This is a genomic window from Pseudoalteromonas porphyrae, assembly GCF_001298125.1.
GTDB lineage: Bacteria > Pseudomonadota > Gammaproteobacteria > Enterobacterales > Alteromonadaceae > Pseudoalteromonas > Pseudoalteromonas neustonica.
This window is the reverse complement of sequence record NZ_LHPH01000007.1, coordinates 1-230686: the sequence shown is the minus strand read 5'-3', so window position 1 is coordinate 230686 and position 230686 is coordinate 1. Positions and strand designations below refer to the sequence as shown.

The window sequence follows — 230686 nt, the reverse complement described above, 5'->3', positions numbered from 1 at the left end:
GTGAAATGTTAATAACCATACATGAGGTGCAAAAACAGCAATTATCACTATCAGATAAAAAAGAACATAATAATAAAGTTGCTATGACGCATCCATTTATCAGCAAAAACAAGCTTAAAACGTAACAATAGAGGGAAGTTGGCATAGTCAGCCAGAAATATGATTAAGTTAGTAACTCAATTTAGCGCTTGATAATGAATTTTAAACACCGCTGTTACACTACTCAGCTCGTTAACATGAGTAATACCCAATAAAAACAATGACTTAGCAAATTTTTATCACATTAATTTAAGAATACAAAAGTGCTTTATACTCTCAAACCGACAATAGGCTTATTACTTATAATTTATACCAATCGATTTAAATATTTAACCATTCTAGCGAGTTAAATCAAGCGCGAACTGCGTTATAAATGGCCAGTAACTTAACACGATTGGTATTAGGTTATTTTTAGTTAAGGAAAGGATGCTTATAATGTAACTGATGATTTATAAAAAGTGCCAATGACACTTTTTATAAATAACTACTCGCTTGTCGTTTAAACCGAAAACGGGTATTTAATTGCGTCATGGCATTGGTAGCCATGCACTTCAAAGTCATCACGGGTAACCCATGTTTCTATGTCTTCAAGTGATTTAATATCAGGGTTAATAGTTAATGTGGGTGATTCAAACGGTTCACGTTTAAGCTGCACATCACGCATCAACTCGAGTTGATTTTCATAAATGTGTGCATTAACAATTTTATGATAGGCCTTACCTGCTTTGTGGCCAGTAATTTGTGCAACTAAAGCGAGTAATACAAAACATTGTATTTGATTAAAGTTTAGGCCAAGTGGTACATCGCAGCTACGCTGATACGAGGTTAAATACAAGGTATCACCCAGCAACGAGAATGTATGCGTGTGCATACATGGGCGAAGGCAGCCTAAATCAAACTCACCAGGGTTGAAAAAGGTAACGATCTCACCTCTATCATCAATGCCATTTTTAAGGTTATCAATCACTTTTTTAAGCTGATCTAGTGGCGTACCGTCAGGGCGTTTCCAATCACGGGCCTGTACGCCATAAACGCGGCCCATGTCGTCATCACCTTTGCGATTTGGATTGTTTAGCCATGCTTGGTTGTCATTGGCATTGGCATCCCATGTCATACACCCAATATCACGAAACTGAGCGGCACTGCTATATCCACGTAAATAACCTAAAAGCTCTGCTATTGCTGCTTTATAGTAGCTTTTACGCGTTGTGATCATTGGAAATTTATTATTCGCAACGTCGTATTCAAGTTCAGCATTAATCACAGTTAAACAGCGTGTACCTGTGCGCTTATTTTCAACCCACACACCTTCGTCAACAATACGCTGACATAACTCTAAATATTGTTTCATTCTTCGCTTCTTTTATTAGGGTCTGTTGACCTTTCAAGGTTGAATTTTCAGCAGCCTGTTTGGTATTTAAGCAAGGCAGCGTCTATGTCGTGTGGTTATTCCCCATAAATAGGTAATAACGCAGCATCAATGCAAACAGGCGCTGCCCTTTGGGTTCTGCCTCGGGCCGATTTACTCTTTGTTGCCTACATAGATGTAGGTAAGGGGCGTGGGCAGGACGCACAAGCTTTGCTCGGTTTTAACTTAGCTCACTCGATTCCAAACCTCGCGTCGCGATTAAACCGCCCCGAGCTTGAACAAATTTTAATCCACAAAGACCCTAAGCTTTGCTAGCAACAGTTGGCTGTGGCTTTTTATACGCCCATATTATCAAACCTAGGCCACCGATGACCATTGGCAATGACAATATTTGCCCCATTGAGATAAACCCACCAAATAAACCTAAGTGCGCATCAGGCTCTCTAAAGTATTCAATACCAAAGCGGAATACGCCGTAACCTAATAAAAATAAGCCTCCTACACTGCCCGCAGGGCGCGACTTTTTAGTAAATAGGTAAAGAATAATAAATAGTACTAAGCCTTCAAAAAATGCTTCATAAAGCTGCGATGGATGACGAGCAAGCGGCCCGCCCGTTGGGAACACCATGGCCCATGGCACATCGGTTGTACGTCCCCAGAGTTCGCCATTAATAAAGTTACCTATGCGCCCAGCTAATAAGCCTACAGGCACTAAAGGCGCTACAAAGTCACCCACTTCTAGCAACTGCTTTTTACGGCTCCAAGCAAAAATACAAATCGCGGTGATCACACCTAATGTACCGCCATGAAAAGACATGCCACCCTGATCTATTCTAAATAAATACAGTGGGTTTTCTAAAAAGTAACTAAACTGGTAAAACAGTACATACCCGATCCGACCACCAAGAATAACCCCTAACATGCCATAAAAAAGTAGGTCGCCGACCTCCTCTTTTGTCCAACCTGAGTTTGGTTTTGCAGCTTGGCGATTTGCCCACCACATTGCAAAAGCAAAACCTATTAAATACATTAAACCGTACCAACGTACGCTTAACGGGCCGACTGTGAAAATGATCGGATCGATTTGTGGAAACTCAAGAGCCATAAAAATTAAACCTTAACTAAAAACCATTTGAAGTGCGATGATGACTAATAATACTGCGAACGCTTTTTTAATCGTTGCAACGGGTAAATAATGTGTCGCTTTTGCACCAATTGGTGCCATAAACCACGACGTAATAACTATACCTAATAATGCGGGTAAATAAACAAAACCTGCAAAACCATGTTCTAAATCGGTTACTTGCCACCCAGCAGACACATACCCAACTGAGCCAAATAGGGCTATGACGATACCACACGCGGCGGCGCAGCCAATTGCTTTTTTAATATCAACTGAAAAATAATTAAGTAACGGAACAATAAGTGCTCCTCCGCCAATCCCTATTAATCCTGATAGTCCGCCCATTATAGCACTTAACGAGCCAATAACAGGACCGCTTGGCATGGGCTTTTCACTCTGTGTTTTACTACGAGTAGATAGCACCATACGCGCTGCTATAAATACCACGCTGGTTGCAAACACTAAGCGCAGTAGTTGCTCTGGGATATAGCTTGCGGCAAAACCACTGATCAATGCGCCTAGCCCTACACCTGACATAACCCAAGGTGCAATATTCCACGGAACATTATTATTTTTATGATGCGCTAATGCGGAAGATGTCGAAGTAAATAAAATAGAGGCTAAGGATGTCGCGATTGCGATTACTAACACATGATCAACCGATGCCACATTAAATTTAACAAGTAAAAGGCTTAAAACAGGCACAATGATTAACCCGCCACCAATTCCGAGCAACCCAGCTAAAAACCCTACAATGCTACCTAATATTGCACAGCTGATAATCAGTATGGCTAAATCCTGCATAGTACACTCTTAAATATAAATTTGTTATATACATATACTAATAGATTATATTGCATGTTCACAGCAAAAAATGACACGGGATATTAGCGGTTTTTAGGGGTATAAAACAATTCCCCCAGATTATGCTCAATCATAAAGCTGCGTGTTAGCCTTAGTACCTGTTTAGCTGTTGACTGCGCTAAACATTCAGCAAGTAATATTTCCATATCACTTACCTTTAAACGCCTTAAAACCCACTTCACTTTACTCAATGAGGAGCTATTCATACTTAAACGACGATAACCCATTGCAATCAGTAGGATTGCCCCCTCAGGTTCACCACCTAATTCACCACACAAACTAAATGGGAGTTCGTATTGTTGGCATTCTGTCGCCACTTTTTGTAGCACTCTTAAAACGGCGGGGTGATAAGGATTAAATAGCTCTGCCACACGTGCATTAGAACGATCGACTGCGAGTAAATATTGCGTTAAATCATTACTGCCTACTGAACAAAAATCTACTTTTTTAGACCACTCGGGCAACATAAAAACACTGGAGGGAACTTCTAGCATTAGGCCTATTTCTGGGCGTTCAATAACGTGTTCTGGAAACTGCTCTTCCAGCTCAAAGTAAGCTTGCTCAAGCAATGCAAAAGACTCATCTACCTCTTCAATACCGCTTATCATTGGCAGCATGATCTTTAAATTACCTAAGCCTATATTGGCTTTGATCATCGCTTTGAGTTGATCTAAAAATAGCTCTGGGTGATCGAGCGTTACGCGTATTCCCCGCCAGCCTAAAAATGGGTTTTCTTCTATGATATCAAAGTAATCGAGTACTTTGTCACCGCCTATATCAAGCGTACGCATGACCACTGGCTCAGGGTGATAACTGGCGAGCACTTCTCTATACCAGTTTTCTTGTTCCGTTTGTGATGGAAACTGGCCTTTTTGCATAAACCATGCCTCGGTTCGATATAACCCGACACCATCACATACTTTGGTATTTGCTTTTTCGGTATTAAGATCAAGCCCTGCATTAAGCAATAGACTGATGTGCTCGCCGTCTAAAGTGATCGCGTCACATTCTTGTTCCGCTACAAACTTATCATTTAATAAATTTTCTTGGTGCTTTAATTGGCGATATTCATCTTGCAGCATTTGCGAAGGAGAAATATATAAACGCCCAGCGTAAGCATCTAGAATCATCAACTTGCCGTCAAACTGCAACAGCGGTAAATCTTCAATCCCCCAAATTGCTGGGATCCCCATTGCGCGTGTTAAAATTGACGCATGGCTATTGGCTGCGCCATTAACACTGACAACCCCAGCTAAATGCCCTTTAGGAACTTCAGCAAGCATTGCTGGCGTAAGTGTGTTTGCGATCAACACCGTATTTTTAGGGTAATTTTTTACTGCATGCTCAGTATTAACTAAATGATGTAAAACCCGTAAACCAATATCTTTAACGTCAACTGCTCGCTCTTTTATATAAGGGTCTTGCATGGCATTAAATTGAGCTATTAGTCGTTCTATTACGATTTTTAACGCACTTTTAGCACACCAACCTTCTTGCAGTTGTGCTTCAACATTTTGCCCTAAGCTTTTTGCATCAAGTAACTGCTGGTAAACATCAAATACCGCCAGTGCTTCTTTAGGAATTGAATCACTTAAAGTCATTGATAGCGTATTAAACTCTTTTCGTGTTGCCGCAACCGCTTGGGTAAATAAACGACGTTGCTCTGTGCTGTTATCGTCTTTTTTTACTTCTATCGATTTAAAGTCTAGCTTTGGTAAAGTAACAAATGCATGCCCTATAGCAATCCCAGGTGCGCCTGAGACCCCTTTCAATACCGACGTTTGGTGAGAAAATTCATCTTGTCGCAGTACTTCTTTAATTTCAGCATGCGCTAATTGTGATGCTAGCTGAGCTGATAAAGTAATTAAAAACGATTCTTCATCTTGGCTAAATAACCGCGCACTTTTTTGCTGCACCACTATAACGCCCAACACTTTTTTTTGGTGTACAACAGGCACTGATAAAAATGCGTTATAACCTTCTTCGTTTACTTCTGGGGAGAGCTTAAAGCGAGGATGCGATTTAGCAAATGCAATATTAATAGGCTCTTCACGTTGCGCAACTAGGCCAACTAAACCTTCTGTGAAGCCAATTCTAAACTTACCAACAGCTTTGGGGTTGAGCCCACGAGTAGCCATTAGTACAAAGTTATCTTGACTGTAATCAGCAAAATAAATGGAGCAGCACTGGGTATTCATGGCATCTTTCACCATTTCGACAAAACATGCTAATGCACTCTCTAAACTCGCTTGATGCGAGACAGATTCGGCAATAGCTCTGAGTGTAGCCAGCATAATACTGCTCCTTTATATTTTTACCTTTTATGACGCCACGTGTCTTTGGTTTGTTCACGCTTGTTAAATGGCATTGCAAATGGAGCAAACTCTTTCATTACTCGCCTATAAACATCCCGTTTAAAAGACACCACTTGCCTAACTGGGTACCAATAACTCACCCAGCGCCAATCATCAAACTCAGGGTGATGTGTTTTAAGTAAGTCTACATCTTCGTCTTTACAGCGAAGTTTCAGTAAGAACCATTTTTGTTTTTGCCCAATACACACCGGACTTGAGTCGCGGCGTATCAAACGCTTGGGTAATTTATAACGTAACCAATGTTTTGAACTTGCGACAATTTCTACATCTTCCGGACGCAAGCCGACTTCTTCGTGTAATTCACGGAACATGGTCTGCTCTGGCGTTTCACCACTGTCGACACCTCCTTGCGGAAATTGCCAAGAATGTTGACCATAACGTCGAGCCCAAAAGACTTGTCCTTGATTATTGCAAATTACAATTCCGACATTGGCACGAAAACCTTCGGCATCAATCACCTTAGTGCCTCATTTGTAAGTCGATTTTTAATGATTGTTCCACATTAGCTGCAATACGGCAAACACTATTATACCCAAGTCACTTCAAGACGTAGAATTGAGCATTCCATAGGGACTGAGTATCAAGGTGTTACTTTACAATAAGGGTATTCTCTTTTAAAAAATAACAACATAGGGAGTTAGTTTCAGTGAAACGTCTTACGGGTTGGTTTAAAAGCGATTTATACTGCGTTATTGATTTTAACAAGGGAGCAACCATTATTTGCAATCAATGCCTTGTCTAAATCACTTTTAATTCCAACTGAAACTGTATCTTGAGGTGGCTTGGGTGTAGGTACACTATGACTACAATCAACCCGTTACCTCAAACCTCCTATTTTGAGAAAGCGAGGTATACACCTTTTACGCACCTTACCCACAGCTTGTGCATAACTTTAGTTTATACAGCTCATTTAGCAAACAAGTCCACAATGAACGATCTAAAATACAGCCTTTTCCACAGATTCTGTGGATAACATTGTTTATAGTTCTGTATTTATCCCCGCAACTATTCAGAACACAACGTGCCACCTATAGGCAATTAGTATAAAAGCTATAAAATTCAGTATATTAAACTTTAAAACCCGCAATAAAAAACGTTCAAAAACACGCCAAACCACGACAGTACAAAAAACACACAAAACCAAAGATATCCACGGTTAGTCACTTTTGCTATCATGACCGATGAGTTTATACAATAGAATAAAGCGGTTATGCGAGTAATAAAGCCACATTCAATCAATGAATTAATGCGACGTGTTAATAATATTGCTGGTATGACGTTAGGCCAGTTAGCACAACAATATCAATTTAAAACCCCCGAAGACTTATTACGCGAAAAAGGCTGGGCTGGGCAGTTAATTGAGTATGTATTAGGGGCTACTGCGGGCTCAAAACCAGTACCTGATTTTGAGGATCTTGGAATAGAACTCAAAACATTACCTATTTCATTTAAAGGTAAGCCACTTGAAACCACTTTTGTTTCGGTTACCCCTCTTTTAAATGTCACAGGCATGACGTGGCAACAAAGCAATGTACGTAAAAAACTGGCTCATGTGCTATGGCTACCCATTTTAGGTGAGCGAGAAATAACTCCATTTGATAGAACCATCGGCAGTGGCTTTTTATGGCAACCAAGTGCTATTCAAGACGCGCAACTACAACGCGATTGGGAAGAACAAATGGAGCTCATCGCATTAGGACGCATTGATGAAATATCAGGGCACTTAGGGGATGCAATGCAAATTCGTCCTAAGGCGGCGAATAGTCGCATTGTTACAGATGCCATCGGGCCAAATGGGCAAATTATAAAAACCCTACCTCGTGGTTTTTACTTGAAAACCAGCTTTACCGGTGAGATTTTAAAACAGCAGTTTCAGCTTTAAAATACCTTTAAATAATGCGCGAGGTAAACTTGCGCCTTCTACGCATGTTTAATAATTTTTCTATTTAAAACTCGGTTAATAATCACGGCTAAAGCCGGTTCCTACGGGTGTCAGAATAATTCATATCGATGGGGCTTTATGCTGCGAAAATTAAGGTTTAACAAAAAAATCCTCACCGAAGCGAGGATTTTCTAAGAGTAAAAACCAGATTCTAATAAAAGAATTACTGACCTTTAACCTCTTTAAGACCGTTGTACGGTGCTTTAGCGCCTAACTGCTCTTCAATACGAAGAAGTTGGTTGTACTTAGCAACACGATCAGAACGGCTTAATGAACCCGTTTTAATTTGGCCTGCAGCAGTACCAACAGCTAGATCTGCAATTGTAGAATCTTCTGTTTCACCAGAGCGGTGTGATATAACAACTGTAAAACCAGCATCTTTAGCCATTTTGATTGCCGCTAACGTTTCAGTTAGTGAACCAATTTGGTTAAATTTGATTAAGATTGAGTTAGCAATACCGTTATCAATACCACGCTTTAAGATTTTCGTGTTTGTAACAAATAAATCGTCGCCCACTAATTGGATTTTATCACCCATTAGTTTAGTTTGATGCGCAAAGCCGTCCCAATCAGATTCATCAAGACCATCTTCAATGGATACGATTGGATATTGCTCTGTAAGGTCTTTTAGGAAGAAGTTAAATTCTTCAGACGTGAATTTTTTACCTTCACCTTTAAGGTCGTAAATGTTTGCTTCTTTGTCATAAAACTCAGATGCAGCACAATCTAGCGCAAGTGTTACGTCTTTACCTAACTCATAACCTGCATTTGCAACTGCAACTTTAATTGCCGCAAGTGCAGCTTCGTTTGAAGCAAGGTTAGGTGCAAAACCACCTTCATCACCCACAGCTGTAGAGTGACCATCAGCTTTAAGTACTTTTGCAAGGCTATGGAATATTTCAGCGCCCATACGTAGTGCTTCGCGGAAGTTAGTAGCGCCAACAGGTTGAACCATGAACTCTTGAATATCTACCGAGTTATCAGCGTGCTCACCACCGTTGATGATATTCATCATTGGTAATGGCATAGAGTACACACCAGGCGTGCCGTTTAGATCAGCAATGTGCTCATAAAGCTCTACTTTTTTAGATTGTGCAGCCGCTTTTGCAGTTGCTAATGACACAGCTAAGATTGCATTGGCACCTAATTTTTCTTTATTTTCAGTGCCATCTAAATCTAGCATTACTTGGTCAACAGTGCTTTGCTCTAATGCGTTTTGCCCTGCTAATGCGCCTGCGATTTCATTATTAATAAAACCAACAGCCTTTAATACGCCTTTACCTAAATAACGTGCTTTATCACCATCACGTAATTCCAATGCTTCGCGTGTACCTGTTGATGCACCTGATGGTGCAGCTGCGCGACCCCATGAACCGTCAGCTAGATGTACATCCGCTTCTACAGTTGGGTTACCACGCGAATCCATAATTTCGCGACCGATCACTTTTACGATATTTGACATCTTGATTCCTCTTTTCCCAAAATGGTGAGCATATTCCGACTTTATTAATTTTCCTTAACGCAGTCGGTTTTAAAACAAAAAAGCCGTGCAACTAGCACGGCTTAATAATTATTACGACGACGCTTTTTGATAGGCGTGTGCTGCGGCCACAAACCCTTCAAATAGCGGATGACCATCGCGAGGTGTTGAAGTAAATTCCGGATGGAATTGAGCTGCAATAAACCACGGGTGATCTTTATTTTCGATGATCTCTACTAATTTCTTATCTTCTGATAAGCCAGTAAAGCTCAAACCTGCTTGCTCAAGTTTTTCAACAAAGTTGTTGTTAACTTCATAACGGTGACGATGACGTTCTACAATTTCATCACTGCCATATACTTCATGTACTTTAGAGCCAGGTGTTAAATGACATTTTTGTGCGCCTAAACGCATAGTGCCACCTAAATCAGATTTTTCGCTACGTGTTTCAACGTTACCTTCTGCATCTAACCACTCAGTGATTAAACCTACAACAGGGCTTGCTGAATTAGCATTAAACTCTGTTGAGTTTGCGTCTTCAAGGCCTGCTACATTACGTGCGTACTCGATAAGCGCAACTTGCATACCTAAACAGATACCAAGGTAAGGTACTTTATTTTCACGGGCATATTTTGCCGCTAAAATTTTACCTTCAACACCACGACTACCAAAGCCACCAGGGACTAAGATTGCATCAAGGTTAGCAAGTAACTCTGTTCCTTTGCTTTCAACATCTTGTGAATCAACGTATTGAATATTTACAGTTAAGCGGTTTTTAAGGCCAGCATGTTTAAGTGCTTCGTTAACTGATTTGTATGCATCAGGGAGTTCAATATATTTACCAACCATGCCAATAGTCACTTCACCTGTTGGGTTAGACTCTTGGTATAACACTTGTTCCCATTCAACTAAATCAGCTTCAGGGCAATCAAGGTGGAAGCGACGACATACAAAGTTATCAAGCTCTTGCGACTTTAATAGCGCAGGAATTTTATAAATGCTGTCTACATCTGGTAATGAAATAACCGCTTTTTCTTCAACGTTAGTGAAAAGAGCAATCTTTGCACGTTCATTGTTTGGTAATTTACGATCTGAACGACAGATAAGAATATCTGGTTGAATACCAATTGAGCGTAACTCTTTAACTGAGTGCTGTGTAGGTTTTGTTTTCACTTCTCCCGCAGGGCCTAAGAATGGCACTAACGTTAAGTGAATAAACAATGCGCGCTCACGGCCAATCTCTGTGCCAAGCTGACGAATTGCTTCTAAAAATGGTTGTGATTCAATATCACCTACGGTTCCACCAATTTCAACGATAGCCACATCATGGCCTACAGCACCGTCATATACACGTTGCTTAATGTCGTTAGTTATATGTGGAATAACCTGAATTGTTGCACCAAGGTACTCGCCACGACGTTCACGACGTAGTACATCTTCATATACACGGCCTTGTGTGAAGTTGTTACGGCTTGTCATTTTGGTACGGATAAAACGCTCATAGTGACCTAAATCAAGGTCAGTTTCAGCACCGTCTTCGGTGACAAATACTTCACCATGTTGAATTGGGCTCATTGTGCCTGGGTCAACGTTGATGTAAGGATCCAGCTTTAAAATGGTTACATTTAAACCACGGGCTTCTAAAATAGCTGCCAACGATGCTGCTGCAATACCTTTACCCAACGAAGAAACAACTCCGCCAGTAACGAAGATAAATTTTGTACTCATGCGAACCCTAGAATATCAGGAATTAAAAGGAATATAATACCCAAACAAGTGATTTTGGAATATGATCAAGACGGGGCGAAATTATAGCAAAGGCACTGCCATCAATCCAGTGAAAGTTAGTATTTCCCTGCACAAAAAACGCACTCGGAGTTTCGTATTATTTACTTCTGCTTTTTTATTGCATCCCACGCGGCGTCCATTTCAACAAGGCTTGCTGTATCAAGCGACTGCCCACGTTGGTGCAAATAAGTTTGCACTTTTTCAAATCGCGCTGAAAATTTATCATTCGCGCTGCGTAACAATTGCTCGGGATCACGCTTGATATGCCGCGCAACATTGACGGTGGCAAAAAGTAAGTCGCCAACTTCTTCAGCACTGTGCGCAGAAAGTGGATCAACCGCTAATGCTTCTTTTACTTCATCCACTTCTTCGATTACCTTATCTAACGCACCATGATAATTTGGCCAATCGAAGCCTAACCCTGAAACACGCTCTTGAATCTTTTTGGCTTTGCTTAAACTCGGTAAATTTGCCGGAATATCTTGCCAAATTGATGCGCTTTGTGGGGTTGTTTTTATGGCGCGATCTTGGGCTTTAATTGCTTGCCACTGCTCACTGAGTTGTTCATCGGTTAATGCTTGTTGCTTGGTAAATACATGAGGATGACGACGAACCAACTTGTCATTTAATCCAGCCATTACATCACTAAAATCAAACAGACCTTGCTCTTGTGCTAATTGCGCATAAAAAACCACTTGGAAAAGTAAATCGCCGAGTTCATTTTTAAGCTCACCTAAATCACCTTTTTCGATGCAATCAGCCACTTCGTATGCTTCTTCCAAGGTATGTGGCACAATTGATTTAAAGTCTTGCTTTATATCCCACGGGCAGCCTGTTTTAGGATCACGTAATTTGGCCATAATAGCTAATAGCTCAGTTAAAGCATTTGTTGAGGTATTAGTTGTTTGGTTCATTTAATTTCCTAGTTGTGATATTAGTGACTGCGCTTGGTTTCATGCACACCTTCGATTTGATCTAACTTTGATAAAAGCCTGTTAGTACTGGACAGATCATGCACTTCAACTTGCATGGTAAAGAGCGCTAGTTGACGCGCATCGACCATTTCCATGTTCATACTCAACACGTTAACTTTTTCATTCGCTAACACAGAGCTAATATCACGAATAAGCCCTGCTCTATCGCTGGCTTCTATCTTAATTGCTAATGCGTAAGAGCCATGAATTTCATCTGACCAACTTACAGCTATGACGCGCTCTGGATGCTGTGTTTTTAAATTGGTGAACGAATCACAGTCATCACGATGAACACCAATGCCACGCCCTTGTGTTATATAACCAATAATTTGATCACCAGGAACTGGGCGGCAACATTTGGCCATATGACTCATTAAGCTGCCGACACCGTCAACCACGATCCCATTTTTGTCACCGCTAACTTTGCTAGGCGTTTTAAACCGAATAACGGGTTCATCATCGGTTCTGTCGGTTATAAAATTAAGTAATTGATTTAAACGCACATCGCCTGCGCCAATCGCGACCATTAAGTCATCTAACTCTTTAAAATTAAAGCGCTTAATTGCCGGTTCAAGATGTTTGTAGTTTAAATCAAGCTTTTGCAATTCATTATCGAGAATTTCTTTACCTGCACTGAGGTTTTTATCGCGATCGAGCTGCTTAAACCAATGGTGTATTTTTGCTCTTGCACGCGATGATTTAATATAACCTAACGATGGGTTTAACCAGTCTCGGCTGGGGTTAGGTTGTTTTTGAGTTAATATTTCAACCTGATCACCGGTGTGTAATTGATGAGTGAATGGCACTATTTTGCCAAATACTTTTGCACCAATACAACGATGCCCCACATTTGAATGAATGTAATATGCAAAATCTAAAGGGGTCGCGCCCAGTGGTAAATCAAAAATATCGCCACGCGGTGTAAATATATACACGCGATCTTCGACCACTTGATTTTTTAGCTCATCCGCTAGGTCACTGCCATCAACGACTTCTTCTTGCCATTGCAATAATTTACGTAACCAGCTAATTTTTTGCTCATAGCCAGAGCCACGCCCAGGCAATGCACCTTCTTTATACATCCAGTGAGCGGCAACTCCTAGCTCAGCATCTTGATGCATGGCATGGGTACGAATTTGAATTTCAACCGTTTTACCTTCAGGGCCAAACACCACGGTATGAATTGACTGGTAACCATTTTGTTTTGGTGTTGCTACGTAGTCATCAAACTCTTTATTAAGATGACGCCAATTAGTGTGCACAATACCAAGTGCACCGTAACAATCTTGTAATTCATCAACAACAATTCGCATTGCGCGAATATCAAACAGCTGGTCAAACTCGTAGTTCTTTTGCGCCATTTTTTTGTAGATGCTGTAAATATGTTTTGGCCGACCATACACTTCAGCCTTGATACCCACTTGCTCTAGCTTTGTTTTTACCTGCTCGACCATATCAGCCATATACGCTTCACGGCCAAGGCGCTTATCGTCTAATTGCTTGGCAATGCTCTTGTATAAATCTGGGTGTAGGTAGCGAAATGAAAGATCTTCAAGCTCCCACTTAAGTTGACCTATTCCTAACCTGTTCGCTAGCGGCGCAAAAATATCAGCCGTGGCTTTTGCGGCAATAACACGCTCTTCTTCAGTGGCGTTTTTAACTTCGCGCAAATAGCACACCTGCTCAGCAAGCTTAATTACAACGGCACGTACGTCTTCAACCATCGCCAATAACATACGCCGTATTTTATCAACTTGTACTGTCCCAGTTCCTTGATGCGCCAAAGTGCTAATGGTCGCCATTTGCGAAACCCCCGTTAGCAGTGAAGCTACATGACTGCCCATTACTTCACTAATGGTGTCTATTTCAATGAGGTTAGCTAAAAAACACGGTGTAATATAGGCCGTTACTAGCGTGTCTGAATCGAGGTTCATCTCCACTAAAATTTCAACCATTTCCATGGCCATATTTTGCTGGTGATGATTTTGAAGCTCTGCACAAAGGGTATTTGCTTTATTTAACTGGTCGCGTTTTTCTTGCGTTAAATTAAGTAAATCAAGTCGTGTATTAAAATCACCCTGTGTATCGTGTTGGTGTGATTGCCGAGTAGCTACCATAATGCGCTCTACCTCCTTTGAAATAACGCCATTGTTTCAATATGCCCTGTGTGCGGGAACATATTCATTAGCCCTATTTTTTCGAGTGAAAATGCCGCTTGCGTAATAATCGCGCTGTCACGGGCTAAAGTAACAGGATCGCAAGACACATATAAAATTGTTTTAAACTGCTTAAGTGGCAGTTGCTCTAAAATAGCCATAGCACCGGTACGAGAAGGGTCAAGCACCAATATATCTAAGTCTTTACTAAACCACGGCGCTTGTTGCATTGCCTGAGTTAAATCAAAACAATGAAATTGAGCATTTGTAATTTGGTTAGTTTGCGCATTTTGCGCCGCTATTGCAACCGCCGATGAAACACCTTCTACACCAATCACACTTTTTGCGTAGTTTGCAATCGCCAATGAGAAATTTCCAATGCCGCAAAACAAATCTAAAACCTGCTCTGTGCCTTTTAAATCAAGCCATTTTACGGCTTGCAATAGCATAGCCTGATTTACTTGCGCGTTAACCTGAATAAAGTTATCAAGGCCAAACTCAAATTTTAAGTCTAATTCAGGTAAATGATAAAATGGCATAGGTAAATGGCTATGCTCAATATGTTGGCTTTCACCTTGAAAAATAACACGCCACTTATGCACCAAACCAAGTTCTATAATTGTATTTTTTAACGCCTCACTAATGTTTTTTGTATGGCGAAGTACAACAAAATTATGTTTGTCAGCTTGGCATAATTGAATATGACTCACATTTCTAAGCTCGCCATTTTGATTTAGTACTGTATCAAAAACACTAAAAATATCGCGGTACACATCGCTTAACACTTCACATTGTTTAACCGACACGATTTGCTTTGAGCCTTGAGCACGGTAACCAACGCGCATTTTCTTCGCTGTTTTGTCGTACATAACAGCTAAGCGTGCACTGCGACGGTAATGCGTTGGCGCGCTAAGTAAAGGCACTTGCCAATTCATGCCATCTAACTTGGCAAACTTTGTAAACAACTGGCTCACAGCAACTTGCTTTTCAACTAATTGTTGATCAAGGCGTAAGTGTTGCAACTGACACCCGCCACACTGTTGGTAATGCTCACAAAAAGGTTTTTCTCGTGATTCACTGGCGCTAATGACTTTGATCGTATTTGCCGCGCTGTAGCGGGCTTTATCTTCTGTTAGTTTAACTTTAACGGTTTCGCCCGGCAGTGCTCCATTTACAAAACACACTTTATTATGGTGCTTTGCGACCCCTCGCCCCTGATGATCCATACCTGTGATAGCCAATGTTAATGACTCTTGCGTGAGGGTTTTCTTTTTTGCTTGGAAAAACTGCGCCATCGGGCAACACCTTAAATATTGATTCTACGTGAGTGATTGATTACTAGCTTATAAGTATATACTCTTTAACTAACTAATAATGATAACAACGTTCACTTATGACTAAACTTGGTTTGCGCGACTCAGTTTTAACGCTAACACTTATTCCCACAGTGCTTATTGGGTTGTTACTTGGCGGCTATTTTACAATAAATCGTTACATTGAGCTTGATGAAATTTTATATCAGCAAGGCAGCACTATTTCTGAGCCTCTTTCAATTGCAATTGAACAACCCCTATTGGCAAAAAACAAACAACTGCTAAACCGTTTGATCAGTCATGCTCATAATAAACACTCCCCTTCAATTAAGACCATTGCCATTTTTGATGAACGCAATGAACTCGTGCTAACAAGTAACTATCATCGTGACTTTGATGATCTTATGCATGACGAAAATTTAAAAAATACCAAAACAACAAAAGTTTTAGACAATAATCACCTTATTACCTTTTTTACTCCCATCATTAATCATTCAACACCCGATTCACAATGGGACAGCGCAGCATTTCAAGCATCGCTTGGCACGGTTGTGGTACAACTAAATAAAAGTCAGGCCATTATTGGCCAACAACGCGCGTTATTAGTTACCGGTATTATTATTATTCTGGCTTTAGTACTTGCTGCGATATTGGCGATTCGTTTAAGTCATATGTTTATGACGCCTTTAAACAGACTTGTTTTAGCAACAGATAAACTAATAGAAGGTAAAAGAGACACTGGTTTAGTGCAGCCTATGGTTGGCGAATTTGAATTATTACGCCAAGGCCTAAATACAATTTCAGATACCATGGTGGGTCAAAAAGATGAGATGCAAAAACACATTGACCAAGCCACCAGCGATTTACGTGAATCATTAGAGCTTTATGAAACACAAAATATTCAACTCAGCATTGCCAAAACAGATGCGCAAGACGCTAACCGTGTTAAATCTGACTTTTTAGCAAAAATGAGTCATGAATTACGAACGCCTCTTAACGGTGTAATTGGTTTTACTCGGCAGTTACATAAAACACCGCTTAATAAACATCAAAAAGATTACCTCGATACCATTGAGTTATCAGCCAATAGTTTAATGACTATCATTAGTGATATTTTAGATTTTTCTAAATTAGAAGCTGGTGCAATGGAACTTGAATCAATTCAATTCCAGCTACGCGATAACGTTAACGAAGTGCTCACTTTACTAGCCCCAAGTGCTGATGAAAAACAGCTCGAACTATCGATTTATATTAATTCACAAGTACCTGATAACATTACCGGTGACCCAACTCGCTTTAAGCAAGTGTTAATCAATTTGATCAGCAACGCCATTAAGTTTACTGAAAAAGGCGCAATCAAAATTGATATAGGCCATCGACTGCTTGATGAAGAGCGCGCCTCTGTTTTAGTTTCAGTTACTGATACGGGCGTTGGCATTCCAATGGATAAGCAAGATGCATTGTTTACCCCTTTTGGCCAAGCGGACTCAAGCATTACACGTAAGTTTGGGGGTACTGGTTTAGGTTTGATTATTACTAAGCATATCGTTGAAGCGATGGGCGGTCGAATAACCCTCAATTCAGCGCCGGGCCAAGGTACGTGCTTTACCTTTAATGGTGTATTTAGAATCCCTAATCATAGTTACAATAGTGATTTGCCGAGTAAATCACTTGCTAACAAACGCATTTTATATCTTGAGCCGCATGAGCATACTCACCATGCTGTATTGTCATTATTAAATGAATGGCAAACTCAAGTGACGGGCTGCTTTACAGAAGAAAGCTTTTTAGCAGAGATAAACAAAGAGTTTAATTACGATATTTGTATTATCGGCCATGTTGCTGCAGTCGATGAAATGCAGCGTTTAAAAGGCTATATTAAAGCCGCTAGAGACTCTACCGATTACTTATATTTAATGCTCAATACCGTCTCTCATAATATGCGAGAAGCCTATATAGGCTGCGGTGCAGATGCATGCCTTAGTAAACCACTCAATCATCGCAAATTATGTGAAGTACTTGCAGCACCGTATCGCCTTGATCACCCTGTTCATAACATTGAAGAAAACACCGAAAAGCTACTGCCGCTTAAAGTCCTTGTGGTTGATGACAACGATGCTAATTTAAAACTCATTTGCACATTACTTGAAGAGCAAATAGAGCACATAGATACCGCTCACAACGGATCCCAAGCTTATAGCATTTGTAAGAGCAATAAATACGATATTATTTTTATGGACATTCAAATGCCCATAATGGATGGTATTACTGCCTGCAAATTAATTTTAGAATCCTCATTAAATGAAGACACGCCCATTATTGCTGTCACCGCCCATGCGCTTGCTGGTGAAAAAGAACAACTCATTAAAGACGGTTTTAAAGGCTATTTAACCAAGCCAATTGATGAGGATATGCTAAAACAAATTATTAGTGATCATAGCCCACAATCGCCTCTTAAACGTGACAAAAATCGGAATATCCAAGCATACATTGAGCCTCCTTTTGTTAGCACATCGCTAGATTGGCCATTGGCATTGCAACGTGCCGGAAGTAAAAATGAGCTCGCCCTTGAAATGCTCAACATGTTACTACTGAGTGTGCCAGAAACATTGCGCCTACTTGATGAGGCCACCACTAGCCAAGATTGTGAGCATGTTTTAAGTATTATTCATAAATTTCATGGTGCGTGTTGTTATACGGGAGTGCCAAAGTTAAAGGCTCTTTCAGAAACTATTGAAACTTCGCTTAAAAATGACTGTGAACTAGAGCAAATAGAACCTGAACTGTTTGAATTACAAGATGAGCTTGAAAACCTTATGAAAGATGCCGGTTTAAGAGGTGACTAACTGTAATAACTTTAAACTCGAGTGAATGCCACTGCTATTCACTCGAATTTAAAACCGCTACTTTCAATGATTAAATTATTAACGTTTATAGACTTGCTCGCCGTCTAGCAATGTCATCATCACCTTCACCGATGTAATTTCGTCTGGTTTAATGTTGAATAGGTTTTTATCAAGTACGACGAGATCAGCGTGTTTACCCACTTCAATACTGCCTACTAAATCATCTTGTCGCATCGCATACGCACTATTAATGGTGTACGCTGCAATGGCTTGCTCTAAAGTAATTGCCTGTGGCGCACGGGTAACTGCATGCATTAACCCTACTAAAGGATCAAACGTACTGACATTCCAATCACTACTAAGTGTTAGCCTTGCTCCTGCCGTTACCAGGCTTTTTATTGGTACTAAATCTTGCGCTCGCTCGGTGCCAATAAACTCAGCGACTTCAGGCCAATGCGCCGGGTTAGTAAACTCTCCCGCAACTTGCGCATCAGCAATTACATTAAGCTGTGCAAAGCGTTTATAGTCATCAGGATCTATGACTTCTAAATGGGTAATTCGGTGACGAGATTTACCCATAGACGCATTACCTATCGCATTGAGCGCTTCGCTGATCCCTCTATCACCAATGGCATGGATATTAAAATCAAACCCTTGGTTTTCCAGTGCTGTCAGATACTTTTCAATACGCGCTTGAGAAAAGTAATTAAGCCCTTTATTACCATATAAATCGAGCCAATTAATGGCATAAGGTTCATGCATTGCGGCGGTCGTATTAACTAAAATACCATCCATATAAAACTTTACTTGGTTTACTTTTAACAAGCTATTTTGGTCTGACTGGTACAAGCTTTTTAGCTTAGCAATTTGTTTTTCGTCATTCATTTGCGGATATGCCCACAACCCTAAATTAACTCGTAAACTTAATTTATCTTCGTCAGCAACCCGTTGCCACGTTTCTATGTGCCCGCGCTGCCAGTACGTACGCGCATCGCTGATTGACGTTATGCCTGCCTTGTTCAGTTCGGGCATAGTGTATTCAATTAACCCTAAGTAATCTTGTTGCTGTGCATCTGGTAAAGACTGCATAGCAAGCTCCATCACCTGATTACCTGCGTTATCATATAAAATACCGTCAAGGTAGCCTTCTTCATCGCGGCCAATCACCCCACCTATTGGATCTTTACTTTGGCTCGTAATTCCTGCCAGTTCAAGTGCTTTACTATTGACCCACATAGAGTGCGATGTTTGTTCCATGATGATCACAGGTCTATCTTTAACGGCTTCATTTATTACAGAAAGTGGCGAGTCACGCATAGCGAGTAAAGTCGCTATTTCATGCCCATAACCTATTAGCCATGTCGCATCTGGATTTTGTACCGAGGCACTATAAATAGCATCAATATAGTCATTAGTTGTAGCGTCACTTGGGATACTAAACTGAGTTGCAGTCGATGCTGACTCTAAAGGATGCATATGCACATCGTGAAACCCTGGCAGTACCATTTTACCTTCTAAATTAAGTACGCTTGTAGTTGCCCCAATAAAATCTTGAACGTCATCGTTAGAGCCAACAAATACTATTTTGTTATCCTGCAAAGCGACTGCCTGTGCCCACGGTTGTTGACCGTTAACCGTATACACATCCGCATTATAAAGAACTTTAGTCGCCACATGCGCGTTAGAATTATTGTTATCAGTTTGTTTTTCAGATGCTTGTGGTGGCGTATCACCGCAGCCAGACAGCATACAGCTGAGAGCAAAAACACTCGTTGCTAAATTCATTTTAATAGTACCCATTGTTGTCTCCAAATATTTAGCGCTACACTAACAAAGTAATGGTAACTTAAAGGTAACAGTATAGAAGCAGTTGACTTTTTATGATTAAAATACGTTCAATAAAGGGGCTGTTTTATCACCCCGCGTCAGAGTACAAAGGGCAGCGCATGTTTAGCATTTATGCTACGTTATCGCCTATTGATGGGGAGTAACCACACACCACAGGCTCTACATGGCTGAAAATAAATTCATTACTGTAAATTTACTCTCTAAAAATAAGCAGGCCCTAGAACACCATGATTATATTATTAGTTGAGGACGACGCAATTCTTGCACAACAAGCTATTACCTTTTTAGAAAATGAAGGTATTGAGGTGGACTATGCCCGCTCTTTAGCGCAAGCAAAAGGGATTTGTGTTGGGCAACATTATGATGCCATTATCCTTGATATCAACTTACCCGATGGCACTGGTTTATCATTAGCACAACAATGGCGTGATACTAACACCGCGCCTATTTTATTCCTCACTGCACGCTGTGCGCTTGAAGATAAACTCGCCGCATTTGCAGCAGGGGCACTTGATTATTTAACCAAGCCATTTGCACTTGAAGAGTTAGTTATAAGAATAAAATTACTTGCAAAAAAACATAGCTGTGAAGCCACACACTTTAATCTTGATACCCTGAGTATCGATCTAGAAGCTAAAATTATAAAACGAGCGCAGCGCACTATTATTTTATCACCTCAACAATGGACTTTAGTCGCTTTATTACTAAGGCATAGCCCTGCTCCAGTGAGTAAAGAGATGATAATAAATACAGTTTGGCCAGATAAAGATGTAAATAACAACATGTATAAGTCACTACTTACGCGACTAAGAACGAACCTCACTAAAGATGACGAGGTGGAGCTACTGCATACGTTAAAAAAACAAGGCGTAGCGCTTAGGTTGGCAAATGACTAAAGTAAAACAACATTCAATCAGCCAATTTTTAGTATTACGTACAGCCATTACACTACTCACGATTATAGTGATTTGGATAGCTATCGTATTAAATAGCTATCACTATGCATTAGATGATACCGCCGCACATTACCTGTTTTATGATGCGGAGCAATTAGCTGAAAACCATTTGGCGCAGCCTTACATTGATGATTTTAAAATTGTTACTAAAAACATAAACGACTTACCAGCTTGGATCATTGACTTATGGCAGCAACAGCAACTAGAGCTTAACGAGGTATCGCTATTACAACACAATCGTGATGATGTTTATATTTTGCCATACAGCACAAACACCACTCCAATATTTGTAGTTCATTATTTTGCCCAAGCAGAGTCCCTCTCTTTACTCCCTTGGTTAGCGCTTATAGCTGGGATACTCACTGTCGTTATTATTGTTATCAACATAAATAGTGCGAAAAAAATCATCACTGAAACTTTAAAGCTACATGCCACTGTCCATGATAAGAAAATTCGTACTTTTTATTTTGATGAATTTGATACTGTTGCAATTCAGTTGAGGTCAATTAGAGCGAAAGAGCAAGATGCACAACAAAAAGAGCGTTTACTGTCCGCTTTTTTAAGCCATGAAGTGCGAACACCATTGAGCCAAATAAACCATTGTTTGTCTTTATTCGCCCAGCAAGATGATTTACCACTTGCGGCTCTACCTATAATAGATCAACTGTCTCATGCACACAAAAACCTCACCACAAGTAGTGATGCTATTTTAGCATTATGGCAATTAGAAGAATGCCACTTACACGAGGTAAACTTAACTACCTACCTTAAAAATTGGCAAACTAATTTAGCGAACAAAGGTGTGTGCATTGTTCTTAAAATGAGTATAAAAACTTTAAAAATCAAAACTTACAAGCCATTACTGAATTTAATGTTAGAACAAATCAGTAGAAATTATCAACATTATGCAAATGGCGATTTACAGGTAACTCTTTGTGAAACTGGCATTACATTTACTAATACTACGAATAAAGACATTACCCAAAAAGGCAATGGACTTGGCTTTATGATCATCAACCAAGCCTGTAAACAACTAAACTGGCACTATAATGTCACCCAGCAAGCAGATATGTTTACTGTGCGCTTAACATTCAATTATTAACTTAAACATAGATTGCTCAGTTACAGATTCTTACTAATGGTTTGTTGGTTTTAAGGCTCGTAATTTGCCAGTTTATCCCGTTGCTATCTTTACTTTCAGTAATGCTAACTTGGGCAATATCGCTAAACATATAGTCGCCGGGTGCATTTAAACGAGTTAAATTAGCAGCTAACTTTTGTTGGCAAAACTCACCGGTGTCGCCATGAATGACAAGTACAGGTTTTGCCACCGATTGGGCGAACTGCGCTAGTGCATCACGATAGATTTTAAAGCCATCACAATTGGCAGTAACCAACTCACTGCATGCAGCTTGCTCTGTTTTATGAGTATAAATATCGGCCTGAAAAGCTATAACATAGGCTTTGGCTTTTGGGTCTGCTTGCGCTAACCAGCTAAGGTTATTGCTATCTCTTAAGTCTGCGTGGTGATAAGCCATTTGCTTATCACTTTTTAATACTTGCCGACGACCATTATGAGTCCCCGCTATATGCAGCGTCATAAATTCAACGTCAGCGAACTGCCAACGCGCATTTTCTGTCATACTCGTTTGGCGTTTAAAGCCCGTCAGTGTAGTCACTTTTTCAAGGTAAGCCTTATCAAACATCAATTCTTTTATAAAAGCCAAACGCTCTAGCTCATCATAACGAGGGGTTAAGTTTTCACGGTCGCAGTCGGTCCAATCATTATCCCCTGGTGTAAATACAAATGGCTGCTCTGTTAAAGTACTAAGCAGTTGCTTATGTGTTGTAAGTAACTTATCAGTGCATGGCTCTGCGCCCGCTTTCATATCACCTAAGTGCATTAAAAAACCATGAGGAGTTTGCGCTATTTTTTTACCTAAAAGACCTGTGGGGGCTAAGTTTTTATGATCAATAATTGTATAAGGCATGTCTGCCATAACCAAAAAATCTGTCACCGGTTTTGCTTCTATTGGGCTAGCACTGAGTGAGCTTGCACTTACCAACACAATGATCGAACTCATTAAACCAAACATATTACCCATCATAAAGCGTCATTATTTTGTTTAACATCTCATAATGAAAGCCAAAAGAAACGGCTTTTTTTAATTAAGCTTGCTAAAATAGCGCAACTGTTAGAATCAATAGTAAAACTATGTTATTCACTACAAGCTACACCCTTGATAAACCTTATTTTTATGAATGTTTTGATGAATCATTGCCCTATAGTGGACAAGCAAAACCTAAATATGCTTTTTTAGCATTGCTGGTAAGCCTTGGGCTGATTGCAATATATGTAATGGATAAGCACTATTTAGGCAACTTTATGATCATGGCTGCTGTATTGGAGTGTGTTGCTTTTTACTACCGTAGACCTTGGTGGGTAACGCGTCAAATGCTCAGTCGTGCATCAGGTTCAGAAGCGACCCTAACGATTGATAAAGAAGGGTTTAAAAGCGTTAATCCGTATAAAAGCTATCAACTTGAATGGCAAAACATTGATGAAGTGATCTTTACTAATCAAGGCATTGTTTTAAAAAGTAGTAAAGGTATGCAATATATTTCAAACAGCGTACTCACTGATGACGTTATTCAATACATAAAAAAAAGAGCCACTTAATAAGCGGCTCTTTCATATCAATTCAATTGGCTAATTAATCGTTGCCCGGATTCGGGTTAGACTTTTCAGCTTGGATACGCATGTAAATTTCTTCACGGTGTACCGATACGTCTTTAGGTGCATTAACACCAATACGTACTTGATTTCCTTTAACACCTAGTACAGTGACTGTTACTTCGTCACCAATCATTAGGGTTTCACCTACTCGACGAGTTAGTATTAGCATTCTCTTGCTCCCATTATTCCAATAAATTAAAAGATTCCGCGTTCGTATCTTAAAGAAAATAAGCCTTAAAAGTAAGTAAAAACTCTAAATCGATTCATTTTCCGTTAAAAAAACCTTATGTAATGCACGTACTGCCAATTCTAAGTATTTTTCATCTATTAAAACTGAGATTTTAATCTCAGATGTTGATACTAATAACACTTGAATATTCTCTTTTGCTAATGCATCAAAAAATAAACTTGCCACACCTGAGTGTGATTTCATACCTACACCAACGGCTGATACTTTAGCTACTGAGCTACAACCTGAAACATCATCACTGTTAATACAGTGGGGATTATTACGTAATACTTCAAGCGATTGATCAAAATCATTAGTGTGTACTGTAAAAGCATAGTCTATTTTTTCAAAGTTATGATTAACTTGATTAATCATATCTATTTCGATGCCATTTTCTGAAAAAAGTTTCAATATTGACGCTAAATACTCAGTGCCACTAGGCACACCATTAACGTTAATAAGACTTTCGTCACGATTAAAAGCAATACCAGAGACCACATTACTTTTCATATCGGTTTCCTCAAAGCTAATTAGTGTGCCTTGATCTGGGTTAAAACTCGACAACACCCTTATCGGTAAATTATATTTACCAGCGGCTTCTACACAGCGAATATGCAATACCTTTGCACCGAGGCTAGCCATTTCTAACATTTCTTCAAAAGTGACATGACTCATACGCCGCGCTTTAGGCTCAATACGAGGATCGGTTGTATAGACTCCGTCAACATCTGTGTAGATTTGACATTCATCGGCACCTATTGCACCTGCAATCTCAACTGCAGAGGTATCTGTACCGCCACGACCAAGCGTTGTAATATTACCTTCAACATCACGCCCCTGAAATCCAGCTATAATTGCAATGCGATTATGCTCAAGTTCATGTTTTAGCCTTGTTGCTGCTACGTCTTCAATACGCGCTTTACCAAACATATTATCAGTACGAATATTCACTTGATCTGCTAATAAGCTCACCGCAGAATGGCCACGCTTTATAATAGCCATAGCAAGTAGTGCTACAGAAACTTGTTCACCCGTTGTTAGAAGTACATCGAGTTCACGGCTGCTCGGACGAGCATCGATTTGTTTGGCAAGATTGATGAGGCGGTTAGTCTCTCCAGACATTGCAGAGAGCACCACCACCACTTGATGTCCTTGTTGCTTAGTTTTCACAACAAGGTCGGCAACAGCTTCTATACGCTCAATAGAGCCTACCGAAGTGCCACCGAACTTTTGAACAATAAGCGCCACTTAAGCTTAAGTACGCTCAGTTAACCAAGCTGTAACACTATCAAGTGCTGCGCTTAAATGTTGTGGCTGCGAACCACCGGCTTGTGCCATATCAGGGCGACCGCCGCCCTTACCGCCAACTTGAGACGCCATGTGGTTCACAAGCTCACCCGCTTTAACTTTACCGATTAAGTCTTTCGTAACACCAGCAATCAGGCTTACTTTGTCGCCATCAGCAACGCCTAAAGCAATAACACCTGAGCCAATCTTATTTTTAAGATCATCAACCATGCCGCGTAACGCTTTTGATTCAGTGCCTTCAACGTTTGCCACAAGTAGCTTAATACCATTAATTTCAACGATTGAATCAAGTAAAGATGCACCCGCTGCGCTTGCTAACTTATCGCTTAACTGTGCAATTTGTTTCTCAAGGCCTTTTGATTTTTCAAGCAAAGCGGTTACTTTTTCAAGCACTGAGGCGCTATCGCCTTTTACCAGTGCCGCTACATCGTTTAAATGCTGCTCTTGCGTGCTCACGTAAGCTATGGCATCAGCGCCTGTTACCGCTTCAATACGACGTACACCAGCAGCAATACCACTTTCAGATACGATTTTGAATAAACCGATATCACCGGCACGATTTACGTGAGTACCACCACACAGCTCAATCGAGTAATCGCCAATGGTGACTACGCGAACTTCGTCATCGTATTTTTCACCAAATAACGCCATTGCGCCTTTTTCTTTGGCCTCATCGATTGCCATCAACTCAGTGTTAAGGGCAAAGTTACGACGAATTTCGTCGTTTACTACACGCTCAATTTCACGTAGCTCAGCTTTAGTAACCGCTTCAAAATGCGAGAAATCAAAACGTAAACGTTCAGGGTCTACTAATGAGCCTTTTTGCGATACGTGGTCGCCTAATAACTGACGCAGTGCTTCGTGTAGAATATGCGTAGCAGTATGGTTCTTTTTAACGCGATCGCGACGCGCATCATTAATGTTTGCATCTACTTTGTCGTTCACACCAATACGACCCATCACTGTTCCGTGATGTGCAAAAGCATTACCAAGCTTGGTTGTATTAGTAACAGTAAATTCACCACCGGCAACTGTTAGCGTGCCTGTGTCGCCAACTTGGCCACCTGATTCAGCGTAGAATGGTGTACGGTCCAGCACTACAATACCTTGTTGGCCATCCTCAAGTACTGATACCGTTTCACCTTGTGCGAACATTTCGATTACAGTACCGCTATAATGTGTTGCAGTGTAGCCTTTAAAGTCTGTGTGTTTATCAGATTTTAATTGTTGGTTGTAATCTGCACCAAATTTACCCGCTTGCTGGGCAGTCTTACGCTGCACAGCCATGCACTCTTGGAAGCCTTGCTCATCAATACTCATAAAGCGCTCACGGGCAACGTCAGCGGTTAAATCAGCAGGGAAACCGTATGTATCATAAAGTTTAAAGACTAATTCACCAGGGATCACATCACCGGTTAAACTAGTTAAGCTATCTTCTAAAATAGCTAAACCACGCTCAAGTGTTTTACCAAACTGCTCTTCTTCGATACGCAGTACTTTTTCAATAATTTCTTGTTGTTTTGCAAGCTCAGGGTACGCTTGACCCATTTGCTCGATTAACGCCGCTACTAATTTATAAAAGAAAGAACCTTGTGCGCCTAGTTTGTTGCCGTGGCGAACCGCGCGGCGAATAATGCGGCGCAGTACATAACCACGACCTTCATTTGATGGCATTACACCATCTGAGATCAAAAATGCACATGAACGAATATGATCCGCGACTACGCGCAGTGATTTATCATCCATATCTTGTGCATTGGTCACTTCTGCAGCTGCTTTAATCAAGCCTTGGAATAAATCTATTTCGTAATTTGAATGTACGCCTTGTAAAATAGCGGCAATACGCTCAAGACCCATGCCCGTATCAACAGACTGCTTAGGAAGCGGCTCCATCGCACCGTCGCTTTGACGGTTATACTGCATGAATACCAAGTTCCAAATTTCAATGAAACGGTCGCCATCCTCTTCAGGCGAGCCTGGAGGGCCGCCCCAAATATGTTCGCCATGATCATAAAAAATTTCAGAACATGGGCCACATGGACCAGTGTCACCCATTGACCAAAAGTTATCTGAGGTAGCAATACGAATAATACGCTCTTCAGGCAAACCAATTTCGTTAGCCCAATAACCAAATGCTTCTTCATCGTCATGATAAATAGTAACAAGCAGTTTTTCTTTAGGTAGTTTTACTACGTCGGTTAAAAATTCCCAAGCAAACTTAATCGCGTCTTGCTTAAAGTAATCACCAAAACTAAAGTTACCTAACATTTCAAAGAATGTATGGTGACGGGCTGTGTAGCCTACATTTTCTAAATCGTTATGCTTACCACCGGCACGCACACAACGTTGTGAGCTTGTTGCACGGTTATAAGGGCGACTTTCTGCGCCTAAAAATACGTCTTTAAATTGTACCATGCCGGCATTATTAAATAATAATGTCGCATCGTTACCCGGAATAAGCGAGCTTGATGGAACAATTTGATGTTGTTTACTGGCAAAAAAGTCTAAAAACTGTTGCCTGATCTGTGCGGTAGTCATGTGCTGCATGTGAACGTCTCACCCATTTTTACTGTGCTTGCATTGCAAAATCTATTTGTTCGTAACTGAACCCTCGATACATTAAGTAGCGCACGCGCTTAGCTTTTTCTTTGTGATCGAAGTCGTCCTGTGAATTTGAATATTTCTTTAAATACGCATCCTGCGCTAACTCAAACCAATCTATTTCAAATGATTCAATAACACTTTCTAAAAGTGTTCGGTCAATCCTTTTTCCCATGGCTTCGCTTTGTATACGCTTTAAACCATGTTTTTTAGCAATATGACGACGAACAAACCCTTCAATATAACGCTGCTCATTAATAAAATTGTGCTCTTCGCACCAATCTAATAAAGCCTCGATAAATTCAGGCGTTGCCTCTTTTTGCTGTAATTTTTGGGCTAACTCTCGACGCGAATATTCTTGGTGTCCGAGTAACCAAAGTACATAATTCTTTAGCTTTTTTTGTAAAGCTTCATCCATTTCATCAGCCATTACGCGTCAAAACGACCGCTGTCATCATTATGCTGCTGCGCCACAGGCTTTTCATCTGCTGGCGGTACAATCGGCATAAAAATAGCTTGATAAGAAACAAAAAAACTAATGTAACAAATCGGCATTAAAACCAACAGAGGCAAGAATGATAAGAACATTGAAAACATCATCAAACCCGCTGCAATTGCGCCGTATATACTCAGTGGAGCCATGTTGTGATAAAACACCATAAATGAGCTTTTTAGCACTTCAAATATATGTTTTTGTTTATTAAAATAAACCAGTGGTACAGCGTACGCAAACGCGGTTAAATAAACCGACAAAGCAATTAAAAACAAAGCCACATTCGCCATCGAAATACTGTTAATGACTTGCTGCAATGCGATATTTGGATCTACATTTGGATTACTCATAATTTCAACCGCTTCACCAAATAAACCACTGGCTAATAGTGCCATCAGTATACCCGCTGCCATTTGGTACAATGCCAAACGTAATAGCCCCATTCGATTACCTTTAGCCGTGAAAGGCTTAAGAATATCGGCCAGCATAATTTTTCCGCCTTGCTGCTTAGTAATTACCGCTTGGTAAAAACCAGCCGTTAAAAATGGCGTTGCAAGCGCGGCTAATATTTGCAAAAAAGGCAAAAATAGCGACAGTAAGCCGACAATACCTATAAATAAGTGCATAAAAATAAAGGTAAATGGCTGTGTTTTAAAAATATGCCACCCAGCTTTAAACCATTTCAGCCCAGCATCGGCTTTAAATACTCGTAATTCAATTGACATACTAGCTCTTAAATTAGCAACAAAACACGCCGAGTATAACTCGGCGCAAGGTGGGATCACAGAGTTGAAAGCTCAAAACTATGGTTTTTTAATCTTCTTTATATCTAACATGTGCGCGCCGTGCTTAATTTTAGTTTCTAAATAAGCACGATTCCCTACGACACCCGCTTTAATATGAGCGTGAGTGCCTACAACTGAATCAACCTCAATCCCAGCATCTCGCAGTGCATTTAATTTATTTGGGTTATTTGTCATTAATTTAACATGATTTAACCCCATCGCTTCAAGCATCAAAACGGCGTCTGAGAAGTCACGTAAATCATCAGCAAACCCTAAATGGTTATTTGCTTCATAGGTATTCATACCTTGTGATTGCAATACATAAGCATCGATTTTGTTATATAAACCAATGCCGCGCCCTTCTTGGCGTAAATAGAGCAAAATACCACCCTGTTGGTTCATCATCTCAATACATTCATTGAGTTGTTCGCCACAATCACAGCGAGATGAATGAAATACATCGCCTGTTAAACACTCAGAATGCATACGGATAAGTGGTACAGATTGCTCTGTATCTGCACGGTTAAATACCAATGCAACATGCTCTTGACCATCTTTTAAACCGCTGAATGAGATTATTTCTGCGGGAATATCACTGTTTTTGCCAACATTAAGCTGGACTCTAGCTCTTACTTGCGCCACGACAAATCCAAATTTTAAGAATAAATGCGATGTTATAAAGTGTGATATTATCACGAGGTGTACTTGTATTTAAAATAATGCAACATCGCAATAAGTAATCACTATATTGAGGCAATTACCAACAATTCAAGCATTATACCTCAGATAGCGCATAGGCTAAATCGCCAATTTAACTTACCTATAATACCTTACGGCTGAGATATAAAATAAAAACTTTAAATCAGTGAGGTACCTTCGATAACTGCAACTACACTCTTTGGTAACTTTCGATAAGCTAATACAATCGAGCGCATTATAGGGTTATTTAAGACAATCGGAATATACTTTAAATCACATTCTTTTTGAATGTATGATTCAGGTATAACAGCAACTCCGAAACCTAACTTTACAAGGCCTTGAAGCTGAAAGTCATGGATAGCTTTGCCTTGATAAGTGATTGATATGTTTTCATCACTAATAAGTCTTTCAAATGCTTTTCGATTAGTGCAGTAAGGCCTTTCAATAAAGGCTAACCCTTGCAACTCATTCAAACCCACTGTTTTATTTTTCGCTAAGGGGTGATCTTTATGTACGATCAGCTTATAGCCTTCTTGGTTTAGCCCTTTAAATTTAAACTGTGGTGGTAATAATTGCTCATCAATCAGCGCTATTTGTGCTTGTTCAATAACATCAACGATGAATAAGTTAACATTTATAGGTGTATTTTTTATCAGTTCTAGAATATTAGCGTAGCGCTCGATATTTATATCCGGCTGCACATAAAGATTTAACTCGTGCACATTGCTAGGTATAAAAGCGGCCTCTAACTGCTGGTTTTGTAAAAGTAAATCACTCGCAAGTTTGTAAAGCTTATGGCCATCAGCGGTGGGTTTTATACCTCGTTTACTGCGTTCAAATAACTTAACACCTAAACTTATTTCCAGAGTTTTAATAGCATGAGTAACTGAAGGCTGAGCAATGAAACATCGCGATGCCGCTGCAGTGATTGATCCTTCCTCATATGCTGAGATGAAGTAAGTTAATGGCCTAACCTCTATCACATAATTCACCTATAGATTGATAATATAAACAATATTATACCTATAGCTATGGATTTGCTAATTTCAACTGAGAAAACAATACAATTAACCAAAAGGACTAAAAAATGATTGAACGCTATAGTGATATTGCAATTCATAAAGTTTTAAATTTATTCGAAAAAGGAAATATGGCATTACTAGATTTAATTGCTGACGATATTGATCTGCGTATAGAGCATTACAAAGATGATGCGCAAACCAGTTGGCAACAATGCAATGACAAAGCTGGCTTTATAACTTTATTAACTCGTCTAAGTACTGATATTTTTCCTAAAGGAACCCTTATTACAAGCATGGGATCTCAAGCTTTAGGGGATGGCTGGCATATAACAACCTTTGATCAATCATTTTGGTATGGTGAAGCAAAAAAAGACGTTAGCAGCCGTACTTATATTATTTCTCATGAGTTGGCAGGTAAAGTGGATTATTTTCGCGAAACTGTGAGTACGATAAGATACTGAATAAAAGAATGTGAAATGTATTAAAAATGCAGAAGTTATTTTAAATAATAATATTAATGGGTTATTGCTAACCCATTAAATTGTATGCAATTAGATGCAAACGATGTTTTCAGCTTGTGGACCTTTTTGACCTTGAGTAACAGTAAACTGTACACGTTGGCCTTCAGCAAGAGTTTTGAAACCGTCGCCTGAGATTGCACTGAAATGAGCAAAAACGTCAGGACCTGACTCTTGTTCGATAAAACCGAAACCTTTTGCTTCGTTGAAAAATTTAACTGTACCAGTTGTAGTGTTAGACATAATAGATATCCTAAAAATTAATAAAAGTGTGCCATAAAGAGGCGGTTGAGCTGGAAAAAACAAATATTTAACTGAGGATAACGCGTAGAATTATTAATAATAACAACGTGGTACGTACAAATAAACAATCTTTCTTTCAAACTTCTAAACATTAATGGGTTATTGCTAACCCATTAAATAAGGCAATTAGATGCAAACGATGTTTTCAGCTTGCGGGCCTTTTTGACCTTGAGTAACAGTAAACTGTACACGTTGGCCTTCAGCAAGGGTTTTAAAACCATCGCCAGAGATAGCACTGAAATGAGCAAAAACGTCAGGACCTGACTCTTGTTCGATAAAACCGAAACCTTTTGCTTCATTAAAGAATTTAACTGTACCAGTTGTTGTAGTAGACATAATAGATATCCTAAATATAGTAAATGTGTGTCTGTAATTCAGACGATTGAGCCGGAAAAAATATTTAACTGAGGACAGCGCGTATAATTATTACTAATAACAACGTGGTACGTACAAATAAACAATTTTTTTTCAAACTTATATATTGACGGGTTAGTAATAACCCATCAATTTAAACAATTTAGATGCAAACGATATTTTCAGCTTGCGGGCCTTTTTGACCTTGAGTAACAGTAAACTGTACACGTTGGCCTTCAGCTAGAGTTTTAAAGCCATCACTTGTGATTGCGCTGAAATGAGCAAAAACATCAGGGCCTGACTCTTGTTCAATAAAACCAAAACCTTTAGCTTCGTTAAACCATTTTACTGAACCAGTAGTTGTAGTAGACATAATAGTATCCTAAGAATTAATAAAAGTGCGCCTTTAAAATAGGCAATTTAACAAGGAAGAAAACGAATATTTAACTGAGGATAACGCGAAGGATTATTACTAATAACAACGTGGTACTTACAAATAAACAGGGCTTTCTATCAACCCGATGCGAAGAAGGATAACAGTAAATCCGACCATAGAACAAGTTTTATTTAATTTTATTTATATATTAACACGAAGAAAACTATCAAACGGTCGTGTTATTGATACTTTCAAAAGCTCTTCCCCTTGTTAACATTGTCCTGCAGCAAGATCCCACTTTATTAATAATTATTAACGATGTTGACAACTTTAATAATTATTAATAAGTGCAATGTTTATTTGTTCACTATTATTTAGCTGAAAGTTTTTCTAATAATTCGTCAATTTCAGTTTTTAGCTCTTTATCTGCGATTTTATTCGCGCTTACTTTAGCGTTTTCAAGACTTGTAATTGCAGCCTCAATTTGGCCTAGCTCTATTTGCATAGTCGCTATTGAGTAAGCGATTGATGACATGTAATCCTTCGCGTTAATTTCTACCGCTTTTGCTAATGCCTTTTCATACAATAATACTGCATCTTCAAACTCGTCAGTAAAATCTGCTAACGTTTCCCACTGAACGGGATGATCTTTATCGGTGCTTTCGTTTTCAATACACAATGCTTTTAGCTCAGCGTAAAGAGCATCAAACCTAGTTTGGTTTTTTCTTTGTGCTGCATCTACAAGCTCGCCAGCTAAATTTAAAACTATTTTATAAAGCTTAGTATTCATCATTGTTCATTGCCTTTTTTGTAAAAATAAAACCCATACTTAATCATATTATTGTGTACTAAAAATAGTGCCTCGAAAAATAAAAAAAAGACCGAGCAAGCATTAAATTAAGAAATAAAATGATAACACAGCAACTACGCTTATTTCATTTACTCCACTTTTTATTGCACGTTTCATGCAACTTTAAGATAAAGATGACCCTGTCTTAGTAAAAGCATGTTTAGTGCTTACTTGTTATATCCCCCCCCCTTTAAAAATAAATATCTCCCCCAAGCTCTATTGTTACGCGAGTAATTTAGCGATTCATTTTTAACGAAAGGAGTTAACAATGGGCAAAACATTAATCATAGGTGCAAGTGGCCAAATAGGTAAAATGACGACACAATTACTACTTAATGATCAGCAGCATGTTATCGCGCTTGTTCGCGATAAAAATAAGTTAAGCGATTTAAGTAGTAGCTACTTGGATATTATCGAGCAGGATCTTGAAAGTGACTTTAGCCAAGCGTTTGATGGCTGTGAGCAAGTAATCTTTGCCGCAGGTTCAGGTGGTAGTACGGGTGATGATAAAACGTTATTAATTGATTTATGGGCGGCAACTAAAGCCGTAAATTATGCAAAACAATATGGCATTAAGCGCTTTATCATGGTCAGTTCAATTGGTGCAGATAACCCGGATGCAATCCAAAGCGATTTAAAACCTTATTTAGTGGCAAAACACATGGCTGATAAGCATTTAATAAATAGTGGCTTAAATTATACAATCGTACGCCCAGGCTCACTCACCGACGAAGATGCTTCACTAAAAATTACCACACAACAACCCAGTGAGCGAAATGAGGCTAAAATCAGTCGAGAAAACGTTGCGAATGCGCTATTACAAATAGCCAACCATTCAACAAACGAAAATAGCATCTTTGAGTTATTCGATGGCGATAAGCCAATCACTTCACTTTAATCGCATTCCATATTAAAAGCGGCTCAACGGCCGCTTTTAATATGTTTTTAAGGTTTTTAAACTTACAAACCAAACACTACTTTTTCGCTTTTAAGCATACGGCTACTTAAATAACTAAATACGCCAAACAATATAATTGTAATCAATGTTGATAGCACTAATTGTGGCACCGGTATTGGGTTGCCTTTAATAAACTCCATGAGTGCAAATTGCTGCGCAGCAATAGGTAACCATTGCACAATATCTGTCGCAATACCGTAAGTCGTTACCATGCTTAATGCCATCGGAATAAACAACACCATCGTCACGTATGATTGCGCCTCTTTAAATGATTTTGCCGTAAACGAAACAAACACCTGTAAACTGGCTGACATAAATGCAATTGGCAAACAAACTACGGCACAAAAAAGCATAAATGACGGTGTAATGGTTACGCTAAACCCTAGCTGCTGCCACGGCACCATACCGTAAGAAAACTTCGACACCACTAGAATGATCGCTAATCCCAGCATAGAGAATGTCGCTATCGCCGCCGATTTTGCTAATACAATGTGTAAGCTACTTAATGGGTGACTTAACAATAATGATAAAGAATTACGTTCACGCTCCCCGGCACTGGTATCTATTGCTAAGTTCATTGCAGCATAAAATACAGTTAAAATCATTGATAGAGTTGCAATCCCCAAGAACATACCACCTTTAGAATCAGGTGTTGCTTGATCATTGACCTCAACCGCAAGCACTCTCATTAGTTGAGGGTCGACACCCCGTGTAATTAACCTTAAGCTAGCCACTTCAGAATTATACAAAGCAAGCGTTTTTTCCACGCGTTGAATATGTTTACGTAGCTTATCATCTGATTTATCTGCAATGAGTGTTACAGTCGCTGGGCGACCTTCGCGCATATTCTTCTGATAATCATCACTTATTTGCAATATAATTGGCTTTAATTTGCTATCCGTATTATCCGTTCCCATTGCGATATCATTGTTTTTCAAATGAGCCACTAAGTTAGGTGCTGAAAGACTATTTTCAATCGTTATTTTTAATGCATCAGGTGATGCAAGCTGTTGTAATAGCAATGTAAAAAGTATGCATATGCCAAGCGGGGCACCAATTGCATAATAAAGTCCTGCCATTACTGAACGTTTGTCACGACTGGCATCCATGACTTCTTTTTTATATAACACTTTTAATAAATTAATCATGCTGCAATTCCTTCGTCACTGCCTATCAAGTCTATGAATGCTTCTTCTAAACTGTCTTTACCTGTTCGCTCACATAACGACTCTACTGAGCCCTCTGCAACCACTTTACCATTGGCCATAATCACCACGTGGTCGCACAATGCAGCCACTTCTTGCATAACATGCGATGAAAACAGTACGCAGTGCCCTTGCGCTTTAAGTAGCAATAATAACTCTCTTAAAATACGTGTACTCATAACATCCAAACCACGTGTTGGTTCATCTAAAATAATGTTTGATGGGTTATGCACAACTGCTTGAGCCAGTGCTGTTTTCATACGCTGCCCCTGTGAAAACCCTTGGCAACGACGATCTGCAATATCATCCATGCTTAATTTTTCGAGCACTTTTGCTGTCGCTTCTTTTGCCGCAACCTCTGACATGCCGCTCAACTGCGCAAAAAAGGTTATATATTCTCTGGGCGTTAATCTCTCATACAATCCACAAGGATCAGGAAACAATCCCAAATTTTGTTTAGCTGCCATTGGATTTTTTGCAACATCAATACCATCAATCTCAGCTATACCTTTATCTGCTTTTAGCAAACCAAACACCGTTCTTAAACACGTTGTTTTGCCCGCACCATTGGGGCCAAGTAAACCCGTTATTTTACCATTTTGTGCGCTAAAGCTAAGATCGTTTAACGCATTAACATCACCAATTTTCTTTGTTAAGTTAGTTACTTTAATCATGGTTTACTCCTTGTCTTGTGCGTTTAAAGTTGCGGTCTGAGTATGCATTGGTGCAACACCATTGATATTCATAAAGAACTGTTTATCGTTTTTATCTTTGATACAGTCGGTATCAATATCTTGCATATTTTTTTGATCAATAAACTGGGCGATTATTTTAGGCGCACACGTTTGCGAGCCGATCCCATGAGTTGCAGTGGGTGATACCAAATGCGTTGCTTCACTCATGCTTACCATAGCAAGTTCAGCCCAACTTGGCGGTGTTGCTGGGTCACGCTCACCAGATAACAGTAACGTAGGTGTTGAGCTGTTAAGGGGTTGATAAAATGATTTATCTACGGCTGTTACATTTAATATTGGGCACATAATATCGAGCCCCTCTATCATCAAGCTGCCCACATACGTTTTATTATATTGCTGACGGGTTTGAACATTTAATTGTGGCCAATCTTCGCCACAAACGATGGCGTTATGCATACCCATGGCGAGCATTTCTGACATATCAGCCCCTGCCATTAAGCCCGCCAATGCTGCATAATTTCCTTGTGCAGTTTGTGTAATAACCAGTGGCACAATCGCACGACGTGAATGACTGTACAAAGCCATACGTATTGCCCCGAAAAACTTTGTTTTTGTAACAGCGAGTGTAATAGTCTCATGTGTACGCGGATGTAAAACCTGCACCTCGACTGGTTGAGCATCGAGTTTAGCCAATAAAGCTGTAAACTCAGTTTTCAAATCAGGGTATTGCTGAGCACACTGTGCGTTGGCTTCACAACGACTAAATAGGGCTGCAAGCGAGCTATCAATAGCCTCACCAATGGCAGCTAAACTTTGTTGCATAGGTACAACACCATCAAGCGTGCTGGTGATCACTGAACTTGGAAATTGACGCGTATATTCCTGCGCTATTCGCGTGCCGTAGGACACCCCATATAGATGAAACCCTTTGTAGCCAAGCGCTTTTCGTACCGCTTCAAAATCTTTAGCGGCAACGGGTGTAGTGAAATGACTTAAATCAATATTGAGCTTATCTTTACACTTTTGCGTGTCTTGCGCGCCCAGAGCAGGTAAATCAGCAAAGGCTTCATTAAATGCAAACTGCGTTTGCAAGTCATCACTGTCACACTGCAACTTATTTGAATAACCCGTGCCACGCTGATCAATCAATACTATATCGCGTGTTTCACGGGCAAATTGTAAGTTTCTATTAAAGATAGCTGCGAGATCAATTGCGCCTTGCCCTGGACCTCCGGCAAAACCAAGAATGGCTTCGTCAGGGTAACTTGGTTTAATAGCTGGAATTACAGCAAAGTGGATATCAATATTACCATCCGCCGGATTTTGCGATAAAGACTGGCTAATACTGCCACACATCAACCTATCAGCAAGCCCTTCCATGTAGCAAGGTGTGAGTAATGGTTGGTTTTTTTTATTATTATCAGCTAATACAGCTGTTGAGCCGGCCAATAATATTGGTAATATTGTAAGCTTTATCAGGCTTTTACGTAAATTAAACATGATTTTCATTAATCTTTCCCTTGTTGCATTTTACACTCAATATGATAACTTAACCTTAGTGTATCGGTGTATTAATGTATTAATACAGTAGAGAAAGAGTAATGCTAGAATTTATTAATGTCAACCCTAATAATGGCGATCCAATCTATAAACAATTGCATGAGCAAATTGTGCGCTTGATTGTGGGCGGGCAATTATTAACCGGTGAAGAGCTGCCATCAGTGCGTAAAATAGCAGATCACTTTGCTGTAAACCCGATGACGGTATCACGTGCAATCGGTCAATTGGTCGATCAAGGCTGGTTAGAGCGTCGTCGCGGTCAAGCCACCCGTGTGGCACAAAAAACATCGCAACAACCTGATCAACAAGACACCTTGCTTTTTAAGGCTATCGATCAACTCGTTCAACAAACAAAACAGCTTGATGTATCGCAAGAAGCGCTCGTCGAGCTTATAAAAAAACGATGGAAATTATAAACATGGAACAGCCCCTTCTTAGCTACAATAATATTTATAAAAGCTATGACCAACGCAGTGTATTAAACAATGTTTCGCTTGTTCTAGAGCCTGGTATGGTCATTGGTTTACTGGGTAAAAATGGTGCAGGTAAAACGACATTATTACGCAGTGCGCTTGGGTTGATAGCACCTGATCAAGGTGAGATACGTGTTTTTGGTGAACCCAGTGATAAGCTCAGCGCACAAAGTAAAGCCCAAATAGGTTATGTGCCACAACAAACATTTGGTTATGAAGGCTTTAAGGTCGCTGATGCTTTGGCACTACACCGCAGCTTTTACCCTACATGGGATCTGCAATTAGAAGCTAAATGGCTCAAACGGTTTGAGCTGGCGACTGATGCTGCAATTAACGACTTATCTATCGGCCAACGTCAAACTTTAGCGCTAATCATGGCTATGGCTTATCATCCCAAATTACTTATTTTAGATGAACCAGTAGCCAGTTTGGATCCAATAGCACGACGCGAGTTTATGGGCGACTTGTTCGACTTAGCATTAGACTCAGGCTCTGGTATTTTATTTTCCTCACATATCACATCCGATATAGAACGTGTAGCCAGTCATATAGCCCTAATAAAAGACGCCGAGCTTATCTTGATTGACGAATTAGATGTCGTACGCGATACCATTAGAAGAGTCAATTTTACAGAGCAAAACATCGATCTAAGTGCCTACCGCGTGCTTAATTTGCAAGCAAACTCAGCCATTATTTATGGCTACCAAGGAGAGCCTATTCCGGGCGCACTTGCCATCAACCATTTATCATTAGAGCAACTATTTGTGGAGCTGCATGGATGATGAATGCAGTAAAACGACCTTGGTATCAGGGTAGCCTCAATTTTTGGTTTAAAGATTTGGGCTGTGCCAGCTACTTAATTCAGGCTATTTTAGCCACAGCCGCATGTATCATTTTCATTCGTGTGGAATCGTTATCAACTATGATGATGATACTTGCTGTTGTGTGTACTTATTGTGCGCTTGCATGGCAAAGTATCCGAATGCAAGCAACTGAATGGCAATGCTTAGTCGCTGATTACTGCAAACATGTAATGTTTCAAGGTAAAGTCTTTATTGCCTTAATAAACCTCATTCTGCTGTGTAGTATTGCCCTATCGCCTAGCTTAAATAACATCAACATGCTGTTACTAGCAAACATCTTGGGCTTAAGTATTTGGTTTATTTGCCGCGTTACAAGCCACTTATTTACAACATGTTGTTATTTGGCATTCACATTCGCAATTATTATACCCACCTTTTTTGAACACTTACCTTTGTGGTTAATACCATGCTCTTTGCTGGTTTTAAGTCTAATTTTACTATGTAAGAACAAATTAGGTATGCCCTATATATGGCAAGCCGATGCACTTATAAATTACCGCCAAGGACTACAGTCAGGTTGGTCGCCCGTACCAAGTGGACTTTTATCAAATTACGGCACAGCCATAAATAAACAACTATTCCCATTGAGTTATTTTGTTGGCTCTAGTTTATCGCAATACATTATTTTATTAGTGCTCTTTTCTATCATTGCAATAGTGATAAACTTTTTTTATAACATTGCAGAGCATGTATTATTCGCTTTAACATTAATGCTGTTAGCTGCGGTTACGTTATGCCAATGGGCAAAAGCACAACGTTCACAATCGTGGGAATTACTCACCACTTTACCAATTTATAATGGGAGTCACGCAGTTAAAGTTGCCCTTAGTAACAGTGCACTTAAATTTTCATTGTTAATTGGCGTTCTGTGCTTCGTTAGTGCATCTATATTGCTACTGACCCATCAACAATGGCAACTTCTAAATGTTGCAAGTTATGCGATAGCCTGTATAGCAGCTACACTGACAAGCTTTGTTCTTGGCAATGTATTTAAAAATATAAACGTACTGAGTGTTTTATTATGTTTATCGTGTGGCGTGAGTATGGGAACTGTCAATGTAATGATTGAACATGGCGATAGCATATTGAAGCTTTTACTTATTTCACTTTATGCCAGTGTTTTGGCTGTTTTGAACCGCTTTACAATAAAATACTTATAAACTACTTCAAAAACCCTGTGCCTTTAGCGATGCTTAGTTTAGCGGGTGTTTATCAAAAAGATTTAACACCCGCTATTCCACATTCTAAATCTATAACTACTTATTGCTTTTTAAGGGTATGTATCATCTTTTGTGCATTTGAATTTTGTGGGTTCAATTGCAAAGATTGCTCATAGTTTGCTATCGCATTAACAGTATCTCCAAAGAGCATGTACGCTTCTGCTAAACTATCAAATGCATTTGCATCATCAGGATATAGATGGCTATAAACCCTAAAAAGCGTTATAGCTACTTGATAGTCCTTGTTACCTAACGCATTATATCCGGCATTATTAATTGCATTAGCTGAAAGCAATTTTGAATCAGGATAGTTTTTTTTCCATGCTTTATATGCCTTTAATGTGCTTATAAAATCAGCGTGTTTTGCTACTTCAAAAGGAAGTTGTTCATCTTTTTCAAGTTTGCGCATCGCACGCTCAGTTAAACCACTCCCAACATTATTTAGTACTAAAAAATATTTATTAGATAAAGGGTTCATTACAACACTTATCTGATTAGGGTTATTATCTACAGCAAACATCCCACCTCCTTGATAATGCATTTTAACGCCTTTTTTGTTTTGAAGGGGATCTTCATATATCAAGTCGTTACCGGATTTTGATAATGTAATCGTCACTATTTGATCAAACTGAGATAAATACCTGCCGAGCATTTTCTCTATTTGATGCTTGGGGGGTTTTGCTGTTGCTGAAATTACACGTGCCCATTTCATTTTTTTTATCGTACTATCAATAAACGCATCTATTGCAGGGTTTCTGTGCTCTGTTGTCGCATTCATAAAAACCATAATGCCTTTACCACCTTGCATTGTTGACATAATATGCCCGCCAGTACCAGTGTTTGAGCCTCCATGCGAGAACCACTCTAAATTACCTTTGGCCTCAAATCTCATCCAACCCGGTGACCACCCACCTATTTTTTTAAGCGTGTGAATATCTGTAGTGGTACGTGCTACGAATGTTGAAATAACCGACGTTACTTTACCTGCTAACGCCTTTTGATATTCAATTGTGAATTTGGCCATGTCTTGTGGCGTACTCCACAGCCCAGATGGTGCTATTTGCGGACAAATTGGTATGCCATCTCTTATAACCTGCTGCTGACGATCATGAACCTTCGCAACATTAGTTAAAAATTGTTTATCTCCATTTTGATACATCGTTGTATTTTTCATACCTAATGGATCAAATAGCATCTTTTGAGCTAATGCTTGCAATGGTTTACCGGTTATATCTTCAATCGCTACTTGTACTATTACATACCCTCCGCCACTGTATTGCCAATCAGTGTCAGGGGCAAATAGCATCGAAATCGGACGTTTATATCGTGGTAACTTTTTACCTTCAAGCACATCTATAAGGGTTGGAATATCATCCCCTAAATGAAAGTCAGCATATCCGCCTTGGCTCATCCCTGCGGTATGCGACAACAACTGCCGAATAGAAAGGTTTTTTGATGACTCAAACACTGATGAAGGCAACGCCCAACGTTTTAAATAGTTACTCACAGGTGTATCTAAATCTAATTTACCTTGCTCTGCGAGCATTGCTGCAATTGTTGCAGTGACAGGTTTTGCAATAGATGCCGTTGAGAAAGCAGTAAATTGATCAATTTTCTGCTTACTTTTAGTATCTTTAACGCCTGCAAAATTAGTATAAATCACTTTATAATCATCAATAACAGCAAAACTTAGCCCAGGTATTTTGTAGTTATCAATAAACTGCTGATAACTATATTCTTCACCTACCGGTGACCTAAAAGTAGTTAATTGATGTGTATTACCAGTTATAGATAGTTGCGTTTTTTGAGTGTTAGCGACACACACACTAGCCACAATTAAACTTAGCGCTGCGCAACATTTACTCAAAGTCATGATAGTTTTTTTAATAGCCATAGGAGCATCTCGTTCTGTAAATTAAACCTCAGTGTGGCGCATTAGCCGCCTTAAATAAGCAACTTATGCATGAACGGCTCGTATAATTCCTCAACACCTCGAATGTTTTCCTTTTTTATTGCTAAGATGGGGAATATAAAAGAGGGAACACAATGCTTAAGTATCAGCTCATATTCGTTTTATTTTTTACAAGCTTCGCTACCTATGCGCAAGAGCCTGATGCTATCTTTGCCGAGCACTATTATTTAATTGATGATGACGATATTGCTTATTCATTACCTATCGTAAACCGCTCTGTGTGGCAAAAAAATACATTTCACGGTATTAAAAATTCAAAAAATATTCGATGGGTGCAAATGGACTTTAATTTTGAAAAAAAGCCCTCGTCTTCGCTAGGTTTGTTTATTAGTATTTTGGGATCGTTTGAGGCTTATTGGGATGGTGTTTTAATCGGTAAAAATGGCCTTGTAGGTGATTCCCAACACACTGAAGTTGCGGGCCTGATCGATAAAATAATGCTGTTGCCTAATACTGCAACTGATAAAGGCACACATACTTTAAGTTTACGTATTTCTAATCAGCGCGTTTCTTCTGAGGTAGATTATGTCTCGTTTACAAGTGCGATAACAGAATATGACTATTTAATACAGCTGCCTTATAAAAAAGCCAGTTTACCGTTGATAATGACCAGCGCCTTACTCTTAATTGCTTTGTACTCATTGATTGTATTTATTACTAGTTACCGCCAACCCAGCTACTTAATATTTAGCATATTATGCTTAAGTATTTTGGTTCTTATTTTTGTAGAATCATGGCGTGGTCTTATGCCTTACCCTTACGATTGGCAAATCCCTCGCTTACAAATAGTTTTAGCATTATCGTGCTTAATTTCACTGCTTTTCACCTGTTTTTTTGCATGGTTTTTTAAATTATCAAAAACAAATCGTACAACATGGCTAGCACTTGTTATTTGCTTGCAAACTGTGTTGTTAATCACGATTGATGGTTATGATAATAGAAGCTTATATGTATTTTTAGTGGGCGTTTTTAGTGCTGTGTGCATTTGTATCAAAGCTATCATTACGCAACAAGCCAATGCAAAATTAATGGTTTTGGGTTTAGCTCTATTCATTGCACCTATTTTTATAAATAGTTATTCATACATGGATCAGTACTTTTTTCTCTCTTTTGCTGGGTTAATCTTTTTAATGCTCTACACCCTTGCACAAACCATGAGTGCTAATACCAAACAACTTGAACAAAGTAAAATTAATGCAAGTCGCCTTGAGCTTGAATTAGTCAAACGTAATCTACAACCTCATTTTATCTTAAACACATTAACAGCTGTTGAAGAGTGGATTGAAGACTCACCTGCAACAGCGGTAAAATTTATCCACGCCTTAGCGGATGAGTTTAGATTTATGGCGCAACTGTCTGCAAAAAAAATAATCAATCTCCAAGATGAAATCGACTTATGTCGTTCCCATTTAAAAGTTATGACATATCGCTCAAATATAAATTACTCCCTAAGAGTGGATATATCTCACCCGAATAACTGCATTCCACCGGGTATTATTTTAACATTAATAGAAAACGCAATTTCGCATAACCATTATCAACAAGGCCATATTACCTTCTTTTTTGAGCAAAAAAATAATGAATAACACGCAGTATTTAACGTTTATCGTCCCTATAAATGCGATTACTCATAATTCAAACAAAAATGCTACACAAGAACGTACACAGAATAAAATAGGCGCTGGTATTGGTAATAAATACATAGCAGCAAGGTTAAATGAAAGCTTTTCTAATCAATGGTCTTTATTGCAGGATATTGAAAAACAACAATGGGTTACAAAAATTTCAACGCCGTTAATAGATTATGACGATCACCGTGCTAATAATAGCAACCTCAAGGATCCCCTATGAAAAAAGTATTAATGGTTGAAGATGAATTTATGGTAGCAAAAAGATTAAAGCGCTTTATTGAGAACGCCTTTGATGAACAAAAAATCGAATTGCATATTTGTACTAATCTTGACGACGCCTACGATTACTTAGCCGATCACCCTATTGATGTTTTGTTTTTAGATTTAAACCTGCAAGGTAAAGATGGTTTTGAGTTATTAAAGCACACCCTCTGTGAGAGCTTCCACACAATTATTGTTTCTGCTAATAGCGATCGAGCGATTGACGCGTTTGATATTGGCGTACTCGATTTTGTAGCGAAGCCATTTACTCAAGAGCGTATTAAAAAGGCAATAAACCGGTTACAACAGCAGCATAATGGGGCTAGCAAATACTTAACCTATAAATATTTAGGAAAAATCGAATTACTTCCAATAGAAGATATTCTCTATATCAAAGCTGACGGCCATTACAGTGTGATTGTAACTAAAGCCCAGCAAAACAGAGGCACTAAACAAATTTTACACGATAAGAATTTAGATAAATTACTCACGTTATTGAGCCCAGACTTTATCCGGATACACCGCTCGTATGTATTGCCAATATCTAACATTAAGGCATTACTCAGTGAAGAAGGCAGCAAATATAACGTGCAACTTCATACCGGTGAACAACTCCCTATAGGCCGTACCAGACTTAGTACCTTAAAGGCTAAAATAAATGGTGAATAACAAAACAGAAATCAAGCTTACAAGAAAGCACATAAAACTGCTCTAAAAGCAGTTTAATGCGCTTTCTTATGATTCTAAAATACTGTTTTATAGCGAGAAAGTACGGCCTATAGACAATACAATACGCTCATCAGCAGTATCGATATCTAAGCTGGTGTTTTCAGCAGCTACTTCAATATCAAAACCTTCAAAGCTGGTTTGATAAGCAAGACGATAATGGTTGTAAGATTTACCATCCGTATCCCAAGCAAACTTATCACCATCGAGTGAGTTTGAAATATCAAAGCTCGCACGTAATGCATGATTAGGCGCAAGTTCAATCGTATGCGCAACCATAGATATTACATGTCCAGCACCTGTGCCAAAGTAATCCCAGCTATACCAAAAATTAAGCTCTGTTTGGCCTAAGTCGCTTGCATAACCAAATTTAGTGTAGGCTTCAAAGTAATTACCTTCGCTTGAGCTACTTTGTCCGTGGTAGCTATAATAGGCTATACCGTAGTCAACGCTCAGCGCATCATTTAACTGCGCATATCGGCCAAAGTACGCATCCCATTCAATGTTTGTATCGTCACCAAAATCAACATTTGATGCCCAAGTACCCGCATACATGCCCGTATCACCAAATGAATAATCAAGGCTACCTTGAAGTGCAGGATCATTTTTCGTTTGGCTTACGCCGTTAAACGTATAATCAGATGCACCTGTTACAGTCGCTGACCAATCAGCTAATACTGATGTTGAAAAAAGGGCAAATGGTAATGCCACTGCTAGTACTATTTTTTGTGTTGTCATGTTAATTCCTTCGCATATTTTTAAACGGCTGCTTAGTTAATATTAGTCAGCGGTTTCAATTTTTGTATAATCAATTTTGTTGTCTTTCGGCGAGCTGTCTATATTACTCACAGTCTTAACTTTGCTGTACGCAATAAACGCAGCACAACCAAAGAACAAACCAATCACTAATGCGCCAACCCACTGAATTTGTAAAAAGTTTAGCTTGAATAACAGGGTTAACAACGATAAAGCCACAACGTTGAATGCTATATATTTAAATTTACCTAAACGTTTCACGGTCAAGTTCATATTGTCTGTGTATAAACGTATTAATGAATCAAGCGAATTGATCACAAACACAACACCTACAAACGCCATAGCAAAGTTTTTCAATCCTGCTGTTGGAATGCCTGCTTCGTGGTACTGATACAGAACACTAAACCACACCGCAATCGGAATTGAAGGGAAAATAAGCATAGCGCCGAGTACTTGGTACGTTTTTAATCCACCGACAAAGCGCGAAGTAAATTGACCAATCATAATGCTCCATGCAAACCACCAAAATAAGTAAAACTCATGGTAATCGTTCAGTGGTAATACAAACTCGTGAATATTGCTAAAGTAGCTACCAATTAATACAAGGTTATCTGTAAACGCAGCTGTTTGAACATCACTGCCCATAAACGCGCCAACCCACATAAAGGCAATTAAGGCGATAAATAACCAAGACGTTGCAATACTTAAAAAACGTACATACTTAATATCGGTGCTTGAATACACCGCAAAGCAAATAGCGGCAAATACAATTAAGTAGAAGGTTGGAATAATGGATTCGCCATCCCCCAGCGCAGGTAAATACCATGGTAGGTTAGAGAGCAATAAAAAGGCTGTAAACGCACATGTACCAATAATGACAACATTATTGATTAATTTCACCCAAGGAATTTCGAAAAATTTAACCTTAGGTTCTATTACACAGAAATAAAAGCACGTAAGAAAGTAAAATCCCCAGATCAGAAAGCCCCAATAACCAAACTCAATGGCCAATGGATTGGCAAACGCATACTCTGGGCTTGCTTTTATGTCTGCATAACCTGCAAACTCAGTAAGTGGAAACATAATCAAGCCAACGTCTAAGCCTGATGTAAATAAAATGGCGATAAAGGTAAAGGTTCTTACGGGGGTAACCCCAACACACTGTACATTTCCCCATTTAACTAAAATTGCAACAATTGCTAATAGAGTGAAAATAATGCCAGCACTAAGCCATAAGGTCATAATTTCCTCCCCAAAATAAATGATAATAGGTCATTCTTACTCCGTGTTTTTAGCCTCGCATTAACGCACCACAAACAACTTATGGTGCGCGCCACTGCGAGCCCCAAAGTGCAACATGCACTCAAGGTGACATTGATACCCAAACCACCTCAAGCAGCGAGCATCGTTGGAGTTAAAAGCGATTTAGGCAAGGCATTGATTGCAAGTAATAGTGGTTCTATTATTAAAATCAACCCCTTATTAAAGTAACCCAGTATAAATCGCTTTTAAACCAACCCGTAGGGCGTTTCACAGGCACTTACTCTCATCGTTGTTACTTCTTAAAAGGGACTGCCATTGTTGCAAAGTAACGCCTTGATATTAAGCCCCTGTGAAACGCTGAATTCAGCTTCTTGAGGTAGTTTGGGTATTTATTAAATCTCCGAGCTACGCTGCACAGTTTGCCATTGTGATTCAATAACAACTTTTGCATGCGATTTACTAAGGGGTGGCTTACCTAAAATTAGGTCTGCCGCTTTTTCTGCCACCATAATAGTTGGCGCATTTAAATTACCATTTGGTACGGTTGGGAAGATTGACGAATCCACCACTCGTAACCCTTTGATACCGTGTACTTGGGTATTTGAGTTAACAACTGCCAGCTCATCTTCGCCCATTTTGCATGAACATGAAGGATGATAAGCACTCTCAACAGCTTGGCGCACAAACGCATCTATTTGCTCATCTGTTTGAATATCTTTACCGGGTTGAATTTCATCATCTCGGTAGTCATCAAATGCATTTTGTTCGATGATTTCTCGCGTTAGGCGAACACACGCTCTAAACCCTTCAATATCATCTTGGTGCTGTAGATAGTTAAATTGAATTTTTGGTGCGACAGTGGGATCGGCTGACTTAATCGTCACTTCACCACGGCTTTTAGGCTTGTTATGACCTACGTGTACTTGAAAACCATGCCCAGCAAATGCACTTTGCCCATCGTAGCGAATTGCAGCAGGTAAAAAGTGATACTGAATATCAGGCCATTCAACACCCGCTTTTGAGCGAATAAATGCACATGATTCAAAATGATTAGTCGCGCCAAGACCACTGCGATTTAATAACCAACGCGCACCAATCAAGCCTTTTGAAATTAAACCTAACTTGCCATTTAAAGTGATTGGCTGTTTACACTTATATTGAAAATAAAACTCTAAATGATCTTGTAGGTTTTGACCCACGCCCGGCAAGTGATGCTTAACCTCAACACCCGCGGCTTTAAGTGTTTCACTATCACCAATACCTGAAAGCTGTAATATATGGGGTGACCCTATTGGCCCCGCACTTAAGATGACCTCTTTACTCGCTTTGGCTTTAACTTTATGACCATTAACACTGTATTGAACGCCTGTGGCTTTTTTACCATCAAGCAATACTTTTTCCGCTAATGCACCCGTTATCACCACTAAGTTTTTACGTGATTTAACCGGATCTAAATACTCTCGACTTGCAGAGCTGCGCACGCCATCTTTTACCGTCATGTGCATAGGGCCAAAACCCTCTTGCTGTGAGGCGTTATAATCGTCCGTTTTGGCGTAACCAGCTTGCTGGCCTGCTTTTATAAACGCTTTATAAAGCGGGTTAGCCATTTCGTTACCGTTATTAACACCCAGCGGGCCGTTATCACCACGGTAACCATTTTTTCCTAAATAAAAGGACTCTGCTTTTTGAAAATACGGTAAACACGACTGATAATCCCAGCCTTGCGCGCCATGTTGCTGCCATTCGTCAAAGTCTTTAGCGTGACCACGTACATACACCATGCCATTTATAGACGACGAGCCGCCTAATACTTTACCGCGAGGGCAATGCATTGTGCGGTTATCTAAAAATGGTTCTGCGTCGGTATGAAACTGCCACGCGTATTTATCTGAGTTCATAGGGATAGAAAGTGCTGTAGGCATTTTAATAAAAATACTCTTATCGCTGCCGCCAGTTTCAAGCAGTAAAACGCGTTTAGATTTATCTTCAGATAAACGATTAGCCAGCACACAGCCTGCAGAACCTGCACCCACTATGATGTAATCATATGTTTGTGCAGTCATTAAAACGGGCTCTCTATATCAGTCATACCTACGTAAATAGATTTAGTTTGCGTATAGTGATCAAGTGTTTCAATACCATTCTCGCGGCCAATACCTGATTGCTTATAGCCACCAACAGGCATTTCTGCCGGTGAGTTACCGTAGCTGTTAATCCAACAAATACCCGCTTGCATTTGATGAATAACACGGTGTGCGCGTTTAATATCTTTGGTAAACACGCCAGCTGCTAAGCCTAAGTGCGTGTCGTTAGCGCGGCGAATAACGTCGTCTTCATCTTCAAAGACAAGCACGCTCATTACGGGGCCAAAAATTTCTTCTTTAACAATTGTCATATCGTCGGTGCAATCGGTAAAGACTGTCGGCGCAACAAAGTAACCATTTGGCGCAGACTCAGGCCTAAGTGCCTTGCCGCCAGTTAATAGCGTTGCACCTTCACTGATGCCTTTCTCAATATAACCCATCACTAAGTTGTGATGATTTTTTGAAATAAGCGCACCAAAATTAACGCTAGGATCGAGTGGATCACCGGCAACAATGTTTTGCTCAGTACGGGTTTTTAGCTCATCAATAAATTGTTGATAAACACTCTTGTGCACATAAATACGCGTACAGTTAGTACAAATTTCACCTTGCGTATAAAAATTGCCTAGCATAGCAGCGCTCACTGCTTGTGATATATCAGCATCTTCAAATACTAATAATGGCGACTTACCACCAAGCTCCATGGTTACATCTTTAAGTGTACCAGCTGCACTAGCTACAACCTTTTTACCTGTGCCCACTTCGCCAGTAAACGAGACTTTTTCAATATCAGGGCTGTGCGTTAACCATTGACCAACTTCTGCTGCACCTTGCACAACATTAAATACGCCTGCGGGTACGCCTGCTTCTGTAAATATTTCAGCCAATTTAATCGCGCCAAGTGGTGTTTCTTCAGATGGCTTAAAAATAAGTGCGTTACCAGCAGCAAGTGCCGGCCCTGACTTCCAACATGCAATTTGAAGCGGGTAATTCCACGCACCAATACCTGCGCAAATACCTAATGGCTCTTTACGGGTGTAAAAAAAGTCCTCGCCCACCATTTGTTGCTGACCGACTTGTGCGGGTGCTAGCCCTGCAAAATATTCAATGACATCGGCACCTGTTTGCACATCAACACATTCAGCCTCTTGCCAAGGTTTACCCGTATCCAGCACTTCAATTTTTGCAAGTAAATCATTGCGCTCACGTAGTAAAGCAACTGCTTTTAATAAAATGCGACTACGTTCAATGGGTGCCATGGCTGACCAAACAGCAAACCCTTGCTTAGCGCTTTCAATCGCGGCGTTTTGTACAAAACTATCAGCGACTTCTACATGATAAATTACTTCATCAGTTGCAGGGTTTTTAACCGCGAATGTTTCACCGCTTTGGTTTTTTAAGAAATCACCGTTAATAAAATTTTGGTAAACTGGCGTTGTCACATTAAGCTCCATACTGCTTGATTAGTGAACGTACAAAGTTTTTAGCTAAGTGCTCACAATGTTCAAATTGATCTTGATCAGACTTACTTAGTACAGCTCGTAACCATAAGCCATCAATCATGGCAGCACTTAGTTCAGCTGCTAATTTGGCGTCGTCAATACTCATTAACTGTTTAAATGAGCTGGTTAAATTACTAAAAAGTCGTCGGCTATTTACATTCTGTAAACGATGTAATTCAACATCGTGCATTGATTGCGCCCAAAAACTTAACCACGTTTTGGTGGTGTCGCTTTGCTGCTGTAAGCGCGCAAAGTTGGCTTCGATGATAAGCATCAGCCTTTGTTCGGGCGTCGTTGTAGATGTTAACCGTTCAATTAATACCTGCTTTAAGTTAGTTAACAAGTAGCGCACAGTTGCTTCAATCAGGCCCTGTTTACCACCAAAGTAATGGCTAATAATACCCGACGACAAACCGGCTTTTTGGCTTATGCTATTAATCGTCGTTGCTTGTAATCCACGCTCAGCAACAGACTCTATTGTGGCGTCTATTAACTGTTGACGACGAACAGGTTCCATTCCAACTTTAGGCATATTTTTTATTAATTGAACGTTCAATAAAAATAAAGGTTAAAGTAATAGAACTGATAATTCAAGGTTGACAAGCTGTGAATGAACAAAGGGTGGTATAGGAAAGTTAAGCTAAGTCACTGTATTAGCATTTATAAATCGACTTAGAAAAAAGGTTTAAAAAAGTCAAAAATAATTGCTATTTTTATTAATATGTCGCGAAATGCAGCAATAATGCTCATAGTGCAAGTAACCCGAGTTCTGGTTAAATAAATTCACACCAGGAGTTTGATAACGTCTGCTTGTGATAAATTTATAATGATTTTCATCGTATTTCTATTGTAGTGGTGAATTGTAGTGGAGATAGAGTGTACGAAAAGATCACTCGCGTTGTGCTTTAAATGAATTTTCCTTGAGCTTATTTAATATCATTTCCATTGTAGGTATTTGTTAGGTTCTAACACCTGTGGTTCGGACACTTTCACATATCGCCAGCATAAACAGAGCAATATGATGTTTGTGCCCTTATGCAAAAATGTTATTAGGGCGTGTTGACCTTTATGGATTGAAATTTGTTCAATCTAGGGGCGATTTAATCGCGGCGCGAGGTTTGCAATCGAGTGGGCTCGATAACTGCTCCTGCGTTATTCTACTGGCTCACACCCATGTGAGAATAAGTAAAAACCGAGCAAAACACAGTTACCTCGCTTGATGACGGCCGCAACAGCTATTTTTTACAGCTTCACAATCCATAGCCCACTCTTTGTATTAGTTATTAATAACAGCTTTTAGCTTATTAAGTGCTGAAACTGAAAACCCACGGTCATAAAAGTAAATAATTGTTCCATCGCTATCCAGTAGCACTACTCGAGTATTATTTGGGTTTTCGTTACCCGTGAAAGCTTGTACTGCATCTCCATCTTTATAAATTGTGATAACTCCACCCCACAATTCTTTTGGGATACCCTTTCTCATACCGTTATCTATCAGTGTGCTAAACATGCGCGGCGCCATACCTTGAATTGTTGGTAACTCATAAGTAGGTATTGTTACACCAGTCATATCAAGACCTATTAACCAGCGGTCAATATCAAACTGACTATCTTGTTTATAGCCTATCAATAGTAAACTAAGTTGTTCGTTAAAATCAGTGGGGATCGTTATCCGCTTCTTCTCTAAATTTTCACCGCTTACAATTGGGAACTGTTGACCACTCACGTCTTGGTTTGGGTATTGACTTGAGCAGCCAGTCAATACCATGAATACAAAAGTAATAATTAATAATCTAAACATATGCACGTCTCTTTTTGTTTATTATTCAACCTGTAATTTTAAGGCGTTTAAGTGATAATTTTTATACATATACGCTAAAGCAACAATAAAAGATTCATTATCCTTCAATCAACGTTGTGATTTGTAATACTTTGCTAAAATCGCATCAGCCAATTCATTGTGTATCAATCGCATAGGTATTATTCAAAGCAGTGACTAGCTGGCCGCTTTCTATTGTTACCTTACGACTTTAATAAAATGCTAAAACAGGTGATTATTGTGTTAAATAAATGCTACATTCAAACTTAGTTAATAGCACTTATAGCTTAAGATAATTTTTAAAGAGAGAGTATTTACTTATGTCACAGCGTTCATCTGTGCGTTTTAAACACATAAAAATTGCATTGTTGTTTTTAATTAGCTCGGTGTGTGTCACATTTACTCTACATGCCAAGGCACAAATTGTGATTGGTATCGTCGGGAAAACAAAAAATGACAGCTTTTATATACAATCATTTAAGGGTTGTCTAAAGTTTGCAGAATCAATGCCTGATGTTACCTGCGTATATGATGGCCCTGACGATTATCAAGATATTCGAACGCAATCACTCATTATTCAGGACTTAGTAAAAGATGAGATCGACGGTTTACTCTTAGCAACGACGGATTCGGATTACTTAGTAAGCAGGGTATTAAAGGATCTTGATAGACAAAATATCCCCGTGATCACTTTTGACTCAGATCTACTGCCTAAAGATCATCAATATAGGCTTGCGTATGTTGGTACAAACAATTTTGAGTTTGGTGTTGCACTTGGTAATCAAATTAAATTATTTGCGAAAGATTCTCCCCTAAATACCGTGTGTATTCAATCTGGCCATCAAACAACACCTAATCTCAATGAGCGGATCGCTGGTGTAAGATTTGCACTTTCAGGCAAAAGTGAGAAACGACTATCAGGTGAAAATGGTTGGGATGAGTTTAGCCGCTGCCCTTTATACAGTTTAGGAAAAAGGGGGACTTCCTTGGAGCAGTTAAAAAACGTATTAAAAATGAAGCACCCCCCTCTTTTCTTGGCTGTTGCAGGGTTTGCTCAGTTCAACTCTGATTACATTAAATCAGTACAATCGCATAAAAGCAGGATAGAATCTGGTAATGTCGTCATTATTTCAGCAGATACTGAAGAGGTGCAGTTACGAGCTTTAAAGCAAGGTCTATCGCAATCTAATATTGGTCAAAATCCATTTGAAATGGGTCGCTTAAGCGCAGAGTTAATGTACAACTTTATTGTGAATGATAAGAAACCTGAAAAGCCTTTCTACTACTTAGATTTTCACTATTGCACTAAGAGAAATGTAGATACTTGCACTAAAAATTATTAAACACTCAAACAGAAGACTTTTAAAATGAAACGTATTTTTACGTAAAAACAGCATCTAGATTGCAAATTATTATTTATAAACCACACAATTACGGCCTTTTTCTTTTGCTAAATAAAGATTTACATCTGCCGCTTTTAAAAGTTCAGAAAGACTAGAATCAGTTGATGTCGAAACACCAATACTCACTGTAACATGGATGTTATCTTTGCCATGGGTAACGTATTCGGCCGCTACTTTCGATCTAATTTCCTCAGCTTTAATAACAGCAAGTTCAGGTGTTACATTTTCCATTAAAATACAAAATTCTTCTCCTCCAATTCTAAATACACTATTTCGATTTGTAGCTGAGGTCAAGCCTTGCGCTATTTTCTTCAACACTTCATCACCAAATGGGTGACCGTATGAGTCATTAACATTTTTAAAATAATCAATATCCAAAAGCGCTAAACTAACTGGTTGGCTTTTATTTAATTGGGAGTACGTTTTGGTTAAACTAAGTCGATTAAAAGCCCCTGTTAACGGGTCTTTTAATGCTAGTGTACGCAGCGCTTTCTCTGAGTTTGCGCGTGATGTCTCATATGTATGAGAAATCCCCCAAACAAGAAGGTAACTAAAAGCAAAGTTCAATAACGGTGATGTGTAAAACGTCTCTGTTTTAAAATAGATAATAGTGATTTGAGCAACAAAGTAAAAACCACTTAAAACAATCCCAAAACGCTTACCTAATAAAAGATAAAACACAATTGGCAGAGCGAGCGCCCACATTAAAAGGTATGACACTAGTGGTGCCATATGTGCGCCACTTGCAATAAGCCCAACGAGTGAATACACATACAGCTGCTTTGACCAGTGCAAGCTGTCTGTTTTACTCGCGTTTAAATATAAACCAAGTGAAAAAAAGGCGTAAAGACATTGCATACCCCCATAGATAAAATGTTGGCCGATAAAGATATTAAGGAGCCCCAAACCCAAAGCGAGCAATAAAGTGACACTTGTCATACCCCTTATTACTTTAAGTCTGAGCCTTAACGTGTAATCAAGATCAAACGTATCCATAACAGCCATTTTTAACATTCTTTATAGTCATTGTATTAATAAAGTAATTAGATAACATAGGGACAAAACAATCCAGAAAATAATAGGATAACTTACATGTGTACGCGTATTTTTAACAGTCTAAACCCAGATTTTCCAGTAACAGCTAGAAATATGGATTGGTTTGCAGGCGTAAATGCTTTTTTATACACTTTTCCGGTCGGATTAAAACGTATCGGCTTCATACCTGAAGATACGGATCAATTTAAAGTACCCCAAAGGCAAATACTCAAGTGGAAATCTCATTACTCAAGTATTGCAACTGTAATGGGTGATAAACGAATGGGCACAGCTGATGGCATTAATTCGGCAGGCCTCGTGGTCAATGCTTTATACGATACAGGAGCAGATTACATACCTATACGCGCAGACAATAGTTCGCCTTTGCTGAATAAACGCCAAACTGAGCACTCCCCTCTTGAAGAAAGTAAAAAAGTATTAAGTGTGCTCAGTTGGGCGCAGTTCACACTCGATAAATTCGGATGTGTCAAAGCTGCTGCAAAGTACTTCAGAAAACAAAAAATTCAAATTGTAGAAGAGAATGTTCCTGATGGTTTAGGGAAATCAACCCCCGCAACACTTCACCTTTGTTTATCAGACAAAACCGGAAACTCCGCCATAATTGAAGTCAATAATAACGCATTCGTTGTGTATGAAAGCGAAAAATTTAGAGTTGCCACTAATGAACCTAATTACAAAACCCAACTAGAAATAAATCAGTATTGGCAGTACATGTGGGGCAAGGCTGAGACGCCCAACTCTCGACCTCTTTACACCGTGCCTGGTGGCGTTTCTTCAACCCAAAACTTTGAGCGAGCTTCTTTTTACATATCACTTAGCGAACCCGTTAATTCAACAATAAAAGCCGTATCACAAACACGCTCAATGGTTGCAGCCTGCGCTGTACCACATGGATTTAATCCAAGAAGTGCAAGTATTAGCTCAAGCACTATTTGGTCAAACGTTAGTGATCAAGCAAGTGGCACCTATTATTTCTTAAATATGTGTAACATGGCACAAGTTTGGCTAGATTTTTCCACTGAAATTACAACATGTCAGCGAGTCCAAGTAATGACACTTGAAGGTGAAGAGCTTATTGAGCAGCCGCCTATTTTTGGCAACTTAAACGACAAATGCACAGTAACAAACGATCCATACGCAAGGGCTAAAAAAGCCTAGGGCGTGTTGACCTTTCGTAATTAATTTTGCAGCAGTCTATTTGGTAGTTAGGCAAGGCAGAGCCTATGGTGTGTGGTTGTTCCCCATAAATAGGCGAAACGCAGTATAAATGCCAAACATGCGTTACCCAAAGGGCTCTTCCTAGGGGCAATTAACTCTTTGTTACCTACACGGATGTAGGAAAGGGGCGTAAGAAGGGCGCACAAGCTTTGCTCGGTTTTTACTTATTCTCACATGGATGTGAGCCAGTAGAATAACGCAGGAGCAGTTATCGAGCCCACTCGATTGCAAACCTCGCGCCGCGATTAAATCCCCCCTAGCTTGAACGAATTTCAATCTACAAAGGTCACCCAACATTAAATACACCATATATAACAAAAAGTTAACTCCAACGTTATTTCGTTCATGCTTAACACTGGCTACAGGCAACAACCTTATTACGCCCTCTATTTTTAGCTAAATATAAATTCGCATCGCACTGTTTTAACCAATCTTTCCTGTGTTTATTACAAACAAGTTCGCATACACCAATACTGACCGTTAATTCGCCCTCAGGAAGTAATTTACTCTTTTGCACATGGCTGCGTATCTGTTCTGCCGCTTGTATTGCTTGGTTTTCATCCGCACTGTGCAATAAAATTAGAAACTCTTCACCTCCTAAGCGAAATAATATATCGTTGCTGTTCGAGTTTGCTTTCATTATAGCTGCAAAGCCTTTTAAAACTTCATCACCTACGTCATGTCCATATTGATCATTTACCTTTTTAAAATGGTCAAGATCCAACATTAAAATTGACATAGGGGCTTTCTCGCATTGATTTATAAAGATGGCATTTTCTAAAGAGTCACTAAGTAAAAAGCGATTGTTTAGACCCGTTAATACATCTGTTATAGATAACCTATGTAGCTGAGCATGCTGTAGGGCGATTTCTTTAAGAGTTAAATAAGCAAAAATACTAATGCTAATTAACACAGCATAAAAACGCGCAAATACATCAGGTGATAAATTATACCAACCGAATGGCAAAATTATGGCTAAATAAACAATGTTCGCTAATCGCGCTAAATACAGCGGCAAAACAAAATAACAAGTTAAAACAGCTGGGTATGCCCAAAACGATGCTGTGACACCCCATACATTAATTGCAGCAAGTGAACAGCCTGCCATTATTGGCATCGTCGCAAATAAGTTTAATGGCAGGCTATAGGTCCCTTTAAAACACAATACGGCATTAAAAGTGCAAAATAAAATAGCAATAACCCCCAGAAAACCCATGCCATTTTTAATCACATAAAAATCATACACAGTAAAAGGGGCTATTGCTATTACACTAACGAGGGACACATTTAAGGCTGACTTCAAGAGAAATTCAGGGTGCTTAGAGGTATGATTTACTCTCTTCATCCGGGATATATCCTAATAAAAAATATGTACCCAAAAACTTAAATTCAGGAAGACAAACTTCATGCTTATTCTAAATTGTATTTTTTTAGAATTACTGCCAATTTCCCTGACTTTTTAATATTTAAAAATGCCTTTTCAAATTTTTTTATTTGTAACTTTGACACCGATGTTTTACTAAATGCAAAATAAACAGGCTCAGAATTAATTACAAATGGGCTAATTGTCACTTTCATAAAATCTGGATTGTTTTGCACTTGATAAACGATGTTATATTTTTCTTCTAAAAAGCCAGAAATACGCCCATGGCGTAACAAATCCAGTTTTAATTGGTTATCTGGTACGTAAATAAATCGCTCATCGGTATCTTGCTCTTCTATAAAACGTTTTTCAAATGTACTACCGTAATAAGCACCACGTTGAATTGCTATTGGTGCATCAAGTTCAAATAAACTACTTACAGTATTTATGCTGTAAGAACGTTCTGCATTCATAGCAAATACAATATTCTCCTGCTTTTGAGGGCCTATAAAATAAGCAAAACGCATACGTTGCGCCGTTTTAGACACGCTAAGCATTAGGTCCACTTCGCCATTTTCGAGCATTTTTAATGAACGCCCCCAAGGAATACTTACAAAGCGATACTCACAGCCAGCCTCATCAAGCAATGCTTTTGCAAAATCAACATCAAGTCCATGCCAGGTTAAGTCTTCATTTTGATGCGATTGTGCGGCATAATTTTCAAAGCGAACAATAATCTGGCACGTGTTCTCAGCTGAATAACTTACATTACTAAACATCGCACAGGACAACACAGCAATAATTAAATACTTCACATAATATGCTCTCAAAGAAGCGATATGATAAGTTTAGTTTATTTAATCAGCATCGCCACTACATACTTTGCTATCTAGTTTATAATTGCTTAAATGTTTACTGGCCTAAAAAGCGACTTTTTAAGTGCTATTTAAGTGCTGTAAAAAACACGTATTAATTTTTATCATCCCTAAAAATTCGGATAATAAGAGACAACCAATTACCGCTTATTATTCCTAACAAAAAGCATTAAATTTTAAACTCTTTTAACTAAATAAAAAGTACTTGAAGGCTCTGTTTTTAACTTGCTATCAAACCAATACACTTCTATAGTCTGCAGATTATCACTCCCTAATTTTTGAACTGCTTTGTCTAAAAAATCTCACGTACCTGCTAGCCCTTTTGGAGAGCTATTAGGCTATGCACTTGGTAATGTTGCTGTTTATTCGTCTGACTACGACAGTGCTGATGAAACAGCCTACCCAAATAGGAGTGCCTACAGAAGTTATCTCGATGGCATTTACATGGGCTATAAATGGCAATGTGTTGAATTTGCGCGCCGCTGGATGTATCTCAATCACGGCTATATATTTGATGACATTGCAATGGCTTATGATATTTTTGAGCTACGCTCGGTGCGTGATATAAACAGCCAAACTAGACTTCCTTTGCATGCATTTCGTAATGGCGCAAAACACCACCCAACAGTGGGAAGTTTACTCATTTGGGAAGAAGGCGGAGAGTTTGAAGAAACAGGTCATGTTGCTGTTATAGTTGAAGTCCATACAGATAAAATTCGCCTAGCAGAACAAAATGTTGGCCATCAAGTATGGCCGCAGGGCCAGCAATGGTGCCGTGAGCTCAAAGCTAAAATCACACAGCAAGGTGACTACTGGATTGAGTGTTCTTACAGCGATGCCACTATTTTAGGCTGGATGACACAAACTGATCAGAGCGAATTTAGCGAGCCAACGCCTGAAGTAAGTACAGATCTATTTGCTATCAAACCTCAACATGCAACTGACTCTGGACAGGCCAAAAAGTCATGGCTTAACATTGCTAATGACGACGAAGCCGCCTACGTAGATATGATGCAAGGCCATAAACTAACTTCAGTAAGTGCAGATCAACATCATTACTTTGCTATATCAAATACTGCACAACAAACGATTGAACATGCCACCAATGAGTTACATGGCTTATTTATGCATGCTACAGATTATGTGTTGCAGCACCCTGAATTATTAAAAAAGTTTAATTTACCTGATGTCGTACTCAATAAAATTCGCCAATCATGGGATAATCGCTTAAACCAACTGATCACCAGCCGGTTTGATTTTGCACTCACACCTGCCGGATTAAAAGTATATGAATACAACTGTGACTCCGCGTCATGCTATATGGAAAGCGGTAAAATACAGGGTAAATGGGCTAAACATTTTGGTGTTAAAACAGGTGTTGATGCAGGCCATGATCTCTTTAAAGATTTAGTTAAAGCATGGCGAAAAAGTGAAGTAAAAGGCCTTATACATATTTTACAAGATGACGAACCAGAAGAGCATTATCACGCGTTATTTATGAAAGAAGCTATTGAAGCTGCTGGTTTTGAATGCAAAGTAATTATTGGTTTAAAGAGTTTACGCTGGGATGATTCCGGCAATATAGTTGATGCTGATGGTGAAAAGCTCAACTTTGTCTGGAAAACATGGTCATGGGAAACTGCATTAGATCAAATTAGGCAAGAGTGTGAAGCAGATCAATCCCAAGGGGATGATTTTGAACCTCAGTGGCAAGCGGGTAAAGCGCCACGTTTAGTTGATGTACTGCTGCGTAAAAACGTCATGGTGTTTGAGCCACTTTGGACCTTGATCCCAAGTAATAAAGCGATTTTACCTGTGTTATGGAGCTTATTTCCAAACCATCGATTTTTACTCAATACTGCATTTGCTCTAAATGATGAATTATTACAAACAGGTTATGTAGTTAAACCGATCGTTGGCCGATGCGGTGCTAATATTCAACTCGTTGATGAACAACAGCAAGTCATAGAAAAAACCGTGGGTCATTTTGCCGCACAAGATCAAATATACCAGCAACTATTTGCACTGCCTAAAGTTGGTGACTACTTTGTACAGATATGTAGTTTTACCGCCGCAGGGAAATACGCAGGTACTGGGGTACGCGTTGATAAAAGTATGATTATAAATGGCCAGAGCGATTGTATGGCACTACGTGTTAGTGATGATAGCCTTTATATCTCGTAAACAATTAAAGTTCGTAACCCCCAAGTATACAAAAGAGCATCAGGTAAAGTCCCCTGATACTCTTTTAATTAACGGGTTCGTTTAATACTCATTGTTAATAGCAATAATCCACTAGCAATAGCCAAAAAGTAATAAGGCATTCCTGCATCCCAACTCGACTGACTGTTCACGCCTAAAAAGTCTAAATATAATCCAGCTTGCAGAGGCCCTATATACCAAATAACTAAAAACACGACTTCAAACATTCGCTTTGTTTGCGTAAATGCACCGCAAAAATAGGCTAATGAAACCATAAACGAAATAGCCACAAACAATTGTACCAGCAGCAACCATTCCGCCATTACTACGCACCGTGCAATACTACCTAAACACGCTAATGCTAACAGTCCCCAGCCAGCACTAAAACTCGCCATATTTTGCAATAATGGGGATTGCTTACTGTAAGCCATAATTTCAAAGGTATTTGTTTGCCTCTCTAGCTGCCCTAATGGTGATATAACCAATACACACCACAGCAATGAGATAGGTAAAAAAAGGCTCAATAACAGATCCTGATCAACAAAAGCTTGGCATACATTCAAAGTGACCAACCCGATGAACCACAGATTTGTTTGCCCTTTGAGCATTAACTTAAACTCTAATCGTAATAAACGTGTAAAAGCGAATGACTTTGTTGCGCCAGCAAATAATCTATCGAGTATTCCTGTGACTTTTTCAATTACGCTGACTATTCGCCATGGCTTTTTAGCCTCTTTCAGTGAGCCATTACTGAAACGATCAAAAAATAAAAATGCTAAACTCAAACCTATTAAGCTGATCATCAACAAAGGCAGCATTCCTAAGAGGTGCACAACACTTGGCTCAAACCCATGCCAAACAAATGTGCTTACAGATTCACTCGCTGTTATGCCAACATTGGTGCCACCTTGCTCTGCTGGAAAACGCGCAGCAACCTCCATATCTAAACTTTCAAGCACCGCACCAATGCCTGACACTCCTTCAATGCTTTGCGTTATCGAGCCAATCCACAAGAAAAAATACGCCACATTACCAAAACCACCTTTGAGCCACGTTATCGACTCAAACAAAATAGCAATTGATGCAATTGCTAATAACAGCGGTAAAACAAACACTAATTGCGGCCAAACAAGTGCCCACATATCAATCTGGTAGCTTTCGCCATAATAAAGTTGGATCAATACACTACTGAGCAACATCGCCAATACAATTGAAAGTAAAATCAGTACATTTACTCCCCACTTAGCGAATAAAAAAGCCTGTTTGCTAATCGACGTTGCTGCAATAAGCTCACACGTTTTTGATTGCCTATCTAACTCAAGTGCATTTTTAACTAAGTAAAAACAAATAATGGGTAAGAACATGACATTCAGCATCGCTAAACATACGCCAATCCACGCGCTGTTATAAATCCCGCGGTAGCCATTAATAACCAAAGTTTGGTACTGCGCATCAGGGGATGGAAAATACAATAACGTTAATACAGACATAGCCAACAAGGTCACCATATAACTTTGTTGGCGTGTGCGCTGTTTAAAGTCAGCTACCATACATTGCCAAATCTGTTTCATTAACGGATCCTCACTGCGCTGTGAGATGCTGATTGCTCGCTGGTAAAATACAAGTAAGCATCCTCAAGTGATGCCGCCCGTTCCGTAGCTTTAGAGTCAGGGCAATGATCCGCAACAAGGTTTAATTCAAGCTTTCCTTCTTTTCGAATGCTGTGGCTAACAATATACTCATGCTGGATCTGTTTCAGCTCCGATGGTTCAACCGTTAGTGTCCAGCATTTATCAGCCACTTTTTGCTGTAATACATCTGCTGTTGCTGATTGGATAAGCGTGCCACCGCGCATAATTACAATGCGATCCGCAATCGATTCAACATCTGACACAATATGTGTAGAGAAGATAATGCAACGATCCGCCGCAAGCTCGGTCAATAACTGTCTAAAGTTGGCGCGTTCATGCGGATCAAGACCAACTGTCGGCTCGTCAATGATCAATAATTTAGGATCATTTAATAACGCCTGCGCAATTCCAATGCGTTGTTTCATACCGCCAGAGTAGCCTTTTAGCGGCTGATGCGCGGCGTGAGTTAAATTAAGTTTATTCAGTAAATCATCAATAACACTCTTGGCATGGGAACTTTCAAGCCCTTTAAGCCCTGCCATGTATTGCAAAAACTCAATACCCGACAGCTGTTCATACACGCCAAAATATTGAGGTAAATAGCCCAGCTCTTTGCGTAACAATTGTGGTGATTTAACAATATCTTGGCCTTGCCATAAAATAACACCTTGTGTTGGCTTAGTAATGGTAGCCAGAATTCTCATCAAACTAGATTTTCCTGCTCCATTAGGGCCTAACAAGGCTAAAATACCAGGTTCAACTTGCAACGATAATGTATTAATTGCGCATTTTGCATCTTTGCTTTTATTATATTGATGACGTAATGATTGAATATCTAATAGCATGAGTGTCTATTCCTAATTAAGTTACACTCATTCAGCAAATATTAAGCCATATAAATAGCAATTAATAATCAACAACTTAAATTTTAAAACTTTTAAATAAACAATATTGAATAACAACTCTCACCAAATAATGGCGAAAAGCATCAACGTGATAAGTTAGGATCTTTCTCACTCGCTGATGCATGTAACTTATTCAGCCTAACCACTGTAAAAACTAAAACAAACTTTGATACTGATCTATTAGATAATCTGTGTAAGCAATATCGCCACGATAACGCGATAAATGCGTGGTATCACGGTACATTTGCGGGGTTATTTGCGGTATATTTTGATGGTTTTTCAGCTTAATACCAGTAGCTTGTTCTATTTGCGTAATTACCGCAGCTAAACGTTTTTCAGCCTCTGGTGTTGTTTTTATCCACTTGCTGTTTTTTGGCAGCATGATCACTTCAACGTTATCAGATACACGTTGAAAGTTTTTTACAATGTTAATAAAGTGATCAACTAATAATGGCTCAAAATGAAGCTGCTCTATATCGGCACTACTAATGCGACTGAGGCGGTCATTTCTCATTGCGTTATCGGTTTGCGTAACGCGGTAATAGTCGTTAAATATGGCTAATGTTTCTGCTGAACGCTCTTGTGGAATAGTCCCGCCACCTTGCCATTCATAGCTCCATTCTACCGGCTTATGATCAGGGTATTCTTCATCAAACTTCTGACCAAGCAATCGCCCTAAGCGACGACGTTGCGCAATAGTTTCATCATCATCTTTAAACGTTTGATGTGACTGAGGAGGAAACATCCCTCTGCCAAAAAAGCTGGTGATCATTTCAGCTGATATATTACCGCGCAAATACTTTATATTGAATAACCGTACGCCACGAGTAAGATCATTTTTTGCAATTTCCATTAACTCCTCGTCATTGGCAAGCAACGTTAAAAACGAGTCTAAAACTGGCGCAGCTCTATCCCAGCGTGTTTGCGTGGTTTGAAACGGATTAAACTCAATCATGGTTAGCTTTATTTTGCGATCTTCTTCGATAAATTCATCCGCAATACGCCGTGACAAAAAATCTTGAAAATATGGGTTTAGCCCACCAAAGCCATAATTAAACGATTTAACCTGCTTACCCCGCTGCGCTAAATCAGCATCAAATTTTCGCGGCGAAAACCCAGCTCGCGTCATTGATGAACCAAAAAACATCACAACATCGTTTGGTTCTTTCACTATCTGTGGCAAAGCCGCCCGTGACTCAGTGACCCTGCCTAATACGCCTTGTGAATTTGCCCCCATCCCATGCAAAATAAGATGAATACTGATAAGTGCGAAAGCCATACATAAGCCAATAACAAGAATCGACTTTCCATATAATTTTTGTGATGTCATTGTTGCTGTACCTTGATGATTAGAATTGGAAATAGATAAACTCATTACTTGGCTCCCCGATAAATAAACACACGCCTTGCCCTAACATCATTAACAGCCAAAATAGCCAGGGTTTATTTTCCAGCTTGTCAGCGCCCTTTATTACGTAAAAATCCATAATATGTACAAGTAGCACCCATATACTGGTCATTACAAAAATAATCATTGCGTTGTTTCCTGCTGCTATTGTTGAATTAAATACATGTAAATTAGTAATAATATCTATGGCAGAAGTTAAGTCGTTGGCTGCAAAAAATACCCAACCTATAAGGACTAAATAAAACGTGATGGCCCACTTAATAAAAGTAACAAGCAGCGCGTTGGATTGATTAAAACGTGCAAATATTTTCAACCCTGCTAAATAGTGCGTGACAGTAATAATAGCGCCATGAAATGCGCCCCACGCAACAAAGGTCCACGCCGCACCATGCCATAAACCACCCAATAACATAGTTAAAAACACATTACGGGTACGGTTATTATTTCTGTTTCCACCTAATGAGATATATAAATAATCGCGTAACCATGTAGAGAGGGAGATATGCCAACGACGCCAAAAATCAACCGGAGAAAGCGCAAAATAAGGCACTCTAAAGTTCAATGGAATACTAAAACCAAGTATCAGCGCAATACCAATTGCTATATCGGTATAGCCCGAAAAATCGCCATAGATTTGCCCTGCAAATGCCAGTACTCCAGTCCAAAGTTCAAGCGTGCTAATAGGGCCTTTTGCTTCAAAAGCATGTTGCGCTGGGATAGCTAATATATCAGCCCCCGTTTTCTTGATAAGCCCAACAGTGATCAGTAAAAAGCCATGTTTTACAGCCGTATATTTAGGTAATGCGATGGCGTGCATTTGTGGCAATATATGGCTTGCACGAAGAATAGGCCCTGCAACCAATTGAGGAAAAAACGATAACGCAGCAACAAATTCAACTAAGCCTTTACGTGGCTTCATGTCGCCGCGATAAACATCAATGGTGTAACTTAAACTTTGAAAAGTATAAAAAGAAATACCAACGGGCAGCACCCAACCTAATGTTTCAATAGAGGCATTGTAACCAAGCGAAGATAACAACTCAGACACAGAGTTAAGTGCAAAATCGGCATATTTAAACACTGCAAGTAAACCTAAATTAAGCACCACAGATAAAGTCACCCATTGTTTTTTACGTTGCAGCGTTGATGCTTTATAAATAGCTTGGGCAATAAAGTAATCGGCTACCCCACTGCCCACCAGCAAGGGAATAAAACTATAATTCCACGCGCCGTAAAACACTAAGCTACCAACTAAAATTAAGTACACTTTGGGTTTTTGTTTTAAAAACACAAACCCGTAAAACAAAATAAAAATGGCAAAAAACCAAAAGAATATGGGGGTATTAAAGATCATGGTGTCACCTTCGTTGTTATTTCTTGTGTGATATGTGTTCTTTGATAAGGAATATATCTAAGCCACCTCAAGATACCGTTTCAGTTGGAATTAAAAGCGATTTAGGCAAGGCATTGATTGCAAGCAATAGTGGCTCTATTGTTCAAATCAATCCCTTATAAAGGTAACGCAGTATAAATTGCTTTTAAACCAACCCATTGGGCGTTTCACAGGTGCTTTGGGTATAAACATACTATTTCCTTTATTTAGAACGAGTTTGGCTAACCCACTAAAAGTAGGGTGAAAATCAATCAACAATTAATTGAAGTAATTTAAATAAATGTGATGCAGGCTAAATAAAGCCAACTGACTTAAAGCACGCTAAGGTGATAAGTGAAGTAAGATATAGATCATTCGCGTGCGCCATTAGCTATTAGTAGCGCTTTAATTGACTCAGTACGCGCACGATTTAGAGGCGATCGTCGCTGATAACCATCAGAAACCCCTGTCGTAACCGCTAAGTTAACATCAGCTCCGCGTGCAACTAGTAATTGGCTCATGTCGTAAAAACCAAAATACGCTGCATTGATAAGCGGTGTTTCATCTCGCGGCACAATTGCATTTATATCAGCGCCGTTATCTAACAATAGCGTTGCCAGTTCAATATTATTACTCATCGCAGCGACTATCAGCGGGTTACCATCACCACTTGATGACTGATTTACATCAGCGCCTAAGTCAATCAATGCCTGTGTCATTGCTTTGTTGTTTTGTTTCACCGCAATCATCAACGCAGTGCCATCGCCAATAACTGGCACGTTAATATCAACCCCATCATTTTTCAGTGCTTTAATTGCGCCAATGTCATTACGAGTAACGGCATCAATCAGTAAGGTACTTTCAAATTGCGGTAATAGTGAGTAATGTCGAGCATCAACGACGGTGTGTTTAATACTGACTTTAGGTGAAAAGGCCTGTGTAGCTTGAATTGTGGTGACTGTTAGCCCTGCACATACCAGCATAATGATCGTGATACGTGGCTTTTTAAATTGCTTGTTTTCTAAAACCGCGCCGATACGATAATTCAGCTCTTTTTTCTTACTAAATAGTCCCATTGCCAACACGCTCCGCTGCTCCATCACCATTAATTTTGCACAATCAATCAGTGACTGCGCATATTGCTGCGTATTTTTAATTTCGTTCACTGCGCGTAAATCACACGCTATTTCACGCTCTACATGAATTTGCTTATTAAGCAGGCGGATCACTGGGCTCCACCAAAATAAGATAGCAATGATCTCCTGAAATAAGCCAAACCAGTTATCTTTACGTTTTATATGCGCGTTTTCGTGGAGCACTATCGCCAGTAATTGCTCATGCTTGAGTTGTTCAGTAATGCTTTTTGGAAGGATGATTTTAGGTTGCTTAAACCCAATAACCAAAGGCGAGGATACTTTGCTTGAAGTATAAACATCTGTATTAATATGGGCCGATAAGTGCGGCGCTTTTTCTATCGTAGAGCGAAGCAAGTTTCGTGTTTGTACATATGACGATAACACCGTAAATCCACGCCATATACTACCTATAAACCAAAGTAGGACACCAATACTGAGTAAAAAAGAGAAGTTAAATACAATCTCACTGGGTAAATGCCAGTTACTCTCCTGATCACTCATAGCGACTTTATTATCAGTTGCTGAAAAGCTATCTTCTGTTTTTAAATCAACCGATTGCGCAACTGAATTTATAACACTTGAAGTTTTATCTGCATCCATTGTGATCAAAGTGAAGGGGATGACTGTTGCGACAATAAATGCCGTCATCCATAACCAACTGCGCAGCTCCGCACTCGATGGTACACACTTATTAATCAACGCAATTCCCAATAAAAGGATAAAACCAATAATTAGGTGGTGAAATGCCAACGTTGTTAATAAAGTATATTCAATCATCATAGCCTTGGCGTCCTTATCTTGGTTTGTTAGTCTTTACTTTGGTCGACTTTACGTTGCAGCGCTTCTAGATCATCAAGGTCTATGTCGGTCTCTTGCATTAAGTGTTGCGCCAACACCTTGGGTGAGCCACCAAAAAACTTGTTTAACATTGAGGTTAATGCACTTTGTCGGGCCTCTTTTTGAGTGATTTTAGGGATATAAATAAACGCTTTACCCTCTTTTCTAAAATCAGCATAGCCTTTTTCAGCAAGGATCTTACACAGGGTTTGTGTTGTGGTGTAAGCCGTTTGCTTCTCTTTTGATAGTTCATCTGTTATGTCGCGCACAGATGCTTCACCATTTTTCCAAAGCACTTCCATAATACTTTGCTCACCATCGGTAAGCTGGTTTGATTTATTTCTAGCCATCGTATTTAACCCTTTCTTTTAATCTACTAATTAATTAGTTTTAAATACTATAGCGCGCATAATTCCACCTATCAACTAATTAATTAGTTTTTAAACAAGCGACCACTTAACAACCATTGAAGATGCTAGGGCGTGTTGACCTTTGTGGATTGAAATTTGTTCAATCTAGGGGCGATTTAATCGCGGCGCGAGATTTGTAGCCTAGTGGGCTAAGTAAAAACCGAGCAACAAAGAGTCAATCGCCCCTAGGAAGAACCCTTTGGGCAGCGCATGTTTGGCATTTATACTGCGTTATCGCCTATTTATGGGGAACAACCACACTGCATAGGCGCTGCCTTGCCTAAATACCAAACATACTGCTGCAAAATTAATCACGAAAGGTCAACACGCCCTAATAGCAAGCTACAAATAATTAGTTGATGATTTGTAAATAATACATCTATGTTCTAAACCTAAAGAGTACCTATCAAATGGAGCACTTTTATGCCGACAACAAATACGGTTGATAAAAACACAGAGTTTGCCCGCTGTTTGCAATGCAATAAGGTAAATACATTCGCTGCATTTCATTGGCTTGCTCTTGCGTTTAAAGATATGACGCGAGCACCAATACTGAGCTTAATTTACGGATTAATTTTTACTATTATTCCTTTAGCTATTGTTTACACCGCCGTATTTGCAGGAACTTATATTGTGATTATTCCTGCAACCGTCGCGTTTGCTCTAATTGGGCCTGCATTTGCTGTTGGCTTATATGATGTAGCATGGGAGCTTGAAAAAGGGCATAAACCCACACTTACACATTCGTTAAAATCAATGTTTAGGAATCCTGTTGGGGAATGGGGTTTTGCAATTTTGTTGATGGTTATTATGATTGTTTGGATGCGCCTTGCAGCCTTAGTACATGCACTTTACCCAAGCCATGCTAACCCTACCTTTGAAGAATTATCAGCATTTTTAACTTTAGGCTCTATTATTGGCGGGGTTTTGTTAGTCACTGTATTTGCAATTTCAGCGTTTACGCCGCAAATAATGATGGAAAGACGGGTCGATATTATGACCGCTGTCATGTCGTCCATGCACGCTGTTAAAACTAATTTTTCTGCAATGGTGGTGTGGTCTATCTGTATTTTTGTACTTGTGGCACTGGGTTTTGCAACCGGAGCAACAGGGTTTATTGTGATTATGCCGCTACTTAGTTACGCCAGCTGGCATGGCTATATTGCGATAATCAAAACTAAAAAGGCCAGAGGGTATGAGTAAATAAATAGAGGGCGAGTCAACGCTAGCCCTTTGTTACTTAATTGTAATTTGACTTTTATTTTCACTAAATAAAAAACAGATCAAAACAACAATTGGAATATTCTTAGTAATTGGCCCAAACGGATGCAGCCAAAAGCTTGCATCTATCAACGTTAGCAGCGCAGTATAAGTAATGATTACCGCCACTTGAACAAGACAGCAAACTTGGGTTTTAAAAGATGTGACGAGCCAAAGCCCAAGTGCTATATCTAACATACCACCAGCGTAAATTGCTGCTTTAGCTGGTAGACCTACAATATTGGCGCCCGCAAGAATTTCATAGCCAACGTCAGGTGCAAAATATACGGAGGTTAAACCGGTAAAAATCCACAAAAATGCCAATGCGTATTTTGTAGCATACAGCAATGTTGCTTGCTTAAAGTTATACATACCCAAGCCACCTCACACAAGCGAAAATGGTTTAAACACCATTAACCAAAATATCCCTAAAATAGCGGCAAAAGCGGGAATTCCTAATAAAGTCCACGTTTTCATCAATGATTTAAACTCTGCGGTAACTTGATTTAACTCTACCGATAATTTAGCAAGCTCACGTAATTTGTATTGAATACGCAACACAGGCAACCAACACACACCTATAAAAGTAAATAACCCAACAACCCAATAAAACCAAGGGGCTGAAAACGAGTACCCTAACTTGCCCATCAACATTATGCCCGTGACAATTTGAATAATGACTGCTGGGGTTGTAAAAATCCAGTCTGCTAAAATAACGTGCTTAGCCGTAATATAAATAACCTGTGGATTGTTGGAACGATTTGCCATAAACATAAAAAAAGCAATACCGCCGCCAGTTCCCGTTACCACAACTGCAGCAAGAATATGAAGTAACTTTAAGAGCAAATAATATTCCATTATATGTACTGCACTTGATTATCTAACGACATTTCTTGTTGATATGTGATACCGAGCGTATCAAAATAATGACTAAAATCATCAAGCTCAAATAACCCTGCGCATGGTATTGCACCCACGCCCTGCTTTGCAATAAACGCCTCACTGCTCAACAATTTTTTGGCTAATACAATACTTGAAAGCGTTGGAATATATGGACCATTACCTTTTGGTGCGTACAGTGTCCATTTAATTTGTTTTGTTTTATTACCATGATCTTGCCCACTAATGAGTACTTCCATTGCACCATCTTGTGTGCCAAATGGTAAAAAAAGATTACTCGTGCTCACAATGGCTTTCGCTAACGGCGCCCAACTTTTCACAATGCCAATTTTTGATAAGTAAGCCATCCCCACCATCGTCCAATGCAATATGCCCAACTCTAAACCCGCTTGAAAACTCACTTGCTGTGATACGTTATAGCGATTCGGGAAAAGCTCTAAATCGGGCACATCCACATTGGCTAAACAACGCTTACCAACAAAGCTGCCAAAATCATTTACCCTTGAGTCCATCCAACCATAGACATCTTGCCAATGACCGCTTTTAAACACACTTAGCGGATGTCCGGTATAAGATAATATTGCAGCAACGGTAGCCACACCTCGCTCCGCTTTATTGCCTGGCGCAATCGCTAAATTAATTGATTCAATAGTACTAAATTGATTTTGATAATGATCGACAACCGCAGAAGATAAACCCGGCACAGAGCTGGCACCACTAACTATAAGTACGCCCTTTTCTTTAGCTTTGCTATCCAACTGATTAATATCGCAAACAAACCTGCGATCATCAGCTAAATCAATATAATGTGATCCACACTCAATGCACGCATTGGGTACTCTATAATCTTGCCCTTGAAAAGGCCCACTAGTATGAATAACCAAAAATGGCGCAAGGCTTGTTAATCTAGCTTTAAAATCATCAGCAAAAATATCAATAACTAAAGGCGCTAAAATAGCGGCTACTTTCGGTTGTAAATGCTTAGCAAGTGCAATTGCTTTATCGTTATTCCTACCTGCAATAAGTATTGTTATTCCTGCTGTTTTTGCTAGATTTTCAACAATTCTTTTACCAAAGTTACCATATCCGCCTAACACAACGACCGTCTTCATTTAGCTACTCCTTCTAACTACGGGCTAAAATATGACAGCATTAATAAGCTAAGCAAAGCTTTAAAATACGATCAGCTAAATAAATAAGCCAAATCGTAAGCCATTAACCTCATACGCTGTGCAATTTCAATTTATACCACCACAGCTTTAACTATTAAGCTCGACTAACGCCGAGCTTAATTTCGTGGTGTTAATCCTTGCGCTTATAAACCATTAATAGCAAAGCTGGTAATACGGTTAAACTTACAACCGTTGAAACAGCAATGCCACATAGGACAATGATCCCGACTCCACGATATAACTCAGAGCCTTCACCGGGTATAAATACCAATGGCGCTAAGCCACATAAGGTCGTCATTGTTGACATAACGATTGGTTTTAATCGCGTTTCCAGTGCACCAATAACAGCTTGATAAGCCTCAAGCCCTGCGGCTAAATTACGACGGCTTTGATCAACAATTAAAATTGGGTTATTCACCACTGTGCCCAGTAAAATCAAAAAGCCGAGCATAGTGATCATATCAAACGGTTGATAAAACCCACCAAATACAGAACCTACAGCGTTAATTGCATTTAATCCAAGTAGGCCACCAGCCATGCCTAAAGGCACCGTTGCCATAATAAATAAAGGCTGTCCCCAGTGTTTAAAAATTGCCACTAAAAGCAAATAACACAAGGCTAAAGCCACTATAAAGTTACTGCTTAATGCATTGCGTGTTTTTTCAAGCTGATCTGCAGCGCCACCAATACTTATATTTACCCCAGGTAATAAATCGCCCTGCTTTTGCAGCTGTGGCAATAGTTTTTCTCGGACCATTTGTTGGGCACGCTCTAGAGCTACATCCCTCGGTGGAATAATATAAACAGTTACTGTACGGCGTCCATCTACTCGGCGTAGGCTGTCACTGTCGGCTTTTTCGCTTAAATTAGCCAAGGCGTTTAACGGCAACAAACCTTGCGATGTTACGACGGGTGCTTGCTCAAGCCCCTCTAAGCTTTGCTTGTTACCTGCCTCTGAGAATATAAACACATCCACTTTATCATCACCTAAAATTAATTCATCAACATAGGCCCCGTCGCTAAGTGCTGCAACGGTATAGCCCAGCTCATCGGCGGTCATGCCCACCTCAGCAAGACGCTGCCAACGAGGTTGAATTTCAATTAATGGCTGATCAAGCGTTAGTGAAGACGGCTCAGAGTCAACTTGTGGATTATCAAACACCTCACTCGCAAGGCGGTATACAGCATCGGCAGCACGGTATAAGTCCACTTGCTCTGTACCACTAATATCTAGTGCTACCGCGCGCGTACCACCGTCGTTACTAGAGATAATCGAGCCTCGTGATGAAAATGCTCGCATTCCTGGGTAACTTTTAAATTTAGCGGTTATCGCCGCCATCATTTCGTCAATATGCTCTGGATTATTCGGCTCACTTAAAAACCAAATATTGCCCACCCCAACCGATAACGAATAATACTTTAATGATGGTAAATCGGTTTTCCCCTGCGCAAAGTCACTGCTTGGTGCATTTAAATGATTATTAAAATAGGTCAATAACTCATCACCAATTTTTTGCATATGGCTCAAGTTATATCCTGGGGGTGCTATCATCATTGAAAACGCTTTTGGTTCTTCACCTTCAGGAAGATATTCGGCTTCCGGCATAAATAACCAAGCGCCACCAATTAAACCGATTACAGCCACAACAACACACACTGAACGCTGAACTTTAGAGGCTAAAAATGCAGGAATAAACTGAGGTAGTCGCATTTTCGATGTCATTGTGCCATCAGACTTTGTTACACAAGCAAACCGTGCAGAAGCCGCGGGTACAACTAATAACGCGACCAGCATAGAAGCTATAATGGCCCCAGAAATGGCAATCGCAACATCTGAGTACAACTGGCCAGCTTCTTGTGTAATAAATAAAATAGGTGCAAACACCAATACTGTGGTCATTGTTGAAGCTAAAACCGCAGGCCATACTTCTTGCACGCCAGCAATAGCGGCTGCTAATTTTGACAGACCACGTTGTTTAGCTTGCTCAATATTTTCAAGTACCACAATGGTATTATCAACCGTCATGCCAATCGCAAAGGCAACCCCCGCTAATGAAATAACATTAATGGTTCGCTCAAAGAGTAATAAACCTAAAAATGCGGCAATCGTACAAATTGGTACACCCATTACACCAATCAACGTAGAACGCGGGCTTTTTAAAAACCAGAACATCACTAAAGTTGCCAGTAACGCCCCAATAGCTAAGTTAGTCCATACATTTTTAACTGAGCCTTTTACATAACGCACGTCGTCACTGAGTAGGGTTAATTGCAGGCCATTTTGCGCTAATAAATCACGGTTAATACGCTGTACAACTTGCGTCATTTCGTCTTTAATTGCCATTACATTTGAGCCACTTTCGCGGCGTACCGATAGCATTAAATTACGCTCGCCATCGTTATAAGAAATGTTTCTCAGTTCATAATGGTCTAATTTTATTTTCGCAACATCTTTAAGACGTACAGTGCGGTCTTCATGCTGAGCAATGACTAACTCTTCTAGTTCTTGCGCCGATTGAAAGCGCCCAACCATACGCAGTAAGTAACGGCGTTTTCCGCTATCTATATCACCCGCTGAAGCATCTTGATTGCGGCTACGTATCGCATTTCGCACTGCTATCAAACTAATATTTCGACTTGCAAGCTTTTGCTGATCGATCAATATCTGTATTTGATACAACGCCCCGCCTCGAACGCTAACCTGTGATACACCAGCCACACGTTCCATTTCTGGACGTACGTTATCTTGGGCAAAATCACGTAGCATGTCGATATCGATATTAAGCGGATTACCCGCCTGCGGTTTTAATGAAAAAAACATAAAAGCATTGGATGAAAATGAGCTACTGTAGAGCACGGGTTGATCGACGTTTTCTGGGTAATCAGGCACTTGTGCTAATGCGTTACTAACATTGATAAGCGCCTCATTAACATCAACGCCAAATGGGAACTCGAGTTCAACCTCAGCTTCGCCGGTATTTGCATAACTCGACATACGCTTTAAATTTGGGAGCGAGCGTAAATAGCGTTCTTGCTCTATGAGTATTTCTTTTTCAACATCTTGTGGTGTAGCACCTGGCCATTGGGTCACCACAGTGATAGTGCGAACATCTAAATCAGGGATCATCTGAACAGGAATTTTAAACGCGGCTACTAATCCTAAAATACATGCAATAAGTACCGCAACCGTCACCAATGTTGCATGTTTAACTGCGCCTTCGAGCATTATTGAATCCCCGTTGGCGATATCGTCTTAACTGCTTGACCATCTTGTAATAATTCATTGCCTTGAGTTACCACCCATTGCCCAGCTTTTAGACCTTCAATTACTTCTACTTGGCTATTCATACGCGCGCCTACTTGAACACTTTGCCTTACAGCGACTCCTTCAAGCACAGTAAAAACACTAAAGCCTCCATCAGGGTGGCGTAACAGCGCATCTCTATCGATAACAACACTGGCTTTAGCCGTTGGCTTTAATGACACTGCTGCACTTGCCGATAAACCAACTTGTAAGTCACCCGTATTATTAAGTTGTAAACGCAATAAAAAACTACGATGAGTGATATTTATCACAGGTACTTTCGCAATGACTGTTGCTGTAAATGCTTCATTTGGCCGTGAAGCTAAATACACTTCAACTATGGTTTCAATATCTATTGCTGCAAAGTGCTCTTGAGGCATATATAAATCAAGCCACAGCTTGTCATTGTTCACTAATTCAAAGGCGCTTTGACCACGGGTAACCCACTCCCCTACATTCACCATACGCTTAGCAATAATGCCACTAAAAGGAGCAACTAGCTGATGACGCACTAAAAGCTGTTGTTGGTAAGTTTCGTTCGCTTGGGCTTCAAGTAAACTTGCTTGAGCACCTTTAACGGCTGCGTAGCGCTGCGCAAGTTCGGTCTCTGCAAATAATTTTTGTTTGGATAAAGATTGCGCTTCAGTATAACGACGCTTAGCATCATCAACGGTTACTTGCGCACGAGCTACAGCCGCTTTATTGGCTTGTAATTGTGCTTTAATTAATGCGGAATCTAACGCGAGTAAAGGTTCGCCTTGTTTTAGGTATTGACCTGCCTCAGCATAAATATCGGTGACTACCCCTTCAGCAAGTACCGAAAGTTGCGCATGACGCTGCGCTTTTAATGACCCCGTAAGCGTCACTTTAGGAGCAAGTTGCTGCTGCTCAACTTGCTGGGTAACAACATTAACGGTCTCAGCCGCAGAGCTAAATGCACTAAAAAGCATCAAGCATACATACCAACAATACTTATAAATATTCAAAATAACTCCCTTTTCTATCCTATTAACACCGCATGAGTGCTTGGATAAAATTTCGATTAACGCCAACAAGTAACAACATGCATGAGCAACTTGATAAGAATGTGCCTAATATAAAGCAATCACTCCACCGTAAACAAGAATCATTTGCAAAAAAGTCATTTTAACAGCAGAATTACGTGTAACAATAAACAAATCTAGATTTTGCGACTTTCAACGCCAGGAATTTTTATGAGGCAGCAAGCCCTTCACGATGCAAAAACGTTAGTATTCACAAAAAGTAGTGGGGTTATGTCGACCCTTTCTCATAACTTAAGAGGATACCCTTTTGGCTCCGTCGCCCCTTATATGTGCGACGAGCAAGGCCGTATTTACTTTTTTATTAGCAATATCGCCCAGCATACCAAAAACCTACAACATGATAGCCGCATGAGTTTAACGGTATTTGATGCCGCCGAGCAAGGCGATCAAAATGAGCATGGCCGTGTAACAATTGTGGGTGATGGCCGTTTAGTTGACACCGATAAAGCTGAATCGTTAATCGACAAATACATAGTCCTTTACCCAGAAGCACAAAGCTATCGTAACGCTCATGATTTTAATCTTTGGCAATTAGATGCAATACGCGTGCGTTATATCGGGGGCTTTGGAAAAATATTTTGGTTAGAACAAGATGAGTGGCTACAACCCTCTAAGCCGTGGGATGAAGAACAAGAACAACATATGATTGAGCATATGAACGGCGATCATCTAGATGCCATGAGCTTAATTTTAAAACAACACTGCAATGTAAATGACCCATCACCCATTATGAGCGGCCTATTACCACAGGGGTTTTACCTGCAAAGCCAACAACGTAACTATTACATTGCATTTAATGCACTTTGTGACAGCCCTATGGCTGTGCGTAAGGCATTAGTTAAATTAACAAAAGCTGCCCGTGGAGAAAGTGAGTAGTTAGCTCAAAAGTCGGCTTTATAAACGCTTAAGCTGTCGCTTTATCAAAAAAGTACCTTCGTTCAAAAATTAACGCAGGTACTTTAATGGCTAAATTAATCGCAGATAAATTAGCTTCTACGCCCGCTCATCTTTAGGTGAATCCATCACAACATGAGAGGTTATTGTACGCACTTGTGGTATTGACCCTAGCACATCCGCATGAAACGCTTTATAAGATTTAATATCTGCGGTTTCTATTCGTAATAAATACTCAAATGCACCGGTCACATTGTGACATTCTTTTACTTCATCAATAAACTCCAGCGCTTGCTCAAAAGTACGTTGTGATTTAGTAGAATGCTCATTTAAGCCCACACCAACATATGCAACAAACCCCAGCCCAAACGCATGATTATTTATCACTGCACGATATCCCGTGATCACACCTATTTTTTCTAATTCTTGCACACGGCGCAAACAAGCTGATGGCGATAAACCAACTCGCTCTACAAGCGTTCAATATTTTTATGGCGATACTGCTCGTCGCTTCTGTACTTTTTAGTATGCTCTAAATTTTTTAATTAAAGCGATCCCAATAACGACACACCGCGCCTTTTTATCAGTCCCATTATCGACACACTGTGACTTTACTCTGTGCAAAATAAAAATTAGTCAATTGATAATTAAAGGTTATTTTTATTGGCATTGAAACTGCTATATCTAGTTATGATCAGCATTTTTAAGTTACTTTAAATGGATATAATCCGAAAAAAACAAAAAGCAGCAAACAAGAAACCTTATATTATTGCTGGGATATGCTTAGTATTAGTGATGGTGATTTGGCAAATATCACGCTCAAATGTCAGTAATATAATTGCCACTAAAGACACCTTGTTAATCGATACCGTAAAACGGGGGCAATTTGAGGTGACCGTTCGTGGTATCGGAGTGCTTGTACCCAAAGATATTCGCTGGGTAGCCACCAATATCAGTGGTCGTGTTGAAGCTATTTATGCTAAAGCCGGTGCCAGCGTAAAAGTTGACGATATCTTAATGGTTTTAAGTAACCCGGAGCTTGAGCAACAACTTGAAGAAAGCCAGTGGGAATTAGAAGAAATGAAGGCGCAACTTCATGCTCAAAAAATTGCCCTTGAGTCACAAGTATTTGATCAAGAAGCTTTAGTGATCAATAGCCAATTAAATTATGAACGTGCCCTACTAACACTTAATGCGCAAGAATCTTTAATTGCACAAGATATCGTCGCGGTATCAAAAATAGCTCATGAAGAAGTAAAAATTGATGTAAACCAATTTAAGCAGCGTTGGCTACTAGAACAAAAGCGTTTACTAAAAAGCCGCGAAAACATGCAAGCACAAATAAAAGCATTTTCAGCGCGATCAAAACGCATGCAGCATATAGTCAGCAGAATGCAAAGCCAAGTGGACGGCTTAACGGTTAAAGCAACGATTGATAGTATTGTACAAGAAATGCCGCTGGAGCTTGGCCAACGTGTAAATGCAGGCACTAATCTAGCCCGCCTTGCCAAAAGTGGCGAATTTTTAGCTGAACTACGCGTTCCCGAAAAACAAGTCAGCCATGTTGCTCTAGGTCAACACGTCACCATCGACACCCGCGCAAATATCACAACAGGCATTGTCAAACGCATTGATCCTGCGGTGATCAATGGCTCTGTACAAGTCGATGTTGAATTAGTCGGTGACATTCCAAAAGAAGCACGCCCTGAACTGTCTGTTGACGGCATTATTGAAATAGCAAAACTCGATGATGTGTTATTTGTAAAACGTCCCATGTTTGCTAAAGCAAACAGCACAGGCACCATTTACGCATTAGATACAGCCAACGAATATGCCCAATCAACAACAGTCGAATTTGGACAAATGTCAGCAACCCATATTGAAATAAAACAAGGATTAGCGACAGGCAACAACATTGTCGTCTCAGATGTCTCCGCGTGGGATGGTCATCAACAAATAAAAATTAATTAGGAAGCACTATGAAAACGCACTCAAACCCTGTACTAGTCGAACTCAAACAACTGAAAAAAATTTTTGTTGCTGATGACATTGAAACCCATGCCTTAAATGACATAAACCTGTTGATTAACCAAGGTGAATACATTGCAATAACAGGCCCGTCAGGCTGTGGAAAATCTACGTTACTTTCTTTATTGGGTTTATTAGATAACCTTTCGCAAGGACATTATTTATTAGCTAATCACGACGTGTCAAACCTTGATCGTGATGAGCGCGCACATATTCGCAATGAAAAAATTGGTTTTATATTTCAGGCCTTTAACTTAATTAGTGATTTAACCGTTGCCGAAAATGTTGAGCTGCCATTAACCTATCGTAAAGACATTAGCAAAGAGCAACGTAAAACCATGGTTGCTGATGCTTTAGCCAAAGTTGACATGGCTCACCGAGTTAATCACTTTCCTTCTCAGTTATCAGGTGGGCAGCAGCAACGCGTTGCCGTAGCCAGAGCGATAGCAGGCAACCCGTCGATTATTTTAGCCGATGAGCCCACTGGTAACCTTGATTCAAAAAATGCGCAAGCGGTGATGAACTTACTCGACCAACTTCACCAAGAAGGCGCGACTATTTGCATGGTTACTCATGATCCGCGTGGCGCGAGTCGTGCAAAACGCACAATTGAAATATTCGATGGCAAGATTGTTGCCGATCACGAAAACAATCAGCAGTCAGCTGCAATTACGGTATAAAAGGACAAAATGATGTCATTAGCTATCGAGTTAAAATATACCGCACGAATGTTACTAAAAAAGCCAATGTTTACTGCTTTAACCATCTTGATTGTCTCAATTGGCCTTGGTTTAACACTTTACGCCTATTCAATTTTAAATAATTTGGTGTTTAAACCCATGACCATGAATGGCGACACGCCACTTGTCGCCATTGAAGCTAAATATAATTATAACCATCAATACCGAATGCAAGCAGATCCTTTTCATTTACTGCAATTAGACCAACAACTAGGGTTATTTACAGATGTTGCCTATTATTATGAAGGAACGACTATTGCAGGAGGCGCAAAATCAACCAATAGTAAGCTCCAACAAGCAAAAAAATATAATGCAACTTACACCAGTTGGAATATTTTTGAAATTGCCGGTGTACAACCCATACTGGGGCGAGGGTTCGCACCTGAGGATTTTTATGACGGTGCGGAGTCTGTATTTGTACTCAGTTACGAAATATGGCAACGAGACTTTAATAGCGACGCAAAAATAGTTGGCCAAACAGTATCACTTGATGCCATGCCCTCACGTGTAATTGGTGTTATGCCTGAAGGCTTTTCATTTCCACAATATGCACAAATATGGCAACCTTTGGGTCCTGATTACTTAAACCCAATTGAAGCAACCAGAAACAGCGCTTTTGGTATTGCTCGCCTAAAACCAGATGCCACATTCGCACAAGTCGAAGCCGGGGTTGCCTCTTTCAATACGCAAATTGAGCCTGAGTTAATGAAGGATTTTCGTTGGAGACTCAGCGATAACGGCGAATACCTAATTGCAAAACCCTACAAACACGCCAGTATTGTGCAGTATTACACTATTTTTGTTGCTTTGTTTGTTGTGGTATTTCTTATATTAGCGCTTGCCTGCATCAATGTAAGTAACTTACTCCTTGCACGTGTAAACGAACGTCTAAAAGAGGTCGCGATCCGTGTTGCTCTCGGTATTCCTAGAAAACGTTTAATTTTACAAATGCTGTGGGAAAGCGTCTTTATATGCTGTACTGGTGGACTGTTTGCATTGTTATTTGCCGCTTACGGATTAGAAGTCAGTAACGAAATACTTAACGCCAATTTTACTGTCGAAAATAAAAAGCCATTTTGGTGGGATCTATCACTTGAGCCAAGCGCTATAGTGCTATTAATCGTCTCAGTGGTGTTAATGATTGCAATCACTGGCCTGCTCCCTGCGATTCGCTCGTTATCAAATGATTTTAATGCAGTGATACGAGATGGCACACGAGGTGCTTTAAGTAAAAAAGCAGCTAAAGCTGGCAGAGTGTTAGTCATTTCTGAGATTTTACTGTCCTGTGTTGTATTAGTCATTGCCACTATTTTACTTGTCACAGGTTACTCTGCAGGCACCGCTGATTACGGTGTTGATACCGACAAGCGCCTTACAGCACAAGTACAACTGTCACCTGAAAAATACCCTGTAAGATACGATACTGAGTTTGAATACCAAGACCGTATAAATCGTTCTGATATGTACTATAAATTAAAGGAAACACTTGAAGCCATGCCAAGCATAGAAGCCGTCTCTTTCATGTCACAACTACCTGGTCGAGGGGAAGGCACCAGTTATTTTGAAATTGAAGGACGCGCCGCACAAGTTTGGAATGAAAACCCTTACAGTAATAATGAGCTCGTTGCCCATGATTCATGGCGAGCCATTGGCATGGAAATAATTCAAGGTCGTGCTTTTGATTACCGAGACCGAGAAGACGGTGCGCTTAGCATTATGATTAATCAAACCATCGCCAAGCAGTTTTTTCCAGAAAATGATGCCATTGGCCAGCGTGTAAGGCGTGTTAATGCAAGGGGCGCATCTGACGATTGGTATACAATTGTTGGCGTTGTATCTGATACCTTTCATGGTTCAACTATGCGATCCTCTAGTGCCTCTTATAACTCCTATCATTCAATGGATAACATTGGTCCATGGCGGCTATATGTCGCATTACATTATCAAGGCAATGAAGCAGCTATCAAGCAAGCCCTAATGGATGCTGTAAATACTGTTGACCCTGATCTTGGTATTTATCATATACAAAATTATGACGATCTAATTAATCAACCAATGTTACTGGTGCTGTCAGTGAGTAAAATATTTTTACTGTGCGGGGTAATCGCTGCATTTTTGGCAGCCAGTGGCATTTACGCAATGGCTGCAAATAGCATTACTCAGCGCACTCAAGAAATTGGTATTCGCAGAGCCCTAGGCTCACCTGATAATGACATTATTAGATTATTTATGAATCAAGCCATTAAGCAGTTAGCTATCGGCCTTGCAATCGGTGTTTGTCTGTCGCTATTATTAGTCAGTACCATGACTAATACATTAGTGATAAGTAACACCAGTTATGTATTAAGTCTAATTTGTGTCCCATTATTAATAACAGCAATGGTCTTATTAGCTACCTTTATACCCGCTAAAAAAGTGATCAAAATGGAGCCCAGTGACGCATTACATCACGATTAATGCTTAATATTTCTTTTATGCGAACAGCTCTAAATAAGTTGTTCGCTGTTAAAATGGTAAACTAATGACACCAAATACCCCATCGATACTCGTCGCTGATGACGATGCTAACGTACTCATCGCTTTAAAAATGCTAATTAAATCAGAAGGTTTTGAAGTAACCACCGTTGAAAAGCCGTTTGATGTATTACAGCTATTAAAACGAAAAGACTTTGCCTGTGTATTAATGGATTTAAATTATCACCGCGATACCACATCCGGACACGAAGGATTTGAGCTACTTACTGCAATTAGAGAGCTTGACGAACAAGTCCCAGTCATCGTTATGACCGGGTTTAGTAGCATTGATATTGCCGTTGCATCAATGCAATTAGGGGCTGTCGATTTCATACAGAAACCGTGGAAAAATAACGACCTAATTACCAAGGTTAACGCACAAATCAAACTCAGTACTTTAACCCGCCAAGGACAACGTTTAACCCAAGAAAACGCCTTACTTAAACAAGAATCACAACTACCAAAAAGCCAAATAATAAGCCAATCTTCTGCAATGCAGTCGATCATCAACCAGCTTGAACGCTTAGCTCTCAGTGATATGAATATTATTTTTACTGGCGAAAATGGTACAGGTAAAAGTATGCTCGCTAATTATTTACATCAATGTTCTGCCCGTGCCCAACAAGCATTTTTGTCCGTCAATATGGGGGCTATTAGCGAAAACTTATTTGAAAGTGAAATGTTTGGTCATATAAAAGGCGCCTTTACTGACTCCAAAGAAACCCGTATTGGCCGTTTTGAAATGGCTGATAACGGCACTATTTTCTTAGATGAAATAGCCAACATTCCATTATCGCAACAAGCAAAATTATTAAGGGTGCTTGAAGAGCGACAATTTGAAAAAGTGGGGAGCTCTAAAACCCAAAAAATTAATGTTCGCCTAGTCTCAGCAACCAACGCTGATTTACCTAGTTTGATTGAACAAGGACAATTTAGGCAAGATTTGCTATACCGACTCAATACTGCCGAAATACGCATTCCTGCACTGCGTGATCGCACTGCTGATATACTTCCTTTAGCCCATTATTTTCAAACACAGTTTTGTGAAAAATACCGCTTATCGTGCAAACCGTTTTCAAAAGGTGCCATTAAAGCATTGCATAGCTATCATTGGCCCGGCAATATCAGAGAATTAAGCCATATTATTGAACGCGCATTATTTTTAGCCCAGCACGATGAGATACAAGTCAGTGATTTAGGCCTAGCAACACAAGATAAGCCCGAAGCATTCGCGTTTGATGAAGCAACATTAGACGATATCGAATCACATGTAATTAAAAAGCGCCTTGCTTTGTTTGATAATAAAGCCCACGAAACAGCGCTATCTTTAGGTTTAAGTCGCAGCGCATACTACCGACGTTTAGATAAATATAAGTTACTATATGACGAAAATTAAACGCAAAATAGTAAAGAGCTACGAAGGCGATATTATACGTTTAGTGTTACTAGCAACTGCTTTACCAAGTGCTTTGTTATTTTATTTTGTCATATCAGCAGGTATATCAATTTACTTAAAAATACTGATTATACTTTTTGTAGTTATTGTTACCGGCTATAGCTGCTTCAGTATCTGGCAAAAAATAACTTACCAATTACGCACATCTATAAACATTATCGAATCCGTTATTTTTGGCGATGGCACGACGCGCCCTGTTAGTCGATACAAACAAGGTGCGCTTGCTGAGTTTAACCACACCCTTACAGGTTTATCGTCGGCGATTAGTACACACAAACAAGAGCTAAAAGAACAACAGCTACTATTAACAAAAATCATCAATCAAATCGATGTTGCCATTATTACCACTGATCATAATAACGCGATTGTTTTAATGAACCCCAGCGCTGAAAAGCTTTTTGCCTGTCGTTTTGAAGCCGTTATCGGTGGGCCAATTAATCAGTTAGGTTTGCAAGATGCGTTAAACGTGGATGGTCAAAAGGTGGTTGAGTTTCAATTAAAGCAGCACCGTAAAAAAGTGTATCTGCACGTTGATAAGTATTTAGTTAATACCCAAACACATAATTTGATATTTATCACGGATATTCAACAACTGCTGCGCGAAGAAGAGCGAATTGCATGGCAACGCTTAGTGAGAGTATTAAGCCATGAAATTAATAATTCATTAGCGCCGATAGCCTCAATAAGCGAGTCTTTAGCAAAGCTCACGAGGGCCGATTTAACCCAAGCAGACAATAAAGCAGATTTACATCAAGGCTTATGCGTTATTTCAGAGCGCGCGCATTCGCTCAATACATTTATTAAAAGCTATCAGCAATTATCTACCCTTCCACCACCAGTAAAGTCTCTTATGTCTGTCGCTGATTTTATCCTCAGCACCACGGCTCTTTACCCGCAAATAAACTGGCAGTTACCTAAAAGCCCAGACATCTCCTTTTTTGTTGACTGCCAACAATTACAACAGGCGTTGGTAAACTTGATCACTAATGCAATTGAAGCTTCAAACACAAACCAATCAGCCAGCAATAAAGAACCGATTAGCTTAACGTTGCAATGGAAAATTAGTGAGGGAAAGCTATTAATACAACTACTGGATTCAGGCGTTGGAATAGCGAATATTGATAACTTATTTGTGCCATTTTACACCACTAAAACCCAAGGTAGTGGTATAGGGTTAGTACTCAGTCGGCAAATAGCCATGAACCATGATGGCGATCTACACATAGAAAATCGTGATACTCAGCGCGGCGTACAAGCCACGATTGTTCTACCTACACGTTAATATAATTATCTTGTGAAGTTTGCAGATTTTACAAATGCCTGCAAACTTTTCATAAAAAAATTATATGAAAACAATCACAGTGACAAGTAAAAAACCCAACTAATTGTATTTAAATAGATTTAATTTAAACTCACCCTCGGCATGACCATTGCTTCATATCCTATAGATTATTTAAAGCATCAATTTATTTAAGCAGGAGAAATTATGAGTAATAGTAAAGTTGCTGAATTTACAGCTCCCGGTATGACTAGCGAATCTGCGACACGCACCATTGATCTACTCGATAACCGCATGGTGGCCCTGATTGATTTACAACTGACTTTAAAGCATATTCATTGGAATGTAGTAGGTCCTAACTTTATTGGCGTACATGAAATGCTTGATCCGCAAGTGGAGGTAGTTCGAGAAATGACCGACACCATCGCTGAGCGAATTGCCACGCTAGGTGGTGTGCCGATCGGTACTCCTAAATCCATTGTCGATCGCCGCTCATGGGAAGATTATTCAATTGGCAAAGGCTTGGTAAAAGATCACCTAGTAGCACTTGATAAAGTATATAACGGCATTAATGGTGATCACCGCAAAGCTCTTGAAAAGCTATCTGAATTAGATCCTGTGTCTGAAGACATGATCATCGCACAACTTGCTGACCTTGAGCAGTTTCAATGGTTTGTTCGTGCGCACTTAGAGTCGTCAACTGGGGAACTAAAAACCAAATAACCCTCATAATACCCAGACAACCCTGCCCGTAGTGCAGGGTTTTTTGTCGCTATTTTTTACCTACGCGCTCAGCTTCTTTATAAAAATAATAATCGTCTTCGCAGTCATATTTATCATAGTCTCGATGACTTATAGTAAACGTTTTAGGGTCAGCTCCAAGTACTTTTTTCTCGTGCCAATACACGGCATCAGCATCTTTTAGCAGCTTATCTCGATTAACAACCTCCATGCTATCAAGATCTACCCCATGTATTTTATGGTGACCAAAATACACTGTTTTTCCATCACAGCCATACATAGCAAACCGCTCTAATAGCGCAAACTCCTGTACATCAACAGATTCCAATTGCGTGCCTTGATAGTAAACTGCATCAGTCGTTTTTAAAAAATCATTGTTGCTTAGCTCTACTCGCTCGTCGCTATAAGGACCAATAAGCTGTTGTTTAAAATATAGATGATTTTTATCGCTGGAGTAATTTCCGGATGGAGATAATAATGCAAAATGTTCAGGCACTACTTTTTCTAGTGGTTTAGCTAAGTAAAAAACCTGCTGTGAGTCACACCCAAATGCAAAGTTACTTAATAGCTCAAACTCATTAGCTTTGGCATTGGGTAATTCCTCAGCCCCTAAATACACTTTACTATCAATAATAAAGTAATCGTCGTCGAGCACTTTTAGTGTATTAATATCTTTGTATGGCACGCATTCAAGCCATGTTGTTGTATTAAAAGAACCATCAATATCCTGCTCATATTTGCCTTGATACCAATATAAGTGGTTATCGTCGTATATGTAGCGCTCATCAAATGCTTTTACTCCAACGCCACTGACAGCCGTTCTATTAAACGTATCATCGCATTTAATAAACACGCTATGTTGATCTTTCACTATAGACTCAGTTAAATGTGAAAACGTGTCGTAACCGATATTCTGGCGTACAAAGTTATAATAATGGTGGTTGCAGTCTTTTGCCCAAAAATCATTCATTAAGATAAATGTGGCAGGATCTGCACCACCTAGAATGATGAACTGTTGTTCTGGTCTTAATTGACTCGCCATGGCAAAAGACACGCTGCGCTTATGAATAAAAACATGGTATTTATCGCGAATAACATCGTGCTCTATAATTTCAAAGCTATCGTAATCCACTTGACCTGAAATAACATGGCAACCGTAATAAAGCTGATACTTATCTTTTGCAAAGTTACGCGCGATGACTTCAAATGAATCAATATCAGCGCCTTCAACTAAGCTATTACCGAGTGAAAACCAGTTTCCCATTGGAGAAAAACGGATCTGCTTTTTATTGACCGAGTAATAATATGAATCCGAGCGTTCACTATCAACAGGCCCTGAAAAAACCATTGAAGGGCTTACTAAAAAATTAAACAACGTACTCTTATTTTTAAGCGTAGGAAATAGTGAGTTCAAAAGTTGTAGCACGGCAAAAAAAGCAAACAATACAAAAATACAGGTCCAAAAATCCATTTTAATATCTCTATCCATAGGGGAGTAAGCATCTTAACTCAAATTATATTTAAGCTAAACTTTCGTCAGCCAATCAATCATTTCCTGCTTACATAAAAAAGGTTATTTTATATAACCTAAGTTATAGCTATTAAGTAAAAAACAGACTCTGCGCTATACTGATTAGATTAAATTTACTATCAAAGTATAAAAAGGAAGCTATTCTGATCTCTCGTTTATATGATTTTATGCCCGGCTTAAATACGTTACTTCACTATGAACGAAAATGGTTTGCTGATGATGTAAGAGCTGCACTCTCTGTCGCAGCGGTGGCATTACCAGTTGCGATTGCCTATGCACAACTCACCGGTGTTAACGCTGCGGTAGGTTTATACTCTTGTATTTTACCGATGATCCTTTACGCATTATTTGGCACTTCAAGACAGCTCATCGTCGGACCTGACGCAGCAACTTGCGCTGTTATTGCAGCAGTCGTTACACCACTGGCAGCTGGTGATAGTTTCAAGCATTGGCAACTTGTTGTCACCATGACTGCAATGACCGGCTTTTGGTGCTTTATTGCAAGCCGCTTTAAGTTGGGAGTATTAGCTGACTTTTTATCTAAGCCGATTCTTATGGGTTTATTAAATGGTGTCGCGATTACTATTATTGTTGGTCAATTTTCAAAAATACTTGGCTTCACTTTTGATGAAAAGTATTTATTGGAGCGTTTAGCCGCAATACCAACATACTTATCCCATACTCATATTCCAACTCTTTTAATGACCTTCTTTACAATTGCTGTTTATTTTACAATGAAACGCCTAAAGCCCACCTGGCCTGCATCTATGTTCGCCATAGCATTTGGCGCAATACTCGTATGGCTGTTTAATTTAAAACAGTTTGATATAAACACTATTGGTACTGTTACAGGTGGATTACCGGTATTTCACCTCCCGGTATATGATTTTGGGATTATTCGTGAGCTGGTGGTGCCTGCACTTAATTTAGCTATTGTTAGCTTTGTAAGTATGATGCTTACTGCGCGCAGTTTTGCCGCAAAAAATGGTTACGACATAGATGCTGATAAAGAATTTAGAGCACTGGGTATTGCTAATATTGGCTCAGCTTTATCACAAGGCTTTGCTGTCAGTGGCGCAGACTCACGCACTGCTGTTAACGACGACTCTGGCGGTAAAACACAGTTAGTGTCAATCATTGCAGCTGGCATAATCGCTATCATTGCACTGTTTTTAACAGCCCCCCTTGAGTTTATTCCCAGCGCAGCTTTAGGTGTGGTGCTTATTATTGCCTCTATTCATTTATTAGATTTAAAAGCTGTATGGCAATTAAAACGCAAAGACAAACACGCATTTTACCTTGCCTTAGCAACCTTGTTCGCCGTGCTCTTTATTGGTGTAATACCGGGGATCACACTTGCTGTACTATTAGGTTTATTTCAATTTATTCGAACTGTAATGCGCCCAACAGACAATGTGCTCGGCGTTGATGTAAAAGGCGTAGTAAGAAGTTTAGACACCACAGATAAAGCAAAAGCCGTACAAGGTGTATTTATTTATCGGTTTAATTCTCCTCTAACCTACTTTAATGCAGGCTATTTTAAACGCAGGCTTCTTGAGCAATACGCACGACAAAAAGACGACACACAGACACAATGCGTGATTATTGATGCTGTGCCCTGTTTTACGCACTTAGATTTAAGTGTCATGGCAATGCTAGCCGATTTAGATATGATTTTTAAAAAACGCGATATTCGTTTAGAGCTTGCAGGCAGAAAGCGCCAGCTACTTACGTGGTTTGAAATCGCAGGCATGACAACTGGCAAAGAAGGGATCTACATCCACTCAGACCTATATGTTGCCCTGCGAAAAAACAGTGTCAGTCAACCTATTAAACAAGTCGATTTATTTGAAGAAAGTCAAATAGCGCCTTAATAATAATAAAAACACACTGCTTAATGGATGAAAAATACTCATCCCATTAAACTCAACAATAAAATTATTTGAGTGGTGGGTATAGCGCTATATCAACATTAAATAATAGTTTTTGCCAACGGTGGTCTTTTATCTTTATTGAGTAAAACAAACCAATCAAGTCAACACCTTAAATTGTATGATTTTCATTCGGCGATATGAAAACTATTCAATATTAAAACCAAACTCACAGTGCTAAGTTTTTATTACCCAACAGGGTAAACAATCAATAGGAAATAATAATGAAGAGATTTATAACATTGAGCCTCGCTTTTGCAGTGACACTAGTTACTACAACTAGCTTTGATAGTGAAGCCGCGAATAAATATACAACGTGTAAATATCAAAAAGTTGCCGGTGCCCCTCACGAGCCAAATACAAGAACCAAATATTTTTCAGGTCATGTTCAATGCCCTGCAAACTTAACAACAGGCGAGGGTTATCATAGATTAGTATCACAAGTGCATAACAACTAAACTTAATTCTTGAATTCAAAAAAAGATAATATATTGATTATAAAATAAAAGGTCAGATATTAGCCTGACCTTTTATTTATTTGGAAGTATGCTCTACTTTAATCTTTCCATAAGATAAACATAGCTTAAACTACTCACCATCGCGCTTTGCTCATTATTAGCAGCGCCAGCATGACCACCTTCCATATTTTCAAAGTAAAGAACTTCAAGACCCATGCCTTGCATTTTTGCTACCATTTTACGTGCATGTGCAGGGTGTACACGGTCATCACGTGTAGAAGTAGTAAAAAACACTTTTGGATAGTCTGTTTCCTTTTTCAAATTATGGTAAGGCGAATACGTTTTAATATAATTCCATTCACTTGCAACATCAGGGTTTCCGTACTCCCCCATCCAACTAGCACCAGCTAATAACTTATTGAAACGTTTCATATCAAGTAATGGGACTTGGCAAATAACCGCATTATATAAATCAGGTCGACGTGTAAATGCAGCCCCAACTAATAAACCACCGTTGCTACCACCTTGAATTCCTAAGTGTTTTGGTGACGTTATTTTTCGAGCAATCAAATCCTCTGCAATAGCTTCAAAATCTTCAAAAGCTTTATGACGATTCTCTTTTTGTGCACTTTGGTGCCAGCTTGGTCCATACTCTCCGCCACCGCGAATATTCGACAATACATATACACCATCATTAGCCAACCAGTTCTTTCCTAAACTTGCTGAATAATAAGGCTGCATTGATACCTCAAAACCGCCATAGCCGTATAACAAGGTAGGATTTTTACCATCGAGCTTTAGATTTTTGCTATGAACAATAAAGTAAGGAACTTTAGTACCATCTTTTGACGTTGCAAAATGTTGTTTCGATTCATACTTACTTGCATCAAAGTGAGACTTTGCACTTTTTATTACTTTCGGACTGAGGCTTTTACCATCAACTAAATACAAACTTGAAGGTGTTAAAAAGTCAGTGTAGTTTACGAAGAAATCATCTTTATCTGGATCTGTATTGAAGACCGAGATACTTCCCGTCGTAGGAAAATCGACTTGCTCTATTTTCCATTCATCATTTTTAGCTGGGGTATAATGATAGAGTTTGTTTTTTACATCTTCCATTACAGTGACTAAAATAGCTGACTTTGTAAAACGAAGGCTTTCAATTGAAACGCGCTCAGTAGGTTTAATAAAACTGATAAACTCAGCTTTGTCGGCAATTAAAGAGTTGACGTCAGTATAAATAACCTCCGCTTGCACAAATTTTTTCCATGGCGATTTTAGCTGTACAAACACTTTATCGTTATTTAATCCGACTACAGACGCATCATTAGGAAGATTAAGCTTAACGAGTTTATCTTTTGCTAAAACATACATGTCACGCGTATAAAAACTTGTACCATCATAAATCAAATGATGCGTTTTATCGCCGTCATAAGCCGTATATCCCCCTGCTGATACAGAACTTTTACTCGCAGTAAATACTGTTTTTGCGGACTCTAATTTGGTGCCTCGCTTCCACAACTTTACTACCCCTGGATAACCAGAGTCAGTCATTGAACCTTCGCCAAAATTAGTACCAACAAATACTGTATTTTCGTCATACCAAGAAATAGATGATTTTGCTTCTGGTAAACTAAAACCATCTTTAACAAATGACTTAGTGCTAATATCAAACTCTCTTACAACGGTTGCATCCGCACCGCCACGAGATAATGATAATAAACAGCGCTGATAGCGAGGGTAATGGCAATTCATACCTTTATATACCCAGTTTTCATTTTCTTGCTCAGCTAATTCATCTAGATTTAAAACCGTTTCCCACTTTGGTGAATCTTTTTGATATTCAGCAAATGTAGTACGGCGATAAACACCACGAACATGTGTTTCATCACGCCAAAAATTATAATAATAACCCGCACGTTCTGCGGCATATGGTATCCGCTCTTTGTCATTTAAAATCGCTAACGTATTATCAAATGTTGCTTGATAGCTTTTCTGGGATTTAAGGTGCGTTAAAGATTCATCGTTTTGTTTTTTAACCCAGTCAAGAGCTTGTTTACTTTCAACCTCTTCAAGCCATAGAAAAGGGTCTTCTGTGGCAAAAGTATTCGTTATTATTAACGAAGAAGCGATCAGTGCAGTACGCAATATATTTTTTCTTTTCACGTCATTTCCTTCTGATTAAAAAACCACTTTATAGCAACCAGTACCTGCAATCAACACAATTGCGAATGCCAAATATCATACTTTGGCCTATACACCCAAGTCACCTCAAAATGCGAACATCGGTGGCATTAGGAACATAAAACAACTATTTCGAAATCGCTTAGCTGTAAAAATTACACAGCAAGGGATAATATAATTACTTTAATAATCACATATCATAGGCTCTGCCTTGTCTAAAAACCTAACATGCTGCTGCAAACTCAACCTCGAAAGATAAACAGGCCCTACGCTTTTTTCACAAACTTAGCCGTTATCATCATTTCGCCTACCCCATCGACCTTACAATCGAGCTGATGGTCTTTCGTATCTTTAATCCAACGGATCACCGCTTTGGTGCCAATTTTAATAACGAGCGAGCTGGCTTTAATTTTTAGATCTTTAACCACAGTTACTTTATCGCCCTCGGCTAATAAAGTGCCATTGGCATCTTTAACGTTAACTGCATCTTCTAAGGCATCACTGACAGGATCCCATTCATGTGAACACTCAGGGCAAATCAATAAAGTGTGATCTTGGTATACATATTCAGATTGGCATTTTGGGCAAAGGGGTAAAGACATAAGTAAGCACGCGTAAATAAATTTTCGATTATAATAATCACTCACACTGAATTTGTCTATTTGTAGACATTACGTGCAAAACTCTTGGAAAACACTTTTGCTTACTCACCACTTACTTAGCTTTTTACCTGGGAAAAATGGCATATCCACCTTTTGAATAGGCTGTTAGCGTTGAAAATAGCCATTGTAGAGAGGTTTATTATCCAGAGTTTTGGTTAATTACAATACAACCCTAAGTAGCTTTTATTGCGTCGTAAAAGCCTTACATGTACCCTTACCTGACTTTTAGAATAAGTAACTATTATGTATAAGCGTAAACTTTTTTATTTTGGCCTAACAACCGCCTTCTTTTTATTTTTGGCCCTGCTTAGCACCGCAATATCGTCGCATTTAACACGTGAAAATTTATTACAAAGTAATATAGCGCACTCATTACTTGTAGAGCATGAAAAGCTATCAAGTATTTCATACCGACTTTTTAAACAACTGACCGATGAAATAATTTTTGGCCAAAATGCCAACCAAGCTTACGTACGTAAAAAACAAAATTTAATTCAGCAGTCACTCAATCAAATTAAAAAGCTCGAAATTGAACAACGAAAAGCACTTGGTATATCTTTTACCAAAGGAAGCATCGAAGATACAGATGAGCTTGTACGGATGATTGATGAAATCACCATTGAATTTAGAGCGGTTGTGAGCAGCGGAAATAAAGCACCGTTAAATCAACAGGCACAACTAAAGCGCTTATTAGAAGTAACCATTGATGATCAGTTTAGAGAGGCTATCAATTCAGCCGTGGCTCGCCAAACCCGTGTTGTTACAGCAATTAATGCCAAAATGGATATGCTCAACACCACTATATTATGGTTTGCTATTGGCCTAGGCGCTCTTTCTATTCCACTAATATTATATGGCTGCTATTGGCTTTTTAACCAGCTTTATCAACCTCTTATACTAATTGCTAACGCAACAAATTCTATTGCGCTGGGCCACTACCAAAAACCTATATCTGTAAAACTAGATGATGAGTTTGAAGAACTGGCCACCTCGATAAATCAACTCGCTCTGCGCCTTCAAGAGCATGAAAACAATGCAATACAATCTAGAAAACAATTAGAACAAGAAGTAAAACAACGTACCAGTGAACTCACTGAAGCCAACCTTTTATTAACTAAAATTGACTCAAGGCGTCGTCAATTTATTGCCGATGTTTCACATGAATTACGCACACCATTAACGATAATCAGAGGTGAAGCACAAGTAACACTGAGAATGCAGTCTGTATCGGTTGATGACTTTAACCAAACACTAACCTCAATACTCGGACAAGCCGTGGGTCTAAGCCGTTTAGTTGACGACCTACTACTGTTAACACGCGCAGAGATGAACCAAATAGGCTTAGAGGTTTTACCAACCCAAATAATGCCATTAATAAGAACTGAAGTTGCTAAATGGCAAAAACTGAACCTAAGTCGCAGCATTGCATGCGTAACTCACTCAGATCTAGACGATTTAGTCGTAACAATAGACACCCAAAGAATACAGCAAGTGCTAGCAATTTTATTCGACAACGCCATTAAATACTCAAAATCAGATCAACCCATCGACATCAGTCTACATAAAACAGAGTCACTTATTACGATTACCATAAAAGATCATGGTGAAGGGATCTCTGCTGCTGAAGTTGATAATATTTTTGAACGTTTTGTGCGCTTTAGTAAACACAGTGAAGGCTTAGGTTTAGGGCTACCAATCGCAAAAGCCATTATTGAAGCTCACGATGGCAGCATTAGCGTTATATCTACCCAAGGACAGGGATCTGTATTTTCAATCTCTTTACCTTTAGGACATGTATGATGAATATATTACTCGCAGACGATGAATTACCTCTATTAAATTTTTTATCGCGAGGTTTACGGGCTGAAGGCTATGAATGTACAAACCTAAATGAACTACACGAAGTGCTCCCGTTTATTAAAAAGCACTCCCCTCAACTAGTGATCCTCGATAGGCTATTTGGTTCACAAGATAGTTTATCAATACTCGAAGCTATAAAAGCCTTACCAACCCCCCCCATGATTTTGATGTTAACTGCACTGGATGAAGTATCTGAACGCGTTAAAGGACTCGAAATGGGCGCTGATGACTACCTATGTAAACCTTTTGATTTTGATGAGCTATTAGCCCGTGTACTCGCATTAAAACGACGCATGAATACATCGCAACAGCATAATCAAACAACACAAAACATCGGTTCACTCGCTTTACTGATCCAACAACGTATAGCGTTACTCAATGATAAAGAGTTACCGCTGACAAAAATTGAGTTTGAGTTATTGCTTTATTTTGTTGAAAATCAAGACAAAGTACTATCTCGAGAGCGAATATTGAGCCGTGTATGGCAAACCTATAATGAGCCAAATACTAATATTGTTGATGTTTATGTTAGTAAATTAAGAAAGAAAATAGAAAGCGAACCTGATTTAACTATCCAAACATTGCGCGGAAATGGTTATAGAATGAGTCTAAAATAGCGCGAGCGGGTCACTCGCGCTTTAATTATATTAAAGTGAAATAGGCGATAACAACTTAGGGTTTTGCACTAAGTTTCGCACAGCGTGGGCATGATCTTCTTTAAATACATTATCATTACACCACTTACCAACACTGTTAATATCAACCATTGCAACATTAGGTCGGACGCTCCAGCTCACCTGTAACGGTGACGCTTTTTCATTATATGATGGGCCAGTAGTCGATCCTAGGTATTCAACAGGCACCCCCATATTAGTTGGTATATTAGGCGCTTGGTAATAGCCATTTACTTTTTCAACATCAGTAAGTTGTGAAAAGTTAAGCGCATTTTTATCATTCGCTAAAACAATCACCTGCCCTTCAACTCTCAAGCCCGGATTCATCGTACTTTCAGCTAAACACGCGCCTAATGTTGGCCCTGGTGTAACTTGTGCTGATGAATAAACAAAGTGCACTTCTAGCGTATCACCTACGTTTAATGAATCCCCCTTTGCAGAACAAATATTACTATTAACGGGTTTTAACTGGGCTGCTGATAATTTACCATCATAGATATAACCGGTGTGATGACCTTTCCCATCACCGTTGCCTGCAAAAGAGGTGAACTCGCCACCTTTATGCTCTGCATTTTTATGAAAATGAATATTACATAAATTAAGATCGCTACGGCTAGGCGCAGTACCAAAGCTACGTAAATTAGTTCCGTAACCTTGATCTATATCACGTGGTGATTGTGGCCCAAAGCCTTTGCCATTCGTGTTTTTTTCAAGTGCTACGCGCTGCTCTGCAATCACACTATCACTCACTGTTTTTGCACCAGCCATAGCACTCGTTAAAGTAAATGCCGACAAGCTAATAATACATGCACATTTTGCAATCATTGTTTTTTTCATTTTTTTCACTTTCATTTATGCCTTTTGTTAAAGTTCATAAACTCATGTTATTGAAAGTATCTAAAAAAAACTTATAGGGAACATTAAAATTAGATTAAAACTAAGAGAGTAATCGCACCAACATCGCAGCGATTAATAATTGAAAATGAAATGGTAACCTGACTTGATATTCAAGCTACCTGAAAAAACAGTTCGGCCCATTAATGTGATTTTTTAGGCCCTCGGCGAACCAAATCTTTCCCATTTTCAAATACATCCTGTGTTACCCAGCGACCTAATAACAACTTATGCTGATCATCAAGCACAGCGACAAACGGGCGACCATTTGTATTATTAGTGGCCAATGCCACACCTGTTACATTTTTTAAACCCAAGCCGCCGTTATCAATTAAAAATAAAAAAGCTTCAAGTTCGTCAAGTGTATCTATTACATCATTATCGTTAATCATGTTCATTGCTCATTACTTATTAATGGACATAGAATAACAGTTATGGGAAAGAGGATAAATAATAACAAGCTTTAACGCCTGCAAAGAAGAGCATTAATTAATCAAAAAAGACTTCTGAATAATCAATTTTTAAATTAATTATACAAATTTACCCATATACTATATCGACTAGCAGAACTGTCATAATTTTCAATTAAAGGTCCAAAATTTCACCTGAAAATTATTAATACAAAATAACTTGATCAGCGTAATCAACTAGAGGATGTTTGAAGGGTAATAGCAAAATAAATAGGGTAAAACATGTCTAAACTAAATAGTGCGCTGTTCATTGATTTCGATAATATATTCATTTGCGCTAGCTATGAAGAGATCGGACATTTGTTTATTGATAAAATATCCTCATGGCTCAAAGAGCTCAGTCAAACCCGACATTTTAATGTTAAACAAGTCTACATGAACCCTATCTCATTCTCTCAATATCGACAGCCATTTTTAGAGCATGGATTTAAAGTAATCGACTGCCCACCCGTTACGACTCTTGGTAAAACAGCAACGGATCAAGAAATAGCGGTCGATGCAACTATGTGCTTGATAACGCAGCCTCATATAGAGGAATACTTTATCATGAGTGCCGATGCCGATTTCACACCGGTTTTACGTAATGCCCGTGCACTTGGTAAACAAACCGGTATCAGCTTTGCAGGAAAAGCTAGTAAGTGCTACCTATCAGTTGCAGACTCCGTTTATAAACTCAATGAGCTTATTGGCTATACACAAAATGATCTACATTTAGAGCTAACACACACTCCACCGCTTCCCAAATCAGTAAAGCATAAATTAGAAAGTAAGTTAGTGTCCTACTTAGCAACAATTAAAAAACCGATTTACATCGGTAATATTACAACTAATGGTGCACTAGAGGATATCGAAATTCCAAAACATCGCTGGGGGTTTAAAAATTTTACGCAGTTGCTCAAACACCTTAATTTGCACCCTTATAAATCTGATTCCTCCTATCTATATGACCCTGCTTATCATGCTATAAAAGGTAACTATCCAGATGCGCAAATTATTACGCTAACACCATCTAATAAATTAAATAATACAACCAAACTAGTCTTGTGTGACACTGATAAATCCAATATAGCTGATTGGTTAAACACTCAGATTACACTAACGAATAAGCCTATTCATGTATCTAATTGCATACATAACACCCCATTATCTGAGTTTATTGCAGCAAGAAAACAATATGGCTTTAAGACAATATCTTTGCTTATTGCTAGCTTGAAACTAGATGAATTATGCTATCATAGCGGTTATATTTTTCATCCCAAAAAACATCTCATCACGGGTGCTCACCCCAACTGTGTGATTATTAATTTGCCTCATGATGAGACATCAAATTCACAAGCTTTAAATGAGCAACCTGTGACTTCGTTAAACGATAAATTACAAAAAGTACTTGATAGATTAGAAATTCCTTTATTTAATAATAACGTGTTTACGCGCATTTTTTCTGTTTTGTCTAAAGGTATTGCGTTAAGCCTTTATTGCCCAAAAGCACTGTCAAATTTTGTCACTGAGGAAGTCGTTAAGTCAGGTAATACTGTAAAAACGAAACACATTGAAAATATCATTACCCACTTGCAGAATTCGGGTCATTATTTTTCTGATAATGACTGTACTAAAACACTCACAAATGCGTTTTTAAAATATTTACGCGAACAGTGCCAAGCTTTAAATATTCCACTCACCATCAAAGAGCAAGTACAAGTAAAAAGCTTTTTTATAGCGGATAAGCTGTAATTAAAGAGGTAAATACAGGCGTATAAAAAGACGAACTTATTTTCAAAAAAACGATATGGCTGTTCTATCTTTCATTTCAGTTGCAAAAATAACAAAGGCCACGAGAACGGCCTTTGTTATTTTTATTTTTATTTTTATTTTTATTTTTATATTAGTCTAGCTGTGCACTCATAAATAAATACACATAATTACTAAACTCAGGTTTAGTTATATGCCCACCTTCAGCTATCGTATCTAATAATTTTGCATAGCTTTGAGCATCAGTCGCATTGCCACCATAACCATATAGCAATAAAGTTAACTCTTCCAACACCACTTGGTCTACAGGTTCAGGAAAAACACTGCCAAAAGACAAGTTAGGGATTTGCCCTGAAACACCGCCACTGATATCCCAATCAAATCGAGTTTCAGCGGCATCACTCACCAAAAAGCTATAGCCCCAGCGCGCTCTAGCAAACCTCTCATCGACATTACTAAAATCAAAGTTTAACTGCGAATCGTTTGCAAACTGCATTAAATCGAAGCCCAACCCCGATGATATCTCTGGTAAATCTGTAGGTATATAACTGCCATCAGCATTGACACTGCTTCGAGCGTAGCTGTTGAAGCTCACTTCTACATTATTCGCATTACTTTTTTGTGAGTTAACTTGAACATAAAAGTTATGCTCAGTAACTGTTGGGAATACGAATAAAGAATCATCACCACTAAAAGATACGAACTGTACAAACTGATATTTACTCGCCTCTTCGATATAACCTCTTGTGCTAGAATAGCCATTTTCTTGAGTTTGCTGTACGGCCACTTCTACGCCTTCATGGCTAAAATCAGCTTCGGTCAATTTGATAACTTTGGAATCTTGAGGTATTGCTATTACGGCTGCTTTAGCTTCAACAGCAGATTCAGTAATTGCCGTTAAATAGAGTTTTTCTTCACCTGGGCAAATATATACTGTATCTGTAAGCTCATTCCCTGCTTTGTATACTTTATAGTAAGCTGCAATATCACCTAGGTTTATTGTATCCACCCTATATTCCTCACAACCACAATTTTGATTGTAGTTTTCGAAATAAAACTTACCTAGGTTGTTTCTATTTTCAATATCAAGCTCTGTTAATATCTGTGTGTATTCTTCTTGCTGATAGTCCGTCACATCACCTAATACTGAAAGATGCTTAGTGCCAGTGGGTAATTCACCAGAAAATAGGCCTTGTTCATCCGTTTTTGCTGAACCTATTGAGTTACCATCTTGATTATGAAAAACGATGTCAGCTTGGTAAGGCGTATCAATCTCGCATTGATAAGAAAGCGCTTGTAGTGAAATAGTCTGTGCTTGATTAGAATTCCCACCATTAGAACCAGGTGTTGTAGGGGTCGTATTATCACTATTAGATGATGACCCGCCACATGCTGTTAATGCTACTGTAAGTGCAGCCACAAGCGGCGTAAGTATATATTTATTCATTATTAATCCATTCAGTTTTTATGCTATTTTTATTATCTCAGCTAAGAGCGTGCTATAACAGGTTGAAAGTTAAAGAATTGCAATAAATTGTAAACAAAAGCGAAAATAAAGTTACTCAAAAACTTACCCATTACTGACATTAACCTATACGCAGCATAATACGCCTTCACTTAATTATTAGATCAGTCAAAAAGCAATCTGTGCATATTATTTTCATCGCAGCTCGTTTGATTAACCCCACCAACCTCACCATTAAGCACCAATAGCTTTTTAGCTTTAGCTACTTAAAACTTTACCTTTTACACACCAACCTATTCCTTCTTGATTTATGATAGTTTTCTAACGAAGCTCATTACTAAATTTGCCTAAGCTAGTACAAAGGTATACCAACTCTGCATATGCTCACTTCCCATCTTGGCTTGTATTAACCGGCACTCAGCGATTTTATTTGCGCCAGCAACGCATTAATAAGATAGTAAGCCTAATAAATAGCGCTAACAGCATAGGACCTCCATGATCAAACAACTATTAGCCACTAGCTTAATGCTATCTTCTTTTTCTACCTTGAGCGCTAACTTAACAGTTGAAGAGTTACGCCTTGAAAAAGCCGCAACAGCAATGCCACAGGTTTTAGCTGCATTTTCTGATGATTTAACGCAATTTGAACACAGCTGGAAAAGCCTAAAAAACTTCAAGCAAGCAACAGACTTAATACATGATTACTCAAGCCAACTTTGGCAAGACGCTAAAACCCGTATTGTAACCAGTAAAAGTTACGATGATCGCGAACTATACTGGGCTCGCTTACTTTCGAGCAAAATAATTCGCACCACAGACACAAAGTTTACTCTTACTCCAGCAGAGCAAAATACTTTATTAACCATGCTTGAAAACGGCAGCCGTGGTCGCACCGACCTTGCCTACTCTAAAAGTACGAAAAAGAAGATTTTACTGACTGGTTTTGACCCATTCTTACTTGATCGAAACATCAACCAAAGTAATCCATCTGGCGTAGCCGCATTATTATTAGACGGACAAGTGATCACTTATAAAGGCATTAGCGCAGAAATAAATACCGTGATGGTGCCTGTGCGCTACGAAGATTTTGATCAAGGCATTATTGAAGCCCTACTTGCACCTTACTACGCACTAAATAATGTCGATATGATAGTAACTGTAAGTATGGGGGGTAAAGACTTTGACCTTGAGCGCTTTCCGGGCAAACGCCGCAGCGTCACCGCTCCAGACAACGCCAATATTGTTTATGGTGGCACAGCAACAGCCCCTAAAATACCAAGCTTAAACGAGCGCCCGCTACCGGGTAACGAATTTGTAGAATTCAGCCTACCCGTTACACAAATACAACAAGCTAAAGGGCCATTTACCATAAATGATAACCACAAAGTCATTACACTTGAAAAAGCATTTGAACCCAACAGTTTGAATAAACTAAAAAATGCCATTGCAGTAAAAGGCGGTGGTGGTGGCTACCTATCGAATGAAATTTCGTATCGCAGTATTCGCCTGCGTAACGAGTTAAATTCAAGCATTCCCACAGGGCATATCCATACTCCACGCATTGCACAATTTGAACCAGAAACAGAAGCAAAGATAGTTAAACAAATTCAAGCAATGTTAGAAAAAAGCTTAAAAGCATTATAACGAGAATCATAAACCACTATTAGCTTTACCAAGCTGGTAGTGGTTCAATCAAATTCCCCACGCCCCCCAAAACGAATAAATAAAAATACCTATTAAGTAAACTTTGTTAAACTAAAATTCGTATAGGCATTAGTAAAGTTATAAGTTGGATAACATGGAAAAGATTTTTCAAAATAGTCGATTTTTAGTCATCATAGCCGTAATCACCGCAGCATTATCAGCACTGCTGGTTTACGTGTCATGCATTAATATTGTGTTTAATATAGTAAAAATAACTATATTCAATTTGCCTGACTCGGCTAAAGGTGGGAAAGAACTCATAGTAGAGTTACTTAAAATTCTCGATTTACTCTTAATCGGGATCACATTACAAGTTATCGCCATCAGTTTGTATCGTCTATTTATAGCGCCCCCTAAGTCAAATGAGATTCAATTTTTAGCCGCATTCCACATCAAGGACTTTCATGACTTAAAAATAACACTCGTGCAAGTCACTTCTGTCGTACTGGTTATCGTATTTTTAGAGCATGCTGTTGAATTTGGCGGCGCCTTAGAGACTCTTTATTTAGGTATTGCTACCGCCGTTGTAATCGCCGCTTCTACATTTGCATGGCGCTCAATGAAGTAGCTCATATACCCAAACCACCTAAAGGTGCGAGCGTCGTCGGAATTTAAAGCGATTTAGGCAAGGCATTGATTGCTAGTAATAATGGTTCTATTGTTAAAATCGATCCCTTATAAAAGTAACCTAGTATAAATCGCTTTAAAATCAACCCGCGGAGCGTTTAACTGGGACTTACTCTCATCATTGTTACTTCTTAAAAGGGATTGCCATTGTTGCAAAGTAACGCTGATATTAAGCCACTGTGAAACGCTGAATTCTGCATCTTGAGGTGGCTTGGGTATGTAATATCAAATTAACGACATAAAACAGGTCGAAACAACACTTTCGGCCTGCTCTTTTATAGACAGGTTATTAATTGTTTGGCCATATTTGCGCACCATCCACTTCAACTTGAGTGTGATTTAACGAACTGCAATAACCTTTTTCACTCGCAGCAAAATACACATCGCCTAATACGGGATAATTTTTACTATTAACTTGCTGCTGCGCTTTAGCCGAAGTTGCCATTCCCCACAGAGTAAAATAATTGCTTAAATTAAGCGACGTCACCTCTGACAATGCAATCAGTAACCAATCATTATTAGTTATCAACTTTGCCTCTGCGAGTGTGTAGTCATTAAAGCCCAATGCATTTTTTTGCGCTTGCCAATTACTCTCATTGTTATCGGCTTGGCTAAAAGCACGTTCTATAATGTGTAGTCGTGGATATAAATGCCAACCATTTTCAAGTTTGTTATATGCTTGTGCCGCCATCATAATTTGTAGGTAAATGGCATGACTTTGTGACCATTCGGACATAGCCAACCCTTGCATGTAAGCAAATGGATCAGGCTGCTTTTTACTATGTTGTAAATGGTTAAATAAACTTTCAAACGGTAAACTTTGGCAGTTTGCTGAATTACCTGTCTCATCTTCAAAAAGCGATTTAGTGTAATAAGAATAAAAGTTTGTATTTGAATGACCGCCAAACCCATCTATACGAAAACGCCCTTTTTCTAACCCATGGCCAAGCTCATGAATATCACCATGACCAACAGGGTTAAAATTCCAACCTGCATCATATGGATTACCAGAACACCCCCAACCGCATGTAGGTTGATCTGCATTCATGTGCTTTACAATATCAATTGTTTGCACTTCAAGATTACGGCTAGTGGCAAAGTCATGGATCTCATTAATCACAGAAATACCAGGACCTTTAAAGCCCGCTAACACATGAGGGTAATTATGCGTATAACGCACAACCGCATTAGCAAAGTCAGAAGCGATTGGCCAGTAACCTTCATTAATCGATTGTCGCATTTTCTCAAGTTTTGAATGTATTTCAAAGCCATCCGTTGCCACTTCAGCCCAATCGAAATCGCCTTTTTCTAGTTGCTCTGCAAAAAGCACATCATCAACGGGGCTTCGCCAATATGGATGCTGCCCTACACTTTCAAACTTAAAACTGACCGATATATTATTTTTATCAAACTCAACTTGGATAGGCCCACCATAAGGTGACGTAAAATATACCGTTTCATTGCTAGCAACTGGAACATGAATCGATTGTAATTTAGACGGTCGGTTATAACCATTTTCGCTCATAAAATGAGTGGCACCATCGCGTAGTGAATTAACAAATATTTTGGTAGATACCGCTTGATTATCAGTGCGAGTAATAGAAAACGTTTGCCCAGGTAAAGCATATACCCCAGCAGAGCGAAATTTGGGTTTGCTTACCATAGTCACGGTTACCACTTTAGGCGTTACATGGCTAAAATCGCTGCGGCTAAAATTTCCCATGTCGGTTTGCTTTGGGTTCACTTTTCGTAGATTCACAACCGAATGATCAGCAAATAATGATTTAAAAAAAGCATTCGTATCACTACTTAGTTTATCCATCGGAAATATGACTGTTTGGCGATAGTGATCGCCTAATAACGCTAGTAACTTATGAAAACGATGTCCCTCACTTTCAAATATCATACGTTTATTAAGATCAAACTCTCTTAAGTCATTTTTGATAATTTCTGCGGCATCAGCAAACTGTTGTTGGTACTGGCTTTGATCTGGGCAACTGCGTGTATCACAGCTCGAAAGGTCGACAGTGAAGCTATCGTTTTTAAATCGTAACAGTAGATCTTTAACTACTTGAGCCGCTGCGGGTAAAGTATTGTTAAGTACGTTTGAATCCCAATCTTTCAGCTCTAGTCGATGCCAGTAATTATCTGCAATAACATTTATATTCATAAGCTCAAACAAGGCTTGTCCTAACGGTGTTTGACTACCATCTCGTTGAATATAAAGTACCGCTATATCTCGCGCTAGAGCTTGTTTTACCGCTGCTGCTATTATCTCAGTGTTATGTTCTGTACGCAGGTGCTGCGAAATAATTAATACATCAATGTCGTCAGTTAAGCAGCCTGTTAGCGCTGTATTATCACATGCGCCAGCTTCGTTATAACTCACTTTGTCGGCAAAGTGGGTATCGAACCATAAACGTGTTTGACTTTGATCTTTAAAGTAATAACTCTCATCAAGTTGCGCCATAACTAATTTAAGCGGCTCAGCCAAATTAATGTTGCGCCCTGCTAACCATGTAGAGCCATTACCCAAAAATGCCTGCATTTGTTGGTTAATTTCAGTGCGAAATGGGTTACTACCAAAAACTAAATAACGTCCGCTGTTATCTTGATTATTGCCTGCAATAGCTAAAGGCTGCTCTTTACTTTCATACCCTTGTTGCCAACTATTGTTTGTATAGAGCACAGTTTGATTAAACGGATACTTTGCTTTTAATAAGGTCGCATCCCATGTTGGGTTCCAACTTAGTGCCGTTAATGGGCTCTGTGAATCATATTGAAACAATGCTTGTTTGATGGTTTGAAAGCGCAAACTATGTGCATCAACTTCAGCTAACGCTGCGTCTAATAATAGCTCACTGTTTGGTACATCTAACGCATTACCAGAAACCAAAGCCGTTTCAACATAACTAGGTGAAATGGTGATAATTAATTGTTTAACTGTTGTCACACGAGCATCTGATAAAGACACATTTAACGTTAACTCAGCAACATCAGCGTCTGTTGCTATCCCAGTTAGCTCAAAAGAACGGCTATTAAAAGACAGCCAATTAGGCAGTTCAGCAATAGATACACTAACTGGATCTGAGTTTACATCACTTACTTGCAGAGTTAATGAAAATGCTTCACCCGCTCTGGCGGCAGCCTTTGTCGTTATTAAAATTGGTGGTGTATTTACTCGTTCTTGTACTTTAAAAACTTGCTGTTTTGTTTGCTGGTTTTCACTATCACTAAACTGAAACGTAATAATGTGCTCACCCACATCTTTATAAGCAGGTATTCCTGAGAATGTTTGCGTCGTAGCATCAAATACTAACCAGTCTGGCTGCAAACTAGGTGTAACAGTAACTAGGTCGTTTTCAGGATCTTTAAAAGTTAATGAATAACGATACATCAGCCCTTCATGCGCATCCAAAGGCGCTGACAATAAAATTGGCGTTTGATTTATTACTTCTGTGATTGGCGGATCAATAATAGGAGACTTATGCTCATCACTCCCCCCACATCCGCTCAAAAAGGAAAGTAAAAAAGCAGTTATAAGCGATGACTTGAGGTTGGGGCACATTTTTATCATTATCAACTAAAGTTACAGACGATCATTACTGGTATTATAATCTCATATGCAAAACTAATAACTAGCAATAAACACTTATATTCACCCCAATCAAACCAGATCTTTTTGCCACTGATAAATTCAATAAAGCTAAATAACACCAATAATAAAGCGCAGTAAAGGCAAGCCAGCACTCACTTTATATTGAATTATATTCACCTATTGCTGTTTTTAATTTATGCTTGAGTAAATTGCAGCTCGGCATCATTATAAATGAAACATAAATACCCTCCCCTTCACCTGTTAAGTATTTTTGAAGCCGCTGGACGTCTAGAAAACTTTAAAGCCGCCAGTGAAGAATTATTTATTACTCCATCAGCTGTTAGCCACCAAATAAAAGCGCTTGAAGGGCATTTAGGGTTTGCTTTGTTTCAACGAAAAAGCCGTGGTGTAGCACTCAATGCAGCAGGCGAAATGTATTTAAAATATGTGCAGCGAGGGCTAAACCAGTTTGAAGATGGTACTAAAAAGTTGCAGCACCACTTTTCGTCCCCTGCCCTTAAAATATCTTGTTTCACTTCCTTAGCCAGTAACATTATTATCCCACAACTTGGTGCATTTCAAGCTGCCCATCCAGATATAGAAATCAAAATAGAAATAGGGAATAAGCTGTCGGACTTGCGCTACGATGATATCGACTTAGCGATTAGGCTAGGTGATGGTAATTGGCCTAATACTATGACGCAAAAACTCGTTGATATTCAAGTGGCAGCAGTATGCTCACCCACCTTTGCCAAACAACACCAACCTCAATTATTAACAGATATTAGTCAATTACCGTTAATTGACTTTACCTATATTGACGACGCATGGCAGCAATGGGCAAAAGCCATGGGGGTAACACTCAACAGTAGCAAACGCTCACTTACATTTAATGATTACGAGTCTGCAATGAATGCTGCCACACAAGGATTAGGTATGACACTTGCCATGTTCCCTATTGAAAACACGTCACTGAGTCATGGGATGATTGTCGCACCATTTAATGAATTTATGCCCTACCCAAAATCACTGTATGCAGTTTATCGACAAGAAGATGCTGAACGCCACGATATTCAATGTTTTATCAATTGGCTAAAAAAGTCAGACCTACTGCTACACAATAGATGAATGCTGCTCACCCATCGAGTGAATATTATCCTTTTGTGCCGCTAACCATTTGTTTCTAAAATAGCCCATATATTAGCAAACACAATGAATAGCCCATGCTCAATAAAGCCTTACTGATCTGTTATCGCATCATCGCCACTGTGATCATCCTGATGCCGTTGATACTCAACGTCGTTATGCGAGGTGACGTAGTAGCCTCGTTTATTTATGTACCATTACTTGCCCTTGTACTGCTACTTATTGCTGTTTACTGTGATGATAAGCTGGTGCGATTTATCACTTAGGGCAAAAGGTCTGGTTTTATCAAAACAACCACTAGGATCATAGTGTTTATATTTGCGTTGTAGCTGTTTTATATGCCCAAGCCACCTCAATATGCAGAATTCAGCGTTTCACAGGGGTTTAATATCAAGGCGTTACTTTGCAACAATGGCTATCCCTTTTAAGAAGTAACAACGCTGAGAGTAAGTGCCTGTGAAACGCCCAAAGGGTTGGTTTAAATAAAAACTTAACGACGCTGCACCCTTGATTTAATTAGTTAAATTGTTCAAATATTTATGCCGATTGGTATTGTCACTTCCTCTGCATTGTGGAGCTAATTTGTCGTGATAAATATCGAACTGCAATAGGCTCGTGTTAAACCGCAAGTTCGGCTTCAACCCAAAAGCACGAGATTTTAAGTTGCAAATAGATTTATTTCATACACCTTTTTTCATAATAAATCACAGTAAATTAGCCACCAATTCGCAAGTTCTGCATCTACAACAAATAGCCCATGTGACTTAGCTTTTGGATAAGATTTAGCTTAACTCTTGCTTAAAGTTGTTGGCACTCTGCAAGCTCGGTTATAATCCACCTATCTGGCTGCATTTTTAGCCTCTAATTGGATTAAAACGATGAAAAAACTTTCTGCAGTGCAAATAAAACAACAAGCAGTGGTAATAAAAACTGCTGATACACTTGAAGAACAAGCCCGTACTGAAATCCCTGGCATGTTACAATGCTGGTTTGATGTGCAATATCACTTATTTCCAAGTTCTTTGCTACTGTGCTTCCAGTTTGAAGATCAGCAAGCGTTAGAAGCGGCAGAACCCGATCTATTAAAATGGCAAAAACGCTTAAGTGGCGCGATGTTAAAAAAAGGCGTTATTTTAAAAGACATGCGTAGGCATTTAGTTTTCACGTTAAAAGGGCCTGATGAGTAAGCCAGGTTTAGCCATCAATCAAGACGATTTTAGCGGAATTATTTTTTATTTAGGTCAAAATTAATTCCGCCAAAGCGATACTTCTATCTCACATAACTTTCAGGCTAAAGCCTGACCTACATTAAAAACCATTTACGTTACCATCTTAAGCTCCCTCAAGAGCACATTGATTCACATGCTTAATCAACTCAGGGAAGAATGCTAAAAAAATAGCATCTAATTCAGTGTAATAACGGGTAATATCTTCAGCAGCGCCAGTAAAGGTGTTAGTAAAACGAATCCGCGCAGCAATATTATCAAGCGCCAGCCCCACCCCATCGACAGTTTCGTACTCTTTAAACCAATCGTTTTCTGTCATGCTGGTTACTACGCGCTGCATTCGCGCTGGCATAACGGGTATACGTTTACCCAAAAGCTCATAACTGGTTTGCTTAAAGTCACTTAGTGGTTGTTGATTAAAAGTATGCCAATGCTGAATAAGAAAATGATCAAACAACACATCAATCGCAACCCCTGCGAAGCGCCTACGCTTAGGAGAAAAATACTGTTTCGCTTCTTTTACAAAAGGGTGTGAATCTGTGAATTTATCGACTAAATAATGATTATCTAGCGCATTTTTAACCGTGGCGGGTATCTGTGTTAACTGCCGTTGGCCACCAAAATCTCCCAGTAAATTCCCAAAATGTGAGTCGGCAGTAGGTTTTGCTAAATAAAGGTGGGCTAAATAATTCAAGACAGTCCTACGATAGTTAATACAACCTAATGCATATTACTAAGAATCAATAAGTATCTACTCAACCAGCCCTGCAAGGATCGGACTTTGATAGTCACTATTTTGTTTTCGATATTCATTAGGAATAATCCCTACGATAGCTTTAAACACCCGGTTAAAGGTCGCCAGAGACGAAAAGCCGCTCTCAAGTGCAATACTCAAAATACTCCACTCTTTAGCTTGCTCACTTGCTAATAATGCTTTCGCATAATTTACACGGTATTGGTTAATAAACAGGTTAAAGTTAGCTACTTTATAGTGAAAGCGAATCGCCCTGCTAATTTTATATTCAGGCACCATCAGCGCTTGCGCAAAATCTGAAATTTTAAGATTCGTTTGTAAAAATAGCTTTTTTTTGTTTATGAGTTCAGAAATACCAGCTATCAACTCAGTCGGTACTTGCTCTTGATGATGAGTGCTATTGCTAAGATGCTTTACTTCATCGCTATCAAAACCAACCTCACTCTCATAATTTTGAGGTGATGTTTGCTTGTTGGAGATACTTGCTTGAAGTGCCATGACTGCTTGCATCGCTAATACAATTAACAGCGCAGATGAAGTAATAATTATGGGGTTATAAAGCTCAATTTCAGCTGGGCTAAATATAAATACAGGTAATATACTGGCATTAAAAACAGCTAAAAAGTACGCACTAGCAAAAATCACTGATTGCACTTTTTGAGCGTGCGTTTTGCTATTAAAGCCTCTCATCGACTCCCAAAAAGAAAGCACTAAAATGCACGATGAAAGTAAACCTGTTATTTCATTCATGCCTTGTTTTAACCGCCACATTACATGACTGCTAGAAAGTGCTTGCGGATCAAGGCTAACTAAATAGTGCCATGTTTGATTAAACATGATCAACAGCGCGATGGTTACAGCAACTGCCACATGTCTGCGTGAAATAGGGTTATGCTCACGGAATAAAACCCGTGATATTAACCATGATGCATTACATGTTGCACAAGTAAATAAGCCAATAAAATACTGATATTCCCCCAAGCTTGGTGCACTAATTTTTTGCGCCCCCACCATACAAAGGGAGCCACAAAATACCACAAATAAATAATGAACCAGCTGCTTATCTTTTTTCAACGCATTTAAAAACATTAACCCCATACAAACAAAAAGAAGAAGATAATAAGGGGAATAATTTTGCATAATAGCGTGCTCTTAAAATGACGTTTTAACAAACAACGTGGGCTGAATTACATAGTACAAATTAACATACATATTGGCAAAAAAACTTTGTTAGTGAATATGTCTATACCGCCCTCGCTAATTGCAAAAACTTATCAATATATCGTTGCTCAAATTCCGAATTTGATAAGAAACCGCCCTACAAGCCCTTTATATTGGTGTTATCTGTATCATTGATAAAAAGAAAACACCAATGCCTAAAATTAAAATAACACCAAATACACTGCTCAATAACAGTAAAAAAATATGGTTCACGTGCCTATTGATGGCACAAATCTGCTTTGTTACTTACCTCGCCTTAGGGTACGGGCTTACGGGGATCACTACGGGAATATCTGGCTGGAGTCGTCTAAATAGCACCGCCTATGTTGCCAGCGACCCCATCGGTAATTCAATGTATGCGGTACATGTATTACTCGCCATCGTGATGATAATTGGCGGTAGCTTACAGCTCATACCCGCAATAAGAGCAAAGTATACTAAGTTTCATCGCTATAATGGCCGCGTGTTCGTATTGTTAGCCTGTACCATCTCTGTAGCAGGTATGTACCTTATGATAGCCAGAGGAACCGTCGGCAACACCTTAATGCAAGGACTAACTATATTTGGTGGTTGCGTGGTTATTTTATCAAGCATATTAGCTGTTAGAGCCGCCAAGAAACGTAATATTAGCCTTCATAAAATATGGGCAATACGCTTATACCTCGCAGCTAATGGTGTACTGTTTTTTCGGCTGATGATTTTTGCTTGGTTCTTACTATTTGGTACTTTAGGAGTTGATACCACAACATTTACCGGTCCAACCGTGCTAGCTGTAAGTATTTGCTCTTATGTGATCCCTTTACTAATTGCTGAGCTGGTAAGGCATGCCGAAACTACAACTAATAAAATTATTACAATCGCCACAGCAAGCTTAATGGTGTTGATATCCATTATATTCTTGGTGGGTTTATTTGGGATTGTGCTAGCCGAATGGTATCCGGCGATAGTTGGTTAGTAGATGGTAATTCGATGAGTGAAAAATATAACGCTGCTAATTGGATTAACAACCCTGACTTTATTTATATAAATGAAGTCAGGTTTAACCTTCGTAATTTTCACCCTCGTATTGAGCTAAATACTCACGACTTAGCTTAGCTGTTGTACTTTATTGAGTGAGCGCATCACCAAAACGATTTGCCTTCTGCTTACCTTTCGCAAAACCTAAGTAAATATACCCAAGCCACCTCAAGATGCAGTTTCAGTTGGAGTTAAAAGCGATTCAGGCAAGGCATTGATTGCAAATAATGGTTGTTCCCTTGTTAAAATCAATAACGCAGTATGAATCGCTTTTAAACCAACCCGTTGGGCGTTTCACAGGCGCTTACTCTCATCGTTGTTACTTCTTAAAAGGGGCTGCCATTATTGCAAAGTAACGCCTTGATATTAAACACCTGTGAAACGCTGAAGTCTGCATCTTGAGGTGGTTTGGGTATAATACAGCTAATCGAACCGATAAAAGGAATTAAAAAGCATAACGTCATCCAGCCAGATATATTAAGGTCATGCCAACGCTTAATTGTCACCATAAGATTTATCCAAATCAAGCAGCCTAATGCTACTTTCATGGCTCAAAGTATTAAAGAAAAGGGGTCACTCATTGACCCCTTTAACCTTCGCTATTTAACAACTGCGGTTATTCCTAAATACTGATCTTCCACACTTGTATTTTTTGTTACATCAACGGTGAACCAAGTTTTTTCATCAAGATTAAATGAGAAAGCTCTTCGATAAATAGAAGGTTGTGTAAAGCTGCTATCTGAAACAATCCCCATAATAACGCCTTGCTCAGGTTCTGTAATAAAACCATTTGCACTAGTTATCGTTTCATTTAAAGTAAAGTCAGCTAGCACGGTTACTGTGCTGTTATTTGGATTAAAAAGCATTAATTTAGCGTTATTTGTTAAATAATAAAATAAACCATCAGATGCTTGGAACAAAGGTGTCCCTGGTAAGTCAGTTAATCCGTCTTTAGGTCCTGACACTACCGTGGAAATTGATATTTCAGAAGAAATTAACTCGCCTAACACAGCCTTATGAATGCGAACTTCAGTATCATTTTCAATTGCAGTAGTCATAACATAAAAATCGCCCGACTCATTATCAGCAGCGGCAGCAAAGGGGATCTTCCATGCGCCAGCAGCAACACTGCTTGCTTCAGGCGAAAATAAAATAAAATTACTATCTGGCCGACCGTTTGCATCTCTATTATTAACATCCACAAACCATAATCGCTGGCCTTTTGCACCGTTATCTTCTACTCGCAGTGCTGGGGTAATAAAGCTTAGTTTATCATCATGTGCAACTGCGCCAGTAAAGTCTGCATCAAGAATGCTTTCACTCTCACCAAATAAATACAATTCACCACTCGGCTGACCTGTTTTTGCATCAAACGAGAGTAGCCCTGCAACATATGGATAATACTCAGCACCAGCAATAAAGGGCGAGATTGGATCAAATATCTCGTAAACGACTGTGCCCCAAATTTGACCGTTTTTTGTTTTAGCAAACCCTTTTGGAGGGTTCACCGCACGAGTGTACCAGCGCCCATCGTTTCGTTCAGAATCGGTATCTGGTAGTGCAAAATCTTGTATTTTTTTTGTCGTAATATCTAAAGTCCATACCCCAACATTGCTGCGCTGTGGATTCACCCCTGAGTTGACTCGATTTAACGTCCCCCCTAGAACAACACCGCTTTCTAGCTGCAAGGGCTTGCCTAAAGGAAACCCTGCGGTGGCGTTACCTAAGGGAACACTTACCACTTCAGCAGTCACACGGTCATACTTTATAATTGCACCATGACCATGCTTACCACCTAGTGTAGCCAGACTCACTACATAGCGGTCTGCCCTTGGCTCAGCTGGCAAACCACCTATGGCAGGCACACCATTAATCAAATAACCATCATTTACACTTCCATTGAATAAATTTTTACGTGCCAAACCATTGTAGTCATAGCGATCAATGAGTGATGGCATCACTCCTGCGTCTTGTAAAAGTGATTCAAGGCTAGTATCTAAAAACTCAGAATTGCTTGTTACGGGCAAATTATCAATGTCACCCCAAAATTTACTCACAATGTAATTATCAAATTGGTTTGCGCCAATAGTAGACGTTGCATTAACAAAGTGATAACCCGTTGTTCGGCTTGAAGACAAACCAACTGGTACTCGGCGTTCACTTTTGCCAGTCCAGTAAGCACTTAGCCTTGCACGATCTAATAGTTGGTCTGTATTTGTAATTTCAAAAAAAGCTGCCGCATCGAGTTCCGGCGCAATATTTGGCCCATCCCCTGCTGTAAGTAAATAATAATCAGACCCATACTGCCTAATTATTGCAACCGGATTTTTTGCGCCTCGGCTACTATTTAATACACCAATATCAACGCTATTTACCGCGACAGCAGGGCCATCTTTTTGATAGATCCAGGTATTATCTGGCGCTTGCTCTGTAGCAAACACAAACTCATTGCGCGTAATGTCATAGCTAGCCTGAGGAGCTGGCTGACCAAGTACTGCATTGACATCATCATCATCTATATTATTGCTATTTATATCAACAAGACCCCATGGCTTCGACCAATCTAACGTATTACTTGGTGCAATCGCAAAAGCCTTGGCAGGAACATCATAATTCAATTGCGTATTATTTTTTACGCTATAAGCACTGGCAGTAAAATTTGATACCAAAAAAATCACATCCCCTATCGGCGTGCTCGCAAGAAGAGGTACCATAGATACTTTATTTATTCTTTGTTTGTAGTCTTTATTTTGACCAAATTCATACATTCCATAAACCGGCGTGAATTGCCCATAACCATCACTGCTCACATCAATATTAAGATGGACTAATGCCCCCGATGTCACCTGGCTACTGTCTACAGGAGGCTGCGGTAAATTCGGACCTCCCGATTGTGCAATCATCATTAAAGAACGGCCATCAGGACTTATAGCTGGTGCAGTAAAGTATTGCGATAAAGGCTTACTAGCATCGGCAATATAAATAGGTGGAATTGTTGCAACATGCTCTAGGCTATCTTTCTTTGGATCAAATACAACAACATCACCACGTAATCTATTCGGTATAATCCCGTAAAACAAACCTGTAACAGAATTAAAAGCAAACCCCGCCTGGGCATCAATTACTCCCATATCTAAGGGGACAGAGCTTGGTATGGGTCCTCCTTCAGCTGTTACAACATCCTTTACGCTTACGGAGCTTGAATCAAATGTGGTCCAACTTCCTATCCCTTTACTCCCACCTGTAGTACTTGTAATTAGCAAAGAAGTGATTGGATCTTTTACAGGATCCGTTACCGATGTAGGGGGCTCATTGACCTTATTATTCTTTTCATTACTATTATTACAAGCACTTAAAATAAATATTACACTCAATAACCCAATAACTGATCGTTTCATAAATTAAATTCATCAAAAAAGTAGTTAATATAGGTATAGCTTTGTTTTAATGGAGTGTCTAACATGCAGGGCAGGATCATACTTTGTAAACATTTATAATTTATGATCTAATACTATAAATTTCATCGCTTTATATTCCTTACGTCCTTATTCTCCCATTTAGAACTTGTAAAAGATAACCGCTCAACTATCAACCAACATCATAACCTTGTCGATGTGCTTTTTCCTTATTATTAGTGCTGTAACATCTGGATGTGAAGGATGGCAAGATATTGAAGTATATGCTGTAAGGGCTCGACTGCAGAAAGGGGTCCAGAAAGGGAGCAAATCTTGACATCAGATATCAAAGCACTTTCGAGTTTTTCAAATAGTAATTTAACATTTTTATCTTCGATCATTAAGGCATTCATCCTACCCACCGTTTTAGATATTGCAGAATAATGCTGAACATTAAAAATATATTCTAACGCCTGCAAATTTAATCCCGTTAAATCTTGGCACAATTTAATGGCAAACCAGCGGGGTAAGTTTTTCTCTTTTCGCCCCTTTTTAACCATTACTATATCATCTACTTCAACACTAAAGTATTGAGCTACGTAAGCAATTACATCATCTGCTGAGTACTTTTTAACAACAAGCTTACTTTCACTATTTGGTGATGCGATATAGTCCTTTTATGTTTTCAATAAAATCCTCACAGCCCAGAACCAACAATAACTTTTTAGCACGATAAAAAGCGCTTATTTCTTCCCTGTTTTCAAATTCCACAAACTGCTTATAAGCTGCATATTTACGCTTTTTGCCTTGGAGCGAAAATATAAAATCTCGAACGAGCCATTTGGGCGTCGCTGCCCTTCTAATGAAAGCTTAATAGCTAGACCACTTATATTTAACAAGCTCTTCTACCAAGGGTATACTCGTTTCAATTGGGTTACGGTTTAGATATCCATTATATTCTTGGTGGGTTTATTTGGGATTGTGCTAGCCGAATGGTATCCGGCGATAATTGGTTAGTAGATGCTAATTCGATGAGTGAAAAATATAACGCTGCTAATTGGATTAACAACCCTGACTTTATTTATATAAATGAAGTCAGGTTTAACCTTCGTAATTTTCACCCTCGTATTGAGCAAAATACTCACCACTTAGCTTAGCTGTTGTACTTTATTGAGTGAGCGCTTCACCAAAACGATTTGCCTTCTGCTTACCTTTCGCAAAACCTAAGTAAATAATACAACTAATCGAGCCAATAAAAGGAATTAAAAAGCATAACGTCATCCAGCCAGATATATTAAGGTCATGCCAACGCTTAATTGTCACCATAAGATTTATCCAAATCAAGCACCCTAATACTACAAACAAGGTTAAGTACATAAGCCCTGTAGAGAACCACGTTTCTTCCATAGGGTAATCCCCCATATTAGATAGTCCATGAATAATTGATATAAACAAAACGGCATTAGACACAGCAACAAACCAATAAATACTTCGCGTTACTCGACCTCGCCATGATAAAAGAATGCTCGCAGCAGAAGTATTAAGCACTTTGCTACTCCATAAATTAAATAAAAATGCAGGCAGTAATATAAAAACACTAAAGTTGTATATTAAACGAGCGGTTAGTAGATATGCTTGATAATATTCAATGGAGAAAGGAAGAAAGCTCCCCGCAAGGGGATACATGTTATAAAAAGCTGATGAGACTAAACAGCAAACGAGAAAGCTCACCAACCAATAGCGCCCTGGTATATTTTTTAAAGACAGGCTAATAGCTAAAAAACAAATATAAAAAAGAGGCTCAGATAAATAATAAGCAATGTTGATTGAATCATGAAGACAATCGAGTTCGGTATTACAAAACATTACAGTCCTTGTAGTGTGCATATTAAAGTGAAATGTAGGCTACCCGACTCAAATTTTTTGTCAACAATATGAGAACAAAAAACATCCAGTTTAAATTTAGTGATGGTAAGAGGTCAACTGTCAAAAAACTCACCCATTATGCAGAATAAAAAGATCAAGAAAACACAGCGCCAACTTAACCGACCTTTCTAATGAATACCCCTTTGGTTTTAGAAGCTTTTAGGCAAATACGATACGTGCTGTCTAGCTTTAGTTTAGAGGCGCAAGACTTCGAAAATTTGACTATAAAATAAAACTGAAATTTTTTCAGAAGCACTCAAGCAATTAAATAAGGAATACGAAGCTATCTCGTGTAATAACGTGAAATATGTATATCTCAACTTTACTGCTACATTTATTTGTGATGCTGATACTTTTTTCAGCCCAATTAGTGAGCTTTGTTAAAATTATTTTTAACAGGTGCTTTGTTATATACAGTAGTTAATGTATATAACGGATATAAATATGAACTATTCACTTGTTGTGATTCAATGAAACCGGACACAAATTTAGGTGGTATTATTACCACTCAAACAGAGGTGTTCTATGACAAAACAACGTCGCTCTTTTTCTCAAGAGTTTAAACTTGATTCAGCAAAATTAGTCCTTGATGAAGGATACTCACTCCCAGAAGCTGCTCGCTCACTAGAAGTCGGTGAAACAGCTCTTCGTCGTTGGGTTAAGCAATTACAAGATGAGCGTGGTGGCACAACACCAAACTCTAAAGCGCTTACTCCTGAACAGCTGAGAATTCAGGAGCTTGAAGCTAAAGTTAATCGCCTTGAAAGAGAAAAAACAATTTTAAAAAAGGCTACCGCTCTCTTAATGTCAGACGAGATGAACAATATTCGTTGATAGACCAATTAAGTGAGCATGAGTCTGTGGAAATGGTCTGTAGCGTATTTAATGTTCCGCGTTCAAGTTATTATGATTTTAAGCAGCGTGTGGCATCAATTAAACTTGAAGAGGTGCAACTTAGGTCAACGATTAATGAAAAGAAAAGAAAAGGGTCAAATCTTGACTTCACACATCAAACAATCTCGAAGTTTTTCGTATTGTAATTTAACCTTCTTATCTTCAACCATTAAAGCATTCAACCTGCCGACAGTTTTGGATATAGCTGAATAATGCTGAACATTAAAGATACCTGCTAATGCCTGCAAATTTAATCCCGTTAAATCTTGGCACAATTTAATAGCAAACCAACGGGGTAAATTTTTCTCTTTTCGCCCTTTTTTAACCATTACTATATCATCTACTTCAACACTAAAGTATTGAGCTAGGTAAGCAATTACATCATCTGCTGAGTACTCTTTAACAACAAGCTTACTTTCACTATTAGGTGATGCGATATGGTCTTTTATGTTTTCAATAAAGTCCTCACTGCCTAGCACTGACAATAACTTTTTAGCACCATAAAAAGCGCTTATTTCTTTATTGTTTTCAAATTCAACAAACTGTTTATAAGCAGTATATTTACGCTTTTTTCCTTGGAGCGAAAAAATAAAATCTCGAACGAGCCATTTAGGCACCGCTCCCCTTTTAATGAAAGCCGAATAGCTAGACCATTGATACTTAGAAAGGTCATCTACCAGCGGGGTGCTCGTTTCAATTGGGTTGCGATGAATATAACGGCTAACATGCAATAAGTAGTTATCAGCATCCACCAACACGGCTTTGTATCGGCCCCTGAACAGTGCACCATCTGTGTTATGTGTTCTATTAAAGTATTGAGTATAAAGGCCATTAATATGCTTCATGGCTCGACCTAAATTAGCATCGGGAGTTTTTATTAGCAGGTGGTAATGATTGGTCATCAAACAATACGAATGCACTTCAATATTAAACCGAAGGCTTGCTTGCTCAATGCAATATAAAAAATACTTGAAGTCGTCATCGCTCAAAAAGGTATTTTCGCGCCCTCTTCCACGATTCATTACATGATAAAACGCATTCTCATACTCTATTCGCAGCGGCCTAGACATAGTAATCTATTCAATAAGTATTAAATTATAAATTTAGCCCACCAATGTCCGAAGTCAAGATTTGACCCCTTTTGGTTTTTCAGCCAACCAACGTGCATCACTATGGTCATCAGCATGTTTTAAGCCTGAGTATTGTTGGATTGCAGCGGGGTTTGCTAAGTGAAGTTTAAACCCTTCATCCATTAAAGCATCGACTAACCAATACCAATTAAAAGTTGATTCAACAACAAGTCCTTTTAAATTGTCTTTATAAGGACTTAGAAAAGATCAAATGACAGACATGTCATTATTTAAACGCTTAGCGGTAAGCGTTTCACCGTGTTCATTAATGATAGCAATAACACTATTATTTGAATGCAAGTCAATCCCACCATATATTTTCATACTAAGCTCCTCGTGATACTGTTTATGTTTTGGTCAACACAACTGTATCGAAAAACTCGAGGAGCTTTCTATATGATTATCAGGTCTTGCATCTTGCCAAGACCAAACACCAATCTCACGTTTAACACCCTCCCCCGTCATCACGCCCTGAAAATAAGTAATACTTTAAGGCTAAAGCCTGACCTAAAAAAACATTATGCGAGAAAAAATTTTACGCCTAAATAGATTCCAGTACAGTTAACTTTTTCTCGAAAACTCTTTCATTCATTAGTTTTGGGTAGTTCTTTAACAAGAACTTAGTGATTTCTTCTTGGTTATCAATAACATTATTTTCAGCGCTGATACTCATAAACCCATAGTCTATAATAGTTTTTAAATCACCAATGTAAGTAACTGTATTTTCTTTGACTTCAAAACCTTCATTTCTATCCAGTAGGAAGTAGTGGTTACCAAATACTATTTGCCACCATTTATAATGACCAACTGGAAGTTTGAAAATATTATGATCGCCATTTTTATCAGGTGTGAATTCTACATTTTTTGAAACACCGGCATCATTACTTTCCCCTTGGTAAACCGCTATATATTTTAAATGAGGAACAAATATGTTACCAACTTCATCTGTATTTGAAATTAAGTTTGTAACAACTATTCCTTCAGAATTACTTATACTCTGTCCATCTATATGTTTTTCTTGAATCATAGAACATGCTGATAAAAGAAGCGTAGCAATAACAAATATTGTACTTTTTAGAGATCTCATCATATTTTAAAGTTTTAATTATTTTGCGTTAATAGTACCTAATTCGAAACAATAATAAAATACTAAAATTAAGAAATGCATAGCTGCCTTAGACCACAATCCGTGGGCTTGAATTCACACTTCCTAAGTCAAACACCAATCTCACGTTTAACACCCTCCCCCGTCATCACGCCCTGAAAATAAGCAATTGATGAGTAATTCATTTCATGGATGAAATGAAAGCCGTGCTTGCACACGGATGTGCTTTCATGGTGTTTACGTTCACATCAATTGTGGTTTAAAGGATTAAGCGTGATGCTCGGGGTGCCGCGGGGTTCCAAGGGGTGGTCGGCAGCCGCCCCTTGGAACCCCGCCAGCAATCTAGCAAAAAACCTTGAATAAGATTTTTAATGTAGGTCGCGGATTTATCCCGACAATATATATGTAAAGTTAGAAAATTAGAAAGCCTCAGCTAGCGCGCAATGAACAAAGATTACACACGCGTCAGCAAGCTTAGCACCTACGCTGGTTAACTCTAACATTGGTGTAAACCATTCGTGGCTAAAGCCATCTCATACAATAAATATAAGCCTCGGTGCAGCGAAGCGCCTCTGTGATCTCTGTGGTGAATTCATTTTCTCGCTTTTTTCGCCCTAAAGAGCGACCTACAAACAATACATATTTACGTGCTTGGGAGATGGTAATGATATCGGAAAATCGTTGGGTTTCGTTGCACTCTACCCAACCTACAAATCACACGTGCCTGAAGCCGACTCCTACAACCGCCTTTAACCTCGATGCAGCGCGAAGTGCCTCTGTGATGAATTCATTTTCTCGCTTTTTTCGCCCTAAAGAGCGACCTACAAACAATACATATTTACGTGCTTGGGAGATGGTAATGATATCGGAAAATCGTTAGGTTTCGTTGCACTCTACCCAACCTACAAATCACACGTGGCTGAAGCAGACTCCTACAACAACATTTACCTCTGTGCAGCGCGAAGCGCCTCTGAGTTCTCTGTGGTGAAATTCTTTTTCTCACTTTTTTCGCCCTAAAGGACGACCTACAAACAATGCATATTTACGTGGCTGGGAGCTGCTAATGATCTTGGAGAATCGTTGGGTTTCGTTTCACTCAACCCAACCTACGTTCATATAATTTATGACTTATCACCATGCACAAAAAAGCCGTTGCATTGCTGCAACGGCTTTTAATATTTTATCAATTCCCAAGCTTTAATTGGGAATTTTTTAAAATTTAGTCTCTATATGTCTCTACCGCTGGGCATGAACACACTAGGTTACGGTCGCCGTATACGTCATCGATACGCGTTACTGTAGGCCAGAATTTGTTTTTTGCCACTGCTGGTACTGGGAACGCGGCGTAGAAGCGGTCATATGCTCTGTCCCACTCATTTCCAAGTACGTCGCCTTGTGTATGCGGTGCGAACACAAGCGGGTTGTTTTCGATAGACCATTCGCCAGAGATTACTTTATCGATTTCGCCTTTGATTGATACCATTGCTTCAATGAAACGGTCGATCTCAACTTTAGACTCAGACTCAGTTGGCTCAATCATCAATGTGCCCGCTACTGGGAACGACATAGTTGGTGAATGGAAGCCGTAATCTTGTAAACGCTTAGCTACGTCCATTTCAGTGATGCCTGAAAGCTCTTTAAGTGGGCGTAAGTCAACAATACATTCGTGAGCAACACGGTTGTTGCGACCACGGTATAAAATTGGGAAGTGCGCGCTTAACTCGTGCGTTAAGTAGTTAGCATTCACAATGGCCATTTCAGTGGCTTGTTTAAGGCCTTCGCTACCCATCATGGTGATATAAGCCCATGAAATAGGTAAGATTGCCGCTGAGCCGTATGGCGCTGCCGATACCGCGCCGTTACCAATTTTAGTACCTGGTACGTTAATTACGCTGTGGTTAGGCATAAATTCAGCTAGGTGTGATTTAACACCAATTGGGCCAACACCTGGACCGCCGCCGCCGTGCGGAATACAGAACGTTTTATGTAGGTTTAAGTGCGATACGTCAGAGCCGATAAAGCCTGGGCTTGTAACACCTACTTGGGCGTTCATGTTTGCGCCATCCATGTAAACTTGGCCGCCGTGCTCGTGCACGATGTCGCAAATTTCACGGATTGTTTCTTCATATACACCGTGCGTAGACGGGTATGTGATCATGATGCATGATAGGTTTTCTGATACTTCTTCAGCTTTCGCTTTAAGATCAGCCATATCAACGTTACCGTTTTTATCGCAATCAACAACCACGATTTTCATGCTTGCCATTTGTGCAGATGCTGGGTTTGTACCGTGCGCTGAACTTGGGATCAAACAAATGTTACGGTGTGCATCGCCACGAGACTCGTGGTATTTACGAATCGCGATTAAACCTGCGTATTCACCTTGAGCACCAGAGTTTGGCTGCAGTGATACCGCATCGTAACCTGTAATGTTAACCAACCAATCATGTAATTCGTTGATCATGATTTGGTAACCTGCTGCTTGGTCTAACGGGCAGAATGGGTGAAGGTTAGCAAACTCAGGCCATGTAACTGGGATCATCTCAGCGGTCGCGTTTAGTTTCATGGTGCATGAACCTAACGAGATCATTGAATGGTTTAATGATAAATCTTTGCTTTCAAGACGCTTAATATAACGCATCATTTCAGTTTCGCTGTGGTATGAATTGAAGTTAGGGTGCGTTAAAATTTCGTCATCGCGTACTAAGCTTGCAGGGATTGACTCGCTGCCATTCGCTTCGATGTCGGCTGCAATTGCGTCAACACTTAAACCATGGCCTTCGCCTAGGATGATGTCGAAAAGCTCAGCAACATCTGCACGGGTTGTGGTTTCTGATACTGCAATTGAGTACTCGCCTGCGTGGTTAGTTGCAAAGTTAACGCCGTTTGCTACAGCGCGCGCTGTTACGTCGTCTTTGTTATCACTAACAACCGTTAGGGTATCAAACCATGTGCTGTGCTTAAGTGCTACGCCTTTAGCTTGTAGGCCTGCAGCTAAAATATCGGCAAAGCGATGAATACGCTGTGCGATAGTTTTTAAGCCTTGTGGGCCATGGTACACCGCGTAAAACGCTGCCATGTTGGCAAGTAATACTTGCGCCGTACAAATGTTTGAGTTGGCTTTGTCGCGGCGAATGTGTTGCTCGCGCGTTTGCATTGCCATACGTAATGCGTCGTTACCTAAACGGTCTTTAGATACACCAATGATACGACCTGGTAATGAGCGCTTGTACGAATCACGTGTTGCAAAGAATGCAGCGTGAGGACCGCCGTAACCCATTGGTACACCAAAGCGCTGCGCTGAACCAAGTACGACGTCTGCGCCCAGTTTACCCGGTGCTTTTAGTAGTAATAAGCTCATTATGTCGGCTGCAACACAGGCAATCGCTTTTTTGCTTTGTACGCCAGCGATTAAATCTGTGATATCAACAATTTCACCTGACGTTGACGGATACTGGAATAACGCGCCAAAAATCTCGTGATTCACAGCGTCGGCTGCTTTACCTACGATGATCTCAAAACCAAACTGCTCTGCACGTGTAGTAACAACGTCGATTGTTTGTGTGTGTACGTCATCTGCGATGAAAAATGCGTTTGCTTTTTTAGCTTTAGAAACACGCTTTGCAAGGCCCATGGCCTCTGCGGCTGCCGTTGATTCATCAAGCAACGATGCACTTGCTAAATCAAGACCCGTTAGGTCTAGGGTCATAGTTTGGAAGTTTAATAATGACTCTAAACGCCCTTGAGCAATCTCTGGTTGATATGGAGTGTACGCTGTGTACCAACCTGGGTTCTCAAGTACGTTACGTAAAATTACGTGTGGTACATGAGTTGGGTGGTAACCTTGACCAATGTAAGATTTGAACACTTTATTTTTGCTTGCTACAGACTTTAAGTAGCTTAGTGTTTCAACTTCAGTGCGGCTTTCGCCCACTGTAAGGCCCTGCTCTAAACGAATACTTGCAGGTACAGTTTGATCGATCAGCTCTTCAACACTCGATACTCCAAGAGCACTTAGCATATCGCTTACTTGTGCTGGGCTTGGCCCAATATGACGGCGAATAAAATCTTGCGTTTGCTCTAATTGTTCAAGAGATGTGGCGTTTGACATTTGTCCAGATTCCTATGATCCAAAAAATAAATGGTTACTACTAATGGGTGACCAGTAATAACTTAAAAGCTTTTGATTTAATAACTTACACTGTATGGAAGGTAAGCAGTAAAATCATAAAAGCCCCGCTAGCATTTGGTATAACGGGGCTTTTAATATCGAATAAAACTAATTATTAGTCTTCGTCGATCGAGTGTGCGTAGCCTTCTGCGTCAAGCAGGTTTTCTAGCTCAGACTCGTCAGATGCTTTAATGCGGAATAACCAACCGTCGCCGTAAGCATCACTGTTTACAGTTTCAGGTGCATCTTCTAGGTCTTCGTTGATTGCAACGATTTCGCCACTGATTGGTGCATAGATGTCTGAAGCTGCTTTTACTGATTCTGCTACTGCACAATCTTCGCCAGCGTCTACTGCATCGCCCACTTCTGGTAGTTCAACAAATACCATGTCGCCAAGAAGTTCTTGTGCATGCTCAGAAATACCTACAGTGAAAGTACCGTCGCCTTCGTTGCGAACCCACTCGTGTGAAGAGGCATACTTTAACTCGCTAGGGATATTGCTCATTTTATTCATCCTTTGGTTTTGATACCAATCAACTTAAATATTTAACCATTCTAGCTGTCTAAATAAAGCGCTAACTGCGTTATTAATTTATCAGGTAGAACAACTACATATCAAAATTAATGCCTTGTTATCACTCTATTTATCTGTCGCTATAAGTGGTTAATAACTCAACATGATTGGTATTATTGGGTGATAACACCAAATTTTAATTTATACTTTAAAGTACTGACTTACCGTTACGTACAAAGCTTGGTTTAACTACTTTTACGTTAACTAATTTTTTACGCATTTCTACTTGGGCTGTCTCGCCAGTTGAACGCGGAACACGTGCAAGGGCAACACTAAAACCAAGTGTTGGTGAGAAAGTACCTGAGGTAATAACCCCTTCGCCACCATCAACAATTACTTTAGAACCGCTACGCAATACGCCTTTATCTTCAAACACTAAACCAACAAGTTTGTCAGTGCTTTTGTCTGCGCGTTGCTGAACGAGTACATCACGACCGATAAAATCACGATCTTCAGGTTCCCATGCAATGGTCCACGCCATGTTTGCCGCAAGTGGCGAAACGCTTTCGTCCATATCTAGGCCGTAAAGGTTCATACCGGCTTCTAAACGTAGTGTGTCACGTGCGCCAAGACCTGCCGGTTTAACACCTGCATCTAGCAGTTGTTGCCATAGATCAGCCGCTTGTTCGTTCGGTACTACAATTTCGTAACCGTCTTCGCCAGTATAGCCTGTTGTGGCAATAAATAAATCACCTACTTGCACACCAAAAAATGGCTTCATACCTTCAACGGCAGCTTGTTGCTCCGTGGTTAAAAGTGTGGCTGTTTTTGCTTTAGCATTTGGGCCTTGTACTGCAATCATTGCGAATTCTGGACGCTCTGTCACTTCAACGGCAAAATCTGCTGAAACTTTAGCCATGTGCGCTAAATCTTTTTCGCGAGTCGCTGAGTTAACAACTAGGCGGTAATCTGTGTCTGAGAAGAAATAAATGATTAGATCGTCAATTACGCCACCTTGCTCGTTAAGCATACCGGTGTAAAGTGCCTTACCTGGGACTGTTAACTTAGCAACATCGTTGGCAACTAGTTTACGTAAAAATGCTTGTGCTTGTTCGCCTTTGACATCAACAATCGTCATGTGTGAAACGTCAAACATGCCTGCATCGGTACGCACTGCGTTGTGCTCTTCGATTTGTGAACCATAGTTGATAGGCATTTCCCAGCCGTGAAAATCAACCATTTTTGCGTTTGATTCAAGGTGCTTTGCATGTAAAACAGTTTTAGAAGTCATAATATTCCTTCACTTTATAATAAACCCAATTTTGGGCGTGGCCTCAATTTAATGAGGGGGAATAACATGGGCGGCGATTATACATAAGTTGTACTGCACTGACACCCAAATTGCGATTTGTTCTTTCAAATAAACTACAAAAAACTGGCAAGTGAATAATACGCTAGCCAGTTTATTAATTAATGTTTAGGCAACTTCAGGGAGTGACATATCAAACCCGCGCTGCTGTAAATGCGCTTGCCATTTAGCAAGCTCTGGCGCTTTTGCCACCAGCTGAAAATACTGCTGTGATTGCTTTTCAATGGCGGTAATAAATACATCGCCACTTTGCGCACCATAGCAGCTATTAATATCTGATAAACGTAAGCCTGGTGTAAGCTTAAACGCCTCGATTAAGGTATCAAAAGCATGTTCGCCGCATAATAATAAAGTAGCTAATTCTTTGCGTATTACAAATTCAATATCGTAGCGAAGCTGCTGCTCGCTGATCAGCGCTTGTAATTGTGTTGCGCCGTCGCTATGCAACACAAATCTAAAGGCAGTTTCACTAAAATAATATAAAGCAAAGCTATACGTGCTATTTAAGTCACCGTCTAACGTACCTTTAATACCTAACCCACTGGCGGTTAGCTTGTTAATATCTAACCCTAATATAGTGGTTAAAAATGGGATTGCTTCAGTGCCGCTAAAATCTATCACCATGTTGTTGGTATTAGCCTCAAGCAGGTTGCTATCTGGCACGTCAACTTGGCTATGGCGAGCAAACATTATTGGAGTAAAAGTCATTATCGACACCTATCAATCATTAGTCTCAAAAGTATATTGCGGGTGGCTGGCAACAACAAATTGTAATTATTTATCAATTGATAAATAATGCTTATGTATTTAACCCTATAAATTGAATTTTTTTATATGAAGAATATTTCAACAGACAGCCTACGCACCTTAGTAACCGTAATTGAAGTGGGCGGCTTTGCCAAAGCGGGTGAATTACTGGGTTTATCGCAACCTGCGGTAAGCTTGCAAATTAAACGCTTGGAAGATGTGCTTGGTCGTAAATTGTTCAAAAAACAAGGTCAACGCCAAGTACTTAATCAGTACGGTGAGCTTCTACTGCCACTTGCCAAGCAGATGTTACAGCAAAATGATGCGATTCTTCAGCTGTTCACTAACGAAAATGTGACAGGAAAAATACGTTTGGGTATTCCCAGTGAATTTGCAGCCCGCATACTGCCTGCCATTATAGGCGATTTTGTGGCGCTCTACCCTGATGTATCGTTAGAGGTTAAATCACGATTAAGTAAACATTTACTCTCCGTTGCACGCCAAGATCAATTTGATTTGGTGCTTGCGCTTAATGAAGATTTAAACTCTGAAAAATTCCCTGTATTTATGCAAGACCAGCTGGTGTGGGTTGGCGACTTAACGCTTGCACAAAATGAGGTCGTCACGCTAGTAACTGCGCCGGAGGGTTGTATATATCGCCGTCGCGCTATTGAAGCCTTACAATTAGCGGGCATTAAATACCGTATTATTTACAGCAACGCTGATTTAACCGGCTTAACCGCCGCATTAAAAGAAGGTTTGGGGATCACAGTGCTGGCAAAAAGTACCGTGCCGAATGAGCTAAGTTATCAATTACAAACCAAGCAACTGCCAGAACTTGGCCAAATAGGTATTAGCTTAATAAAACGTGCCGATGAGCCTGAACACGCCGTAGACAAACTCGCTGAGTTTATAACATTACGCTTAAGCTAAACTCCAGATTAAACAACAAAAATAATAAGACACTGTTTAAATGATAAATATAAACGCTAAGCAGCTCATCATGATAACCTAGCACACCTCAAATGTCTGATTGTGCAAACAACTCAAAATTTACAATCTGTAAATCTGCAAATAAGTGCTCTACTGCATTGTTAAACCCAAGTACTGCGGTGCTTAAATAATTTTTTTGACTAAGATCTTCAAATACACTGTGATTACTTGCACTACTGACATATTTTTGCAAAGCAGTAAAATAAAGACGATTGCCTGCAAAATTACCCAATGACAAATACAACGCCCTATTCGCCAAATTTTGCTTTAAGGATTGATTAATTTTGTCGTGCCACGCTGTATCAGCAAGCTCAAGTGCGGGGCTTATGATTATCGCCCCTTGATAATGCTGCGGGTAATTAGCAAATAATGCTAATGCCTTATTTGCAGCCGTAGAAAACCCTTCTATTAATGTAAAAGGTGCAACATTAAAGTTTACGCGTATATACCCAAGCCACCTCAAGATGCAGAATTCAGCGTTTCACAGAGGCTTAATATCAAGGCGTTACTTTGTAGGAATGGCCGCCCCTTTTAAGAAGGAACAACGATGAGAGTAAGTCGCTGTGAAAAGCCCAACGGGTTGGTTTAAAAGCGATTTATACTGCGTTATTGATTTTAACAATAGAACCACTATTACTTGCAATCAATGCTTTGCCTAAATCGCTTTTAATTCCAACTGAAACTCGCATCTTGAGGTGGTTTGGGTATAAAGGGTAAACATCGGTGTGCAAAATTGTCGCTAGTAGCTCATCATCGCTGTAATTCGCTTTATCTGAGCGTTCAATATTAGGAATACGCACCATAATTACCTTGGGCATAGGCCCAAAATCAACATGGCTCAACCAATCAATTTGGCTTTGTAACATAGCGATACGGCTATCACCAGCGCTAGTTGCTAGTAATGGATAAGGCGTCACTCTCTTTTCATCGTAACCATTGGGGATATAAATCTCAACTTCGATTGGCTTAGATAAATGAGCTGATTTGATACTCAGTACTTTTAAACCCGACTGAATGGTACTTGCATATGTAATGTTACATAACTGGCATAAAAAAATAGCTAAAATAATTTTCATATAAACTCCTTTGAATAGAGTTTTCATCTTATCTATTAGCAGGTTATTTGATTGATAAAGGCGTGATATAAAACTGATGGTTTACTGTTTTACTTAAGTAAGCTTACTTAAACAAAACTACTTAATCGTTAAACATGTAGTTTGAACAAAGAAAAATCACGAGTGGTACTTTAGTGCCAACTTTGAAGTGTTGATTGGCCTCAAACATTAATACTAAACACCTATATTCGAAAAAATGACATAATATAATATGCAATGACATTGATTCGTATTTGTTACCGTGTTTAAATTAGTAAATTATTTTTGTTTCCATTAAACATACAGGATATTCAATGAAATCTCAGTTTATTGTTTCTACTCTTGCTGCAGCAATTGCCTTATCACTAAGTGCAGGTGCTATTGCTAAAGATGTAACTGAAAAAGAGCAAGCATTTGAACAAATCACCGTAATTGGCTCACAAGCAGCTATTAACGACATTCCAGGTTCAGCTACTTTTATCAGTGATGAAGAGCTACAAAAATTTGAGTACACTGATATCTCACGCGTATTGAGCTCAGTACCTGGTGTATATGTTCAAGAAGAAGACGGCTACGGTCTGCGCCCTAACATTGGTATGCGTGGTACAGGTACTGGCCGTAACGATAAAATTTCTGTAATGGAAGATGGCGTACTAGCCGCTCCAGCTCCTTATTCTGCTCCATCAGCTTACTATTTCCCTACTATGGGTCGTATGCAATCAGTTGAAGTATTAAAAGGCGCAGCATCTGTTAAATATGGCCCACGTACTACGGGCGGTGTTTTAAACTTAGTATCACGTAGCTTACCAACAGAAGGTTCTACTGGTTTAGTTAATGCAGAACTTGGTACTGATGGTTTTTATAAAGGCCATGCGTACTTCGGTAAAGAAAAAAATAATGCCGCTGCCCTAATTGAAGTTTTCAGCTATGGCGCTGATGGCTTTAAAGAATTACCAGTAGGTAGCGACAACACTGGTTTTGAAAAGAACGACGTATTACTTAAATTTGGTTACAAATTTGGCGAAAACGACGCACATAACCTAGAAATGAAAATTAAGTACTCTGATGAGCAATCTGACGAAACTTACATGGGTTTAACTGAGGCTGATTATCAAGCGTCGCCAAATCGTCGTTATGCTGCGTCGCAAAAAGACCAAATGAACACGCAACATAATGCATACCAATTAAACTATGCATACCGTTTTGGTGCTGGCTATGAATTTTTAGCAACAGCTTACTTAAATGATTTTCATCGTAACTGGTATAAAGCAAGCAAAGTAAGCGAAAGCTACTTAGCACAGTACAGTGAATTTGAAGCTGCACCAACAGCTGAAGGCATTGAAGGTATTGGCGTTAAAGCGAATAACCGTGACTACCAAGCAAAAGGTATTCAAACTGAACTACACATTCCAGCAGGCGATCACTACATCACTGTAGGCTTACGTCATCATCAAGATGAAATGGACCGTTTCCAGTGGGAAGACAAATACACGCTTAACCAAGACCTTTCAATGACACTAACAAGTGCTGGTGCGCCTGGTTCAAACAGCAACCGCTTTGATAGCGCTGAAGCAACGACATTATTCATTCAAGATGAATGGACAATCGATGCGTTAGTTATTAATGCAGGCCTTCGTTATGAAGACATCACTATTACTCGTGAAGAGTGGTCTAAATCTGACCCTAAACGTGAAAATGGTTTAACTAAAAATATCTCTAACGATACACAGATCTTAGTACCTTCACTTGGTGCAACTTATACTGTGAGCGATAGCCTAACGTTACTTGCTGGTATTCAGCAAGGTTATGCACCAGCTTCACCTGGTAATGCTGACCAAGAAGAAGAAGAAAGCTTAAACATCGAGTTTGGTGGCCGTTATAACGTAGCTGGTTTTGATGGTGAAATCATTGCGTTCTTCTCTGATTACAGCAATATGCACGGTAACTGTACTGCATCTATCGGTTGTAGTGATGAGAACATTGGTGACCAATATAACTACGGTGAAGTAGAAGTATCTGGTTTTGAGTTCTCAGCAGGTCGTATTTTCGAAACTGACAGCGCAACATTCCCAGTACGTTTAACTTACACTTACACTGACTCACAGTTTAAAAATGACTTTGCATCAGATATCTGGGGTCAAGTAAATAAAGGCGATGCAATGCCTTACGTTCCAGAAAATCAACTTGCTCTTTCATTCGGCGCAGCGCTTTCAAGCTTCGTATTTGATACGCAAGTACGTTATGTATCTGACGCGCACGCTGATTTAAGTGCTGACGGCCTAAATGCAATCGACAGCCGTGTAGTGTGGGATTTAGCCGCTAAATACTTAATTGATGACAATCAAAAAGTATACCTAACGGTTGATAACTTGTTTGATAACACTTACATCGCTAACCGCGCAAACGGCGGCATCCAACCTGGTAAGCCACGTACAATCCAAATGGGTTATAGCTACGCGTTTTAAGCGTAACAGCTAAAAATATTAAAAGCCGTGTTTGATAAATCAAACACGGCTTTTTTGTTACTATTATTTATTACGATAATGACGAACCAATCGTAGGGCGTAATTTATCACGAACATGAAAAGGTGCGTAGATTAAACCTATTAGTAACTTCAAACCTCAGTGCATTTTGGGCTAAAGCCCAACCTACATCGCTCCAACAACTAAACACAGGTCCACTTGTAGGTCGTGATTTATCGCGAAAACAGCGCGTAGATTAAACCTATTAATAACCGCAAACCTCGGCGCCTTTTGGCTAAAGCCCAACCTACATCGCTCCAACAACTAAACACAGATCCACTTGTAGGTCGTGATTTATCGCGAAAACAGCGCGTAGATTAAACCTATTAGTAACTTCAAACCTCAGTGCATTTTGGGCTAAAGCCCAACCTACATCGCTCCAACAACTAAACACAGATCCACTTGTAGGTCGTGATTTATCGCGAAAACAGCGCGTAGATTAAACCTATTAGTAACTTCAAACCTAGGTGCATTTTGGGCTAAAGCCCAACCTACATCGCTCCAACAACTAAACACAGGTCCACTTGTAGGTCGTGATTTATCGCGAAAACAGCGCGTAGATTAAACCTATTAGTAACTTCAAACCTCGGTGCATTTTGGGCTAAAGCCCAACCTACATCGCTCCAACAACTAAACACAGATCCACTTGTAGGTCGTGATTTATCGCGAAAACAGCGCGTAGATTAAACCTATTAGTAACTTCAAACCTCGGTGCATTTTGGGCTAAAGCCCAACCTACATCGCTCCAACAACTAAACACAGGTCCACTTGTAGGTCGTGATTTATCGCGAAAACAGCGCGTAGATTAAACCTATTAGTAACTTCAAACCTCAGTGCATTTTGGGCTAAAGCCCAACCTATATCGCCCCAACAACTAAACACAGGTCCACTTGTAGGTCGTGATTTATCGCGAAAACAGCGCGTAGATTAAACCTATTAGTAACTTCAAACCTCGGTGCATTTTGGACTAAAGCCCAACCTACATCGCTCCAACAACTAAACACAGATCCAATTATAGGGCTTGATTTATCGCGAAAACAGCGAGTAGATTAAGCCTATTAGTAACTTCAAACCTCAGTGCATTTTGGGCTAAAGCCCAACCTACATCGCTCCAACAACTAAACACAGATCCACTTGTAGGTCGTGATTTATCGCAAAAACAGCGTGTAGATTAAACCTATTAGTAACTTCAAACCTCAGCGCCTTTTAGGCTAAAGCCCAACCTACATCAAGACTACACGTAAGCATCTAGCCAATTTTGATCACTACCTCAAATTCAAGGCATAAAAAAGCGCGGTATAAAACCACGCTCTTTATCACCAAACTCGCTAGCTTTATTCAAGCCTGCAGCTAGATAACTTAACTATTTCCAACTTCTCATTTTATGGCCTTTTAGGGCATAAAATAAAATGAAGATATAGCTTGGGATCATCACGATATAAGCACCTTGAGAACCAAGACCGGCTACGTTACCTAATCCTATAAGTAATGGACCTAATGCACCACCCGCAATACCCATGATTAATAAACCAGACGCAGTACCCGTTAAACGGCCAAGCCCTGCAAGTGCCAACGGCCAAATTGCAGGCCAAACCATTGCATTAGCAAAACCTAGTAATGCGATACATAACAATGGATCAGGTAACTCAGGGCCACCAAATGGTACAAGTAATAAGTTAGCAATAATAAACGAATCGTTGCTGCCCATAACTACGGCAAGCACAGTCACAATACCGGCAATACCTGACATAACAAGTGCATTTTGCTGCGACATAAAACGTGGAATAAGTGCAATACCAATAGCATAACCAATTAACATACACGCCATAGTATACGAAGTCATAACAGAGTAATCAGCAATTCCTAAGTGTAGTGCATATGAACCAATAGTATCTGCTGCGATAACTTCAACGGCTACATATAAGGCAATACCAATAACGCCTAACGCTAGGTGTGGGTGGCTTAACGCTTCTTTTACTTCACCTTTGCCGTTACCTTCAGATTCTTCGAATACTAAATCTGGTAATGGTGCAAACTTAGCAAATAATGCAAATAGAAAGATTAAACCAGCAATACCGATATAAGGTAGGATCAAGCTATTCGCCATCGCATCTTTTTGTGCTTGTGATAACTGTTCACCGTCAGCAACTACGCCGCTTACGACTACGGCTGCAAAAAGTACCGGTACAATTACACCAGCAAACTTATTTAATAAGCCCATAATACATACACGTACTGCAGCAGATTTCTCAGAGCCCATTTTAACCACATACGGGTTGATCGCGGTTTGTAAAATAGTTTGGCCAACACCTATCATTAGCTGTGCAAATAAGAATATTTCGATCATTTGCATTTTAGCGGCAGGTATATACATTAGCGCCGAAGCAGCCATTATCGCACACCCTATCGCCATACCATTTTTATAGCCAACACGCTTTATAAGCATTGCAGATGGGATACCTGCGACTGTTACAGCAATATAAAACGATGAAATAATAAACGATGCTTGCAATGGTGATAACACTAGCATTTGTTGTAAAAACGGGGTTATTGCGCCATTCAACCAGGTTATACACCCTAGAATAAAGAACATTGACCCGGCCAATGTCATTGGCAGCCAAATACTATGTTTTGTGTTTGCGTCACACTCGACGGTTGCTTCCATAATTTTATCTCAACTGTTTATTTTAATTAATTATTTTAGTATTACACTGTAAAAGCTTTAAAAAACAAGGCATACAATACTAAAACCATTTTTATTACATAAAATTAATCATACACCAACAAAAATGACAGCGCTATCATTTTAGGCCAACCAAAAAACTAAAAAGCCGCACGATTAAGACTCGCACGGCTTTTTATTCACTCATCAAACATGTTAATTATAGCTCTAATGCTCGTCCTTTACGCAAACCATTAACTGATATTGCACGTACCTGCTGTGCTGATACTGGCTTGCTATCGGCTTTATACTTAAGCCACTGCCCATCACTGTTTTGGTACTCAATTGTAAGCCCTGGATAAGGAATAAATGCATCAACGTTATTATCAATGGCGCGTGCAGCAACACTTGGAATACGATAAAAGCGCCCTGCTTGTTCCAACTTAGCTAATTCTTTAAAGCCAACTAACGCTGCAAAACGTTGCCAATCAGCCTCTTTTTGCTGCTTTAATGCTGTTTTAAAGTGCCCTGTATTTTGATCGTACTTAACTCCCTGCGTCTTATATTCAAGTTCCCATGGTGCTTTATGCCAAGCACGTTCAGCTAACGCCAGCAGTCGAGGATAAAGCATATATTCCGCCTGACGGTCACTGCGCAATAACTCTGACCACAAATGCCCTTGTAGGCCATGAAATTTTTTAGTGCGAATACTCTGGCGGTCATCAGCACTGTAGTTCTGTGATTTTACTGACTGCCAAATTTCAGCATGTGCAGGTAAATTATCAGGCATAAACCCAAATACTTTTTTGCTATCAATAGCACGGCTTGCCCAGTGATTGCCCGGCTCCTGCGGATGTGACTGGTAAGGAAAATCAAAATAGGTCACGTCTGGGCTTGATAGCACCACATCCCAACCTTGGTTAGCATGACGGTGTGCAACTTGATGACCCTCTTCACTGAGCGTTGCCCATGCATTTGATTGCACGGTTTTGGGCATGTTCTTAAGTGCAACATCACTCATACCGTCACTCCAACCAGCTACTTTTAAGCCTTTACCAGCCACTAGGCTACTCACTTTTTCAATAAAGTAGCCATTAAATGAATGTAACTCTGGTTGTTGTTGCTTAAGTGCTTTGCAGCTTGGCGAATCAACCCATGCACCCGCGGTTTCATCAGCACCTATATGGTAGGTTTTAAAAGGTACCCCCGCTTGCACATGCAGCGCGTTTACTTCATCAAGTACTTTATCTATAAATTGATAGGTTGAGTCTAAACACACATTGAGCGTGTTATCGTTATAGTGCTGAATAGAGTTGTAGTTAGTTTTATCAGCAGGCTCCACCAAACGATACTTGAGTGCCTGTGCGCTTTTTCCTTGTGCTGTTAAACTATTAAAACGCGCTTCCATCGCGATAATCGCAGCGCGTGAATGCCCTGGCATATCAAGGGATGGGATCACTTCAATAAAATGCGCTTGAGCATGTTTCAATATTTCAATGTAATCAGCTTGGTTGTAATAGCCATTCACCGCAGCCCCCTTATTAAGTCCCGCGCCTAGTTGCGGTAGTAAACACGCTTGCTCGGTTAAATCTAAACAGCGTGTTGCGCCTACTTCAGTTAACTCTGGCAAGTCTTTAATCGCTAATCGCCACCCTTCATCATCAGCTAAATGTAAGTGCAGTTTATTTAGCTTATAAGCAGCCATTTGCTCTATGGTGTTTAAAATAAATGCTTTTGAGCGAAAATTACGTGCAACATCAATATGCATGCCCCTAAACGGGTAGCGTGGTGCATCAGTAATTTTGAGCGCGGGTATGGTTAAATTCTCAAGGCTCACTAATCCAGCAATACTCTGTAGAGCATAAAACACGCCTGATAGGCTGCTTGCACTGATCGCTATTTGATCATGTTGCATACTAAGGGTATAGGCTTCGGGCACATTACCCGGTAGATCAAAATTAATTGTGGTAGCTATACCTTGGCTGTGTTGCTTGATACCAAAGCTTGTTAGTCGCGTGAGCGCCGCGCTTAACTGCGCTTGATTGGTATCATCTAATTGTAAGTTTAGGCCTTGACTCAAATCGACCACTTCCCCTGTTAATACAGTTAAATCAGCCGGTTTTGGTATCACACTAAGCGGCGCTTTACTTAATGTAGCCTTTGTTTCATTTTGATATAAATACTCAGCCCCCATCCACACCGTGGCATCATCTTTACTCGTTTGTAATTGTTCAAGTGTTAAAAATGGGGCTAAATAAGGTTGCAACTCAAGCTTTGTATCAGGGTCTAAGGTGGTCTTAGTGCTATCAATAACCCGACTTTTTAAACCGCTACTTGCCAACATGTAGTTAGGCATAAACTCTGAGCGGGTAATTTGCGACTCTTGAGTATAAAACTCAATACTGATTGGCGTATTTGCTTTAAAGCCAGTAAACGCTGCTGTGGGCTTAATTTGGTGTAAGTCACCATTAATATGAGTAATGCTAAATTGCGCTGAGTCAGTGCTGTAAATTGGCATTAACTGACTAAAATAAACAGACCAGCTATTACTTTTTACGTCGTAAGGAGCGCTCAATGTTAACCGTGATAAGTAGCACTGCGCTTGATGCGGTGCTGGGCACACATCAGGCTTTGCCGATAGTAGCTCATAGTTTACCGATAATTGCTTAGCAAGCGTATCTAGCTCAATTTGTGTTGGTGCTTTAGCCATTACTGTGGCCGAGCATGCCCCAGCCATAAATAATAAAAATTTACGCATAGTTGGCTCCTAGGGGCTGATCGCTGGTAATTTCGTGCATGAACAAGGCGTGGCTGCCCAGTAATGGCGCATCATCACCCAGTTCACTGATACGAATATCTAACGACTGTAAAATAACCGGATTAACAAGCTTGGCTAGCTGGGTATGTAAACTCGGTAAAAAGAAAGCCGATGATTGAGCAACTGAGCCACCAAGTACAATAACATCAGGGTCAAACGCCAGAACTACGTGGCTTATTGCATTGGCTAAGTGCATGCCAAACTCATCGAATAACTGCAGCGCATGTGCATCACCATCAAGGGCATCTTGGTAAGTTTGTTTGCCCGTTGTACCTTGATTAATAAAAAACTGCCCTGAGGTAAAGTGCTCAATAATACCTTGCTGATAAGTAAAACTACCAAACTCGCCAGCGGCGGAATGCTTGCCAGTGTATAGCTGACCATTTAACACCAACCCTGCGCCAAGGCCCGTGCCTAAGCAAATTCCAATTAGATTCGTATCTGATTTAAAGTCACCTTGGGTAAATTCTCCCATAGCAAAACAATTGGCATCGTTATGAACAAGCACAGGTAATTTAAAGTGCGTGTTTAACAATTGCTTTAGGTGTACGTTTTTCCAATTAGGGATATTAACCGTTTCAATTACTTCGCCTGTTTTCATCACTACCATACTGGGTACGCCAATCACTATACCCATGCATGTTTGATCAATAACTTGACTGATAATACTGCATAAAAAATCGTTTGTTTGCTGCTTACTTGCAGCGCCATCCACGTCAAAATAACGTTTTTCAATTACACCATTAGCGGTTACTTTTGCTACTAGTGCTTTCGTGCCACCTAGGTCAACACATAATAAAGTTTGTGACATTACAGCCTCTTTTGTCATCAAGTTAAATTAGTTACTTTCAGCAAGTGTTGCTGTTTGTGAATTACGTTTAAACGTGTGATTAGCAATAAGAGGCTTAGCCCAGATACCCACACTTAAAATATAACCAAGTGGTATAAGTAACAGTAATAATGATAGTTGCAAGCTACCTGTCAGCTCACTCATCGCTCCGACTATAGGCGATGCAAACGCACCACCCACAATCCCCGTGCATAAAATTCCTGATACCGTGCCATGCCCTTTTGCAACCGAGTTTAATGCCAACGAAAATATCACTGACCACATAATTGATAAGAAAAATCCAACCGCAGGAAACGCCCATAAAACCAACGCAGTCCCTGCAAATAATGCCGTTAGTAGACTTATCACTGCACCAACACTAAAAGCCAGTAAGACATGTTTAGCATCAAAGAGTTTTAACAATATAATTCCCAATAAACACCCTAATGTCAGTGATAACCAAAATTGGCTCACCACTTGGGCTCCTTGTGTATTTGGATCAAGTTGGTGGTAGGTTTGTAAAAACACTGAAATTGAATTAGCCACGCCTTGCTCAAGTGCGACATAAGCCACAATGGCGAAGAAGAATTTAATTACGGTTGGATCTTTAAATAATTGCAGGCTTTGTCTAATACTGTTTTGCTGCGAACTCTGTGCTTGCGCCTTTTTTTTCATAGGAACAACACTGATAACCACGAGCATCACCACGCATAACAGTGCAAATAATACGTACATACTTAGCCACGTCATATCTGCGGGCACTAATTGCAACAACCAGTTTTGACCCTGTGCGTGTGCATCAGCTTTAACAAGTGCGCTATACACCAGCGGTGATAACGTTGCCGCGCCACCAAACATCAACTGCGCCGCCACCGAAAACACAGCGAAATGTTTAGATCCACCACTTGCCCTTAGTAGCGGGTTAATGGCCACCTGCAACAGCGCCATGGCGGTGCCAATTAAAAATAACGCTAACATTGCCACTGCAAAAACAGGCATGCTAACAAATAGCACACTACCAAATAGTGCCAATGAGAATGCAATCAGCATCACCTTTTTCTCACCTAAGCTTTGCACTAATAAACCTGCTGGGATCGACATCACACCATAGGCAATAAAAAATGCAAACGAGAAAAAGCCAGCTAGGGTTAAACCAATATCGTAACTTTGGATCAAAGCCGGGAATATCGGCGCAAGTAAGTTCGTTATAAATGAAATAACAAAAAAAGTACTGAGTACCATTAATACTATCAAATAATTTTTTTTCATAATTGTGCTACCTGAAAGTCTACAAATAAAATAAAAAGAGTGGTGATTACAATCTGTTCGTGGGCATCCAAACAAAATGATTCAAGGGAATAGTTAATCACCACTCTTAATTGGTTAAGTCTGCCACTTTAAAATAAACCATGCGGCACTGCTCTACGGCTTATTGGTACTTTTCAACCCACTTTAGCCGATGTGCTATATTGATTTTTCATCGTATGCAGTTGCTTTGCATGTGGTTCGCAGTGCTGATCACACAACTCATTTAAATATGCTTTTGCCGCATTATTTATTGCAGTGGATGCGGGATCAAATACCTGCTGACAACGCTCACTTTTAAAATCCATACCACCGAGCAAGCAATACCAACTTGGCCTAAAATAAACCTGTTGTTGAGCATGCTTTGATAAGTAAACGTCAAAATCATCGCCATTAAGCCATGCGATTAATAATGATTTTAATGCGTTGGAACTATGCGTTAATTGCGTTGCAGCTAGCCAATAGCTGCTGTTGGTGCGCTGACTGGTTGCATAATGCGCCACCACATAATCTTTAATCCCGTACACTAATTGATGTAATTGCTGATTAACGTGCTCGGTCAATGCTAATGGTTGCTCGTTGTTTTGCAGCTTTACTAATGCTTGGCTAAATAATTTAATACTGTGCTGAGTCACCATCAAAGACGTCGCTTCAATAGGCTCAATAAAACTGTGCGCCAAACCAATCGCCATGACATTTTTTTGCCAAGCTGACTGCATACACCCCACTTTCATTTTTAAATGCCGAAAAGCGCTATTTTGTGCATCTATATTTAATTGATCTGCAAGTTCAGACTGGGCTTGTTCGCCAGTGATGTGTTTTGAGCTATACACATAGCCGTTACCAGTGCGACTGGTGAGGGGAATTTGCCAAGACCATCCAGCACTTAACGCTGTTGATTGGGTGGCACATGAAATAACGCCATCCGTAGTTACAGGAGTCGCTACAGCGACTGCGCTATCGTTAAGTAGTTCATTCGCAAATGAGTTAAAAGGGGTTTTTAGGGTTTGCTCAATTAATAATGCATTAAAGCCGCTAGCATCAATAAAAAAGTCACCGTTAACCTGTCGACCATCAATAAGCGTAATACCGACAATATTGCCGCACTCACTTAACTGCGCTTGGCTAAATTCACCATCAATATGTTTAACGGCCTTTTCTTGCGCATAGGCTTTTAATACAGCAGCAAGTTTAGTGGCATCAAAATGATAGCCATAGGTTTGCTCTTTAAGCATTGGCGTATGCACTTTTGGGCTTAAATTGTGTTTTGCTATGTGGCCTGTTAAAAAGTAATCATCGGGTGCTTGCCAATCACCATTGCCGCGCCTTCTGGCATTGGCATTTACACAATATACCTCGGCCGTTTTTTCATCCATTTGGCTATAAAACGGGTGAAAATAGCGGCGTTCATCACCATTCCAATTGTTAAAATAAATTCCGGCTTTGTAGCTTGCATCACACTGAGGCATCCATTGCTGTTCACTAACCCCCAATGTATCCATAAACGTTTTTAAGTGTGGTGTTGAACCTTCACCAACACCGATACTGCCAATTTTACTTGATTCAACAACCGTAATATCCAGCTTTGGATGCTGTTTAGATAAATACGCAGCGCACATCCATCCTGCGCTCCCACCACCTAAGATAACTAATTTATTTATGATTGCCATAAGTTAAATATTAAAGGCCGCCAAACGGCGGCCTATCCTTATTAAAATTTATAACTTACGCCAAGGTAATAACGTGAACCAAACTCGATGGTATTTTGCGTTAAAGCAAAGTTAGTATCGTATGATTGCACTACTTCGTTAGTTAAGTTTACGCCTTCCAGACTAACATCTAAGTTTTCCATCGCATGCCAAATAATAGAAGCATCAAGTTGCTGATAATCATCATTCTTAACCGCTTGCGCTGCACCAACACCAATCCATTCACTACGCCAGTTATAAGCTAAACGGGTACTTATTATGTCGTTCTCAAAGAAAAGTGATGCATTAAAGCTATTTTCAGACACCCCAGGCACCATTTCTTTAGAGCCACTTGGTGTAGTTGTTTCGCTGTCTACATAGGTGTAGTTGGTGACTACACCAAAACCATTATCAAAACTATGCTGTAGTTGTAACTCAAGACCATTTACAGAGCCTTCGCCATTACTACGTGGGCGAGTAACGCGGCATTTATCGTACAGATCCGCACTTGCACCACACCCATCAACAAACTCAACGCCTTCAGTTGAAAAGACAACGTTGTCAATTTGTTTGGTAAAAAACCCAGCGGAGGCCATTGATGCTTCAGTAAAGTAATATTCAATCCCGATATCAGCTTGGTTTGCTTCGTATGGTTTTAGATCTGGGTTACCGCCAGTCGCACTACCAAAGTTGGCGTTAATTGCTAAGCCTGGTTTTAAATCACTGTAGTTTGCTCGCGACATAACTTGCGATGCAGCAGCACGTAAAATAATCTCATCCGATAAGTCATAGGCAAAATTTACACTTGGTAGCAGGTTACTATAATCAACGGTCTTGTTATAAACGGCACCACCTGCATAACCTCTGGAGGTTTGCTCTGTTTCTACATAACGCAGGCCAACATTACCCCGATAGTTTTCGCCGCTAAAATCGGCTTTAGCGTAAATAGCGATAATGTCTTCATCTACCGAGAACGTATTCCCTAGGTTGGCAACTTCTGTTAACTCGCCTGCCGCGTATTTACCACTAATAAAGTCCCACCACTTATTTGTATCAAGTGACGCATACGCATTTAATGTATGTCCAGCACTTTGAGAATGTAGCCCAGATAATACACCATCACTCCAATTTGCTAGATTACCATCAGGAACAAAACCGAGCACTTCATCTGGGTTACGATTAAAAGCTACACGTGAAAATTCGCTGCTATTAAATTTGATACCCGCTTTAATTGCGGTAAAGGTGTCACCATCGAGTTCAAATTTAAGGTCAGCCTGTGCGTAACTTACATTATGCTCTTGTACTGTGGTGTCAAAATTAGCCTCTTGTGCATGCTTAAACTTGCTTGCATCTGTAGCATCAAGGGATGTTAACCATACTTGATATGGGCCAGTAGCATCATAAGTAAAACCGCCATCTGTGCTGTTTTGGCCATTTGGAAATGCCGGATCGCCTATTTTACCGCCTTCATCTGAAGCTGGGATCCACCAAGATGATGCGCCAAATTGCGTGCCGCCGTCTGATGTAGATTTACCAATCACACCACTTACTTCAAAACCGTCACCTTGATACTTACCTGATAAATTAAGTACATCCGCTTTCATATTAACCGCATTGCGTACTACTGGGTTATAAATAATAGAGGCATACGCAGGTGTAATAGTTGCTCGTTCAGTACCGCCTAATCCATTATTAGTTACGTTGGTAGAGCCCGCACCACGCGCGCCAACTGTTAAAAAATTATGGTTTACATGCGGGTTATCAAATTCAAAGCGAAAATAATCAAGTACAAACTCCAGGTTATCAGTTGGCGCAAACTGTGCTGTTAATTGTGCGCTGGTACGTTCACGCTCTGATTTAAATGCCTGCGACCCTAAGCTCCATGCACCAACGGTTGAATCTTGCCCTGTTGCTTGATCTGCTGCAAAGTACTCGTAATATCCACCAATTGACTCAAGTACATGACGCCCAGAAGTTAATTGCTCATAAGAATACGCCGCTAAAATACCAAATTTTTCGTCATCATTTTTCCAGCTAGCCAGAACTGATGCGCCAGGATCTGTTTCATCATACAATGAACTTTGTGCCAGCTCAGCTGATACCATTAGCGTATTAGAATCTAAATCAAGCGGCTTACGTGTCGTTAAATTAACCGTACCACCGAGAGCGCCTTCTTCGATGTTTGCTTCAGGGGTTTTATACACTGCAACACCCGATACTTGCTCGGCTGATAACAGCTCCATATTAAAAGTACGAGTGGCTGGGCCTAAGTCGTACCATGAGGTACTTGCAACAGTTTGCCCATTTAACAGTACTCTTGATTGCTCTGGTGCAGTACCTCGAATAGTCACACCATTTACTTCACCGTATTGGCGGTCAACCGTGACACCCGAGATACGTTGCAGCGCATCACCAATGTTTTTATCCGGAAATTTACCGATATCCTCTGCGGTGATCGCATCAACTACACCATCGGCAAAACGTTTAGTGTTCATTGATGCTTCAAGTGAGCGGCGAATGCCACGCACTTCAATGGTTTCAATGTCACTTTCTGCTTGTGTTTCATTTGCTGCAAATGTCATCGGGGTGATATATAACGCTGAGATACATATCGCCAATGTTGACAATTTTAATGGTGCCTTGTTGTTTGTGCTTTTCATTCCTAGTCCCTCTATTTATTGTTTTTGATAGCGAAACTAGACTACCGTGCACAACACGTACTAAGAGGTACAATTCTCACCAGTTATGATACTTTTCGATCGGATAATTTGTAGGAATGTTGAAAAATCGAGCTAAAAAACCATAAATCACACAACATAACGATAGGTTAATACTAATTATGAATAGATAAGTATCACACCTAAGAGTATAAATTGTTCAAATAGAAGCGAGAATAATAACCCTAGGAATTAAGTCATGCGGGCAATGTGTGAAAAGGTCATCCCAAGCAACAACTCATCATGGCGATATTGTAAGTACAGCTTAGATTACATCCCTTTTAACTGGCACTACCATCCTGAATTTGAGATCTGTTTAACGCTCAATAGCCAAGGCGTTTGCCATATTGGTGATTATATTGCACCATATGATGATCTTGATTTAGTCATTTTAGGCCCTGATTTACCGCATACTTGGCAATCATCCCCCAACTCAGATAACAGTGTGCAAATTGTACATGTAGCACAAATACCAAAAAAATGGCTTAGCCAACATGTCAGTAACCACCCTGAATTAGCTGTTTTAGAAGCGCTATTGATTGCATCACAACGAGGGCTTAAATTTTCAAGGCAAACAGCGGTCATTGCTAAGCAATACTTTGAAAAAATTGAAGCCAGCGAACCTTTTGAACAATATTTAGGGTTGCTTGCATTATTAAGGGAAATGAGCAAAGAGCACAGCGCAAGAATGTTATCGAGTTCAACCTTTAGCGTGTCAACGCACACCCATCAAGCGCACGATAAATTTGATAAAGTAATAGATTATATTTACCGACATTATACTGAAACATTGTGCGCCGAGCAGTTGGCTATTATGGCGCATATGAGCACCAACCACTTTCATCGTTTTTTTAAAAAACGCATGGAACGCACATTAACAGAGTTTATTAACCAATTGAGAATTGGTCATGCGTGTAAAGAATTAATTAACACTAACAGGTCAATCACCGCCATTAGCGACCAATGTGGATTTAAAAATATTTCAAACTTTAATCGGCGTTTTTTAATGTTAAAAGGCGCAACACCGAGTGAATACAGAAAACGCCTAAGGCAAAAGTCACTCGTATAAAGCCACTAACCTTGCCCTCAAAAGCCTTACTCTCGCAAACTACCCTTACTTCCCTATCGCTTGTTTTGCAAATAGGTGCTTAATAGGGCCTAGGTTATCAACTAAGCTTAAACCCACTCCACGCACTAGTTTTTTAAGCGGGTTAGCGCCTTCAAAAAGTTCTTTTAAGCCTTGCATCATGGCTATGTGCTTTTGCGCGTCGAGTTTACGGGTACGTTCGTAATCACGCAGAGTACGTGAACTTGCAAACTCTTTATGTTGTTGGCTTAGCAGCTCAATTAAGTAAGCGGCATCTTTGAGGCCTAAATTCATACCAAGCCCAGCTAACGGGTGAATGGTGTGGGCAGCATCGCCTATTAACACTACTTTACCTTCTACCCACGTTTGCGCATAACGCATTGTTAATGGAAACGCAGCACGCTCACTTTGCACTTCACATAACCCACATTGGCTATCTAAAGCGGCCATTATCGCTTTATTAAAATCGTTGTTATCCATTGCTAATAACGTTTGGCAGTGCTCAGGACTTGTTGACCATACAATTGAATGAGTGTTGGCATCTGGCAATGGTAAAAATGCTAATGGCCCTGTTGGTAAAAATACTTGGCGAGCCATATTATTATGTGGCTCAGCGGTTTTAACCGTCGCGACAATAGCGTTATGGTCGTAATCTTTAAAGGTAATTGGCAAGTTAAACTGTTTGCGAATTGCTGAATTTGCACCATCAGCCGCCACCAGTAATTTGGCTATCACCGGCTCCCCTGAATCTAAAGTAACAAATACGTCATTGTCACTTTGATGAATTTGTTGGTAACGAGTATCAAATAATAAAGTTGCTTGGCTATGATTTTCTAGCTCTTTGATCAATGCATAACGAATAACATCGTTTTCGACTATATGGCCTAAATGAGGTAAATCTAGCTCATCGCTGTTAAAGGCAATTTTACCAAAACTGTCTTGGTCGCGTACATCCATATGGGTATAAGCGCGCGCCCGCTTTGCTATAATTTCTGGCCATACATTGAGGGATTCAAATAACGCTTGGCTAGCAAGGCTTAATGCACTTACTCGTAAACCATATTCATCGCCAGGCAATACCTGCTTTGACGCAGCATCTATTACGACCACGCTGATATTCGCTTTGGCTAACCCTAATGCGAGCGTTAAGCCTACACAGCCACCGCCCACAACACATACTTGTGCTTGCTTCATAGTCGTTTACCTTGTTTTACTTGCCCCATTAATTGCTTTGCCAATGGGGCTTTTAATGAGGAACATAAATCCATGGAGAATAAACCGCAGCTGCGGCCAAATGCCAGTACCCGTGATGAGTTTGAAAATAACCGCACTAAAGAATCCGTTAGCGTCATTACGGTATTAATATCTTGATTACGTTGCTTGGCATATTCACGTGTAAATGCGTAGCTGCCGATTGCTGATTCACTTTTTACTAATTCACTTGTTATTAGCTCACATAACAGCTGTACATCACGCAAACCTAAATTAAATCCTTGTCCTGCAATAGGATGAATTGCATGCCCAGCATTGCCAATAAGTACTGTTCGATGACTACTAAAAGACTCTGCACGGCCATACACTAACGGGTAACTTGCACGCATACCCACTTTACTAAATAGCCCGCCACGATAGCCAAACGCACTTTGTAGAGCATTAATAAAAGCATCATCACTTAGCTTTAGGTGATCGTCAATATCCGTTTTATCCATACACCATACTAGCGAATAACGGTTATTACTCATGGGTAATAATGCCATTGGCCCATGCTCAGTAAAGCGTTCAAAGGCATGATTATGGTGGCCATCTGCCACTTCGATATTGGCAATGATTGCCCCTTGCGAATATGGCTGGGTTGCAAAGTCTATCTTCGCTAATTCGCGCGTTGGCGACTGCGCTCCATCGGCAACAACCACTAACTTGGCATTTAAACTATTGCCTGATTGTAAGGTGATCTGTGCATTGTCACTTGTGTAGTTTAAGCTCGCGATACTGTCAGGACAAAACAGTTTAATGTGTGAATTGGTGAGCTGATTATGAAGTGAGCGGCCAAATGGATTAACTTCAACCACATAACCCAGTGCAGGTTGAGCAAACTCATCACAATTAATATGAGTTTTTCCAAAATGCCCACGATCCGATACGGATACTTTTTTAATCGCAGTAGCAAAACCAATATCGGGGTCAAACACCTGCAACCCCTTTAAAAACTGTACAGATTGCTGGGCTAGCGCAATGCTACGATCATCAAAACTAGGGTGATAGTCAGCATTTATTTGATTAGCCTCAACTACGGCAATGCTGAGGTTTGGCGCATGTTTAGCCAAGCTTAACGCACAACTGGCCCCCGCTAAACCGCCACCAACAATAACTACATCAAACTGCTCTGCCACGCGCTGCTCCTAGCGATTAGTTGCTTGTTTTTTCATTAAGGCTTCAATTTCGCTGATACTTTTGGGCGCACTCGCTGTCAGATTTTCATGACCTTGCTCAGTCACTAACAGATTATCTTCAATACGAATGCCAATGCCTTTATATTGCTCAGGTGCTTTAGCATCTAAACTAATATAAAGCCCAGGTTCTATAGTCAATACCATACCAGGCTCAAACGGGCGTTCTTTTTCGTCTTTTTTGTAATCACCTACATCATGTACATCTAAACCAAGCCAATGACCTAGACCATGCATATAAAATGCTTTGCATGCTTGATTGTCTAACAGCTCTTGTAAATCGCCTTGCAGAATACCTAAATCAAGTAAACCTTGCGTAAGTACTTTCATAGCCAGTTTATTTGCTTTTGAAAGCGTACCACCGGGTCTTACTTCAGTAAATGCCGCTTCTTGCGCAGCAAGTACAATAGTATAAAGCGCGGCTTGTGGTTCACTAAATTTGCCATTGATTGGGAAAGTACGAGTAATATCCGCCGCGTAACCGTGTAGTTCTGCACCAGAATCAATCAGCACTAGATCACCATTGGTTAGCACATCGCTGTTTGCGGTGTAATGCAATATGTTAGCGTTATCGCCACCACCTACAATAGTGCCGTACGCAGGATGGCGTGCACCATGCATTGCGTAATGATGATGAAGCTCCGCTTCTAATTGATACTCAGTAGCACCGGGCTTTGCAAATTGCATAGCACGCATATGACCTTGTGTACTTATTTCACAAGACTCACGCATAATGCGCACTTCAGCTGGCGATTTAAATAATCGCATTTCGTGCACTAAACCACGAATATCTTTAATAGTGTGCGGTGCTTTGTAACCTTTTTTAGGTGCGCCACGTAGGGTATTTAATAATTCCCACACTTTATCGTCAAATTGCGGGTAAGTGCCTTGTGCATAAAATAAAATCTGCTGGCCGTTCACCAAATTCAATAATTGTTCAGTTAGCTCACTCAGTGCACATGTTTGGTCGAATAAATAATCTTTTTTGGCTTTTTCAAAACCGATTCGTCGGCCGTGCCAAATTTCTGCCAACTTATCTTTGTTCAAACAAAATAACGTACTTGGTGTTTCACTGCTTGGACTCAGTACCAACACAGCATCGGGTTCATTAAAACCAGTTAAATAGAAAAAGTCACTATCTTGGCGAAACGCATACTCAGTATCTCTGCTTCGAGTTACTTCGTTTGCCGCTGGAATAATTGCTACGCTATTTGGCTCCATCATGGCCAGTAAACGCTCTCTGCGTGCTTTAAACTCTGCTTTTTCTATACTAACTGTTGGCATTGTAAACCCTGCTTTTAGTGTTTTTTAACGTTAAGGTACATTGTCACTTAATGAAGTGTTTTTTTAGTGCTTTTTGACGCTGGCTCTTGGCCAAGTTCCGCAAAGCATAAAAGTGCAGATACACGCACATACTCAATCACTTCGTGCAATGCTTGGCTGTCCTCTTCAGTTTCGTCAAACATGGTATCTAAGCGGGTAATTTCGCTAAAATCACTGATCACTTCTTTTACGTCAGCTGATAATTTGCCATAGTCTTTTTGCTTTAAGCCAAAACCAAGCATAAATCCTGCAACCCAAGACACTAGACCGTTGGCTTGATCGACTAAAGTTTCGTCATCGCTTGGTAAAAATAAATCAAATTGAAATTCTTCATCGTTAAAGCTCTCTACGACTTGCTTATAAATAACGGCAAAAAATTCTTTCAAATCATGGCTAAATGATTGACCATCATTAAACACATCGCTTAATAAGCCTAGGTACTCTTTGGCTTCAATACTCAAACCACAGGCTAATAACCCACTGATCACGCCATGCGCTTCTGAAGGAGTGACAAAAATTTCGTTTTTTTCCAATAGTAATTGGGCTTGCTGGTAATCTGGTAATTCGTTCATGCTGGCATCTTCACTTGGCTAATTAAGTTAATGCTACCACTCGATAAATAGCAACTCCAATTAATTGTATGATTGAGGTCAAAAAGCAATCCGAAAAGTAAATAGTCAGTTACCAATGCTGAAAAAACCTTCGAACAGTACAATTATTTTGAATTTGGGGTGTAAGGATTGGCTTATGTCTTATATACTCAATTTGTTCCCTAGGGTGTTGGTACTTAGTTAAGTCCCTGAGCCGATAAATTTTATGTTAGGGTTTCTGTTCGTCTGCTATTGTGCAAGCTCGGCATGTACCGAGAAGCCTACGGCAAACCGCAGATTCCCGCCCTGAGACCTTCTGGTTTCAGGACTAATACCGAGTACCGCATACTTGGGGAACACCTTACTTCTTCACTTAAGCTCTACTACGTTAATACATAAATAGTTAGTAAAAGCTATATGTCGTATTTTTCCCTTATTGCTAATCTGTTTCCGTTAAACTAATTGATAATTAAATTTAAAAATTAAAAATAGTTTCATTTATATTGAGAATAGCTTACAAACAAAACGTTACAATATAACATAACAGCAAGCACAAAAGCAACTAACTTGAAATTTTTTCACCTTTAAAACCTATCCCTTTTAAGTCAATAAAATAAATTAAACCGGCTAATTTGGCAGCACTCGCAGGTAAAATTAATTGTGATTTGCTGAATAATATATTCCTTGCAATCTTTTTTCAAAACTTAATAATTGCCTAATAATAATTCATTTGTATAATCGCCGCCCATGGAAGCAAATAAATATTTAAAAGGAACCAATATGTCCGCTTATCTAAAAAAACTACTCACTACTGTTACTCTTTCTGCCACTCTTGTTTTAACCGGTTGTATGTCAACTGAACTAAAAACAAATGATAAATACGAACTACCTATCGCTATATCAACCAATAACCCAGCGTTAATTTTCCCAGTATCACTACATGGCGTACCTGGAAATGATACTGAGGTTGGTCTAGCTATTACAGCTGGTGTAGCTGGTAAGTATGGTGCTTCTGTTATTTCTGCACAGCAACTTTATAGCGTAGTAGGCAATCTGTCATGGACACTTGGCGAAAGTATGCGTAGAGGCGCAAATAAAGGTGATTACAAAATCAATTACTATGGTGAAAGAATCGCAACCGACTTACAGTACTCAATGGATAAACTAACTAAAGCGTTAAAGAGCTCTGGTGTTATTGATGATAAAAACTTTTCTTTTGAAAATGTAATTGTTCTTCACGTAGATAGCAGCGGTGGTATTCCAGTCCCTGGCGTAAGACGCGTTACTGCATTTGGAGGAATTATTAACGTTAAAGATCTAGAGGTTGTTTCTTATATCGAGAAAGATCTTGTTCTAGCTAATGACAATGAGTCTATCTTGGCGCAAATGCCACTTGAAATGAATGCAATTGTCGAAGAGTTAATCGGCAAAAAATAAGCATTTATGGCCTTACAAGCATATGCTTGTAAGGCTGTTAGTATGTAGATTAACTCTATCCCCTCCCCTAGAATTAAGCCCAGCTCGCGATTGTTTCCATCATAAATATCTAAATAATAGATTAAGTATTTTCTATTGAATAAAATAACCAATTACCGACCATTGCTCCGCAGATTTTTTTAACATCACTGTTTCAATGGATTGTGCTTTATTTTCAAAATCAGTTTGGAACTCTAAAATCACATAATCACCATCTGGTAATTGTGGTATGGAGGTTAATACTTGACGGCTCACGCCTTCACGAGATTTAACAGCGCCAAGTGGCCTGCGAACTTGCTCTAGCTTAGATACCCAAAGTGTCTGGGGGACATTTTCTTGAAAAAACGCACCCGCCTGTTGCCAGCTAGCTGCATACTTACCACTATCAACCTCTTCTAACCAGCTTGTAGTCGGTTCAATTTCTTTTGACACATCGATAACTTTAGGTGCCTGCGCCCAAGAGAGCGTAGCTGTAATTAAACATAAAATAGCGATGAGATTTCTCATTTAAAGTTCCTTTTTATTATGTATTATAAGCGCATTAAATTAAAATATATTACTGTACAACTTTGCCGTAAATTAGTGCATTATAAAAACGATCATTTTTATATATAGCTTTATGTAAGCAGCCCTCTTTCAAAAAACCATTTTTTTCAAGCACCTTTGCTGAACGTAAGTTATTTTCAAAGACAACGGCATGCAAACGCACAACCTCAGTTGCTTGTAGTTGTGCAATTAATAACGCTAAAGCTGTTGTAACAACTCCTTGCCCCCAATATTCTTGAGCCAGCCAGTAGCCTATTTCGGCTGATTTACTATATTCAAACTCTCCTTTCATTGCTCCTATGCAACCAACACATTGCCCATCGAGTTCAATCGCCCATGCGTTACTTAATATGCAGCCTTTTTCAATCCACCAGCGCGCATCCTCTTCAGTATATGGGCTAGGTATTTTCGATGATAAAAAGTGAGTAACTTGTAAATTATTAAGATACTTAACAAGCAATAAGACATCGTTTGGTTGAAATGACCTGAGCTTGATCACGTATTATACTCCCTTACTTTCGAGTTGATTTTTATTACAATAAGTGGCCTTTTCAAAGTCACTCACATTCATCGCAATGTTATCGATATGCGGGAACATCTGAGTAAGTTTGGTCACTATCACTTTTGATAATTCAGCTTTTTGAGCCGTTGTTCGACCTTCCATTATATGGCCAAAAACATGGATAAATTCGTGCTATTTATTGCCCACTAAATAACGATTATACGGGTTTACCCTGACTTTAATTTCATGCTCAGCAAACAACCCCGAGGCGTTTACAGTATGGTAAATTTGCTCATTAATAGTATCTTCATCATGATAGGCCAAGATACTCTGCGAGCAATCGATAATAAAATGTGGCATTAAATAACTCCTTGTTTATGAAAAATAAGTATTTAATTTAACTTATCTTTTTTATCATAAAGTACTGCATTATAGTTAATTTTATTATAGAGCTATCAAAGAAAATGTATGAGTATATAAGGAAAACGAGATGGTGTTATACCTAAGCCACCTCAAAATGCAGGATTTTACCTTTAGTAGAATGTATTTTACCTCTTCTCACTTTAATCTAAAGCCGCATCACCCGATACGGCTTTATTATTTTATCTAGGCTAGCATATAGTCCTTTATATTTTAACTTTCAGGAGTCAATATCCCGACTGCGCTTTGTGATTCACTGGCTTTAAGCTCCCCCTTGAAAAACCAAGGTGCGAATAAAGTAATGACAAATAACGTAACCATACCGCTAATTAGCAGTGATAACCCCACTAATGTACCAAGATCTATCAATGCTTTGTGCTGAGAAAACAACAAAGCAATAAATCCAATACTGAACACCAAGACATTAGCAATAATCGCCCTACCACTTACCCTCATTGCATTTAATAAGGCGTGGTTAATACTGTGACCATTTTGTATTTCATGTTGGATCCTCAAGATGTAATGCACTGAGTAATCAACAATGCCAAGTACTAAAAATGAAATAATGGCCGTCCCGATGTTCAGCTCAATGTTTAATACCGTCATCAATGCAAAATAAATCATCACTGTAGACAATAAAGGCAAAGTGCCTGCTAAACCTAAGCGAATCGATTTAAACCATATGATCATGACAAGCAACACTGTTATTAATGCAATAGAAGCGCTCACAGTTTGACTTTTCACTAACGCATCTAACACAGCAGTCCATATGATTGGCGAACCTGCGTGTGTAATTTTCACTCCTTCCGGTTTGTTTTTTTCAATCCATGGTAAAGTGTGATCTAAGAAAGATTGATAGTCATTTGCCACCGTTGTTCCTAGTGTGTAAAGCAACACGGTTTTAGAAAAGTCTTCGTTTAGTACATTTGTGACATCAGAACCGCCACTATTTTCAAACATTAAAATAGACTGCCTGATGATATCACTGCCGGCAATTTCAACTTCATAAGTTTGCTTTGTATCTTCATCAATTTCAGTAAAGCGCTCAACTTCATTGGGTAGACGATTGTACTGAGGATCAAAGTCATTCAATGTGTAATTAATACGCCTTACATAGCGCGCCAAAGAGTAGCTGTAATTCACTGCACTGTGCTGATGAATGTGTTGCTCTAATTGGTCAATAAAATGTGCAACTTCAAGAATCAATGCACCACCTTTTATACCTGTATCCACTTCGATCCAACCAGGGCTGGTACCCGCAATGTGATTATTTATAAAATCGTCGGAGATCCTAAAATCACTTTGTTCTGGAAAGTAACCCGATCCCATATCATCAACACGCACTTGCGAAGCCAAAAAGCAAGAGCCAGCAAAAAGCCCAAGAAAAACCACTGAGAACACTTTTCGATTAGCCATAACAGGTGTTAACGTGCGCACAAGTAAGCGACTAATAAAATATTTTTCACTCACATCATCACTACTTTGTGTTGTTTGTGGTGTCGCTATGATGTCTTTTTTCGGGAAAAGAGAGAGTAAAGCTGGGATCAATAATAAAGAAATAATCAGCGCAACAAACATACCAAACGATATAAACAAGCCAAAGTTGCGCAAGCTTTCAATACTGGATGACGTTGACATTGTAAAGGTCAAGCAGGTTGTTATTGTGGTTAATACAACTGGGGACACCATTAAGATCATCGCTTTGCGAATAGCCACTAAGCGAGATTTATTGATTTTCTTCTGATGGTAATACTCAGCCATAACGTGTATCGCATCAGATAAGCAGATGGTTAATAAAAATACCGGCAGGATGGCGGTGATCACATCTAATGGCGCATTTACAATGGCCATCATGCCCATTGTCCACACTGTACACATCACAACGTTTATTAAGGGGATAACAACACCTAAAATGGTCTTAAAGAATACCGCTAAAATTACCGTAATTAATAAAATAACGATCGGCAGTAGAGTCACAAAGTCGTGATCTATCACTTGCTTTTGTGCAGCAAAAAATACCGGAACTCCACTGATATAAATATCATCTTTAAGTTCAGGGTGAGCCTCTTGGTAATCACTAATAAGTTGTTTAAACGCCTCATATGCACGCACTTGGCCAATGGCATCATCTTCTAAAATACTTAACTCAACAACAATAAGTGCAACTTTTCCATCCGGTGAAATTGGACCATACTCAATGAGCTCGTTATCTTGGACTGCATTTTTAACAAACTCGATATCTTGATTGCGCTGATTCACTGTTTCTTGCGCAAACATAGTACCATGTTCATCTAAAAAGACATTTTCAGTTGATGACAAACCCGCCATTTCTCTAACGGGGTCAAGGCGTTCAGCAAAAACTCGTAAATTGCGTTGCTGCTTGTCTGTCAATTGCCAAGTAGCTGATTGACTGACAAGTTCACGCGCGAGTAAACCGTCATTTGGGGTCATGCCATCCGCCAAAATTACATCAATACTGGTTATTAGTTGACGGTTTTCTGGGTAGGCAGATTGCAGCTCTTTAAGCATTTGCGCATCGCTTTGATCAACGTAGTTCATTCTTTCAGCTGCGCGTGATAGATCAAAAATAGCGTTAATCGAAGCTTGATTGAAAACTGTATTATCATTGTGCAGAGCGATCATTACAGAGTCGTATGTGCCCGTAAACTCCTCTCTTAAGTCAAAAATTGTACTGCGAGCAGGGTGATCCTGCGGTAAAAAATAGGGGTTGTTATCTTCACTCAAATTAGCAGAAGCAACCAGAAAGTAAGCTGTAATAAGTACTAGCAAGGCTAATATTGATTTTGGGTACTTAAACACAAAATCTAGATATTTTTCTAACATGTCAATTCCTTATTCTAATTCAGAGATTTTAATTAACTCTGCAACATCGCTGTCTTTTATGCCTCGTTTAAGTTTCGACTTTCTGAAAATGGCATCTTCAATACCTTGGTTATAAAGCGTCTCATGAAACAAAAAAGTGCTTTTTTTATTTTCAATAAAATTTGTCATAGTTGATGCCGTAATCGTCCAAAACCCTTGAATTTTATCAACTTTATCAACGTCCAGTTGTTTGAATAAAATACCTTTTGCATCAAAGTATTGCTGTTTCAAAATTAACTTTCTGTCTTTATCAACCCAAGTTACCAACTTGTAGTATCCCGACTTATTTATAACATCTTGTGATTTTGGAGTACGCTCAATGACATGTGTCTCAACGTCATTTACGCTTTCGCTTTTTACAATTTTTGAGTCAAAATCAGTGACGCGCAATTTATCTAAATCGTAATACGAATATTCGCTGCCCATAAAAGCGCCACGTTTATCCGTCGCAGAAATACGTCTTACTTTTCTAAATGCCGGAAGGTACATCCACTGCTCGTCTTCCTGCGCCGTACCTTCATCAAAGCTGCGCATCAAAAAACTAATATCGCGCACATCTGCGGGAGCTTTGATAGCCAAAACCATTACTTCGTCTTGATCTATATCTTTTTGCAACATATAAAACTGTCGCTGATTAAGCAGACTATCATCGCTTAGCGTTTTCAAAGTCACCGTGGACATGTAATCTTTACCGTCATTGCGATCACGCACCTGTTGTAAAATGTTATTTGCGTCATTAGCCGAAGCATCTGCAAATACACTTAACAAAATGCCAGCTGAGGCCAAAATATGTGTTAGTTTCATTTTTTCTCCTTAAAAATAATATGTTGCAGCAAGCCAAATGCGATCACGCTGCTGCTGTGCACCTAAATAATTCGCTTGCTCACCATCGATGAGATCGAGGTTTAGCTTTAGTAGCCAATATTGATTGGGCTTGTAAGTTAGTTTTAGCTGGGATAAAAGCCCACCACCTTGGTTATCGACGTAACTTAATGCCGCGCGTAAGTAAACTTGATTAGCAAAGAAACCCCGCTCTGCTGAGGCTGTGTAAATTGGTGCAGATTCTGGGATCACATACGTGGGTTGCCAACCATTGAGCAATTGATTGGTATACTGAACTGTTGTAGTCCAATCTTTGTAGCGATAATCCAAGCCCACTAATGCTTCCAACTTGTTGACGTCTTTGTGCTGTAACGCACTATCATTAACTGTGTAATTATCAAAGTAGGCAAGCTCAGTCCGAAGCACGAAGGCATCTATTGGCTTGCTCAAACTAGTTCCTAGCATTGAAAACTTTTCATAGGAATAGTCAGGCCGTTCACTAGCCGTTGCATTCAATACGGGATCATCTTGGTAACCGTGAAATGCGTACAAGCTGATATCTGTGTCATGAACAAACATGTTATAACGCAAACCTAGTTCGTACTTCCCCCACCCACTGCTTTCACTATTTGGGTAATAGTTATTGCCAAACTCTGCACCCGAGGCTGGGTATTCATTACTACGTTGTTCAATAGTGGTAATAAAGTTTAACGTATCGCCGTTATCGTACTCATAGTCCACTTTTAACATTGGCACAGCCACGCGATAATCGTCGATATCAAACAAAATAAAGCTTTTAAAATCCAATGGATTAATAACATCAACAATACGTAAATCGTCGGCTTCGCCCCACACTACCTTTTGATAACCAAATGACCAAAAGCTCAGGCCTAATTCCCCTGAAACATACGCCTCTTCGATAATTGCTCGCGATCCATATTGATCTTCGGCTGCAATGCTAAAACGCTCATTATCACTGTAGACAAAGTCATGCTCTAACCTGCCATCAAAGGTAAAACTCAACTGCTCAGTGCTGTATTCAAGTTTTGTCCCAACCGCAATTCTTTGCTCTGTAGCATAATTTTCTGCAATGTTGTAACCAAAGCTACTTGTTAGATTAGGTTGAACATACAAATTGGCGTAGCTACTGCTACTTACGCTGCATACAGCAATCAATACTAATCGGTGCATGAACTACCACCGTCAATAATCACAACGTACTTAATTCCCACTGTAATTTCCTTATAGAGAAACAAACAGTAAACACATTAGGTCAACCGACCTAGCTTGTCAATCCGACGGTATAAACAAACAAAAATTTAACACTGGTGATTTTCTACTTACTCGATCTAAATAATACATTGCTTGGTGATAAACCTACTTGATGCGCTATGCTATGATTTGTCGAATGGCAACTGGGCAAACAATAAAAGATATGGAAATCAACTAAGAGAAGGGCAGTGATGAAAATTAAATCAAATAAAGAAATAATTATAAAGACCGCAACAAAAATACTCGCTCAAAGTGGCAATCACGGTGTAACGTTGAGGAAAGTAGCTGAACAAAGTGGCGTTACTTTAAGTAATGTACAGTACCACTTTGGTGATAGAGACGGCTTAATTAGTAGTGTTATTGACTCATATCTCGAAATTTGCCTCAGCCATATTCGCAGCTCAGTCCAAGATAGTAATGTGGAAAATAACCCTGACGCTATAAAGAGCTATATGATTAACTTGCTTTCTTTTGACGATGTTCAAGGTTGGTGCGAAGTGTTTCGAGAAATTTGGGCTATTGCATGTCGCTCAGAAAAAATACAAGCTAGTCTTGATAATTACTATCAGCAATGCAGTAATGAACTCGTTACACTTCTAATCTCTCTCGGTTTTCACGAGCAAAGAAGCAAAGAGTTAGTATCATTGCTTATCCCTTTTATTGAGGGCTTTTCAATTACCTCTATTTCACTACCACTAGAGAAAGCAAAAGTTAGAGAGCTAATTATAAATCAGCTGTTTGAAGGTTAAAAATAGCGATTAGCTATCAAGCACTGAGATAAAGCACCTCAGCTTAAACTAAGGTGACTTTTCGACCAATATTTAGTTTAATCTTAAGTAAACTACCAACGACTTCACATCTTACTTTTTACTTTACTGGTCGCAATACTGGTTGCTGGATCATCAGGCCAAAAATGCTTTGGATAACGACCTTTCATTTCTTTTTGTACGTCGCGATAGCTACCTTGCCAAAAGTTGGCGAGATTTTGTGTCAGTTGTAATGGTCGTCTTGCTGGTGATAGTAGCTCCATCAATAATGGTAACTTACCTTGTGCTAATAACGGTGTGCTAAGCATACCGTACACCTCTTGCATACGTACACTGAGTTTAGCGGGGCCATCAAGCTGATATTCAATCCGCACATTTGAGCCACTAGGCACTGTGACTCTCAATGGTAATAAATCATTTAATGCACTTTGCTGCTGCCAATTAAAACAACTTTGCAACGCGCTAAAGTAATTAAACTTTTTGAGTTGCTCTAACGTTTTTATATCTTCAAGATAAACACTTAACCATGCTTGTGCGTCATCGATTAGATCTTGCTTAGTTAATTCAGGAAACTGCTCAGGCATTAGGCGACTGGCTAAACACATACGTGTGAGTAACTGGTCGCTGTCATTTTGCTCATTAAATAATTCAAAACCCTGTTTGTGAAATAACGCTAACCACGCTTTTGCACGCTCACTTTTATCAAGTCGGTGTTTACTTGGCTGACTCGACACAGTTATTGCTCCTAGCTTCACTTCATCTTGATGAATAAAACGCCCTGCTTTTTCATCAAATTCACAGCGGGTTTGTTCACTAAATAAGTGCCCTAGATCATTCTCTATCTCTGTGGGAGTAAACACAATGCCGGAAAAAATGCGGCCGCCTTTATAGCCCCCCATATTAGCAATGGCAAGGTAATCATCGTTATGCCAGTACTCTGTATTTAACTCAGCACCTGCGCCATTGGCAAGTAAATAACCATTGCCGCGCTTTTTAGCCAGGCGATCAGGGAAGGCTAATGCCACCAGCAAAGCTAAATAATTGGTTTTTAGTTCGCGTGTTTCATTTAGCTTTAAACGTTTTAACCAAAACTTAAGTTGCTGTTTAAATATTGGGTGTGGCCGCGCATGTTGACTGTGCAGCGCTAAACTTAAATCTGCAACGTGATTAACACGGCTTTCTAGCAGGGCAACTAAATACGCCGCTAAGGTATAAATACCCGGCATTTTCGACTCTAGCTGCTTTGCTTTAATTAGCATGTGCGCTAAGCGAATATCCGCACCAAAACCCAGCATTTGGGTGCCAAGTGAGGTCAACTTGTTATTGCTATCGAGCGCTTCTAACATTTGCAATAACTTAGTCGCTTGCTGAACTTGCTGCTCTGTCGGTCTATCTAACAAGCTTAAATCACTTAGCTCAGCTCCCCAACATTTAGCCTCTAATAGTAACTGGCTGATATCAGCACTTAAAATTTCTGGTACGTCATGACTATTACGCCGCTCAAAAGTTTGTTTTGATCCTAATCGGTAGACAATTCCGGGCTCAGTTCGCCCAGCACGCCCTGCCCGCTGCACTGCCGATGAACGTGAAATACTTTGTGTGGTGAGCTCTGTCACACCCGTTTTTAAATTAAAACTGGCAACTCGACGTTTGCCGCTATCAACCACTATTCGAATACCTTCAATGGTTAAGCTGGTTTCAGCGACATTGGTTGTCAGGACGATTTTACGCGTGCCTTTTTGTGCAGGAGCAATCGCAGCTTGTTGCGCGCTTTTATCTTGCTCACCAAATAAAGTAAATACATGGCAATCAGCGGGCAAATCAGCGAGCGCTTGCTGTACGCGGTTTATTTCTCGCTGACCGGGTAAAAACACTAATGCACTCCCCGCTTGTTCATCTAATGCGTGTTTGATAACAGCAGGAATAGCATCAAGCCAGCGGCTTTCATCTTTAACCGGTATATAGGCTTCGTCAATGGGGAAACTGCGTCCGCTAGAGCGAATAATTGGGCAATCAAAAAAATGCTGATAGCGTTCACTATCAAGGGTTGCCGACATCAGTAAAATAGTTAAATCATCACGAAGCGCAGCTTGCGATTCGAGTGCAAATGCTAATGCCGTATCTGCGGCTATCGAGCGCTCATGGAACTCATCAAAGATCAATAAATCAACATCACTGAGTTCAGGGTCGTTTTGTAGCATGCGGGTAAGCATACCCTCAGTGACTATTTCAAGGCATGTATTAGCACTGACTTTGGTTTCTTGCCTAATACGTAAGCCAATACTTTGACCCACATTTTCGTTTTGGCATTGCGCTAAGTAATTAGCAATATTTCGCGCTGCTAAGCGTCGTGGCTCTAGCATTACAATGCGCTTAAAGTGCCCGTCGCGCATTAATTGTAATGGCAGCCACGTTGACTTACCTGCACCCGGTGGTGCTTGTAATAATGCGATAGGGTTATCGTGTAACGTAGTAACTAATTGTGGGTAAACTTCTTCAACAGGTAGCACAAAGAGACCGTTTTATAACTTTTTAATTCCCAGCAGTATACCCATAAACGCCTTAGGTTAATTCCATTTAGACTAATATTTTAATGTTCTTTCAATGTTAGTAGTAACATGTAGCGTGCGCTGTTCTAAATACACGCGGTAATTTTTAACGACATCTTCGCTTTGCTGATGCGAAGTTGAGTCACTTGCTTTAATGCCAACCCATGCATTACGCTGGTTCTCTTTAGCTAAATATAAACCGCCATCTGCAAGTTCAATTATTTGCTCCCAACTAAATAATTGAGGCTTAGTGCCTAGTAATGGATAACTAGCAAAACCAATAGAGCATGTTGCATGCAAACTTTCACCGTTATTTAACGTAAACAAGTGATCAGCAATCTCGGCGCGTATTTTCTCAACAGTATGCGCAGCTTCATCATAACTGGTGTTTTTCATTACAAGTAAAAACTCCTCACCACCCCATCGTATGAGTAAATCATCGCTTCGTACTTGTTGCTTTAATAAGTGAGAAAATTGTTCTAAAACTTGATCCCCAACACTGTGCCCAAAGCTATCATTAATGTTTTTAAATTTATCAATATCAATTAATGCGAACACTAAACGTTGAAGCTCAGTATTATCAGGCAATGAATTAAAATCTACTAGTAACTCATTAATAACACTAAAAAAATAATGGCGATTATGTAAGTCCGTCAAACTATCAGTAAAGCTCATTGCCTTTAAACGCTCATTACTTTTGGCCAACTCTTGCGTTCGTTCGGCTACCCGTTGTTTTAATACCACTAGATAGCGTTGGTTCTGCCATCGCCAATAAACAAAGCCAACTATACTAAACAATAGTACGGCACCTAGCACCCATCGCTGTTGTTGCAATCTATGATTAGTAAACGCTTGTTGCTGCTGATCTAAACGCTGTTCCTTTAAAATATTATCTTTACCAAGTAACTTAAGCTCCTGATTTTGTAAATCAAATTTATAATGAGATTCAAGTTGGAGTACTTTATTGTTACGACGTTGTAAACTAAGCGCATCTTTGCTTAATGCGTAACGTTTTAAATATTTATACGCTAATTTATAATCACTCTGCTGGCGATACGCGATAGCAATTAAATATTGTAACCGTGCTTGTTCTTCTAAAAAGCGAAGGTTAATAGGGTTTTCCAATTGAGCCAATGCAATTTCAATTGCTTGGTTTAAGCCACCAGTCTGTAAATGACTATTGGCTAATGCTAAATAATAATGCAATTTGATACGCGCTTTTGAGCCACCTAATTTTTTTAAGTCAACCAAACTCAATGCTAATTTTGCGGCCTCGATATTACCCAGTTTAAGTAGAATTTCAGCCTGATTAATAGCTAATTCAGAATAAATATTCATAGAGCTTGTTACGACCTTCAAGGCTTCACTATTCGCTTGTAATGCTTGGTAATAACTTCCCATTCTTAAATATATTTTACTTTGCCAAAGAAACATCAAAGCAGCATAGTTTGCATTGTTATTTTTATAAAAATCAATTGGATATTGAATATAATCGAGCGCTAACGTGAAACGTTCTAATTCAAGCTCTAAATGTGCTAAATGCAAATACGCCCACGCTGTATACTCCTCATTGCCAGCCGATTTAGCCAATTTAAGAGCGTAATGGTTTAATTTTACACCGTCTCCGTAAGCACCATAACGACGCTTAATCATCGCTTCTAAAAAGTAGCTTTCTATTTCAATCTCTTTGGCATTTTGGCTAATAGAAAGTTGACGTAGCCGCGCTAAATAGGTCATAACATGCAGCGTGTTATCAATGCTCACATCCGCTTTGAGCTTGGCATAATAAAAATCTAATTGTTCCTTATCTTCGGCATCTGTCGATCCAAACAATACGCCTGTATGAATAATAAAAATAAAGCATAAACAAAATAAACACGTTTTTCTTATCATAATCTAGGCACTATCATTTGTTGATTTATCACTTGCCAATCAATTGTTTGTTGGTTAATAAAGCCCGATTGCTGCAAGGCTTTTTTGATCACTCCTCGCTTAGTCAATACTTTCAAACCGCGCTTTAATGCCTGGGCAACCTGCTTGCCTTGAGGGTGAGCTTTACTCACAGCAAAATGCCGTGTATCAGGTAAAATTACTTTTAATTTTTTTAGTGGTGTGAATAGCTTGCCTTCAAAATTAAGATCTAAATGATCGCTGACGCTAAAGTTGATCATCATTGCATCTACAACCTGTGTTTCAACCATGGCTAACATATCTTCCCAAGGACCAATATAGCTAATTACGCTTATCGGGGTATTTACCAACGCTCGCCAATCGACATGCCAACGTGGGTTGACTACAACCGTCAATTGATTTAACTCTGAAGGCTTTAATTCCTGCGCGCGTTTATTATCTACTGATACATATAAACCAGCTTCATATTGGCCAAACTCTATAACGGCATCACTTACATAAAGAGAGCCTCGATAATCCAGTAAGTCTTCGTGCCAGATGGTACGTGCGAGCATTAAACTACTGCCGTCAATTAAAGAATCAAACTCCGTCGAATTTACCCAAGTTTGCGGGCGAAATACCACTTTTTTAGTTTCCCCTCCCAAATACAGCGCTTGCTGGAGCAATATCATTTCAACAATCTCAAGATGTGAACCATCTGTACTCGGATTAAAATCTGTAACATCCATTACATCGCGACCATTTAAAAAAGCCGTATAACGCTCACTAAAGTTTTCACTGCTGATAATATCGATTATAAGTGGTTGCTGCGCCTTTAACTGGCTACTGAACAGCAAAAATAAAAATAGAAAGCACTTCATAAACAAAACCCTAGAGATAAAAAAACCGCAAAGGTAAATATCCAATGCAGCTTAATTATACAGTAACAACCAATAAAATGTTAACAAGTGTTATATTTTGTAGCGAAAAACAACTAGAGCTATTACTTTATTTACAACTTAATACCGTATAGTCAGTTTTTAATTTGATTAGTGAAGAATACGTAACAAGCTAATTAAACATGACGCATATAAATTTTAACTACTTTAAGGAGTGCGTAAAAATAAAAATGTACCGTAAAAAATTAAAAAATACCTAAATAATTTGACTCAGACGGGTGACTCTATATTCCTATTTTGTTTCTCCTTTCGACCTGAATCACGTTGCACCGCTACTATTGCGTTGTATTTTTCTTCTGGGTGTAGCCCGAAACTGCAGTATCTGCCCACATGGAGTAAGCTAGCTCTAGTAGTTTTCACGGGCTAGCTCATGGGGCTATTAGGCAAATATAAATTCGCGGATTTATCATTAATTACTTATTGCTGGAGATTTCTTTAACCGCGGATTGGCGAATAAAAAACATCATTAAACAGCCAAGAATATTTCCACCTATTATTAAGTTAAGCACGGCTAAAGTAGTTATATGCTTAACCTTTCTTCTAGATACAGCCCATAAATGCCAATAAGCATAGCCACAAAGACCACTTACTGCGGCAACTAGTGCTGCTGGGTGTACGCCTCCCTTTTTAATAACTATACTCACCATTACAATAGAAAGTATTAATGAAAAAGCACAAAGTGCAACCAAATAAAGTTTTATCCAGATACCCAGAGTCGAAAAGTTAAATTCATCTTTAATTGCACCTGATTGATTAGTTTTTATAGCCACAATATTCCTTATTAATTTGGCCTAAGAGCTTCTCAAATACCACGTTGATATTTTAGACACCCCAAATGACCTCCACTTCATCGTTTAATAATTCCACTAAACAACCCTATTGTAAATAATTGTTTTTCTTGGCAATAAAATCCCCTTTGTTATTTAGTCCAAAAAGGCCAGCAATAATGATATGAGGGAAAAACCAGAAAACTTTGTACTCTCGCAATTACTTTATAAAAAAAAGAGCCTAACTTGACTCGCTTTTTTACTTATAATTCACTGCTTAAAGTTTACAACGACCTTAGTCCGGCTCATACCCTAAGTTAGGCGATAACCACCTTTCAGCTTCTTCCAGCGTCATGTTGGTCCGCTTGGCGTAATCTTCAACCTGATCGCGTTGTACCGCCGCTACTGCGTAGTATTTAGCCTCAGGATGAGAGAAATACCAACCTGATACTGCCGCACCTGGCCACATGGCGTAGGAGCTAGTTAGCTGCATGCCAATGCGTTTTTCTGTGTCGAGTAATTGCCAGATTTTCTTTTTCTCGGTGTGCTCAGGGCATGCTGGGTAACCTGGAGCTGGGCGAATACCTTGGTAGTTTTCGCGTATTAGTTCGTCATTGGCAAGATTTTCATCTGGTGCAAAGCCCCAATATTCTTTACGTACTTGCTCATGGAGGTATTCAGCAAAGGCTTCGGCTAAGCGATCAGCCACGGCTTTGATCATAATTTTATTATAATCATCTTGCTGAGCATCAAACGCATCCGCTAATGCATCTTCTTCTAAACCGCCGGTCACTGCAAACGCACCAAAGTAATCGGGTGTCCCTTTTGGTGCAATGTAATCAGCTAGGCAGTAGTTTGCAAAGTCGGTTTTTTCAGTTTGCTGACGTAAGTGGCAAGATGTTGTGAGTATTTCTTTGCGGGTCTCGTCAGTATAGATTTCAATGTCATCGCCCACTCGGTTAGCTGGAAATAAACCAAATACACCTAATGGTTGCAACGTACCTGCTTTTTCAAGGTCGTCTAACATGTCGTTGGCGTCTTTAAATAAGCTTTGCGCTTGCTCACCGACGACTTCATCGGTCATTATGCGTGGATATTTACCAGCAATTGACCACGTCATAAAGTACGGCGTCCAGTCAATGTACTTACGCAATGTTGCGATTGATACATTTTTAAACTCAGTAACACCGAGTTTTTTAGGCACCGGTGGCGTGTAATTATCCCAGTCGAGTTGCGCGGCGTTATCGCGGGCACGTTGAATAGTTACCGGTTTTGAACGTGGCTTTTTACGGGCTTGTTGCTCACGTACTTTGACATATTCAGCGCTGACTTTTTCTAAAAAGCCGGGCTTTATTTCTTTTGATAATAAATTGGATACAACACCAACTGCGCGGCTGGCGTTATTAACGTAGACTACGCCTTTATCATACTGCGGCTCTATTTTAACTGCTGTATGCGCTTTTGAGGTCGTCGCGCCACCAATGAGTAACGGCAGTTCAAAACCTCGACGTTTCATTTCTTTGGCTACGTGTACCATTTCGTCAAGTGATGGCGTGATCAGGCCTGATAAACCGATTATATCAGCCTTTTCATCAATGGCGGTTTGCAGTATTTTATCTGCAGGTACCATTACGCCTAAGTCGATAACTTCGTAGTTATTACATTGTAGAACAACACCAACGATGTTTTTACCAATGTCGTGTACATCGCCTTTTACCGTTGCCATCACTATTTTGCCATTGGTAGAGCCTTCTTCTTTTTCAAGCTCAATGTATGGATCTAAATAGGCTACCGCGCGTTTCATTACACGAGCTGATTTAACTACTTGCGGTAAAAACATTTTACCGGCACCGAACAAATCGCCCACCACGTTCATGCCGTCCATTAACGGCCCTTCTATTACGTGAATAGGTTTGTCGGCAGCCGCACGGCACTCTTCTGTATCTACATCTATATATTCTGTAATGCCTTTAACAAGGGCGTGTTCTAAGCGTTTTTCAACTGGCCATGTGCGCCATTCTAAATCTTCAACGCGTTCTGCTTGCGCCATGCCAGAGTATTTTGGTGCCAACTCAACTAAACGTTCACCTGCGCCTGGGTCGGTATTGAGTACTACGTCTTCAACCGCTTTGCGAAGTTCTGCTGGTATATCATCATACACGGCTAACTGCCCTGCATTGACGATGCCCATATCCATACCTGCTTGAATTGCATGGTATAAAAATACTGAGTGAATGGCTTCGCGGACTGGGTTATTACCACGAAATGAGAACGATACATTTGATACACCGCCTGACACTTTACAATGCGGTAACCCCTCTTTGATACGACGTGTACCTTCAATAAACTCAACAGCGTAATTGTCGTGCTCTTCAATACCTGTGGCTACGGCAAATATATTCGGGTCGAAAATAATATCTTCGGGAGCAAAGCCAATATCGTCTACTAATATTTTATAACTGCGCGCACATATCTCGAATTTTCTATCGGCAGTCTCTGCTTGACCTTGCGTATCAAACGCCATTACCACGGCAGCCGCGCCAAAGCGCTTAATTATTTTTGCTTGGCGAATAAACGGCTCTTCACCCTCTTTTAAAGAGATAGAGTTTACTATCGCCTTGCCTTGAATACATTTTAAGCCTGCTTCGATGACTTCCCATTTTGAGGAGTCGACCATGATTGGTACGCGTGATATGTCAGGCTCTGAGGCGATTAAGTTTAAAAACTTAACCATTGCCGCTTTTGAGTCCAACATGGCTTCGTCCATGTTGATATCAATTACCTGAGCGCCATTTTCTACTTGTTCACGGGCAACGGTGAGTGCAGCTTCAAAATCTTCTTCCATGATCAAACGCTTAAACATGGCAGAACCTGTAACATTGGTACGTTCGCCGACGTTTGTAAATACAGCTATTTTTTGACTCATGTCAGATATCCTAATTTAAATTACAGGCTTCAAGGCCAGATAAACGCATACGCACTTCAAGCTCTGGTAACGGACGCGGTTTAACACCTTCAAGCCCTTTGGCAAAGGCTCTTATGTGTGCAGGTGTAGTACCACAGCAACCGCCCACTATATTGATGAAGCCAGACTTACCCCAATCGATAATCTCAGCGGCCATTTCCGGCGCTTCTAAATCGTATTCACCAAACTCATTTGGCAGGCCAGCATTAGGGTGAACCGAGGTAAAGGTTTCGCATACGCGCGATAGCTCTTCTACGTATTGGCGTAATAGGTCTGGGCCAAGTGCGCAGTTTAGGCCAATTGAAATTGGCTTAATGTGGCGAATCGAATTATAGAACGCTTCGGTTGTTTGCCCTGATAAGGTACGCCCCGATGCATCGGTAATAGTCCCTGAGATCATTACCGGCAATTTACGCCCCGCTTGTTCAAACGCTTCCTCTACTGCGAACGAGGCGGCTTTTGCATTCAGTGTATCAAAAATGGTTTCGATTAGAATAAGATCTGCACCGCCTTCCATTAACGCAAGGGTTGATTCAACATATGCAGTGACCAGCTTGTCAAAGGTTACATTACGGTAACCGGGATCGTTTACATCCGGTGAAATCGAGCAGGTTTTAGATGTTGGCCCAAGCACACCCGCAACATAGCGTGGTTTTGCTGGGTTTTTAGCTGTAAATTCATCACAAATACTGCGTGCCAATTTTGCAGACTCTAAATTTACTTCACGGCTGATGCTGGCCATGTCGTAATCTTCCATTGAGATAGTGGTCGAGTTAAAAGTGTTGGTTTCGATAATATCGGCGCCCGCACTTAAAAAACCACGGTGAATATCACCAATAATTTTTGGCTGCGTAAGGCTTAATAAGTCATTATTGCCTTTAATTAATACATGCCAGTCTTTAAAGCGCTCACCACGGTAGTCTTCTTCTTCGAGTTTATGTTCTTGGATCATAGTGCCCATTGCACCATCAAGAATTAAAATACGCTGCTTTAGCGCGTCAATTAACTCGGCACTTTTGTTTTCTAAATTATTCGGCATAGTTGTTAGTCCTTACGTCTTGGCTAACTAAATTAATATCATAGGGTGTGGTTTGATACACATAATAATTTAACCAGTTCGAAAAAAGCAAAAAAGCATGACTTTGCCAGGTTTTCGACGGTTCGTTATCTGGGTTGTTATCTGGAAAATAATTTTCTGGCATCGGCGCATCAGGGCTTTTTGCTAAATCACGTTGATATTCGCCCTTTAATGTATGTGCATCATATTCAGGGTGGCCTGTTAGGTAAACTTGGCTACCTGATTTATTTTTTATTAAGTAAGCGCCTACTTGCTCTGAACCTGCCAGCACGACTAAATCTTCACACGCATTTATTTTTTCAATGTCGATGTGGCCATAACGAGAATGTGGCACTACAAAGGTGTCATCAAAACCGCGCGTAAGTGCGCCATGTTCAAAAAAGCATTTATGAGTAAACACGCCACACAGCTTATTTTCTTTAAGTTCACGCTTTAAATTATGATGATGGAATAAACCCGCATGGGCCGCCCAACACGAAAATAACGTTGACGTTACATGCTGCTCTGCCCAGTCTAAAATCACTTTTAGTTCATCCCAGTAGGCTACGTCGTCGTATTCTAAATGCGCTAATGGCGCACCAGTAATTAATAATGCATCGTAGTTACTGTCTTTCACTTCAGAGAAATAACGATAAAAAGTATCTAAATGCTGCTCTGAGGTATTTTTACTACGATGGGTATCTAAGCGTAATAGCTCTACATTAACTTGCAAAGGCGAGTTAGCAAGTAAACGAATGAATTGTACCTCGGTTTCAACCTTATTAGGCATTAAGTTTAAAATAGCCAAGCGCATAGGGCGAATTTCTTGTGTTTTCGCACGACTTTTTGGCATTACGAATACGTTCTCTTGGCGTAACTTCGCAATTGCGGGCAATTCATCTTTAACGGTAATAGGCATACTCATCTCCAAGGTATTTTTAACCAATGGCTAATTATGAACGGATAGCTGGAAATTTCAACCTCTAGATGTTTAGATGTCCAAATGAGTTTAATTAAACAATTTTTTGCATTCTTAAACAAGCTCGCCATAATGCCCTTCTTAATTTAACTACAAGGTGAAATTGTGTTTGATTGGCTTGGTTTAGGTGAGTTATTAGCAATACTTGCGGCACTGGTGTGGGCGCTATCAACTATTTTATATAAAGGTTTTAGTCATCACTTAACCCCAATGCAATTAAATATTAGTAAAGGTGTGCTCGCGAGTGCATTGATGCTAGTTACACTTGTCATTACTCAAGATTTTGCTATACCAACCCAAATTACCAGCTGGCTGTGGCTCATTGCGGGCGGAGTTATTGGTATTGCTATTGGTGACAGCGCTTATTTTGCAGCTCTACGTAATATAGGCCCAGCGCGTACATTAGTTATTGAGTCATTAGCCCCGGCCTTGGTTGGTATTTTTAATATTATTCTGTTAAGCCATTACTTATCAGCCTTTGCTTGGTTTGGTATTGCATTAACCAGTGTGGGTGTTGTAATTGCGATTAAGCCCGCAAAAGGACTGCCAAGTGTTGATAATAAACATTATCGCGTTGGTGTTTTGTGCGCACTTGCTGCCGCAATATGCCAAGCCCTTGGAATGGTAATGTCAAAAGGAGCGCTTAATAACGAAGAGATGAGCAGCTTATGGGCTGCATTAATTAGGCTTGCATCGGGGACACTTACTGTTGCATTAGTGGTTGCAATGTTTAAAAGCAGTGATTTTAAACAAGCACTCACATTAAAAGGGATTAGCGGTAAACACTGGTTTTTTGTTGCTGTATTTTTAGGTACTTTTTTAGGTTTGTGGCTGCAACTCGGCGCCGTAAAATACACCGATCCTGCGATAGCACAGACCATTTTTGCTACTGCCCCATTGATTGTAATGAGTATTGGTTTTTTTAAGCGTGAGCCTGTTACCAATAAAATGCTACTTGGCGGCCTACTTGCGCTTATTGGCGTAGGTGTATTGCTTGCTAATTAACGTGCTGATGCGTTGACTGTTTAGCCATTGAGACTCTACAATAGAGCATTAAAAATTTTATTCTTATTTGAAGGCTCCTTCCATGGTTTTACCTGATAAATTTATATTCTCGATGAGTCGAGTATCTAAAGTTGTGCCGCCTAAGCGCACTATTTTAAAAGATATTTCTTTGCATTTTTTCCCTGGCGCAAAAATTGGCGTACTTGGTTTAAACGGTTCTGGTAAATCAACGTTACTACGTATTATGGCAGGCCTTGACCAAGAATTTGAAGGTGAAGCATACCCTCAACCGGGCACTAAAATTGGTTACCTACCGCAAGAGCCTATTTTAGATGAAAGCAAAACAGTACGTGAAATTGTTGAAGAAGCAGTAAGCGAAGTTAAAAACGCGCTAAACCGCCTTGATGAAGTATATAACGAATATGCAATGGAAGGTGCTGACTTTGATGCACTAGCTAAAGAGCAAGGTGAGCTTGAAGCAATCATTCAAACTCACGATGGTCATAACATTGATAACGTATTAGAGCGTGCTGCTGATGCGCTACGTTTACCTGAATGGGATGCTAAAATTGAGTTCCTATCTGGTGGTGAGCGTCGTCGTGTTGCTATTTGTCGCCTATTACTTGAAAAACCAGATATGCTTATCCTCGATGAACCAACTAACCACTTGGATGCAGAATCTGTCGCGTGGCTTGAGCGCTTCTTACATGATTACGAAGGCACAGTTGTGGCGGTAACGCATGACCGTTACTTCCTTGATAATGTAGCAGGTTGGATTTTAGAGCTTGACCGTGGTGAAGGTATTCCATGGGAAGGTAACTACTCATCGTGGCTTGAGCAAAAAGATGCCCGCTTACAACAAGAGCAGAAATCTGAAAAAGCACGTCAAAAATCAATTGCACAAGAGCTTGAGTGGGTACGTTCAAATCAAAAAGGTCGTCAAGCTAAGTCTAAAGCACGTATGGCACAGTTTACTGAAATGCAGCAATCTGATTATCAAAAACGTAATGAAACTAACGAGCTGTTTATTCCACCTGGACCACGTTTAGGCGATCAAGTAATAGAAGTTAAAAACTTGAAAAAGAGCTTTGGTGATCGCGTACTGATTGATGATTTAAGTTTCACTATGCCAAAAGGTGCCATTGTCGGCATTATCGGTGCTAATGGCGCGGGTAAATCAACTTTATTCAAAATGCTTAGTGGTGAAGAGCAACAAGACAGCGGCGAGATCAGCTTAGGTGAAACAGTTGAACTGGCAACCGTTGATCAGTTCCGTGGCAATATGGATGACAGCAATACAGTTTTCCAAGAAATTGCTGATGGTCAAGACGTGTTAAAGATTGGTAATTTTGAATTTCCAAGCCGCGCGTATGTTAGTCGCTTTAACTTCAAAGGCAACGATCAGCAAAAGTTTGTTAAAGACTTATCTGGTGGTGAGCGCAACCGCTTACACCTAGCTAAGCTTTTAAAAGCGGGCGGCAACGTAATCCTACTGGATGAGCCAACCAATGACTTGGACGTTGAAACATTACGTGCTCTTGAAAATGCGATTTTAGAATTCCCAGGTTGTGTTATGTGTATATCGCATGACCGTTGGTTTTTAGACCGCATTGCAACACACATTCTTGATTACCGTGATGAAGGCCAAATAAACTTCTTTGATGGTAACTACACTGAGTATGAAGAATGGCTTAAAAAGACGTTAGGGTCGGCAGCTACACAACCTAAGCGTATTAAGTATAAAAAGATTGGTTAAGTTCTAGGTTCTAGGTTCTAGGTTCTAGGTTCTAAACATATTTTAAGCCCTGCATTTACGCGGGGCTTTTTATTTTTGAAAGAAATAAACGCTTGCGCCTTTCTAGTTAAGTATCTTCACTTTATAAAATAATCACCATGAAATACTTATTTGCACTGATTTTAGTAAGCATGAGCTTATTAAGCTTTGCCGCCGAGACTGAGCAATCTCCCAAATTACCGATGCTGACCTTTAATATGGCAGATGGTAGCCAAATTAAAACCCAAGACCTATTAGGCAAACCGTTTATTTTACATTTTTGGGCAACATGGTGTCCGTATTGTAAAAAATTGCAGCCTGGACTGGATAAAATTCATCTAAAATATCAATCTCAGGGCCTGCAAGTAATTGCTGTGAGTTTTCGTGAAGATGAAGACGCTAACCCCGCTCAATCATTACTTTCGCGTGGTCATCATTTTCAAACCGCAATAAATGCAGATGACAGTGCAGAATTATTAGGAGTTCGTGGTACACCCACTACGCTTTTTATCAATAAATTAGGCAAGGTTGTACTTGCTACCACAACATCAGATCCCCAAGATCCTATTCTTTATAAAACAGCAGCAAAGCTAGTTAAACCCTAAGACTAACTCTGGCCTATCATAACTTTAGCGACTATGCTTAAGGTATGAGCGAACATCATTTTAGCCACAAATAAAGGTATGTTGAATTATGAAGAACCGCCGCCAATTTTCTCGTGTTTTATTTTCAACTGCTGCCCAATTAGATTTAGCCGATAATCAATACCCGTGCAAATTATTAGATATTTCGTTGCACGGTGCGCTTATTACTCGATGTGATGCGTTCACTGCAAATAAAAACGCTACAGGTCATTTATGCTTTACTTTACCGCAAAGCGATATTGAAATTAAAATGGCTGTCACTATTTGTCATATAGAGCAGCATCATATTGGCTTAAAATGTACGCATATTGATATTGACAGTATTACTCATCTAAAACGTTTAATTGAGTTAAACCTCGCAGATGACGCCTTACTCCACCGTGAACTCGCGATGCTTATTCACGAACAAGAATAGACTGTTAAAGATTTGTTGATTACCATAGCGTAAACTGATTACATAGCGCCGTTATGACTTTAAACCCAGATTTACCTTTGGTATACCATTCAAACTACTCATTTAACTTTGATCCTAAACATCGCTTTGCGATGAGTAAATTTGCGCATTTACACGACTATGTTAAACAACTCGGCTTAGTGACTAATAATTTAGTTAAACCTGAATTAGGCACGCCAGAGGCACTTGAGCTGATCCATTGTCATAACTATATAAATGATCTTTGGTATAACCGATTGGATGAAAAAGCCATGCGCCGTATTGGGCTGCCTTGGTCACATGAGTTAATGGCGCGCACATTCACCGCCCCGCAAGGCACTTTAAAAACCGCACGTCTTGCTTTGCAACACGGTATTGCTTGTCATTTAGCTGGGGGCACGCATCATGCGCATACTGACTTTGGTTCAGGCTATTGTATGGTGAATGATTTAGCATTTACCGCGCAAACGCTTATACAATCTGGTGAAATTACCAACGTGCTTATTTTTGATCTTGATGTGCATCAAGGTGATGGTACTGCCGCGATGTTGCAGCATCAACCTTATGCTTATACGTGCTCTATTCATTGTGAAAAGAATTTCCCGTTTCGTAAATCAGCGAGCGACCTAGATATTGGTTTAGCTAATAATATGCAAGACAATGAATACTTAGGTATTGTTGATGATACGTTGCGCTTTTTACTAAAAGAGCTTAACCCTGATTTAGTACTTTATGACGCAGGTGTGGATGTGTGGCAGCAAGATGGTTTAGGTAAACTTGATATTAGTTGGCAAGGCATAGAAAAACGCGACAATTTAGTACTAAAACGCTGTATAGAACATAATACTCCGGTGGCTACTGTCATTGGAGGCGGTTATGACAGAGATCACCTGCGCCTTGCAAAACGCCATGCTATTGTTGTAGAGCAGGCTGCGCGTTTTTAAATAAACATTCAAGACTTACAAAACACGTGACTAAAAGCAGCTTTTACAGCGATTTTTTACTACAATTTAAATTAATATATTGATTGAGACTACTATGCGACTGCCGCTTATTTTATTATTTGCCTTTATGAGTACTTTTACTACCGCCGAAGAAGAAGTTGTAAAAGAAGAACTCCCACCAATGAACCCCGCTTACAGTGCAGAGCATGCTATGGTTCTTGTGAATCATGGCTCACGTATTTTTGCTATTAGCCTACCGACGTATAAACTGCCTCATGATGTTCAAGTGGTATATCAAATTGATAATCCTGATGTTGCTTTTTTAAGCCTAGTGCGTGACGCTGATCTCATCACCATCAAACCAAAACCATTTAATATTCAACATTTAATGCGTGGTGAAGAGATAACAATTACAGCTGATGTTTATGAAGGTCATTACAAGCGTGGTGGCAGTTTAGTTTATTCAGATAGAGCAATCGTTATGAGTAAACAACTTTACGCACGCGAACTCACAGACTTGGCAGAATCCTCTCAATGGCAAGAATACGATATGATCACTCTTAAAAATAGTGAACGAATTTACATCCACAAAATTACCCAAGCCCCGAGTTTTAATCACCTCATTTTTGCCGACTTAACCAATGCCTGCATGCAAAAGTTCCGCACATCTAAACGTATACCGAAAGAAAGTGAACTCACATATAAATTTGTTAACTGCGGCACTTTAAAGCCGTTGTATTTTGATAGTGAAGATTTTCAATAGCTTAATCACTTTTTAAGTAAAATATAAGCAAAAGCTTTTAAAGTAGTTATACGACTTTAAAAGCCTCTAAAATTAAGACTATAAACCTATAAATCAAACACTTAAAAAAACCATTAACGTTCATTTACAATAATAATGTACAGATTGTTATAAAAAGAGGGACAGTCGTGTAAATTCACGCGATGCTCATCGATAATCGGTACAACAATGGCTATTAAAACTAAATTATTATTTTCCTTTTTGCTTTTAGGTTTGCTCCCAGCAGGCATTGTATCGATATTATCTTTATATCTGTCTGCCCAAGCATTAGAAAAACAAACGTATAACCAACTTTCATCTATAAGTCATATCAAAAGCAATCAACTTCAAGATTATTTTAAAACCACAAAATCAGATCTGAACTTATTAACAACTAATTTTGAAAGCCTATCCAAGCATAATTCCAACTTATCACTATCAGAGCTTGCTGCATTAAATCATCCGTGGTTCGATGGGTTTATAACTGATAAAGGTTATTATGATTTATTTTTAATTAGCCCCACGGGCTTTATAGATTACACAGTAACAAAGGAGGCTGATTATTTAACTAGTCTTACAACTGGGCCATATAAAACTTCAGGCCTAGCAACACTTTTCAACAAAACTTTAAGAACTCGCTCATTTGAAATAATTGATTTTTCAAAATATGCACCGAGTAACGATGAGCCTGCGGCATTTATTGGTCAACCGGTTATAATTAATGGCGAAGTCGTTGCTGTTATTGCACTGCAACTATCCATTGACGCAATTAATAATATTATGCAAACACGTGATGGAATGGGGCAAACAGGCGAGTCATACTTAGTCGGTGACGATTTATTAATGCGTTCGGACTCTTACCTAGATCCAATAGGCCACTCTGTTGTTGCTAGCTTTGCCGGTAACGTAAAAAATAATGGCGTAGATACCGTTGCAGTTCATAATGCCCTTCAAGGCCATACAAACACGAAAATGATTATGGATTATAACGGTAACCCTGTTCTGTCCGCTTTTAAACCCTTTAAATTTGAGCGATTAAATTGGGTTCTACTTGCCGAAATAGATGAAGCTGAAGCATTCGCTCCTATTTATTCTTTATATTGGATAATAAGCATCATTGCCCTACTTTCCTTTGCTGTCGTAATTATTGCCGCACTGAGTATTACTCGCTCTATTATTAAACCCCTCGGTGGTGAGCCTGCACAAATGCAGATAATCAGTAAACGCATCGCAAGCGGTGATCTAAGTCAGGTGTTTGATTTAGATACTCCTAAGATTGGTGTATACGGTGCTATGGCGAAAATGAATACCTATTTGCACCAAACAATAAGCACAATATCCCAAGCAACTGACAGACTTGCATCCACCGCAGCGCAAACGAGTACTGCAAGTACTCAATCAAATGCAAGCTTACAAGAACAACATGCAAGCATTGAACATGTTGCCAATGCTATTTCACAAACAAACGCATCTATTGAAGAAGTATCTGAAAATGCTCGCGCTGTGGCTGATTTAAGTATTAAAGCTAAAGAAACAACATACTCTGCAGATGTTCATTTACAACAAACAATTGTAAAAATGAGTTCACTTGAGCATACAATAAATAATACGGAAGTAGTGATCAAACGCGTCGAGGATAACGCACAAACGATTAATAAAGTACTTGAGGTTATCCGTTCTGTCGCAGACCAAACAAACCTTTTAGCACTTAATGCAGCCATTGAAGCAGCTAGAGCAGGAGAGCATGGTCGAGGTTTTGCCGTTGTTGCTGATGAAGTTAGACAACTAGCTAAAAAAACACAGAATTCAACAGCCGATATAGAAAACATGATTGAATTACTGCAAGCAGGTACACAACAAGCCGTTGTTGAAATACATAAATCTATAGATGCCACAGAATCAACGATTACAACAGCAAATCACAGTGCTGAGTTATTAAAACAGAGTGTTGAACAAATAGACTATATAGCTCGTCGAGCTGAAATCATTGCAACAGCAGCGCATGAGCAAAGCAGTATGTCTGAAGAGATAACCCATAACATTGACTCGATAAAACAAGCTGCTATTGATAACGCGGTAGGAGCTGATCAAGTATCCGCTGCGAGTATAGAGCTGGATCAACTCAGCAAACAATTGCAAAAAATAACGCATGATTTTAAATTATCATAGCAACAAAAAATGACAGCTGTTATGCAACCTTAGTTGTAATCAAAGAGCTGCTGTTGCCTTAATGTTGAGCATTGACTACTGCCGGGACTGTTAAAACATTTTAGCGCTTATAGGTCTGTTGTATAATAAGTGATAGGCCTAGCTGCATACTTTCATTCGATTGCCCAGCAAAGCCAAGCCGGGCATTGCTATAGTTTATGGGCTTTAAACTGCGCACTGAATTAGCAAAGTAAAACTCGACTTCGGTTTGCAAGTAAACACTTTGCTTTGCTAATTGTGCTTTTAAATGCTGGGTGTTTTTATTAAAGTTTACCCACATTGCCATGCCGCCGTCGGGTTTTATGTACTCAATAGGATAACCTTGTGCTTGAAGCTGCATTAAGTAGCTATCCATCGCTTCATAGCGTTGTTTATACAGTTTGGTCATACGCTTTAAATGGCGCTCAAACCCGCCTTCTTTCATCCAATGTGCGACAGCTAATTGCATAATTACATCGTTCTTATGATTCATCAGCTGCTTCCAGGCGGTTAATTGCGCTATCACTTCAGGGGCTGCGCAGATATAGCCAATACGCGCTGCTGAAAACATTATTTTTGAGAACGTCGATACGTAAATAATAATGCCGGCAGGGTCATCCGCAGCCATAGGTTGTAATGGCTGACAGCGATAGTGAAATTCATGGTCGTAATCATCTTCAATGATCATCACATTATGGGAATAACACAACTGATAAATCTGTAAGCGCCGTGTTGGCGATAAAGTCACTGTGGTCGGGTACTGATGCAACGGTGTTAAGTACAGCATCTTTATTGGGAATCGCATAAGCTGGGCTTTTAAATCATCGACACATAAGCCTTCATCGTCTTGCTTTATATCGACCAATTGCGCGCCACATGCAGCAAATGCCTTTCTTGCTGGTGGGTATCCTAGCGTTTCAACAGCAATATTATCGCCCTTTGCTATAAATGCTTTAGCGATTAAAAATAATGCCTCTTGTGAGCCATTACAGATCAGAATATCGTCCGTATCTAAGTTACGTGTTTTATGTAAATATTCTTTAATCTGTACTTTTAGTTCAGCGCAACCGCTTACTTCTCCATAGTGTAATTTACTAATGTCGATATGATCACACACATGGCTAATTGCACGTTTAAACTCTTTTTGAGGGAAACTTGCTAAGTCAGGTAGCCCCCCTGCAAAATTATATTTATAAGCATTTAAATCCATACCAACGCTAGGCACTTCAAGTGTGTTAGCGAATTGATAAGGTGTAGGCTGCAAGGCGGGTGCAGTTTTTACGCCAATGCTGCTTTGAATAGGTAAACTATCTGTCACCCGATACCCTGAGCGCTCATTTGATATTAGCCACCCCTCAGCAACTAATAATTGAAGTGCATTCATAATCGTATGACGATTTAACTGGTATATATCCGCCATTTTTCGGACGGAGCTAAGCTTACTTGCAGGTGCAACATCCCCGTTAATAATTGCTGTTCGCAATCCCTGTGCTAATTGCAGATACTTAGCTTTGCCTGGCAAATCCAATTTAATATCAAGTGGCTGCATACTTTATTCCTTCCGTATAACTGTTCACATAATCCTTTCACGCTAAAACTGGTCTATCAAAAAACTAAAAACTGGTTGTTTTAACATGACCAAATAAGCGTACATTATTTGTTTTAAATAGTCTGCAATAACCAATAATAAGGCGCTTTATGCTTACTCAGCAAACACATCAAACTAATAAAGTTATTTTGGAACCGCTACGCGACATTCATTTAAAAGGTTTAAGCCTTGCAGGGCAAGATCCACAAGTATGGCGCTGGGTATTAATGAATTACACTCGAACGACAGAAACTCTATATGATTGGTTTATCAATACCGCACAGTTTAACCCTACAGAACAAGTAGTCTTTGCCATTATTGATAAAGCTTCAAAGCACGTTGTAGGCACTACACGCATATTCAGATTAGATAGTCAAAATGACATTGCTGAAATTGGCCACACATTTATTAGTAAAAATTTTCAACGTAGTTACATAAACACCCACGCCAAATATTTGCTATTGCGTTACGCATTTGAAACTTTAGGGTTGGTACGTGTTGCGTTTAATACCCATGAAAAAAACATCACATCCCGTAACGCAATTGCTCGACTAGGTGCCCGCTTTGAAGGCATTAGCTATAAAGATAGGCGACTTACTGATGGCTCATACCGAAACACCGCCAAGTTCAGCATCATTGATGAGCAATGGGCCGCTATAAAATTACAACTAGAAGGTAAGTTATAATATGTACCCTGCTCCTCACTTTCAAGAACCTAATATCGAACAGTTACATGCTCTTGTTAATACTTACCCGTTAGCCAGCGTTTTAATGCCTAATAAGCAATGTAGCCTGAATGATATTTGCCACATACCATTATTATTTGATGCTCAACGCGATATATTTATTGGTCATGTTGCTAAATATAACCCTCTTTCATTGCTTGATGGTCAACCTGTGAATTTACTGTTCACAGGTGATGACTGCTATTTATCCCCCTCCTATTCAAAGAATAAAACATTACCAAGCTGGTTATATTCCTCTGTTTTAGTCACAGCCAATGTACATATCATTCAGACGTTTAGTCAAAAGGAGTCAGTAATGGAACGGCTTACAAGTCACTTTGAGCAAGAATTTACACCGAATGAAAACCCGATATGGCAGCTTAATGATGTACCACAACAACACCGTAATATTATGTATCAAGAACTTAGTTTTCTTGAGTTTGAACCGACAAGCTGGAAAGGTAATTTTAAGCTAAGTCAAAATAAGGCTACGATAATTAGAGAAGAAATAAAAAATAACCTAATATTAATCAATAAAGTAAGTATTGCTAATTTGATGAAAATATATTGATACTCGCTTTAATCAGGTTTTACAACGGTAAGTTGATGTACTCGTAGATACCCAAGTTACCTGAAGGTGCGAGTGTCATTGGACTTAAAAGCGATTTAGATATTGATTGAGGTGTGGTCGTTAAATGTGCAAGTAAAACAAAAAACGCCTTTTAAAGGCGTTTTTAAATCTGTAGTTTTATCTGCCACAGCTTATAATATTTGGTTTTCTTTCCAAACTTGCTCTTTTGCCATACGCTTTTTACGTTTGTCACATGGGTCATCGCAATCACAGGCTTTATCAATGCCTACAGAGCCAAGACCGCCACAACTACTGGCCATAGATTTCTTTTGTACTACCATACCCACAGCCATCGCAGCGACGATTAAAAGTAGTAAACCAAAAGTAAGAAGAAAAAGTGACATTGCTTAGCCCCTATTGATCAGCAATAAAATAATACCCAACAAGTTGCTGGGCTGACTGTATTATAAACTGATTTAAACCGCGCTACAAATAGGGTTTAAATGCAGGGCTAGAATAAGTGACTAAGCCATCTTCTGATTTAGCAATCAGATAAACGGGTAAATCATGCTCCTGTGCATAAGCTTTTGCTTTTTCCATCCCCATTACAGTCAATGCTGTTGCAAGGCCATCTGCGGTCATTGCTGATGGGTGTAACACGGTCACAGAAACAAGATCATGACGACTTGGCATACCCGTTACTGGATCGATTAAATGGCTGTAAGTCACTCCCTCCATTTCGTAAAAAATACGATAGTCACCCGAGGTAGCAATACCATTATTTCCTGGAGCCAAAACCTTATGTACTTTGCGAACACCGAGCTCGGTATCAGGCTGCTCAATAGCGATACGCCAATCTAGATCATTAGGCTTTTTACCTGAAACTCTAAGCTCACCGCCAATTTCAACCATGTAGTTCGTTAAGCCATGGCTCTCTAGTAACTCTGCTACCTTATCAATACCATAGCCTTTTGCTGTGGCAGAAAATGATAGCGCTAAGCCATCGATTGATTTAGCTAAACCTTGATCTGTTAATATCAACTTATCAACACCAATTTTAGCAATCATTGCTAACAGTGCTTCATTAGTTGGTCGCTTAGTGGGCTTTTTATCAGGGCCAAAACCCCATAAATCAATTAATGGTCCCATAGTCACATCAAGGGTTTTAGTTGATTTCCCTAAGCGAATTGATTCACTGACTACAGCTCTAAAGTCACTACTGATAGGCATTACTTCGCCTGCTGGTAAACGGTTAAATTGATTTATTTCAGAGTCTTTAATGTACGTAGACATGGATAAATTAATGTCTTTCAATAACTGTGTTACTTCAGGCAACAAGTTAAGCGAGGCTAGTTTTTCTTGCTCGGCAAATACTTTAATGTGATAAGTTGTGCCCATCGTTTTACCTTCAAGGTATAACTCTTGCGGCTCATTTTTACCACAACCAGATATGAGTAAAGTGAGAGTAAGAAAAAATATGGCAATTAATGCCTGCGGGTGAAAAACTCTATTCATAGCAGCCTACTCAGGTTAAATTTTAAATATAAAAAAGCCCCGTAGCATTAGTTACTACGAGGCTGATATTCTAACCAAAACTAAATTGTTTTGATATGGGTGTTAGCCACCGAAATCATCTAATAAGATATTTTCGTCTTCAACACCTAAGTCTTTCAACATAGTGATAACAGCAGCGTTCATCATTGGAGGACCACACATGTAGAACTCACAATCTTCCGGCGCTTCATGTTCTTTAAGATAGTTCTCAAATAACACGTTATGGATAAAGCCAGTATAGCCTTCCCAGTTATCTTCTGGTTGTGGATCTGAAAGCGCTGTATGCCATACAAAGTTAGGGTTTTCAGCGGCTAAGCCGTCAAAATCTTCAACGTAGAACATTTCACGTCTAGAACGTGCACCATACCAGAAACTCATCTTACGCTTAGAGTTCAAACGTTTAAGTTGGTCAAAGATATGTGAACGCATAGGCGCCATACCAGCACCACCACCAACAAAGACCATTTCAGCGTCAGTATCTTTTGCAAAGAACTCACCAAATGGGCCAGAGATAGTTACTTTATCACCTTCTTTAAGTGACCAAATGTACGATGACATTTTACCACAAGGTAAGCTTAAGTCTCTTGGAGGCGGCGCAGCGATACGCACGTTAAGCATGATGATGCCTTCTTCTTCTGGGTAGTTAGCCATTGAGTAAGCACGAATTGTTTCTTCGTCTACTTTAGACTCCAGCTTGAAGAAACCAAAATGGTTCCAATCGCCACGGTACTCTTCAGGTACATCGAAATCAGCATATTTAACGTGATGTGCAGGGGCTTCAATTTGAATATAACCACCGGCACGAAACGGTACTGACTCGCCATCAGGTATTTGTAGTTTAAGCTCTTTAATGAACGTTGCTTTGTTATCGTTAGAGATAACTTCACAATCCCATTTTTTAACACCGAAAATTGACTCTTCAAGTTCAATTTCCATGTCGTTTTTAACATTTACCTGACACGCTAAACGACAGCCTTCACGGGCTTCACCTTTAGAGATGTGATCAAGTTCAGTTGGTAAGATATCGCCGCCACCAGAGTGAATGTGTACACGACACTGACCACAAGAGCCACCGCCACCACATGCAGATGATACGAAAATACCTGACTCAGATAGTGCACCTAATAGCTTACTACCTGCTGATGTTGTAATGGCTTTCTCTGGATCGCCATTTACGCCGATGATGATGTCACCGCTTGCAACTAACTTAGATTTAGCACCAATGATGACTAAAACTAGCAGTACAACGATAGCGATGAAAACACCAACGCCTAAGAAAATCTCATAACTCATGATTTATCCTCGCTACCTATTAAAGTGAAATACCAGAGAATGACATAAAGCCAAGACCCATTAAACCAACAGTGATAAAGGTAATACCTAAACCACGTAGGCCGTCTGGCACGTCTGAATACTTCATTTTCTCACGGATACCAGCAAGTAAAGTAATTGCCAGCGCCCAACCCACACCAGAACCGATACCATAAACCACTGATTCAGTGAAGTTATAGTTACGTTCAACCATGAAAGATACTGCACCAAAGATTGCACAGTTAACTGTGATCAATGGTAGGAAGATACCTAACGCGTTATAAAGTGCTGGGAAGAACTTATCTAATGCCATTTCAAGAATTTGTACAAGTGCTGCAATAACACCGATGAATGTCAAGAAACGTAAGAAGCTAAGATCCGCTTCTGGGTAACCAAGCCACTCAAGTGCACCAGGTGCCAGAACTGCATGATAAACCAAGTTGTTAACTGGTACTGAGATACCCAGTACCACGATAACTGCTACACCTAGGCCGATAGACGTTGTTACTTTCTTTGATACTGCAAGGAAAGTACACATACCTAGGAAGAAGGCTAAAGCTAAGTTTTCAATGAAAACTGCTTTTACGAATAAACTTATATAATGTTCCACAGTCTGCCCCTTACCCTTTCGCTTCTACTTGGTCTTTCTTATAAGTACGAAGTACCCAAATGAATAAACCAATGATGAAGAATGCACTAGGCGGTAAAATCAATAGACCCATAGGTTGATACCAACCACCATCTTGTACAAGAGGGATGATTTCAGCACCAAACAATGTACCTTTACCAAATAGCTCACGAATAAAGCCAACTGTCAGTAGCACAACTGAGTAGCCTAAACCATTACCGATACCATCAAGGAACGACATAAGTGGCGGCGACTTCATCGCGTATGCTTCAGCACGACCCATTACGATACAGTTAGTAATGATTAGGCCAACGAATACAGATAGCTCTTTTGCCGTAGCATAAGAGAACGCTTGTAGTACTTGGTCAACAACAATTACCAATGACGCAATAATAGTCATTTGCACGATGATACGTACAGATGACGGGATCTGGTTACGGATCATTGAGATAAATAAACTTGAAAAAGCCGTTACCAAGGTCAATGCAATTGACATGATTAATGCATTTTTTAAGCTAGATGTTACCGCAAGCGCAGAACAAACACCGAGAACTTGGAGCGCAATCGGGTTATTAGCAAAGACCGGACCAAACAGAACCGATTTCATTTCTTTTGTATCAGCCATTATTTCAATGCTCCTTCACGTACTCTCGCTAGGAAAGGGCCAAAGCCGTTTTCACCAGTCCAGAAGTCAATTGCATGATCAACACCGTTTGAGGTTAAAGTTGCACCTGATAGACCATCAATTTGATGTTCATTTTTAGCACCGCTTTTTACTATATCAACGGGTAATGCTTTACCTTGAAATGAAGCAGTCCATTGTGGGTTTTGAATTTCCCCACCCAGGCCAGGTGTTTCATTATGCTTATAAAAGTTAATATCTTTAACTGTTTCGCCATCGCTTTCAAGTGCAACAAAGCCATACATAACACCCCAAAGACCATAGCCTTGGATAGGTAAAATGATTGCATCAGTTGAACCGTCAGCTTTTTTAGAAATGTAAACTGGTGACTCTGTAGTCATACGCTGAATGCCTGCGATATCTTTGATACCGTTTGCTTTTAGTGCAAAACTAATTTTTTGGTCAAATTTACTTTTCTCGAAATCAAAAGTATTTGGGTCAGTGTCAACAAACTCACCAGTTTTCATATTAACAACACGCGCTTCGATTTTTGCATTGAAAGTATCAGAGATATTTTCAACAGCATCGATACCCGCTGCTGCTAAGATATTCTTTTGAATATCCTGCGTTTTGTTAGCTTGCTGCAATGGGCGAAGCTGAACTGAAGCAAACGATACAATGATTGCACACACTAAACATAGTGCTACAACAACAGATAGCGTTTTGCCGATTGATTCGTTATTACTAGACATTACGTGCCAACCTCCGCTTGATATTAGCCTGCACTACGAAGTGATCGAATAATGGTGCAAATAAGTTAGCAAATAAGATTGCTAGCATCATACCCTCTGGGAATGCAGGGTTAATTACACGGATCATTACAACCATTACGCCAATTAGTGCGCCATACGCAAATTTTGCTTTATCTGTAAATGCCGCTGACACTGGGTCTGTCGCCATAAAGAACATACCAAAAGCAAAACCACCAAGTACAAAGTGCCAATGCCAAGGCATTGCAAATACAGGGTTAGTGTCAGAGCCAACTGCATTTAATAAGAATGCTGTTGCAACCATACCCAAGAATACACCTAGCACAATGCGCCAAGAAGCAATTCGAACGTAGATTAAGAACAAGCCACCAATCATCACTGCAAGGGTAGATGTTTCACCGACTGAACCTTGAATGAAACCGTAGAACGCATCCCACCAAAGAGCTATGTTGCTGTAATCAAGAGAACCAACAAACGCTTGACCTAGCATAGTTGCACCAGAGAACGAGTCTACTGCTGTCCATACTGTGTCACCTGAGATTTGTGCAGGGTATGCGAAGAATAAAAACGCACGGCCAGCTAATGCAGGATTTAAGAAGTTACGACCAGTACCACCAAAAATTTCTTTAGCGATTACTACACCGAATGTAATACCTAGTGCAACTTGCCACAAAGGAATGGTTGCAGGCAAGATAAGTGCAAATAAAACAGAGGTTACGAAGAAACCTTCGTTAACTTCATGCTTACGCACTGAAGCAAATATAACTTCCCAAAAACCACCTACAGCAAATGTTACTGCGTAAATAGGTAGGAAGAAACAGGCTCCGTAAAACATTTTAGCGCCCCAGCCGGAAGCAGCGGTTAATTCACCACCAAACATCTGGAACAGGCCAACTTGCCAAGTATTTGCTAGCTCAAAACCTTGTGCTAATGCACCTGCGGCCTGATGACCGATATTGAACATACCAAAAAACATTGCAGGGAACGTCGCCATCCACACTAAAATCATCATGCGTTTTAGGTCGATGTTGTCACGAACGTGTGTCGCGCCTTTATTTACGTAACCCGGGGTATAAAAAATAGTTGCAGCTGCTTCATACAGCGCATAGAATTTTTCATGTTTACCACCGGCTTCAAAATGCGGCTCGATATCTTCTAGAAATTTCTTTAAACCCATCTCTTAGCCTTCCTTCTCGATCGTAGTCAAGCAATCGCGTAGGATTGAACCATACTCGTATTTGCCTGGACAAACGAAGGTACATAACGCTAAATCTTCTTCATCAAGTTCAAGCGCACCCAAAGAGATTGCACCATCTAAATCACGTGCAATTAAATCACGTAATAATAGCGTAGGTAGAATATCTAAAGGCATAACTCGCTCATAGTTACCAAGTGGAACCATGGCGCGCTTTGAACCACCTGTTGACGTTGTCATTTTGAACAAACGACTCGGCGTAAGGTGTGATAAGAAAGTACGTGTCACAGAGAATTTATCACTACCTGGACGGATCCAGCCAAACAACTCTTTCTCACGACCTTCAAGTAATACAGATACTTGAACATGGTAGCGACCTAAGAATGCTTGCGGACCAGCAGAAGTAGCACCCGCTAATACCGAACCAGAAATAACACGGTTATCACCATCTTCTAATTCGCCAGCAACTAAATCATCTAATGCTGCACCCAATTGAGTTTTCACTAAACGTGGGTTTTTAACACGCGGACCAGCAAGCGAAACAACACGATCTGTGAAGATTTCACCAGTAAGGAATAAATTACCAAAGGCGATAACGTCTTGGTAACCAATATGCCAAACTTGTTTGCTAGCAGAAACAGCGTCTAAGTGATGGATATGTGTGCCAACAAGGCCAGCCGGATGTACGCCACCAAACTCATGTACTTCTACTTGAGGAATTGATGAACTAGGTACTTGGCTACCTGCTTGTTTACAAACAAATACTTTACCATCGGTCAAACGCGATACAACAGCTAATCCTGCTTCGAATGCTTGCACATGCTCAGCAATAATAACCGCAGGATCTGCAGCTAAAGGGTTAGTGTCTATTGCAGTAACAAAGATAGAGCTAGGATTTGCATCCACAGCGGCAACTTTGCTGAATGGGCGAGCACGTAGTGCTGTCCATTGACCAGACTGGATAAGTACTTCTTTGGCTTTTTCACGATCGAGGCTCGAAAGCTGCTCAGCCGAAAAAGAGTCAAAGGTGATTTGCTCACTGGCGTTTACTTCGATAACGACAGATTGCAGCACACGTTTTGCACCACGATTAATTTCTTTTACTGTACCAGAAGCTGGGGCAGTAAATAATACACCTGGGTTCTTTTTATCTTCAAAAAGTACCTGGCCTTTTTTAACTTGGTCATCCACACGAACATGCATGGTTGGACGCATACCAATAAACTCTTCACCTAGCACAGCTACACGTTTGACGGTAGAACCATCATGAATAACTTGCTGAGGTGCGCCCTCTATGGGTAAGTCCAGACCTTTTTTTATGTTGATCATACGCACTTGCACTACATTAACGGAAAGAAACTGAAAAATCGAACCAACCACGTCGCTTCTTTTAGTAATCTCAAGCTAAATTCAAGATAACAAAGAACCACCTGTCAAATTACAAGACAAGCAACGCAGTAAAAAACTTCTCACATATATTGCCCGAATTTTAACATCAATCAGGGTCACTATGCGAGTCTAAATATGAAATTTATACGACAGGAGCGCTTATTTAGCTCAATAGATGCATTTGAATAAAATTCAATATAGACCAAAGTGCTATTGCTTGCGAGGTAGGATGAAAATTAAACAGCAATTAATCAAAAATTAAAACTTAAAGACAAAAAAAGTCGCCTAAGCGACTTTTCTATTCATGATTATTGATCAATCTATCATGTTTGCGATTGGTGCTACTGAATCTACATCTTGTTCGTAATCAACTGTGTCGATACCAAAACCGAATAAACGTAAAAATTCATTGTGGTACCCCACGTAATCAGTTAATTCGTCAATTGTTTCTGTTGTTACGCAATCCCATACTGTTTGAATCCGGGCTTGAACATCATCTTCCAACTCTTTGTAGTTTTGGAATAAATGACCACCGTCATCAAAACGTGGTGACTCGCCATATAAATTTTCAGTGAACAATGCGTGAATTTGTTCAATCGTGCCTTCATATGTTCCATCCGCTTTCATTACTTTAAATAAAGCAGAGATATAAAGCGGCATAATAGGAATAGCAGAACTTGCTTGCGTTACTACCGCATTTAATGATGATACGTATGCTTCGCCATTTAATGCTTTGGTTGATTCTTTAATAGCAACTGTTGCGCGATCTAGATCTTCTTTCGCTTTACCAATTGTCGCATGACCATATATTGGCCACGTTAATTCTTTACCGATGTATGTATAAGCACTGGTTTTAAAGTTATCAGCTAAAACGTCAGCTTCTTTAAGTGCTTCTATCCACATTTCCCAATCTTCACCACCCATCACTTTAATCGTGTTGTCGATATCATCTTGATTTGCGGCCTCGACTGTAATGTCGTCAATTTCACGTTTTGATGTATTTAAGTTTTTGGTCGTAACTGCATTCCCAATTGGCTTAAGTGTTGAAGAATACACTTCACCTGTATTTGGATCTGTGCGACGAGGAGATGCAAGACTATAGATGATTAGATCAACTTTACCTAAATCAGCTTTAATTGTATCAATCGCTTTTTGTTTGATTTCGTTTGAAAACGCATCGCCATTAATATTTTTAGACCATAAGCCTTCAGCGTCAGCTGCGGCTTGAAATGCAGCGGTGTTATACCAACCAGCTGAACCTGTTTTACGCTCTGTGCCTTCTTTTTCGAAGAAGATACCTAATGTTTTAGCACCGCCACCAAATGCAGCAGTAATACGAGATGCAAGGCCATAGCCTGTTGACGCACCGATAACTAACACATTTTTAGGTGCATTTTTTAATGCGCCTTGCTGTTTTACATAGTTAATTTGTTCTTGTACGTGCTCTGCACAACCTACTGGGTGGGCGTTAGTACAGATGAAACCGCGAATTTTAGGCTTAATGACCATTGATCATCCTATATCTATCTCAATAAAAATTAGCGCTAGTTTAAAGGCTAATTGTAAAAATACAGGTCTGATCAGTAATAGTTACTCTCAGACCTGGCCGTTAATCTAATTTTGATCCACCTAAACAATTTGGCGAGTCAGCAACTTGGCCGTTATGTTCACTAAATTCTGTCGGTGTAAATGTATGAATTGCCAATGCGTGAATATGATTAGCCAACTCATCTTTTAAAATCTCATTAATTTGACGATGACGTTGCAGCAAACGCTTACCGCTAAACTCTTCACTGACTACTATAACTTTAAAATGAGAGTCAGTACCACGACTATGCATGTGGCTTTCGTTCACTACATTTAGATGCTTGCAAGCAATCGCATCTGCTAGTTTGGTTTCAATTTGCTGTTGCATTGACATAATTAGTCACTTAAAAACATGTTTATAGGTTCACTATAACAAGTAAGCCTATAAATTGGCTAGCTAGGCGTTGGTAAAATGTATCTAAAAGTCAAACTTATACGGGGGTGAGCTAAGGTTGTTTGTTTTGGTATGGCGTGTTGGTAATCACGCTGACTATCGCCATGCATTATTAAAGTACTGCCGCTGTGTAACTTTAAGTCAGTTACTTTATTTGTCGCTTTATGCTTAAGCTTTAGCACCCGCTCGGCGCCAAGTGAAACACAAACGATTGTTGGCTTTGGGCCTAGTTCAATTTCGTCATCACTGTGCCAGCCCATCGTATCGCAACCATCGCGGTAATAATTAACAAGTAATGAATTTAAAGGCTGCTTTAAATGACGCTCTAAACGTTCTCGCATAGCTAATAAAACAACAGGCCAAGGCTCGATAATTAATTTACTGTGTGAGTACCCATATTCAATCTCATTATCACTGATAAAGCATTGTAAGCGCGGTATTGGGCCTGTTCGTCCATATACTGTTGTACTAGGTTGTTGCCAAGGTAAATTTTGCTGTAAATGATAGAATAAATTGAGACTTTTTTGCGCACTCAGCGTCATTCTTTGATAAGAAAAGCCATTTGGTAACTGTTGGGGGTTGGCGTTTGGCCGTTGCATGTTAGAATTTACCTATCATTTGATTACTGATCACTAACTATTATGACCACGCAAGCACAGTTCGGCGATAAAAAATTTACTCTTGAACGTTTTCCTCTCGATCAAAAAAATCGCAGCTTACAAGCTTGGGATTCTGCTGACGAGTACCTAATTGACTATGTTACGGAGCATTATCCTGATTGTCGATCTTTGCTGATCCTAAATGATAGCTTTGGCGCGTTATCTTGTTATTTTAGCAAACAACAGTTAACAGTTTGTTCAGTAAACGACTCTTATATTAGTCACCAAGCAGCGGCATATAATTTAGCAGAAAATAAAATTCCAAGCACAACATTTAGCCAGCTAGATAGTTTATCTGCTTTGCCTGAACAAGTTGACTTAGTTATTTTAAAAGTGCCGCGCACATTAGCTTTTTTACAATACCAGCTATCAGAACTCAGTGAAGTGCTTGCACCAGGAACACCGGTTATTGGTGCAGCTAAAACGAAAGATGTACATAACTCGACCATTAAAGCATTTGAACAATTTATTGGTGAAACAAAAACCAGTTTAGCTGTGAAAAAATCACGTTTGGTAATTAGCCAAGCACAAGGCGGTTATAAGCCTGCAGACTTCCCTGTGAGCTGGCCTCTTGAGGGAACTGATTTTACCATTAGTAATCATGCGAATGTGTTCTCTCGTGACTCGCTGGATATTGGTGCAAGATTCTTTTTTGATTACTTACCGCAAACCAATAAAGCTAAACGTATTATTGATTTGGGCTGTGGTAACGGTGTTGTTGGTTTAATGACTTTATCACGCTGCCCTAATGCAGAAGTCACGTTTGTTGATGAGTCATATATGGCTGTTGAATCAGCACGTTTAACCGTTGAGCTAAATATGGAAAACAAGTTTGAACAATGTGCATTCATCGAAAACGATTGCTTAACTGGTTTTGAACGTGAAAGTGTTGATATCGTGCTATGTAATCCGCCTTTTCATCAAGCGCAAGCGGTTACCGATCACATCGCATGGCAAATGTTTAAACAAGCTAAGGATACGTTAAAAAATGGCGGTGAATTACGCATTATTGGTAATCGCCATTTAGACTATCACGATAAACTAAATCGCATGTTTGGTAATTGTCAGTTGCTCGGTTCAAATAAAAAGTTTGTCGTATTAAGTGCAACCAAAAATGATGGAATGTTATAAAAGTGATGAAATACATTTTGCCTTGCTGTGCTTTATTAGCACTGTCGGCCTGTAGTAGTCAGCCTAACCAGATGATCTTAAACCCGGTCTATCAAGGGGGGAAATTAAGCTCAATAAATAATAGCGTGAGCACCAGTGTGATTGATTTACGTGGCGATCCAGCCACCTTAAAGTTAATCAAATCAGACAAAACTCAAACTATTGCCAGCCCAGGGCTGACTGCATCATTAAAAAGTGCCTTAGATAGCGCATTAAGTCGTAATGGTGCCAGCATTTCGAACCTTGCAACCACGCGTTTTGAAGTGGATATTCATACCCTGCAAGCCGTTGTGAGCGAAAAAATGGTTTCTCACACTAGCAATGCAAAAGTTGAATTAGGCGTGCGAGTTATTCGTAGCGATAGTAATTTTAGTAAAGTTTACCGCGGTACAGCCAATTTTGATGGCCCACTAAGTCACGACAGAGCTAAAGTTGAAGGTCAGCTCAATAAGTTGACTGTGCAGTTAATAACACGCATGGTATCAGATCCTGAATTACTCGCATTTTTAGAAGGTTAAGTATGAAACGTCTATTTTTATTATGTGCATTATTAGTGTTTAGTCAAAACCCCATTGCTGCGACTGAGGGACGTTTTGTGCAAAAAGATAATATGTTTCCACGCGTGGAAATCACGACCACAATGGGAAAAGTAATTATTGAAATGGATCGCTCAAAAGCGCCAATTACAGTTAATAACTTTCTCACCTATGTAATGGACGGCAGCTATAAAGGCACTGTATTCCACCGAGTAGAACGTGACGTTGAAAACGAACGTGACTTTGTAATACAAGGCGGTGGCTACGATAAAGAGTACGATGGCGTTTATGAAGGTGAGCCAATTTTTAACGAAAGCGGTAACGGTTCAAAAAACGATATGTACAGCATTGCTATGGCTTATCAAGATCGTCAGCCACACTCAGGGACTCGCCAGTTCTTTTTCAATATGGATGATAATGATCATTTAAACCCTGGTAGAGAATGGGGTTTTTCAGTATTTGGCATGGTGATGGATGGATACGAAACACTCGATAAAATTATGCAAGTTGAAACCGGTTTTAATGAAAAAATTGGTTATGATTTTGTGCCTAAAGAGCCCATTATTATTTTAAATATTGCCGTATTAGAGCCCACTCCTCTGTAATACTTAATCATGGGGCTCACAGCCCCTACAACTTTGCCAATGAAGGCGTTATGAAAAGCAACTTATCTATTTCTGAATATTTTTCTTACTTTAAAGACAAACGTCTGATCAACGTATTCATTTTTGGTATGAGTAGCGGCTTTCCATGGGTTCTCATCGGCTCTGTTATGTCAGCATGGCTCAAAGATGAGGGCCTTAGCAGAAGTATGATCGGTCTATTTGGTATAGTGTTTGGCGCATACAGTATTAACTTTTTATGGTCCCCTTTGGTCGATAGAGTCAAACTTCCTCTACTTTATAACTGGCTCGGTCAACGACGCAGTTGGATCTTATTTTGCCAGTGTTTTATTTTACTTGGCGTCATCTTGCTCGCAGGACTCGATATTACGGCGCATTTAGGTATCGCTGCGGCTTTATGTTTACTCATTGCCATTGCTTCTGCCACTCAAGATATCGCTATTGATGCTTTTCGTATAGATACCCTCGATGAAAACGAAAGCCATAAAGCAACTGCGGCTGCGGCTATGGCAACCTCAGGTTGGTGGAGTGGTTATGCACTACTCGGTGCAATTCCATTTTATATGGCTGATATGCCAAATATTGACTGGCCACAAGTCTATTACTTTTTAGCAGGGTTAATGTTGCTACTTATGAGTTGTGTTTTTTGGGCTAAAGAGCCGAAATCGAACCGCGAAGCAGTACACGCTGAGCTTGAACGCATTTATCAAGCAAAACTGGCATCCACTCACGACAACCATATGTCAAAAATATTTGCATGGTTGGCTGTCACTGTGATCGACCCATTTAAAACCTTCTTTGCACGCAATGGCGTAAAAACAGCGCTCGCCTTACTTGCTTTTATCTTCTTATTTAAAATTGGTGAAGCATTTTTAGCGCGTATGTCGATCGTGTTTTATAAAGAAGTTGGTTTTTCTAATACACAAATAGCAAACTACTCAAAATTAGGAACAGGCTTAATTACAATTGTTTTTGCGTTTTTAGGCAGTATTTTTAACCATAAATACGGGATCGTAAAAGGCTTATTTATTAGTGGTGTTGCAATGGCAGCGTCTAACCTCATGTTCTCATGGATCGCACTAGCAGGCCCACAAGAGCACTTATATGCGATGGCTATTATTGTTGATGGCTTCACTCAAGCATGGTCGCTAGTCGCTATGGTGGCGTTTATATCTATGCTATGCGATCGTGCATTTAGTGCCACTCACTATGCATTATTAGCATCATTGGGGAATTTAGGGCGCACCTTACTTTCAAGTTACAGTGGTGTAGTGATTGATGATTGGTTAGGTGGAAATTGGTCGTTATTCTTTATTCTAACGGCGTTGATGGTACTACCATCATTAATATTCTTATATCTAATAAGACATAAGCTCTATCAATTAGAAAACAGTTATCATAGTAAAAGCGGAACGAAAATTTAGATCTGGTGATAATTAAAATGACATGGGGCAAGGATTAAACAAATACTGTGCATCCTTGCACTTCTATTATAAACAGCTTAACAACGCGCTAAGCTTTTATAACTGATCTTCTTTTAGTAAACCTAACCCTTCATATGGGTCAACTTCTAACGCATCACAATAGCGCAAGAATTCAATTACATCTAAGCGACGCTCTTGATTTTCGATTTTACCAATAAATGAATGCGGAGTACCTAGTACTTGTGCCAGGCTACGCATAGTGTGACCTTTCTCATGGCGTTTGCTTTTTAGCCACTTAGTCAATCTTGAGTTTTCTTCTGAAGAAACTGTTTTACCCATCATAAAAAACATCTCCTACTAGATGATTTAAAATTAATTTAGTCTAAAAGTGAAATTTTGCCCGTCTCACTCTTGGATACATTATATACTATTCAGACTCATGTGAAATAACTAATTTCAAAAAAGAACCTTTTACAGGAACGAGTTATTACAAGAAATACATGAATTGCAAAATGAGCAACAATAGACCTATTTAATGATTCGTTCCTCTTTAATGTAACAAATTATTTATATAATGAAACTATTTTTAGGATAATAAATTTAAACACTAAAAATCAACAACTTAAAATCAAACAAAAATACATATTTAACTCGGAGAACAAGAAATGTTTCGTTTACTGTTTTTATTACCTATTATCCTATGCGTTATTTGGTACTTTTTTCTTAACAAAAATGGTGTCCCAATCAAGCAGGGAAAAAAAGGCTTTATATACATATTAGTATTTTCGACCCTTGTATTAAGTTTCTTTATTTTAATGATACAAGTCACTCACCATAAATAGTGAGTGACTTAGTCAATTTCCACTTAACTACACTCGCGTAACATTAAAAAGCAATGAGTAAAATAAGGATTAAAACGGTGGCAAAGGTTAAATCCTGCACAGCCACTGCACTGGCTCGTTGTATTGACTATTATGTTGAAGGAGTGCCAAAATCGATTGTTCTATTAAATAAATCAATATTGATCTGTAATACCTTTGGAGCGTGCTGACCTTTGTGGATTGAAATTTACTCAATCTAGGGGCGATTTAATCGCGGCGCGAGGTTTATAACCTAGCGGGCTCGATAACTGCTCCTGCGTTATTCTACTGGCTCACATCCATGTGAGAATAAGTAAAAATCGAGCAAAGCTTCCGCGCCTGCGTAAGACATTATAAGTGACTATTAGTATCATATTGTTATTCACAACAATCTCCGCTAGTGTAATCACCTCAATCATTCAAAATGCTACAGCACAATTTATCGAGTTCTGATTTGCCGTAAAATAACAGTGTTTTTATATTTTGAGCCACTAAGCTTTATAATTTACAACTTTATCAGCCTACGCAGACTATTTACTTTTGCCTGTGAGTCTTGCTACTGAGTAAATATTTTCAGCCCAGCGCTTCCTTTTAGGTGTAATAAAAAATCGAAGGCTTTACGATAATAACCTTTGCGTTTACCACTTTTTATAGATTTTAAGCAATAAAAAAGCCGCTATTAAGCGGCTTTCGTATACAAATAACGATTTAAACGCTGAAACTAGCGCCACACCCGCAGGTGGTTGTTGCATTTGGGTTAGAAACAAAAAAGCGTGCGCCTTCAAGTCCTTCAGTGTAATCAACTACACCATCAACCAAATACTGTATACTCATTGGATCAACCACTAAGGTGACGCCATTTTTTACGATCTCTAAATCGCCTGGGTTTGCTTTTTCATCAAAAGTAAAACCATACTGGAAACCAGAACAACCACCGCCGGTTACATAAACACGCAGTTTTAGTTCAGGGTTTTCTTCTTCATCAATTAACTGTTTAACACGAACCGCAGCTGCATCGCTAAACTTAATCGGTAATTCTTCTGACATACCAAGACCCTCAATTCCTACATTGATCGGATTATCTAATACCCGAGTGTTTTAATCAAGTATAGCGTTTATTTACTAAGCGCGAATACCTATAAATGATTAGGGCGTGTTAACCTTTGTGGATTGAAATTTCCAAACACACTGCTGTAAAATAAATCACGAAAGGTTAACACGCCCTAAAGTAACCGCCCATCGTTTTAAGTCAAAAATAGCACTGCTTGTGGTTTACTCTTTAAACACTGCTCATTATTAAAATGAATAACTGTAAATGGCATATCCCCACACCGCTGAGAATAAACCTAACGCGATAAAAACAGCAGCTGATCCCATGTCTTTGGCTCGACCAATCAATATATTGTGATCTAATGTTACTGCATCAGCCAGCGCCTCAAGAGCTGAGTTAATTATTTCGGCAAATAAAATAAATACCAAACTACTGATCAATAAAAATAAATGGCTAATAGATGATGACAACACAACAGCAAAAGGCAGCAATATTATACTCATAATAAGCTCCTGTCTAAATGCTGATTCGTGCTGCCATGCGGCTATCACGCCTTTATATGAGCAATGTGTCGCTTTGATGATTCGAGTAAACCCTTTGCCGTTTGGTTTGTTCACACTATGTATCGTATTGACGTTTTTCATCACTTTTCCTTCTGTTAACTGAAATAAATTTAAAGGCTCTGCTTTACTTGCACGCGCCATTGCCAACTATCCACATTACGACCTGTTGTAAGTGGTTTTATAATATCCATATGGATCACGTTGCCTTCACTTGAATGTGATGAAAATAATCTTGCACCAATGCCAATGCTCTGCAGTGTTTCATCAGTACTGTTAGTCGCAAATGATTCACCCCATGCTTTACCGCTATCAGCAAATGCCGCCCAAGCAACATTGACTAATTGATACAACTCCCAATGAGGGTTGTAACGTAGCTCTGCGGTTGCTGACCATAGATTGTCACCATGTTGATATTGCTGTGCATATCCACGAACTCCAGTGTCTCCACCTAAAGTAAGCGGTTCATCGTAATATTGATTTTTTTCTGCTCGCCACTGCGCTTTAAAATAACCAGCCCAACGAGGGGTTAGATATTGATACACCTCTAATTCAGTAGCTAACGCCTGATGATTGGGTTGATCTTTGCGCCAATAAACTTTATTACTAGTAGAGAGCAGGATGAGCGTATTTTGCCATTGCACACCTTTTGACAGAATATTTTCAACGTGAATACCTTTGCTGTCGTCTGAATTTAATGAGCTAATATCCACTCCTATTTTGCTCATCAATTGCCAGCCCAAATTAATATCTTCGCGATGATCAATAAAACGAATATTAGAAAATGTCTGATAGTCTGCTTGGCTATACTCCATGCCTATCCAAGGAAAGGTAAAGCCTCTATCTGATGGTAGCTCAGTGAGTATTGTGCTGTTTAAATTTTCAAAATGATGTCGCTCTTTATTCATTCCAAAATGCATACGTACGGCGCTTAATTTATGCTGGGTAATTAAATGCCCATATGCCAGAGCAAACTGGTCAACATCATGAGAAAATTGCCATGCTAAAGTCCCGTTTTGATAAATGCTGTCGCGGCGATTCTCCTTGAATATCGATGCAGAATGTTGCTGCTTTGATGATTGCTGATAAAAAGGCTTTGAATAAGCTAAATAGGTCTTTTGTCCATCATCGTTATCAGCAAACTCAAATTCTAGAGTTGATTGCTTAGGAAAGTTAAGCGGCATGCTGAAAGTAACTTGATAGCCTGAACGCAAATGGTCTTTTTTATATTGTACGCCAGCATGAATACCTAGACCGAGAAAGTTATCTTCTTTAAAACCAAAGGCATATTTATTATTGCCTGCTCGTCGGCCAAAACTGATATACGGTACGAGTGACCAGGTATCCCATGTTTCAACTTTAAGTTCATTTTCTAGCGAGTCCTCACAACCTGCGACTAAGCTGACTCGGCTTTTACGTAAGAATGAATATTGGTTTAGAATACGTTCAGCCTCAACAAACTGCGCGCGAGAAATGACTTCAGCTTGTACAAAAGGAAGTAGTTTTTTCACAACGTGCTGCTGGGTATTAATATGTAACCAATTCGCTAAGCTATGTATATAAAAGCTATTGGATTGTGTTTCATCAAACAAAGGGTGACTAACAAAAGTAAGCTTATCAAGCGTAAATGGCTCTTCACTAGCGGCAACTGCTGTACACTCAACCTCCTGACTACTTATCGTAATACTATTAATAAACAATATGATAAAGCTTAGTTTAATGCTTTTCTTAGTTAGTTTTTTTAAACAATTATTCAGCTCGCCCCCTAAATAAAATACACATACCTGTAGCCGCAAAAACAAGCTTATAGTTTTCATTTATTGCCCCCTTCTGGCTTTAGATAAAAAAGAGGCGGGGTAACTTTAAACTCGTCAGCTATATTGACCTTTACTTCAAACAGCGAGAGGAGTGTATTGGCAATTGCATCATGTGAATGAGCGTGATCTTGGTGCAATTTTGTTTTTTCAATATCAATATAAGGCGCAGAAGACCAAGAAATTATTGGCACATGGGTTTGTGCATCCGGTGCAAATGCATAAGGCATACCATGCAAATAAAGCCCATTTTCACCAAGAGACTCGCCATGATCACTGACATACAACATCACGGTATTATATTGCGCAGCATTGGCTTGCAAAAGTTTGATTACTTCTGCCAAAAAATGGTCCGTATAACGAATGGCATTGTCATATGCATTAACTATTTCGTGTTTGCTACACTCTGATAGCTCTGCCGATTCGCAAGCAGGTGTGAAAAATTCAAAATCAGCTGGATAACGCTTAAAATAAGCAGGTCCGTGATTACCCATTTGATGTAAAACAATCAGTGTGTCTTGGGTTTGTTGGTCAATGTATTGCTGTAAATTGACCAACATGCCAACATCGCGGCATTCCACATCACATAGTGTATTAACCTCTGAACGGCGATAGCTTTGATACGCCAACCTATCAGCAACCCCCTTTGAGCTAGAATTATTGTCGCGCCAACTTACTCGTACTGAGCTTGCAGCGAGTACATCAAGGATATTTTGAGTGCTCTTAGCCTCACTCACAGTAAAATCATCGCGACCGAAGAATGAAAACATACAAGGCACAGACACAGCGGTTGATGTACCGCAAGAGCTCACTTGGCTAAAATTAATTAACCCCACTTGCTTTGACATATTTGGCGTTGTGTCACGAGGATAGCCATTTAAAGTAAGGTGATCAGCTCGGACCGCCTCACCGACCACTAAAATCATTAATTTAGGCTTTAATGTACTGCTACTTTTGCTTATTTTCGTCGTGAGAGTTCTAAACTCTTTGGTGTTTACCGATACGATTTGTTCGGCTAAATAATCTAGTGCTGAATAAATTGGATATAAAGGATTAGTATAATAACGCAGCTCCTTATGTAGGCGAAAAAAGCTAGTATATTGAGCACTAAAAGGCGCGATAAGTATGGGGATCAACATCATAATCGCCGTAATACTCAAAACTTGCTGACGTAACCGCTGTTGCCAAGTAGTTCTTTTCACTTGAATTAACAACAATAGAGCTGCGGGTAAAATCGCCATAAAAATGATTCTACTGAACAACCCTAAATTAACTATTTCTTGTGCTTCAGCGAAATTCGTTTCAACAATATTTTGGATCATCGTTTTATCTATCAGCACCCCTAACACAACGCCATAATAATCAACCATTGCAGCAATCAATAGCATCACCAACACCACTATTTTGACTGGTAGCAAAATATTAAGAACAAACATAACGAAAATAATCAGACTAAAAAGCAGCAAGCTTAACGAGATAATAAAACTTAGATTTCCTTGCCAAGGATATAAAGCATCAAGCTTGTCAAAGAACACCGTATTCGCCATTAAAACGATAAATACACAGCTGACAAGCAATAAAATAAAAGGGGAAACAACAAGTCGTTTTTTAACCTCTTCGAGCCATTCATTTAATAAGTAAAATTTTGATAATAAATAAGTAAATGTTTTTTTTTGCATGATTTTTATAGCCAATTCCATTGTAGGAAAATAGCTTAGCGTGATGAAAAAATGAGTGCTGTATGAAGATGTTGTAATGTGTACAGGTACACATTAAAAATTTATAAAATGTAGCTTTATGTAGGAATTTGTTGTGTTCAGCTCTTTTATTGAGGGATTTAACTTGATAACAACTTGTTTATATTCAATGCTCTAAAAAGCTATTTAAACCGCTAAACTTGTTAAAGGGAGTATTGGATATACAGTATCTGAGTAAGCACCCTAAACTTAGGTTAAGTACTTTATAACGATGAGTTTTTCGTCTAATTAGGCTGGTGTTCGGTTAAATACCACCGTAAACTTAGCTCCCCCTAATAGCTCTGACTGGCTAATAGATACTTTACCACCATGCCACGCAGCAACTCTCACAACGATTGCCAACCCCATGCCATAACCTTGCTGTATAGCGTTGCTTTCTCCTCGAGTAAAGGGCTTAAATACTTGTTCGCGCATTTCTTTTGAAATACCAGGGCCATCATCTGCAATACACATAACCACATTATTGCGTGTTTGCTGCGTTGTTATCTTTACTTGCTTTGTAGCATATTGCTGTGCATTTGACAGTAGATTATTAATTAGCATAGATAAGTAATTTTCATCACCATCGATGACTATTTTTTCCTTGGCTAATTCAGTTATATCCATTGCAACCGAGCAAACATCGCTTGAAGTGAGACTGCACACAACTGATTTTATCAAGGTATTTAAATTAAGCGGTAAACGTTTAACTTTAATCATTTTTTGCTCTAAGCTGGCGTAATTAAGTAAAACGGCAACGAGGTTTTCCATCTCTTGAATATCTCGACTCAAATGACGGACATACTTTTCTTTATTTTTTGGATTGTTTGTTTCACCCAAGGCTTCAATACCAAAACGCAATCGCGCTAGCGGGGTTCGTAAATCATGTGACACCGCATTACTTAATAATTTATTATCTTTAATTAACGTGTTTATCTGTTCAGCCATAAAGTTAAACTCATTTTCAATATCAACTATGTAAGATGAGTTTGAAACCCTAATGCGAGCAGAGAAATCCCCTTCACCAAAGCGTTTTGCCGTGCTTCTGAGTAACTGTAACCGCTTAACTAAAGGGTAGAGCCAAATGAAGGCACACAGTAGAATCCCTGCATAAAATACGGTTGTTAAAATTATTTGTAGAGCAAGATTATCTTGTTGTTTGGCTTGTTGTGGGATACCCAGTGTCAATACTTGCTGCTGAGACTGTAATAGCTTATTCACGGTGATCAACTCAGCTGATTCAAGAACCAGTGGATCCCCCTGATTAAAACTTTCTCTTAAGCTAATTGGTAAAGGAAACTCAGTTAAAGGCGTTAACGTCAGTTGCTGTTGGTTTTGCTGTTGCCACATTGCTACAAATTGTACAACGTTGTCGGTTTTTTCAAGTGTATTCGCCAATGAGGTAATTATTTGCTTATAAGTGCTAAATTCATCCGTGTGCTTTTTATCTTGGTATTCATTAAAAAAACTATCTAAGCCCCAACCTAAAAAGATGATGGCGGTAAATATTGCGATAACCAATGAGAATGTTAATTTCTTCACATTAAGACCAAGCGTCGGCTACAAGCAAATAACCTTTACCCCACACGGTTTTGATCCTGTATGGATTATTGGCGTCATCACCAAGCTTTTTACGTAATCTAGATATAACAATATCAACACGGCGGTCAAATCCATCATAGTCAATACCATTTAACTGGTGAAACAATTCCGTGCGATTAACCACTTGCCCCGCTGATTGCGCTAAATACCAAAGTAAATCAAATTCGTTAGATGAAATAGCGACAGACTGTCCGTGTAGTTTAGTTGCCCGAGAGTTAGCATTAATACTAAGCTGGCCAAGCTGTATTTGGTTTTCGCTTACATTTGCTGTGTTAGCATTGGTTTTTACGCGCCGTAGTAAAGCTTTAATTCGAGATAATAATACCCGCGGTTTCACCGGTTTGGTTACATAATCATCAGCGCCTAATTCGAGCCCTAATATTTCGTCCATTTCATCATCACGGGCTGTCATCATTAAAATGGGTCCTTGATAAAAGTTACGAGCCTCTTTGCACACATCAAAACCATCTTTTACAGGCAACATAATATCTAGCACAACAAGCTCTGGCATATCGGCCTTAATCAATTCAACCGCTACATCCCCTCGATTAACCAAAGTAACTAAGTAACCATGCTCTGTTAAATAATCACTAAACCATTCAGCCAATGACATATCATCTTCAACTAGCATGATGTGCTGGCGGGGTATTTCTTCAATCAAAATAACTTCCAACTTGATTTGGGCCGTTTAGAGGATTCGAATACCCATGACACAGTGATAATCGCGGTAGCGAGATTGCTGTCTTGCTTGCTTTTTCGCAGGGCGTAATGACGTGTTTTATCTGATTGAAAATCAAAACTAAATTCACCATTATTTATTTTCGTCCAGCACTTTAATTTATGCAATGTCGATAACTCTACTAAGCAATAATCCCCAAGTTCTACTTGATGCCATTTAAACGTGACCTGCTGGTAACACGTCTGCCCTTTTCGCAGTGCAACACAACGCTTAGGCGTCACAAGCAATTTGTTTTCATTAGGTAACGTATGGTTAGCAGCATACGCGTTATTCGTAATCAGTTGACATAGTAACAATAAGCTTAAGTATATAAACACTTTACTCTGTGGATTTTTTTGATTAGTTAGTATCATGATTTACTCACTTAAAATACATAACTAATGCTTGAACTGATGCCAGTATAAATGTCTTTTTGCTTATTAAATAATGGGCTTTCGTTGTACCCAAACTCTGACCCTACAAATATTTCAGAGCGGAATAACCAACTTTCTGAAAGTGGATAGGTTACTCCTAGTGACGAATCAAAATTAAGTGTTGATTTACCTGTAAATGGTTTGAAATTAGTTCGGGCGGCTTCATCTTCTGACACACCATAATAATAATCATTGAGCTTAGCGTCTCTAAACGACAATCCAAATAAGCCATGAAAATTCAAGTTCCTCACTTGCCAATTACGCCCAATAAGAGCCGAGGCAATAGTACCGCTATTTTCACTCGTTAAACCCTGCTTAAGAGTGAATTGCACAACATTCTCACCAATATAACCCGTTACTCTACCACCGAGCATGGTGTTGACATCTCGATCGTCAATACCTTCAAAATTAACTTGATTCTCTTTTTTTCTTAAACCTGTTCCCGGCCCGGTAAAAACAATATCAAATGACCAATTATTTTCAGCGTAAGCTGTGTAGCCAAAGACAAGCGAGTCAGGTGCTTGGTTAGCAAAGTCGATAAAGAAGTTGTGCCAATTATAACTGCCAATGAGTGTGGTACCGAGGTCGAGATCGTCGTCATGAGCATTAATCGTTGAACGATTAAATGTGCTCAAGCTTAAACCAACTTCAAAGAAGTTCTCAGGGGCACTACCTTGATCAATATTTAGACTTATTTCTCTGGTTAAATCTGCGGCATAACTAAAAGATGAACACAAAAAAGATAAAACAACTGCAGATAGGAGATGTTTGACAGATAAACACATTACGCGCCGACTTCCTTATTGATTAATCACCCATTCATTATATTCTTTGATAATCAAAAAAACGTATCAAGATGCTGCGTTTGTAACAAAATGTAGGCTTTGTTATTTTTTATAAAACTAGTCCCGAAATAATAAACGATGCATTTAATCTAATCAATGTACAAAAACCGCATAACTATCAAAACACTCACTCTTTAAATTTCCCTGTTTCATTCATCACATCAAGCAACGCTCTATTCATTCTTTTTATAAAATCGTCTTTATATGGATAGCTAAACTCTCGGCTAAATCCTATGTGCGCGGTTCTATGACTAAGCTCATCTTTTTCTATAACTGTAACCGTATTATATTGCGGGTAAGTTTTATTTATGCTGTTTAGTTCATATTGTGTGGCTTTTCTATCGTTGACGTAACAATCTATTTTATTGGTAAGTAATTTGATTACATTCGCTGCGGTGCTTTTATTTTCCCATAACTGGATTCGCCCTCGTGCAATTGCTTGTTTATAACGTTCATCCAGCAGTAAATAACCAGCATTCATTCCTAAATGAACAGGTTTATTAACCGGTAAATCTAAATTTAATGCAGCTTTTAAATCAACATTTTCACGACAATAAGTCACCACAAATTCGGTCCCTAACGCCACCGAATATGACGAAATAAAAGGCCTTGAATCATAATGTAAATACGGAGGAACCACGCCAATAACATCGCCTTTTTTAACGGTAAGTAATGCTCTTTTCCATGGTGTTGGAATTATTTTAACGTGATAATCTAGCTTTAATTGAGTACTAGCACGTCTCAATAAATCAATATAAATCCCTTTTACTTCACCATTTTCTAAATAGCTATACGGCGGATAATCATCGTCAGCTAAAATAGTAACATCTACGTTGCTATGACTTGTAAATGCACACATCAGCATGAGTAAGCCCGTAATCAGTATTAAACGCTTTTTTAAAATATGCATGTTTTTACTATTAGTAACTCCACTTTTGTGAGTAATCATAGCGAAACCCTACTGATAATGAACTAAAGTCAGCTAAATAATCAAAGTCTCGGTAAAGGTATTCAACATGTAAACGTAAGTTTTCTGCAGGCAACCATTCAAGCGTTAAATTTGCGCCATTATAGTTTTGCGTTTGATCGGCTTGGTGTCCATCATCAAAATCAAAATAACCCATTTTTACTTTATAATTTTTGCTAAGCGGATAAGCCATTGATACATCAAGTGTATGCCCGTCTCTATCCAGGCTTAAGTCTCTATTGTATTCTTTTGCTTGATATCCCAGCGCAAAATACAAACCACTATCAAAAGAGTAAGCTACTGATCCAGCAACAATATTATTATCTCCCAACGCTTGTTCATTTTCATAGATACCTTTATTTGTATACGTCAAAGCAACATGTAAATTATTTTTATCATAACTTACCCCACCATTGATAAGGTCACTTTTATTATCGCCTTGTGCGCCATTAAATTGGCTAACCAGCATCCACGTAAAATCACCTTGCGTTATCTGATAAGTAAGCAGGTTATTTACAAAAAAGAGACTTTCAGGATCATATGCAAAAGGGCTATTACCGTGGTTAAAAATATCGACGTACTCAGCAATAAACAGGTACTGAGCTGGGCGCTGTTTGCCTATACCGACCTTCCCATAAGGGCTATCCAAAGCAACATAGACTTGCCTAGCTTTACCAAAATCACCATTGTTTGATAAATCAACGCCCCACTCACCATGGAGAATCCCTTGCCATTGGTCGTTAAATTCTACCGTTGATTTAATACCAACATGAGAAAGTGCGTCTCTTACATCCCATTGAGATTCGTTGTCTTCATCAATATATCCGAGTGTTGGTCTTATTGTTGCGTAAATTTTAACATCTTTTTTAATAGCCTCAGGTGATGATATCGGTAATTGCAAATCAGGAATTGGGGGGATTATTGCGACATTTGACGCAACAGAAGAACCCTGTTTTTTATTTTCAAGCACCTCAATTCTTTTACTGATACTCTCAAACTGTAGTGTTAATGACTCTAAAGCAGCTAATTGCGCACTGATTTTATTTAGCTGTAATTTTAAGTTATTTAGTTCTTGTTGTTCATCTTGAGCGTATACTGAAAACGAGCAAGATGTAGTTAACAAAAAGCAGATGAGCTTTATTTGCATGAATGCGCCTTACCATTTAAACTTTTCCTAAGTGTAGACTATGTTTATATATACATAACAAAAAACACTCGTTCTTATTCAGTCAAAAAGTGAAATATTATGAAAATCAGAACTAAATTCTCCATCGCTTCAGGCATAGTGGTATTTATCGTTATTTCACTACTTGCAACAACAACATACTTACTTGTACAACAAACGCTAAAAAAGTCCACCGACGCGTATGTGCAGGATAATGCATCACTGTTATCACAAAGCATTAGCAATTGGCTGGTTAGTAAATCAGCACAAGTTAATGTTTTAAAAAAACAGATTGAATCAGACTTCTCTAAAGATAATTTTCAAGCTGGGTTAGAAAACCCAGCCTTTTCAGATGATTTTTCATTAATGTTTGGTACGCTAAGCGATGAAAAAGGGCTTCGCTCTAATGATAAACAGAGGGTTAATCCACCTGGTATCGATTTTAAAGAAAGACCATGGTACAAGTTAGTGCAAAACAACGATGCGATCTCATTTACCGCACCTTATGTTGATGCTGCTACAAACGAACTATTATTATCAGTTGTCACTGCAATTAACACTTCTAGTGGTTTTCAAGGTGTTATTGGTGGTGATTTGAGCTTAAATGCCATTGCTGATAGCGTAAATACCATTAACTTTAACGGCAATGGTTTAGCATTTGTTGTCGATGGCACAGGTAAGATTATTACTCACCCGACCACCAGCCTCAGCAATAAACAAACTCAAAATATTTACCAAAAATCCCCAACTGAAAGTAAGCAAATTTTAGAGATTGAGCACGAAGGACAAACAAAGTTACTCTACTTTTATCCCTTAAGTGATAACGCTGGCGTTGATTGGTCTTTAGCCATGCTACTTGATAAAGATAAAGTGTATGAATCCCTAACCGTCTTTACAACACGTACCTTTTTCATTGCTATTTTAAGTATTGCTTTTTGTGTGTTGGTCATCAGAACATTGGCAACAATACTATTAAGACCGCTAGATGAACTAGAGCATGCAATCAGTGAAATTGCCTCTGGTGGCGGAGATCTAACTCAACGATTAACTGTAACTACAGAAGATGAATGTGGCGTGGTAGCTAAAAGTTTTAATCGCTTTTTATCGTCATTACAGATATTAGTGACGGGCGTTATTGATAAAGCGAATAGTGTTGAAGCGCAAAGTGCAGCAGCAAAATCATTATCAACCGAATCAAGCCGCTCCCTGAACGAACAATACCAATTAATTGATAGTCTAGCCACTGCGATGCATGAAATGAGTACCACCTCATCTGAAATTGCCTCCAGCGCACAAGAAGCTGCAACATCAGTAACCTTGGTAAATGATTCAACGAGTTCAAGTAAAACCTTGTTTGAAAAAACCACATCAGATATTACTAATCTATCGGATTCAATTTCTAACTCCCAAGAACTGAGTAATCAATTAGCGGAACACAGTAATAGTATTGAGCAAATACTTTCTGTAATAAATAACGTAGCAGAGCAAACCAATTTGCTTGCACTAAATGCAGCAATTGAAGCAGCAAGAGCTGGGGAGCAAGGGCGCGGGTTTGCGGTTGTGGCCGATGAAGTAAGAACCTTAGCCTCAAGAACGCAAAGCTCAACAACAGAAATAAAAGCAATGATTGAGCAGATTCAACTGTTTTCATCAAAAGTACAGCAAGCTATGGAGCAAAGTAAGCAAAAGGCATCGCAGTGTGTTGAGCAAACTGAGGTTGCCAATCAATCTTTAAACACTATTTCTATGTCAGTTAAAGACATTATGGATAGGAACTTTCAAATAGCTGCCGCGATTGAAGAGCAAAGCACGGTTATTGAAGAAATTAATAAAAATACAATTAATATTAAAGATATTAGTGTGCAAGTGGATGAATTTGCTAAAGAGCAATTTGAAACCAATACAAATCTAGCTGAAAACGTAAATGCTCAGCAAGATTTACTGAAAAAATTTATTGTGTAATTAAACTTGCTGGTATATGCCCAAGTCACCTCAAGATGTAAGTGTCAGTTGGAATTAAAAGCGATTTAGACAAGGCATTGATTGTAAATAATGCTTGCCCCCTTGTTAAAATCAATAGCGCAGTATAAATCGCTTTTAAACCAACCCTTTGGGCATTTCACAGACGCTTACTTTCATCGTTGTAACTTCTTAAAAGGGACTGCCATTACTGCAAATAACGCCTTGATATTAAACACCTGTGAAACGCTGAATTCTGCATTTTGAGGTGGTTTGGGCATAAATATACCTGCAAGCTCACCTTCTGCATATTGAAACTGTATTAATAATACGGCGCACTAAGCCGTCTATTTACCACTAATAAATCCCCCCATCCCCCCGTACTTATGCCCTTGAAATGAGCCTGATAAAATCAGAGGTTATCCGTAGATAATTCAAAAATCAAAAGGACTTACTGCCGTACATTTGATAAACTGCCCGCCTAAATGGGTGGCGAGGAAAAATGCATGTGGCTTGAAACGCTTAGGCGTCGCTTGGCTAAGCCAAAAACATCGGTGCAACTGTGCTTACTAGGTGTATGTGCTGGTTTAATTGCTGCGTTTTTTATCATCTTATTTCGTTTAACAATTTTATTCTTTCAAGGTTTATTTCTTGAAACACCTGATGACTTTACAACACTTCCAACCCTTGAACGGGTATTAATGCCCATTGGCGCGGCCTTTTTGATTGCCTTATTTGCAGCCCTAACAGGTTTTAAACATTATCGCTTAGGCATTCCCTTTGTTATTCACCGCATAAAGCGTCACTACGGACAAATGCCGTTATATAACACAGTTAATCAATTTGTCGGTGGTGCTCTGGCGTTAATTAGTGGTTTTTCTGTTGGACGTGAAGGGCCTTCAGTACATATGGGTGCAACGGGCGCAAGCTTGCTTGCTGATAAACTGCACTTACCTCACAATGCTATGCGCACGCTAAGCGGTTGTGGTGTGGCTGCGGGTATTGCCGCTTCGTTTAATACACCACTAGCAGCCGTCATTTTTGTGATGGAAGTGGTGCTCAGAGAGTATAAAATCCACATATTCGTCCCCATTATGCTTGCCGCCGTAACGGGGGCCCTTGCCACTCAATTTGTATTTGGTGATGTCTCTGAGCTTGCACTTATTGTTGTTAACCCCTTAAGCGGTTGGCATTACCCATTTTTAATCATTTTTGGGATGGCTTTAGGCGCGGTTGCTTTTGCGTTTAACCAAAACCTGATGATGATAATTCGCACGTTTAAACCCCTAAGTATGTTCCCGCGTTTACTATTGGCCGGCGTAATTGCAGGCGGTATAGCTTATATGGTCCCACAAGCGATGGGCTCTGGTATGAGCGCTATTACTATTGCAATTGAATCTCCTGATGATGTACAACTGTTAACAACCATTTTAATTGCTAAGTTGCTTGCCACCTTATTTGCGATTGGATTGGGTATCCCCGGTGGAATTATAGGCCCAGTTATTGGACTGGGTGTATTAATGGGCACTCTCATGGCATTTTTTGCACAATTTATTAGCCCCGGTGCTGATATAGCCGGCACTTATAGCGTATTAGGCATGGCAGGCTTACTCGCTGCCACACTGCATGCCCCGCTTGCCGCTTTAACAACCGTTATGGAACTGACCTCAAGTCCTGAGATTATTGTCCCTGCTATGCTGGTTATTTCGACAGCCTACGTCACTGCATTACAAATTTTTGGTAATCGTTCTATTTTCTTGCAGCAATTAGATTTTCAAGGTTTGTCGTATCATGTATCCCCTGCCACTGAGGCATTACAAAAAGTGGGGGTGATGGATGAAATGGATGAAAACTTTAAATTGCTCTACTCCGCGGATAAAGAACAAATTAAAACCAGCCTTGATGCTGTGAGTAGTCAAACACCCTTGATTGTTTACGATACTGAAAATGGCTACCGTTTAGCTGAATACGATTTAAGTTTAATGTCAGAACAAAACATATCAATAAATTACATTAACTTACAAGGCGTTAGTAGCCAATCAACACTTGCTGATGTATTTGACTTACTAAAAGATAAACGCAGCGGTGCTGTGTATATTTATAACTTACTCGATAACCAACAAATTATGGGAATTATGCGCTGGGATCAGATCCGCCATATCCTTACTATACGTAATAGCTTACTGTAACAAAAAATAAGAGAACACTATGAGCGCGCTACTAGTTTATAAAGCCTTACATGTATTTTTTATGATTGCCTGGTTTGCCGGCATATTTTACTTACCACGCCTTTTTGTTTATCACGCCATGAGTGAAGAACGAGCCTGTAATTCTATGCTTAAAGTGATGGAGCGTCGCTTGCTCTATTTTGTAACCCCTTTTGCCATATTAACAGCCGTATTTGGTGTACTACTCATTGTTGAATATGGCCGGGAATGGTTTAAATACAGCATGTGGTTGCATTACAAATTAGTACTCGTCATCGCACTGTATATATACCATGCGTATTGCTTTAAATTACTCGCTGATTTTAAACATGACCGTAATACACGCAGTGATCGCTTTTATCGTATTTTTAATGAGTTGCCCGTGTTAGCGCTATTAGTCATCGTATTTTTAGCCATAACTAAACCAAGTTTATAAAAAATTTGCTATAGTACCGCGCGATTGCGTGCCCATCTTTGATGGTTAGATCGCGCCCCTTTTCAATGTGATAGGAATAACCCCATGTTAAGTTTCCAAGGTGAAAATATTCTTTCGGTCAATCAGCTTGATCGTGACTGTATTGAACGTATCTTTGCAGTTGCAAAGAAAATGGAGCCATATGCTAAAAAGCAAAAACGCACAAACGTGCTTGAAGGGGCAATATTAGCAAACTTATTCTTTGAGCCAAGTACGCGTACTCGCGTAAGTTTTGGTACTGCTTTTAATTTATTAGGCGGTTTGGTTCGCGAAACAACCGGTATGCAAAGTTCAGCTCTTGCCAAAGGCGAGTCGCTCTATGACACCGCTCGTGTTATTTCAGCTTATGCCGATGCAGTCGCCATGCGCCACCCTGATTCAGGCTCAGTTGCTGAATTTGCAACCGGTTGCTCAGTGCCTGTCATAAACGGCGGCGATGGCCCAAACGAGCACCCGACACAAGCACTACTTGATTTACTGACTATTGAACGTGAACTTCACCGCTTTGATCAAAACATTGATGGTATGCACATCGCCCTTGTTGGCGATTTAAAATATGGCCGTACGGTGCATTCGTTATCAAAACTACTGTGTCATTATAAAAACATTAAGTTTTCGATGGTCGCACCTGACGGCTTACAAATGCCAAGCTACATTTTGGATGCTGTTGATAATGCGGGTCATAAAATAGAAATTGTTGATAAAATGGAAGGCAATTTAGCCGCTGACATTGTCTATCAAACACGTATTCAAGAAGAGCGCTTCCCATCACAAGAAGAAGCAAACAAATACCGTGGTGGCTTTAGAATTAGTCAATCTATTTATAATGCCCATTGCAAACCCAACTCTATTTTAATGCACCCACTGCCGCGAGATAGTCGTATGGAAGCTAATGAGCTCGATAACGATTTAAACCTAAATGACAACTTAGCAATTTTTCGTCAAGTACAAAATGGCGTATTAATTCGCATGGCTCTGTTTGCACTTACACTTGATGTTGCCGATAAAGTAGAGCAATACGAAGTTGCAGTGCCTTGGTTTAGCCGCAAACGCGATAGTTAATTTTTAAAGTGACAACTTAATAGGATTTTTCATGACAATTAGCCAAGATTTATTTGCCCGCGCACAACAATCTATTCCGGGTGGTGTTAACTCACCAGTACGTGCCTTTAATGGCGTTGGCGGCACACCGCTATTTATTACCAGCGCACAAGGCCCATTTACTTTCGATGCCGATGGCAATCGTTATATTGATTATGTAGGTTCATGGGGTCCGATGATTATGGGCCATAATCACCCTGCAATTAAGCAAGCAGTGCTTGAAGCGGTAGAAAATGGCCTAAGTTACGGCGCACCTACCGAAGCTGAAATATTAATGGCCGAAAAAGTAAAAGAGCTAGTTCCATCAATCGAAAAAGTTCGCATGGTAAGCTCAGGAACTGAAGCCACCATGAGCGCAATTCGCTTAGCTCGTGGCTTTACTGGCCGTGACAAAATACTTAAATTTGAAGGGTGTTACCACGGTCATGCTGATTCACTACTAGTGAAAGCAGGCTCAGGTGCATTAACTATGGGCGTGCCTAATTCACCGGGTATTCCTGAAGATTTTGCTAAGCACACATTAACAGTGTCGTTTAATAACCTTGATGAAGTGAAAGCCATTTTTGCAAAATATGCAGATGAAATTGCGTGTATTATTGTAGAGCCAGTGGCCGGCAACATGAACTGTATTCCTCCTATTCCTGGCTTCTTAGAAGGCCTGCGTGAAGTATGTGATGAATATAAATCAGTGCTTATTTTTGATGAAGTAATGACCGGCTTTCGCGTAGCACTTGGCGGCGCACAGGCTTATTACAACATCATCCCTGATTTAACCTGTTTAGGTAAAGTTATTGGCGGCGGTATGCCTGTGGGCGCGTTTGGCGGTAAAACGCAGATCATGGATTACATAGCTCCAGTTGGCCCTGTCTATCAAGCGGGTACTCTTTCAGGTAACCCTATTGCAATGGCCGCAGGTTTGAAAGCGCTAGAGCTACTTAGCGTTGAAGGCCTACACGCTAAGCTTGAAGCGAAAAGTAAAGCAATCTGTGAGGGTTTTGAAGCAGCAGCAAAAGCTGCAGGTATCGCCCTTACAACTAACTATGCCGGTGGCATGTATGGCTTTTTCTTTACTGATCAAGACAAAGTAACCACTTACGAGCAAGCTACACAATGCGATTTAGAGCGCTTTAAAAAGTTTTTCCACTTAATGCTTGAAGAAGGCGTTTACTTGGCCCCATCAGCATTTGAGGCAGGTTTTGTATGTTCTGAGCATTCAGAGCAAGAGATTACAGATACGATTGCCGCTGCACAGCGCGCTTTTGCTAAACTATAAGTATTAGGGTGTGTTGTTCTTTCGTGATTAATTTTGCAGCAGACTGTTTGGTATTTAGGCAAGACAGCGCCTATGGTGCGTGGTTGTTCCCCATAAATCGACGATAACGCAGTATAAATGCCAAACATGCGCTGCCCAAAGAGTTCTTTCTAGGGGCGATTAACTCTTTGTTACCTACATGGAGGAAAGGTAAGGGGCGTGAGCAGGACGCGGAAGCTTTGCTCGATTTTTACTTATTCTCACATGGATGTGAGCCAGTAGAATAACGCAGGAGCAGTTATCGAGCCCACTCGATGACAAACCTCGCGCCGCGATTAAATCGCCCCTGGATTGAACAAATTTCAATCCACAAAGGTCAATACGCCCTCGTTTTAATGTAATTAAAAAGCCCGTAAGGGCTTTTTTTGTTTATAGGCTAATATTAATGAATGATATTGCAAGTAAGCTAGGTCTTACTAAACAGCATTCACTATTTTGCCTATAACAAGAGAGCACTATGTCAGGACTACGACGCGCAACTTCCCCTGCTATCAACTTGATGGCAAATTTAAAATACAAAACTAAAATTAGTCTAGTATTTGGTATTTTATTAGTTCCCCTAAGTGTTAGCCTATTCTTCTTACTCTCGTTATTAACCGATAGTATTCATGTTTCAACAATGAAACGTCAAGGTTTACAAAGTTACAGTGCTTTACTCGAAAACCAAATGAATTCCCAAACAAATAAAAATGCTGCTATTGCTCGCAGCTTCGGTTATCAAGTTAGTGACTCTCAAAACAAGGATGCGCTTGAATTAGTCTCTATCCAATCGCAACTCGCTGTGGATGATCATTTAGCCAGTGCTTACTTGAACCGCGCACTGGTATCTCCCATCCCAGCTTTAATAGAACAAGTTAATTTAACAAGCAATAGCGCAAATACAGTTTTAACTAATAAAGGCTTTACTCCTGACACATTTATAGCGCTGTCAAATTTATCTAAATCCTTACCTCAGTATGAAGAAAACATTGAAAAAACCTTATTCGTAGCCACAACGGCTAACAAACAAGTGAGTAAAATTTTAACTCCTTTGATAAATAAACTACAGCAAAGTACCCTTAACTTTAAGCGCGCCATCGACAGCAAACTATTAGAGCCCGATAATTTAGAAATAACACAGGCCGAGTTTTCTCAATTACATCAAGCAGTCACCAGCAATATCAAAGAACTTATAAAGCAAAGTGTGCCAACACTTGAGCAACTAATTACTGACAAGTTACAGCAGCAACAATGGATCAGAAACATTGTATTAATTGCTTCAATATTAAGTTTGTTGAGTGCATTTTATTTATTAATTGGTTTTTATTTTGCTGTAGTGGATGGTATTACCCGATTTGCTGGCGCAGCAGAACAAGCTGCTAATGGCGATCTAAGTGCTAGATTAGAATCTATCGGCAGTGATGAAATGAGCATTATTACAGCCCGTTACAATGCATTACTAAAAGCATTTAGTAATCTATTAGCAGAAGTAAAAAAAACAACCGTAGATTTAAGCAGCGCTACGGTATCACTTGAACAAGCAAGCCATCAAACAAGTCATGATGTAAGCGAGCAACAAGGGCGTGTAAATACAATTCACAACGCATTAAGTGATATGTCAGACAGTGCTCATGCTGTTGAAGAATCAGCAAATCAAGCAATGTTAATTGCGCAAAATGCAGCCCAACATGTTAAAGAAGGCTCGCGTAACACCATGGAGCTTGCTCAGTATATGCAAGACTTACAAGTGGAGTTTAGCGAAAACCAACAAGCACTCGATCGCCTAGCCGTGGATAGCCAAAATATTGGTAATGTAAGTAAAGGTATTAGTGAAATAGCTGATCAAACCAACTTATTAGCGCTAAATGCCGCTATTGAAGCAGCGCGCGCTGGAGAGCAAGGCCGTGGTTTTGCTGTTGTTGCTGATGAAGTACGAACACTTGCTTTACGTACACAGGCACAAACTCAAGAAATACACCAAATTATCAGCTCATTGCAGCAAGCATCAGATGATACACAACAAAAAATGCGTTCAAGTGTAGAGAAGATGGTGCACTCAGTGCAGTCAGCAAATGACACTAATAATGTGCTACAAAATGCAGAAAAAAGCATGCAAGAGATCAAAGTACAAGGTGAGCAAATTGCGCAGCGTGTGCAATTACAATCCCAAGCAACAACCCAAGCGTTAAACGATGCCCAACAAATTAGTCACTTAGCAGAGCAAACCCAAACATCTGCGCAGTCTAGCCTATGTGATGCGAAAAAAATTAGTCAGCTTTCAGAGCTACTATCCGATGCAATGCGATTTTTTAAATCTTAATGTATGCTATAAAAAAGCCAACTTATGTTGGCTTTTTTACTTAGAGACTTAACGCTGGCAACTTGGCCTTGGTTCGAACTCGCTAACCCTAAGTGGTAGTTGAATAACTTTACCGCATCCCGGTGGTGCTTGTTTTCCTGTCAGTTCATTAATAAATGCCCAGCGAATCGAAGCAGGACGTGTATCGGCAATTGCTTGTGGGTTAAGCGGTTTAAGATAACGGATATACGCTTCAAGCGCCCCTACACTGCCTGTTAAGCCCGTACTTTTATTATCATCACGACCAAGCCATGCGACCGTTACTGTATTTTGATCAAACCCTGCAAACCAGCTATCACGCAAGTCATTACTCGTGCCTGTTTTACCCGCTAACTGAATTGACGGAAAATGGGCATTTAAACGTTTTGCGGTACCATCTTTTGTCACTCGCTTCATCGCATACTTGGTCATGTACATGGCGTCTTTTGCAAACCTTGGCTGTGATTTCACCTTATGTGAATACAAAACACTGCCTACAGAATCAGTCATTGCTGAAATCGATGTCAGCGCTCGGTATTCACCGTCAGCTGCAAGCGTGGTGTAAAGCTGCGCCACCTCAAAGCTCGACATTTCAAGTGCACCTAATAATAGTGAAGGATAATGATCTATTTGCTCTTTAACACCCAGTTTATTAAGTGTATCGGCGACGTTATCAACACCAACATCCAAGCCCAAATTCACTGCTGGAATATTAATACTTTGACTAAACGCTTTATAAAGCGGCAACATACCACGAAACTGACGATCAAAGTTCTCAGGCTGCCATACTTTTCCTTGCTCATTTGTCACCTGCAAAGGTGAATCATCTAACAAGGTGGCTAAGTTATAATTAGGCGAACCAAGTGCCGTTAAATATACCGCAGGCTTCACCAATGAACCAATATTTCGTTTAGTATCAAGTACACGGTTAAACCCTAAAAAGCGCGGATCACGTCCCGCAACTAAAGCCGATACACCGCCTTTTTCTACATTAACTGAGATCATCGCCGCTTCTAACTGCTCTGTCGTTGAGCGCTTCTCTAAGTACGGTAAACTATTTGCTATAGCCTCTTCCATCGCAGCTTGTTTTTGCAAATCAAAATAGGTAAACACCCTCACACCGGCATCTAGCACCTCTTGATCAGGTAATAGTTTTTTCAACTCACGATCAACTAACTCCAAATAACCCGGGTATGATTTTGTAATGCTGTCTTTCATTGGTGACACAGTAATAGGACGCTTTAGCGCTGCACGGTACTCTCTGGTATCAATTAATTGATTTTCGACCATTAAACGCAATACTAAGTCACGGCGTTCCATCGTCCGTTCACTATAACGACGCGGGTTGTAATATGACGGACCTTTAACCATTGCCACCAGTAAGGCTATTTGGTCAAACTCAAGTTCATCAACGGGCTTTGAAAAATAAAAGTCTGACGCTAACCCCATGCCATGAACACCTTGGTTATAGGATTGACCAAGGTATACCTCGTTTAAATAGGCTTCTAGGATCTGATCTTTTGAATAACGGTAGTCTAAAATTAAAGCAATAAGTGCTTCGTTGAATTTACGCACCAGCGTGCGCTCACGGGTCAAATAAATATTTTTAGCTAACTGCTGTGTTAGCGTACTGCCACCTTGAACCGTACGACCGGCTTTAATATTACTATACAAAGCACGCATAATTGACCACACAGACACACCATGGTGTTTATAAAAATTTTGGTCTTCAACCACCAGCAAGGTATCTTTTAGCATTGGCGGGAATTTATCAAGTGGTACAAATTCGCGATCTTGTTTTGAGTCATTGCCAATACGTGCTATTTGCACCGGCTCCAAACGCGCTGAATTAACACGGCGCCCAAACTTATCTTTAATCGTCGCCAGTTTTTGCCCCGCGAAACGCAGCTCAATTTCACTCGCTTGCTCAAACCCGTCATAAAAATCAAACTCACGACGGTAAATTTTGATACTGTCTGGACCTTTAATATATTGGCCAGTACGGCTTATTTTATTAACGGAAGAATAACTTAAGCGTTTGAGCTCCCAAATAACTTCGTCACTAGATAAAAACTGTCCTGGATAAAATGTCATTGCTCTGGCGTATACTTGCGCAGGCAGTTGCCATTTATTACCTTCAAATTGGCGCGTTACCTTTGCATCAAGATAAATCAAATATAAACTCATAGCGACGATACCCGCTAAAGTTAACTTCCAGAAAATAGACCATAGCTTACGCCCAATACTGCGCTTTTTAACATTTTCAGACGCGTTCTTTTTAGCTTCAGTTTTTTTATTGGCAGTGGTTTTACTCACCGTTTTTTTTGCGGCTTTAGGTGTCGAGCTTGGCTCTTTTTTTGCAGGGCGTTTTGAAGACGTTTTTGTTGTTCGCGAGTCTTTTTTATCAGTCATTGACGTTGCTATTTATTTCCAGAAGTTAATTTTACAGAGGTAATGACGACAATATTAACACCTGTAAAATTAACAGTCACTGAAACTTAGCGTGTACACAACCAAAGTGAATGGATCACGGCAGGTATAAAAAAGATAAAACATAGAACGATATTAATGATGAGATCTTTACCCACACCCGCTTTTAAAAATACAGCTATCGGTGGTAAAAATAACGACAAAATGATCAGTACTAATTTGTTATCCATAAGGATCCTTATTATAGTTTGGTAATAATTTTGACCTAAGCATAGCCAGTAATCGTTATTTTTCCTATGCGAATGTTCTGATTTTTCCGTGTCTGTATTGTCTATCGCACAAAAAAGCCCTAACCGCAGTTAGGACTTTGTTTTGAACACACAATTATTTAAATTTGCTATTACTGATTAGTTACCACGCACAGAGACAAACTCAGGATAAGCATCAATACCACAATCGTGCTGATCCATTCCATTTAACTCTTCTTCTTCTGTGACACGAATACCTATGGTTTTCTTCAAAACAGTCCATACAATGACTGACGCTATAAATACAAACCCTAAAATACACACCAAACCAATTAACTGATTAACAAAGGTTGCCTCTGCATTCGTAACAGGCACTAGCATGATACCAAGTACCCCGCATACACCATGAACTGAAATTGCACCAACGGGATCATCAATTTTAACTTTATCCAGCGCTACAATGCTAAATACCACGAGTGAGCCACCTAAAACACCCAATAAACACGCCATTACCGGCGAAGGTGATAAGGGGTCTGCCGTAATCACAACGAGTCCTGCCAATGCACCGTTAAGCACCATTGTTAAGTCTGCTTTACCCCATAGCACTTTACATACAAACAACGCTGCAATTGCGCCAGTGGCCGCAGCGGCATTGGTGTTTAGTAATATTTTGCCTACGGCAGTTGCATTTGCTGCATCTGAAATTAATAACTGAGAACCACCGTTAAAACCAAACCATCCCATCCATAAAATAAACGTACCCAATGTTGCTAACGGCAAGTTAGAACCCGGAATTGGATAAATTTCACCATTTTTACCGTATTTACCTTTACGAGCACCAAGCATTAATACACCTGCAAGCGCCGCCGCTGCACCTGTACCGTGCACAATCGCAGAACCTGCAAAGTCAACAAAACCCATTTCAGATAAGAACCCTCCACCCCAAGTCCAATAGCCCTCAATCGGGTAGATAAAACCGGTTAATACAATTGCAAATGCAAGAAAAGCCCATAACTTCATACGCTCAGCAACAGCCCCCGATACAATTGACATCGCAGTTGCTACAAATACAACTTGAAAGAAGAAGTCTGACTCCAAAGAATGATCTGCATCAGCAGCTTGCGTGCCTATTAATGCGCCAAGCGAAGGGACTAAGCCACCTTCAGTGTTGTCTACATACATAATGTTGTAGCCAACCAGTAAAAACATGGTGCATGCGATTGCATACAACGCCACATTTTTAGTTAAAATTTCAGTGGTATTTTTTGAACGCACTAAACCGGCTTCAAGCATGGCAAAACCTGCAGCCATCCACATCACTAAAATACCTGAGATTAAAAAATAAAATGTATCTAACGAGAATTTGAGTTCTATAATCGTGTTTTCCATAAAGCCCCCTTAAATTGCTTCTTCATCTAATTCACCCGTACGAATACGGACAATTTGATCCAAGTCGTAAACGAAAATTTTGCCGTCACCTATTTTTCCTGTTGAAGCAACCTTAGTAATGGTTTCAACAACACGTTGGCAATTTTCGCTACGAGTAGCAATTTCGATCTTTATTTTTGGAATAAAATCGACTTGATATTCGGCGCCGCGATATAACTCGGTGTGCCCTCGTTGACGGCCAAACCCTTTAACGTCAACAACGGTCATTCCTTCAATGCCTAAATCAGCCAATGCTTCTCGCACATCATCCAGTTTAAATGGCTTTATTATTGCACTAATCATTTTCATAGTGGCCCCCTTCGGACGCTTATTGTTATCCTGTTTCCTTAGATAATCCAACCTTTGTGCCACTATTTAAAGCTCTTATTAAACAAGAGCTTATTAATTAAAGTTAATTTTAAGCAATAAAAAACGCACCATATAGGTGCGTTTTATTAACATTTCTACAGTGCTGGTGCAGCACACTAGCTTTGTTGTACAACACAATCTCTGTCTTGCGCTTTTGCTTGATATAACGCCTTATCTGCCAAGCGCATCGCACTCGTTAATGTTACATTTTGAAAGTTTGCTAAGCCAATGCTTACCGTAATGGTAAATGACTGACCATTTATAACAAAGTCATACGCAGCAAGACGTGATCTAAATGCATCAAGTAGCGGGTATGCTTGCTCTAAACTGATGTCAGCCAACACAATTGCAAACTCTTCACCACCTACACGCGCTACCGTAAAACCTTTGAAAGAGCTGCGTAATAAAGACGCAACTTGCTTTAATGCCTGATCGCCTGCTTCATGACCAAACTTGTCATTAATCGCTTTAAAAAAGTCAATATCCAGCAATGCTAAGCTATTTTTACGTGCTGTTTCCTTTAAAAGCGACTCTGCAAATTGATAAAAGTAACGTCGATTATATAAACCAGTTAAATCATCACGATATGCACTTTCTTTAATATCTGCGATTAACGAAAGTTGCTCCATTGTTTGCAATACCCGACAATGGAACTCTTCGTTCATAAATGGCTTTGTTAAAAAGTCATTAGCGCCATACTTTATAAAGCGTGCTGATAGGCCATGTTTGCCAGCCCCAGATAACCCTATGATGGCTAAATCATCACGCCCTCTAAAATTGCGCACCGCTTTAACTAATTCAAAACCATCCATAGTAGGCATAGCGTAATCAGTCATGAGTAGTTTAATTTCAGCGTCTTTTTTTAGAATTTTTAGCGCTTCTTCACCATCATGGGCCACTTGTACATCAAACAACTGCTTTTCTAGCATTTGTTTCATCAATGAACGACTTAGTAACGAGTCATCAGCAACTAATGCTTTACATCCTTGATTACGTAATAATTGTGCAACCAATTTTACAGCGTAATGATACGAATCACGGTTGTCTTTAATAACATAATCAACAACCCCTATCTCGAGCATTTCTTGGCGCTTGTATTCATCAATTTTTGAGGTTAAAACAACTGTAGGAACATTTTTTTCCAACGTGTATTTAACAACCTCACCGTTCATTGCGTCGGGAAGAGTTAAGTCAACAAGCGCCAAAGTATAGTTTTGATTGCTTATATATTCTTTAGCCTCTGCTAGTGACCAAGCAAAATCAACTGCTACATTAAGGTAGTGGGCAACTAAATGGCGCAACACTTGCTGAACAACTTTACTATCTTCAACCACTAAAACTCTTTGCATAAATCTTCTCTATACTGCAGATGGATTTTGCTTGTTTTATCCCTTCCCTAAGAAACAACAAAGCACAACGTAATAATTTAGCATGGAATATACTCCACTCTTGTAATAATCAAAATCTATTAAGGTTAATATACGCATAAAGCATACTTTCTTTGAAAAAAGCTAATATAAACTTCTGCCTCTTAACGATTAATACTGGTAGCTAGTCTCATTACCTTTGTTATTTTCTAAAAAATTATCTTTAATAGGCTAACTTTCGTTTAAAGGATCCCCCATGAAGCTTGTCAGTATCATTAGTTTATCTCTGGCCGCACTAACAGTAAGTGTAACAACCAGTAGTTATGCCACAGACAATCAACGCCGAATCGACGTTGACAGTAATGTTGTAACTCAACATAAAGCGCGTATTAATGGTGAGCGTTTTTCTTATACCGCTACCACAGGTACACAGCCGGTGTGGGACGATAAAGGCGATGCGGTTGCCACCTTGCAATACACTTACTACGAGCGAGATAAGGTCGATGATCGCACTAAGCGCCCATTACTAATTTCATTCAATGGCGGGCCAGGTTCTGCATCTGTATGGATGCACTTAGCCTATACTGGACCACGCGTATTAAAAATTGATGACGAAGGTTACCCAATTCAACCTTATGGCGTTAAAGACAACCCATATTCTGTGCTTGATGTTGCTGACATAGTTTACGTAAACCCTGTAAATACAGGGTACTCGCGGGTAATTGAAAATGAAAAAGGCGAATTATTAAGCAAAGATGCACAAAAGAGTATGTTTTTTGGCGTAAATGCCGACATAAAATACTTAGCAGAATGGCTAAATACTTTTGTAAATCGTAATGAACGCTGGCGCTCACCAAAATTTTTAATCGGTGAAAGCTACGGCACTACGCGTGTATCTGGCCTTGCTCATGAACTACAAAATCGTCAATGGATGTACATCAACGGTGTTGTTTTAGTGTCCCCTACTGATATTGGGATTAAACGCGATGGCCCAGTAAAAGCCGCTAACCGCCTGCCATATTTTGCTGCCACTGCCTGGTATCACAAAGCACTAAGCCCGGAACTACAAGCTAAAGATCTAGATGAATTACTGCCTGAGGTAGAAAATTTTACTATCAACAAACTAATTCCTGCACTTGCCAAAGGTGGTTTTATTGGTGATGAAGAAAAGAACGCGATTATTAAACAAATGGCGCTTTATGCAGGGGTATCTGAAAAATTTGTTCAGCAAAACAACCTTGATATTCCAAACAACTTCTTTTGGAAAGAACTATTACGTGAACGCGGGCAAACACTGGGGCGTTTAGATTCACGTTACCTAGGAATTGATAAACGTGACGCTGGCGAATCACCTGACTATTGGCCTGAGCTAACGTCGTGGTTGCATTCATTTACACCGGCCATTAACCATTATCTTCGTGAAGAGCTTAACTATAAAACAGACATAAAATACAACTTGTTTGGTAATGTTCACCCGTGGGATCGCAGTAATAACAAAACAGGCGAGAACCTACGTTTAGCAATGGCACAAAACCCATATCTTAATGTACTTGTTCAAGCCGGCTACTTCGATGGCGCAACAAACTACTTTGATGCTAAATACACTATGTGGCAGCTCGATCCAAGCAGTAAAATGCGCGATCGTTTAAGCTTTAAAGGCTACCGTAGTGGCCACATGATGTACCTACGTCATGCCGATTTAGAAAGTTCAAATAACGATTTACGTGACTTTATGCTCAAAGCATTGCCTAAAGAAGGTCAAGCTGCAAAATACTAATCGTATTAACGTTTACAACAGCCCGCTTATTGCGGGCTTTTTTTCACCCATGATTTTGATCTACCCAAGTCGCGTATTTAGGATGTTACAAGGGCTTAGGGTCAAAGCGTTACCTTGTGTAATAATACCTTGGCTAAATCGCTTTTAATTCCAACGACACTCGCATCTTTAGGTGGCTTGGGTATATACTCAAACTATTGATCTCACGTTTTTGGAAAACACAGATGGCAGAAAACTTCCGTGTCATGTTTGCAGGGCTAGCGCCAGATACAGAGCAAGCACAAGCGATCACCCAATTAGCTACAAAGCTAAAAGCCCCCACAAGCAAAGTCGCTGCCTTTTTTGACAACAAACCTCTATTTGCACCATGTGAAAAAGAAAAAGCATTAAAACAAGCCAAGTTACTTGCCAGTGTTGGTATCACAAGCAAGTTACTGCCACTAAATAATTCAGCCTCGGCAACAAATAATAACGACACAGCAAGCTTACGTGACGAACGTATTTTTAATGCCCTTGATTACATTACAAGCAGCTTAATTCGCATAGAAGAAAAGCTCGACGACTTAGAACAGCGTTTACCTGCTACAGCACAACAACCTTTAGAAGATGAAACCGATGATTGGCAAGATGACGACTTACTCATCGATGACGAACTAACAACCCCGGTAAAAAAACGCAGTAATATTTTATTATATTCACTGATATCGATGGTGATCCTGCTATTAATTGTATTGGGCTTATCGTTTTTGTTTCCTGATTTTTTTAATATTTTGGATAGTTAAAAGGTAATATACGCTTAAAATGAGCCAACAAAGAGCCACAATCCGTCAAGAAACCCGAAGAAAACGCAATTCACTGTCAAATAATGAACAAAAAATTGCAGCCTCTGCGCTCAAAGTGAATTTTACTCAACATTTAAAACTACAAAAAACAACTCAAAATGCCCATGTAGGTATTTATTTAAGTAATGATTCAGAATTAGATACATCATTGTTAATAAAAGACCTTTGGTCTAAAAACCACACCACCTACCTCCCTATCATTCACCCATTTAACGGCACTACTTTATACTTTCAGCGCTATGAAGAAAATTCACCCATGAGGCCAAATCGCTATGGTATCTTGGAGCCTAAGTTAAATTGTAGTCAGATATGCCCACTTGCAGAGCTTGATTATCTACTTATGCCATTAGTTGCATTTGATGATCACGGCAACCGTTTAGGGATGGGGGGTGGCTTTTATGATAAAACGTTGGCGCGCTACGAAAAAGAAAATTGGCAAAAACCACAACTAATAGGCCTTGCACATCAATGCCAACATGTGGAAAATTTACCAATTGAATCGTGGGATGTACCACTAAAGTTCATAATCACACCACAGAAAATCTATCATTGGTAAGCAATTAATTTGTATACTAACGTTTAGCAACTCCACCTATAGAGCATAAAACTATGACACAAGACGAATTAAAAAAAGCCGCTGCTTGGGCAGCCCTAGAGTTTGTAAAAGAAAACACGATAGTAGGTGTTGGCACCGGCTCAACGGTAAATCATTTTATTGACGCCCTTGGCACAATAAAAGACACCATTAAAGGTGCGGTTTCAAGCTCTGATGCATCAACTGCAAAGTTAAAAGAACTAGGCATTGAAGTATACGAATTAAACGATGTAGATGGCCTTGATGTATACATAGATGGCGCTGATGAGATCAACACCCTAAACGAAATGATCAAAGGCGGCGGCGCAGCTCTCACCCGCGAAAAAATAATTGCAGCCGTGGCTAAACAGTTTGTATGTATTGTTGATGATACGAAACTAGTCGACACACTTGGTGAGTTTCCACTGCCAGTCGAAGTGATTCCAATGGCGCGAAGCTATGTAGCCCGTGAATTACTAAAGCTTGGCGGCGACCCTGTTTATCGCCATGGAGTGGTGACTGATAATGGCAATGTCATTTTAGACGTTCACAATTTATCAATCACTCAAGCAAAAGAATTAGAGCTAACAATTAATCAAATTGTTGGTGTAGTAACTAACGGCTTATTTGCCCATCGCGGTGCAGATAAAGTCATTATAGGCACCAAAAATGGGCCACAAATTAAATAAATAGGATGAGGATATGAGTAAGGTATCGTTAGCAAAAGACAAAATTAAAATTCTCTTGCTTGAAGGTGTGCACCAAAGTGCAGTTGAAACACTTAAACGTAATGGTTACAGCAACATTGATTACGTAAAAACATCGTTACCTGAAGATGAGCTAATTGAGCGTATTAAAGATGTGCATTTTGTCGGCCTTCGTTCTCGTACTCATATCTCAGAAGCTGTTTTAGAAGCCGCAGATAAACTCGTTGCGATAGGCTGTTTTTGTATCGGCACCAATCAGGTTGATTTAAATGCAGCCCGCCAGCGCGGCATTGCAGTATTCAACGCGCCGTTTTCTAACACTCGCTCTGTTGCTGAACTTGTACTAGGTGAAATACTCCTGTTGTTCCGTGGTATTCCTGAGCGTAACGCCATTGCACACCGTGGCGGCTGGTTAAAAACGGCCAATGGCTCATTTGAAGCAAGAGGTAAAACACTCGGTATTATTGGTTACGGCCACATCGGTACTCAACTGGGTATTATGGCTGAAAATATCGGCATGAATGTTGAGTTTTTTGACATCGAAGACAAACTAAGCCTAGGTAATGCCAAGCAAGTGCATAACTTAACGCAATTATTACAACGCGCCGATGTTATAAGCCTACACGTACCAGAAACACCGCAAACCAAAAACCTTATTGGCACAGCAGAGCTTTCAGTAATGAAGCAAGGCGCAATATTAATCAACGCCTCTCGCGGTACTGTGGTTGATATTGACGCCCTAGCCGAAGCCCTTACAGAGAAAAAGTTAAGTGGCGCAGCCATCGATGTATTCCCTGTTGAACCAAAATCTAACGCAGATGAATTTATCTCGCCACTGCGTGAATTCGACAACGTGATTTTAACACCGCACATTGGTGGTTCAACACAAGAAGCACAAGAAAATATCGGCATTGAAGTTGCTGGTAAATTAGCGAAATATTCAGATAACGGCTCAACAATTACTGCTGTTAACTTCCCAGAAGTATCGCTTCCAGAGCTTGCAAATCGTAGCCGCTTATTACACGTACACCACAATCGCCCTGGTGTACTAACACAAATTAACCAAGCGTTTGCCCAGCACGGCATCAACATCGCCGCGCAATACTTACAAACAGACGAAGCCATTGGTTATGTTGTAATAGATGTGGATACCGATCACTCTGAAGTCGCACTTAAAGAATTAAGTGCAGTAGAGGGAACGATTAGAGCGAGAATTTTGCACTAAAAGCTAAGCTGTAAGCGAAAATAATAAAAGCCGTGCCTGTTAAGTTAAGCACGGCTTTTATTTAGATTAGCAATCGTCTTTCTAAACCAGAACAGAGCATTAAACATAATGAAGAAATCCAGCTTGATTTTATTGAAATTATTCATTTAAGCGGCTATCTACGACATGCAGTTTACACATTTCACTCCTGACGATTTAGCAGCTACCTACTTTATTCTTACTGCTTGCCAACATTAAGAAATTCCGCATAAACTTCTAAATCAATGTGATCCCCAACAATCGGTATATAACTGTCCATACCAAAGTCAGAACGTTTTATTTGACCTACCGCGCTAAAACCAATGGTGTATTTCCCTGTCATCCAGTTGTCTGCTCCACCGTGAAATGTGGCTTTAAACGTCACTGGTTTAGTAACGCCTCTAAGCGTTAAATCGCCTGAGAAATTAAAACTGGTATCAGATACAACCGTAACGGTGTGACTAGTAAATGATGCTTGTGGAAAGCGTTCACTGTTAAACCAAGTGTTATTTTGTAAGGTTTCTGCTAACTCAGTATTATTAATATCGATAGAGCTAATATCCACCACTGCGTTTAATGACGCGACAGCCATATTATTAGGATCAAAGTTCAGTTGTGCATCAAATTGATTAAAACGTCCTACATAGGTTGATAACCCTAAATGTTGGATTTTAAATATTAATGCAGCATGTTGATTATCTAGCTGATATTCACCTGCTTGAAGCGCTATCAACTCAGATTTAACAGTGGGTGCAATCCAACTCACACAACTTGTCAGTAACAGCGCACCGCACATGACTGAGACCGAATGTATAAATGTTCGCGTTGTATTCTTTAATGCTGAGTTCATAGTAGTTAAGCCATTAGTGATGTGTTAAGTATTGGTAAAACAAAACGTCATTTTTCATATAAATCAAAATATATACCCAAGCCACCTCAAAATGCGAGCGTCGTTGGAGTTAAAAGCGATTTAGGCAAGGCATTGATTGCAAATAATAGTGGTTCTATTGTTCAAATCAATAACGCAGTATAAATCGCTTTTAAACCAACCCTCTGGGCCTTTCACAGGCGCTTACTCTCTACGTTGTTACTTCTTAAAAGGGACGACCATTATTGCAAAGTAACGCCTTGATATTAAGCGCCTGTGGAACGCTGAATTCTGCATCTTGAGGTGGCTTGGGTATATAATGCCTCATATTTTCCATTTTCACCTCTCTTTTATATTCATGATGGAGTAAAGACCACTGTGAACACTAAAGACGAGCTACTTACCTTTTCTCTTTTGAATACTTAATCTTTTGAAATTGATTAAATAGCTCACATGAATCATTAACAATTTCGTAGCCATCATAAAAAGACATTGAATATTCCCTTGTAACATCCATAAACCCAATAAGTGGCCAGTGACCTTGGGCTGCTTTATTCAATGAGAGGTATTTACCTGTGAGGCCGATATGGCAATTATTAATTTTTAATACATCGAGATCAGATAAACCTCTAATACTGATTCTTTCTTTACCTCGACTAAAGCAAGAAGCCATATTTAGGCATAAAAAATTACCTTCTTCTGTTTTGAGGAAGTACCCAGCAACCTTAATTTCGACTTTATTATATTCATCTGGAGAACTTATTAAGTTGATAATACTGACATAAGGAGTGCTTATTTTCATGTCTGAAAAAACGTTGAAAGAAACAACCAATATGATAAAAAATATAACTATTTTCATTTAATAACCTTTCGCAATTGATACTTTTGAGTGATTAAAAAATGCCACTTCGCTATCAGAATGACAATTAAACCCAGTAACTTAAAAATAACGATTAGGGCTTGGCTTTTACCTAAGCATTTTATGTTCGTAGCGCTTGAAACCTCAATACTGTTTTAAGTTTTTCAGGTGCAACTTTACGAGGATCACTTCGATATATCTCCCTATGTATTTTGGATTGGCGCTAAATGCCTGCATTTTTTGCAAACTCTTCCATTTTTTAAAGCTGATTGGTTCGTCTTCAAAAATGCCTAAATGCAATATTTGAAAACCAAAGGGGTCAAACCCTGACTTCAGACATCATAATTATTAACTGTCCGCAATTTGCTCTAAACCGTCATTCAGTTTATTATTTCACTCGATGATTGTATCAAAATAGGAACTCTTCTATCGCTGATACACTAACAAAAAATAAATTCAAAACGAGTGGTTCTACAGGTTCGTTAAACGTTAAAAATGGTATTTCAATATGAGAAAAGAGTTTTTATTTAAAGTTAAAGGTCACACTATTAAAGTAGTTAATTCTTGGATGCGCGGCGTAAAATTATATGTTGACGGTGATTTACGTGATCACGATTCTAGCTTGTTCGCTAATGGTAAAATAGCACTCGTTTGTGCAAAGTTAGGTGATTATGGCGTGCTAGAAATTAATCCATTATCGTCGTTATTCTCTGTAGAAATTGATGCATTTCTAATTTTAAATAATTCACAACAACATGTTTACAGCTCACATAAACGCTTGAGTTTAACTGAACAAAGAACAGCGCAATAAACTTATGGCCGAGTTAGTGAAGGAATGACCTATAACATGCACTTTGTTATTAGTGACAAGTGAAATTGGCCATATATTTACTGTAATAACTTAAAAATAACAATTAGGGCTTGGCTTTTTTCTAAGCATTTTATGTTCGTAGCGCTTGAAACCTCAATACTGTTTTAAGTTTTTCAGGTGCAACTTTACGAGGATCACTCAGATATATCTCCCGATGTATTTTGGATTGCCGCCCAATGCCTGCATTTTTTGCAAACTCTTCCATTTTTTTAAAGCTGATTAGTTCATCTTCAAAAATGCCTAAATGCAACATTTGTACGCAAAGACCTTCAGACGAACGTTCAAAATTTAGCTGCGCTAATAATGGATTTTTCTTCTTTGCTTTTGCCACTTCAAGCATTTCTTTAAAGAAGTATTCATCCACAAAATCGGGTTGGCGTATCATCAATTTATATACAAAGTCGTCTTTGTTGATCACACCGGTAAAGTTCGCTTTTGCAGCATCAGTAATGTCCCAAACGCCCTCCAGAAGATATACCGTAAAATCATAATAACCCTTTGGCGTCACATCCATTTTTTTTAGCGTCATTTTTATCGTATAGGCTAACGAATATAAAGCGCCAATTTTTTCAGTAAATATGCTTTTTGCCGGACTGCCTGTGCCTTCGATTGTTATAAACTTAAACTCAGGCACATCTATTATTTCAGGTTGATTTTTTGGAAGGTACAGCGCTTTCTCTTTTTTCCTCCATTCATATTTAGCTTGCATAAACATCCTCTTTTATACCTAAGCAGATTAAACGCTAAATATTAAGGCGTTCTAGCTAAGGGTCTCATTAAAATATCGATTAGCTTACCTATTCAGCCAATGCCAGCTCTACACCCAAAGTTGCATGTATTTGTGTTGTATCGTATAAGATAATATCTGTATCGCATTGCTGTACGAGCAAAGCTATTTCTGTGCAGCCAAGGATCACTGCTTGAGCACCTTCTCTAGCAAGGGCGTTAATAATATTTATGTATTTAACTTTAGATTGTGGGTTAATCGTTCCTTGGCACAATTCATTATAAATAACATCATGCACAATTTGTTGATCCGCTTTATTGGGCACAACCACATCAATTGCGAACTTATCGGTGATACGTCCTTTATAAAAGTCTTGCTCCATTGTAAACCGCGTACCTAACAACCCTACTTTACTAATATTATCACGCAATAAAAATTGCGCTGTTGCATCAACGATGTGCAAAATTGGAATCGATAACTCTCGCTCAATATCAGGTGCCACTTTATGCATCGTATTGGTACAAATCATTAAAAAATCAGCGCCCGCTTGCTCGATTGATTTAGCTGCACTCGTCAATATTTTAGCTGTTTCTTGCCAATTACCTTCATGTTGAAGCTTTTCAATATCATCGAAATTAACACTGTGTAGAAAAATCTTAGCGCAATGCAAGCCACCAAGCCTAGCTTTAACGCCTTGATTAATTAATGTGTAGTAGCTTGAGGTTGACTCCCAACTCATTCCACCTAAAAGTCCAATCGTTTTCATTAATTTCACCAATTTTTGTTATAAAACCTAATTAGTAGGCATTGCTCAGCTTTAAGCTAAGTATAGTCACAGGCTTTATTAAACGAAGAAGAAAGCACAAAAAATAAGGTTAACGGTCTTTATTTAAACGCCTTATCTTTTATATATGTGATAAAGCACTTACTCTTTCAAATCAATCGCATTTATAGTGCCCCTACATTTTGAACATTAAACCTAACACATATTCACTTTACCTCTAACATATCAGTACAAAAAACCAGCCAAAACCACAAGTGATTAACAAATTTATTCCCTATAAAAAACACACCTATCACAAGGCCTTCACCTAGCTATTTATGAAATCCAGGTTGTTTTAATCACGAGCCAAAATTCAATTTAAAACAATAAAATACAAAAACTTAAAGAAAACAAGGCAACATTGAAAACGTATTCACACCCGATTTTAATTAGCACATAATCAATACTAAAAAATGATGGTTCCACCCTCAAGAACCAATAAGAAGAACAAAAACCATTTACATTATGATACAAAAATGCAATAAATATAGAACTTTAATAAACAAGGAGATAAATGGATGAAAAAGTTAATTATTGCCACGGCTTTACTTTCACTAGGCTATAGCGGTTCGACTTTAGCTGCACATGTTGAATGTATGATAAACGGCACACCTACACAGCAAGAGTATTCAGTTGATCATTGTTCAAGCACAACAAATTCGCCTCGCCCAGGTGTTGCGTTTAGGTTTGTTAGTGATAGACCTATCCAGGAGGTTACTTGGAGTTACAGTGCATCTAACTCAGGAACTTGGCGATGCGGCACGTCATCATATTGTACATTTAATGAAAATGGCCGTTTTGGTGAGTTTTTAGCTGATGCTAATGCTTGTGTTACTAGGGTGTTATATACTGACGGTACTTGGGAAAATAGCAATTATTGTGCCTTCGGTATTTATAATAAGCCGTATTCTTCAATCCCATATTCTGAATAAAATAAACTTCGTTATGCGCTAATCTATTCATAGGTATGCGTGGAGTTAAAAACGAGCATTTTAATTTAGAAATTAAATAGTAAAAAAAGCGCGAGATATACTCGCGCTTACAACTTACAGCTTTTTATAACTCTGCGATCTATTCACCTTTCGCTTTTAAATTTATAAACTCTGCTAGCTCGTTTGGTTGGCCCATCAAAGTAAATATTTGCTGATTAATCTCTGTCATTGTTTGCCCTGCGGGTAAACTGGCTGACACTGTTAATAAACCTAAACCTTGTGTGAAGTCTCTAATTGCCTGTGCAAGCTCGTCACTAACAGGGGCTTGCTGTAGCTGCATTTCAACCATTTGCTGCATTTGTTCTAGCGTCATGCCTTGCTTACTTAATACTTGTTCAACAAGGGCTTTAAACTCGCCTTCGTTATTAAGTTTAATTTCAATACTACGAGGCTCAAGTTCTGAGATAGCTTGCATTAATAAAGTTTGTTGCTGTAATTGCTGCTCAAGCGGCAACGCCTGTGTACCTTGCGCTTGTTGCATTTTACCCATTGCTAGTGAAGCTTCCATTAGTGCTTTTGATTTAGCTAAACCTAGATCAAAGTTAAGCGCAACAATCTGGTTTGCGTTGAGCGAAAAAGCAATATCGCTGTCGCCAGAGTTTTCGTCGTAGTTCATTAGCGTGTGTAAATCGTAACTTGCTGAGGCAAGTTGGTTATTTGCATCATTTGGTAGTTGCGCTACAAACGCATCACTAAATTTAAAGCCTTTTAATGACAGCTCTGTACGCGGTGCTATTTTATCAACCTCGTAACCTGCAACTGTAATACTGCTTATTTGCGCAATACTTTCGTTATCAAAACCTTTGATTTCAACACCTGATAATTCAAAACGCAACAAATTAGCCCGAATTCAGGTTCCAAGTGCACCAAACCTTAAATCACTAATTAATAAAGACTTCTTCAGCTGTCTGATAATTTAGTATTTTCCTTGGGCGAGTATTAATTTTCATTACAACCTCTTGGAGTTGTTCATTAGTTATAGTTGAAAAATCAGTTTTCTTTGGGAAATAACGCCTGATCAGACCGTTTGTATGTTCATTTGTTCCTCGTTGCCACGAACAATAAGGA

The 230686-nt window shown here is 39.5% G+C and carries 194 protein-coding genes, 1 other RNA gene and 3 pseudogenes; 70 read left to right on the top strand and 128 right to left on the bottom strand.

All coding sequences use genetic code 11. The features are described from left to right. Positions 1-538: 538 nt before the first annotated feature. From ADS77_RS08035 to rppH, 5 genes are all read right to left on the bottom strand, one after another. A complete protein-coding gene (locus ADS77_RS08035) occupies positions 539-1390 on the bottom strand; it encodes a thymidylate synthase (protein ID WP_054203389.1) in 852 nt (283 codons plus the stop codon). A 319-nt stretch (positions 1391-1709) separates the two neighbouring features. Next, positions 1710-2513 carry a prolipoprotein diacylglyceryl transferase gene (gene lgt / locus ADS77_RS08030; protein WP_054203390.1) on the bottom strand — a complete coding sequence of 268 codons (804 nt, stop codon included), beginning with the start codon at positions 2511-2513 and terminating at the stop codon, positions 1710-1712. A gap of 12 nt (positions 2514-2525) precedes the next feature. Next, entirely contained in the window at positions 2526-3335 is an 810-nt protein-coding gene (locus tag ADS77_RS08025) for a sulfite exporter TauE/SafE family protein (protein ID WP_054453831.1), read from the bottom strand. 83 nt (positions 3336-3418) lie between these two features. Continuing rightward, positions 3419-5689: a phosphoenolpyruvate--protein phosphotransferase gene (ptsP, locus tag ADS77_RS08020; protein ID WP_054453828.1), complete on the bottom strand. Its 2271-nt coding sequence runs from the start codon at positions 5687-5689 to the stop codon at positions 3419-3421. A gap of 20 nt (positions 5690-5709) precedes the next feature. Next, positions 5710-6228 carry an RNA pyrophosphohydrolase gene (gene rppH / locus ADS77_RS08015; protein WP_054203393.1) on the bottom strand — a complete coding sequence of 173 codons (519 nt, stop codon included), beginning with the start codon at positions 6226-6228 and terminating at the stop codon, positions 5710-5712. A 752-nt stretch (positions 6229-6980) separates the two neighbouring features. Between rppH and mutH the strand changes: the two genes are divergently transcribed. Beyond that, positions 6981-7652: a DNA mismatch repair endonuclease MutH gene (gene mutH / locus ADS77_RS08010; protein WP_054453826.1), complete on the top strand. Its 672-nt coding sequence runs from the start codon at positions 6981-6983 to the stop codon at positions 7650-7652. Positions 7653-7875: 223 nt separating this feature from the next. Here mutH and eno read toward each other — a convergent pair whose 3' ends face one another. The 5 genes from eno to rlmD form a co-directional block, all read right to left on the bottom strand. Next, on the bottom strand, positions 7876-9174 hold the full coding sequence (eno, locus tag ADS77_RS08005) for a phosphopyruvate hydratase (RefSeq protein WP_054453824.1): 1299 nt from the start codon (positions 9172-9174) through the stop codon (positions 7876-7878). 111 nt (positions 9175-9285) lie between these two features. Beyond that, complete coding sequence (locus ADS77_RS08000; RefSeq protein WP_054203396.1) at positions 9286-10920, bottom strand: CTP synthase; 1635 nt, start codon at positions 10918-10920, stop codon at positions 9286-9288. Positions 10921-11081: 161 nt separating this feature from the next. Next, positions 11082-11894 (bottom strand): nucleoside triphosphate pyrophosphohydrolase, encoded by an 813-nt coding sequence (gene mazG, locus ADS77_RS07995; protein WP_054453822.1) that lies wholly within the window; start codon positions 11892-11894, stop codon positions 11082-11084. A gap of 20 nt (positions 11895-11914) precedes the next feature. Then, the gene (gene relA, locus ADS77_RS07990; RefSeq protein WP_054203398.1) at positions 11915-14071 is read right to left on the bottom strand and encodes a GTP diphosphokinase; all 2157 of its coding nucleotides are present in this window, start codon (positions 14069-14071) and stop codon (positions 11915-11917) included. A gap of 8 nt (positions 14072-14079) precedes the next feature. Then, positions 14080-15405 carry a 23S rRNA (uracil(1939)-C(5))-methyltransferase RlmD gene (gene rlmD / locus ADS77_RS07985; RefSeq protein ID WP_054453820.1) on the bottom strand — a complete coding sequence of 442 codons (1326 nt, stop codon included), beginning with the start codon at positions 15403-15405 and terminating at the stop codon, positions 14080-14082. Positions 15406-15503: 98 nt separating this feature from the next. Here rlmD and barA point away from each other — a divergent pair, with 98 nt between their 5' ends. Continuing rightward, a complete protein-coding gene (gene barA / locus ADS77_RS07980) occupies positions 15504-18269 on the top strand; it encodes a two-component sensor histidine kinase BarA (protein WP_054453818.1) in 2766 nt (921 codons plus the stop codon). Between the two features lie 78 nt (positions 18270-18347). On the opposite strand, the gene ADS77_RS07975 is transcribed toward barA, so the two are convergent. Further along, entirely contained in the window at positions 18348-20069 is a 1722-nt protein-coding gene (locus ADS77_RS07975) for an amidohydrolase (RefSeq protein WP_054453816.1), read from the bottom strand. Positions 20070-20344: 275 nt separating this feature from the next. Here ADS77_RS07975 and ADS77_RS07970 point away from each other — a divergent pair, with 275 nt between their 5' ends. Both ADS77_RS07970 and ADS77_RS07965 read left to right on the top strand, forming a co-directional pair. Continuing rightward, the gene (locus ADS77_RS07970) at positions 20345-21013 is read left to right on the top strand and encodes a response regulator transcription factor (protein WP_054453814.1); all 669 of its coding nucleotides are present in this window, start codon (positions 20345-20347) and stop codon (positions 21011-21013) included. Next, the gene (locus ADS77_RS07965) at positions 21006-22175 is read left to right on the top strand and encodes a HAMP domain-containing histidine kinase (protein ID WP_054453812.1); all 1170 of its coding nucleotides are present in this window, start codon (positions 21006-21008) and stop codon (positions 22173-22175) included. The genes ADS77_RS07970 and ADS77_RS07965 overlap by 8 nt, the downstream gene beginning before the upstream one ends. A 16-nt stretch (positions 22176-22191) precedes the next feature. Here the strand turns inward: ADS77_RS07965 and ADS77_RS07960 are convergent, their stop codons facing one another. Beyond that, entirely contained in the window at positions 22192-23181 is a 990-nt protein-coding gene (locus ADS77_RS07960) for a hypothetical protein (protein WP_231658953.1), read from the bottom strand. Positions 23182-23288: 107 nt separating this feature from the next. Between ADS77_RS07960 and ADS77_RS07955 the strand changes: the two genes are divergently transcribed. Continuing rightward, positions 23289-23753, top strand: a complete 465-nt coding sequence (locus tag ADS77_RS07955; RefSeq protein ID WP_054203404.1) for a YcxB family protein — start codon at positions 23289-23291, stop codon at positions 23751-23753. 34 nt (positions 23754-23787) lie between these two features. Here the strand turns inward: ADS77_RS07955 and csrA are convergent, their stop codons facing one another. From csrA to ADS77_RS07920, 7 genes are all read right to left on the bottom strand, one after another. Continuing rightward, positions 23788-23979, bottom strand: coding sequence for a carbon storage regulator CsrA (gene csrA / locus ADS77_RS07950; protein ID WP_054203405.1), 192 nt, complete (start codon positions 23977-23979; stop codon positions 23788-23790). An 84-nt stretch (positions 23980-24063) separates the two neighbouring features. Next, entirely contained in the window at positions 24064-25287 is a 1224-nt protein-coding gene (locus tag ADS77_RS07945) for an aspartate kinase (protein WP_054203406.1), read from the bottom strand. A 6-nt stretch (positions 25288-25293) separates the two neighbouring features. Beyond that, positions 25294-27894 (bottom strand): alanine--tRNA ligase, encoded by a 2601-nt coding sequence (gene alaS, locus ADS77_RS07940; protein WP_054203407.1) that lies wholly within the window; start codon positions 27892-27894, stop codon positions 25294-25296. Positions 27895-27913: 19 nt separating this feature from the next. Next, positions 27914-28366 carry a regulatory protein RecX gene (locus tag ADS77_RS07935; RefSeq protein WP_054453931.1) on the bottom strand — a complete coding sequence of 151 codons (453 nt, stop codon included), beginning with the start codon at positions 28364-28366 and terminating at the stop codon, positions 27914-27916. Between the two features lie 11 nt (positions 28367-28377). Continuing rightward, positions 28378-29166 carry a BPSS1780 family membrane protein gene (locus ADS77_RS07930; protein WP_054203408.1) on the bottom strand — a complete coding sequence of 263 codons (789 nt, stop codon included), beginning with the start codon at positions 29164-29166 and terminating at the stop codon, positions 28378-28380. 78 nt (positions 29167-29244) lie between these two features. Continuing rightward, positions 29245-29868, bottom strand: coding sequence for a GTP cyclohydrolase II (gene ribA / locus ADS77_RS07925; RefSeq protein WP_054203409.1), 624 nt, complete (start codon positions 29866-29868; stop codon positions 29245-29247). Between the two features lie 215 nt (positions 29869-30083). Beyond that, on the bottom strand, positions 30084-30908 hold the full coding sequence (locus ADS77_RS07920) for a LysR family transcriptional regulator (RefSeq protein ID WP_054453810.1): 825 nt from the start codon (positions 30906-30908) through the stop codon (positions 30084-30086). A 104-nt stretch (positions 30909-31012) separates the two neighbouring features. Here ADS77_RS07920 and ADS77_RS07915 point away from each other — a divergent pair, with 104 nt between their 5' ends. After that, entirely contained in the window at positions 31013-31408 is a 396-nt protein-coding gene (locus ADS77_RS07915; RefSeq protein WP_054203411.1) for a hypothetical protein, read from the top strand. A gap of 90 nt (positions 31409-31498) precedes the next feature. Here ADS77_RS07915 and ADS77_RS07910 read toward each other — a convergent pair whose 3' ends face one another. The 4 genes from ADS77_RS07910 to ADS77_RS07895 form a co-directional block, all read right to left on the bottom strand. Beyond that, entirely contained in the window at positions 31499-31708 is a 210-nt protein-coding gene (locus tag ADS77_RS07910) for a cold-shock protein (protein WP_054203412.1), read from the bottom strand. Between the two features lie 186 nt (positions 31709-31894). Continuing rightward, positions 31895-32104, bottom strand: coding sequence for a cold-shock protein (locus ADS77_RS07905; RefSeq protein WP_016706518.1), 210 nt, complete (start codon positions 32102-32104; stop codon positions 31895-31897). 181 nt (positions 32105-32285) lie between these two features. Next, positions 32286-32495, bottom strand: coding sequence for a cold-shock protein (locus ADS77_RS07900; protein ID WP_054203413.1), 210 nt, complete (start codon positions 32493-32495; stop codon positions 32286-32288). Positions 32496-32868: 373 nt separating this feature from the next. Then, positions 32869-33291, bottom strand: coding sequence for a hypothetical protein (locus ADS77_RS07895; RefSeq protein WP_054203414.1), 423 nt, complete (start codon positions 33289-33291; stop codon positions 32869-32871). A gap of 325 nt (positions 33292-33616) precedes the next feature. Here ADS77_RS07895 and ADS77_RS07890 point away from each other — a divergent pair, with 325 nt between their 5' ends. Then, complete coding sequence (locus ADS77_RS07890; RefSeq protein ID WP_054203415.1) at positions 33617-34246, top strand: SDR family oxidoreductase; 630 nt, start codon at positions 33617-33619, stop codon at positions 34244-34246. A gap of 62 nt (positions 34247-34308) precedes the next feature. Here ADS77_RS07890 and ADS77_RS07885 read toward each other — a convergent pair whose 3' ends face one another. From ADS77_RS07885 to ADS77_RS07875, 3 genes are read right to left on the bottom strand one after another with little or no spacing between them, the layout of a single operon-like run. Next, entirely contained in the window at positions 34309-35454 is a 1146-nt protein-coding gene (locus ADS77_RS07885) for an ABC transporter permease (RefSeq protein ID WP_054453808.1), read from the bottom strand. Next, complete coding sequence (locus ADS77_RS07880) at positions 35451-36185, bottom strand: ATP-binding cassette domain-containing protein (RefSeq protein ID WP_054453805.1); 735 nt, start codon at positions 36183-36185, stop codon at positions 35451-35453. Before ADS77_RS07880 ends, ADS77_RS07885 begins: the two co-directional genes overlap by 4 nt. A 3-nt stretch (positions 36186-36188) precedes the next feature. After that, positions 36189-37715, bottom strand: a complete 1527-nt coding sequence (locus ADS77_RS07875) for an alpha/beta fold hydrolase (protein ID WP_054453803.1) — start codon at positions 37713-37715, stop codon at positions 36189-36191. Between the two features lie 92 nt (positions 37716-37807). On the opposite strand from ADS77_RS07875, the gene ADS77_RS07870 reads away from it, so the two are divergent. The 3 genes from ADS77_RS07870 to ADS77_RS07860 are packed head-to-tail and all read left to right on the top strand — an operon-like array spanning position 37808 to position 40262. Further along, positions 37808-38182 (top strand): GntR family transcriptional regulator, encoded by a 375-nt coding sequence (locus tag ADS77_RS07870; RefSeq protein ID WP_008167164.1) that lies wholly within the window; start codon positions 37808-37810, stop codon positions 38180-38182. Positions 38183-38184: 2 nt separating this feature from the next. After that, positions 38185-39021 carry an ABC transporter ATP-binding protein gene (locus ADS77_RS07865; RefSeq protein WP_054453801.1) on the top strand — a complete coding sequence of 279 codons (837 nt, stop codon included), beginning with the start codon at positions 38185-38187 and terminating at the stop codon, positions 39019-39021. Further along, on the top strand, positions 39018-40262 hold the full coding sequence (locus ADS77_RS07860; RefSeq protein WP_054453799.1) for a hypothetical protein: 1245 nt from the start codon (positions 39018-39020) through the stop codon (positions 40260-40262). The genes ADS77_RS07865 and ADS77_RS07860 overlap by 4 nt, the downstream gene beginning before the upstream one ends. Before the next feature lie 100 nt (positions 40263-40362). Here the strand turns inward: ADS77_RS07860 and ADS77_RS07855 are convergent, their stop codons facing one another. Then, positions 40363-42216 carry a serine hydrolase gene (locus ADS77_RS07855; protein WP_054453797.1) on the bottom strand — a complete coding sequence of 618 codons (1854 nt, stop codon included), beginning with the start codon at positions 42214-42216 and terminating at the stop codon, positions 40363-40365. A gap of 152 nt (positions 42217-42368) precedes the next feature. Here ADS77_RS07855 and ADS77_RS07850 point away from each other — a divergent pair, with 152 nt between their 5' ends. The 3 genes from ADS77_RS07850 to ADS77_RS07840 are packed head-to-tail and all read left to right on the top strand — an operon-like array spanning position 42369 to position 44855. Beyond that, positions 42369-43880: a histidine kinase gene (locus tag ADS77_RS07850; protein WP_054453795.1), complete on the top strand. Its 1512-nt coding sequence runs from the start codon at positions 42369-42371 to the stop codon at positions 43878-43880. Next, the gene (locus ADS77_RS07845) at positions 43873-44145 is read left to right on the top strand and encodes a hypothetical protein (RefSeq protein ID WP_054453793.1); all 273 of its coding nucleotides are present in this window, start codon (positions 43873-43875) and stop codon (positions 44143-44145) included. Before ADS77_RS07850 ends, ADS77_RS07845 begins: the two co-directional genes overlap by 8 nt. Beyond that, complete coding sequence (locus tag ADS77_RS07840) at positions 44142-44855, top strand: LytR/AlgR family response regulator transcription factor (RefSeq protein ID WP_054203423.1); 714 nt, start codon at positions 44142-44144, stop codon at positions 44853-44855. The genes ADS77_RS07845 and ADS77_RS07840 overlap by 4 nt, the downstream gene beginning before the upstream one ends. An 87-nt stretch (positions 44856-44942) precedes the next feature. Here the strand turns inward: ADS77_RS07840 and ADS77_RS07835 are convergent, their stop codons facing one another. The 6 genes from ADS77_RS07835 to ADS77_RS07810 form a co-directional block, all read right to left on the bottom strand. Continuing rightward, a complete protein-coding gene (locus tag ADS77_RS07835; protein ID WP_054203424.1) occupies positions 44943-45650 on the bottom strand; it encodes a TorF family putative porin in 708 nt (235 codons plus the stop codon). A gap of 42 nt (positions 45651-45692) precedes the next feature. Further along, positions 45693-46910, bottom strand: coding sequence for a choline transporter (locus tag ADS77_RS07830; protein WP_054203425.1), 1218 nt, complete (start codon positions 46908-46910; stop codon positions 45693-45695). A 413-nt stretch (positions 46911-47323) separates the two neighbouring features. Continuing rightward, positions 47324-48994: a choline dehydrogenase gene (betA, locus tag ADS77_RS07825; RefSeq protein ID WP_054453791.1), complete on the bottom strand. Its 1671-nt coding sequence runs from the start codon at positions 48992-48994 to the stop codon at positions 47324-47326. Further along, positions 48994-50457: a betaine-aldehyde dehydrogenase gene (betB, locus tag ADS77_RS07820; RefSeq protein ID WP_054453930.1), complete on the bottom strand. Its 1464-nt coding sequence runs from the start codon at positions 50455-50457 to the stop codon at positions 48994-48996. The genes betA and betB overlap by 1 nt, the downstream gene beginning before the upstream one ends. A gap of 1 nt (position 50458) precedes the next feature. Further along, complete coding sequence (gene betI / locus ADS77_RS07815; RefSeq protein ID WP_054203427.1) at positions 50459-51049, bottom strand: transcriptional regulator BetI; 591 nt, start codon at positions 51047-51049, stop codon at positions 50459-50461. A 744-nt stretch (positions 51050-51793) separates the two neighbouring features. Beyond that, complete coding sequence (locus ADS77_RS07810; protein WP_054203428.1) at positions 51794-52318, bottom strand: hypothetical protein; 525 nt, start codon at positions 52316-52318, stop codon at positions 51794-51796. 338 nt (positions 52319-52656) lie between these two features. On the opposite strand from ADS77_RS07810, the gene ADS77_RS07805 reads away from it, so the two are divergent. Beyond that, a complete protein-coding gene (locus ADS77_RS07805; protein ID WP_054453789.1) occupies positions 52657-53679 on the top strand; it encodes a substrate-binding domain-containing protein in 1023 nt (340 codons plus the stop codon). Positions 53680-53748: 69 nt separating this feature from the next. Here ADS77_RS07805 and ADS77_RS07800 read toward each other — a convergent pair whose 3' ends face one another. Next, the gene (locus ADS77_RS07800) at positions 53749-54744 is read right to left on the bottom strand and encodes a GGDEF domain-containing protein (protein WP_054453787.1); all 996 of its coding nucleotides are present in this window, start codon (positions 54742-54744) and stop codon (positions 53749-53751) included. 87 nt (positions 54745-54831) lie between these two features. Between ADS77_RS07800 and ADS77_RS07795 the strand changes: the two genes are divergently transcribed. Next, complete coding sequence (locus ADS77_RS07795) at positions 54832-55953, top strand: linear amide C-N hydrolase (RefSeq protein WP_054453785.1); 1122 nt, start codon at positions 54832-54834, stop codon at positions 55951-55953. 409 nt (positions 55954-56362) lie between these two features. Here ADS77_RS07795 and ADS77_RS07790 read toward each other — a convergent pair whose 3' ends face one another. Both ADS77_RS07790 and ADS77_RS07785 read right to left on the bottom strand, forming a co-directional pair. Continuing rightward, complete coding sequence (locus ADS77_RS07790; protein ID WP_082355631.1) at positions 56363-57358, bottom strand: GGDEF domain-containing protein; 996 nt, start codon at positions 57356-57358, stop codon at positions 56363-56365. A gap of 65 nt (positions 57359-57423) precedes the next feature. Then, on the bottom strand, positions 57424-58191 hold the full coding sequence (locus tag ADS77_RS07785; protein WP_231658954.1) for a substrate-binding periplasmic protein: 768 nt from the start codon (positions 58189-58191) through the stop codon (positions 57424-57426). A 348-nt stretch (positions 58192-58539) separates the two neighbouring features. Here ADS77_RS07785 and gss point away from each other — a divergent pair, with 348 nt between their 5' ends. Continuing rightward, positions 58540-60435 carry a bifunctional glutathionylspermidine amidase/synthase gene (gene gss / locus ADS77_RS07780; protein WP_054453782.1) on the top strand — a complete coding sequence of 632 codons (1896 nt, stop codon included), beginning with the start codon at positions 58540-58542 and terminating at the stop codon, positions 60433-60435. A gap of 68 nt (positions 60436-60503) precedes the next feature. Here the strand turns inward: gss and ADS77_RS07775 are convergent, their stop codons facing one another. The 6 genes from ADS77_RS07775 to ADS77_RS07750 form a co-directional block, all read right to left on the bottom strand. Then, positions 60504-62024 (bottom strand): hypothetical protein, encoded by a 1521-nt coding sequence (locus ADS77_RS07775; RefSeq protein ID WP_054453780.1) that lies wholly within the window; start codon positions 62022-62024, stop codon positions 60504-60506. Beyond that, positions 62024-62929, bottom strand: a complete 906-nt coding sequence (locus tag ADS77_RS07770) for an ABC transporter ATP-binding protein (protein WP_054453778.1) — start codon at positions 62927-62929, stop codon at positions 62024-62026. Before ADS77_RS07770 ends, ADS77_RS07775 begins: the two co-directional genes overlap by 1 nt. 214 nt (positions 62930-63143) lie before the next feature. Continuing rightward, the gene (locus ADS77_RS07765; protein ID WP_054453776.1) at positions 63144-64364 is read right to left on the bottom strand and encodes a hypothetical protein; all 1221 of its coding nucleotides are present in this window, start codon (positions 64362-64364) and stop codon (positions 63144-63146) included. Beyond that, positions 64339-65751 carry an MBOAT family O-acyltransferase gene (locus ADS77_RS07760; RefSeq protein WP_054453775.1) on the bottom strand — a complete coding sequence of 471 codons (1413 nt, stop codon included), beginning with the start codon at positions 65749-65751 and terminating at the stop codon, positions 64339-64341. The genes ADS77_RS07765 and ADS77_RS07760 overlap by 26 nt, the downstream gene beginning before the upstream one ends. A gap of 389 nt (positions 65752-66140) precedes the next feature. Then, complete coding sequence (locus ADS77_RS07755; protein ID WP_054453773.1) at positions 66141-67685, bottom strand: M56 family metallopeptidase; 1545 nt, start codon at positions 67683-67685, stop codon at positions 66141-66143. Between the two features lie 26 nt (positions 67686-67711). Further along, the gene (locus ADS77_RS07750) at positions 67712-68092 is read right to left on the bottom strand and encodes a BlaI/MecI/CopY family transcriptional regulator (protein ID WP_054203440.1); all 381 of its coding nucleotides are present in this window, start codon (positions 68090-68092) and stop codon (positions 67712-67714) included. Positions 68093-68575: 483 nt separating this feature from the next. On the opposite strand from ADS77_RS07750, the gene ADS77_RS07745 reads away from it, so the two are divergent. Further along, on the top strand, positions 68576-69355 hold the full coding sequence (locus tag ADS77_RS07745) for a DUF2189 domain-containing protein (RefSeq protein ID WP_054453771.1): 780 nt from the start codon (positions 68576-68578) through the stop codon (positions 69353-69355). A gap of 33 nt (positions 69356-69388) precedes the next feature. On the opposite strand, the gene ADS77_RS07740 is transcribed toward ADS77_RS07745, so the two are convergent. The 5 genes from ADS77_RS07740 to ADS77_RS07720 all read right to left on the bottom strand — a co-directional run bounded on the left by ADS77_RS07740 (position 69389) and on the right by ADS77_RS07720 (position 75774). Further along, on the bottom strand, positions 69389-69784 hold the full coding sequence (locus ADS77_RS07740) for a DoxX-like family protein (RefSeq protein WP_054203442.1): 396 nt from the start codon (positions 69782-69784) through the stop codon (positions 69389-69391). Between the two features lie 12 nt (positions 69785-69796). After that, a complete protein-coding gene (locus tag ADS77_RS07735; RefSeq protein WP_235575736.1) occupies positions 69797-70258 on the bottom strand; it encodes a DUF2269 family protein in 462 nt (153 codons plus the stop codon). An 11-nt stretch (positions 70259-70269) separates the two neighbouring features. Continuing rightward, positions 70270-71424, bottom strand: coding sequence for a saccharopine dehydrogenase NADP-binding domain-containing protein (locus ADS77_RS07730; protein ID WP_054453768.1), 1155 nt, complete (start codon positions 71422-71424; stop codon positions 70270-70272). Positions 71425-71614: 190 nt separating this feature from the next. Next, positions 71615-74710, bottom strand: coding sequence for an efflux RND transporter permease subunit (locus tag ADS77_RS07725; protein WP_054203445.1), 3096 nt, complete (start codon positions 74708-74710; stop codon positions 71615-71617). Then, the gene (locus ADS77_RS07720) at positions 74710-75774 is read right to left on the bottom strand and encodes an efflux RND transporter periplasmic adaptor subunit (protein ID WP_235575735.1); all 1065 of its coding nucleotides are present in this window, start codon (positions 75772-75774) and stop codon (positions 74710-74712) included. Before ADS77_RS07720 ends, ADS77_RS07725 begins: the two co-directional genes overlap by 1 nt. Before the next feature lie 228 nt (positions 75775-76002). Between ADS77_RS07720 and ADS77_RS07715 the strand changes: the two genes are divergently transcribed. Further along, positions 76003-76728 (top strand): HugZ family protein, encoded by a 726-nt coding sequence (locus ADS77_RS07715; RefSeq protein ID WP_054453764.1) that lies wholly within the window; start codon positions 76003-76005, stop codon positions 76726-76728. 117 nt (positions 76729-76845) lie between these two features. Here ADS77_RS07715 and ADS77_RS07710 read toward each other — a convergent pair. Further along, positions 76846-77223 (bottom strand): annotated as a pseudogene (locus tag ADS77_RS07710) (Lrp/AsnC family transcriptional regulator); the annotation flags it as partial. Positions 77224-77463: 240 nt separating this feature from the next. Here ADS77_RS07710 and ADS77_RS07705 point away from each other — a divergent pair. The 6 genes from ADS77_RS07705 to dps all read left to right on the top strand — a co-directional run bounded on the left by ADS77_RS07705 (position 77464) and on the right by dps (position 85486). Next, the gene (locus ADS77_RS07705; RefSeq protein WP_054203449.1) at positions 77464-78717 is read left to right on the top strand and encodes an HlyD family secretion protein; all 1254 of its coding nucleotides are present in this window, start codon (positions 77464-77466) and stop codon (positions 78715-78717) included. Positions 78718-78725: 8 nt separating this feature from the next. Further along, complete coding sequence (locus ADS77_RS07700; RefSeq protein ID WP_054203450.1) at positions 78726-79454, top strand: ABC transporter ATP-binding protein; 729 nt, start codon at positions 78726-78728, stop codon at positions 79452-79454. A 12-nt stretch (positions 79455-79466) separates the two neighbouring features. Next, complete coding sequence (locus tag ADS77_RS07695; protein WP_054203451.1) at positions 79467-81971, top strand: FtsX-like permease family protein; 2505 nt, start codon at positions 79467-79469, stop codon at positions 81969-81971. A 64-nt stretch (positions 81972-82035) separates the two neighbouring features. Beyond that, positions 82036-83424, top strand: a complete 1389-nt coding sequence (locus tag ADS77_RS07690; protein ID WP_054453762.1) for a sigma-54-dependent transcriptional regulator — start codon at positions 82036-82038, stop codon at positions 83422-83424. Further along, positions 83411-84766, top strand: coding sequence for a sensor histidine kinase (locus ADS77_RS07685; protein WP_054453761.1), 1356 nt, complete (start codon positions 83411-83413; stop codon positions 84764-84766). Before ADS77_RS07690 ends, ADS77_RS07685 begins: the two co-directional genes overlap by 14 nt. 204 nt (positions 84767-84970) lie before the next feature. After that, positions 84971-85486, top strand: a complete 516-nt coding sequence (gene dps / locus ADS77_RS07680) for a DNA starvation/stationary phase protection protein Dps (protein WP_054203454.1) — start codon at positions 84971-84973, stop codon at positions 85484-85486. Between the two features lie 49 nt (positions 85487-85535). Here dps and ADS77_RS07675 read toward each other — a convergent pair whose 3' ends face one another. Beyond that, the gene (locus tag ADS77_RS07675; RefSeq protein WP_054453760.1) at positions 85536-86975 is read right to left on the bottom strand and encodes a DKNYY domain-containing protein; all 1440 of its coding nucleotides are present in this window, start codon (positions 86973-86975) and stop codon (positions 85536-85538) included. A 203-nt stretch (positions 86976-87178) separates the two neighbouring features. On the opposite strand from ADS77_RS07675, the gene ADS77_RS07670 reads away from it, so the two are divergent. After that, a complete protein-coding gene (locus ADS77_RS07670; protein ID WP_054453758.1) occupies positions 87179-88909 on the top strand; it encodes a SulP family inorganic anion transporter in 1731 nt (576 codons plus the stop codon). A 281-nt stretch (positions 88910-89190) separates the two neighbouring features. Then, positions 89191-89424 carry a hypothetical protein gene (locus ADS77_RS07665; protein ID WP_054203456.1) on the top strand — a complete coding sequence of 78 codons (234 nt, stop codon included), beginning with the start codon at positions 89191-89193 and terminating at the stop codon, positions 89422-89424. A 93-nt stretch (positions 89425-89517) separates the two neighbouring features. Here the strand turns inward: ADS77_RS07665 and ADS77_RS07660 are convergent, their stop codons facing one another. Both ADS77_RS07660 and ADS77_RS07655 read right to left on the bottom strand, forming a co-directional pair. Beyond that, complete coding sequence (locus ADS77_RS07660; protein WP_054203487.1) at positions 89518-91575, bottom strand: prolyl oligopeptidase family serine peptidase; 2058 nt, start codon at positions 91573-91575, stop codon at positions 89518-89520. A 299-nt stretch (positions 91576-91874) separates the two neighbouring features. Further along, positions 91875-92210 carry a zinc ribbon domain-containing protein YjdM gene (locus ADS77_RS07655; protein ID WP_054203488.1) on the bottom strand — a complete coding sequence of 112 codons (336 nt, stop codon included), beginning with the start codon at positions 92208-92210 and terminating at the stop codon, positions 91875-91877. 303 nt (positions 92211-92513) lie between these two features. Between ADS77_RS07655 and ADS77_RS07650 the strand changes: the two genes are divergently transcribed. Next, on the top strand, positions 92514-94070 hold the full coding sequence (locus ADS77_RS07650; RefSeq protein ID WP_054453756.1) for a sensor histidine kinase: 1557 nt from the start codon (positions 92514-92516) through the stop codon (positions 94068-94070). Next, positions 94070-94747: a response regulator transcription factor gene (locus ADS77_RS07645; protein WP_054453754.1), complete on the top strand. Its 678-nt coding sequence runs from the start codon at positions 94070-94072 to the stop codon at positions 94745-94747. Before ADS77_RS07650 ends, ADS77_RS07645 begins: the two co-directional genes overlap by 1 nt. Before the next feature lie 30 nt (positions 94748-94777). Here ADS77_RS07645 and ADS77_RS07640 read toward each other — a convergent pair whose 3' ends face one another. Both ADS77_RS07640 and ADS77_RS07635 read right to left on the bottom strand, forming a co-directional pair. Beyond that, positions 94778-95641 (bottom strand): delta-class carbonic anhydrase, encoded by an 864-nt coding sequence (locus ADS77_RS07640; protein ID WP_054453927.1) that lies wholly within the window; start codon positions 95639-95641, stop codon positions 94778-94780. 200 nt (positions 95642-95841) lie between these two features. After that, positions 95842-96090, bottom strand: a complete 249-nt coding sequence (locus ADS77_RS07635; protein WP_054453752.1) for a hypothetical protein — start codon at positions 96088-96090, stop codon at positions 95842-95844. Positions 96091-96390: 300 nt separating this feature from the next. Here ADS77_RS07635 and ADS77_RS07630 point away from each other — a divergent pair, with 300 nt between their 5' ends. Then, positions 96391-97899, top strand: coding sequence for an NYN domain-containing protein (locus tag ADS77_RS07630; protein WP_054453749.1), 1509 nt, complete (start codon positions 96391-96393; stop codon positions 97897-97899). Positions 97900-98050: 151 nt separating this feature from the next. Here ADS77_RS07630 and ADS77_RS07625 read toward each other — a convergent pair whose 3' ends face one another. After that, on the bottom strand, positions 98051-99364 hold the full coding sequence (locus ADS77_RS07625; protein ID WP_054453747.1) for a hypothetical protein: 1314 nt from the start codon (positions 99362-99364) through the stop codon (positions 98051-98053). Positions 99365-99877: 513 nt separating this feature from the next. Here ADS77_RS07625 and ADS77_RS07620 point away from each other — a divergent pair. Continuing rightward, on the top strand, positions 99878-101026 hold the full coding sequence (locus ADS77_RS07620) for a hypothetical protein (protein ID WP_054453746.1): 1149 nt from the start codon (positions 99878-99880) through the stop codon (positions 101024-101026). 154 nt (positions 101027-101180) lie between these two features. Further along, positions 101181-101654 (top strand): YqhA family protein, encoded by a 474-nt coding sequence (locus ADS77_RS07615; RefSeq protein WP_054203463.1) that lies wholly within the window; start codon positions 101181-101183, stop codon positions 101652-101654. Positions 101655-102002: 348 nt separating this feature from the next. Here the strand turns inward: ADS77_RS07615 and ADS77_RS07610 are convergent, their stop codons facing one another. Further along, on the bottom strand, positions 102003-105281 hold the full coding sequence (locus ADS77_RS07610; protein ID WP_054453744.1) for an ImpA family metalloprotease: 3279 nt from the start codon (positions 105279-105281) through the stop codon (positions 102003-102005). 261 nt (positions 105282-105542) lie between these two features. Between ADS77_RS07610 and ADS77_RS07605 the strand changes: the two genes are divergently transcribed. From ADS77_RS07605 to ADS77_RS07600, 3 genes are all read left to right on the top strand, one after another. Then, positions 105543-106439 carry a LysR substrate-binding domain-containing protein gene (locus ADS77_RS07605; RefSeq protein ID WP_054453742.1) on the top strand — a complete coding sequence of 299 codons (897 nt, stop codon included), beginning with the start codon at positions 105543-105545 and terminating at the stop codon, positions 106437-106439. Between the two features lie 95 nt (positions 106440-106534). After that, the gene (locus ADS77_RS22105) at positions 106535-106723 is read left to right on the top strand and encodes a hypothetical protein (RefSeq protein WP_054203466.1); all 189 of its coding nucleotides are present in this window, start codon (positions 106535-106537) and stop codon (positions 106721-106723) included. Between the two features lie 612 nt (positions 106724-107335). Continuing rightward, positions 107336-107644, top strand: a complete 309-nt coding sequence (locus tag ADS77_RS07600) for a hypothetical protein (RefSeq protein ID WP_054453740.1) — start codon at positions 107336-107338, stop codon at positions 107642-107644. Between the two features lie 145 nt (positions 107645-107789). Here ADS77_RS07600 and ADS77_RS07595 read toward each other — a convergent pair whose 3' ends face one another. After that, complete coding sequence (locus tag ADS77_RS07595; protein WP_054453737.1) at positions 107790-108377, bottom strand: ACP phosphodiesterase; 588 nt, start codon at positions 108375-108377, stop codon at positions 107790-107792. A gap of 57 nt (positions 108378-108434) precedes the next feature. Beyond that, the gene (locus tag ADS77_RS07590; protein ID WP_235575732.1) at positions 108435-109577 is read right to left on the bottom strand and encodes a helix-turn-helix domain-containing protein; all 1143 of its coding nucleotides are present in this window, start codon (positions 109575-109577) and stop codon (positions 108435-108437) included. Positions 109578-109809: 232 nt separating this feature from the next. On the opposite strand from ADS77_RS07590, the gene ADS77_RS07585 reads away from it, so the two are divergent. Further along, entirely contained in the window at positions 109810-110613 is an 804-nt protein-coding gene (locus tag ADS77_RS07585) for a DUF2306 domain-containing protein (protein WP_054453735.1), read from the top strand. A gap of 388 nt (positions 110614-111001) precedes the next feature. On the opposite strand, the gene ADS77_RS22955 is transcribed toward ADS77_RS07585, so the two are convergent. Together ADS77_RS22955 and ADS77_RS07575 are read right to left on the bottom strand one after the other, a co-directional pair. Then, entirely contained in the window at positions 111002-111223 is a 222-nt protein-coding gene (locus tag ADS77_RS22955; RefSeq protein WP_082355627.1) for a DUF805 domain-containing protein, read from the bottom strand. A 51-nt stretch (positions 111224-111274) separates the two neighbouring features. After that, positions 111275-114073 carry a hypothetical protein gene (locus ADS77_RS07575; RefSeq protein WP_152960595.1) on the bottom strand — a complete coding sequence of 933 codons (2799 nt, stop codon included), beginning with the start codon at positions 114071-114073 and terminating at the stop codon, positions 111275-111277. A gap of 132 nt (positions 114074-114205) precedes the next feature. On the opposite strand from ADS77_RS07575, the pseudogene ADS77_RS22100 reads away from it, so the two are divergent. Further along, positions 114206-114356: pseudogene (locus ADS77_RS22100) on the top strand (transposase family protein); the annotation flags it as partial. Here the strand turns inward: ADS77_RS22100 and ADS77_RS22665 are convergent. Next, positions 114307-114630, bottom strand: coding sequence for a hypothetical protein (locus ADS77_RS22665; RefSeq protein ID WP_235575731.1), 324 nt, complete (start codon positions 114628-114630; stop codon positions 114307-114309). The pseudogene ADS77_RS22100 and the gene ADS77_RS22665 overlap by 50 nt on opposite strands. A 369-nt stretch (positions 114631-114999) precedes the next feature. Here ADS77_RS22665 and ADS77_RS07560 point away from each other — a divergent pair, with 369 nt between their 5' ends. Then, entirely contained in the window at positions 115000-115227 is a 228-nt protein-coding gene (locus ADS77_RS07560; RefSeq protein ID WP_054453730.1) for a hypothetical protein, read from the top strand. Positions 115228-115237: 10 nt separating this feature from the next. On the opposite strand, the gene ADS77_RS07555 is transcribed toward ADS77_RS07560, so the two are convergent. Further along, positions 115238-115936, bottom strand: a complete 699-nt coding sequence (locus ADS77_RS07555) for a DUF805 domain-containing protein (RefSeq protein ID WP_054453729.1) — start codon at positions 115934-115936, stop codon at positions 115238-115240. A gap of 585 nt (positions 115937-116521) precedes the next feature. Between ADS77_RS07555 and ADS77_RS07550 the strand changes: the two are divergent. Then, positions 116522-116967: pseudogene (locus ADS77_RS07550) on the top strand (transposase); the annotation flags it as partial. 18 nt (positions 116968-116985) lie between these two features. Here the strand turns inward: ADS77_RS07550 and ADS77_RS07545 are convergent. The 7 genes from ADS77_RS07545 to ADS77_RS07520 form a co-directional block, all read right to left on the bottom strand. Next, complete coding sequence (locus tag ADS77_RS07545; RefSeq protein WP_054453728.1) at positions 116986-117960, bottom strand: transposase; 975 nt, start codon at positions 117958-117960, stop codon at positions 116986-116988. 54 nt (positions 117961-118014) lie between these two features. Then, on the bottom strand, positions 118015-118143 hold the full coding sequence (locus tag ADS77_RS22875; RefSeq protein ID WP_268794849.1) for a hypothetical protein: 129 nt from the start codon (positions 118141-118143) through the stop codon (positions 118015-118017). A 418-nt stretch (positions 118144-118561) separates the two neighbouring features. After that, complete coding sequence (locus tag ADS77_RS07540; protein WP_152960594.1) at positions 118562-119047, bottom strand: hypothetical protein; 486 nt, start codon at positions 119045-119047, stop codon at positions 118562-118564. Between the two features lie 1297 nt (positions 119048-120344). Further along, positions 120345-123236, bottom strand: coding sequence for an aminomethyl-transferring glycine dehydrogenase (gene gcvP / locus ADS77_RS07535; protein WP_054453726.1), 2892 nt, complete (start codon positions 123234-123236; stop codon positions 120345-120347). Between the two features lie 175 nt (positions 123237-123411). Further along, positions 123412-123801 carry a glycine cleavage system protein GcvH gene (gene gcvH, locus ADS77_RS07530; RefSeq protein ID WP_054205601.1) on the bottom strand — a complete coding sequence of 130 codons (390 nt, stop codon included), beginning with the start codon at positions 123799-123801 and terminating at the stop codon, positions 123412-123414. Positions 123802-124018: 217 nt separating this feature from the next. Further along, a complete protein-coding gene (gene gcvT, locus ADS77_RS07525) occupies positions 124019-125101 on the bottom strand; it encodes a glycine cleavage system aminomethyltransferase GcvT (protein ID WP_054453725.1) in 1083 nt (360 codons plus the stop codon). 186 nt (positions 125102-125287) lie between these two features. After that, positions 125288-125887, bottom strand: coding sequence for a hypothetical protein (locus ADS77_RS07520; protein ID WP_054453724.1), 600 nt, complete (start codon positions 125885-125887; stop codon positions 125288-125290). Between the two features lie 126 nt (positions 125888-126013). Between ADS77_RS07520 and ADS77_RS07515 the strand changes: the two genes are divergently transcribed. Further along, complete coding sequence (locus tag ADS77_RS07515; protein WP_054205598.1) at positions 126014-126859, top strand: LysR family transcriptional regulator; 846 nt, start codon at positions 126014-126016, stop codon at positions 126857-126859. An 88-nt stretch (positions 126860-126947) separates the two neighbouring features. Here the strand turns inward: ADS77_RS07515 and ADS77_RS07510 are convergent, their stop codons facing one another. Then, a complete protein-coding gene (locus ADS77_RS07510) occupies positions 126948-127382 on the bottom strand; it encodes an alpha/beta hydrolase-fold protein (protein ID WP_054453719.1) in 435 nt (144 codons plus the stop codon). A gap of 133 nt (positions 127383-127515) precedes the next feature. Continuing rightward, positions 127516-127995 (bottom strand): hypothetical protein, encoded by a 480-nt coding sequence (locus ADS77_RS22095; protein WP_054453717.1) that lies wholly within the window; start codon positions 127993-127995, stop codon positions 127516-127518. Between the two features lie 332 nt (positions 127996-128327). Between ADS77_RS22095 and ADS77_RS07500 the strand changes: the two genes are divergently transcribed. Continuing rightward, positions 128328-130478, top strand: a complete 2151-nt coding sequence (locus tag ADS77_RS07500) for a TonB-dependent receptor family protein (RefSeq protein WP_054453715.1) — start codon at positions 128328-128330, stop codon at positions 130476-130478. Positions 130479-131899: 1421 nt separating this feature from the next. On the opposite strand, the gene nagP is transcribed toward ADS77_RS07500, so the two are convergent. The 6 genes from nagP to ADS77_RS07470 form a co-directional block, all read right to left on the bottom strand. Continuing rightward, positions 131900-133201, bottom strand: coding sequence for an N-acetylglucosamine MFS transporter NagP (nagP, locus tag ADS77_RS07495; protein ID WP_054205594.1), 1302 nt, complete (start codon positions 133199-133201; stop codon positions 131900-131902). A gap of 217 nt (positions 133202-133418) precedes the next feature. Further along, entirely contained in the window at positions 133419-135956 is a 2538-nt protein-coding gene (locus tag ADS77_RS07490; RefSeq protein ID WP_054453714.1) for a family 20 glycosylhydrolase, read from the bottom strand. After that, positions 135949-136827 carry an ROK family protein gene (locus ADS77_RS07485; protein WP_054453713.1) on the bottom strand — a complete coding sequence of 293 codons (879 nt, stop codon included), beginning with the start codon at positions 136825-136827 and terminating at the stop codon, positions 135949-135951. The genes ADS77_RS07490 and ADS77_RS07485 overlap by 8 nt, the downstream gene beginning before the upstream one ends. A gap of 27 nt (positions 136828-136854) precedes the next feature. Then, on the bottom strand, positions 136855-138114 hold the full coding sequence (locus ADS77_RS07480; RefSeq protein ID WP_054453712.1) for an MFS transporter: 1260 nt from the start codon (positions 138112-138114) through the stop codon (positions 136855-136857). Positions 138115-138287: 173 nt separating this feature from the next. Continuing rightward, positions 138288-139820 carry a tryptophan halogenase family protein gene (locus ADS77_RS07475; protein ID WP_054453711.1) on the bottom strand — a complete coding sequence of 511 codons (1533 nt, stop codon included), beginning with the start codon at positions 139818-139820 and terminating at the stop codon, positions 138288-138290. Between the two features lie 41 nt (positions 139821-139861). Next, a complete protein-coding gene (locus ADS77_RS07470; protein ID WP_054205589.1) occupies positions 139862-142498 on the bottom strand; it encodes a TonB-dependent receptor in 2637 nt (878 codons plus the stop codon). Between the two features lie 256 nt (positions 142499-142754). On the opposite strand from ADS77_RS07470, the gene ADS77_RS07465 reads away from it, so the two are divergent. Further along, complete coding sequence (locus ADS77_RS07465) at positions 142755-143624, top strand: helix-turn-helix domain-containing protein (RefSeq protein ID WP_054205588.1); 870 nt, start codon at positions 142755-142757, stop codon at positions 143622-143624. A gap of 45 nt (positions 143625-143669) precedes the next feature. Here the strand turns inward: ADS77_RS07465 and ADS77_RS07460 are convergent, their stop codons facing one another. Genes ADS77_RS07460 through ADS77_RS07445 form a run of 4 tightly spaced genes read right to left on the bottom strand, consistent with a single transcriptional unit; the run spans position 143670 to position 147984 of the window. After that, complete coding sequence (locus tag ADS77_RS07460; protein WP_054453709.1) at positions 143670-144836, bottom strand: FAD-dependent monooxygenase; 1167 nt, start codon at positions 144834-144836, stop codon at positions 143670-143672. Beyond that, positions 144833-146032, bottom strand: coding sequence for a 2-octaprenyl-6-methoxyphenyl hydroxylase (ubiH, locus tag ADS77_RS07455; RefSeq protein ID WP_054453705.1), 1200 nt, complete (start codon positions 146030-146032; stop codon positions 144833-144835). The genes ADS77_RS07460 and ubiH overlap by 4 nt, the downstream gene beginning before the upstream one ends. Positions 146033-146041: 9 nt before the next feature. Then, on the bottom strand, positions 146042-147373 hold the full coding sequence (pepP, locus tag ADS77_RS07450) for a Xaa-Pro aminopeptidase (protein WP_054205585.1): 1332 nt from the start codon (positions 147371-147373) through the stop codon (positions 146042-146044). 47 nt (positions 147374-147420) lie between these two features. Then, a complete protein-coding gene (locus ADS77_RS07445) occupies positions 147421-147984 on the bottom strand; it encodes a UPF0149 family protein (RefSeq protein WP_054453702.1) in 564 nt (187 codons plus the stop codon). A 194-nt stretch (positions 147985-148178) separates the two neighbouring features. Between ADS77_RS07445 and ssrS the strand changes: the two genes are divergently transcribed. Both ssrS and ADS77_RS07440 read left to right on the top strand, forming a co-directional pair. Beyond that, a non-coding RNA gene (gene ssrS, locus ADS77_RS21440) (6S RNA) lies at positions 148179-148362 on the top strand. A gap of 420 nt (positions 148363-148782) precedes the next feature. After that, on the top strand, positions 148783-149439 hold the full coding sequence (locus ADS77_RS07440) for a hypothetical protein (protein WP_054205583.1): 657 nt from the start codon (positions 148783-148785) through the stop codon (positions 149437-149439). Positions 149440-149571: 132 nt separating this feature from the next. Here ADS77_RS07440 and ADS77_RS07435 read toward each other — a convergent pair whose 3' ends face one another. The 7 genes from ADS77_RS07435 to ADS77_RS07410 form a co-directional block, all read right to left on the bottom strand. Further along, entirely contained in the window at positions 149572-149985 is a 414-nt protein-coding gene (locus ADS77_RS07435) for a DUF4019 domain-containing protein (RefSeq protein ID WP_054205582.1), read from the bottom strand. A 49-nt stretch (positions 149986-150034) separates the two neighbouring features. After that, positions 150035-150523, bottom strand: coding sequence for a GNAT family N-acetyltransferase (locus tag ADS77_RS07430; protein ID WP_054205581.1), 489 nt, complete (start codon positions 150521-150523; stop codon positions 150035-150037). A 3-nt stretch (positions 150524-150526) separates the two neighbouring features. Beyond that, entirely contained in the window at positions 150527-150688 is a 162-nt protein-coding gene (locus tag ADS77_RS22660) for a hypothetical protein (RefSeq protein ID WP_235575730.1), read from the bottom strand. 30 nt (positions 150689-150718) lie between these two features. Continuing rightward, positions 150719-150886, bottom strand: a complete 168-nt coding sequence (locus ADS77_RS22655; RefSeq protein WP_235575729.1) for a hypothetical protein — start codon at positions 150884-150886, stop codon at positions 150719-150721. A gap of 273 nt (positions 150887-151159) precedes the next feature. Next, a complete protein-coding gene (locus tag ADS77_RS07420; RefSeq protein ID WP_054453701.1) occupies positions 151160-153790 on the bottom strand; it encodes an efflux RND transporter permease subunit in 2631 nt (876 codons plus the stop codon). Positions 153791-153799: 9 nt separating this feature from the next. Beyond that, a complete protein-coding gene (locus ADS77_RS07415) occupies positions 153800-154633 on the bottom strand; it encodes an outer membrane lipoprotein-sorting protein (protein ID WP_054205578.1) in 834 nt (277 codons plus the stop codon). 9 nt (positions 154634-154642) lie between these two features. Further along, entirely contained in the window at positions 154643-155842 is a 1200-nt protein-coding gene (locus ADS77_RS07410) for a hypothetical protein (RefSeq protein WP_054453700.1), read from the bottom strand. A 272-nt stretch (positions 155843-156114) separates the two neighbouring features. Between ADS77_RS07410 and ADS77_RS07405 the strand changes: the two genes are divergently transcribed. Further along, positions 156115-156672 (top strand): TetR/AcrR family transcriptional regulator, encoded by a 558-nt coding sequence (locus tag ADS77_RS07405; RefSeq protein ID WP_054453699.1) that lies wholly within the window; start codon positions 156115-156117, stop codon positions 156670-156672. Positions 156673-156776: 104 nt separating this feature from the next. Here the strand turns inward: ADS77_RS07405 and hrpB are convergent, their stop codons facing one another. From hrpB to metA, 7 genes are all read right to left on the bottom strand, one after another. Continuing rightward, complete coding sequence (hrpB, locus tag ADS77_RS07400) at positions 156777-159200, bottom strand: ATP-dependent helicase HrpB (RefSeq protein WP_054453698.1); 2424 nt, start codon at positions 159198-159200, stop codon at positions 156777-156779. A 72-nt stretch (positions 159201-159272) separates the two neighbouring features. After that, positions 159273-161132, bottom strand: coding sequence for a GGDEF domain-containing protein (locus ADS77_RS07395; RefSeq protein WP_054205574.1), 1860 nt, complete (start codon positions 161130-161132; stop codon positions 159273-159275). After that, positions 161129-162010, bottom strand: coding sequence for a hypothetical protein (locus ADS77_RS07390; protein WP_054453695.1), 882 nt, complete (start codon positions 162008-162010; stop codon positions 161129-161131). The genes ADS77_RS07395 and ADS77_RS07390 overlap by 4 nt, the downstream gene beginning before the upstream one ends. 491 nt (positions 162011-162501) lie before the next feature. Beyond that, the gene (locus ADS77_RS07385; RefSeq protein WP_054453694.1) at positions 162502-162858 is read right to left on the bottom strand and encodes a hypothetical protein; all 357 of its coding nucleotides are present in this window, start codon (positions 162856-162858) and stop codon (positions 162502-162504) included. Positions 162859-163150: 292 nt separating this feature from the next. Further along, positions 163151-165781, bottom strand: a complete 2631-nt coding sequence (gene metH, locus ADS77_RS07380) for a methionine synthase (RefSeq protein ID WP_054453693.1) — start codon at positions 165779-165781, stop codon at positions 163151-163153. A 10-nt stretch (positions 165782-165791) separates the two neighbouring features. Further along, positions 165792-166859, bottom strand: a complete 1068-nt coding sequence (locus ADS77_RS07375) for a homocysteine S-methyltransferase family protein (protein WP_054205570.1) — start codon at positions 166857-166859, stop codon at positions 165792-165794. Then, positions 166849-167796, bottom strand: coding sequence for a homoserine O-succinyltransferase (metA, locus tag ADS77_RS07370; protein WP_054205569.1), 948 nt, complete (start codon positions 167794-167796; stop codon positions 166849-166851). Before metA ends, ADS77_RS07375 begins: the two co-directional genes overlap by 11 nt. Before the next feature lie 165 nt (positions 167797-167961). Here metA and ADS77_RS07365 point away from each other — a divergent pair, with 165 nt between their 5' ends. The 7 genes from ADS77_RS07365 (at position 167962) to ADS77_RS07335 (ending at position 175606) form a co-directional block, all read left to right on the top strand. Next, complete coding sequence (locus tag ADS77_RS07365) at positions 167962-168861, top strand: DMT family transporter (protein ID WP_054205568.1); 900 nt, start codon at positions 167962-167964, stop codon at positions 168859-168861. A gap of 82 nt (positions 168862-168943) precedes the next feature. Beyond that, a complete protein-coding gene (ettA, locus tag ADS77_RS07360) occupies positions 168944-170617 on the top strand; it encodes an energy-dependent translational throttle protein EttA (protein ID WP_054205567.1) in 1674 nt (557 codons plus the stop codon). Positions 170618-170754: 137 nt separating this feature from the next. Beyond that, complete coding sequence (locus ADS77_RS07355; RefSeq protein ID WP_054205566.1) at positions 170755-171240, top strand: TlpA disulfide reductase family protein; 486 nt, start codon at positions 170755-170757, stop codon at positions 171238-171240. An 88-nt stretch (positions 171241-171328) separates the two neighbouring features. Further along, positions 171329-171694 (top strand): PilZ domain-containing protein, encoded by a 366-nt coding sequence (locus ADS77_RS07350; RefSeq protein ID WP_054205565.1) that lies wholly within the window; start codon positions 171329-171331, stop codon positions 171692-171694. A gap of 53 nt (positions 171695-171747) precedes the next feature. Next, a complete protein-coding gene (locus tag ADS77_RS07345; protein ID WP_054205564.1) occupies positions 171748-172656 on the top strand; it encodes a histone deacetylase in 909 nt (302 codons plus the stop codon). 94 nt (positions 172657-172750) lie between these two features. Then, on the top strand, positions 172751-173419 hold the full coding sequence (locus ADS77_RS07340; protein ID WP_054205563.1) for a hypothetical protein: 669 nt from the start codon (positions 172751-172753) through the stop codon (positions 173417-173419). Between the two features lie 207 nt (positions 173420-173626). Further along, positions 173627-175606, top strand: coding sequence for a methyl-accepting chemotaxis protein (locus ADS77_RS07335; protein ID WP_054453691.1), 1980 nt, complete (start codon positions 173627-173629; stop codon positions 175604-175606). Positions 175607-175706: 100 nt separating this feature from the next. On the opposite strand, the gene ADS77_RS07330 is transcribed toward ADS77_RS07335, so the two are convergent. Next, on the bottom strand, positions 175707-177173 hold the full coding sequence (locus ADS77_RS07330; RefSeq protein ID WP_054453689.1) for a PLP-dependent aminotransferase family protein: 1467 nt from the start codon (positions 177171-177173) through the stop codon (positions 175707-175709). A 149-nt stretch (positions 177174-177322) separates the two neighbouring features. Between ADS77_RS07330 and ADS77_RS07325 the strand changes: the two genes are divergently transcribed. Both ADS77_RS07325 and ADS77_RS07320 read left to right on the top strand, forming a co-directional pair. Then, the gene (locus tag ADS77_RS07325) at positions 177323-177898 is read left to right on the top strand and encodes a GNAT family N-acetyltransferase (protein WP_054205560.1); all 576 of its coding nucleotides are present in this window, start codon (positions 177323-177325) and stop codon (positions 177896-177898) included. 1 nt (position 177899) lies between these two features. Then, complete coding sequence (locus ADS77_RS07320; RefSeq protein WP_054453687.1) at positions 177900-178508, top strand: FMN-binding negative transcriptional regulator; 609 nt, start codon at positions 177900-177902, stop codon at positions 178506-178508. Positions 178509-178699: 191 nt separating this feature from the next. Here the strand turns inward: ADS77_RS07320 and nqrM are convergent, their stop codons facing one another. From nqrM to ADS77_RS07265, 11 genes are all read right to left on the bottom strand, one after another. Further along, positions 178700-178912, bottom strand: coding sequence for a (Na+)-NQR maturation NqrM (nqrM, locus tag ADS77_RS07315; protein ID WP_054205558.1), 213 nt, complete (start codon positions 178910-178912; stop codon positions 178700-178702). 82 nt (positions 178913-178994) lie between these two features. Then, entirely contained in the window at positions 178995-180023 is a 1029-nt protein-coding gene (locus ADS77_RS07310) for an FAD:protein FMN transferase (protein ID WP_054205557.1), read from the bottom strand. Positions 180024-180125: 102 nt separating this feature from the next. Beyond that, positions 180126-181355, bottom strand: a complete 1230-nt coding sequence (nqrF, locus tag ADS77_RS07305; protein WP_054205556.1) for an NADH:ubiquinone reductase (Na(+)-transporting) subunit F — start codon at positions 181353-181355, stop codon at positions 180126-180128. A gap of 19 nt (positions 181356-181374) precedes the next feature. After that, positions 181375-181983 (bottom strand): NADH:ubiquinone reductase (Na(+)-transporting) subunit E, encoded by a 609-nt coding sequence (gene nqrE / locus ADS77_RS07300; RefSeq protein ID WP_054205555.1) that lies wholly within the window; start codon positions 181981-181983, stop codon positions 181375-181377. Positions 181984-181993: 10 nt separating this feature from the next. After that, positions 181994-182626 carry an NADH:ubiquinone reductase (Na(+)-transporting) subunit D gene (locus ADS77_RS07295; protein ID WP_054205554.1) on the bottom strand — a complete coding sequence of 211 codons (633 nt, stop codon included), beginning with the start codon at positions 182624-182626 and terminating at the stop codon, positions 181994-181996. After that, positions 182626-183375 carry a Na(+)-translocating NADH-quinone reductase subunit C gene (locus ADS77_RS07290; protein WP_054205553.1) on the bottom strand — a complete coding sequence of 250 codons (750 nt, stop codon included), beginning with the start codon at positions 183373-183375 and terminating at the stop codon, positions 182626-182628. Before ADS77_RS07290 ends, ADS77_RS07295 begins: the two co-directional genes overlap by 1 nt. After that, a complete protein-coding gene (locus ADS77_RS07285) occupies positions 183368-184570 on the bottom strand; it encodes an NADH:ubiquinone reductase (Na(+)-transporting) subunit B (RefSeq protein ID WP_054205552.1) in 1203 nt (400 codons plus the stop codon). The genes ADS77_RS07290 and ADS77_RS07285 overlap by 8 nt, the downstream gene beginning before the upstream one ends. A 3-nt stretch (positions 184571-184573) precedes the next feature. After that, entirely contained in the window at positions 184574-185917 is a 1344-nt protein-coding gene (locus tag ADS77_RS07280; protein WP_054453923.1) for a Na(+)-translocating NADH-quinone reductase subunit A, read from the bottom strand. 375 nt (positions 185918-186292) lie between these two features. Then, entirely contained in the window at positions 186293-187486 is a 1194-nt protein-coding gene (gene fabV, locus ADS77_RS07275) for an enoyl-ACP reductase FabV (RefSeq protein WP_054205551.1), read from the bottom strand. 100 nt (positions 187487-187586) lie between these two features. Next, on the bottom strand, positions 187587-187898 hold the full coding sequence (locus tag ADS77_RS07270; RefSeq protein WP_054205550.1) for a BolA family protein: 312 nt from the start codon (positions 187896-187898) through the stop codon (positions 187587-187589). A gap of 59 nt (positions 187899-187957) precedes the next feature. Next, complete coding sequence (locus ADS77_RS07265) at positions 187958-188557, bottom strand: alpha-ketoglutarate-dependent dioxygenase AlkB family protein (protein ID WP_054453685.1); 600 nt, start codon at positions 188555-188557, stop codon at positions 187958-187960. Between the two features lie 42 nt (positions 188558-188599). Here ADS77_RS07265 and ADS77_RS07260 point away from each other — a divergent pair, with 42 nt between their 5' ends. Genes ADS77_RS07260 through ADS77_RS07245 form a run of 4 tightly spaced genes read left to right on the top strand, consistent with a single transcriptional unit; the run spans position 188600 to position 192370 of the window. Continuing rightward, complete coding sequence (locus ADS77_RS07260) at positions 188600-189748, top strand: methyltransferase (protein WP_054205548.1); 1149 nt, start codon at positions 188600-188602, stop codon at positions 189746-189748. A gap of 5 nt (positions 189749-189753) precedes the next feature. Continuing rightward, positions 189754-190305: a YajG family lipoprotein gene (locus tag ADS77_RS07255; protein ID WP_212760619.1), complete on the top strand. Its 552-nt coding sequence runs from the start codon at positions 189754-189756 to the stop codon at positions 190303-190305. 2 nt (positions 190306-190307) lie between these two features. Next, positions 190308-190928: a peptidylprolyl isomerase gene (locus ADS77_RS07250; RefSeq protein ID WP_054205546.1), complete on the top strand. Its 621-nt coding sequence runs from the start codon at positions 190308-190310 to the stop codon at positions 190926-190928. A gap of 50 nt (positions 190929-190978) precedes the next feature. Beyond that, positions 190979-192370: an AmpG family muropeptide MFS transporter gene (locus ADS77_RS07245; RefSeq protein ID WP_054453682.1), complete on the top strand. Its 1392-nt coding sequence runs from the start codon at positions 190979-190981 to the stop codon at positions 192368-192370. A 96-nt stretch (positions 192371-192466) separates the two neighbouring features. On the opposite strand, the gene ADS77_RS07240 is transcribed toward ADS77_RS07245, so the two are convergent. The 11 genes from ADS77_RS07240 to ADS77_RS07190 all read right to left on the bottom strand — a co-directional run bounded on the left by ADS77_RS07240 (position 192467) and on the right by ADS77_RS07190 (position 204104). Further along, positions 192467-192712, bottom strand: a complete 246-nt coding sequence (locus tag ADS77_RS07240; protein ID WP_054205544.1) for a helix-turn-helix domain-containing protein — start codon at positions 192710-192712, stop codon at positions 192467-192469. A 1226-nt stretch (positions 192713-193938) separates the two neighbouring features. Next, a complete protein-coding gene (erpA, locus tag ADS77_RS07235; RefSeq protein WP_054205543.1) occupies positions 193939-194277 on the bottom strand; it encodes an iron-sulfur cluster insertion protein ErpA in 339 nt (112 codons plus the stop codon). Between the two features lie 249 nt (positions 194278-194526). Then, entirely contained in the window at positions 194527-194925 is a 399-nt protein-coding gene (locus ADS77_RS07230) for a diacylglycerol kinase (protein ID WP_054205617.1), read from the bottom strand. Positions 194926-194954: 29 nt separating this feature from the next. Further along, the gene (locus ADS77_RS07225; RefSeq protein ID WP_054453680.1) at positions 194955-196658 is read right to left on the bottom strand and encodes a ShlB/FhaC/HecB family hemolysin secretion/activation protein; all 1704 of its coding nucleotides are present in this window, start codon (positions 196656-196658) and stop codon (positions 194955-194957) included. Then, complete coding sequence (locus tag ADS77_RS07220; protein ID WP_054453921.1) at positions 196655-198334, bottom strand: phosphoethanolamine transferase; 1680 nt, start codon at positions 198332-198334, stop codon at positions 196655-196657. Before ADS77_RS07220 ends, ADS77_RS07225 begins: the two co-directional genes overlap by 4 nt. Positions 198335-198640: 306 nt before the next feature. After that, positions 198641-199933 (bottom strand): ATP-binding protein, encoded by a 1293-nt coding sequence (locus ADS77_RS07215; protein ID WP_054453676.1) that lies wholly within the window; start codon positions 199931-199933, stop codon positions 198641-198643. 1 nt (position 199934) lies between these two features. Next, complete coding sequence (locus ADS77_RS07210) at positions 199935-200654, bottom strand: winged helix-turn-helix domain-containing protein (protein WP_054205540.1); 720 nt, start codon at positions 200652-200654, stop codon at positions 199935-199937. Then, the gene (locus ADS77_RS07205; protein WP_082355625.1) at positions 200651-201085 is read right to left on the bottom strand and encodes a DUF3019 domain-containing protein; all 435 of its coding nucleotides are present in this window, start codon (positions 201083-201085) and stop codon (positions 200651-200653) included. The genes ADS77_RS07210 and ADS77_RS07205 overlap by 4 nt, the downstream gene beginning before the upstream one ends. Before the next feature lie 11 nt (positions 201086-201096). Then, on the bottom strand, positions 201097-201930 hold the full coding sequence (locus ADS77_RS07200) for a MipA/OmpV family protein (protein ID WP_054205539.1): 834 nt from the start codon (positions 201928-201930) through the stop codon (positions 201097-201099). A 187-nt stretch (positions 201931-202117) separates the two neighbouring features. Further along, on the bottom strand, positions 202118-202939 hold the full coding sequence (locus ADS77_RS07195) for a substrate-binding periplasmic protein (RefSeq protein WP_054453675.1): 822 nt from the start codon (positions 202937-202939) through the stop codon (positions 202118-202120). Continuing rightward, the gene (locus ADS77_RS07190) at positions 202911-204104 is read right to left on the bottom strand and encodes a porin (RefSeq protein ID WP_054453674.1); all 1194 of its coding nucleotides are present in this window, start codon (positions 204102-204104) and stop codon (positions 202911-202913) included. Before ADS77_RS07190 ends, ADS77_RS07195 begins: the two co-directional genes overlap by 29 nt. 99 nt (positions 204105-204203) lie before the next feature. Between ADS77_RS07190 and ADS77_RS07185 the strand changes: the two genes are divergently transcribed. From ADS77_RS07185 to ADS77_RS07160, 6 genes are all read left to right on the top strand, one after another. Then, positions 204204-206084, top strand: coding sequence for a methyl-accepting chemotaxis protein (locus tag ADS77_RS07185; RefSeq protein WP_054205536.1), 1881 nt, complete (start codon positions 204204-204206; stop codon positions 206082-206084). A gap of 503 nt (positions 206085-206587) precedes the next feature. Then, complete coding sequence (locus ADS77_RS07180) at positions 206588-208270, top strand: chloride channel protein (protein ID WP_054453667.1); 1683 nt, start codon at positions 206588-206590, stop codon at positions 208268-208270. Between the two features lie 19 nt (positions 208271-208289). Further along, positions 208290-208724 carry a CopD family protein gene (locus ADS77_RS07175; RefSeq protein WP_054205534.1) on the top strand — a complete coding sequence of 145 codons (435 nt, stop codon included), beginning with the start codon at positions 208290-208292 and terminating at the stop codon, positions 208722-208724. Between the two features lie 84 nt (positions 208725-208808). Beyond that, positions 208809-209825, top strand: a complete 1017-nt coding sequence (locus tag ADS77_RS07170; protein WP_054205533.1) for an aspartate carbamoyltransferase — start codon at positions 208809-208811, stop codon at positions 209823-209825. Between the two features lie 31 nt (positions 209826-209856). Beyond that, positions 209857-211137 carry a glutamate-1-semialdehyde 2,1-aminomutase gene (gene hemL / locus ADS77_RS07165; protein WP_054453665.1) on the top strand — a complete coding sequence of 427 codons (1281 nt, stop codon included), beginning with the start codon at positions 209857-209859 and terminating at the stop codon, positions 211135-211137. 496 nt (positions 211138-211633) lie between these two features. Continuing rightward, a complete protein-coding gene (locus tag ADS77_RS07160) occupies positions 211634-213475 on the top strand; it encodes a methyl-accepting chemotaxis protein (protein WP_054453664.1) in 1842 nt (613 codons plus the stop codon). Positions 213476-213523: 48 nt separating this feature from the next. Here the strand turns inward: ADS77_RS07160 and mrcB are convergent, their stop codons facing one another. The 5 genes from mrcB to ADS77_RS07140 all read right to left on the bottom strand — a co-directional run bounded on the left by mrcB (position 213524) and on the right by ADS77_RS07140 (position 219317). Next, positions 213524-215905: a penicillin-binding protein 1B gene (gene mrcB / locus ADS77_RS07155; protein WP_054453663.1), complete on the bottom strand. Its 2382-nt coding sequence runs from the start codon at positions 215903-215905 to the stop codon at positions 213524-213526. Between the two features lie 86 nt (positions 215906-215991). Next, positions 215992-216153, bottom strand: coding sequence for a YqaE/Pmp3 family membrane protein (locus tag ADS77_RS21590; RefSeq protein ID WP_082355624.1), 162 nt, complete (start codon positions 216151-216153; stop codon positions 215992-215994). Between the two features lie 177 nt (positions 216154-216330). Continuing rightward, entirely contained in the window at positions 216331-217560 is a 1230-nt protein-coding gene (locus ADS77_RS07150; RefSeq protein ID WP_054204192.1) for an ammonium transporter, read from the bottom strand. Between the two features lie 9 nt (positions 217561-217569). Continuing rightward, positions 217570-217908 (bottom strand): P-II family nitrogen regulator, encoded by a 339-nt coding sequence (locus tag ADS77_RS07145; RefSeq protein WP_054204193.1) that lies wholly within the window; start codon positions 217906-217908, stop codon positions 217570-217572. A gap of 176 nt (positions 217909-218084) precedes the next feature. Beyond that, positions 218085-219317, bottom strand: coding sequence for a response regulator (locus tag ADS77_RS07140; RefSeq protein ID WP_054204194.1), 1233 nt, complete (start codon positions 219315-219317; stop codon positions 218085-218087). A gap of 274 nt (positions 219318-219591) precedes the next feature. On the opposite strand from ADS77_RS07140, the gene ADS77_RS07135 reads away from it, so the two are divergent. The 5 genes from ADS77_RS07135 to serA all read left to right on the top strand — a co-directional run bounded on the left by ADS77_RS07135 (position 219592) and on the right by serA (position 224460). Further along, positions 219592-221112 (top strand): S10 family peptidase, encoded by a 1521-nt coding sequence (locus ADS77_RS07135; protein WP_054204195.1) that lies wholly within the window; start codon positions 219592-219594, stop codon positions 221110-221112. A gap of 224 nt (positions 221113-221336) precedes the next feature. Continuing rightward, positions 221337-221894 carry a hypothetical protein gene (locus tag ADS77_RS07130; protein ID WP_054453661.1) on the top strand — a complete coding sequence of 186 codons (558 nt, stop codon included), beginning with the start codon at positions 221337-221339 and terminating at the stop codon, positions 221892-221894. Positions 221895-221913: 19 nt separating this feature from the next. Further along, complete coding sequence (locus tag ADS77_RS07125; RefSeq protein ID WP_054453659.1) at positions 221914-222510, top strand: 5-formyltetrahydrofolate cyclo-ligase; 597 nt, start codon at positions 221914-221916, stop codon at positions 222508-222510. Positions 222511-222563: 53 nt separating this feature from the next. After that, entirely contained in the window at positions 222564-223217 is a 654-nt protein-coding gene (gene rpiA, locus ADS77_RS07120) for a ribose-5-phosphate isomerase RpiA (RefSeq protein ID WP_054204198.1), read from the top strand. 13 nt (positions 223218-223230) lie between these two features. Further along, complete coding sequence (gene serA / locus ADS77_RS07115; protein WP_054204199.1) at positions 223231-224460, top strand: phosphoglycerate dehydrogenase; 1230 nt, start codon at positions 223231-223233, stop codon at positions 224458-224460. 217 nt (positions 224461-224677) lie between these two features. Here the strand turns inward: serA and ADS77_RS07110 are convergent, their stop codons facing one another. Together ADS77_RS07110 and ADS77_RS07105 are read right to left on the bottom strand one after the other, a co-directional pair. Next, positions 224678-225328 (bottom strand): YceI family protein, encoded by a 651-nt coding sequence (locus tag ADS77_RS07110; RefSeq protein ID WP_152960592.1) that lies wholly within the window; start codon positions 225326-225328, stop codon positions 224678-224680. A 418-nt stretch (positions 225329-225746) separates the two neighbouring features. Further along, positions 225747-226205, bottom strand: a complete 459-nt coding sequence (locus ADS77_RS07105) for a hypothetical protein (RefSeq protein ID WP_054453655.1) — start codon at positions 226203-226205, stop codon at positions 225747-225749. Between the two features lie 508 nt (positions 226206-226713). Between ADS77_RS07105 and ADS77_RS07100 the strand changes: the two genes are divergently transcribed. Continuing rightward, positions 226714-227016, top strand: coding sequence for a hypothetical protein (locus ADS77_RS07100; protein ID WP_054453654.1), 303 nt, complete (start codon positions 226714-226716; stop codon positions 227014-227016). A gap of 130 nt (positions 227017-227146) precedes the next feature. On the opposite strand, the gene ADS77_RS07095 is transcribed toward ADS77_RS07100, so the two are convergent. Together ADS77_RS07095 and ADS77_RS07090 are read right to left on the bottom strand one after the other, a co-directional pair. After that, on the bottom strand, positions 227147-227785 hold the full coding sequence (locus ADS77_RS07095; RefSeq protein WP_054453649.1) for a GyrI-like domain-containing protein: 639 nt from the start codon (positions 227783-227785) through the stop codon (positions 227147-227149). An 88-nt stretch (positions 227786-227873) separates the two neighbouring features. Continuing rightward, positions 227874-228569, bottom strand: coding sequence for an aspartate/glutamate racemase family protein (locus ADS77_RS07090; protein WP_054204202.1), 696 nt, complete (start codon positions 228567-228569; stop codon positions 227874-227876). Positions 228570-229144: 575 nt separating this feature from the next. Between ADS77_RS07090 and ADS77_RS07085 the strand changes: the two genes are divergently transcribed. Next, positions 229145-229558, top strand: a complete 414-nt coding sequence (locus ADS77_RS07085; RefSeq protein WP_054204203.1) for a hypothetical protein — start codon at positions 229145-229147, stop codon at positions 229556-229558. Positions 229559-229697: 139 nt separating this feature from the next. Here the strand turns inward: ADS77_RS07085 and ADS77_RS07080 are convergent, their stop codons facing one another. Together ADS77_RS07080 and ADS77_RS22650 are read right to left on the bottom strand one after the other, a co-directional pair. Beyond that, positions 229698-230453: a hypothetical protein gene (locus ADS77_RS07080; protein WP_054453647.1), complete on the bottom strand. Its 756-nt coding sequence runs from the start codon at positions 230451-230453 to the stop codon at positions 229698-229700. Between the two features lie 46 nt (positions 230454-230499). Next, a partial coding sequence (locus ADS77_RS22650) for a transposase (protein WP_410054812.1) occupies positions 230500-230686 on the bottom strand: 187 nt, incomplete at its 5' end.

Bases quoted from the DNA above. Each gene is read 5' to 3' on its own strand.
- ADS77_RS07690 (WP_054453762.1), top strand. From the start codon at position 82,036: ATGACACCAAATACCCCATCGATACTCGTCGCTGATGACGATGCTAAC.
- ADS77_RS07145 (WP_054204193.1), bottom strand. From the start codon at position 217,908: ATGAAAATGATTAGTGCAATAATAAAGCCATTTAAACTGGATGATGTG.
- ADS77_RS07325 (WP_054205560.1), top strand. From the start codon at position 177,323: ATGCTTACTCAGCAAACACATCAAACTAATAAAGTTATTTTGGAACCG.
- ADS77_RS07320 (WP_054453687.1), top strand. From the start codon at position 177,900: ATGTACCCTGCTCCTCACTTTCAAGAACCTAATATCGAACAGTTACAT.
- ADS77_RS07195 (WP_054453675.1), bottom strand. From the start codon at position 202,939: ATGATTACTCACAAAAGTGGAGTTACTAATAGTAAAAACATGCATATT.
- ADS77_RS08000 (WP_054203396.1), bottom strand. From the start codon at position 10,920: ATGAGTACAAAATTTATCTTCGTTACTGGCGGAGTTGTTTCTTCGTTG.
- ADS77_RS07955 (WP_054203404.1), top strand. From the start codon at position 23,289: ATGTTATTCACTACAAGCTACACCCTTGATAAACCTTATTTTTATGAA.
- ADS77_RS22105 (WP_054203466.1), top strand. From the start codon at position 106,535: ATGCTCAATAAAGCCTTACTGATCTGTTATCGCATCATCGCCACTGTG.
- ADS77_RS07935 (WP_054453931.1), bottom strand. From the start codon at position 28,366: ATGGATGAAGCTTTACAAAAAAAGCTAAAGAATTATGTACTTTGGTTA.
- ADS77_RS07435 (WP_054205582.1), bottom strand. From the start codon at position 149,985: ATGAGAAATCTCATCGCTATTTTATGTTTAATTACAGCTACGCTCTCT.
- ADS77_RS07090 (WP_054204202.1), bottom strand. From the start codon at position 228,569: ATGAAAACGATTGGACTTTTAGGTGGAATGAGTTGGGAGTCAACCTCA.
- ADS77_RS07585 (WP_054453735.1), top strand. From the start codon at position 109,810: ATGCCTAAAATTAAAATAACACCAAATACACTGCTCAATAACAGTAAA.
- ADS77_RS07850 (WP_054453795.1), top strand. From the start codon at position 42,369: ATGCTTAAGTATCAGCTCATATTCGTTTTATTTTTTACAAGCTTCGCT.
- ADS77_RS07265 (WP_054453685.1), bottom strand. From the start codon at position 188,557: ATGCAACGGCCAAACGCCAACCCCCAACAGTTACCAAATGGCTTTTCT.
- ADS77_RS07395 (WP_054205574.1), bottom strand. From the start codon at position 161,132: ATGATAAGAAAAACGTGTTTATTTTGTTTATGCTTTATTTTTATTATT.
- ADS77_RS07260 (WP_054205548.1), top strand. From the start codon at position 188,600: ATGACCACGCAAGCACAGTTCGGCGATAAAAAATTTACTCTTGAACGT.
- ADS77_RS07420 (WP_054453701.1), bottom strand. From the start codon at position 153,790: ATGTTAGAAAAATATCTAGATTTTGTGTTTAAGTACCCAAAATCAATA.
- ettA (WP_054205567.1), top strand. From the start codon at position 168,944: ATGGTTTTACCTGATAAATTTATATTCTCGATGAGTCGAGTATCTAAA.
- ADS77_RS07970 (WP_054453814.1), top strand. From the start codon at position 20,345: ATGATTATATTATTAGTTGAGGACGACGCAATTCTTGCACAACAAGCT.
- ADS77_RS07405 (WP_054453699.1), top strand. From the start codon at position 156,115: ATGAAAATTAAATCAAATAAAGAAATAATTATAAAGACCGCAACAAAA.
- ADS77_RS07740 (WP_054203442.1), bottom strand. From the start codon at position 69,784: ATGTATAACTTTAAGCAAGCAACATTGCTGTATGCTACAAAATACGCA.
- ADS77_RS07440 (WP_054205583.1), top strand. From the start codon at position 148,783: ATGTCCGCTTATCTAAAAAAACTACTCACTACTGTTACTCTTTCTGCC.
- gcvP (WP_054453726.1), bottom strand. From the start codon at position 123,236: ATGTCAAACGCCACATCTCTTGAACAATTAGAGCAAACGCAAGATTTT.
- ADS77_RS07175 (WP_054205534.1), top strand. From the start codon at position 208,290: ATGAGCGCGCTACTAGTTTATAAAGCCTTACATGTATTTTTTATGATT.
- ADS77_RS07375 (WP_054205570.1), bottom strand. From the start codon at position 166,859: ATGCCGAATAATTTAGAAAACAAAAGTGCCGAGTTAATTGACGCGCTA.
- nagP (WP_054205594.1), bottom strand. From the start codon at position 133,201: ATGGAAGCAACCGTCGAGTGTGACGCAAACACAAAACATAGTATTTGG.
- ADS77_RS07220 (WP_054453921.1), bottom strand. From the start codon at position 198,334: ATGCAAAAAAAAACATTTACTTATTTATTATCAAAATTTTACTTATTA.
- ADS77_RS07310 (WP_054205557.1), bottom strand. From the start codon at position 180,023: ATGAATAGAGTTTTTCACCCGCAGGCATTAATTGCCATATTTTTTCTT.
- ADS77_RS07490 (WP_054453714.1), bottom strand. From the start codon at position 135,956: ATGCGTAAATTTTTATTATTTATGGCTGGGGCATGCTCGGCCACAGTA.
- ADS77_RS07230 (WP_054205617.1), bottom strand. From the start codon at position 194,925: ATGAAAAACGTCAATACGATACATAGTGTGAACAAACCAAACGGCAAA.
- ADS77_RS07480 (WP_054453712.1), bottom strand. From the start codon at position 138,114: ATGAAAAAAAATTATTTGATAGTATTAATGGTACTCAGTACTTTTTTT.
- ADS77_RS07665 (WP_054203456.1), top strand. From the start codon at position 89,191: ATGAAGAGATTTATAACATTGAGCCTCGCTTTTGCAGTGACACTAGTT.
- ADS77_RS07520 (WP_054453724.1), bottom strand. From the start codon at position 125,887: ATGACTTTTACTCCAATAATGTTTGCTCGCCATAGCCAAGTTGACGTG.
- ADS77_RS07295 (WP_054205554.1), bottom strand. From the start codon at position 182,626: ATGGCTGATACAAAAGAAATGAAATCGGTTCTGTTTGGTCCGGTCTTT.
- ADS77_RS07700 (WP_054203450.1), top strand. From the start codon at position 78,726: ATGAAAACGCACTCAAACCCTGTACTAGTCGAACTCAAACAACTGAAA.
- ADS77_RS07905 (WP_016706518.1), bottom strand. From the start codon at position 32,104: ATGTCTACTACAACAACTGGTACAGTTAAATTCTTTAATGAAGCAAAA.
- nqrM (WP_054205558.1), bottom strand. From the start codon at position 178,912: ATGTCACTTTTTCTTCTTACTTTTGGTTTACTACTTTTAATCGTCGCT.
- ADS77_RS07915 (WP_054203411.1), top strand. From the start codon at position 31,013: ATGATTGAACGCTATAGTGATATTGCAATTCATAAAGTTTTAAATTTA.
- ADS77_RS07975 (WP_054453816.1), bottom strand. From the start codon at position 20,069: ATGGGTACTATTAAAATGAATTTAGCAACGAGTGTTTTTGCTCTCAGC.
- ADS77_RS07800 (WP_054453787.1), bottom strand. From the start codon at position 54,744: ATGGCTGTTATGGATACGTTTGATCTTGATTACACGTTAAGGCTCAGA.
- ADS77_RS22875 (WP_268794849.1), bottom strand. From the start codon at position 118,143: ATGGATGAAGGGTTTAAACTTCACTTAGCAAACCCCGCTGCAATCCAA.
- ADS77_RS07500 (WP_054453715.1), top strand. From the start codon at position 128,328: ATGAAATCTCAGTTTATTGTTTCTACTCTTGCTGCAGCAATTGCCTTA.
- hemL (WP_054453665.1), top strand. From the start codon at position 209,857: ATGACAATTAGCCAAGATTTATTTGCCCGCGCACAACAATCTATTCCG.
- mazG (WP_054453822.1), bottom strand. From the start codon at position 11,894: ATGAACCAAACAACTAATACCTCAACAAATGCTTTAACTGAGCTATTA.
- ADS77_RS07105 (WP_054453655.1), bottom strand. From the start codon at position 226,205: ATGAAAATAGTTATATTTTTTATCATATTGGTTGTTTCTTTCAACGTT.
- ADS77_RS07650 (WP_054453756.1), top strand. From the start codon at position 92,514: ATGTATAAGCGTAAACTTTTTTATTTTGGCCTAACAACCGCCTTCTTT.
- ptsP (WP_054453828.1), bottom strand. From the start codon at position 5,689: ATGCTGGCTACACTCAGAGCTATTGCCGAATCTGTCTCGCATCAAGCG.
- ADS77_RS08035 (WP_054203389.1), bottom strand. From the start codon at position 1,390: ATGAAACAATATTTAGAGTTATGTCAGCGTATTGTTGACGAAGGTGTG.
- ADS77_RS07640 (WP_054453927.1), bottom strand. From the start codon at position 95,641: ATGAAAAAAACAATGATTGCAAAATGTGCATGTATTATTAGCTTGTCG.
- ADS77_RS22095 (WP_054453717.1), bottom strand. From the start codon at position 127,995: ATGAAAATTATTTTAGCTATTTTTTTATGCCAGTTATGTAACATTACA.
- gcvT (WP_054453725.1), bottom strand. From the start codon at position 125,101: ATGACTTCTAAAACTGTTTTACATGCAAAGCACCTTGAATCAAACGCA.
- ADS77_RS07645 (WP_054453754.1), top strand. From the start codon at position 94,070: ATGAATATATTACTCGCAGACGATGAATTACCTCTATTAAATTTTTTA.
- ADS77_RS07255 (WP_212760619.1), top strand. From the start codon at position 189,754: ATGAAATACATTTTGCCTTGCTGTGCTTTATTAGCACTGTCGGCCTGT.
- ADS77_RS07540 (WP_152960594.1), bottom strand. From the start codon at position 119,047: ATGATTCAAGAAAAACATATAGATGGACAGAGTATAAGTAATTCTGAA.
- ADS77_RS07140 (WP_054204194.1), bottom strand. From the start codon at position 219,317: ATGCAAAGAGTTTTAGTGGTTGAAGATAGTAAAGTTGTTCAGCAAGTG.
- ADS77_RS07110 (WP_152960592.1), bottom strand. From the start codon at position 225,328: ATGAACTCAGCATTAAAGAATACAACGCGAACATTTATACATTCGGTC.
- ADS77_RS22660 (WP_235575730.1), bottom strand. From the start codon at position 150,688: ATGGAAGGTCGAACAACGGCTCAAAAAGCTGAATTATCAAAAGTGATA.
- ADS77_RS07880 (WP_054453805.1), bottom strand. From the start codon at position 36,185: ATGATTAAAGTAACTAACTTAACAAAGAAAATTGGTGATGTTAATGCG.
- ADS77_RS07170 (WP_054205533.1), top strand. From the start codon at position 208,809: ATGTTAAGTTTCCAAGGTGAAAATATTCTTTCGGTCAATCAGCTTGAT.
- ADS77_RS07245 (WP_054453682.1), top strand. From the start codon at position 190,979: ATGAAAAGCAACTTATCTATTTCTGAATATTTTTCTTACTTTAAAGAC.
- ADS77_RS07085 (WP_054204203.1), top strand. From the start codon at position 229,145: ATGAAAAAGTTAATTATTGCCACGGCTTTACTTTCACTAGGCTATAGC.
- nqrF (WP_054205556.1), bottom strand. From the start codon at position 181,355: ATGAGTTATGAGATTTTCTTAGGCGTTGGTGTTTTCATCGCTATCGTT.
- ADS77_RS07615 (WP_054203463.1), top strand. From the start codon at position 101,181: ATGGAAAAGATTTTTCAAAATAGTCGATTTTTAGTCATCATAGCCGTA.
- ADS77_RS07625 (WP_054453747.1), bottom strand. From the start codon at position 99,364: ATGAATAAATATATACTTACGCCGCTTGTGGCTGCACTTACAGTAGCA.
- ADS77_RS07600 (WP_054453740.1), top strand. From the start codon at position 107,336: ATGAAAAAACTTTCTGCAGTGCAAATAAAACAACAAGCAGTGGTAATA.
- fabV (WP_054205551.1), bottom strand. From the start codon at position 187,486: ATGGTCATTAAGCCTAAAATTCGCGGTTTCATCTGTACTAACGCCCAC.
- alaS (WP_054203407.1), bottom strand. From the start codon at position 27,894: ATGCAGCACATGACTACCGCACAGATCAGGCAACAGTTTTTAGACTTT.
- serA (WP_054204199.1), top strand. From the start codon at position 223,231: ATGAGTAAGGTATCGTTAGCAAAAGACAAAATTAAAATTCTCTTGCTT.
- ADS77_RS07685 (WP_054453761.1), top strand. From the start codon at position 83,411: ATGACGAAAATTAAACGCAAAATAGTAAAGAGCTACGAAGGCGATATT.
- ADS77_RS07725 (WP_054203445.1), bottom strand. From the start codon at position 74,710: ATGCTCGAAGGCGCAGTTAAACATGCAACATTGGTGACGGTTGCGGTA.
- ADS77_RS07875 (WP_054453803.1), bottom strand. From the start codon at position 37,715: ATGAAAATCATGTTTAATTTACGTAAAAGCCTGATAAAGCTTACAATA.
- ADS77_RS07130 (WP_054453661.1), top strand. From the start codon at position 221,337: ATGGCAGAAAACTTCCGTGTCATGTTTGCAGGGCTAGCGCCAGATACA.
- mutH (WP_054453826.1), top strand. From the start codon at position 6,981: ATGCGAGTAATAAAGCCACATTCAATCAATGAATTAATGCGACGTGTT.
- ADS77_RS07605 (WP_054453742.1), top strand. From the start codon at position 105,543: ATGAAACATAAATACCCTCCCCTTCACCTGTTAAGTATTTTTGAAGCC.
- ADS77_RS07465 (WP_054205588.1), top strand. From the start codon at position 142,755: ATGCGGGCAATGTGTGAAAAGGTCATCCCAAGCAACAACTCATCATGG.
- csrA (WP_054203405.1), bottom strand. From the start codon at position 23,979: ATGCTAATACTAACTCGTCGAGTAGGTGAAACCCTAATGATTGGTGAC.
- ADS77_RS07590 (WP_235575732.1), bottom strand. From the start codon at position 109,577: ATGCAAAATTATTCCCCTTATTATCTTCTTCTTTTTGTTTGTATGGGG.
- ADS77_RS07125 (WP_054453659.1), top strand. From the start codon at position 221,914: ATGAGCCAACAAAGAGCCACAATCCGTCAAGAAACCCGAAGAAAACGC.
- ADS77_RS07345 (WP_054205564.1), top strand. From the start codon at position 171,748: ATGACTTTAAACCCAGATTTACCTTTGGTATACCATTCAAACTACTCA.
- ADS77_RS07620 (WP_054453746.1), top strand. From the start codon at position 99,878: ATGATCAAACAACTATTAGCCACTAGCTTAATGCTATCTTCTTTTTCT.
- ADS77_RS21590 (WP_082355624.1), bottom strand. From the start codon at position 216,153: ATGGATAACAAATTAGTACTGATCATTTTGTCGTTATTTTTACCACCG.
- ADS77_RS07630 (WP_054453749.1), top strand. From the start codon at position 96,391: ATGTCTAAACTAAATAGTGCGCTGTTCATTGATTTCGATAATATATTC.
- ADS77_RS07470 (WP_054205589.1), bottom strand. From the start codon at position 142,498: ATGAAAAGCACAAACAACAAGGCACCATTAAAATTGTCAACATTGGCG.
- ADS77_RS07100 (WP_054453654.1), top strand. From the start codon at position 226,714: ATGAGAAAAGAGTTTTTATTTAAAGTTAAAGGTCACACTATTAAAGTA.
- erpA (WP_054205543.1), bottom strand. From the start codon at position 194,277: ATGTCAGAAGAATTACCGATTAAGTTTAGCGATGCAGCTGCGGTTCGT.
- ADS77_RS07180 (WP_054453667.1), top strand. From the start codon at position 206,588: ATGTGGCTTGAAACGCTTAGGCGTCGCTTGGCTAAGCCAAAAACATCG.
- barA (WP_054453818.1), top strand. From the start codon at position 15,504: ATGACTAAACTTGGTTTGCGCGACTCAGTTTTAACGCTAACACTTATT.
- ADS77_RS07515 (WP_054205598.1), top strand. From the start codon at position 126,014: ATGAAGAATATTTCAACAGACAGCCTACGCACCTTAGTAACCGTAATT.
- ADS77_RS07240 (WP_054205544.1), bottom strand. From the start codon at position 192,712: ATGATGGGTAAAACAGTTTCTTCAGAAGAAAACTCAAGATTGACTAAG.
- ADS77_RS07150 (WP_054204192.1), bottom strand. From the start codon at position 217,560: ATGGAAAACACGATTATAGAACTCAAATTCTCGTTAGATACATTTTAT.
- ADS77_RS07960 (WP_231658953.1), bottom strand. From the start codon at position 23,181: ATGATGGGTAATATGTTTGGTTTAATGAGTTCGATCATTGTGTTGGTA.
- ADS77_RS07695 (WP_054203451.1), top strand. From the start codon at position 79,467: ATGTCATTAGCTATCGAGTTAAAATATACCGCACGAATGTTACTAAAA.
- ADS77_RS07715 (WP_054453764.1), top strand. From the start codon at position 76,003: ATGAGGCAGCAAGCCCTTCACGATGCAAAAACGTTAGTATTCACAAAA.
- ADS77_RS07225 (WP_054453680.1), bottom strand. From the start codon at position 196,658: ATGAAAACTATAAGCTTGTTTTTGCGGCTACAGGTATGTGTATTTTAT.
- ADS77_RS07200 (WP_054205539.1), bottom strand. From the start codon at position 201,930: ATGTGTTTATCTGTCAAACATCTCCTATCTGCAGTTGTTTTATCTTTT.
- ADS77_RS07805 (WP_054453789.1), top strand. From the start codon at position 52,657: ATGTCACAGCGTTCATCTGTGCGTTTTAAACACATAAAAATTGCATTG.
- ADS77_RS07760 (WP_054453775.1), bottom strand. From the start codon at position 65,751: ATGATCTTTAATACCCCCATATTCTTTTGGTTTTTTGCCATTTTTATT.
- ADS77_RS07610 (WP_054453744.1), bottom strand. From the start codon at position 105,281: ATGTGCCCCAACCTCAAGTCATCGCTTATAACTGCTTTTTTACTTTCC.
- ADS77_RS07280 (WP_054453923.1), bottom strand. From the start codon at position 185,917: ATGATCAACATAAAAAAAGGTCTGGACTTACCCATAGAGGGCGCACCT.
- gcvH (WP_054205601.1), bottom strand. From the start codon at position 123,801: ATGAGCAATATCCCTAGCGAGTTAAAGTATGCCTCTTCACACGAGTGG.
- ADS77_RS07870 (WP_008167164.1), top strand. From the start codon at position 37,808: ATGCTAGAATTTATTAATGTCAACCCTAATAATGGCGATCCAATCTAT.
- ADS77_RS07705 (WP_054203449.1), top strand. From the start codon at position 77,464: ATGGATATAATCCGAAAAAAACAAAAAGCAGCAAACAAGAAACCTTAT.
- ADS77_RS07860 (WP_054453799.1), top strand. From the start codon at position 39,018: ATGATGAATGCAGTAAAACGACCTTGGTATCAGGGTAGCCTCAATTTT.
- metA (WP_054205569.1), bottom strand. From the start codon at position 167,796: ATGCCTATTACCGTTAAAGATGAATTGCCCGCAATTGCGAAGTTACGC.
- betI (WP_054203427.1), bottom strand. From the start codon at position 51,049: ATGCCTAAAGTTGGAATGGAACCTGTTCGTCGTCAACAGTTAATAGAC.
- ADS77_RS07475 (WP_054453711.1), bottom strand. From the start codon at position 139,820: ATGGCAATCATAAATAAATTAGTTATCTTAGGTGGTGGGAGCGCAGGA.
- ADS77_RS07270 (WP_054205550.1), bottom strand. From the start codon at position 187,898: ATGTCAATGCAACAGCAAATTGAAACCAAACTAGCAGATGCGATTGCT.
- ADS77_RS07930 (WP_054203408.1), bottom strand. From the start codon at position 29,166: ATGTCAATTGAATTACGAGTATTTAAAGCCGATGCTGGGCTGAAATGG.
- ADS77_RS07675 (WP_054453760.1), bottom strand. From the start codon at position 86,975: ATGGATTTTTGGACCTGTATTTTTGTATTGTTTGCTTTTTTTGCCGTG.
- rlmD (WP_054453820.1), bottom strand. From the start codon at position 15,405: ATGGCGCAGTTTTTCCAAGCAAAAAAGAAAACCCTCACGCAAGAGTCA.
- eno (WP_054453824.1), bottom strand. From the start codon at position 9,174: ATGTCAAATATCGTAAAAGTGATCGGTCGCGAAATTATGGATTCGCGT.
- ADS77_RS07890 (WP_054203415.1), top strand. From the start codon at position 33,617: ATGGGCAAAACATTAATCATAGGTGCAAGTGGCCAAATAGGTAAAATG.
- ADS77_RS07485 (WP_054453713.1), bottom strand. From the start codon at position 136,827: ATGTCACAAACTTTATTATGTGTTGACCTAGGTGGCACGAAAGCACTA.
- ADS77_RS07830 (WP_054203425.1), bottom strand. From the start codon at position 46,910: ATGACCTTATGGCTTAGTGCTGGCATTATTTTCACTCTATTAGCAATT.
- ADS77_RS07865 (WP_054453801.1), top strand. From the start codon at position 38,185: ATGGAACAGCCCCTTCTTAGCTACAATAATATTTATAAAAGCTATGAC.
- ADS77_RS07745 (WP_054453771.1), top strand. From the start codon at position 68,576: ATGCCGACAACAAATACGGTTGATAAAAACACAGAGTTTGCCCGCTGT.
- ADS77_RS07555 (WP_054453729.1), bottom strand. From the start codon at position 115,936: ATGTTTTGTAATACCGAACTCGATTGTCTTCATGATTCAATCAACATT.
- ADS77_RS07655 (WP_054203488.1), bottom strand. From the start codon at position 92,210: ATGTCTTTACCCCTTTGCCCAAAATGCCAATCTGAATATGTATACCAA.
- ADS77_RS07730 (WP_054453768.1), bottom strand. From the start codon at position 71,424: ATGAAGACGGTCGTTGTGTTAGGCGGATATGGTAACTTTGGTAAAAGA.
- ADS77_RS07965 (WP_054453812.1), top strand. From the start codon at position 21,006: ATGACTAAAGTAAAACAACATTCAATCAGCCAATTTTTAGTATTACGT.
- ADS77_RS07350 (WP_054205565.1), top strand. From the start codon at position 171,329: ATGAAGAACCGCCGCCAATTTTCTCGTGTTTTATTTTCAACTGCTGCC.
- ADS77_RS07330 (WP_054453689.1), bottom strand. From the start codon at position 177,173: ATGCAGCCACTTGATATTAAATTGGATTTGCCAGGCAAAGCTAAGTAT.
- ADS77_RS07290 (WP_054205553.1), bottom strand. From the start codon at position 183,375: ATGTCTAGTAATAACGAATCAATCGGCAAAACGCTATCTGTTGTTGTA.
- ADS77_RS08025 (WP_054453831.1), bottom strand. From the start codon at position 3,335: ATGCAGGATTTAGCCATACTGATTATCAGCTGTGCAATATTAGGTAGC.
- ADS77_RS07775 (WP_054453780.1), bottom strand. From the start codon at position 62,024: ATGAAACAGATTTGGCAATGTATGGTAGCTGACTTTAAACAGCGCACA.
- lgt (WP_054203390.1), bottom strand. From the start codon at position 2,513: ATGGCTCTTGAGTTTCCACAAATCGATCCGATCATTTTCACAGTCGGC.
- ADS77_RS07335 (WP_054453691.1), top strand. From the start codon at position 173,627: ATGGCTATTAAAACTAAATTATTATTTTCCTTTTTGCTTTTAGGTTTG.
- ADS77_RS07810 (WP_054203428.1), bottom strand. From the start codon at position 52,318: ATGTTTAGATTATTAATTATTACTTTTGTATTCATGGTATTGACTGGC.
- ADS77_RS07545 (WP_054453728.1), bottom strand. From the start codon at position 117,960: ATGTCTAGGCCGCTGCGAATAGAGTATGAGAATGCGTTTTATCATGTA.
- ADS77_RS07135 (WP_054204195.1), top strand. From the start codon at position 219,592: ATGAAGCTTGTCAGTATCATTAGTTTATCTCTGGCCGCACTAACAGTA.
- ADS77_RS07390 (WP_054453695.1), bottom strand. From the start codon at position 162,010: ATGAAGTGCTTTCTATTTTTATTTTTGCTGTTCAGTAGCCAGTTAAAG.
- ADS77_RS07355 (WP_054205566.1), top strand. From the start codon at position 170,755: ATGAAATACTTATTTGCACTGATTTTAGTAAGCATGAGCTTATTAAGC.
- ADS77_RS07855 (WP_054453797.1), bottom strand. From the start codon at position 42,216: ATGGCTATTAAAAAAACTATCATGACTTTGAGTAAATGTTGCGCAGCG.
- ADS77_RS07285 (WP_054205552.1), bottom strand. From the start codon at position 184,570: ATGGGTTTAAAGAAATTTCTAGAAGATATCGAGCCGCATTTTGAAGCC.
- ADS77_RS07795 (WP_054453785.1), top strand. From the start codon at position 54,832: ATGTGTACGCGTATTTTTAACAGTCTAAACCCAGATTTTCCAGTAACA.
- ADS77_RS07765 (WP_054453776.1), bottom strand. From the start codon at position 64,364: ATGAGTTTATCTATTTCCAATTCTAATCATCAAGGTACAGCAACAATG.
- ADS77_RS07445 (WP_054453702.1), bottom strand. From the start codon at position 147,984: ATGAACGAATTACCAGATTACCAGCAAGCCCAATTACTATTGGAAAAA.
- pepP (WP_054205585.1), bottom strand. From the start codon at position 147,373: ATGCCAACAGTTAGTATAGAAAAAGCAGAGTTTAAAGCACGCAGAGAG.
- ADS77_RS07910 (WP_054203412.1), bottom strand. From the start codon at position 31,708: ATGTCTAACACTACAACTGGTACAGTTAAATTTTTCAACGAAGCAAAA.
- betA (WP_054453791.1), bottom strand. From the start codon at position 48,994: ATGACTGCACAAACATATGATTACATCATAGTGGGTGCAGGTTCTGCA.
- ADS77_RS07190 (WP_054453674.1), bottom strand. From the start codon at position 204,104: ATGCAAATAAAGCTCATCTGCTTTTTGTTAACTACATCTTGCTCGTTT.
- ADS77_RS07415 (WP_054205578.1), bottom strand. From the start codon at position 154,633: ATGAAACTAACACATATTTTGGCCTCAGCTGGCATTTTGTTAAGTGTA.
- rpiA (WP_054204198.1), top strand. From the start codon at position 222,564: ATGACACAAGACGAATTAAAAAAAGCCGCTGCTTGGGCAGCCCTAGAG.
- ADS77_RS22955 (WP_082355627.1), bottom strand. From the start codon at position 111,223: ATGAAAGTAGCATTAGGCTGCTTGATTTGGATAAATCTTATGGTGACA.
- ADS77_RS07900 (WP_054203413.1), bottom strand. From the start codon at position 32,495: ATGTCTACTACAACTACTGGTTCAGTAAAATGGTTTAACGAAGCTAAA.
- dps (WP_054203454.1), top strand. From the start codon at position 84,971: ATGAGTAATAGTAAAGTTGCTGAATTTACAGCTCCCGGTATGACTAGC.
- ADS77_RS22665 (WP_235575731.1), bottom strand. From the start codon at position 114,630: ATGGTTAAAAAGGGGCGAAAAGAGAAAAACTTACCCCGCTGGTTTGCC.
- ADS77_RS07755 (WP_054453773.1), bottom strand. From the start codon at position 67,685: ATGATGATTGAATATACTTTATTAACAACGTTGGCATTTCACCACCTA.
- ADS77_RS07885 (WP_054453808.1), bottom strand. From the start codon at position 35,454: ATGATTAATTTATTAAAAGTGTTATATAAAAAAGAAGTCATGGATGCC.
- ADS77_RS07250 (WP_054205546.1), top strand. From the start codon at position 190,308: ATGAAACGTCTATTTTTATTATGTGCATTATTAGTGTTTAGTCAAAAC.
- ADS77_RS07770 (WP_054453778.1), bottom strand. From the start codon at position 62,929: ATGCTATTAGATATTCAATCATTACGTCATCAATATAATAAAAGCAAA.
- ADS77_RS07205 (WP_082355625.1), bottom strand. From the start codon at position 201,085: ATGATACTAACTAATCAAAAAAATCCACAGAGTAAAGTGTTTATATAC.
- ADS77_RS22655 (WP_235575729.1), bottom strand. From the start codon at position 150,886: ATGCCACATTTTATTATCGATTGCTCGCAGAGTATCTTGGCCTATCAT.
- ADS77_RS07895 (WP_054203414.1), bottom strand. From the start codon at position 33,291: ATGATGAATACTAAGCTTTATAAAATAGTTTTAAATTTAGCTGGCGAG.
- relA (WP_054203398.1), bottom strand. From the start codon at position 14,071: ATGGTAGCTACTCGGCAATCACACCAACACGATACACAGGGTGATTTT.
- ADS77_RS07840 (WP_054203423.1), top strand. From the start codon at position 44,142: ATGAAAAAAGTATTAATGGTTGAAGATGAATTTATGGTAGCAAAAAGA.
- ADS77_RS07340 (WP_054205563.1), top strand. From the start codon at position 172,751: ATGCGACTGCCGCTTATTTTATTATTTGCCTTTATGAGTACTTTTACT.
- ADS77_RS07845 (WP_054453793.1), top strand. From the start codon at position 43,873: ATGAATAACACGCAGTATTTAACGTTTATCGTCCCTATAAATGCGATT.
- ADS77_RS07095 (WP_054453649.1), bottom strand. From the start codon at position 227,785: ATGCAAGCTAAATATGAATGGAGGAAAAAAGAGAAAGCGCTGTACCTT.
- metH (WP_054453693.1), bottom strand. From the start codon at position 165,781: ATGAGTCAAAAAATAGCTGTATTTACAAACGTCGGCGAACGTACCAAT.
- ADS77_RS07185 (WP_054205536.1), top strand. From the start codon at position 204,204: ATGAAAATCAGAACTAAATTCTCCATCGCTTCAGGCATAGTGGTATTT.
- ADS77_RS07160 (WP_054453664.1), top strand. From the start codon at position 211,634: ATGTCAGGACTACGACGCGCAACTTCCCCTGCTATCAACTTGATGGCA.
- ADS77_RS07835 (WP_054203424.1), bottom strand. From the start codon at position 45,650: ATGACAACACAAAAAATAGTACTAGCAGTGGCATTACCATTTGCCCTT.
- ADS77_RS07635 (WP_054453752.1), bottom strand. From the start codon at position 96,090: ATGATTAACGATAATGATGTAATAGATACACTTGACGAACTTGAAGCT.
- ADS77_RS07575 (WP_152960595.1), bottom strand. From the start codon at position 114,073: ATGAAACGATCAGTTATTGGGTTATTGAGTGTAATATTTATTTTAAGT.
- ADS77_RS07790 (WP_082355631.1), bottom strand. From the start codon at position 57,358: ATGAAGAGAGTAAATCATACCTCTAAGCACCCTGAATTTCTCTTGAAG.
- ADS77_RS07410 (WP_054453700.1), bottom strand. From the start codon at position 155,842: ATGCACCGATTAGTATTGATTGCTGTATGCAGCGTAAGTAGCAGTAGC.
- mrcB (WP_054453663.1), bottom strand. From the start codon at position 215,905: ATGACTGATAAAAAAGACTCGCGAACAACAAAAACGTCTTCAAAACGC.
- ADS77_RS07750 (WP_054203440.1), bottom strand. From the start codon at position 68,092: ATGGCTAGAAATAAATCAAACCAGCTTACCGATGGTGAGCAAAGTATT.
- ADS77_RS07460 (WP_054453709.1), bottom strand. From the start codon at position 144,836: ATGAAGCAAGCACAAGTATGTGTTGTGGGCGGTGGCTGTGTAGGCTTA.